The sequence below is a fragment of the Modestobacter versicolor genome, from assembly GCF_014195485.1.
GTDB lineage: Bacteria > Actinomycetota > Actinomycetes > Mycobacteriales > Geodermatophilaceae > Modestobacter > Modestobacter versicolor.
On record NZ_JACIBU010000001.1, the window covers coordinates 2,422,109 to 2,647,712 of the forward strand.

At 75.6% G+C, this 225,604-nt stretch carries 220 protein-coding genes, 3 tRNA genes, 1 pseudogene and 4 riboswitches (1 of these 228 only partly in view); of the genes and pseudogenes, 97 read left to right on the top strand and 127 right to left on the bottom strand.

Annotated features, from left to right (window positions below):
• Positions 1-16: 16 nt before the first annotated feature.
• The 7 genes from FHX36_RS11870 to FHX36_RS11900 all read right to left on the bottom strand — a co-directional run bounded on the left by FHX36_RS11870 (position 17) and on the right by FHX36_RS11900 (position 3,202).
• Positions 17-382: a hypothetical protein gene (locus FHX36_RS11870; protein WP_110550304.1), complete on the bottom strand. Its 366-nt coding sequence runs from the start codon at positions 380-382 to the stop codon at positions 17-19.
• An 82-nt stretch (positions 383-464) separates the two neighbouring features.
• A complete protein-coding gene (locus tag FHX36_RS11875) occupies positions 465-1,175 on the bottom strand; it encodes a response regulator transcription factor (RefSeq protein WP_110550305.1) in 711 nt (236 codons plus the stop codon).
• 113 nt (positions 1,176-1,288) lie between these two features.
• Entirely contained in the window at positions 1,289-1,585 is a 297-nt protein-coding gene (locus FHX36_RS11880; RefSeq protein WP_110550306.1) for a hypothetical protein, read from the bottom strand.
• A gap of 29 nt (positions 1,586-1,614) precedes the next feature.
• Positions 1,615-1,929: a DMT family transporter gene (locus FHX36_RS11885; RefSeq protein WP_110550307.1), complete on the bottom strand. Its 315-nt coding sequence runs from the start codon at positions 1,927-1,929 to the stop codon at positions 1,615-1,617.
• 11 nt (positions 1,930-1,940) lie between these two features.
• A riboswitch (guanidine-III (ykkC-III) riboswitch) is annotated at positions 1,941-2,005 on the bottom strand.
• Positions 2,006-2,044: 39 nt separating this feature from the next.
• A complete protein-coding gene (locus FHX36_RS11890) occupies positions 2,045-2,458 on the bottom strand; it encodes a hypothetical protein (RefSeq protein WP_110550308.1) in 414 nt (137 codons plus the stop codon).
• Positions 2,459-2,482: 24 nt separating this feature from the next.
• The gene (locus FHX36_RS11895; RefSeq protein WP_183513760.1) at positions 2,483-3,079 is read right to left on the bottom strand and encodes a maleylpyruvate isomerase family mycothiol-dependent enzyme; all 597 of its coding nucleotides are present in this window, start codon (positions 3,077-3,079) and stop codon (positions 2,483-2,485) included.
• A gap of 47 nt (positions 3,080-3,126) precedes the next feature.
• Positions 3,127-3,202 (bottom strand) — tRNA-Arg (locus FHX36_RS11900).
• Positions 3,203-3,401: 199 nt separating this feature from the next.
• Between FHX36_RS11900 and FHX36_RS11905 the strand changes: the two genes are divergently transcribed.
• Both FHX36_RS11905 and FHX36_RS11910 read left to right on the top strand, forming a co-directional pair.
• On the top strand, positions 3,402-3,722 hold the full coding sequence (locus tag FHX36_RS11905) for a GNAT family N-acetyltransferase (protein WP_183513761.1): 321 nt from the start codon (positions 3,402-3,404) through the stop codon (positions 3,720-3,722).
• A gap of 37 nt (positions 3,723-3,759) precedes the next feature.
• Positions 3,760-5,130, top strand: coding sequence for a cryptochrome/photolyase family protein (locus FHX36_RS11910; protein ID WP_110550236.1), 1,371 nt, complete (start codon positions 3,760-3,762; stop codon positions 5,128-5,130).
• Here the strand turns inward: FHX36_RS11910 and FHX36_RS11915 are convergent.
• Positions 5,106-6,044, bottom strand: coding sequence for an EamA family transporter (locus FHX36_RS11915; RefSeq protein WP_110550235.1), 939 nt, complete (start codon positions 6,042-6,044; stop codon positions 5,106-5,108). The genes FHX36_RS11910 and FHX36_RS11915 overlap by 25 nt on opposite strands.
• A gap of 242 nt (positions 6,045-6,286) precedes the next feature.
• Between FHX36_RS11915 and FHX36_RS11920 the strand changes: the two genes are divergently transcribed.
• Positions 6,287-7,096 (top strand): Fpg/Nei family DNA glycosylase, encoded by an 810-nt coding sequence (locus FHX36_RS11920; protein ID WP_110550234.1) that lies wholly within the window; start codon positions 6,287-6,289, stop codon positions 7,094-7,096.
• 37 nt (positions 7,097-7,133) lie between these two features.
• Here FHX36_RS11920 and FHX36_RS11925 read toward each other — a convergent pair whose 3' ends face one another.
• Complete coding sequence (locus FHX36_RS11925; RefSeq protein WP_110550233.1) at positions 7,134-7,442, bottom strand: putative quinol monooxygenase; 309 nt, start codon at positions 7,440-7,442, stop codon at positions 7,134-7,136.
• Positions 7,443-7,522: 80 nt separating this feature from the next.
• On the opposite strand from FHX36_RS11925, the gene FHX36_RS11930 reads away from it, so the two are divergent.
• The 4 genes from FHX36_RS11930 to FHX36_RS11945 all read left to right on the top strand — a co-directional run bounded on the left by FHX36_RS11930 (position 7,523) and on the right by FHX36_RS11945 (position 11,247).
• A complete protein-coding gene (locus FHX36_RS11930) occupies positions 7,523-8,911 on the top strand; it encodes an FAD-dependent oxidoreductase (protein ID WP_181428583.1) in 1,389 nt (462 codons plus the stop codon).
• Positions 8,912-8,913: 2 nt separating this feature from the next.
• Positions 8,914-9,423, top strand: a complete 510-nt coding sequence (locus tag FHX36_RS11935; protein WP_110550232.1) for a hypothetical protein — start codon at positions 8,914-8,916, stop codon at positions 9,421-9,423.
• Entirely contained in the window at positions 9,420-10,556 is a 1,137-nt protein-coding gene (locus FHX36_RS11940; RefSeq protein ID WP_110550231.1) for an aminotransferase-like domain-containing protein, read from the top strand. Before FHX36_RS11935 ends, FHX36_RS11940 begins: the two co-directional genes overlap by 4 nt.
• Before the next feature lie 64 nt (positions 10,557-10,620).
• A complete protein-coding gene (locus FHX36_RS11945; protein WP_110550230.1) occupies positions 10,621-11,247 on the top strand; it encodes a maleylpyruvate isomerase family mycothiol-dependent enzyme in 627 nt (208 codons plus the stop codon).
• A 64-nt stretch (positions 11,248-11,311) separates the two neighbouring features.
• On the opposite strand, the gene ppc is transcribed toward FHX36_RS11945, so the two are convergent.
• Complete coding sequence (gene ppc, locus FHX36_RS11950) at positions 11,312-14,110, bottom strand: phosphoenolpyruvate carboxylase (protein WP_110550229.1); 2,799 nt, start codon at positions 14,108-14,110, stop codon at positions 11,312-11,314.
• A gap of 69 nt (positions 14,111-14,179) precedes the next feature.
• Between ppc and FHX36_RS11955 the strand changes: the two genes are divergently transcribed.
• The gene (locus FHX36_RS11955; RefSeq protein ID WP_110550228.1) at positions 14,180-15,097 is read left to right on the top strand and encodes an SMP-30/gluconolactonase/LRE family protein; all 918 of its coding nucleotides are present in this window, start codon (positions 14,180-14,182) and stop codon (positions 15,095-15,097) included.
• Between the two features lie 63 nt (positions 15,098-15,160).
• Here FHX36_RS11955 and FHX36_RS11960 read toward each other — a convergent pair whose 3' ends face one another.
• The 3 genes from FHX36_RS11960 to FHX36_RS11970 are packed head-to-tail and all read right to left on the bottom strand — an operon-like array spanning position 15,161 to position 18,321.
• Positions 15,161-16,141 (bottom strand): TIGR03557 family F420-dependent LLM class oxidoreductase, encoded by a 981-nt coding sequence (locus tag FHX36_RS11960; RefSeq protein ID WP_110550227.1) that lies wholly within the window; start codon positions 16,139-16,141, stop codon positions 15,161-15,163.
• A gap of 57 nt (positions 16,142-16,198) precedes the next feature.
• Positions 16,199-17,416, bottom strand: a complete 1,218-nt coding sequence (locus tag FHX36_RS11965; RefSeq protein ID WP_110550226.1) for an ABC transporter permease — start codon at positions 17,414-17,416, stop codon at positions 16,199-16,201.
• Positions 17,413-18,321 (bottom strand): ABC transporter ATP-binding protein, encoded by a 909-nt coding sequence (locus tag FHX36_RS11970; protein ID WP_110550225.1) that lies wholly within the window; start codon positions 18,319-18,321, stop codon positions 17,413-17,415. The genes FHX36_RS11965 and FHX36_RS11970 overlap by 4 nt, the downstream gene beginning before the upstream one ends.
• A 171-nt stretch (positions 18,322-18,492) precedes the next feature.
• Here FHX36_RS11970 and FHX36_RS11975 point away from each other — a divergent pair, with 171 nt between their 5' ends.
• A complete protein-coding gene (locus tag FHX36_RS11975; protein ID WP_110550224.1) occupies positions 18,493-19,185 on the top strand; it encodes a UdgX family uracil-DNA binding protein in 693 nt (230 codons plus the stop codon).
• Between the two features lie 15 nt (positions 19,186-19,200).
• Here the strand turns inward: FHX36_RS11975 and FHX36_RS11980 are convergent, their stop codons facing one another.
• The 5 genes from FHX36_RS11980 to pdxH form a co-directional block, all read right to left on the bottom strand.
• Complete coding sequence (locus FHX36_RS11980; protein WP_181428582.1) at positions 19,201-19,818, bottom strand: DUF4304 domain-containing protein; 618 nt, start codon at positions 19,816-19,818, stop codon at positions 19,201-19,203.
• A gap of 50 nt (positions 19,819-19,868) precedes the next feature.
• A complete protein-coding gene (locus FHX36_RS11985; protein WP_110550222.1) occupies positions 19,869-21,050 on the bottom strand; it encodes a glucose-1-phosphate adenylyltransferase family protein in 1,182 nt (393 codons plus the stop codon).
• 32 nt (positions 21,051-21,082) lie between these two features.
• The gene (locus tag FHX36_RS11990) at positions 21,083-21,886 is read right to left on the bottom strand and encodes a glycoside hydrolase family 16 protein (protein ID WP_258372543.1); all 804 of its coding nucleotides are present in this window, start codon (positions 21,884-21,886) and stop codon (positions 21,083-21,085) included.
• A 104-nt stretch (positions 21,887-21,990) separates the two neighbouring features.
• On the bottom strand, positions 21,991-23,337 hold the full coding sequence (locus FHX36_RS11995) for an MFS transporter (RefSeq protein WP_110550221.1): 1,347 nt from the start codon (positions 23,335-23,337) through the stop codon (positions 21,991-21,993).
• On the bottom strand, positions 23,334-23,981 hold the full coding sequence (gene pdxH, locus FHX36_RS12000; protein WP_110550220.1) for a pyridoxamine 5'-phosphate oxidase: 648 nt from the start codon (positions 23,979-23,981) through the stop codon (positions 23,334-23,336). Before pdxH ends, FHX36_RS11995 begins: the two co-directional genes overlap by 4 nt.
• 154 nt (positions 23,982-24,135) lie before the next feature.
• Here pdxH and FHX36_RS12005 point away from each other — a divergent pair, with 154 nt between their 5' ends.
• The 12 genes from FHX36_RS12005 to galE all read left to right on the top strand — a co-directional run bounded on the left by FHX36_RS12005 (position 24,136) and on the right by galE (position 36,901).
• Positions 24,136-25,266, top strand: coding sequence for a citrate synthase 2 (locus FHX36_RS12005; protein WP_110550219.1), 1,131 nt, complete (start codon positions 24,136-24,138; stop codon positions 25,264-25,266).
• Positions 25,267-25,344: 78 nt separating this feature from the next.
• Positions 25,345-26,460 (top strand): phosphoserine transaminase, encoded by a 1,116-nt coding sequence (gene serC, locus FHX36_RS12010; protein WP_110550218.1) that lies wholly within the window; start codon positions 25,345-25,347, stop codon positions 26,458-26,460.
• Between the two features lie 120 nt (positions 26,461-26,580).
• Positions 26,581-27,831, top strand: coding sequence for an inositol-3-phosphate synthase (locus FHX36_RS12015; protein ID WP_110550217.1), 1,251 nt, complete (start codon positions 26,581-26,583; stop codon positions 27,829-27,831).
• Positions 27,828-28,736 (top strand): hypothetical protein, encoded by a 909-nt coding sequence (locus FHX36_RS12020; protein WP_220035759.1) that lies wholly within the window; start codon positions 27,828-27,830, stop codon positions 28,734-28,736. The genes FHX36_RS12015 and FHX36_RS12020 overlap by 4 nt, the downstream gene beginning before the upstream one ends.
• A 75-nt stretch (positions 28,737-28,811) precedes the next feature.
• Positions 28,812-29,846 carry a methyltransferase domain-containing protein gene (locus tag FHX36_RS12025; protein ID WP_183513762.1) on the top strand — a complete coding sequence of 345 codons (1,035 nt, stop codon included), beginning with the start codon at positions 28,812-28,814 and terminating at the stop codon, positions 29,844-29,846.
• On the top strand, positions 29,843-30,847 hold the full coding sequence (locus FHX36_RS12030) for a Gfo/Idh/MocA family protein (RefSeq protein WP_183513763.1): 1,005 nt from the start codon (positions 29,843-29,845) through the stop codon (positions 30,845-30,847). The genes FHX36_RS12025 and FHX36_RS12030 overlap by 4 nt, the downstream gene beginning before the upstream one ends.
• The gene (locus FHX36_RS12035) at positions 30,844-31,728 is read left to right on the top strand and encodes an MBL fold metallo-hydrolase (RefSeq protein ID WP_181428878.1); all 885 of its coding nucleotides are present in this window, start codon (positions 30,844-30,846) and stop codon (positions 31,726-31,728) included. The genes FHX36_RS12030 and FHX36_RS12035 overlap by 4 nt, the downstream gene beginning before the upstream one ends.
• Positions 31,725-33,170: a YcaO-like family protein gene (locus FHX36_RS12040; RefSeq protein WP_110553466.1), complete on the top strand. Its 1,446-nt coding sequence runs from the start codon at positions 31,725-31,727 to the stop codon at positions 33,168-33,170. Before FHX36_RS12035 ends, FHX36_RS12040 begins: the two co-directional genes overlap by 4 nt.
• Positions 33,167-33,997, top strand: coding sequence for a sugar phosphate isomerase/epimerase family protein (locus FHX36_RS12045; RefSeq protein ID WP_181428877.1), 831 nt, complete (start codon positions 33,167-33,169; stop codon positions 33,995-33,997). The genes FHX36_RS12040 and FHX36_RS12045 overlap by 4 nt, the downstream gene beginning before the upstream one ends.
• Positions 33,994-35,202, top strand: coding sequence for a glycosyltransferase family 4 protein (locus FHX36_RS12050; protein WP_110553465.1), 1,209 nt, complete (start codon positions 33,994-33,996; stop codon positions 35,200-35,202). Before FHX36_RS12045 ends, FHX36_RS12050 begins: the two co-directional genes overlap by 4 nt.
• A complete protein-coding gene (locus FHX36_RS12055; RefSeq protein ID WP_110553464.1) occupies positions 35,202-35,921 on the top strand; it encodes a PIG-L deacetylase family protein in 720 nt (239 codons plus the stop codon). The genes FHX36_RS12050 and FHX36_RS12055 overlap by 1 nt, the downstream gene beginning before the upstream one ends.
• Complete coding sequence (gene galE / locus FHX36_RS12060) at positions 35,918-36,901, top strand: UDP-glucose 4-epimerase GalE (protein ID WP_183513764.1); 984 nt, start codon at positions 35,918-35,920, stop codon at positions 36,899-36,901. Before FHX36_RS12055 ends, galE begins: the two co-directional genes overlap by 4 nt.
• On the opposite strand, the gene FHX36_RS12065 is transcribed toward galE, so the two are convergent.
• From FHX36_RS12065 to FHX36_RS12075, 3 genes are all read right to left on the bottom strand, one after another.
• Complete coding sequence (locus FHX36_RS12065) at positions 36,898-38,388, bottom strand: circularly permuted type 2 ATP-grasp protein (protein WP_110552550.1); 1,491 nt, start codon at positions 38,386-38,388, stop codon at positions 36,898-36,900. The two genes, galE and FHX36_RS12065, sit on opposite strands and share 4 nt — an antisense overlap.
• A gap of 90 nt (positions 38,389-38,478) precedes the next feature.
• Positions 38,479-40,338 (bottom strand): S9 family peptidase, encoded by a 1,860-nt coding sequence (locus FHX36_RS12070; RefSeq protein WP_110552551.1) that lies wholly within the window; start codon positions 40,336-40,338, stop codon positions 38,479-38,481.
• 111 nt (positions 40,339-40,449) lie between these two features.
• On the bottom strand, positions 40,450-42,234 hold the full coding sequence (locus FHX36_RS12075) for an N-acetylglutaminylglutamine amidotransferase (protein WP_110552552.1): 1,785 nt from the start codon (positions 42,232-42,234) through the stop codon (positions 40,450-40,452).
• Between the two features lie 290 nt (positions 42,235-42,524).
• Between FHX36_RS12075 and sepH the strand changes: the two genes are divergently transcribed.
• From sepH to FHX36_RS12095, 4 genes are all read left to right on the top strand, one after another.
• Positions 42,525-43,487, top strand: a complete 963-nt coding sequence (sepH, locus tag FHX36_RS12080; RefSeq protein ID WP_110552553.1) for a septation protein SepH — start codon at positions 42,525-42,527, stop codon at positions 43,485-43,487.
• 54 nt (positions 43,488-43,541) lie between these two features.
• Positions 43,542-45,356, top strand: coding sequence for an ABC transporter ATP-binding protein (locus FHX36_RS12085; protein ID WP_110552554.1), 1,815 nt, complete (start codon positions 43,542-43,544; stop codon positions 45,354-45,356).
• Positions 45,353-47,245 carry an ABC transporter ATP-binding protein gene (locus FHX36_RS12090; RefSeq protein WP_110552555.1) on the top strand — a complete coding sequence of 631 codons (1,893 nt, stop codon included), beginning with the start codon at positions 45,353-45,355 and terminating at the stop codon, positions 47,243-47,245. Before FHX36_RS12085 ends, FHX36_RS12090 begins: the two co-directional genes overlap by 4 nt.
• Before the next feature lie 199 nt (positions 47,246-47,444).
• On the top strand, positions 47,445-47,918 hold the full coding sequence (locus FHX36_RS12095) for a YflT domain-containing protein (protein ID WP_258372769.1): 474 nt from the start codon (positions 47,445-47,447) through the stop codon (positions 47,916-47,918).
• Positions 47,919-47,954: 36 nt separating this feature from the next.
• Here the strand turns inward: FHX36_RS12095 and FHX36_RS12100 are convergent, their stop codons facing one another.
• The gene (locus tag FHX36_RS12100; RefSeq protein WP_343056599.1) at positions 47,955-48,761 is read right to left on the bottom strand and encodes a TrmH family RNA methyltransferase; all 807 of its coding nucleotides are present in this window, start codon (positions 48,759-48,761) and stop codon (positions 47,955-47,957) included.
• A gap of 91 nt (positions 48,762-48,852) precedes the next feature.
• Between FHX36_RS12100 and FHX36_RS12105 the strand changes: the two genes are divergently transcribed.
• The 7 genes from FHX36_RS12105 to FHX36_RS12135 all read left to right on the top strand — a co-directional run bounded on the left by FHX36_RS12105 (position 48,853) and on the right by FHX36_RS12135 (position 56,394).
• Positions 48,853-49,824: an NAD(P)/FAD-dependent oxidoreductase gene (locus FHX36_RS12105; RefSeq protein WP_343056600.1), complete on the top strand. Its 972-nt coding sequence runs from the start codon at positions 48,853-48,855 to the stop codon at positions 49,822-49,824.
• Positions 49,825-49,941: 117 nt separating this feature from the next.
• A complete protein-coding gene (locus FHX36_RS12110; RefSeq protein ID WP_110553764.1) occupies positions 49,942-50,664 on the top strand; it encodes an ABC transporter ATP-binding protein in 723 nt (240 codons plus the stop codon).
• Positions 50,661-51,428, top strand: a complete 768-nt coding sequence (locus FHX36_RS12115; protein WP_220036058.1) for an ABC transporter permease — start codon at positions 50,661-50,663, stop codon at positions 51,426-51,428. The genes FHX36_RS12110 and FHX36_RS12115 overlap by 4 nt, the downstream gene beginning before the upstream one ends.
• Before the next feature lie 65 nt (positions 51,429-51,493).
• The gene (locus FHX36_RS12120; RefSeq protein WP_220036057.1) at positions 51,494-52,063 is read left to right on the top strand and encodes a TetR/AcrR family transcriptional regulator; all 570 of its coding nucleotides are present in this window, start codon (positions 51,494-51,496) and stop codon (positions 52,061-52,063) included.
• Positions 52,064-52,075: 12 nt separating this feature from the next.
• Positions 52,076-52,819, top strand: a complete 744-nt coding sequence (locus tag FHX36_RS12125; RefSeq protein ID WP_110553762.1) for an ABC transporter ATP-binding protein — start codon at positions 52,076-52,078, stop codon at positions 52,817-52,819.
• Positions 52,816-53,502: an ABC transporter ATP-binding protein gene (locus FHX36_RS12130; RefSeq protein WP_110553760.1), complete on the top strand. Its 687-nt coding sequence runs from the start codon at positions 52,816-52,818 to the stop codon at positions 53,500-53,502. The genes FHX36_RS12125 and FHX36_RS12130 overlap by 4 nt, the downstream gene beginning before the upstream one ends.
• Before the next feature lie 219 nt (positions 53,503-53,721).
• Positions 53,722-56,394 (top strand): hypothetical protein, encoded by a 2,673-nt coding sequence (locus tag FHX36_RS12135; RefSeq protein WP_183513766.1) that lies wholly within the window; start codon positions 53,722-53,724, stop codon positions 56,392-56,394.
• Between the two features lie 37 nt (positions 56,395-56,431).
• Here the strand turns inward: FHX36_RS12135 and FHX36_RS12140 are convergent, their stop codons facing one another.
• The 6 genes from FHX36_RS12140 to FHX36_RS12165 all read right to left on the bottom strand — a co-directional run bounded on the left by FHX36_RS12140 (position 56,432) and on the right by FHX36_RS12165 (position 61,883).
• Positions 56,432-57,262, bottom strand: coding sequence for a thioesterase family protein (locus FHX36_RS12140; protein WP_110553151.1), 831 nt, complete (start codon positions 57,260-57,262; stop codon positions 56,432-56,434).
• A 19-nt stretch (positions 57,263-57,281) separates the two neighbouring features.
• Positions 57,282-57,845 (bottom strand): RNA 2',3'-cyclic phosphodiesterase, encoded by a 564-nt coding sequence (gene thpR / locus FHX36_RS12145; protein ID WP_110553150.1) that lies wholly within the window; start codon positions 57,843-57,845, stop codon positions 57,282-57,284.
• Positions 57,842-58,357, bottom strand: a complete 516-nt coding sequence (locus FHX36_RS12150; protein WP_183513767.1) for a hypothetical protein — start codon at positions 58,355-58,357, stop codon at positions 57,842-57,844. The genes thpR and FHX36_RS12150 overlap by 4 nt, the downstream gene beginning before the upstream one ends.
• 83 nt (positions 58,358-58,440) lie before the next feature.
• Positions 58,441-59,823: an MFS transporter gene (locus FHX36_RS12155; RefSeq protein ID WP_258372884.1), complete on the bottom strand. Its 1,383-nt coding sequence runs from the start codon at positions 59,821-59,823 to the stop codon at positions 58,441-58,443.
• Positions 59,820-60,254 (bottom strand): MarR family winged helix-turn-helix transcriptional regulator, encoded by a 435-nt coding sequence (locus FHX36_RS12160; RefSeq protein WP_110553153.1) that lies wholly within the window; start codon positions 60,252-60,254, stop codon positions 59,820-59,822. Before FHX36_RS12160 ends, FHX36_RS12155 begins: the two co-directional genes overlap by 4 nt.
• 90 nt (positions 60,255-60,344) lie before the next feature.
• Positions 60,345-61,883, bottom strand: coding sequence for an NCS2 family permease (locus FHX36_RS12165; RefSeq protein ID WP_110553147.1), 1,539 nt, complete (start codon positions 61,881-61,883; stop codon positions 60,345-60,347).
• A gap of 163 nt (positions 61,884-62,046) precedes the next feature.
• Here FHX36_RS12165 and FHX36_RS22965 point away from each other — a divergent pair, with 163 nt between their 5' ends.
• A complete protein-coding gene (locus FHX36_RS22965; protein ID WP_181428848.1) occupies positions 62,047-62,265 on the top strand; it encodes a DUF2530 domain-containing protein in 219 nt (72 codons plus the stop codon).
• Positions 62,266-62,313: 48 nt separating this feature from the next.
• On the opposite strand, the gene FHX36_RS12175 is transcribed toward FHX36_RS22965, so the two are convergent.
• Entirely contained in the window at positions 62,314-63,123 is an 810-nt protein-coding gene (locus FHX36_RS12175; protein WP_110553145.1) for a DUF3027 domain-containing protein, read from the bottom strand.
• 95 nt (positions 63,124-63,218) lie between these two features.
• Here FHX36_RS12175 and FHX36_RS12180 point away from each other — a divergent pair, with 95 nt between their 5' ends.
• Both FHX36_RS12180 and FHX36_RS12185 read left to right on the top strand, forming a co-directional pair.
• Positions 63,219-64,793, top strand: coding sequence for an MFS transporter (locus tag FHX36_RS12180; protein WP_183513768.1), 1,575 nt, complete (start codon positions 63,219-63,221; stop codon positions 64,791-64,793).
• Positions 64,790-65,317: a DUF2771 domain-containing protein gene (locus tag FHX36_RS12185; protein ID WP_258373065.1), complete on the top strand. Its 528-nt coding sequence runs from the start codon at positions 64,790-64,792 to the stop codon at positions 65,315-65,317. The genes FHX36_RS12180 and FHX36_RS12185 overlap by 4 nt, the downstream gene beginning before the upstream one ends.
• Positions 65,318-65,320: 3 nt before the next feature.
• Here FHX36_RS12185 and FHX36_RS24165 read toward each other — a convergent pair whose 3' ends face one another.
• Complete coding sequence (locus FHX36_RS24165; RefSeq protein WP_110554285.1) at positions 65,321-65,704, bottom strand: cold-shock protein; 384 nt, start codon at positions 65,702-65,704, stop codon at positions 65,321-65,323.
• A 143-nt stretch (positions 65,705-65,847) separates the two neighbouring features.
• On the opposite strand from FHX36_RS24165, the gene FHX36_RS12195 reads away from it, so the two are divergent.
• The 3 genes from FHX36_RS12195 to FHX36_RS12205 are packed head-to-tail and all read left to right on the top strand — an operon-like array spanning position 65,848 to position 66,916.
• The gene (locus FHX36_RS12195) at positions 65,848-66,216 is read left to right on the top strand and encodes a YidH family protein (protein WP_110554284.1); all 369 of its coding nucleotides are present in this window, start codon (positions 65,848-65,850) and stop codon (positions 66,214-66,216) included.
• Positions 66,213-66,536, top strand: coding sequence for a DUF202 domain-containing protein (locus FHX36_RS12200; RefSeq protein ID WP_183513769.1), 324 nt, complete (start codon positions 66,213-66,215; stop codon positions 66,534-66,536). Before FHX36_RS12195 ends, FHX36_RS12200 begins: the two co-directional genes overlap by 4 nt.
• 53 nt (positions 66,537-66,589) lie before the next feature.
• Complete coding sequence (locus FHX36_RS12205; protein ID WP_110553995.1) at positions 66,590-66,916, top strand: hypothetical protein; 327 nt, start codon at positions 66,590-66,592, stop codon at positions 66,914-66,916.
• A gap of 6 nt (positions 66,917-66,922) precedes the next feature.
• On the opposite strand, the gene FHX36_RS12210 is transcribed toward FHX36_RS12205, so the two are convergent.
• The 3 genes from FHX36_RS12210 to FHX36_RS12220 form a co-directional block, all read right to left on the bottom strand.
• Positions 66,923-68,578 carry an AMP-binding protein gene (locus FHX36_RS12210; protein WP_110553996.1) on the bottom strand — a complete coding sequence of 552 codons (1,656 nt, stop codon included), beginning with the start codon at positions 68,576-68,578 and terminating at the stop codon, positions 66,923-66,925.
• Positions 68,575-68,796: a hypothetical protein gene (locus FHX36_RS12215; RefSeq protein WP_110553997.1), complete on the bottom strand. Its 222-nt coding sequence runs from the start codon at positions 68,794-68,796 to the stop codon at positions 68,575-68,577. Before FHX36_RS12215 ends, FHX36_RS12210 begins: the two co-directional genes overlap by 4 nt.
• A 117-nt stretch (positions 68,797-68,913) precedes the next feature.
• The gene (locus tag FHX36_RS12220; RefSeq protein ID WP_110553998.1) at positions 68,914-69,432 is read right to left on the bottom strand and encodes a hypothetical protein; all 519 of its coding nucleotides are present in this window, start codon (positions 69,430-69,432) and stop codon (positions 68,914-68,916) included.
• A gap of 65 nt (positions 69,433-69,497) precedes the next feature.
• Here FHX36_RS12220 and FHX36_RS12225 point away from each other — a divergent pair, with 65 nt between their 5' ends.
• The 3 genes from FHX36_RS12225 (at position 69,498) to FHX36_RS12235 (ending at position 75,077) form a co-directional block, all read left to right on the top strand.
• Positions 69,498-71,756 (top strand): helicase C-terminal domain-containing protein, encoded by a 2,259-nt coding sequence (locus FHX36_RS12225; protein ID WP_183513771.1) that lies wholly within the window; start codon positions 69,498-69,500, stop codon positions 71,754-71,756.
• A gap of 131 nt (positions 71,757-71,887) precedes the next feature.
• Positions 71,888-73,168 carry an SAM-dependent methyltransferase gene (locus FHX36_RS12230; protein ID WP_183513772.1) on the top strand — a complete coding sequence of 427 codons (1,281 nt, stop codon included), beginning with the start codon at positions 71,888-71,890 and terminating at the stop codon, positions 73,166-73,168.
• 223 nt (positions 73,169-73,391) lie between these two features.
• Positions 73,392-75,077, top strand: a complete 1,686-nt coding sequence (locus tag FHX36_RS12235) for a DNA repair helicase XPB (protein ID WP_110553430.1) — start codon at positions 73,392-73,394, stop codon at positions 75,075-75,077.
• 81 nt (positions 75,078-75,158) lie between these two features.
• On the opposite strand, the gene FHX36_RS12240 is transcribed toward FHX36_RS12235, so the two are convergent.
• On the bottom strand, positions 75,159-76,355 hold the full coding sequence (locus tag FHX36_RS12240) for an aminotransferase-like domain-containing protein (RefSeq protein ID WP_110553429.1): 1,197 nt from the start codon (positions 76,353-76,355) through the stop codon (positions 75,159-75,161).
• Positions 76,356-76,721: 366 nt separating this feature from the next.
• Here FHX36_RS12240 and FHX36_RS12245 point away from each other — a divergent pair, with 366 nt between their 5' ends.
• Entirely contained in the window at positions 76,722-78,470 is a 1,749-nt protein-coding gene (locus FHX36_RS12245; RefSeq protein WP_258372939.1) for a DEAD/DEAH box helicase, read from the top strand.
• A 143-nt stretch (positions 78,471-78,613) separates the two neighbouring features.
• On the opposite strand, the gene FHX36_RS23545 is transcribed toward FHX36_RS12245, so the two are convergent.
• The 3 genes from FHX36_RS23545 to FHX36_RS12255 form a co-directional block, all read right to left on the bottom strand.
• Positions 78,614-81,601, bottom strand: coding sequence for a helix-turn-helix transcriptional regulator (locus FHX36_RS23545; RefSeq protein ID WP_183513773.1), 2,988 nt, complete (start codon positions 81,599-81,601; stop codon positions 78,614-78,616).
• A gap of 42 nt (positions 81,602-81,643) precedes the next feature.
• Complete coding sequence (locus FHX36_RS23550) at positions 81,644-81,769, bottom strand: hypothetical protein (RefSeq protein ID WP_258372659.1); 126 nt, start codon at positions 81,767-81,769, stop codon at positions 81,644-81,646.
• A gap of 145 nt (positions 81,770-81,914) precedes the next feature.
• Entirely contained in the window at positions 81,915-82,409 is a 495-nt protein-coding gene (locus FHX36_RS12255) for a DUF7282 domain-containing protein (RefSeq protein ID WP_110551748.1), read from the bottom strand.
• 184 nt (positions 82,410-82,593) lie between these two features.
• Here FHX36_RS12255 and FHX36_RS12260 point away from each other — a divergent pair, with 184 nt between their 5' ends.
• Entirely contained in the window at positions 82,594-84,015 is a 1,422-nt protein-coding gene (locus tag FHX36_RS12260; RefSeq protein WP_110551749.1) for a glucose-6-phosphate dehydrogenase, read from the top strand.
• A 278-nt stretch (positions 84,016-84,293) separates the two neighbouring features.
• Here the strand turns inward: FHX36_RS12260 and FHX36_RS12265 are convergent, their stop codons facing one another.
• Positions 84,294-85,067 carry an LURP-one-related family protein gene (locus tag FHX36_RS12265; protein WP_110551750.1) on the bottom strand — a complete coding sequence of 258 codons (774 nt, stop codon included), beginning with the start codon at positions 85,065-85,067 and terminating at the stop codon, positions 84,294-84,296.
• A gap of 42 nt (positions 85,068-85,109) precedes the next feature.
• On the opposite strand from FHX36_RS12265, the gene FHX36_RS12270 reads away from it, so the two are divergent.
• Complete coding sequence (locus FHX36_RS12270) at positions 85,110-85,736, top strand: HD domain-containing protein (RefSeq protein WP_110551751.1); 627 nt, start codon at positions 85,110-85,112, stop codon at positions 85,734-85,736.
• On the opposite strand, the gene FHX36_RS12275 is transcribed toward FHX36_RS12270, so the two are convergent.
• Positions 85,708-85,983, bottom strand: a complete 276-nt coding sequence (locus FHX36_RS12275) for a DUF4031 domain-containing protein (protein ID WP_110551762.1) — start codon at positions 85,981-85,983, stop codon at positions 85,708-85,710. The two genes, FHX36_RS12270 and FHX36_RS12275, sit on opposite strands and share 29 nt — an antisense overlap.
• A 17-nt stretch (positions 85,984-86,000) precedes the next feature.
• Here FHX36_RS12275 and FHX36_RS12280 point away from each other — a divergent pair, with 17 nt between their 5' ends.
• A complete protein-coding gene (locus FHX36_RS12280) occupies positions 86,001-86,363 on the top strand; it encodes a VOC family protein (protein WP_110551752.1) in 363 nt (120 codons plus the stop codon).
• Positions 86,360-87,355 (top strand): Gfo/Idh/MocA family protein, encoded by a 996-nt coding sequence (locus FHX36_RS23950; RefSeq protein ID WP_110551753.1) that lies wholly within the window; start codon positions 86,360-86,362, stop codon positions 87,353-87,355. Before FHX36_RS12280 ends, FHX36_RS23950 begins: the two co-directional genes overlap by 4 nt.
• Here FHX36_RS23950 and FHX36_RS12290 read toward each other — a convergent pair.
• Positions 87,313-88,155 carry a DUF72 domain-containing protein gene (locus FHX36_RS12290; protein WP_110551754.1) on the bottom strand — a complete coding sequence of 281 codons (843 nt, stop codon included), beginning with the start codon at positions 88,153-88,155 and terminating at the stop codon, positions 87,313-87,315. The two genes, FHX36_RS23950 and FHX36_RS12290, sit on opposite strands and share 43 nt — an antisense overlap.
• Before the next feature lie 24 nt (positions 88,156-88,179).
• On the opposite strand from FHX36_RS12290, the gene FHX36_RS12295 reads away from it, so the two are divergent.
• The gene (locus FHX36_RS12295; protein WP_110551755.1) at positions 88,180-88,527 is read left to right on the top strand and encodes a VOC family protein; all 348 of its coding nucleotides are present in this window, start codon (positions 88,180-88,182) and stop codon (positions 88,525-88,527) included.
• Positions 88,528-88,724: 197 nt separating this feature from the next.
• On the opposite strand, the gene groL is transcribed toward FHX36_RS12295, so the two are convergent.
• From groL to thrC, 3 genes are all read right to left on the bottom strand, one after another.
• Positions 88,725-90,356, bottom strand: a complete 1,632-nt coding sequence (gene groL / locus FHX36_RS12300; RefSeq protein WP_110551756.1) for a chaperonin GroEL — start codon at positions 90,354-90,356, stop codon at positions 88,725-88,727.
• A 271-nt stretch (positions 90,357-90,627) separates the two neighbouring features.
• Positions 90,628-90,828, bottom strand: a complete 201-nt coding sequence (locus FHX36_RS12305; RefSeq protein WP_110551757.1) for a cold-shock protein — start codon at positions 90,826-90,828, stop codon at positions 90,628-90,630.
• A gap of 190 nt (positions 90,829-91,018) precedes the next feature.
• Positions 91,019-92,320, bottom strand: a complete 1,302-nt coding sequence (gene thrC, locus FHX36_RS12310) for a threonine synthase (protein WP_220035892.1) — start codon at positions 92,318-92,320, stop codon at positions 91,019-91,021.
• A 12-nt stretch (positions 92,321-92,332) separates the two neighbouring features.
• A riboswitch (SAM riboswitch) is annotated at positions 92,333-92,461 on the bottom strand.
• Positions 92,462-92,521: 60 nt separating this feature from the next.
• On the opposite strand from thrC, the gene FHX36_RS12315 reads away from it, so the two are divergent.
• Positions 92,522-93,343: an HAD family hydrolase gene (locus FHX36_RS12315; protein ID WP_110551758.1), complete on the top strand. Its 822-nt coding sequence runs from the start codon at positions 92,522-92,524 to the stop codon at positions 93,341-93,343.
• Positions 93,344-93,353: 10 nt separating this feature from the next.
• Here the strand turns inward: FHX36_RS12315 and FHX36_RS12320 are convergent, their stop codons facing one another.
• The 10 genes from FHX36_RS12320 to FHX36_RS12365 form a co-directional block, all read right to left on the bottom strand.
• Positions 93,354-94,211, bottom strand: a complete 858-nt coding sequence (locus tag FHX36_RS12320) for an ABC transporter permease (protein ID WP_110551759.1) — start codon at positions 94,209-94,211, stop codon at positions 93,354-93,356.
• Positions 94,208-97,003 (bottom strand): alpha/beta fold hydrolase, encoded by a 2,796-nt coding sequence (locus FHX36_RS12325; protein WP_246405465.1) that lies wholly within the window; start codon positions 97,001-97,003, stop codon positions 94,208-94,210. The genes FHX36_RS12320 and FHX36_RS12325 overlap by 4 nt, the downstream gene beginning before the upstream one ends.
• A 95-nt stretch (positions 97,004-97,098) precedes the next feature.
• Positions 97,099-98,691 (bottom strand): LytR C-terminal domain-containing protein, encoded by a 1,593-nt coding sequence (locus tag FHX36_RS23955; RefSeq protein ID WP_183513774.1) that lies wholly within the window; start codon positions 98,689-98,691, stop codon positions 97,099-97,101.
• A gap of 56 nt (positions 98,692-98,747) precedes the next feature.
• Positions 98,748-99,104 carry a DUF3263 domain-containing protein gene (locus tag FHX36_RS12335; protein WP_246405467.1) on the bottom strand — a complete coding sequence of 119 codons (357 nt, stop codon included), beginning with the start codon at positions 99,102-99,104 and terminating at the stop codon, positions 98,748-98,750.
• Positions 99,105-99,186: 82 nt separating this feature from the next.
• Positions 99,187-100,101, bottom strand: coding sequence for an EamA family transporter RarD (gene rarD, locus FHX36_RS12340; RefSeq protein WP_110553101.1), 915 nt, complete (start codon positions 100,099-100,101; stop codon positions 99,187-99,189).
• Positions 100,102-100,239: 138 nt separating this feature from the next.
• Positions 100,240-101,280 (bottom strand): zinc-dependent dehydrogenase, encoded by a 1,041-nt coding sequence (locus tag FHX36_RS12345; protein ID WP_110553102.1) that lies wholly within the window; start codon positions 101,278-101,280, stop codon positions 100,240-100,242.
• A gap of 67 nt (positions 101,281-101,347) precedes the next feature.
• Positions 101,348-101,812 carry a PTS mannitol transporter subunit IIA gene (locus FHX36_RS12350; protein ID WP_110553103.1) on the bottom strand — a complete coding sequence of 155 codons (465 nt, stop codon included), beginning with the start codon at positions 101,810-101,812 and terminating at the stop codon, positions 101,348-101,350.
• Positions 101,805-102,113, bottom strand: a complete 309-nt coding sequence (locus FHX36_RS12355; RefSeq protein ID WP_110553104.1) for a PTS lactose transporter subunit IIB — start codon at positions 102,111-102,113, stop codon at positions 101,805-101,807. The genes FHX36_RS12350 and FHX36_RS12355 overlap by 8 nt, the downstream gene beginning before the upstream one ends.
• A gap of 2 nt (positions 102,114-102,115) precedes the next feature.
• The gene (gene mtlA, locus FHX36_RS12360; protein WP_110553105.1) at positions 102,116-103,276 is read right to left on the bottom strand and encodes a mannitol-specific PTS transporter subunit IIC; all 1,161 of its coding nucleotides are present in this window, start codon (positions 103,274-103,276) and stop codon (positions 102,116-102,118) included.
• Positions 103,277-103,376: 100 nt separating this feature from the next.
• On the bottom strand, positions 103,377-104,138 hold the full coding sequence (locus FHX36_RS12365) for a DeoR/GlpR family DNA-binding transcription regulator (protein ID WP_110553106.1): 762 nt from the start codon (positions 104,136-104,138) through the stop codon (positions 103,377-103,379).
• Between the two features lie 255 nt (positions 104,139-104,393).
• Here FHX36_RS12365 and FHX36_RS12370 point away from each other — a divergent pair, with 255 nt between their 5' ends.
• Entirely contained in the window at positions 104,394-104,792 is a 399-nt protein-coding gene (locus FHX36_RS12370) for a DUF5313 family protein (RefSeq protein ID WP_110553107.1), read from the top strand.
• Positions 104,793-104,815: 23 nt separating this feature from the next.
• Positions 104,816-105,226 (top strand): QcrA and Rieske domain-containing protein, encoded by a 411-nt coding sequence (locus FHX36_RS12375; RefSeq protein ID WP_220036009.1) that lies wholly within the window; start codon positions 104,816-104,818, stop codon positions 105,224-105,226.
• A 65-nt stretch (positions 105,227-105,291) separates the two neighbouring features.
• Here FHX36_RS12375 and FHX36_RS12380 read toward each other — a convergent pair whose 3' ends face one another.
• From FHX36_RS12380 to FHX36_RS12390, 3 genes are all read right to left on the bottom strand, one after another.
• Positions 105,292-105,501 carry a dodecin gene (locus FHX36_RS12380; RefSeq protein WP_110553108.1) on the bottom strand — a complete coding sequence of 70 codons (210 nt, stop codon included), beginning with the start codon at positions 105,499-105,501 and terminating at the stop codon, positions 105,292-105,294.
• An 89-nt stretch (positions 105,502-105,590) separates the two neighbouring features.
• A tRNA-Thr gene (locus FHX36_RS12385) sits at positions 105,591-105,662 on the bottom strand.
• Between the two features lie 12 nt (positions 105,663-105,674).
• Positions 105,675-105,974, bottom strand: a complete 300-nt coding sequence (locus FHX36_RS12390; RefSeq protein ID WP_183513776.1) for an SCO4225 family membrane protein — start codon at positions 105,972-105,974, stop codon at positions 105,675-105,677.
• Between the two features lie 66 nt (positions 105,975-106,040).
• Between FHX36_RS12390 and FHX36_RS12395 the strand changes: the two genes are divergently transcribed.
• Positions 106,041-106,907, top strand: coding sequence for an NAD(P)-dependent oxidoreductase (locus tag FHX36_RS12395; RefSeq protein ID WP_110553110.1), 867 nt, complete (start codon positions 106,041-106,043; stop codon positions 106,905-106,907).
• Between the two features lie 22 nt (positions 106,908-106,929).
• Here FHX36_RS12395 and FHX36_RS12400 read toward each other — a convergent pair whose 3' ends face one another.
• The gene (locus FHX36_RS12400) at positions 106,930-107,589 is read right to left on the bottom strand and encodes a hypothetical protein (RefSeq protein WP_183513777.1); all 660 of its coding nucleotides are present in this window, start codon (positions 107,587-107,589) and stop codon (positions 106,930-106,932) included.
• A 329-nt stretch (positions 107,590-107,918) separates the two neighbouring features.
• On the opposite strand from FHX36_RS12400, the gene FHX36_RS12405 reads away from it, so the two are divergent.
• Positions 107,919-109,412 (top strand): trypsin-like peptidase domain-containing protein, encoded by a 1,494-nt coding sequence (locus FHX36_RS12405; protein ID WP_183513778.1) that lies wholly within the window; start codon positions 107,919-107,921, stop codon positions 109,410-109,412.
• Between the two features lie 75 nt (positions 109,413-109,487).
• Positions 109,488-110,768, top strand: coding sequence for a DUF445 family protein (locus FHX36_RS12410; RefSeq protein ID WP_183513780.1), 1,281 nt, complete (start codon positions 109,488-109,490; stop codon positions 110,766-110,768).
• 10 nt (positions 110,769-110,778) lie between these two features.
• Here FHX36_RS12410 and FHX36_RS12415 read toward each other — a convergent pair whose 3' ends face one another.
• The 6 genes from FHX36_RS12415 to FHX36_RS12440 are packed head-to-tail and all read right to left on the bottom strand — an operon-like array spanning position 110,779 to position 115,195.
• On the bottom strand, positions 110,779-111,153 hold the full coding sequence (locus FHX36_RS12415; RefSeq protein WP_110554007.1) for a cupin domain-containing protein: 375 nt from the start codon (positions 111,151-111,153) through the stop codon (positions 110,779-110,781).
• Positions 111,150-112,133: a 23S rRNA (guanosine(2251)-2'-O)-methyltransferase RlmB gene (gene rlmB / locus FHX36_RS12420; protein ID WP_246405469.1), complete on the bottom strand. Its 984-nt coding sequence runs from the start codon at positions 112,131-112,133 to the stop codon at positions 111,150-111,152. Before rlmB ends, FHX36_RS12415 begins: the two co-directional genes overlap by 4 nt.
• Positions 112,115-113,515, bottom strand: a complete 1,401-nt coding sequence (cysS, locus tag FHX36_RS12425; RefSeq protein ID WP_110554009.1) for a cysteine--tRNA ligase — start codon at positions 113,513-113,515, stop codon at positions 112,115-112,117. The genes rlmB and cysS overlap by 19 nt, the downstream gene beginning before the upstream one ends.
• The gene (gene ispF, locus FHX36_RS12430) at positions 113,512-114,018 is read right to left on the bottom strand and encodes a 2-C-methyl-D-erythritol 2,4-cyclodiphosphate synthase (RefSeq protein ID WP_110554010.1); all 507 of its coding nucleotides are present in this window, start codon (positions 114,016-114,018) and stop codon (positions 113,512-113,514) included. The genes cysS and ispF overlap by 4 nt, the downstream gene beginning before the upstream one ends.
• Positions 114,015-114,674 carry a 2-C-methyl-D-erythritol 4-phosphate cytidylyltransferase gene (ispD, locus tag FHX36_RS12435; protein WP_183513781.1) on the bottom strand — a complete coding sequence of 220 codons (660 nt, stop codon included), beginning with the start codon at positions 114,672-114,674 and terminating at the stop codon, positions 114,015-114,017. The genes ispF and ispD overlap by 4 nt, the downstream gene beginning before the upstream one ends.
• 38 nt (positions 114,675-114,712) lie before the next feature.
• A complete protein-coding gene (locus tag FHX36_RS12440) occupies positions 114,713-115,195 on the bottom strand; it encodes a CarD family transcriptional regulator (RefSeq protein WP_110553406.1) in 483 nt (160 codons plus the stop codon).
• Positions 115,196-115,361: 166 nt separating this feature from the next.
• Here FHX36_RS12440 and FHX36_RS12445 point away from each other — a divergent pair, with 166 nt between their 5' ends.
• Entirely contained in the window at positions 115,362-116,186 is an 825-nt protein-coding gene (locus tag FHX36_RS12445; RefSeq protein ID WP_258372936.1) for a UbiA family prenyltransferase, read from the top strand.
• Here FHX36_RS12445 and FHX36_RS12450 read toward each other — a convergent pair.
• A complete protein-coding gene (locus tag FHX36_RS12450; protein WP_220036038.1) occupies positions 116,183-117,748 on the bottom strand; it encodes a cryptochrome/photolyase family protein in 1,566 nt (521 codons plus the stop codon). The two genes, FHX36_RS12445 and FHX36_RS12450, sit on opposite strands and share 4 nt — an antisense overlap.
• Before the next feature lie 103 nt (positions 117,749-117,851).
• Here FHX36_RS12450 and FHX36_RS12455 point away from each other — a divergent pair, with 103 nt between their 5' ends.
• From FHX36_RS12455 to disA, 3 genes are all read left to right on the top strand, one after another.
• Positions 117,852-118,442 (top strand): copper chaperone PCu(A)C domain-containing protein, encoded by a 591-nt coding sequence (locus FHX36_RS12455; protein ID WP_146251671.1) that lies wholly within the window; start codon positions 117,852-117,854, stop codon positions 118,440-118,442.
• Between the two features lie 57 nt (positions 118,443-118,499).
• A complete protein-coding gene (gene radA / locus FHX36_RS12460; RefSeq protein WP_110553409.1) occupies positions 118,500-119,867 on the top strand; it encodes a DNA repair protein RadA in 1,368 nt (455 codons plus the stop codon).
• Positions 119,868-119,981: 114 nt separating this feature from the next.
• Entirely contained in the window at positions 119,982-121,064 is a 1,083-nt protein-coding gene (gene disA, locus FHX36_RS12465; RefSeq protein ID WP_110553410.1) for a DNA integrity scanning diadenylate cyclase DisA, read from the top strand.
• Between the two features lie 15 nt (positions 121,065-121,079).
• Here disA and FHX36_RS12470 read toward each other — a convergent pair whose 3' ends face one another.
• Positions 121,080-121,787 carry a MucR family transcriptional regulator gene (locus FHX36_RS12470; protein ID WP_183513782.1) on the bottom strand — a complete coding sequence of 236 codons (708 nt, stop codon included), beginning with the start codon at positions 121,785-121,787 and terminating at the stop codon, positions 121,080-121,082.
• 171 nt (positions 121,788-121,958) lie between these two features.
• Between FHX36_RS12470 and FHX36_RS12475 the strand changes: the two genes are divergently transcribed.
• Positions 121,959-122,867, top strand: coding sequence for an HhH-GPD family protein (locus tag FHX36_RS12475; RefSeq protein WP_110553293.1), 909 nt, complete (start codon positions 121,959-121,961; stop codon positions 122,865-122,867).
• A gap of 63 nt (positions 122,868-122,930) precedes the next feature.
• Here FHX36_RS12475 and FHX36_RS12480 read toward each other — a convergent pair whose 3' ends face one another.
• The 9 genes from FHX36_RS12480 to FHX36_RS12520 all read right to left on the bottom strand — a co-directional run bounded on the left by FHX36_RS12480 (position 122,931) and on the right by FHX36_RS12520 (position 133,607).
• Positions 122,931-125,474: an ATP-dependent Clp protease ATP-binding subunit gene (locus FHX36_RS12480; protein ID WP_110553292.1), complete on the bottom strand. Its 2,544-nt coding sequence runs from the start codon at positions 125,472-125,474 to the stop codon at positions 122,931-122,933.
• A 389-nt stretch (positions 125,475-125,863) separates the two neighbouring features.
• Positions 125,864-126,217 carry a histone-like nucleoid-structuring protein Lsr2 gene (locus tag FHX36_RS12485; RefSeq protein ID WP_110553291.1) on the bottom strand — a complete coding sequence of 118 codons (354 nt, stop codon included), beginning with the start codon at positions 126,215-126,217 and terminating at the stop codon, positions 125,864-125,866.
• A gap of 141 nt (positions 126,218-126,358) precedes the next feature.
• Positions 126,359-127,864 carry a lysine--tRNA ligase gene (lysS, locus tag FHX36_RS12490; RefSeq protein ID WP_110553290.1) on the bottom strand — a complete coding sequence of 502 codons (1,506 nt, stop codon included), beginning with the start codon at positions 127,862-127,864 and terminating at the stop codon, positions 126,359-126,361.
• 9 nt (positions 127,865-127,873) lie between these two features.
• Complete coding sequence (locus FHX36_RS12495) at positions 127,874-128,698, bottom strand: type III pantothenate kinase (protein ID WP_110553289.1); 825 nt, start codon at positions 128,696-128,698, stop codon at positions 127,874-127,876.
• Positions 128,699-128,701: 3 nt separating this feature from the next.
• A complete protein-coding gene (gene nadC, locus FHX36_RS12500) occupies positions 128,702-129,637 on the bottom strand; it encodes a carboxylating nicotinate-nucleotide diphosphorylase (RefSeq protein WP_343056601.1) in 936 nt (311 codons plus the stop codon).
• A 70-nt stretch (positions 129,638-129,707) separates the two neighbouring features.
• Positions 129,708-131,378, bottom strand: coding sequence for an L-aspartate oxidase (locus tag FHX36_RS12505; RefSeq protein ID WP_183513784.1), 1,671 nt, complete (start codon positions 131,376-131,378; stop codon positions 129,708-129,710).
• A complete protein-coding gene (panD, locus tag FHX36_RS12510) occupies positions 131,375-131,800 on the bottom strand; it encodes an aspartate 1-decarboxylase (RefSeq protein WP_110554056.1) in 426 nt (141 codons plus the stop codon). Before panD ends, FHX36_RS12505 begins: the two co-directional genes overlap by 4 nt.
• Positions 131,797-132,645, bottom strand: coding sequence for a pantoate--beta-alanine ligase (gene panC / locus FHX36_RS12515; RefSeq protein WP_110554057.1), 849 nt, complete (start codon positions 132,643-132,645; stop codon positions 131,797-131,799). The genes panD and panC overlap by 4 nt, the downstream gene beginning before the upstream one ends.
• Positions 132,642-133,607, bottom strand: a complete 966-nt coding sequence (locus FHX36_RS12520) for a Rossmann-like and DUF2520 domain-containing protein (RefSeq protein ID WP_183513785.1) — start codon at positions 133,605-133,607, stop codon at positions 132,642-132,644. Before FHX36_RS12520 ends, panC begins: the two co-directional genes overlap by 4 nt.
• A gap of 303 nt (positions 133,608-133,910) precedes the next feature.
• Here FHX36_RS12520 and FHX36_RS12525 point away from each other — a divergent pair, with 303 nt between their 5' ends.
• Positions 133,911-134,663: an SDR family oxidoreductase gene (locus FHX36_RS12525; protein WP_110553312.1), complete on the top strand. Its 753-nt coding sequence runs from the start codon at positions 133,911-133,913 to the stop codon at positions 134,661-134,663.
• 22 nt (positions 134,664-134,685) lie between these two features.
• On the opposite strand, the gene FHX36_RS12530 is transcribed toward FHX36_RS12525, so the two are convergent.
• The gene (locus tag FHX36_RS12530) at positions 134,686-136,575 is read right to left on the bottom strand and encodes a DUF6779 domain-containing protein (RefSeq protein ID WP_146251666.1); all 1,890 of its coding nucleotides are present in this window, start codon (positions 136,573-136,575) and stop codon (positions 134,686-134,688) included.
• 154 nt (positions 136,576-136,729) lie between these two features.
• On the opposite strand from FHX36_RS12530, the gene FHX36_RS12535 reads away from it, so the two are divergent.
• Entirely contained in the window at positions 136,730-137,338 is a 609-nt protein-coding gene (locus tag FHX36_RS12535) for a DUF1684 domain-containing protein (protein ID WP_110553316.1), read from the top strand.
• 68 nt (positions 137,339-137,406) lie between these two features.
• Here FHX36_RS12535 and FHX36_RS12540 read toward each other — a convergent pair whose 3' ends face one another.
• From FHX36_RS12540 to FHX36_RS12550, 3 genes are all read right to left on the bottom strand, one after another.
• Positions 137,407-138,414: a glycine betaine ABC transporter substrate-binding protein gene (locus FHX36_RS12540; protein WP_110553314.1), complete on the bottom strand. Its 1,008-nt coding sequence runs from the start codon at positions 138,412-138,414 to the stop codon at positions 137,407-137,409.
• Positions 138,415-138,563: 149 nt separating this feature from the next.
• The gene (locus FHX36_RS12545; RefSeq protein ID WP_110553315.1) at positions 138,564-139,286 is read right to left on the bottom strand and encodes an ABC transporter permease; all 723 of its coding nucleotides are present in this window, start codon (positions 139,284-139,286) and stop codon (positions 138,564-138,566) included.
• A complete protein-coding gene (locus tag FHX36_RS12550) occupies positions 139,283-139,987 on the bottom strand; it encodes an ABC transporter permease (RefSeq protein ID WP_220036027.1) in 705 nt (234 codons plus the stop codon). The genes FHX36_RS12545 and FHX36_RS12550 overlap by 4 nt, the downstream gene beginning before the upstream one ends.
• A 26-nt stretch (positions 139,988-140,013) precedes the next feature.
• Between FHX36_RS12550 and FHX36_RS12555 the strand changes: the two genes are divergently transcribed.
• Positions 140,014-141,207, top strand: a complete 1,194-nt coding sequence (locus FHX36_RS12555; RefSeq protein WP_183513787.1) for an ATP-binding cassette domain-containing protein — start codon at positions 140,014-140,016, stop codon at positions 141,205-141,207.
• Here the strand turns inward: FHX36_RS12555 and FHX36_RS12560 are convergent.
• The 10 genes from FHX36_RS12560 to dacB form a co-directional block, all read right to left on the bottom strand.
• Entirely contained in the window at positions 141,204-141,710 is a 507-nt protein-coding gene (locus tag FHX36_RS12560) for a DUF3180 domain-containing protein (protein ID WP_183513788.1), read from the bottom strand. The two genes, FHX36_RS12555 and FHX36_RS12560, sit on opposite strands and share 4 nt — an antisense overlap.
• A complete protein-coding gene (gene folK, locus FHX36_RS12565) occupies positions 141,707-142,210 on the bottom strand; it encodes a 2-amino-4-hydroxy-6-hydroxymethyldihydropteridine diphosphokinase (protein WP_110553789.1) in 504 nt (167 codons plus the stop codon). Before folK ends, FHX36_RS12560 begins: the two co-directional genes overlap by 4 nt.
• Positions 142,207-142,569 carry a dihydroneopterin aldolase gene (folB, locus tag FHX36_RS12570; RefSeq protein WP_110553787.1) on the bottom strand — a complete coding sequence of 121 codons (363 nt, stop codon included), beginning with the start codon at positions 142,567-142,569 and terminating at the stop codon, positions 142,207-142,209. The genes folK and folB overlap by 4 nt, the downstream gene beginning before the upstream one ends.
• Positions 142,562-143,428 carry a dihydropteroate synthase gene (folP, locus tag FHX36_RS12575; RefSeq protein WP_258372999.1) on the bottom strand — a complete coding sequence of 289 codons (867 nt, stop codon included), beginning with the start codon at positions 143,426-143,428 and terminating at the stop codon, positions 142,562-142,564. Before folP ends, folB begins: the two co-directional genes overlap by 8 nt.
• Entirely contained in the window at positions 143,425-144,087 is a 663-nt protein-coding gene (folE, locus tag FHX36_RS12580; protein ID WP_258372998.1) for a GTP cyclohydrolase I FolE, read from the bottom strand. The genes folP and folE overlap by 4 nt, the downstream gene beginning before the upstream one ends.
• Entirely contained in the window at positions 144,084-146,093 is a 2,010-nt protein-coding gene (ftsH, locus tag FHX36_RS12585) for an ATP-dependent zinc metalloprotease FtsH (protein WP_110553786.1), read from the bottom strand. Before ftsH ends, folE begins: the two co-directional genes overlap by 4 nt.
• A gap of 155 nt (positions 146,094-146,248) precedes the next feature.
• Positions 146,249-146,848, bottom strand: coding sequence for a hypoxanthine phosphoribosyltransferase (gene hpt, locus FHX36_RS12590; RefSeq protein ID WP_220036060.1), 600 nt, complete (start codon positions 146,846-146,848; stop codon positions 146,249-146,251).
• Between the two features lie 5 nt (positions 146,849-146,853).
• On the bottom strand, positions 146,854-147,858 hold the full coding sequence (gene tilS, locus FHX36_RS12595) for a tRNA lysidine(34) synthetase TilS (RefSeq protein ID WP_183513789.1): 1,005 nt from the start codon (positions 147,856-147,858) through the stop codon (positions 146,854-146,856).
• Positions 147,859-147,880: 22 nt separating this feature from the next.
• Complete coding sequence (locus FHX36_RS12600) at positions 147,881-148,975, bottom strand: zinc-dependent metalloprotease (RefSeq protein WP_110554288.1); 1,095 nt, start codon at positions 148,973-148,975, stop codon at positions 147,881-147,883.
• 88 nt (positions 148,976-149,063) lie between these two features.
• Complete coding sequence (dacB, locus tag FHX36_RS12605; RefSeq protein WP_343056602.1) at positions 149,064-151,487, bottom strand: D-alanyl-D-alanine carboxypeptidase/D-alanyl-D-alanine endopeptidase; 2,424 nt, start codon at positions 151,485-151,487, stop codon at positions 149,064-149,066.
• Positions 151,488-151,895: 408 nt separating this feature from the next.
• On the opposite strand from dacB, the gene FHX36_RS12610 reads away from it, so the two are divergent.
• The 3 genes from FHX36_RS12610 to FHX36_RS12620 all read left to right on the top strand — a co-directional run bounded on the left by FHX36_RS12610 (position 151,896) and on the right by FHX36_RS12620 (position 154,656).
• Positions 151,896-152,393 carry an inorganic diphosphatase gene (locus FHX36_RS12610; RefSeq protein ID WP_110552418.1) on the top strand — a complete coding sequence of 166 codons (498 nt, stop codon included), beginning with the start codon at positions 151,896-151,898 and terminating at the stop codon, positions 152,391-152,393.
• Positions 152,394-152,595: 202 nt separating this feature from the next.
• Positions 152,596-154,140 carry a helicase HerA-like domain-containing protein gene (locus FHX36_RS12615; protein WP_110552417.1) on the top strand — a complete coding sequence of 515 codons (1,545 nt, stop codon included), beginning with the start codon at positions 152,596-152,598 and terminating at the stop codon, positions 154,138-154,140.
• Positions 154,141-154,197: 57 nt separating this feature from the next.
• Positions 154,198-154,656: an SRPBCC family protein gene (locus FHX36_RS12620; RefSeq protein ID WP_110552416.1), complete on the top strand. Its 459-nt coding sequence runs from the start codon at positions 154,198-154,200 to the stop codon at positions 154,654-154,656.
• A gap of 86 nt (positions 154,657-154,742) precedes the next feature.
• Here FHX36_RS12620 and FHX36_RS12625 read toward each other — a convergent pair.
• The 3 genes from FHX36_RS12625 to tmk form a co-directional block, all read right to left on the bottom strand.
• A tRNA-Thr gene (locus FHX36_RS12625) sits at positions 154,743-154,815 on the bottom strand.
• Between the two features lie 69 nt (positions 154,816-154,884).
• Positions 154,885-156,057, bottom strand: a complete 1,173-nt coding sequence (locus FHX36_RS12630) for a DNA polymerase III subunit delta' (RefSeq protein WP_110552415.1) — start codon at positions 156,055-156,057, stop codon at positions 154,885-154,887.
• Positions 156,058-156,139: 82 nt separating this feature from the next.
• Positions 156,140-158,434 (bottom strand): dTMP kinase, encoded by a 2,295-nt coding sequence (gene tmk, locus FHX36_RS12635; RefSeq protein WP_110552419.1) that lies wholly within the window; start codon positions 158,432-158,434, stop codon positions 156,140-156,142.
• A gap of 197 nt (positions 158,435-158,631) precedes the next feature.
• Between tmk and FHX36_RS12640 the strand changes: the two genes are divergently transcribed.
• On the top strand, positions 158,632-159,432 hold the full coding sequence (locus FHX36_RS12640) for a trans-aconitate 2-methyltransferase (RefSeq protein ID WP_110552414.1): 801 nt from the start codon (positions 158,632-158,634) through the stop codon (positions 159,430-159,432).
• A 4-nt stretch (positions 159,433-159,436) separates the two neighbouring features.
• Here FHX36_RS12640 and FHX36_RS12645 read toward each other — a convergent pair whose 3' ends face one another.
• From FHX36_RS12645 to FHX36_RS12665, 5 genes are all read right to left on the bottom strand, one after another.
• Positions 159,437-160,180 (bottom strand): class I SAM-dependent methyltransferase, encoded by a 744-nt coding sequence (locus tag FHX36_RS12645; RefSeq protein ID WP_110552413.1) that lies wholly within the window; start codon positions 160,178-160,180, stop codon positions 159,437-159,439.
• 13 nt (positions 160,181-160,193) lie between these two features.
• Positions 160,194-163,046 (bottom strand): type I DNA topoisomerase, encoded by a 2,853-nt coding sequence (gene topA / locus FHX36_RS12650; RefSeq protein ID WP_110552412.1) that lies wholly within the window; start codon positions 163,044-163,046, stop codon positions 160,194-160,196.
• A gap of 207 nt (positions 163,047-163,253) precedes the next feature.
• Positions 163,254-164,777: an alpha/beta hydrolase gene (locus FHX36_RS12655; protein WP_183513791.1), complete on the bottom strand. Its 1,524-nt coding sequence runs from the start codon at positions 164,775-164,777 to the stop codon at positions 163,254-163,256.
• Complete coding sequence (locus tag FHX36_RS12660; RefSeq protein WP_110554131.1) at positions 164,774-165,106, bottom strand: hypothetical protein; 333 nt, start codon at positions 165,104-165,106, stop codon at positions 164,774-164,776. The genes FHX36_RS12655 and FHX36_RS12660 overlap by 4 nt, the downstream gene beginning before the upstream one ends.
• Positions 165,107-165,235: 129 nt before the next feature.
• On the bottom strand, positions 165,236-167,497 hold the full coding sequence (locus FHX36_RS12665; protein WP_110554132.1) for a sodium-translocating pyrophosphatase: 2,262 nt from the start codon (positions 167,495-167,497) through the stop codon (positions 165,236-165,238).
• 197 nt (positions 167,498-167,694) lie between these two features.
• Here FHX36_RS12665 and FHX36_RS12670 point away from each other — a divergent pair, with 197 nt between their 5' ends.
• The gene (locus FHX36_RS12670; RefSeq protein WP_343056603.1) at positions 167,695-170,229 is read left to right on the top strand and encodes a DEAD/DEAH box helicase; all 2,535 of its coding nucleotides are present in this window, start codon (positions 167,695-167,697) and stop codon (positions 170,227-170,229) included.
• A 45-nt stretch (positions 170,230-170,274) separates the two neighbouring features.
• On the opposite strand, the pseudogene FHX36_RS24170 reads toward FHX36_RS12670, so the two are convergent.
• From FHX36_RS24170 to ssd, 7 genes and pseudogenes are all read right to left on the bottom strand, one after another.
• Positions 170,275-170,610: pseudogene (locus FHX36_RS24170) on the bottom strand (Rv3654c family TadE-like protein); the annotation flags it as partial.
• Positions 170,607-170,984, bottom strand: a complete 378-nt coding sequence (locus tag FHX36_RS12680) for a TadE family type IV pilus minor pilin (RefSeq protein WP_258373046.1) — start codon at positions 170,982-170,984, stop codon at positions 170,607-170,609. The gene FHX36_RS12680 and the pseudogene FHX36_RS24170, both read right to left, overlap by 4 nt.
• A gap of 6 nt (positions 170,985-170,990) precedes the next feature.
• The gene (locus FHX36_RS12685) at positions 170,991-171,221 is read right to left on the bottom strand and encodes a DUF4244 domain-containing protein (protein WP_110554153.1); all 231 of its coding nucleotides are present in this window, start codon (positions 171,219-171,221) and stop codon (positions 170,991-170,993) included.
• Between the two features lie 142 nt (positions 171,222-171,363).
• Positions 171,364-172,095, bottom strand: coding sequence for a type II secretion system F family protein (locus FHX36_RS12690; RefSeq protein ID WP_183513792.1), 732 nt, complete (start codon positions 172,093-172,095; stop codon positions 171,364-171,366).
• On the bottom strand, positions 172,092-172,883 hold the full coding sequence (locus tag FHX36_RS12695; RefSeq protein ID WP_183513793.1) for a type II secretion system F family protein: 792 nt from the start codon (positions 172,881-172,883) through the stop codon (positions 172,092-172,094). Before FHX36_RS12695 ends, FHX36_RS12690 begins: the two co-directional genes overlap by 4 nt.
• A complete protein-coding gene (locus FHX36_RS12700) occupies positions 172,880-174,031 on the bottom strand; it encodes a TadA family conjugal transfer-associated ATPase (RefSeq protein WP_183513794.1) in 1,152 nt (383 codons plus the stop codon). Before FHX36_RS12700 ends, FHX36_RS12695 begins: the two co-directional genes overlap by 4 nt.
• On the bottom strand, positions 174,028-175,062 hold the full coding sequence (gene ssd, locus FHX36_RS12705) for a septum site-determining protein Ssd (RefSeq protein WP_343056605.1): 1,035 nt from the start codon (positions 175,060-175,062) through the stop codon (positions 174,028-174,030). Before ssd ends, FHX36_RS12700 begins: the two co-directional genes overlap by 4 nt.
• 170 nt (positions 175,063-175,232) lie before the next feature.
• Between ssd and FHX36_RS12710 the strand changes: the two genes are divergently transcribed.
• Positions 175,233-176,099, top strand: a complete 867-nt coding sequence (locus tag FHX36_RS12710) for an HAD family hydrolase (protein WP_343056606.1) — start codon at positions 175,233-175,235, stop codon at positions 176,097-176,099.
• 11 nt (positions 176,100-176,110) lie between these two features.
• Here the strand turns inward: FHX36_RS12710 and FHX36_RS12715 are convergent, their stop codons facing one another.
• A complete protein-coding gene (locus FHX36_RS12715) occupies positions 176,111-176,908 on the bottom strand; it encodes a Fic family protein (protein ID WP_183513796.1) in 798 nt (265 codons plus the stop codon).
• Between the two features lie 77 nt (positions 176,909-176,985).
• Between FHX36_RS12715 and FHX36_RS12720 the strand changes: the two genes are divergently transcribed.
• Genes FHX36_RS12720 through FHX36_RS12730 form a run of 3 tightly spaced genes read left to right on the top strand, consistent with a single transcriptional unit; the run spans position 176,986 to position 178,894 of the window.
• Entirely contained in the window at positions 176,986-177,552 is a 567-nt protein-coding gene (locus FHX36_RS12720) for a histidine phosphatase family protein (RefSeq protein ID WP_110554435.1), read from the top strand.
• Entirely contained in the window at positions 177,549-178,124 is a 576-nt protein-coding gene (cobU, locus tag FHX36_RS12725; RefSeq protein WP_110554434.1) for a bifunctional adenosylcobinamide kinase/adenosylcobinamide-phosphate guanylyltransferase, read from the top strand. Before FHX36_RS12720 ends, cobU begins: the two co-directional genes overlap by 4 nt.
• Positions 178,121-178,894 (top strand): adenosylcobinamide-GDP ribazoletransferase, encoded by a 774-nt coding sequence (locus FHX36_RS12730; RefSeq protein ID WP_343056607.1) that lies wholly within the window; start codon positions 178,121-178,123, stop codon positions 178,892-178,894. Before cobU ends, FHX36_RS12730 begins: the two co-directional genes overlap by 4 nt.
• 15 nt (positions 178,895-178,909) lie before the next feature.
• Here FHX36_RS12730 and FHX36_RS12735 read toward each other — a convergent pair whose 3' ends face one another.
• Positions 178,910-179,131, bottom strand: a complete 222-nt coding sequence (locus FHX36_RS12735) for a hypothetical protein (RefSeq protein WP_110552246.1) — start codon at positions 179,129-179,131, stop codon at positions 178,910-178,912.
• A 171-nt stretch (positions 179,132-179,302) separates the two neighbouring features.
• Between FHX36_RS12735 and FHX36_RS12740 the strand changes: the two genes are divergently transcribed.
• Complete coding sequence (locus tag FHX36_RS12740; RefSeq protein WP_146251588.1) at positions 179,303-180,286, top strand: tetratricopeptide repeat protein; 984 nt, start codon at positions 179,303-179,305, stop codon at positions 180,284-180,286.
• Between the two features lie 3 nt (positions 180,287-180,289).
• On the opposite strand, the gene FHX36_RS12745 is transcribed toward FHX36_RS12740, so the two are convergent.
• Genes FHX36_RS12745 through cobN form a run of 4 tightly spaced genes read right to left on the bottom strand, consistent with a single transcriptional unit; the run spans position 180,290 to position 185,504 of the window.
• Positions 180,290-180,574, bottom strand: coding sequence for a MoaD/ThiS family protein (locus tag FHX36_RS12745; RefSeq protein ID WP_110552244.1), 285 nt, complete (start codon positions 180,572-180,574; stop codon positions 180,290-180,292).
• Complete coding sequence (locus FHX36_RS12750; protein WP_110552243.1) at positions 180,571-181,650, bottom strand: WD40/YVTN/BNR-like repeat-containing protein; 1,080 nt, start codon at positions 181,648-181,650, stop codon at positions 180,571-180,573. The genes FHX36_RS12745 and FHX36_RS12750 overlap by 4 nt, the downstream gene beginning before the upstream one ends.
• 30 nt (positions 181,651-181,680) lie before the next feature.
• A complete protein-coding gene (locus FHX36_RS12755) occupies positions 181,681-181,881 on the bottom strand; it encodes a hypothetical protein (RefSeq protein WP_146251587.1) in 201 nt (66 codons plus the stop codon).
• A complete protein-coding gene (gene cobN, locus FHX36_RS12760) occupies positions 181,878-185,504 on the bottom strand; it encodes a cobaltochelatase subunit CobN (RefSeq protein ID WP_110552241.1) in 3,627 nt (1,208 codons plus the stop codon). The genes FHX36_RS12755 and cobN overlap by 4 nt, the downstream gene beginning before the upstream one ends.
• A gap of 51 nt (positions 185,505-185,555) precedes the next feature.
• Positions 185,556-185,644: riboswitch (cobalamin riboswitch) on the bottom strand.
• A gap of 139 nt (positions 185,645-185,783) precedes the next feature.
• Here cobN and FHX36_RS12765 point away from each other — a divergent pair.
• Positions 185,784-186,986, top strand: coding sequence for a CynX/NimT family MFS transporter (locus FHX36_RS12765; RefSeq protein WP_110552240.1), 1,203 nt, complete (start codon positions 185,784-185,786; stop codon positions 186,984-186,986).
• 6 nt (positions 186,987-186,992) lie between these two features.
• On the opposite strand, the gene FHX36_RS12770 is transcribed toward FHX36_RS12765, so the two are convergent.
• Positions 186,993-187,532: an FKBP-type peptidyl-prolyl cis-trans isomerase gene (locus FHX36_RS12770; protein WP_110552239.1), complete on the bottom strand. Its 540-nt coding sequence runs from the start codon at positions 187,530-187,532 to the stop codon at positions 186,993-186,995.
• 96 nt (positions 187,533-187,628) lie between these two features.
• Here FHX36_RS12770 and FHX36_RS12775 point away from each other — a divergent pair, with 96 nt between their 5' ends.
• Positions 187,629-188,981 (top strand): MFS transporter, encoded by a 1,353-nt coding sequence (locus tag FHX36_RS12775; protein ID WP_110552238.1) that lies wholly within the window; start codon positions 187,629-187,631, stop codon positions 188,979-188,981.
• A gap of 67 nt (positions 188,982-189,048) precedes the next feature.
• On the opposite strand, the gene FHX36_RS12780 is transcribed toward FHX36_RS12775, so the two are convergent.
• Positions 189,049-189,978 (bottom strand): zinc-binding dehydrogenase, encoded by a 930-nt coding sequence (locus FHX36_RS12780; protein WP_110552237.1) that lies wholly within the window; start codon positions 189,976-189,978, stop codon positions 189,049-189,051.
• A 109-nt stretch (positions 189,979-190,087) separates the two neighbouring features.
• On the opposite strand from FHX36_RS12780, the gene FHX36_RS12785 reads away from it, so the two are divergent.
• Complete coding sequence (locus FHX36_RS12785; RefSeq protein ID WP_110552236.1) at positions 190,088-190,474, top strand: winged helix-turn-helix transcriptional regulator; 387 nt, start codon at positions 190,088-190,090, stop codon at positions 190,472-190,474.
• Between the two features lie 20 nt (positions 190,475-190,494).
• Here the strand turns inward: FHX36_RS12785 and FHX36_RS12790 are convergent, their stop codons facing one another.
• Positions 190,495-190,830 (bottom strand): tetratricopeptide repeat protein, encoded by a 336-nt coding sequence (locus tag FHX36_RS12790; protein WP_110552235.1) that lies wholly within the window; start codon positions 190,828-190,830, stop codon positions 190,495-190,497.
• Positions 190,831-191,019: 189 nt separating this feature from the next.
• On the opposite strand from FHX36_RS12790, the gene FHX36_RS12795 reads away from it, so the two are divergent.
• The 5 genes from FHX36_RS12795 to FHX36_RS12815 are packed head-to-tail and all read left to right on the top strand — an operon-like array spanning position 191,020 to position 196,350.
• On the top strand, positions 191,020-191,709 hold the full coding sequence (locus tag FHX36_RS12795; protein WP_110552234.1) for a DUF4383 domain-containing protein: 690 nt from the start codon (positions 191,020-191,022) through the stop codon (positions 191,707-191,709).
• Positions 191,710-191,761: 52 nt separating this feature from the next.
• Entirely contained in the window at positions 191,762-192,943 is a 1,182-nt protein-coding gene (locus tag FHX36_RS12800; RefSeq protein ID WP_183513797.1) for a nitrite/sulfite reductase, read from the top strand.
• Positions 192,943-193,563 (top strand): precorrin-8X methylmutase, encoded by a 621-nt coding sequence (locus tag FHX36_RS12805; RefSeq protein ID WP_110553891.1) that lies wholly within the window; start codon positions 192,943-192,945, stop codon positions 193,561-193,563. Before FHX36_RS12800 ends, FHX36_RS12805 begins: the two co-directional genes overlap by 1 nt.
• Positions 193,560-195,056, top strand: coding sequence for a precorrin-2 C(20)-methyltransferase (locus FHX36_RS12810; RefSeq protein ID WP_110553892.1), 1,497 nt, complete (start codon positions 193,560-193,562; stop codon positions 195,054-195,056). The genes FHX36_RS12805 and FHX36_RS12810 overlap by 4 nt, the downstream gene beginning before the upstream one ends.
• A 46-nt stretch (positions 195,057-195,102) precedes the next feature.
• Positions 195,103-196,350: an MFS transporter gene (locus tag FHX36_RS12815; RefSeq protein ID WP_110553894.1), complete on the top strand. Its 1,248-nt coding sequence runs from the start codon at positions 195,103-195,105 to the stop codon at positions 196,348-196,350.
• A gap of 49 nt (positions 196,351-196,399) precedes the next feature.
• Here FHX36_RS12815 and FHX36_RS12820 read toward each other — a convergent pair whose 3' ends face one another.
• The 5 genes from FHX36_RS12820 to FHX36_RS12840 form a co-directional block, all read right to left on the bottom strand.
• Positions 196,400-197,983 carry a YfjP family GTPase gene (locus FHX36_RS12820; RefSeq protein ID WP_110553893.1) on the bottom strand — a complete coding sequence of 528 codons (1,584 nt, stop codon included), beginning with the start codon at positions 197,981-197,983 and terminating at the stop codon, positions 196,400-196,402.
• Complete coding sequence (locus FHX36_RS12825) at positions 197,980-199,680, bottom strand: GTPase family protein (RefSeq protein ID WP_183513798.1); 1,701 nt, start codon at positions 199,678-199,680, stop codon at positions 197,980-197,982. Before FHX36_RS12825 ends, FHX36_RS12820 begins: the two co-directional genes overlap by 4 nt.
• Before the next feature lie 121 nt (positions 199,681-199,801).
• Entirely contained in the window at positions 199,802-200,287 is a 486-nt protein-coding gene (locus tag FHX36_RS12830) for a hypothetical protein (protein ID WP_110553016.1), read from the bottom strand.
• A gap of 73 nt (positions 200,288-200,360) precedes the next feature.
• The gene (locus FHX36_RS12835) at positions 200,361-200,927 is read right to left on the bottom strand and encodes a GNAT family N-acetyltransferase (RefSeq protein ID WP_110553015.1); all 567 of its coding nucleotides are present in this window, start codon (positions 200,925-200,927) and stop codon (positions 200,361-200,363) included.
• Positions 200,924-201,625 carry an HAD hydrolase-like protein gene (locus FHX36_RS12840; protein ID WP_110553014.1) on the bottom strand — a complete coding sequence of 234 codons (702 nt, stop codon included), beginning with the start codon at positions 201,623-201,625 and terminating at the stop codon, positions 200,924-200,926. Before FHX36_RS12840 ends, FHX36_RS12835 begins: the two co-directional genes overlap by 4 nt.
• A 30-nt stretch (positions 201,626-201,655) precedes the next feature.
• Between FHX36_RS12840 and FHX36_RS12845 the strand changes: the two genes are divergently transcribed.
• A complete protein-coding gene (locus FHX36_RS12845) occupies positions 201,656-202,051 on the top strand; it encodes a hypothetical protein (protein WP_110553013.1) in 396 nt (131 codons plus the stop codon).
• On the opposite strand, the gene FHX36_RS12850 is transcribed toward FHX36_RS12845, so the two are convergent.
• Complete coding sequence (locus FHX36_RS12850; RefSeq protein WP_110553012.1) at positions 202,014-202,784, bottom strand: cobalt-precorrin-6A reductase; 771 nt, start codon at positions 202,782-202,784, stop codon at positions 202,014-202,016. The two genes, FHX36_RS12845 and FHX36_RS12850, sit on opposite strands and share 38 nt — an antisense overlap.
• Positions 202,785-202,888: 104 nt before the next feature.
• Between FHX36_RS12850 and FHX36_RS12855 the strand changes: the two genes are divergently transcribed.
• Positions 202,889-203,971, top strand: coding sequence for a cobalt-precorrin-5B (C(1))-methyltransferase (locus tag FHX36_RS12855; protein WP_110553011.1), 1,083 nt, complete (start codon positions 202,889-202,891; stop codon positions 203,969-203,971).
• Positions 203,972-203,976: 5 nt separating this feature from the next.
• Here FHX36_RS12855 and cobM read toward each other — a convergent pair whose 3' ends face one another.
• The 3 genes from cobM to def all read right to left on the bottom strand — a co-directional run bounded on the left by cobM (position 203,977) and on the right by def (position 206,571).
• Positions 203,977-204,717 (bottom strand): precorrin-4 C(11)-methyltransferase, encoded by a 741-nt coding sequence (cobM, locus tag FHX36_RS12860; protein ID WP_110553010.1) that lies wholly within the window; start codon positions 204,715-204,717, stop codon positions 203,977-203,979.
• Positions 204,714-205,934 carry a precorrin-6y C5,15-methyltransferase (decarboxylating) subunit CbiE gene (gene cbiE / locus FHX36_RS23960; protein WP_110553009.1) on the bottom strand — a complete coding sequence of 407 codons (1,221 nt, stop codon included), beginning with the start codon at positions 205,932-205,934 and terminating at the stop codon, positions 204,714-204,716. Before cbiE ends, cobM begins: the two co-directional genes overlap by 4 nt.
• Positions 205,935-206,013: 79 nt before the next feature.
• Complete coding sequence (gene def / locus FHX36_RS12870; RefSeq protein WP_110553008.1) at positions 206,014-206,571, bottom strand: peptide deformylase; 558 nt, start codon at positions 206,569-206,571, stop codon at positions 206,014-206,016.
• 45 nt (positions 206,572-206,616) lie between these two features.
• On the opposite strand from def, the gene FHX36_RS12875 reads away from it, so the two are divergent.
• From FHX36_RS12875 to FHX36_RS12905, 7 genes are all read left to right on the top strand, one after another.
• Positions 206,617-207,555 carry a cobalamin biosynthesis protein gene (locus tag FHX36_RS12875; RefSeq protein ID WP_183513799.1) on the top strand — a complete coding sequence of 313 codons (939 nt, stop codon included), beginning with the start codon at positions 206,617-206,619 and terminating at the stop codon, positions 207,553-207,555.
• 249 nt (positions 207,556-207,804) lie between these two features.
• Positions 207,805-209,259: a MocR-like transcription factor YczR gene (gene yczR, locus FHX36_RS12880; RefSeq protein ID WP_183513800.1), complete on the top strand. Its 1,455-nt coding sequence runs from the start codon at positions 207,805-207,807 to the stop codon at positions 209,257-209,259.
• A 212-nt stretch (positions 209,260-209,471) separates the two neighbouring features.
• Positions 209,472-210,212 carry a PAS and ANTAR domain-containing protein gene (locus FHX36_RS12885; RefSeq protein WP_110553426.1) on the top strand — a complete coding sequence of 247 codons (741 nt, stop codon included), beginning with the start codon at positions 209,472-209,474 and terminating at the stop codon, positions 210,210-210,212.
• 111 nt (positions 210,213-210,323) lie between these two features.
• Positions 210,324-210,989, top strand: a complete 666-nt coding sequence (locus FHX36_RS12890; RefSeq protein WP_110553425.1) for a lysophospholipid acyltransferase family protein — start codon at positions 210,324-210,326, stop codon at positions 210,987-210,989.
• Positions 210,986-212,497, top strand: coding sequence for a cobyric acid synthase (locus FHX36_RS12895; protein WP_110553424.1), 1,512 nt, complete (start codon positions 210,986-210,988; stop codon positions 212,495-212,497). The genes FHX36_RS12890 and FHX36_RS12895 overlap by 4 nt, the downstream gene beginning before the upstream one ends.
• A gap of 31 nt (positions 212,498-212,528) precedes the next feature.
• Positions 212,529-213,152 (top strand): MSMEG_1061 family FMN-dependent PPOX-type flavoprotein, encoded by a 624-nt coding sequence (locus FHX36_RS12900; RefSeq protein ID WP_110553423.1) that lies wholly within the window; start codon positions 212,529-212,531, stop codon positions 213,150-213,152.
• Positions 213,153-213,184: 32 nt separating this feature from the next.
• On the top strand, positions 213,185-213,610 hold the full coding sequence (locus FHX36_RS12905; RefSeq protein WP_110553422.1) for a VOC family protein: 426 nt from the start codon (positions 213,185-213,187) through the stop codon (positions 213,608-213,610).
• Positions 213,611-213,622: 12 nt separating this feature from the next.
• Here FHX36_RS12905 and FHX36_RS12910 read toward each other — a convergent pair whose 3' ends face one another.
• Positions 213,623-213,835: a hypothetical protein gene (locus FHX36_RS12910; RefSeq protein ID WP_110553421.1), complete on the bottom strand. Its 213-nt coding sequence runs from the start codon at positions 213,833-213,835 to the stop codon at positions 213,623-213,625.
• Positions 213,836-214,064: 229 nt separating this feature from the next.
• Here FHX36_RS12910 and FHX36_RS12915 point away from each other — a divergent pair, with 229 nt between their 5' ends.
• The gene (locus tag FHX36_RS12915) at positions 214,065-214,640 is read left to right on the top strand and encodes a type II toxin-antitoxin system PemK/MazF family toxin (protein ID WP_343056609.1); all 576 of its coding nucleotides are present in this window, start codon (positions 214,065-214,067) and stop codon (positions 214,638-214,640) included.
• A gap of 38 nt (positions 214,641-214,678) precedes the next feature.
• Here FHX36_RS12915 and FHX36_RS12920 read toward each other — a convergent pair whose 3' ends face one another.
• From FHX36_RS12920 to FHX36_RS12940, 5 genes are read right to left on the bottom strand one after another with little or no spacing between them, the layout of a single operon-like run.
• On the bottom strand, positions 214,679-214,954 hold the full coding sequence (locus FHX36_RS12920; RefSeq protein WP_110554045.1) for a hypothetical protein: 276 nt from the start codon (positions 214,952-214,954) through the stop codon (positions 214,679-214,681).
• 54 nt (positions 214,955-215,008) lie between these two features.
• Positions 215,009-216,064 (bottom strand): AbrB family transcriptional regulator, encoded by a 1,056-nt coding sequence (locus FHX36_RS12925; RefSeq protein ID WP_110554044.1) that lies wholly within the window; start codon positions 216,062-216,064, stop codon positions 215,009-215,011.
• A gap of 26 nt (positions 216,065-216,090) precedes the next feature.
• The gene (locus FHX36_RS12930) at positions 216,091-216,393 is read right to left on the bottom strand and encodes a transcriptional regulator (RefSeq protein WP_110554043.1); all 303 of its coding nucleotides are present in this window, start codon (positions 216,391-216,393) and stop codon (positions 216,091-216,093) included.
• Positions 216,390-216,860 carry a hypothetical protein gene (locus FHX36_RS12935; protein WP_110554042.1) on the bottom strand — a complete coding sequence of 157 codons (471 nt, stop codon included), beginning with the start codon at positions 216,858-216,860 and terminating at the stop codon, positions 216,390-216,392. Before FHX36_RS12935 ends, FHX36_RS12930 begins: the two co-directional genes overlap by 4 nt.
• Complete coding sequence (locus FHX36_RS12940) at positions 216,857-217,303, bottom strand: hypothetical protein (RefSeq protein WP_110554041.1); 447 nt, start codon at positions 217,301-217,303, stop codon at positions 216,857-216,859. The genes FHX36_RS12935 and FHX36_RS12940 overlap by 4 nt, the downstream gene beginning before the upstream one ends.
• Positions 217,304-217,381: 78 nt before the next feature.
• Positions 217,382-217,492, top strand: a riboswitch (adenosylcobalamin (AdoCbl) riboswitch).
• Between the two features lie 46 nt (positions 217,493-217,538).
• Between FHX36_RS12940 and FHX36_RS12945 the strand changes: the two genes are divergently transcribed.
• The 8 genes from FHX36_RS12945 to cobC all read left to right on the top strand — a co-directional run.
• Positions 217,539-219,605, top strand: a complete 2,067-nt coding sequence (locus FHX36_RS12945) for a putative cobaltochelatase (RefSeq protein ID WP_183513801.1) — start codon at positions 217,539-217,541, stop codon at positions 219,603-219,605.
• Positions 219,605-220,219 (top strand): cob(I)yrinic acid a,c-diamide adenosyltransferase, encoded by a 615-nt coding sequence (gene cobO, locus FHX36_RS12950; protein WP_110554379.1) that lies wholly within the window; start codon positions 219,605-219,607, stop codon positions 220,217-220,219. Before FHX36_RS12945 ends, cobO begins: the two co-directional genes overlap by 1 nt.
• Positions 220,216-221,598 (top strand): cobyrinic acid a,c-diamide synthase CobB, encoded by a 1,383-nt coding sequence (locus FHX36_RS12955; RefSeq protein ID WP_183513802.1) that lies wholly within the window; start codon positions 220,216-220,218, stop codon positions 221,596-221,598. Before cobO ends, FHX36_RS12955 begins: the two co-directional genes overlap by 4 nt.
• On the top strand, positions 221,585-222,337 hold the full coding sequence (locus FHX36_RS12960; protein WP_258373048.1) for an energy-coupling factor ABC transporter permease: 753 nt from the start codon (positions 221,585-221,587) through the stop codon (positions 222,335-222,337). Before FHX36_RS12955 ends, FHX36_RS12960 begins: the two co-directional genes overlap by 14 nt.
• Positions 222,334-222,651, top strand: coding sequence for an energy-coupling factor ABC transporter substrate-binding protein (locus FHX36_RS12965; protein ID WP_110554167.1), 318 nt, complete (start codon positions 222,334-222,336; stop codon positions 222,649-222,651). Before FHX36_RS12960 ends, FHX36_RS12965 begins: the two co-directional genes overlap by 4 nt.
• Complete coding sequence (gene cbiQ, locus FHX36_RS12970; RefSeq protein ID WP_110554166.1) at positions 222,648-223,385, top strand: cobalt ECF transporter T component CbiQ; 738 nt, start codon at positions 222,648-222,650, stop codon at positions 223,383-223,385. The genes FHX36_RS12965 and cbiQ overlap by 4 nt, the downstream gene beginning before the upstream one ends.
• 73 nt (positions 223,386-223,458) lie before the next feature.
• The gene (locus FHX36_RS12975; protein ID WP_110554165.1) at positions 223,459-224,307 is read left to right on the top strand and encodes an energy-coupling factor ABC transporter ATP-binding protein; all 849 of its coding nucleotides are present in this window, start codon (positions 223,459-223,461) and stop codon (positions 224,305-224,307) included.
• Positions 224,304-225,604 carry the 5' portion of an Rv2231c family histidinol phosphate aminotransferase CobC gene (gene cobC / locus FHX36_RS12980; RefSeq protein ID WP_183513804.1) on the top strand. Its footprint extends 76 nt past the window's final position, so only the first 1,301 of its 1,377 coding nucleotides appear in the window; its start codon is at positions 224,304-224,306; the stop codon falls past the right edge of the window. The genes FHX36_RS12975 and cobC overlap by 4 nt, the downstream gene beginning before the upstream one ends.

The following is a 225,604-nucleotide window of genomic DNA, read 5'->3' on the forward strand; positions in this document are numbered from 1 at the left end:
CGCCCATCCTGCCCGGTCACCCCGGGTGGCCCTCCTCGGCGTTGAGGTACCGGCAGCGGAACCGGGCGTTCGACATCGCCTCGGTGAACCGCGCCTCCCAGAGCGGGTCCTTGGCCGGGAAGGTCTCGAAGACCCGTTCCTCCAGCACCTCGGGGAGTCCGTCGGGGCCCACGCAGCTGCGGCGGAGCAGGACCCGGGTGGTGCCCTCGACCTCGTCGTGCGCGGTGGTCCAGCGGGCGGCCTCGAGGGCGCGGGCCCGGCGGGCGCGGTCCCGGGCCGGCAGCCCGGCGGCGCCCGGCGGCTGCTGCTGCAGCGTCCACGCCCAGCGGACGAGCAGGACGACGACGGCGATCAGCACCAGCGCGGCGAGGACGGCGCCCATGCCGGGAACGGTAGTGCTCCGGACCGCCTGGGCAGCCCGGAGCACCACTGCTCTCCTGGGGTCAGATGCCGGTCTCCCGGGACTAGATGTCGGCGGGGGCCTCGGTGAGGCTGTGCGCGCCGCAGGTGCAGGTGCCGCCGTTGCGGGCGGAGAGGACCAGGGAGACCGCGTGCGCCCGGTCACGGGCACCCAGCTTGCGCAGGATCGCCTTCACGTGGGACTTCACCGTGTCCTCGGAGATGAACAGGTTCTTCCCGATCTGCCGGTTCGACTGCCCCTGCAGCAGCTCGTCGAGCACATCGGACTCCCGACGGGTCAACGGCACCTCCGGGGTCAGCTCGCGGGCCACCGGCACCTCACCGGCCTCCCCACGACGGATCTGCGGGTCCACCACGGTGCGCCCGGCGCGAGCCGCCAGCACCGCCCAGCCCAGCAACGTCGGCGAGGTGTTCATCAGCAGGTAGCCACGCACCCCAGCAGCCAGCGCCTCGTTGACCACAGCCGGGTCCTCCGAGGTCGCCAGCGCCACGATCGCCAGCGTCGGGAACCGCCGCCGCAGGTCCCGGCACGCGTTCAGCGTCGCACCACGACCGGCACCCAGCTCCACGACCACCGCGTCCGGACGGGCGGTCTCGGCCAGCGTCAGCGCCCGCCGCGGCTCACCGGGAGTACCCACCGCCTGCAGACCGGCGGTCTCGTTGACCATGCCGATCAGCCCACGGCGCAGCACCGGCGCGTCGGCCAGGATCAGGACGCGGGTGACGCCGCGGGAAGCGGCCAGAGGGGTGGACACGGTAGGGGCTCCGCTCACGTTCGGTGACTTGCTGACGAGCAGTAGATCGACCGGGTGAACGGACTCCTTGAGGAACTTCTCCGCGCCGGTCCCGGAGCGTGACCGGCCGACGCTCAGGGGCGCGGGTCGGTCCGCGTCCAGCCGCGCTCGTCCCGACGGGCGCCGAGGCCGGCCGCGCAGCGCCGGCAGACCTCCTGCACCTCCTCCGCGTGCCGGCCGGACTCCGGCTGCACGTCGGCCCAGCTGACGTGCGGGAAGCGGAGCAGCCGCGACCTGCTCAGCGACAGCCCGCAGACGGTCTCGTTGCGGCCCTGCTGCCAGCCGTGCACCTCGCCGGCGGGGTAGCGGATGCCGTCGTCGGGGTCGGTCCACTGGTCGGCGGCGGCGACCGCCGCGGTGCGCGTGCCCATCTCCCGCCGTTACCCCGCCGGCCGGGCGCTCAGTGGGCCAGTTTCAGCCCGACGACGCAGCCGACGATCCCGGCGAGCAGGAGCACCCGGACGACGGAGACCGGCTCCTGCCCGGAGGCCATCGCGTACCCGGCGGTGAGGGCGGCGCCGATGCCCACCCAGACGGCGTAGGCGGTGCCGACCGGCAGGCCGCGCATCGCGTAGGCGAGGCCGGCCATGCTGGCGGTGAGCGCGACGGCGAAGACGACGGTCGGCACCCAGCGGGTGAACCCCTGGGTGCGGTCGAGCGCGGTGGCCCAGACGGCCTCGAGGACGCCGGACAGGACGAGGACGAGCCAGTACACGGGGTTCTCCTGGAACGCCGTCTTGTCGCTGTCCGGGTACGGCGTACTCGTCCGGGGGTCCGGTTCCAGACCCGCCGTCCAGGGTGTCACGTCCCGGACGGCGGCGCTGGTCTGCTCAGCGGCGGTAGCGGGCCGGCCGCCGGACGGTGTCCTCCCGCGCCCAGGCGGTGCTCCCCCAGGTCACCTGCTCCGGCGCGGGCACCGGCAGCGGGTCGCCGTAGGAGGTGATGTCCAGCCGGCTCAGCCGCCCGCCCTCCACGAAGAGCAGCACGCCGCCGGCCGGGCGGCCGTCCGCGCCCGCGACGGTGCCCTCGACCGGGGCGGCCCCCGCGGCAGGGGCGCCCGGTGCGTCGTCCGGGACGTGCAGGTCGAGGGTCCCGCAGCCGCAGGTGCAGCCCGAGGTCGCCGTCGTCCGGTCGAGCTGCGCCCGCAGCTCAGCGGCGCCGGGGAAGTCGTGGGAGAGCAGGGCGTCGAGGAGTCCGCGCTCGGTCGTGGTCAGCGGCCGGGGAGCCGGGTGCGCAGCAGCCATGACCGCCAGTCTCGCCGACGGAGGTCAGCGGCGAGCCAGGGCCCGGCCGTCGGGCAGCGTGCGGGCGCTGAGCAGTGCGACCAGGGAGCCGCTGTCGGCGCGCACGACCTCGCCGCTCCCCCAGGCCCACCCGGTGTCGGTGGCCTCGAGGCGGACGCCGGTCAGGTCGACGCCGAACCAGGCGCCGTCAGCGGCGACGAGCTGGTCGAGCAGCGCGGTCAGCGCCTCGGCCGGGGCGACCGCGGGCCGGTCGAGCGCGACGGTGACGTCGAGGGAGTGGATGGCGGCGTGGCTGAGGGCGCCCACCGCCCCGCCGCCCGGCGGCTGCCAGGCGTGCAGCACCGGGGAGCGCAGCGCGGCCAGCAGGTCGGCGTGCGGCAGCGCGCCGTCGCGCGCGGCCACGGTGTCCGAGAGCACGCCGAAGTCGCCGCGCGCCGCCGCCATCTCGGCGCCGAACTGCTCGGGCGTCAGCCGGGCCGCCATCGTCACGTGCGCGACCACGTTGCGCACCTGCCACCCCGCGCACAGCGACGGGGCGTCCCAGGTCTCGTCGGGCGCAGCGTCGAGCAGGTCGGCGAGGCCCTCGCAGGTCGGGGCCACCCAGGTCTGCAGATCGGTCACGAGGACACCTCTCGACGCACGTGCGGGGCTGCCGGACCGACGGCCGCTGGTGCCCCCGGCAGGATTCGAACCTGCGGCACACGGTTTAGGAAACCGATGCTCTATCCCCTGAGCTACGGGGGCTCGTCGGGGCGCGAGCAGCGCCGCCGACCGGGGTGTGCGGCAACGAGGCTAGCTGGCCGTCACCGGCAGCCGCGGGAACATCCCCGTGGGTGAACTCGTGGGAAGAGATGCGGGCGACGACGTGTCGCAACCGTTACCTTGTCCGAGCACGCACGAGCCCCTGGCAACGGCGCCGGAGGCGCGGGAGGTGGAGAACGGCATGGAGATCACGGTGGTCGACGTCCCCGAGCGCGGGCGCTTCGAGATCCGCGACGGCGAGCAGGTCGTCGGGCTGGCCAGCTACCACGTCGAGGGCGACGTCATGACGCTCCCGCACACCGAGGTCGACCCCGCCCGGGGCGGCCGCGGCCTGGGCACGCAGCTGGTCGCCGGCGTCCTCACCGCCGCCCGCGAGCGGCACCTGCACGTGCTGCCCTACTGCTCCTTCGTCCGCAAGTACCTGCTCGACCACCCCGAGGAGCTCGACCTCGTCGCCGAGGCCGACCGCCCCACGTTCGGGCTGGCCACCGCCAACAGCTGACCTGCGGTGCGCAACCGGGTTGCCTAGGCTCGGTGAGGTGCCCACCGCGCTGATCTGGTTCCGCCGCGACCTCCGGCTGGGCGACCACCCGGCCCTGCTGGCCGCGATCGAGGCGGCCGGACCCGACGGCACCGTCGTCCCGGTCTTCGTCTTCGACGACCGGCTCTACGGCCCCTCGGGCGACCCACGCCGGGCCTTCCTGCTCGACTGCCTGGCTGACCTGCACGAGCAGACCGGCGGGGCGCTGGTGATCCGCACCGGCGACCCGGCGCAGGTGCTCCCCCGGGTGGTCGAGGAGCTGGGGGCCGGATCGGTGCACGTCACCGCCGACGCCGGCCCCTACGGCCGGCAGCGCGACGCAGCCGTCGAGCGAGCGCTGGGCGAGGTCCCGTTCGTGCGCACCGGGTCCCCGTACCTGGTCGCCCCCGGCCGGGTCGTCAAGCGCGACGGCACCCCGTTCCAGGTGTTCTCGCCGTTCTCCCGGGCCTGGCGCGAGCACGGCTGGCACGCTCCCGCGCCGCGGCCCGACGACGTCCCGTGGGCGACCGGCGTGCGCTCCGACGACCCGCCGCCGCGACCCGACCTGGACGGCGTCCGGTTGCCCCCGGCCGGTGAGGCCGCCGGGCTCGAGGCCTGGGCGCGCTTCCGCGACGAGCGGCTGCTCGGGTACGCCGCGGGCCGCAACACGCCGGGCACCAACGGCACCAGCCGGCTCTCGGCCTACCTGAAGTACGGCTGCGTGCACCCGCGCACGCTGCTCGCCGACCTGGCCGCGCGCGACGACGGCGGGGAGTCGGTGCGCCGCTACACCGACGAGCTGGCCTGGCGGGACTTCTACGCCGACGTCCTCTGGCACCGCCCCGACTCCGCCCGGGCCTACCTCAAGCCCGAGCTGCAGTCGATGGCCTACGACTCCGGCCCGCACGCCGACGAGCTGCTGGAGGCGTGGCGGACCGGCCGCACCGGCTTCCCGATCGTCGACGCCGGGATGCGGCAGATGCTCGGGGAGGCCTACGTGCACAACCGGGTGCGGATGATCGTCGCGTCGTTCCTGGTGAAGGACCTGCACCAGGAGTGGACGGTGGGCGCCAAGGTCTTCATGGAGCACCTGGTCGACGGCGACCTGGCCAGCAACCAGCACGGCTGGCAGTGGGTGGCCGGCTCCGGCACCGACGCCTCGCCCTACTACCGGGTGTTCAACCCGATCACCCAGGGCAAGAAGTTCGACCCCGACGGCACCTACGTCAAGCAGTGGGTGCCCGAGCTGCGCGACCTGGACCCGAAGTACGTGCACGAGCCGTGGACGGCGCCCGGCGGCGTCCCGGCCGGCTACCCGGAGCCGATCGTCGACCACGCCCACGAGCGCCAGGTCAGCCTCGACCGCTACGCCGCCGTCCGCGCCCGCTGACGGAGGACCCCCCTGCCCTCCACTGCGCGCGAGCTCGCAGCGGGCCCCCGCAGGGGGGCCGAAGCGTTGCGGATCGTCACCCCGCCGGCCACCGCGACCAGCACGATGCCGGCGGCGGTGGGCAGCCGGAGCGTCTCGTCCAGCAGGCCGACCCCGATCACGGCGGCCAGCAGCGGGTCGAGCGCGAAGAGCACCGCCACGGTCGGCGCCCCGATCAGCGAGACCGCCGTGACGTCGGCGCTGAACGCGATCGCCACGCCCAGCAGACCCGAGACGGCGAGCACGCCGAGGTCCGGCCAGGTCAGCTGCGGCACCACCGGTACCGACACCGGGAGCAGCAGGACGGCGGCGACGGCCACCGACAGGGCGAGCCCGCCCATCCCGCGGCCCGCGCCGCCCATCCGGCCGGCGAGCACCGTGTACAGCCCGAAGCCGGCCGCGCTGCACAGCGCGAAGGCGACGCCGACGGCGTCCACCTGCCCGCCGGGGCCCGCGATCAGCCCGATCCCCACCAGGCCGACGACCGGCCAGACGACCGCGCGCGCCCGCCGGATTCCGGCGACCGCGACGACGAACGGACCGAGGAAGTCGATCGTCACGACCAGCCCCAGCGGCAGCCGCTCCAGCGCCAGGTAGAGGCAGACGTTCATCACCGCGAGCACCGTGCCGAAGGCGACGATGGCGAGCTGGTCCTCCCGGCTGCGGCCCCGCAGCCGCGGTCGGGTGACCAGCAGCAGGACGACGGCGGCGATCGCGAACCGCAGCCCGCTGACGCCCGGCGGCCCGAGCCGGGCGAAGAGCCCGTGCGCGGTCGTGGCCGACAGCTGGATGCCGAGCGAGGCGACGACGACGAGCCCGGCGGCGCACGCCGCCCGGGACCGCGGGCTCCGCGGCGCTGCTGGGACGGCGTGCACGGGCCCACCTCCCTGACGACGGGTGCGATCGGACGCACCGCCGTCGCACCCGGGGAGAGGGCTCCGGACGACCGGCACGTACCTGCCGGCTGGGTCGCCGTCGCACCGCCGCGCGCCGCCCCCGGCGCGTCGTGCTGCGATGCCGGTGGGTCACCGGCCGGGTGTCGCCGCGGTCACGCGTCCTGTCGTGGCGGACGGCGTCGGCGCAGGTGAAGCTGGGGTCATGTCGCTGCGAGCCGCCCGTGCCTGAGGGCCACACCCTGTTCCGGCTGGCCCGCGAGCAGCAGGCCGCGTTCGCCGGCCGCGAGGTGCACGTGACCAGCCCGCAGGGCCGCTTCGCCGGGCAGGCCGAGCTGCTCGACGGCCGGGTGCTCGACGAGGTCACGTCCTACGGCAAGCACCTGTTCGCGTTCTTCGGCCCGGACGTCGTCCACGTGCACCTGGGCCTGTACGGGAAGTTCACCTCCGGTACGGGGCTGCCGCCCGTCCCCCGGGGCGCCCTCCGGATGCGCTGGGAGGGCCCGGGCGAGGACGGCGAGGGCGTGTGGACCGACCTGCGCGGCGCCACCGCCTGCGACCTGATCACCGACGGCGAGGTGCAGCTGATCCTCGACCGGCTGGGCCCCGACCCGCTGCGCAAGCGCTCGGACCCGGCCAGGGCGTTCGCCCGGATCTCCCGCAGCAGGGTCGCGATCGGCGCGCTGCTCATGGACCAGGCCGTGCTCGCCGGGGTCGGCAACGTCTACCGGGCGGAGGTCCTGTTCCGGCAGCGGATGAGCCCGTTCCGCCCCGGCCGGGGGGTCGACGCGGCCAGCTGGGAGGCGATGTGGGCCGACCTCGTCGTCCTGATGCGCGCCGGGGTCAAGGCGGGCCGGATCGTGACCACCGAGCGCGCCGACCGGGACCGCAGGCGTGGCCCGGCGCTCCGGGAGGACGCCCACTACGTCTACCGGCGCACCGGGCTGCCGTGCCGGATCTGCGGCACGGAGGTGCGCACCGAGGTCATGGTCGGCCGCAACCTCTTCTGGTGCCCGACCTGCCAGGCGGTGTGACCGGCCCGCCGGTCGGGCACCGGCGGGCCACCACCGGCTAGAGGGCGCCCTTGGTGGAGTCGCCGGCCGGCAGGGCGGTGAGCATCCGGACGCCGATCGGCTCGGTCAGGTCCTCCTTGATCCCCTCGGCGAGCTGGTTGAACGTCTCGCCGGCACCGTGCGCCTTGACGTCGTCCTGGCTCGCCCAGCGCTCGATCATCACGAACCCGTAGCCGTCCTCGTGCAGCGCGTACAGCTCGCAGCCGGCCTCCTCGTGCACCTTCGGGATGGCCGCGGTGATCGCCTCACGGACGGCGTCGGCCCGGCCAGGCTTGGGCGAGATGGTGGCGACGATCAGGATGGACACGAAGGCTCCTCAGCGGTGGTCGGGCACGGCTGCCCGGGTTCACCCTGGCGCCTACCCGTCCTGGGGACGACGATGCGGGCGTGGCCGAACCCGTGGTGCCCGCCCGCCGCCCGCTGCGGGTCGCCGTGGTCGGCGCAGGGCCGGCGGGCATCTACGCCGCCGACGCCCTCGCGGGGCAGGACGACGTCCCGGTCGCCGTCGACCTGGTCGACCGGCTGCCCACCCCGTTCGGCCTGGTGCGGCACGGCATCGCCCCGGACCACCTCAAGATGCGCGCGCTGCGCGAGACGCTGCACCACACCCTGGACCACGAGCGGGTGCGGTTCGTCGGCAACGTCGAGATCGGCACCGACCTGTCGCTCGAGGAGCTGCGCCGGCACGTCGATGCCGTCGTCTACACCTACGGCGCGGCCGGTGACCGCAAGCTCGGCATCCCCGGCGAGGAGCTGCCCGGCAGCCTGGCCGCCACCGACGTCGTCGCCTGGTACTGCGGGCACCCCGACGCCGACCGGGCACGGGTCGAGCAGGCCGTCGTCCGGGCCCGGGACGTCGTGGTCGTCGGCGTGGGCAACGTCGCGCTGGACGTCGCCCGGGTGCTGGCCCGCTCCCCCGCCGAGCTGCACCCCACCGAGATGCCGCAGCACGTGCTGGACACCCTCGCCGCCGCCCCGGTGGAACGGGTGACCGTGCTGGGCCGTCGCGGCCCCGCGCAGGCCAGCTTCACCACCCAGGAGCTGCGCGAGCTCGGCCACCTCGCCGCGGCCACCGTGCTCGTCGACCCGGCCGACCTGGCACCGGACCCGGCCACCGACGCGCTGGCCGCCGAGGACCGGCACGTCGCCCGCAACCTCGCCGCGCTCGCCGACTACGCCGGGCACGAGGCAGCGCCGGGCACGGTGAGCCTGCGGCTGCGCTTCCGCGCCCGGCCGGTGCGGCTGCTCGGCACCGACCGGGTCACCGGCGTCGAGGTGGAGCGCACGACCGTCGACCACGAGGGCCGGGCGGTCGGCACCGGCGAGCTCGACGTCGTCCCCGCCGACCTGGTGGTGCGCTCGGTCGGCTACCACGGGCACGCGCTGCCCGGGCTGCCGCTGGACGGCGGCACGGTGCCGCACCAGGCCGGCCGGGTGCTCCGGGACGGCGTCCCGAGCACCGGCGAGTACGTCGCCGGCTGGATCAAGCGCGGCCCGACCGGCGTCGTCGGCACCAACAAGCACGACGCCCGGGAGACCGTCGCGTCGCTGCTCGCCGACGTCGCGTCCGGGGTGCTCCGGCCCGGCGGGGACGACGACTGGGTCGACACCCTGCTGGCGCGCGGCGGTCACCCGGTGCTGCTGGCCGACTGGCGGGCCATCGACGCCGCGGAGATCGCGCTGGGCGCCGTGCACGGGCGGGCCCGCACGACGCTGCACGAGCGGGAGGCCCTGCTCGCGGCGGTGCGGGCCGCCGCTGCCGAGGTCGAGGGCTGACGGTGCTGCCGCTCGTCGCGGCCGGCGCGCTGTACGTGCTGGTCTGCGCGGTGCTCGGCGGGTCACTGCCGGAGTCGGTGCCGGTGCTGTTCGACCGGGACCTGGTCGCCAGCCGGTTCGTCGGGCGCGAGGCCTTCCTGCTGCTGGCCACCGCGGTCGGCGCGGGGGTCGCCGTGCTGACCGCCGCGGCCGTGGCCCTGGTCCGGTGGTACGCCCCGACGGCGACGGCCCGGCAGGCCGAGCTCCGCCGGCTCGTCGCGGCCGACCTGCTGCAGCTGGGCACCGCCACCCTGGTCTTCCTCAGCCTGGAGCTGGCGCTGGCATACGGCCCGGGGGACGGGGGCGGCGACCAACCCGCCTCGATGGCCGTGACCGACGTCGTGCACCGGCTGCCGTCCGCCGCGGTCGTGGCGCTGGTGGCCCACCTGGTCTGGCTCCTGTGGTGGGCCGGCTGGCGGCTGCCCCGCCGCTACCGCCGACCCGCTGCCCGTACGGCAGACTCGGTCACGTGAGCGGCCCCGTGCAGACCTCCCCCGCTACCACGATGATCTCCTTCGCCCGTGGTGCCCCGTCCACCGACATCGTCGACGTCGAGGGCCTCAAGCAGGCCGCCGTCACCGCGTTCGACACCGACCCCGCGGGGATGACCGGGTACGGGACGGCGGTCGGCTACGTGCCGCTGCGCAGGTGGATCGCCGAGAAGCACGGCGTGCCGGTCGAGCACGTGCTGGTCACCAACGGCTCGATGCAGGCCGACGCGTTCCTCTTCGACGAGCTGGCCACCCCCGGCGCCGCCGTCATCACCGAGCGGCCCACCTACGACCGCACCCTGCTCGGCCTGCGCAACCGAGGCGCCGACGTGCACCTGGTGACGCTGGAGGAGGACGGGATCGCCGTCGAGGAGGTGGCCGCCCTGCTCGAGGGCGGGCTGCGCCCGACGCTGGCCCACGTCATCCCCAACTTCCAGAACCCGGCCGGCTACACGCTCTCCCTCGCCAAGCGGGAGCGGCTGCTGGAGCTGGCTCGGGAGCACGGGTTCGTGCTGTTCGAGGACGACCCGTACGTCGACATCCGGTTCAGCGGGGAGCCGCTGCCGCGGATGCTGGAGCTCGACGGCGGGGCGGCCAGCGAGCACGTCGTCTACGCCTCGTCGTTCTCCAAGACCGTGTGCCCGGGCATCCGGGTCGGCTACCTGGTCGGCCCGCCCGCGCTGATCAAGAAGATCCAGGTGCGGGCCACCAACACCTACATCGCGCCGAACATGGTCGCCCAGGGCACCGTCTACGCCTACCTGCAGGGCGAGCGGTTCCCGGCGGCGCTGGAGCGGGTGAAGCAGGCGCTGGCCGAGCGGGTCGGGCTGCTCGACCAGGCGCTGCGCGCGCACCTGCCGCAGGCGACCTTCCGCCGTCCCGAGGGCGGCTACTTCCTGTGGGTGTCGCTGCCCGAGGGCGAGGGCCACGACGTCGCCCGGATCACCACCGAGGCCGCCGCCCGCGGGGTCGCCATCGTGCCGGGCACCGACTTCCTGCTGGAGGGCGGCGAGAACTCCTTCCGGCTCGCCTACTCCGCGGTGCAGCCCGGCGACGTCGACGAGGGCGTGCGCCGGCTGGCCGAGGCCATCGAGGCCGCGCGGGCCCAGGCCTGATCCACCGCGGGCACAGGAACCGCACCAGCGAGGGACGGACGGGTCTGCCTGCCACGATGCCCGCGTGGACACCTTCACGGAGATCGCCGACGAGCGCCGTCAGCTCGCTGCCCTGCTGTCGGGGCTGACCGGTGAGCAGCGGGCGACGCAGAGCCTGTGCAGCGCGTGGACCGTGCACGACGTGGTCGCGCACCTGGTGCTGCCCCTGGAGGTGAGCACCCCCAAGTTCGTCCTCGCCGTGCTGGCGTGCCGTGGCGACTTCGACCGGGCGAACGTCCGGCTGACCGGCGAGCAGGCGCGCCGCCCCTTCGACGACCTCGTCGAGGTGCTGCGCCGCAAGGCCGACTCGCGGTTCACCCCACCGGGGTCCGGTCCGGAGGCGCCCCTGACCGACCTGCTCGTGCACGGCCTGGACATCCGCTGGCCGCTGGGACTGGCGCGCGACGTCCCCCCGGAACGCCTGCGGACGTCGCTGACCCACCTGACCACCGCGCGGGTGAGCGGCGTGGTGCCCAAGGGCGCGCTGAGCGGGTTGCGCTTCGAGGCGGACGACGTCGACTGGGCTCGCGGCAGCGGTCCCACCGTGCGCGGCAGAGCCGAGGCCCTGCTGCTGGCGATGACCGGCCGCACCGCCGCGCTCGGTCACCTGAGCGGCGTCGGGGTGCCGGTCCTGCGTGGCCGGCTGGCCTGACCCGGCCCCCACGCGCCGGAGCTTGTGCTCTGCTCCCCGGCGGGGAGCAGAGCACAAGCCTCGCTCAGCCCGAGTTGCGCAGGGCGGTGGCGACGCCGTTCACCGACAGCTGGATGCAGCGGCGCACCAGCTCGTCGTCGTCCCCACCCCGGCGGCGGCGCAGCATCTCCACCTGCAGGTGGTGCAACGGCTCCAGGTACGGGAACCGGTTGCGGATCGACCGGGCCAGCGACGGGTTGTCGGCCAGCAGGTGGTCGTCGCCGGTGATGGCGAGCAGCACCCGCACCGACCGCTCGTGCTCGGCGGTGATCTGGCTGAACACCCGCTCGCGCAGCTCCGGGTCGGGCACCAGCTCGGCGTAGCGGGCGGCCAGCTCCAGGTCGGTCTTGGCCAGCACCATCCCCATGTTCGACAGCACCGTGCGGAAGAACGGCCACCGCTGGTGCAGCCGCTGCAGGTGCGCCAGCCGCTCCGGCGACCCGGCCACCCACGAGTCGAGCGCCGACCCGGTGCCGTACCAGCCGGGCAGCATGATCCGGGCCTGCGACCAGCTGAACACCCACGGGATGGCCCGCAGGTCGCTGATGCTGTCGCCGGCCTTGCGCGACGGCGGCCGGCTGCCGATGTTCAGCTCGGCCAGCTCGCGCACCGGGGTCGCCGCGCGGAACCACTCGACGAAGCCGGGCGTCTCGTGCACCAGCGCGCTGTAGGCCCGCCGGGCGCGGGCGGCCAGGTCGTCGAAGAGCGCGTAGGTCTCCTCGGCGTCGTCCCCGAGGCCCTCGATGTCCAGCAGCGTCGACTCCAGGGTGGCCGCGACCAGGGCCTCCAGGTTGCGGCGGGCCAGCTGCGGGGAGGCGTACTTGGCGGCGATCACCTCGCCCTGCTCGGTGATCCGCAGCGAGCCGGCGACCGAGCCGGGCGGCTGGGCCCGGATCGCCTCGTAGCTGGGGCCACCACCGCGACCGACGGTGCCGCCGCGGCCGTGGAACAGCCGCAACCGCACGCCCTCGCGGCGGGCGACCTCGACCAGCGCCAGCTCGGCGCGGTACAGCGCCCAGTTGGCGGCGAGGTAGCCGCCGTCCTTGTTGCTGTCGGAGTAGCCGAGCATGACCTCCTGGGCGTCGCCGCGGTCGGCCACCAGCGCCCGGTAGAGCGGGTGGTCGAGCATCGCGGTGAGGGTCGCGCCGGCCCCCTGCAGGTCCTCGATCGTCTCGAACAGCGGCGAGATGCCCACGCTGCAGCGCGGGCCGCCCTCGGCGCCGGGGTCGAGCAGGCCGACCTCCTTGAGCAGGACGGCGACCTCCAGCACGTCGCTCACCGACTCGCACATGCTGATCACGTAGTTCGGGATCGACTCGGGCCCCAGCAGGGCGATCTGGTCGGCGGCGGCGACCAGCAGGTCCAGCTCGCCGCGGGCCAGCTCGGACAGCTCGGCGTCCCGGCGCACCAGCGGGCGGCGCAGCTGCAGCTCACCGGTGAGCAGCTCGACCCGGGCCGCCTCGTCCAGGGTGGTGTAGTCCTCGCAGACGCCGGCCCAGGCCAGCAGCTCGCCGACGACCTCCTCGTGCACCGCGGAGTTCTGCCGCATGTCCAGCCCGCACAGGTGGAAGCCGAAGACCTCCACCGCCTCGCGCAGCCGGGCCAGCCGGTCGTCGGCCAGCGCGCCCGCGCCGTGCCCGCGCAGCGAGGTGTCGACCGTCTCCAGGTCGGCGATCAGCTCCTGCGGGCGGTCGTAGGGCGGCAGGACGGCGTCCGGGGCCGGGCCGGGCACCTCGCCCAGCACCCGCAGCGCGGTGGCGGCCAGCCGCCGGTAGATGCCGCGCAACGCCCGGCGGTAGGGCTCGTCGCCGCGGAACGGTGAGTCGTCGCCGGAGGCCTCGGCCAGCGCGTACAGCTCGTCGGTGGGGCTGACCAGCCGGTCGGACATCGACAGCTCGTCGGCCAGGCAGACCAGCTCGGCGAGGTGGTGGCGCAGTGCGGTGCGGGCCTGCTGGGTGGTCGCCCGGCGGACGGCGTCGGCGGTGACGAACGGGTTGCCGTCGCGGTCGCCGCCGATCCACGAGCCCGGCCGCAGCATCGGGGTGGCCAGCAGGTCGGCGTCCGGCCAGCGCTCGCGCAGCGCCCGGCGCAGCTCGGCGTTGATCTCCGGCACGACCTCGAACAGCGACAGGTCGTAGTAGCGCAGCGCCTCGTCGATCTCGTCGGCCAGCCGCAGCCGGCTCAGCCGCAGCAGCGCGGTCTGCCAGAGGGTGAGCACCTCGCGCCACAGCTGCGCCGACCAGGCGCGGTCGTCGACGTCGGCGCCGTCGCGCTGCCGCAGCAGGTCGCTGACCTGCCGCTGCACCTGCGAGATCGTCTTGCGGCGCACCTCGGTGGGGTGCGCGGTGACCACCGGGACGACGAGCGCGCCGGCCAGCTCGCGGGCGACGACGGCGGGGTCCAGGGCGGCGGCGTCCAGCAGGTCGAGGCTGGCCGCCAGGCTGCCCTTCTGCGGCGGCGACCCGGCGCGGCGGTGGTGCCGGCGGCGGCGCTCGTGGTGCACGTCCTCGGCGATGTTGGCCAGCAGCGAGAAGTGGCTGAACGCCCGGATGACGTGGGTGGCCTCGCGCGGGTCGAGGCCGGCGAGCCGCTCGGCCAGCTCCCCGCGGTCGACCTCGGAGCGGCGGATGCGGAACGCCTCGACCCGGGTGGACTCGACCAGCTCGAGCACGTCGGCGCCGGCCTGCTCGCCGATCACCTCGCCCAGCACCCGGCCCAGCAGCCGGATGTCCTCCCGCAGCGGGGCCTCGGAGGCGCGGTCGTCAGGCTCGGGCGGACCCCCGGGGGCTCGCAGGTCGGCGACGTCGACGGTTGCTTCGGACACGCGGGCAGTATCCGGTGCCGGTGTGACGCCCCGGTGTCGCGGGTTCAACCGCGACGGGAGGATGGCGGGGTGATCCGACTGCAGGCCGCCGCCGCCAGCCCCCGTCCCGCCGAGCACGGGGAGGGCCCGGTCTACGACGCCGCCGCCGACGAGCTGGTCTGGGTGGACATCACCGCGGGCCTGGTGCGGCGCGGGTCGGTCAGCGGCGACGACGTCCGGGACGTGGCCGAGCACCACGGCGGCGACACCGTGGGCTTCGTCGTCCCGGCTGCCACCGGCGGCTGGCTGCTCGGCGCCGGCGCGGGCATCACCCGGCTGAGCGCCGACGGCGACGCCACCGTGCTGCTCGAGCTGGCCGGCGAGGGCGGCTCGGAGGAGGCCGGGGGCACCCGGATGAACGACGGCGGCTGCGACCGGGCCGGCCGGTTCTTCGGCGGCACCATGGCCTTCGACGAGCGCCCCGGCGCCGGCAGCCTCTACCGGCTCGACCTCGACGGCACGGTCAGCACGGTGCTCGACGGGCTGACGGTCTCCAACGGCCTGGGCTGGTCGCCCGACGACCGCACCGTGTACCTGTCCGACTCCGGCGCGAAGACGGTGTGGGCTCATCCGTACGACCCGGACGCCGGCACCTTCGGCGAGCGCCGGGTGCTGCTGGACTTCAGCGACGACCCGGACGGCGTCGCCGACGGCCTGACCGTCGACGACGAGGGCTGCCTCTGGACGGCGCTGTGGGGCGGCGGCCAGGTGCGGCGGTACTCCCCCGACGGCGAGCTGCTCGCGGTGGTCGAGGTGCCGGCGGAGAACACCACGAGCTGCGCGTTCGTCGGCGACCTGCTGGTGATCAGCACCTCGGTGCACGGGCTGGACGACGCGGCGCGCGCCGCCCAGCCGGGCGCCGGGAAGCTGTTCACGGTGCGCCCCGGCGTGAGCGGCCCGCCCGCGAACCCCTACCGCGGCCCGCTCGACGCCCTCACCCAGCACTGACCAACCCGAGGATGGCCATGTTCGGGGTCATCGGGACCCCGGAGATGGCCATCTTCGGGGGCTTCAGTTGCCGAAGGCCTCGCGCCAGGCGGGCATCAGGTCGCGCTGCGCCCACTCCAGGTAGGGCTGCTGCTGGTCGCCGCCGATCTGCACCAGGGCCAGGTGGGTGAACCCGGCGTCCGCGTAGGCCTTCGCCGCCTCGATGACCGCCTCGACGTCGTCGCCGCACGGGATCGAGCCCTCGACGTCCTCCTCGCGGACGAACTGGCTGGCCGCGTCGAACCCGGCCGTGCCGGGCAGGTCGGCGTTGACCTTCCAGCCCAGCCCGAACCAGCGGAACAGCTGGTGGGCGCGGGTGACGGCGGCGGCCCTGTCGGTGCCGTAGCTGATCGGCATCTGCCCGACCCGGTCCTTGCCGGCACCACCGGCGGCCTCGAAGGTCTCGGTCAGCTCGGGCTTCGGCTCGGTGGCGATCAGCACGTCGGCGTACTCGGCGGCCAGCTGCACCGACTTCTCGCCCGACACCGCGATGCCGATCGGCACGCCGCCCTCGGGGAGGTCCCAGACCTTGCCGCCGTCCACGTCGTAGTACTGGCCGTGGAAGGTCGTGTAGCCGTCGCCGGCGAGCAGCTCCTTGATGATCTGCACGGCCTCGGCGAACATCTCGTGCCGGACGGCGACCGGCGGCCAGCCCTCGCCGATGACGTGCTCGTTGAGGTTCTCCCCGGCGCCCAGACCGAGGGTGAAGCGCCCGTCGGAGAGCAGCTGCAGGGTGGCCGCCTGCTGGGCGACGACGGCCGGGCGGTACCGCAGGATCGGGCAGGTCACGTAGGTCATCAGCGGGATCCGGCTGGTGGCCTGCGCCGCCGCACCCAGGGTGACCCAGGCGTTCGGCGCGTGGCCCATCTCGTCCAGCCACGGGAAGTAGTGGTCGCTGCTGACGGCGAAGTCGAACCCGGCCGCCTCGGCGCCGACCACGTGCGCGACCAGGTCCTTGGGCCCGGCCTGCTCGGTCATCATCGTGTAGCCCAGCTGCATGCTCATGGGCTGCCGCCTACCCCGCCGCCGGACCGGGCGAACCGGCCGGCGGCGGGGCAGGGATCAGCGCTCGCCCTGCAGCGCCTCGCGCAGCTTCACCTTGCCGCCGGTGCGCAGCAGCGCCCCGGAGTAGATCCGGCCACCGACCCGGACGATCACCGCGATGGTGACCAGCATGAGGACGACGGCGACCACGACCTCCCACCACTCCGCTCCGCCCGCGGCCTGCCGCACCGGCATGACCAGCGGCGACAGCCCGGGGACGAACGAGGTGACCGTGGCCAGCGTGCCGGTCGGGTCCTGCGCGGCCTGGATGGAGATGACGAAGCCGACGACCAGCAGCAGCGACGCCGGGGTGATCACGCTGCCCAGGTCCTCCTGCCGGCTGACCAGCGACGCCGCGGCGGCGAACACCGAGGCGTAGAAGGCGTAGCCCAGGACGAACCAGGCGACCACGGTGAGCACCGTGCCGATGAGCCGGCCGGGCAGCTCGACGACGTCGAAGGCCAGCGCCCCGGCCACGCCGACGACCGCGATGACCAGCATCTGCGCCAGGCCCAGCACGCCGAGCCCGAGGATCTTGCCGGCCAGCAGCTGCCAGGGCCGCATGGTGGCCAGCAGCAGCTCGACCACCCGGCTGGACTTCTCCTCCACGACGCCCTGGGCGACGAACTGGCCGAACAGGATGAGCAGGCTGTAGAGCACGACCACGCCGACCAGTGCCACGACGGCGGCCTCGAGGTCGGCGTCCGCGTCGGGGTCCAGCGCGACGACCTGGACCAGCGGGGGGCTCTCCAGCCGCACCCCGGACTCGGCCAGCTGCTGGTCGACGGACAGGCCCTGCAGCGCGCCCTGGACGAGCGACTCGACCTGCCCGCCGTCGTTCTCGACGAGCAGTTCCGGCCGCTCCCCCGTCGGGTCGACCAGGGCGGCGTCGATGTCGCCGTCCTCGACCGCGGTGCGGGCGGCACCCTCGTCGTCGTACGCGACGACCTCGACCTCGGTGTCCAGCGCCCCGCCCTGGGTCTCCAGCGCGGTGGAGACGTCGGAGCTGCCCCCGACCACGCCGACCCGGGTGGTGTCGGAGCCGCTGCTGATGGCCACCTGGAACACCAGCATGCCGAGGATCAGCACGATCAGGACGGCGGAGCCGATGAGGAAGCCCTTGTCCCGGACCCGGGTGGAGACCTCGCGGCCGGCGACCAGCCGGACCAGCTGGGCCGGGGTGTGCGGCGTGACGTCGGGGCGCTCGGTGGTCTCGGGGTGCACCGGGGCGGTCATGCCGCCACCTCCCGGGTGTCGGTGACGGCGTCGCGGAACAGCTCGACGAGGGTGGGCTGGCGCCAGGCGAAGTGGGTGACCCGGCCGGTGGCCAGCGCCGCGGCCAGCACCTGCTGGTCGTCGCCGCCGGGGCCCAGCTCGAGGACGACGTCCCCGCGCTGCTCGGAGACGACCCGGACCCCCGGTACCGCCGCCGCCCACCCCGGTGGTGCGTCCGGGGCGACCACCCGCAGCTGGCGGCCGACGGCGGAGGAGCGCAGCTCCTCGACGGTGCCGCTGGCGACGATCTTCCCGCGGGCGAGGATGCCGACGGCGTCGCAGAGCCGCTCGACGAGGTCCAGCTGGTGGCTGGAGAAGACGACCGGGACGCCGCGCCGGCACTGCTCGAGCAGCGCCTCGGCGAGGGAGTCGACGCCGACCGGGTCGAGGCCGGAGAACGGCTCGTCCAGGATCAGCACGTCGGGCTCGCTGACCAGCGCGGCGGCGAGCTGGACGCGCTGCTGGTTGCCGAGCGACAGCTTCTCCACCCGGTCACCGCGCCGCTCGCCCAGGCCGAGCCGCTCGGCCCAGGCCTCGGCGGCGCGGGCGGCCGGTGCAGCGGCCAGGCCGTGCAGCCGGGCGAAGTAGGTGAGCTGCTCGCCGACCTTCATCTTCGGGTAGAGGCCGCGCTCCTCGGGCATGTAGCCGATCCGGCGGCGGACGGCCTCGTCGACCGGCCGGCCGGCCCAGCGCACCTCCCCGGCGTCGGCGCGGGCCAGGCCCATCGCGATCCGCATCGTGGTGGTCTTGCCGGCGCCGTTGGAGCCGCAGAAGCCGAACATCTGCCCGGGGGCGACGCTGAAGCCGACTCCTTCCAGCACCTGGTTGCTGCCGTAGGCCTTGTACAGGCCGTCGAACTCGAGCACAGCTCCTCCGGGGGTCGACCGCTGGCGAGCGCCGTCACTTTCCATGTCGGAAAGACTGGCGCATCACTTTCCACATCGTCAAGTGGGTGTTCCGGTGTGTCGTCGTTCCGCGTGCCGACCGTATCGACGTCCCGCGCTGCGACACAGCTCCCGATCGGGTGTCATCAGGTCATGAGCACCGACGCCCACCCCGCGCAGCCACCCACCGGCGTCGGCCTCGCGGGCCTGCGCGAGGCTGCCGCCGGCTGCCGCGCCTGCGAGCTCTGGGAGCCGGCCACCCAGACGGTCTTCGGCGAGGGGCCGGAGACGGCCCGGGTCGTGTTCGTCGGGGAGCAGCCCGGCGACCAGGAGGACCGGGCGGGCGAGCCGTTCGTCGGTCCCGCCGGCCGGCTGCTGGACAAGGCGCTCGCCGACGCGGCCATCGACCGGCGCGACGCGTACATCACCAACGCGGTCAAGCACTTCCGGTTCACGCCCACGCCGAAGCGCCGGATCCACCAGTCGCCGGGCGCGGAGCACCTGATGGCCTGCCGCCCGTGGCTGGAGGCGGAGTTCGCCGTCCTGCAGCCGGAGGTGGTGGTGTGCCTGGGCGCGGTCGCGGCCAAGGCGCTGATCTCACCGTCGTTCCGGATCACCAAGGAGCGCGGGCAGCTGATGCCCTGGACGCCGCCCGGGCTGCGCGCTGCCGAGCTCGCCGAGCCCGGCGCCGACGGCGACGAGCCCGAGGAGGAGGTGCCCGCGCAGACCTGGATGCTGGCGACCGCCCACCCCTCGGCCGTGCTCCGGACGCCGGACGACGCCCGCGCCGCCGCCTACGACGCGCTGGTCGCCGACCTCAGGGTGGTGGCCGGCGCCCTCGCCTGACCCGGACGGCCGGCGTCAGACCAGGTCGGGCCAGCGCCCGAGCACGGTGCCGTCGTGCTCGGTGCTCGGCTCGTCGGCGTGCCCGCTGCAGCGGAACACCCGGCGTCCCTGGCCGGCGAAGGCCACGTCCGCGGGCGCCTCGCACGGCCGGTACCAGTTCCGGCCGCCGACGTTGCGCGAGCACGGGGGGCGGTGGGCCCGCTCCTCCTCGAGGACGCGGCGGGCCGCGGGCAGCGCGTGGTCCCGCAGCGCGGCGAGCACGTCGGCCGCGAGCGGGGCCGGCTCGTCGTCGGGCGTCACGCTCCACCAGTGGTCACCGGAGGAGCCCGGCAGCAGCGCGCCGACCCGCTCGAACCAGCCGAGCCCGTAGTCGGCGGTCGCGGCCGGCCGGGCCGGGCACCGCCCCGCCGGCACGTCCTCCGCCGCCCACAGCGCCTTGGACAGCACCCGCAGGTCGGCGGTGAAGGTCACCCGGTCCGCGGTCGACGTCTGCGACGCGTGGAAGCCGACGGTCACCCAGTGGGTGTCCGACGGCAGGGTCCACACCGACCCGGAGCCGGTCAGCCCCTCGGCGCGCAGCCCCGGCCCGACGTGGCCGGTCAGCAGCTCCCGGTACGCGTCCTGGGCCGTCACCGGGGCAACGGTAGGAGCCCGCCCCCCGGCGCCGCGCGCCGCCCCCGCGGTCAGCTGCGCTCGGGCTCGGGGAGCCGCCCGCCGGCGGGCACCTCACCGCCGTCGGGGACCGTGGACTCCCGGCCGACGAGGGTGATGTCGCCGTCGCCACCGACCGTGGCCCGCTCCCCCACCACCACGTTGTCGTCCAGCACGGCGCGGGTGACGGTCGCGCCCGCCCGCACGTGGACGCCGGGGAGCAGCACCGAGTCGACGACGGTGGCGCCCTCCTCGACGATCACGCCGGGCGAGAGCACCGAGCCGCGGACGGTGCCGGCCACCCGGGTGCCGCCGGAGACCAGGCTCCCGTCGACGTTCCCGCCGGCGAGCACCCGGGCCGCGCTGTGCCGGCCCCCGCGGGTGTGCACCGGCCAGCTCCGCTCGTCCAGGTCGATCGGCGGCTCGGCCGAGAGGAAGTCCTGGTGCGCCTGCCAGTACGACTCCACGGTGCCGACGTCGCGCCAGTAGCCCTGCAGCGGGTACGCGCGGGCCAGCCCGTCCTTCGTCTGCGCGGGCAGCAGGTGGTTGCCGAGGTCCTCGAGCCCGTCCTCGCCGACCGTGTCGTTGAGCGCCTCGAGCCGGTCCAGCGTCTCGGCCGGCGAGAAGACGAAGACCTCGTTGGTGGCCGTTGTGGTGGCCGGCTCGTCGGGCTTGTAGGCGTAGTCGGTGACCCGGCCGTCGTCGTCGACCTGGACGATCCCGTAGCGCGCGGCGTCGTCCGGCTCGACCTCGGTGGTCACCATGGTGACCTCGGCGCCGGACGCCAGGTGGGCGTCGACGACCTCGCGGTAGTCGAGCTTGTAGACCGCGTCGGAGCTGACCACCACGAGCGCGTCCGGGGCGAACTGCCGGATCAGCTCGGCCTGCCGCCACAGCCCGTCGGCGGTGCCCTCGGTGAACCCGCCGCGCTCGCTGCCCTGGAACGGCGGCAGCATCATCAGCCCACCGGTGGTGCGGTCCAGGTCCCACGGCCGGCCGTTGGCCAGGTGCTCCGACAGCGACTGCGGCTGGTACTGCACCGACACCCAGACGTCGGCGATCCCGGAGTGCTCGCAGTTGGAGAGCGGGAAGTCGACGAGCCGGTACACCCCCGCGAACGGGACGGCGGGCTTGGCCCGGGTCTCGGTGAGCAGCTCCAGCCGGCTGCCCTTGCCACCGGCGAGCACGAGCACGAGGACCTTCGGGAGCGCCATGGTGACCTGCTACCCGGGAGCCCCGGGTGCAGTCACCAACGACCCTCCCCCGCCCGGGACCCCGGCCCGGCGATCCAGTCGACGACGAGCTCGGGCACCAGCCCGGCGTCGTCACCGGTCGACCGGTCCGGGAAGTCGAAGACGGCGATCATCATCTGCACCGGGTACCAGGGCGGTCGCGCGGCGCGGCGCACGACGGTGCCGTCGACCAGGAAGTCCGCGCGCTCCGGCGTCCAGTCGACCGCGTAGGTGTGGAACTCCGCCACGTCGAGCGGGAGCCGGACGGCGGTGAAGTCCTCCGCCACCTGCGGGTCGCGGAACGGGTGCAGGCCCATGCCCACCGCGGCCGACTCGCCGGGCACCACGGCGTCCCCGAAGACCTCGGCCACGCAGATCTCCGCCGAGCGCTCGGGCCGGTCCTCCAGCCCGACCATCCACCAGGCGGCCATCGACCGCGGTGACAGCACGGCCCGGGCGCGCATCTCCAGCCGGCCACCGAGCGGCGTCCAGCCCCACCGGGGCGGCTGCTCCTCACGGACGACGAGCCCCTCCCGGTAGGGCTGCTGCCCCAGCGTGCTGCCCACCGGCCCGGACGCGTTGCCGGACTGGACGGCGGAGACGCGCATCGCCGGCCGGTGGTCGCCGGCGCACCACAGGCCCTGGCCCGGCGGGATCGACAGGTGCAGGCAGGAGTCCCGCAGCTCGACGGTGGCGGCGGACTCCGCCCGGGAGCTCCACGCCGGCAGGTAGTGCGGCACCCAGACGTCGGTGTCCAGGGCCGCGCCGTCGAAGTCGTCGGCGAAGCCCCACCGTGGGGCGTCCGGTGGCAGGGGCACCCCGGCAGGCTAGGACCGCGCCGCCCCGGGCGGGAGACGCGTTCGTGCGTCGATCGTCGTGTCGGCGCGCGCGATGCAGCGCTCAGCGCACACTCGCGGGAGGGTCAGTCCTCGCTCATCCGCCGGCGCGCGGCGTCCGCCAGCTCGTCGGCCCGCGAGGCCCGGAACAGCCAGAAGGACGGCACCAGGACGGCGACCAGCACCATCGCGACCACGATCACCACGCCACCGGAGACCATCGCCAGGCTGACGCCGAACGAGCTGGCCAGCACCCCGGCGCGCAGGTCGCCCAGCCGTGGGCCGCCGGCGACGACCACGATGAACACGCCCTGCATCCGGCCGCGCATCTCGTCCGGCGCCGCGGTCTGCAGCATCGAGGAGCGCAGCACCGCGCTGACCATGTCGCCGGCCCCGGCGACGGCCAGGCAGAAGACCGCCAGCCACAGCGTCGAGGCGAGCCCGAACCCGATGATCGCCACGCCCCACACCGCGATGGCGACCAGGACGACGGCGCCCTGCCGGTCGACCCGGCTCACCCAGCCCGAGGTCAGCCCCATCAGCAGCGAGCCGATCGAGACCCCGGCGAACAGCCAGCCCAGGCTGTTGGCGTCCATGGCGTAGGTGGTCTCGGAGAGCTCCGGGAAGACCGCCTGCGGCCAGGCGAAGAGCATCGCGATGACGTCGACGACGAACGTCATCAGCAGCACCGGCTGGGTGCGGAGGAACGCGAACCCCTCGCCCACCCCACGCACCGCAGAACCGAGCCGCAGCGGGCCGGACACCCCCTCCGGCGGCAGCGGCGGCAGCCCGCGCAGCAGCAGCACCGCGGCGACGAAGCCGATCGCGTCGATCGTGTAGAGGATCGACAGGTCGCCCAGCGCGATCAGCAGGCCGGCCAGCAGCGGGCCGACGATCACCCCGGCCTGCCGCACCGTCATCGCCAGCGCGTTCGCCGCCGCGACGCCGTCCGGGCCGACGATCGCCGGGATCACGGCGCTGCGGGCCGGCTGGTTGACCGCGGCGAACCCCGACACCGCCGCGGTGAGCACCCACAGCACCGCGAGGTTGCCCTCGCCGGGCAGCAGCGCCTGCACGGCGAGCAGCGCGCTGGTCACCGCCGCGCCGACCGAGGTGACCACCATCAGCGTGCGGCGGTCCATCGCGTCGGCGATCGCCCCGCCGAGCAGGCCGAAGACCACCAGCGGCACCAGGGCGACGATCGACGTCAGGCCGACCATCAGCGACGAGCCGGTGAGCTGGTAGACCTGGTACGGGACGGCGACCAACGTCATCTGCTGGCCGAGCATGGTGACCGCGACGCCGCCGAACACCCGCCGGTAGGCCCGGTTGCGCAGCGGCGTGGTGTCGATGGCCCAGCTCCGGCGTCGGGGCGCCGGCTGCGGCTCCTCGACCGGCCCGCCGCCCTCGACCGGGTCGACCGGGGTCGTCATGGAGCGAGGCGCTGCACGACCCAGCCGCCGCCTTCCTCGTCGTCGCGCACGAACACCAGCCGGTCGTGCAGGCGGTCGTGACCGCCCTGCCAGAACTCCACCCGCTCGGGCACCACCCGGTAGCCGCCCCAGTTGTCCGGCCGGGGCAGCGGGCCGGGCGGGGTGACGGCGTCCAGCTCCTCGACCCGGGTGCGCAGCAGCTCGCGGGACTCCACCACCGTCGACTGGATCGAGGCGGCCGCGGCCAGCTGCGAGCCGCGCGGGCGGGGGTCCCACAGCAGGTCCGAGGCGGCGTCGCCGGCCCGCCCGACCGCACCGGTCACCCGCACCTGGCGCTGCAGGGCGTGCCACGGGAAGACCAGCGCGGCCCGCGGGTTCACGGCCAGCTGCGCGCCCTTGGCCGAGGCGTAGTTGGTGCCGAACACGAACCCGGTGGCGTCGTAGCCCTTCATCAGCACGACGCGGGCGTCCGGGGCGCCGTCGGCGTCGGCCGTGGCCACCACCATCGCGTTGGGCTCGGGCAGCTCGGCGGCCACCGCGTCGGCGAACCAGCGGTCGAACTGCTCGACCCAGGTGGGCGCCAGGCCGGCCTCGCCGAAGGCCCCGTCGTCGTAGTCCCTGCGCATGCGGATCAGGTCGGCCACCGCCTCATGCTGTCACCGTTGCCTTCTGCACCGCCGCGTGACCGTCGACACCGCGCCGCCCGGGCGCGACCACCCGCGGTGAGACGCCTAAGTTGTGCCTCGTCGTGCGCTGATCCGGCGTCCGTCCCCACCCGCGCGCAGAGGAGCATGCGAGATGGCTGACGACTTCGTACCGGGCCTCGAGGGCGTCATCGCCTTCGAGACCACCATCGCGGAGCCGGACAAGGACGGCGGCGCGCTGCGCTACCGCGGCGTCGACATCGAGGACCTGGTCGGCACGGTCACCTTCGGCAACGTCTGGGCGCTGCTGGTCGACGGCAAGTTCGGGCCGGGCCTCCCGCCGGCCGAGCCGTTCCCCATCCCGGTGCACACCGGTGACGTGCGGGTCGACGTCCAGGCCGCGCTGGCGATGCTCACCCCGATCTGGGGCTACCGGCCGCTGCTGGACATCTCCGCCGAGGAGGCCCGCGACGAGCTGGCCCGCGCCGCGGTCATGGCGCTGTCCTACGTCGCGCAGTCCGCCCGCGGCATCGGCATCCCCGCCGTGCCGCAGAAGCGGATCGACGAGGCGTCCACCATCGTCGAGCGGTTCATGGTGCGCTGGCGCGGCGAGCCCGACCCGCGGCACGTCGCCGCCGTCGACGCGTACTGGACCTCGGCCGCCGAGCACGGCATGAACGCCTCCACGTTCACCGCGCGGGTCATCGCCTCCACCGGCGCCGACGTCGCCGCCTCGCTGTCCGGGGCGATCGGCGCGATGTCCGGTCCGCTGCACGGCGGTGCGCCCTCCCGGGTGCTGCACATGCTCGACGGCGTCGAGTCCTCCGGCGACGCGGAGAGCTACGTCAAGGGCCTGCTGGACAAGGGCGACCGGCTGATGGGCTTCGGGCACCGGGTCTACCGCGCCGAGGACCCCCGCGCCCGGGTGCTCCGCCGCGCCGCCGAGGAGCTGGGCGCCCCGCGCTTCGAGGCCGCCCTCGCCCTGGAGAAGGCCGCGCTGAAGGAGCTGCGCGAGCGGCGCCCGGACCGGCCGATCGAGACCAACGTCGAGTTCTGGGCCGCGATCGTGCTGGACTTCGCCGAGGTGCCCAGCCACATGTTCACCTCGATGTTCACCTGCGCCCGCACCGCCGGCTGGTGCGCGCACATCCTGGAGCAGAAGACGACGGGGCGGCTGGTGCGCCCGTCGGCCCGCTACATCGGCCCCGACCCCCGCAAGCCCGAGGAGGTCGAGGGCTGGGACACCATCCAGACCACGGCGATCTCCGAGCACGCCCCCGCCTGAGGAAGGACCCCACTGCCCCCCACCCCTCGCACGTTCGGAACGGGCCCTGCAGTGCGGCCGAGAAGGGAAAGCTCAACCATGACGATCCAGATCCCCACCGACCTGCTGCCCAGGGACGGCCGCTTCGGGTGCGGGCCGTCGAAGGTCCGCCCGGAGGCGCTGCAGGCGCTGGCCACCGTCGGCTCCGGCCTGATGGGCACCTCGCACCGGCAGGCGCCGGTGAAGGGGCTGGTCAAGCGGGTGCGCGAGGGGCTGACCCAGCTGTTCGACCTGCCCGACGGCCACCAGGTCGTGCTCGGCAACGGCGGGACGACGGCGTTCTGGGACGCAGCCACCATCGGGCTGATCCGGCAGCGCAGCGCGCACGGCACCTACGGCGAGTTCTCCGCGAAGTTCGCCTCCGGGGTGGCCGAGGCGCCGTTCCTCGACGCCCCGGTGATCGCCAAGGCGGCGCCCGGCTCGCTCGCGCTGCCCACCGGTGAGGCCGGCATCGACGCCTACGGCTGGGCGCACAACGAGACCTCGACCGGCGTCATGGCGCCCGTCGTCCGGCCGTCCGGCGCGGACGCCGATGCGCTCGTGCTCGTCGACGCCACCTCCGGCGCCGGTGGGCTGCCGGTCGACGTCGGGCAGACCGACGTCTACTACTTCGCCCCGCAGAAGTCCTTCGCCAGCGACGGCGGGCTGTGGATCGCGCTGATGTCGCCCGCCGCCCTCGAGCGGGTCGCCGAGATCAAGGCCTCCGACCGCTGGGTCCCGGGCTTCCTGGACCTGTCGATCGCCGTCGACAACAGCTCCAAGGACCAGACGTACAACACCCCCGCGGTGGCGACGCTGTTCCTGCTCGCCGACCAGATCGACTGGATGCTCGGCCTGGGCGGGCTCTCCGGCGCGGTCGACCGCAGCCGCGAGTCCTCCCGCCGGCTCTACGAGTGGGCCGAGAAGACCAGCTGGACGTCGCCGTTCGTGGCCGACCCCGACCACCGCTCCTACGTCGTCGGCACCATCGACTTCGACGAGTCGATCGACGCGGCGCTCATCGCGAAGACGCTGCGGGCGCACGGCGTCGTCGACACCGAGCCCTACCGCAAGCTGGGCCGCAACCAGCTCCGGATCGGCATGTTCCCCGCGGTCGACCCGGACGACGTGACGGCGCTGACCGCCTGCATCGACCACGTGGTGGGCAAGCTCTGAGCATCGCTTGACGGATCAACCGGATTGCGCACCATCTTCTGGTCGCGCGATCCGGTTGTTCGTGTGAGGGTCGACGCAGGCCCGGGGAGCAGACCCGGGCACTGAGCTCGAGGAGCACCCGTGTCGCAGTCCTCACGCCGCGTCGGAACCGCCATCGTCGGGCTCGGCGGTGCCGTCGCGACCACCGCCGTGGCCGGGCTGGAGCTGCTGCGGCTGGGCGCCGTCGCCGCCGACGGCCTCCCCCTCGCCGGCCTGACCATCGGTGACCGGACCGTCGAGGAGGCCACCGGCCTCGCCGCCTACGACGACATCGTCGTCGGCGGCTGGGACCTCGACGGGTCCGACCTCTACAAGGCCGCCGAGCAGCACGGCGTGCTCGACGCCCGCCAGCTCCAGCAGGCCGAGCCGCGGCTGTCGACCATCACCCCCTGGCCCGCCGCCGGCGACGCCGACTTCTGCCGCAACGTGACCGGCGGCAACGTGGTGCTGGCCGAGGGGCGCCGGGCGCAGGTGGACGCCGTCCGCGCCGACCTCCGCCGGTTCCGCGAGGAGCAGCAGCTCGACGGGCTGGTGCTGCTCAACCTCGCCTCCACCGAGCGCTGGCCCGACCCCGCGGCGGCCTGCCTGCAGACGCCGGAGGCCTTCGAGGCCGGGCTGGACGCCGATGACCGGTCGATCACCCCGGCCATGGTCTACGCCTACGCCGCCATCGTCGAAGGCGTCGGCTACGCCAACTTCACGCCCTCGCTGTCGGCCGACGTACCGGCGCTGGTCCAGCTGGCCGAGCAGCGCGGCGTCCCGATCGCGGGCAAGGACGGCAAGACCGGCCAGACGATGATGAAGACGGTGCTCGCGCCGGCCTTCCGCAGCCGCGCGCTGAGGGTCGAGGGCTGGTACTCCACCAACATCCTGGGCAACCGCGACGGCCTGGCCCTCGACGACCCGGCGTCGCTGGAGAGCAAGCTGCAGACCAAGGGCAAGGTGCTCGACTCGATCCTCGGCTACACCGTCGAGGACCACGTCGTCCGGATCGACTACTACCGGCCCCGCGGTGACGAGAAGGAGGCCTGGGACGCCATCGACCTGGTCGGCTTCCTCGGCCAGCGGATGCAGATCAAGGTCGACTTCCAGTGCCGTGACTCGATCCTCGCCGCCCCGCTGGCGGTGGAGATCGTCCGGCTGACCGACCTGGCGCAGCAGCGCGGCGAGGGCGGCATCCAGCGGCACCTCGGCTGGTTCTTCAAGGCCCCCATCACCGCCGACGGCAGCACCCCCGAGCACGCGCTGCACCGGCAGGAGCAGGTGCTGCTGGACTGGCTGGGCAGCGGGGCAGCGCAGGCAGGGAGCGACGCCGTCCCGAGCTCCCGGTGACGGCGACGACGACCGGGCTGGCCACCCTCGGGGAGCTGCGGCCGCTGCTCGCCGAGATCGGCGACGCCAAGCGGGTGCGCACCGCCGGCCGGCCCGGCTCGCTCGCCGAGCAGGCCTTCGGCCGGGCGTGGGCGCGGCTGCTCGAGGGTGAGGACGCCGCGCCGGTCGCGCTGTCGGAGACCGCGGCCGCCGTGGCGCGGGCCCGGCTCGCCGGCATCGACGCCGAGTTGCTGCACACGGCCGGGCTGTCCGCCGACGAGGCGCAGGCGGTGCTGCGCCGCGCCTTCGACGAGGTCGCCGGGGCGGTCGACGGCGAGCTCGCGGCCCGCCTGCGGGCGGCGCTGCCCGCGCTGCGCCCGGCCGCACCCCCACCGGCTCTCGCGGTGGCCCTCAACGCCCAACCGCGGGCCGGGGCCACCAGCCCCGGGAAGCCCCGGGCCGTCGTCGAGCCCCCGGAGAGCCACGGCGACCACTGCCTCACCGTCGCCGTCTACGGCTGCCTGCTCGCGCCGCTGGTCGGTGCGGACCCGGTGGTCCCGTTCCTGGTCGGGTTGGCCCACCACCTGCACAACGTGGTGCTCCCCGACGCCGGGTTCGCCGGGGAGGTGCTGCTCGGCGGTGCGCTGGACCGGGTGATCGGCACGCTGGAGGCGCGCGAGCTGGCCGGGCTGCCCCCGGCGCTGGCCGGCCGGCTGCGGGAGGTGCTGCTGCTGCGCGCCGACGCGGTCGCGCCGGAGTCGCAGGCCTTCCACGCGGCCGACGTGCTCGACCGGGTGCTCCAGGTGCACCACCACGCCCGGGCCGCCGCGTTCACCGCGAGCCAGGCGCTCGACGAGCTGGAGCTGGTGCACGCCGGGCCGGTGCAGGCCTTCCACCTCGACGTCCTCGCCGCGGCCGGGCTGTGAGTGGACAGGCAGGTGAGCATCGCAGCGAGGGACGAGCGAGGAGCGGAGCCTGCCGCGGGAACGAACGGTGATGCTGTGAGCGCGTCGACGGTCACGACGGCCGGCGTGCCGGTCGTCGACGGCATCCCGTTCGCCCGCGCCGGGCGGGAGGAGCTCCGGGACCGGGTCGCCGGGCTGGTGGCCGACGGCGAGGTCGACCGGGCCCGGGTGGCGCTGCTCGCCGACTCCGACGACTGGTGGACCGAGCCGCCGCCCCCGGACGAGCAGCTCGCCCGGGTGCCGGCCGCGACGACCCTGCGCGAGGCGATGGCCCTGCTGGGCATGGGCCGGGTCGGCGACTACTTCGCCCACCGCTGGTCCGACCCCACGCACCTGGCCGTGCTGGCCCTGGTCGGGCAGCACTGGCCCGGCGACCGGCCGGTGGTCGACGTTGCCTGCGGCATCGGCACCCAGCTGCGCGAGCTCTCCCGCCGCGGGGTGCGCGACCTGCTCGGCCTGGACGTCGTGTGGTCCAAGCTCTGGCTCGCCCAGCGCTTCGTCTGCCCCGGGGCGCGGTACGTCTGCGCCGACCTGACCGCCGCACCGGACCTGCACGTGCCGCAGCCGGCGTACGTCACCTGCCACGACGCCTTCTACTTCCTCCGCGACAAGCCGGCCGCCGCGGCCGCGATGCACGCGCTGGCCGGCCCCGGCGGCACGGTCGTCGTCGGCCACGCGCACGTCGCCGACCCGCACGGCGCGCCGCTGCCGCCCGACGAGTACGCCCGGCTGCTGGGGGCCACCGTGCTCTACGACGACGCGGAGCTCACCCGCTCGCTCCTGGAGCGCCGCGCGCCCCGCCCGGCGCCGGCCGAGGAACTGGCCGGCAGCGAGGCGATCGGCCTGGTCGCCGGCGACCTCCGCGGGCCGGCACCGGCCGACCTGGGCGAGCCGCTCGGGCCGCTGCGCCCCAACCCGCTCTACGTCGACGGCGGGCTGCGCTGGCCCAGCGAGCGGTACGCCGCCGAGTACGGCCCGCGGTCGGGGCACCTGCCGGCGCGCTGGCCGGAGCCGCTGCCGGCCGACGCCGCCCGCCGCCGGCTGCTGGTCGACCTGCCGGAGCAGTGGTGACCGGCGTCGGGTGGGGCGTCGCCGGCTGCGGCTGGGTCGCCCGCGACCACGCGCTGCCCGCGCTGCTGCAGGCGCCCGGCGCCCACCTGGTCGCGCTGCACGACCGCGACCCGGCCGCGATGGCCCGGATGCCGGTCGAGGCGCAGCGCACCACCGACCTGGCCGCGTTCCTGACCACCCCCGGGCTGGACGCGGTCTACGTCGCCGTGCCCAACTCCGCCCACCGGCAGGTCGTCGAGGCGGCGGCCGCCGCTGGGCTCGCGGTGCTCTGCGAGAAGCCGCTGGCCGCCGACGTCGCCGACGCGGAGGCCGCCGTCGCCGCGGCCGACCGGGCCGGCGTCCTGCTGGGCACCGCCTACGACCAGCGCTGGCACCCCGCGCACGTCCGGCTGCGCGAGCTGGTGCCCGAGCTGGGCACGGTCACCGCCGTCCGGGTCGTCTACTGCTGCTGGCTGCCGGCCGACTGGTCACCCGACGGCGGCCCGCACGACAACTGGCGGGTCGACCCCGCCCGGGCCGGCGGCGGCGCGGCGATCGACCTGGCACCGCACGGCCTGGACCTGGCCGGCGTGCTGCTCGGCGAGGACGTCGTCGAGCTCTCCGCGCTGCTGCAGAACCGGGTGCAGGCCTACGGCGTCGACGACGGCGCGCTGCTGGCCGGCCGCACCGCGAACGGCGTGCTGGTCGACCTGCACGTCGCCTACAACTGCCCCGACGCCCTCCCCCGCCGCCGGCTCGAGGTGGTCGGCACCCGCGGCATGGCCGTCGCCGTCGACACGATGGGCCAGACCGCCGGTGGGTCGCTCACGCTGCTCCGCCCCGAGCCGGTCGACGTCCCGTTCGCCGGAACCGACCCGTTCACCGCCCAGTTCGCCGCGTTCAGCGCCGCGGTCGGGGGGACGGCGCCCTGGCCGTACCCGGCCGCCCGCGACCTCGCCCTGCACCGCCTGCTCGTGCAGGCCCTCGACACCGCCACCGACCGCACCGGAGTCGCCCCGTGAGCACTGCCGACACCAACCCCTACCGCGGCCTGCTGCCGGACCTGCCCGCCTTCGCCTGCACCAACTGCGGGCACTGGCAGCGCTGGCCGGCACCGGGCCCGCAGGTCTGCCCGGTCTGCGCCGACGTGCGCAACGCGCTGCCCGAGCACGGCTTCGAGTTCGTCACGCCGAAGCAGGCCGACGAGCTGGTGACCGGCTTCTGGCGGCCCACCGCGGTCGCCGGGATCACCGAGTTCGGCACCGAGCCCCGGTTCGGGCTGGACAGCCGCGGCTGGGTGATCGAGACCGACGCCGGGCTGGTCGGCTTCGAGTGCGCCCCCTGGTACACGCCGGAGATGCTGGCCGAGCTGCGCCGGATGTCCGCGGCGAAGGGCGGGTTCGACGTGCTGGCCGCCAGCCACGTGCACGGCTACGGCGCGCTGTGGCAGCTGCAGCTCGAGCTGGAGCCGGCGACGGTCTGCGTCGGGGTGCGCGACCTGGAGTGGACCAAGGCCTTCCGGGTGACCTGGCCGGCCGACGACGTCCTCGAGCTCGCCCCCGACCTCACCCTGCACCGCACCGGCGGCCACTTCGCCGGCCACTCGGTGCTGCACGACAGCCGGCGCGGCGTGCTGTTCTGCGGCGACTCGCTCAAGGTCGACCTGGACGCCGACGGCAACCCGGTCGGCCTCTCCGCGCACAAGGCCTTCCACGCCCAGATCCCGCTGTCCCACGGCGAGCTGCGCGAGTACCTGGCGGTCGTCGCCGAGCTGGACTTCGAGGCCGTGGCCACGCCGTTCGAGCTGGTCCGGGGCGTGACCACCGACCACGTCGTCCACCTGGTGCAGCGGCTGCTGTCCGGCCGGCCGGACGCCGCCCCGATCGCGCTGGCCGAGCTGTGAGCACCTCGCAGCGCTACCTGGACTCCTTCCCGGCGGGCGTGCAGGAGTTCGCGATCGAGGGGCTCGACGTCCTCGACGTGCCGCTGCACAGCGCCTTCCTCCCCTCCTCGCCGGCGCACCCCGGCGGCAGCGGGCTGGGCTACGGCGCGACCCGCGAGGAGGCCCGCACCGGCGCGCTCGGCGAGATGGCGGAGATGGCGCTGTCCATCCGCGCCCACGAGGGCCTCGACCGGGTGCACGGCTCGTACCGCGAGCTCGCCCGCACCGAGGGCCGCGACCGGGTGGCCGACCCGCGCACGCTCTGCCTGGAGGCCGGCAGCGCCTACGACGACGACCGGCCGCTGCAGTGGCTGCCGATGACCCGCACCCGGGACGGCGAGCAGGTGCTGGTCCCGGCCGAGCTGGTGGTCTCCGGGCCCGAGGAGCTGCCCGGCGACCCACCGCCCGGCGGCTGGCTCACCACGGTCCTCACCAACGGGCAGGGCGCGGCCTTCGACGCCGACCGGGCGGTCACCCACGCGCTGCTGGAGCTGCTGCAGCGCGACGGCAACGCCACCACCTTCCGGGCGATGGACCAGGGCGTGGTCGTCGACCTGGCCGGGCTGCACGACCCGGACGCGCTGGCGCTGCTCGACCGGCTCGACGCCGCGGGCATCGACGTCCTGGTCAAGCTGGCGAGCACCGAGCACGGGGTGGTCGACGTGTACGCCGTCGGCTGCTCGCGGGACAGCTCGGAGCCCGCCCCGATGATGGTCACCGCCTGCGGGGAGGCGGCCTCGCCCGACCGGGACGCCGCCGTCCGCAAGGCGCTGTTCGAGTTCGCCGCCGCCCGCAGCCGCAAGGCGTTCATGCACGGCCCGCTGGACGCCGTCGCCGCCGCCACCCCGCCGGGCTACCTGGACCAGTGGCTGCAGGGGCACCCGCCCGAGCGGATGGTCGAGGAGGACCGTGCGCTGCAGGCGATGCTCGGCTGGACCCGGCTGGGCACCGACCGGCTGACCGAGCTGCTGCGCGGCTCGGTGCTCTCGCACCGCCGCACGGTCGCCTTCACCGAGCTGCCCACCGGTGGCGGTGACCCGGCCGGGGTGCTGGCCGCCGAGGGCCTGGACGTGCTGGTCGACCTGCAGCTCTCGCTGGGCGAGGCGGTCGCGGCCAAGGTGGTCGTGCCCGGGCTGGAGGCCGAGACGATGTCCTACGGCCGGATCGGTGAGCACGGCGTGCGGCGGCTGCTGGAGCGCGGCGACGCCCCGGGCGGCGGGCTCGCCGCCGTGGGCGCCGACCCGGGTGGCTGGGCGCGGGTGCACCTCACGGCGGAGGCCGAGGAGCGGCTGGGCGGGCCGGCCTGGTTCGACCGGGCGGGTGCCGACCGCGTGGTCGGCGAGCTGTACGCGCTGTACCGCGAACCCGGCCGGCACGTCGCGGCGCTGGCGGTGGCGTCATGAGCCTGCGCTACGCCTACAACACCAACGGGCTGACGTCGCACCGGCTGGACGACGCGCTGTCGTTCCTGGCCGACACCGGCTACGCGGGCGTGGCGCTGACCCTGGACGTGCACCACCTCGACCCGTTCGCGGAGGACGCGTTCGCCCAGGCCGAGCGGGTGCGCGCCCGCTGCGACGCCCTCGGCCTGGGTGTCGTCGTGGAGACCGGCGCGCGCTTCCTGCTCGACCCGCGGGTCAAGCACGAGCCCACCCTGGTCAACCCGACCCCGGAGGGCCGGGACCGCCGGCTGGCCTACCTGCGGCTGGCCTGCGACCTGGCCGAGGTGCTGCAGGCCGAGGCGGTCAGCTTCTGGGCCGGCGTGCCGCAGCCCGGCGTCGACCGCGACCAGGCCCGGGGGTGGCTGGTCGACGGTGTCCGGGCGCTGGTCGACAGCCACGGCGGCCGGTCCTACGCGCTGGCCGTCGAGCCCGAGCCGGGGATGCTCGTCGAGGACGCCGACGACTGGGCGGCGCTCGCCGCCGAGGTGCCGGGCCTGACCCTGGCGCTGGACACCGGGCACTGCGTGGTGAGCGGCCGGTACGCCCCCGAGGAGGCGGTCACCGCCTTCGCCGCGCAGCTGGGCACGGTCGCCGTCGAGGGGATGCGCCGCGGCGTGCACGACCACCTGCCCCTCGACGAGGGCGACGTCGACCTGCCCGCGGTGCTCGCCGCGCTGCGCGGCACCGGCTACGACCGGCTGGTGACGCTCGAGCTGTCCCGCGACGGCCACCGGGCGCACCAGATGGTGCCCCGCTCGATCGAACTGCTCAGGAAGGCCGAGGGATGAGGATCTGCTTCGTCAGCCGCCGCTACTGGCCGGCGGTCAGCGGCATGAGCGTCTACGCCGAGAACCTGCTCCGCGAGCTGGTCGCCCTGGGCCACGAGGTGGTGCTGGTCAGCCAGTACCGCGACGACGAGGCGGGCACCCGGGTCTACGGCGGTGGCCCGCCGCCCGCCGACCGGGTGCCGGCCGGGGTCGAGGTGCACGCGCTGCCCAGCCGCGGCGAGACCGTCGTCCCGGCCGACTGGGAGGGCGACATCGAGGAGATCGTGCGCACCGTCGTCGGCCTGCACGCCGAGCGGCCCTTCGACGTGCTGCACGCCCAGTACGGCTACCCGCCGGGCCTGGCGGTGCTCGAGGCGTCGCGGCGGACCGGGGTGCCGAACCTGGTGAGCATCCAGGGCGGCGACGGCCACTGGGTCGGCACCTGCTGCGGCACGCACGCCGAGGCCATGCGCACGGTGCTCGACCACGCCGGCGCGGCGCTGATCGGCAGCGCCAGCTTCCGCGACGAGGTGGTGGGCAACCTCGGCACCGACCCGGCCCGCTTCACGATCGTGCCGGGCGCGACCGACACCGGCCGGTTCACCCCGGGCGACCGCCCGCTGGGCAGCCTCGGCGACCCGCCGGTGCTGCTCTTCCACGGCCGGGTCGACCGGCGCAAGGGCGTGCTCGACCTGCTCGAGGCGCTGCCGGACGGCGTCCGGCTCGTCGTCTCCGGCATCGGCCCGGACCTGGACGAGGCGAGGGCGCGCGCCGACGGCCGCACCACCTTCCTCGGCTACGTGCCGCCCGACGAGGCGCCGGCGGTGTACCGCACGGCCGACGTGTTCGTCAGCCCCACCTACAGCGAGGGGTTCAGCAACACCCTGCTGGAGGCGATGGCCAGCGGGCTGCCCACGGTGAGCACCGACAGCGTCGGCGTCGTCGACTGCCTGCGGCACGAGGAGAACGGGCTGCTGCACGAACCCGGCGACGTCGCCGGGCTGCGCAAGGAGCTGGACCGGCTGCTGTCCGACGCCGAGCTGCGCAGCCGGCTGGCCACCACCGCGCTGGAGGAGGTCCGCCGGCTCTACTCGTGGCCGGTGCTGGCCCGCAGCATCGACGAGGTCTGCACCGGGCTGGCCGGCACCGCCCCGGACCTGGACTGGGAGCTGCCCGCGACGGCCGACCCGACGTGCCGGTTCCGGGCCGCGGCGCACCTGCTCTGATGCGCGTGCTCGCGGTCAGCCCGCACCTGGACGACGCCGCGTTCTCCGCCGGCGCGACCCTCGCCGCGCTGGCCGGCGCGGGGCACGAGGTCACCGTGGTCACCTGCTTCACCCGCAGCGTGCCCGACCCCACCGGGTTCGCGCTGGCCTGCCAGCTGGACAAGGGCCTGCCCGCCGACGCCGACTACATGGCGCTGCGCCGGGCGGAGAACACCGCGGCGACGGCGGTGCTCGGCGTCGCCGCGGTCGACCTCGACCTGCCCGAGGCGCCGCACCGCGGCTACACCAGCGCCCCCGACCTCTTCGCCGGCGTCCACCCCGGCGACGACGTGTGGCGCGAGGTCGCCGACCGGCTGGCCGGGCTCACCGCGGACCTCTGGCTGGCGCCGCAGGCCCTGGGCGGCCACGTCGACCACGTCCAGGTGCTGCGCGCGGTCGCCGCGCTGGACCGCCCGACGCTGTGGTGGCGGGACAGCCCCTACGTGCTCCGCGAGCCCGACGCGGCGCCCGGGGCCGACCTGCCCGGCGGGCTGTCCCCGGTCGAGCTGCCGCAGGACGCCGGGCGGCGGGCGGCCGCCTGCGCCTGCTACGCCACCCAGCTGGGCTTCCAGTTCGGCGGGGAGGCGGGGATGCGCGCGGCGCTGGCCGGGTCGCCGGAGCCGCTGCTGGCCGGTCCTGCCGCGCTCGCCGTGCTGGCCGGCGCGGAGGCCGGGGCATGACCTGGCTGGTCACCGGCGGTGCCGGCTACATCGGGGCGCACGTCGTGCACGCGATGGTGGCGGCCGGGGAGCGGGTGGTCGTGCTCGACGACCTCTCCACCGGGGACGCCGGCCGGCTCGACGGCCTGCCCGCGGTGCCGCTGGTCGTCGGTTCGGTCCGCGACCGGGGGCTGGTCCGCCGGGTGCTGCGCGAGCACGGGGTCCGGGGCGTGGTGCACGTCGCGGGCAAGAAGCAGGTCGCCGAGTCCGTCGCCGACCCGCTCACCTACTACGCCGAGAACGTGGCGGGCCTGGTCGCCCTGCTGGAGGGCTGCCGGGCGAAGGGCGTCACCCGGTTCGTGTTCTCCAGCAGCGCCGCCGTCTACGGCACGCCCGACGTCGACCCGGTGCCCGAGGACGCGCCGTGCCGGCCGCTGTCGCCCTACGGGCGCACCAAGCTGGCCGGCGAGTGGCTGCTGCGCGACTGCGCCGCCGCGTGGGGGCTGGCCGCCACCTCGCTGCGGTACTTCAACGTCGCCGGCGCCGCGCACCCCCGGCTCGGCGACACCGGCGCCGCCAACCTCGTGCCGCTGGTCTTCGCCGCCCTGGACGCCGGCCACCCGCCGGTGGTCCTCGGCGACGACCACGCCACGCCGGACGGCACCGGCGTGCGGGACTACGTGCACGTCGCCGACGTCGCGGCCGCCCACCTCGCCGCGGCCCGGGCGCTGACCGCCGGCTCCCCCGGGGGCACCTACAACGTCGGCCGTGGGGTCGGCTGCAGCGTGCGCGACGTGCTGCGGGTGGTCGCCGAGGTGACCGGTGCGGACACCACGCCCACGGTGGCCGGCCGCCGGCCCGGCGACCCGGCGAGCGTGGTCGCCGCGGTCGGCCACGCCCGGCGCGAGCTCGGCTTCACCGCCCGGCGCGACCTGCACGACATGGTCGGCAGCGCCTGGACCGCCTGGCGCCGGCTGTCGGCCGACGCCGTCCGGGGCTAGGCCGGGGGCAGCACCCAGGTGTCCTTGCTGCCGCCGCCCTGGCTGGAGTTGACCAGCAGCGACCCCTCGGCGAGCGCCACCCGGGTCAGCAGCGCCGGCAGCGCCTGGGTCGTCGACCCGGCCACGGCGAACACCCGCAGGTCGGCCCGCCGCGGCACGACCAGGCCGTCGACGACGGTGGGCACCGTGGAGAAGTCGACCGGTTCCTGGGCGACGAACCGGTGCGGGGTCGCGAGCACCTCGGCCTGCAGCTCGGCCAGCTCGGCGGCCGAGCAGAGCGGCCCGAACACCACCCCCTGGCCGCCGTACCCGTCGACCGGCTTGACGACCAGCTCGTGCAGCCGGTCGCGCGCCGCGGCCAGGTCGTCGTCGTCGGCCAGCAGCCAGGTGGGCACGGTGGCCAGCACCGGCTCCTCGCCGAGGTAGAAGCGGATCATCTCCGGCACGTAGCGGTAGGTGGCCTTGTCGTCGGCCACCCCGTTGCCCGGCACGTTGGCCAGCGCCAGCTTCCCGGCGCGCACCGCCTCGCCGAGCAGCACGTCGACCGGGGTGCCGCTGGGGGTCAGGTGGGACCCCAGGTCGGCCTCGTCGAACCGCCGGTACAGGACATCGACCGGCACCCGCTCGCCGTCGACCTGCACCGCCACCCCGCCGGCCGGCGTCGGCCACAGCGTGTCCGGGGTGACGACCGGGATGCCCAGCGCCTCGGCGAGCAGCTGGTGCTCGAACCAGGCCGAGTTGTGCGGGCCGTCGGTGAGCAGCCCGAGCTGCGGCACCCCGGGGCAGCCGGGCGGGGCCGCGTCGGCGAGCGCGGCCCGGAGCAGGGCGATCGACTCCCCCGGGTCGACCAGCCCGGCGGCCTCGGCGTCGGCGTAGAGCTGCGGCAGCGCGGCCCGGCCGCTGTCCCGGTTGGTGAGCGCGTACCCGATCCCCGACGGCACCCGCAGGTTGTCCTCGAGCACCACCCAGCCGTCGGGCCCGTGCAGCAGGTCCAGCCCCGAGACGGTGATCCGCGGCTGACCGGGTGCGGCCAGGCCGACGGCGCCCGGCCGGAGCCCGGGGCTGGCGGCCACGATCCACGGCGGCACGATCCCGGCGCGGACCACCTCCGGGTGCTGGTCGGGGTCGGTGCGCCGCCGGCCGGCCGGCCGGTAGACGTCGGCGAGGAAGGCGTTGAGCGCCCGGGTGCGCTGCTCGACGCCGGCGGACAGGTGCGCCCAGTCGGCGGCCGACAGCACCCGCGGCACTGGGCAGAGCGGGAACGGGCGCTCGACCAGCCGGCCGTCGACGAAGGCCCCGAAGACGACGCCGCGCATCCGGCGCTCCTGGGCGATCGCGCCGACGACGGCGGCGACCCCCACCCCGCCGAGACCGTCGAGCACCTGCGCGACGGGCCCGTAGGCCTCGCGCACCGAGCCGTCCGGGCCCACCGCCTCGTCCCCGGCGGAACCGGGGTACCGGGCGAAGACGCCGGCGCTCCCGGTCATCGCTTGGTCACAGCCTCGATGGTTCGGCTCCGGGGTCGCTCCGCGCCTCGGTCGCTGGCGCTCCCTGCGATGCTCACTCGCCCGTCGCCTTCACAGCCATCGATCGAACCACTCGGCCACCCGCTCCGACAGGTGCAGCAGGTTGTCCCGTCCCACGATCGTGTGACCCTCGCCCCTGAGCAGCAGCAGCTCCGCGGGCGCCCCGAGCGCGGTGAGCTCCTGGTGCGCCTGGATCGACTCCAGCACCGGGACGTTGGTGTCCCGGTCGCCGTGGCACAGCAGCACCGGGGCGGTGAGCCGGTCGAGCGCCGTCATCGGGCTGATCGACGCGAGCATGTCCCGGTCGGTGACCGGGTCCCCGTACTCGGTGACCGAGGCGGCCGCCATCCACGGCTCGGTGCCGGCGAAGAAGGTGCGCAGGTCGCTCATCCCGGCCAGCGTGGCGCCGGCGGCGAACAGCTCCGGCCAGCGGGTGAGCGCCACCAGCGCCAGGTAGCCGCCGTAGGACCAGCCGTGCGCGCCGATCTGACCGGGCAGCGCGATGCCGGCCTGCACCAGGTGCTCGACGGTGGCCGGGACGTCGTCGAAGGAGGCCTCCCGGGCGCCGAGGTCGTCGGCGGCCATGAACGCCGCCCCGTGACCGCCGGAGCCGCGGACGTTCGGCGCGAAGACGGTCAGCCCGGCGGCGACGAGCGACTGGGCGACCGGGTGGTAGCCCGCCCGCTCCTGCCCCTCCGGGCCGCCGTGGAAGCTGACCACGGTGCGGTTCGGCCCGTGCACCCCCGGCGGGACGTAGAGCCAGCCGTCGAGCTCGGTGCCGTCGTGCGCCAGGTACCGGCAGTGCTCCGGGGTCACCAGCAGGTGCGGGTCGGGCCGGCGCGGCGTCGAGGGCAGCGGCTGCGGCTCCGCGGCGCCGTCCAGGGAGACCAGCCACAGCGAGCGCGGCGCGAGCGGGCCGGTGAGCTCGGCCAGCAGGGTGCGGCCGTCGCCGGACAGCGACCAGCCCGGCATCACCGGCTGCGGCAGCGGGACGGCGCGCACCAGGCCGCCGTCGGCGAGGTCGCGGAGCTCCAGCTCGGTGCTGCCGTCGGCGTTCCAGACGCAGACGACCGTGCCGTCGGCGCGCACCGCGTAGGCGTCGAGGTCGGCGTCCGGCCGGGACACCAGCACCTCCGCCGGGCCCGGCACGCGCTCCGGGCTCAGCGGCACCCGGACCAGCCCGGTGCGGTCGCTGCGGGGAAGTCCCGGACGGCCCGGCAGGCCGGCGCGCAGGTAGACCGCGCCCAGGTCGGGGGCGAACCGGCCGTCCTCGGACGCCGCCCCACCGGGCGAGCCCAGCGGGATGACGCGCCGCTGCTCGCCGCTGGCGACGTCGACGAGCACGACGTGCCGGTGCCCGCGCGGCCCGCGGCGGGCCAGCACGGTGCGCTCGTCGGCGGAGACAGCGGTGACCGAGAGGAAGCCGCCGGAGGCCAGCGTGCGCCGGGCACCGCTGACCACGTCGACCAGGACGACGTCGGCGCCGGGGCCGTCGCCGGGCGCGATCGAGCAGACGTAGTGGCCGGAGCCGGCGGTCCAGCCCCCGGCGAAGACCGTGGACCGGGGGTCGTCACCGGCGACCAGGTGCCGGTCGGTGCCGTCGGGGCGGACCGCCCACAGCTGGGCGCAGATCGAGCCGCCGGGGCTGACCAGGTAGGCCAGCCACTCGCCGTCCGGCGACCAGGCGACCGAGACGACCTCCTCCTCCGCACCGGACAGCACCGCCGGCGGCGTCTGCTGGTCCAGGGTGGCGACCTCCAGGCGCGGCAGGCCGGAGCGGTCGCTCACGTACGCCACCCGGTCGCCGGTCGGCGCGAGCGCGGGGCACCAGGCGCCGGAGGCGCCGGCGATCTCGGCGAGGGCCAGGCGGACGCCGGTGGGCAGGCCCGTGGTGCGCAGTGCGTCGGTCATGTCACCTCCTCGGCAGGTCACGGCGGTGCGGGGCACCCGGTGGACGACGTCGTCCCCCGGCATCGGCAGTGTGGTCCCGACCCCTGACGCGACGGTGCGCCCGGGGTGGCGTCAGCGGATCCCGTGCCGCTGCAGCCAGAGCTCGAGCAGGCCGACCTGCCACAGCTGGTTGGACCCCAGCGTGGTGCGGTGGGCGTTGGGCGCGGCCAGCAACCGGTCGACGTACTCGGTCCGGAACAGCCCGCGCTCGCGCGCCTCGGGTGCGTGCAGCGCCGCGCGCACCGTCTCCAGGTACTCGCCGTGCAGGTCGATGATCGCCGGCACCGGGAAGTAGCCCTTGGGCCGGTCGATCACGTCGGCCGGGATGACCTTGCGGGCGGCGTCCTTGAGCACGCCCTTGCCGCCGTGCAGCAGCTTGAGCTCCGGCGGGACGGCGGCGGCCAGCTCGACGAACTCGTGGTCCAGGAACGGCACCCGGGCCTCCAGGCCCCACGCCATCGTCATGTTGTCCACCCGCTTGACCGGGTCGTCGACCAGCATGATCGTCGAGTCCAGCCGCAGCGCCCGGTCCAGCGTCGTCTCCGCGCCCGGGCGGGCGAAGTGGTCGGCGACGAACTGGCGGCTGACGTCCTCGGTGGTCAGCCAGCGCTCGGCCAGGACGGCGGCGAGCTCGCTGTGCGGCCGGTCGACGAAGACGCTGGCGTAGGCGTCGACGGCGTCACCGACCGGGACGCCGTCCAGCGGCGGGTACCAGTCGTACCCGGCCATCACCTCGTCGGCGCCCTGCCCGCTCTGCACCACCTTGACGTGCTGGCTGACCTGCTGGGACAGCAGGTAGAAGGCGACCGCGTCGTGGCTGGTCTGCGGCTCGCTCATCGCCCCGATCGCGCCGTCCAGCCCGGCGTGCACCTCGGCGGTGGGCACCAGGAGCCGGTGGTGGTCGGTCGCGAAGGTCTCGGCGACCACGTCGGAGTAGGCGAACTCGTCGCCGGACCGCTCGCCGACCGCCTCGAACCCGATGGAGAACGTCGCCAGGCCCTTCTGCCCCTCCTCGGCCAGCAGCCCGACGATCAGGCTGGAGTCCAGGCCGCCGGAGAGCAGCACCCCGACCGGGACGTCGGAGACCATCCGACGGCGGACGGCGACGCGCAGCTGCTCCAGCACCCGCTCCTGCCACTCCACCGGGTGCAGGTCGGCGAACTCGGCCCGGCGCTCGTGCACCGGCCGCCAGTACTCCCAGTCGGACTCGCGGCCGTCGGGCTCGTAGGTGCGCACCGTGGCCGGGGGCAGCTTGCCGACCCCGGCCAGGATCGTGCGCGGTGCGGGGACCACCGCGTGGAAGGACATGTAGTGGTGCAGCGCGACCGGGTCGATGCTGGTGTCGACCCCGCCGGCGCGGACCAGCGCCGGCAGCGACGACGCGAACCGCACCCGGCCCGGCCCGCGGGACAGGTAGAGCGGCTTGATGCCCAGCCGGTCGCGGGCCATGACCACCCGGCCGGACTCCCGCTCGACCACGGCGAAGGCGAACATCCCGAAGAAGCGCTCGACGCAGGCCGCGCCCCAGCGGTGGTAGGCCTTGAGCACCACCTCGGTGTCGGAGGTGGAGAAGAAGCGGTACCCGGCGCCCTGCAGCTCGGCGCGCAGCTCCCGGTAGTTGTAGATGATCCCGTTGAAGACCATGGTCAGCCCGAGCTCGGCGTCGACCATCGGCTGCGCGCCCGCGTCGGTCAGGTCGATGATCTTCAGCCGCCGGTGGCCGAGCGCGACCGGGCCGGACTGCCAGCCACCGGAGCCGTCGGGGCCGCGCCGCTGCAGCTGGTCGCACATCGCGCTGACCGCCGCCATGTCGGCGACCCCGCCGTCGAACCGGACCTCACCCGAGATGCCGCACACGTGCGCCCCTCCCTGAGCAGTGGTTGCGCCGGACGGCTCCCCACGATGCCCCCGCACTGTTTCCAGCAGGTGACCGCGGGGCCGCCCGGGGCACCGAAGGGGTCATTGTCGTGGCTCGCGTCACCGCCTGCGACCGCACGCGCACCGTCGCCGAGGACGCCGCGGGGCCCGCTGTCGAGCCGACGCGCCGGACAGGGCGTGTCGGCCGCACGGCTCCCGGGACGCGCGGATAGCGTTGGAGCGGTCCGCTCCCCCGGACCCGTACCGAACCCCTGCTGGAGGTCGTCCCCATGCGCTCCTTGCGCCTCGTGGCGCTCTCCGAGGACGGCGAGCACCTGGTGCTCGTCGCGGACGCGCCCGACTCGACGGACGACGGCGAGCGCTTCGAGCTGCCGGTCGACGACCGGCTGCGCGCCCTGCTGCGCGGCGACGCCCCCCAGCAGCCGGCCGCCCCCGCCGACGACCTGCCCCCGCGGGTCATCCAGGCGCGGATCCGGGCCGGGGAGAGCCCGGAGCAGGTCGCGCACTCCTCCGGCACCAAGGTCGAGCGGATCATGCGCTTCGCCCACCCGGTGCTGCAGGAGCGCGCCCGCGTGGCCGAGCAGGCCCGGGACGCGCGCGTCCGGCTCTCCGAGGGCACCCCGAGCGTGCCGCTGGAGCAGTTCATGTCCGAGCGGCTCCGGCTGCTCGGCGCCGACCTGGACGCCGTCCGCTGGGACGCCCACCGCAGCGAGGACGGCACCTGGCAGGTGCGCGCCGCCTGGCGGGCCGGCCACAAGTCCGGCACGACCCGCTGGAGCTACGACATCCCGGCCCGCACCGTCACCCCGGTCGACGCCACCACGATGGACTTCGCCGAGGGCACCCGGCTGGTCCGCGTCGTGCCCGACGTGCCGGTCGGCCTGCCCGCGGCGCCGATCTCCCGCCGCTCGGTCTCGGTGCTGCACGACGCCGACGAGCTCACCGACGCCGAGGAGCTGGACCCCGAGGACCGGCCGGCGGACGAGGACGACGCCGAGGTGCGCAACGTCGTCCCGGCCGACGGCAACCCGGTCGACGTGCTGCTCTCCGGCGACGACGGCCCGGACGCGGCCCCGCGCCCGGCCTACGCCAGCCCGTACGACGACGAGATCGACCCGGACACCCAGGACACCGTCGTCCTCGGCCGGCTGGCCGACGGCGAGACCGAGGACCCGCGGGCCCGCATCCCGGCCTGGGAGGACATCGTCTTCGGGGTCCGCCGCCACCGCTGATCGGCGGTAATGCGTTCGGAGACCGTCCGGGTCCCGGCATAGCCTGCTGGGGTCATGACCGAGACCCCCGCCGCCCCCGACGACCGGGGGCGGCTCTCGTCGCTGGCCCGGCTCTGGCCCTTCGCCCGCCCCTACCGCGGGCTGGTCGCGCTCACCTTCGTCGGTGCCCTGCTCGCCACCCTGACCCAGCTGGCGATCCCGCTGATCACCCAGGACGTCGTCGACGGCCCGATCGCCGACGGCGACCGGGCCGGGCTGGTCCCCCTGCTGGCGCTGGCGCTCGCCTTCGGCATCGCCGAGGCCGCGCTGTTCTTCCTCCGCCGCTGGGCGATGAACATCAGCAGCCTGCAGATCGAGCGCGACCTGCGCGACACCCTCTACCAGCGGCTGCAGCGGCTCCCGGTCGCCTTCCACGAGGGCTGGTCGTCGGGGCAGCTGCTGTCCCGGGCCACCTCCGACGTCTCCACCATCCGGCGGTTCGTCGGCTTCGGCGCGGTCTTCCTGGTGGTCAACCTGATCACCTGCGCCGTCGTCGGTGTCCTGCTGCTGGTCACCTACTGGCCGCTGGGCGTCGCGGTGCTGGTCACCACCCTGCCGCTGACCTGGTACGGGCTGCGCTGGGAGAAGCGCTACAACACCCAGTCCCGGCTGGTGCAGGACGAGCAGGGCGAGCTGGCCACCGACGTCGAGGAGGCCGTGCAGGGCATCCGGGTGGTCAAGTCCCTGGGCCGCAGCGGCCTGGTCTTCGGTCGCTACGACCGCAAGGCGCAGCGGCTGCGCGACCTGCAGTTGGACAAGGTGCGCACCCTCGCGCTGATCTGGTGCCTGTTCGAGTTCCACCCGCAGATCACCCTGGCGGTCATCCTGGTCGGCGGGTCGCTGGCGGTCGGCAGTGGTGCGCTCACCGTCGGCGGGCTGGTCGGCTTCGTCACGCTGTTCACCGTGCTGCTCTGGCCGATCCTGAGCCTGGGTTTCCTGCTCGCCCAGGCGCAGGAGACCGCCAGCGCCTGCGACCGGATCGGCGAGCTGCTCGACGCCCCGCTCACCGTCACCGATGCCCCCGGGGTCCGCCCGCAGGCGGTCGGCACGCCGGCCCGGCTGCGCTTCGAGCACGTCGGCTTCCGGTTCCCCGGCGCCGGCGACCCGGTGCTCGCCGACGTCGACCTCGACGTCGCGCCCGGTGAGACGGTCGCGCTGGTCGGGGCCACCGGCTCGGGCAAGACGACGATGACCGCCCTGGTCGCCCGGCTCTTCGACGTCACCGCCGGCCGGGTCACCCTCGACGGCCACGACGTCCGCGACCTGCCGCTGGTCCAGCTGCGCACCGTGGTGGCGACCGCCTTCGAGGAGGCGACGCTGTTCTCGATGAGCGTCCGGGAGAACGTGGCGCTGGGCCGGCCCGACGCCACGGACGACGAGGTCGCCGAGGCGCTGCGGGTGGCCCAGGCCGACTTCGTGCACGACCTGCCGTGGGGGCTGGACACCCGGATCGGCGAGCAGGGGCTGTCGCTGTCCGGCGGGCAGCGGCAGCGGCTCGCGCTGGCCCGGGCGGTGCTGGGCCGCCCGTCGGTGCTGGTGCTCGACGACCCCCTCTCCGCCCTCGACGTGCACACCGAGGCGCTCGTCGAGCGGGCGCTGCGCGAGGTGCTGGCCGAGACCACCGCGCTGGTCGTCGCCCACCGGGCGTCCACGGTCATGCTCGCCGACCGGGTGGCGCTGCTCGAGCACGGCCGGATCACCGCGGTGGGCCGGCACTCCGACCTGCTCGCCGAGGTGCCCGCCTACCGGGCGCTGCTGTCCTCGGAGTCCGAGCTGGCCGGGCTGACCGGCCTCGCCGGGCCGGAGCTGAGCGAGGCGGGCAGCCGATGACCACCCCCGGCACGGGGGCCGCTGCCGCCACCGGGTCCGGCGCGCCCGCCGACGCGCACGGCACGACCACCCCGGACCAGCACGCCGACTGGCGCGGCGTCGCCGGCGAGGACACCGACGAGCTCACCGCCTCGGCGAGCTCCTTCCTGCGCGGCCGCTCCCGCCGGCTGCTCGGCCAGCTGCTCCGCCCGCACCGCCGGGCGCTGTGGCTGCTGCTGGGCACGATCACCGTGCAGAACCTCGCCTGGCTGGCCGGGCCGTTCCTGGTCGGTGTCGGCATCGACCACGCCGTCCCGGCGCTGCTGGAGGACGACCCGTGGCCGCTGGTCTGGACGACCCTGGCCATGGTCACCGCCGCCGCGGTCGACACCGTGCTCCGCTACCGGTTCCTGATCGGCTCGGGGCGGGTCGGGCAGGCGGTGCTGCTCACCCTGCGCCGGCGGGTGCTCGGCCACGTGCAGCAGCTGCCGCTGGCCTTCCACGAGCGCTACACCTCCGGCAAGACGATCAGCCGGCTGACCAGCGACGTCGAGGCGCTCGCCGACCTCTTCGACGAGGGGCTCGACGGCCTGCTCACCGCGCTGTTCAGCGTGCTCACCATCGGCGTCGTGCTCGTCGTCCTCGACTGGCCGCTGGGCCTGATCGCGCTGCTGGGCTTCCCGCTGCTGTACCTGCTCGCCCGCTGGTTCCAGCGCAACTCGACGATCGCCTACCGGCGCACCCGGCAGACGATCGCCGCGCTCATCGTCCAGTTCACCGAGACCTTCGGTGGCATCCGCGCGGTGCAGGCGTTCCGCCGGGAGGGCCGCAACGACGAGCTGCACGCCCAGCTCAACGAGGACAACCGGCAGGCCCAGCACCGCGCCTTCTGGCTGATCGCCGTGTTCATCCCGGCGGTCACGATGATCGGGAACCTGATCACCGTCGCCGTGCTGGGCTACGGCGCGCTGCGGGTGATGGACGGCGACCTGGCGGTCGGCGTGCTGGTGTCCTTCCTGCTCTACCTGCGCCGGTTCTTCGACCCGTTGCAGGACATCGCGATGTTCTACAACAGCTACCAGTCGGCCAGCGCGGCGCTGGAGAAGCTCTCCGGGGTGCTCGAGGAGCGCTCCGGCGTGCCCGAGCCGGCCGACCCGCACCCGCTGCCGCACCCGACGGCCGGCGAGGTGGTGTTCGACGGTGTCCGGTTCGGCTACGGAGGCGCCACCGTGCTGCCGCACCTGGACCTCGTCATCCCGGCCGGGCAGACCGTGGCGCTCGTCGGCGCGACCGGCGCCGGCAAGTCCACGCTGGCCCGGCTGGCGGCCCGGTTCTACGACCCGGTCGAGGGCGAGGTCCGGCTCGACGGCGTCCCGCTGGCCCGGCTCGCCGACGCCGACCTGCGCCGGGCCGTGGTGATGGTGACCCAGGAGAGCTTCCTGTTCAGCGGCTCGATCGCCGACAACATCCTGTTCGGCAAGCCCGAGGCCACCCGCGCCGAGGTGGAGGAGGCGGCCCGGGCCATCGGCGCGGACACCTTCATCCGCGCGCTGCCGGAGGGCTACGACACCGACGTCCGCAAGCGCGGTGGCCGGCTGTCCGCCGGGCAGCGCCAGCTGGTCAGCTTCGCGCGCGCCTTCCTGGCCGACCCGGCGGTGCTGGTGCTCGACGAGGCCACCAGCTCCCTCGACGTCCCCAGCGAGCGGCTGGTCCAGCGGGCGCTGCAGACGCTGCTCGCCGACCGGACGGCGCTGATCATCGCCCACCGGTTGTCGACCGTGGAGTTCGCCGACCGGGTGCTGGTGATGGAGGCCGGCGAGGTGGTCGAGGACGGGTCCCCCGCCGACCTGGTCGCCGGCACCGGCCGGTTCGCCGACCTGCACCGCGCCTGGGCCGACAGCCTGGTCTAGAAGAAGGACCCCCTCGCCCCCCGACCCTCGCTCCGCTCGGGCCGGGCCCCTGCGAGGGAGCCGTTCCAGCACGTCACCAGGGGAACAGGGTGTCCAGGAAGATCGTTTCGGGTAGTGGGCCGGTCGTCGTCCTGGTGACACGAGTGGCAGCCGGATCGTCCGGCCGCCACCAGCAGGCCGGTCCGGAACGGAGACAGACGTGTCAGCATCGGTGTCCATGCCCCTCGGCGGCGTGCAGGTCGGGTCCTTCGACAACTACCAGCAGGCCCAGCGGGCGGTCGACTTCCTCTCCGACGAGAAGTTCCCCGTCGAGAACGTGACGATCATCGGCAGCGACCTCCGCCAGGTCGAGCGGGTCACCGGCCGGCTCAGCTGGGGCCGCGCGATCGGCGCCGGTGCCGCCAGCGGTGCCTGGTTCGGCCTCTTCGTCGGCCTGCTGCTCGGCATCTTCGCCACCGACGGTGCCGACTGGATCGGCTCGGTCGTGTCCGGCCTGCTGATCGGCCTGGTGTTCGGCGCCGTGTTCGGCGCCGTCGGGTACGCGGCCTCCCAGGGCAAGCGCGACTTCACCAGCACCAGCCAGATCGTGGCCGGCCGCTACGACGTGCTCTGCGCCCCCCAGGTGGCCGAGCAGGCCCGCGCGGAGCTCGCCAAGCTCTCGCTCCGCGGCTGAACGACGGCCCCCGCGCCCTCCGGGCACGGGGGCCGCTCAGCGCAGCGTGGCGAAGGCGACGGCGGCCGCGGCGGCCACCCCGAGCGAGTCCACGCCGCTGCGCATCGGGATCCGGGCGCGCACCTGGGCCGCCTGCTGGGCCTCCCGGGTGAGCCCCGGCCCCTCGGCCCCCAGCAGCACCGCCGTGCGCGGGTGCGCCCGCGGGTCGACGTCGGTGAGGTCCACGGCGTCCTCGGCCGGGGTGAGCGCCACCGTCCGGTAGCCCGCGTCGTGCAGCCGGTCCAGGCCACCGGGCCAGTCGCCGAGCACCGCGATCGGCAGCGTCAGCACGTGGCCCATGGACACCCGCACGCAGCGCCGGTACAGCGGGTCGGCGCAGTGCGGGTCGAGCAGCAGCGCGTCGATGCCGAGCGCCACCGCCGACCGCGCGATCGACCCGATGTTCTCGTGGTCGTTGAGGCCCTCCAGCACGGCCAGCCGGCGCGGTGCCGCCGGGTCGGGCCCGCTGATCAGCGCGTCCAGGTCCGGCGCGGGCAGCCGGTCGGCCGAGGCCAGCACGCCCCGGGTCAGCCGGAAGCCGATCACCTCGGAGAGCACCCACTTGTCCGCCTCGTAGGCGGCCACCCCGGGGGGCAGGTCCAGGGCGGAGACCCGGCCGGGGATGCCGAAGACGGCGCGCACCGGGTACGGCGAGGCGAGCAGCCGCTCCACCGCCGGCACGCCCTCCACGATGACCGGCCCGGTGCCGCGCGCGGTGCCCGCGGGCCGGTCGCCGGCGTGCAGGTCGCGGAAGTCGGCGACCCGCTCGTCGCCCGGGTCGGTGATCAGCTCGGGCGCAGGCACGGCGACGATCATCCCCGCCGCTCCCCCGGCCGCGGCCGGGCACCCCGCGAGACGTCAGACCCCGGGGCGCCTCGCCGCGCGCCATCCCGTCGTGCCCCGCAGGATCGGCGACGTGGACAACGAGGGCACGACGATCGTCGTGGGCGGCGGGATCTCCGGCGTGGCCTGCGCCCGGGCACTGGCCGGTGCGGGCCGGCCGGTGCGGCTGGTCGACCGGGGGCGCCGGCTCGGCGGGCGGATGGGCGGGCGCACCCTGCACGGCCGGGTGGTCGACCTCGGCGCGTCCTACCTGACCGCCGGCGAGGGGTCGCCCTTCGCCCCGGTCGTGGCCGGCTGGGTCGAGCGCGGCCTGGCCCGGCCGTGGACCGACACCTTCGCCGTCGCCGGTCCCGGCGGCATCGAGCGGACGACGACCGGGCCGGTGCGGTACGGCACGGCCGGTGGGCTGCGCAGCCTGGTGGTCGACCTGGCCACCGGCCTCGACGTGCAGCTCGAGCGCACGGTCCAGGCCGTGACCCCGGGCCCCCGGGTCGACGGCGAGCCGGCGGCGGCCGTCGTGCTGGCGATGCCCGACCCGCAGGCCGATCGCCTGGTGGGCACGCCGGAGGGGGCCGCCGACGCCGGCTGGCAGCCCTCGCTGTCCGTGGCCCTGGGCTGGCCCGACCGCCGCTGGCCGGCGGACCTGCACGGCGTCTTCGTGCACGACTCCCCGGTGCTGGAGTGGCTGGCCGACGACGGCGACCGGCGCGGCGACGGCGCCCCGGTCCTGGTCGCGCACACCACCCCGGCCCTCGCCGCCGAGCACCTCGACGACCCCGACGGCGCGGCCCCCGCGGTGGTGGCGGCGGTCCGGGCCCTGCTCGGCATCGACGCCGACCCGCAGTGGACGCACGTGCACCGCTGGACGTTCGCCAAGCCGGCCGAGCCGCGGTCGGCGCCCTTCGGCCTCGACGCCGGGATCGGCCGCTGCGGCGACGGCTGGTCGGCCCCGTCGAAGGTGGAGAGCGCCTGGCGGTCCGGTGACGCGCTCGGCCGGGAGCTGGCCGGGCAGCTGCCGGGCTGACCCGACCGGCGAGCACCACCCGGCTCTGACGCGCACCGCGCAGCCGGGCGTCTTGCGCTGCCTCAGCAACTCATCTAGCGTTGAGTTCATCACCCGTTGAGTTGCTGGGAGGCCGTCATGGACGCCGCTGTCACCGTCACCGACCTGGTCGTGCACCGCGGTGCGCGCCGGGTCCTGCACGAGGTGGGCTGCACCGTCCCGGCGGGCCGGGTCACCGGCCTGCTGGGTCCGAGCGGCAGCGGGAAGAGCACGCTGATGCGCGCGGTCGTCGGCGTGCAGCAGGTGCAGTCCGGCGAGGTCACCGTGCTCGGCCGGCCGGCCGGCGCCGCCGACCTGCGCTCCAGGGTCGGCTACGTCACCCAGGCGCCCAGCGTCTACGCCGACCTGACCGTGCGGGAGAACGCCCGCTACTTCGCCGCCCTGTACGGGCGGGGCACCGCGGCGGCCGACGCCGCGGTCGCCGACGTCGGGCTGTCCGAGGCGGCCGGCCAGCTGGTCGAGGACCTCTCCGGCGGCCAGCGGGGGCGGGCGTCGCTGGCCTGCGCGCTGGTCGCCGAGCCCGAGCTGCTGGTGCTCGACGAGCCGACCGTCGGCCTGGACCCGGTGCTGCGGGTGGAGCTGTGGAGCCGGTTCCACGCCCTCGCGGCGGCCGGGACGACGCTGGTCGTGTCCAGCCACGTGATGGACGAGGCCGCCCGCTGCGACCGGTTGCTGCTGCTGCGCGAGGGCCGGCTGCTCAGCGACTCCACGCCCGCGGAGCTGCGCGCCCGCACCGGCACCGACGACCTGGAAGAGGCGTTCCTGGCGCTCGTCCGGGAGACGCAGGAGGTGGCGGCGTGACCACCGCGCTGAGCCCCGCGCTGACCACCGCCACGGCCGGCCGGGTGCTGCGCCAGCTGCGGCACGACCACCGCACCGTGGCGATGATGCTGGTGCTGCCCAGCGCCCTGCTCGGGCTGCTGTACCTGGTCTGGGCCGACGTGCCGACCCCGCCCGAGGCGCCCGAGGTGTTCGACCGGATCGGTCTCACCATGCTCGGGGTCTTCCCGTTCGTGGTGATGTTCCTGGTCACCAGCATCGCGATGCTGCGCGAGCGCACCTCGGGCACCCTCGAGCGGCTGCTCACCACGCCGCTGTCCCGGCCCGACCTGCTGCTCGGCTACGGCGCCGCCTTCGGGCTCGCCGCGACGGTGCAGGCGCTGGTCACGGTGACGGTCGCGACCACGGTGTACGACCTGGACGTCGCCGGCCCGCTGGCCCTCGTCGTGCTGATCGCGGTGGTCGACGCCGTGCTCGGGGTGGCCCTGGGCCTGCTCGCCAGCGCCTTCGCCCGCAGCGAGTTCCAGGCCGTGCAGTTCATGCCGGTGGTCGTGCTGCCGCAGTTCTTCCTGTGCGGGCTGCTGGTGCCGCGCGAGCAGCTGGCCGGCTGGCTGCAGGCGGTCAGCGACGCCCTCCCGCTGACCTACGCCGTCGAGGCCCTGCAGGAGGTCGGCCGCTCCCCCGAGGCGACGGGCACCATGTGGGTCGACGTCGGCGTCGTCGCCGGCGCCGCGCTGCTGGCCCTCGGGCTGGCGGCGGCCACCCTGCGGAGGAGGACCAGCTGAGCCAGCCCGCACGCCGCGCCCGGCCCACCGGGCGCCGGCCCGGCAACCCCGACACCCGGGAGGCGGTGCTCGCCGCGGCGCGCACCGCCTTCGCCGAGAAGGGGTTCGACGGCGCCTCCATCCGGGTCATCGCCACCGCGGCCGGCGTCGACCCGGCGCTGGTGCACCACTACTTCGGCAGCAAGGACAAGCTCTTCCTGGCCGCGATCGAGGCTCCCGCCGACCCGGCGGACCTGCTGCCCGAGCTGCTGGCCGGCGGGACGGCGGACCTCGGCGCCAACGTCGTCCGGCTGCTGCTGCGGGTCTGGGACGGCCCCGCGCGCGCCGCCGGGCTCGCGCTGGTGCGCTCGGCGGTCAGCAACGAGTGGGCCGCCCGGCTGCTCCGCGAGTTCCTGGTGTCCCAGGTCCTGCGGCGGGTGGTCGGCACGCTGGGCCTCTCCCCGGCCGAGGCCCAGGCACGCGGCTCCCTGGTGGCCTCCCAGCTGATCGGGGTGGTGATGGGCCGCTACGTGCTGCAGGTGGAACCGCTCGCCTCCGCCTCCGCCGACGAGCTGGCCGCGGCCGTCGGGCCCACCGTCCAGCGATACCTGACCGGCGACGTCGACCTGCGCGGGATGGTGCCGGGCACCCCTTAGGCTCTCGCCTCGATGAGCGGTCCGGAGGCATTCGAGTTCGCCGCCGACCCGTTGGCCGACCCGGTCTTCGGCGCCGCCTCCGCGGAGCAGCCGGCGGCGGTCTGCCGCGGCGTCGGCAAGACCTACCGGACGGCGAGCGAGTCGGTGCCGGCGCTGGTCGACGTCTCGCTGTCGATCCCGCGCGCCCGGGTCACCGTCGTCGTCGGGCCGTCCGGGTCGGGGAAGTCCTCGCTGCTGCGGTTGCTGGCCTGCATCGACTCCCCCGACACCGGCGAGGTGCTCGTCGCCGGGCAGCGCGTCGACCGGCTGCGGCCGCGGGCCCGCCGACGGTTGCGGCAGCGCCAGGTCGCCTACCTGTTCCAGCGCCCCGGCGAGAACCTGCTCCCCTACCTCGACGCGGTCGCCCAGGTCCGGCTGGCCGCCTCGCTGCGCGGCGCCCCGGTCACCGAGAGCGCGGCGCTGGACCTGCTCGACCGGCTCGGGCTCCGCGAGCGCGCCGACCACCTGCCCGGGCAGCTCTCCGGCGGGGAGCAGCAGCGGCTGGCCGTGGCCTGCGGCGTCGTCGGCGACCCGGCCCTGGTGGTCGCCGACGAGCCCACCGCGGAGCTCGACACCGCCGCGGCCGAGCGGGTGCTGACGGCGATGGAGGACCTCGCCCAGGCCGGCGTCGGCTTCGTCCTCTCCTCCCACGACCCCCGGGTGATGGCGATCGCCGACGGCTTCGTCCGGCTCGACCACGGCCGGCTGGTCCCGTGACCGGGCGGCGGCAGCCGGCCGGCGGCCTGGCCGGGGTCGGCCTGGTCAAGCGCTTCGCCCGCGGCTCGGAGACCGTCACCGCGCTGGCGGGGGTCGACCTGCGGGTGGACGCCGGGGAGTTCGTCGCGCTCGTCGGCCCGTCCGGCTCGGGCAAGAGCACCCTGCTGGCGCTGCTCTGCGGCTGGGAGACCCCCGACGAGGGCGAGCTGTCCTACCTCGGCCCGCTCGCCGACCGCCGTCCGGAGACGCTCGGCTGGCGCAACCTCGCGCTGGTGCCGCAGGCGCTGGGGCTGGTCACCGACCTCAGCCTGGCCGACAACGTGCTGCTGCCGGCCCGGCTGCGCCGGACGCACGCGGCCGCCCGGTCGCGGGCCGACGCGCTGCTGGCCGACTTCGGGCTCACCCACCTGGCCGACCGCTACCCGCACCAGGCCTCGCTCGGCGAGCAGCAGCGGGCCGCCGTGGCCCGGGCGCTGCTGCTGCGCCCCGCGGTGCTGCTGGCCGACGAGCCCACCGCCCACCAGGACCGCGGGCACGCCGACCGGCTGCTGGACGCCGTGGTCGACGCCGCCCGCGAGGGATCGGCGGTGCTGATCGCCACCCACGACGAGCTGGCCTGGTCCCGCGCCGACCGGGTGCTGTCGATGCGCGACGGCGTGATCACCGAGGGGCGGCCCCGGTGAGCGAGCTCACCCATGAGCTCAGCAGCCCGGCTCACCGTCCCGACGAGCGCCAGCGAGGAGGCACGGTGAGCGAGCTCGCGAGCTCACCCATGAGCTCAGCAGCCCGGCTCGCCGTCCCGACGAGCGCCAGCGAGGAGGCCCGGTGAGCGAGCTCGCGAGCTCACCCATGAGCTCAGCAGCCCGGCTCGCCGTCCCGACGAGCGCCAGCGAGGAGGCACGGTGAGCAGGCCGCCGCTGTGGCGGCTGGCGCCGTGGACCCGGGCGCCGCTGCTCGGGCTCCGCCAGCCGGCCGCCGTCCTGGCGGTGCTGGTGACCAGCGCGATCCTGGCCTGCGCGGTCGCCTCCGCACCCTTGTTCCTGTCCTCCGCCCGCTCGGCGGCCCTGCAGCAGCAGCTCGGCGACGCCTGCGCCGAGGTGGGCTGGGGCCAGATCGGCGCCGGCGTCCAGCTGAGGGACCAGAACGGGGTCTCCCGCGGCACCCGCTTCGACGCCGCCGAGACCGACGCCGCGCTGGCGGACGCCTGGTCCGGGGCCGGTCGCCCCGGCAGCCGGCTGGTGCTGGCCACCGGGATCATCGGCACCACCGACAACGGCCCGGACGCGGCCCTGGTGCGCGACCGGGCGGGCGTGCCGCTGCAGATCCCCGGCTCGCTCTTCTACCGCCCCGACGCCCTCGCGCACGTCGACCGGGTCGAGGGCGGGGACGCCGACGGCGTGTGGCTGCCGGTGGGCTACGCCCGCGGCGGCGGCGTGCAGGTGGGCGACCTGATCGAGGTCGGCGGCACCCCGGTGACCGTGGCCGGGCTCTACACCGACCTGTGGGCCACCACGCCCGACTCCTCGTGGTGCGACTACCGGGTGCTCTACGCCAACGACACCAACGCCAACACCCCGCCGCCGGCGCTGCTGCTCGCCACCGACGTGGCCACCTTCGACGCGCTGGCCGGCGGCTTCTCGGTCGTCACGGCACTGCGCCAGGTACCGGTGACGGCGGCCGACCAGTCGGTGTCCGACGCCCGCGCGCTGCTGGCCGAGCAGGACAGCGCGCAGCAGCGGGTCGCCCTGCCGCCCTACGAACCGCTCCCCAACGTCCGGCTGCCCGCCGCCGTGGCACGGGCCGAGCTGGTCGAGTCCGGGCTGCGCGGGCCGGTCGTGCCGGTCGCCGTCGCCGGCGCGCTGCTCGCCCTGGTCCTGGTCGCCGCGGCCGGCAGCTTCTGGGCCGACCGGCGGGCGACCGAGGTGCGGCTGCTGGCCGCCCGCGGGGTCGGACCGGTGCCGCTGGCCGGCAAGGCGGCGCTCGAGCTGGGGCTGCCCGCGCTGGCCGGCGCCGCGGTCGGCTGGGCCGCGGCGCGGCTGCTGACCGCCGGGATCGGCCCGGCCGACGACCTCGACCCGGGCGCCACCACCGCCGCCCTCGTCTCCGCCGTCGCCGCCTTCGTGGTCGGCCTCGGGGCGGCGGCTGCCGTCGCCGGGCTGCGCGCCCGGGGCACCGCGGAACGCCCGCTCGGGGCCGCGCCGCGCTGGCCGGCGCGGGTGCCCTGGGAGCTCGCGCTGCTGCTGGGCGCCGGCTGGTGCTGGCTGCTGCTGCAGACCCGCGACGCCGTGGTCAGCGAGGGCGGGGTCGCCCAGGTCAACGGGCTGCTGGTGGCGTTCCCGCTGCTCGCGATCGCCGGGGCCGCGGTGCTGCTGGGCCGGCTGGTGACCGGCCTGCTGCCCCGGCTGCGGCGGTGGGCCGGGCGCCGCTCCCCCGCCGTGTTCCTCGCCGTCAACCGGCTCACCGCCGCCCGGCTGGCCACCGCGACGCTGCTGGTCGCCGTGACGCTGCCGGTGGCCGTGCTCGGCTACACGGCGACCCTGACCGCCAGCGCGCAGCAGACGCTGGAAGCCAAGGTCGGGGTGCAGATCGGGGCCACCCGGGCGGTGCAGACGCTCTCCCGGTTCGACCCCACCCCGGCCATCGACGCCGCCGGCACCTTCGTCGTCCGCTACGAGGGCAGCGCCGCCGCGCCCGACGGCGAGGGCGACAGCGCGGGCCGGGTCGACGTCCAGGTGCTCGCCGTCGACCCCGACGACTTCGCCGGCACCGCCTTCTGGGACGGCTCGTTCGCCGACCAACCGCTGCCCGAGCTGCTGGCCGCGCTGGACGGGCCGGACGTCGACGGCCGGCTGCCGGTCGTCGCGGCCGGGCTGCCCGCCGGCGACCCGGACCTGCGGCTGGGCCGCACGGAGGTGCCGGCCGAGGTCGTGGCGACCGCCCGGGTGCTGCCCGGTCGCCGCACCGACGCCCCGGTCGTGCTCGTCGCGGCCGACCGGCTGCCCGAGATCACCCGCAACGCGGGCGCCGCCCGCGCCGCGGAGATCTGGACCAACGGCGAGCTGGCACCGGCTGTCGAGGCGCTCACCGAGGCCGGGGGCGTGCGCTCCCGCGTGCTGGAGCCCGCCGGGGTGCAGCAGGCGGCGAACTTCCTCGGCATCACCTGGACCTTCGGCTACCTCTCGGCACTGGCGGTCTTCGTCGGCGTCATCGCCGTGGGCGGCCTGCTGCTGTACCTGGAGGCGAGGTCCCGCAGCCGGGTGTCGGGCTACGTGATGGCCCGGCGGCTGGGGCTCACCCGGGCCGCGCACCTGCGGTCGCTGCTCGTCGAGCTCGGCGGGGTCGCGGTGGCCGGCATCCTGCTCGGCGGCGCGCTCGCCGCCGGTGCCGTCGCCCTGGTCTACCGCCGGCTGGACGTCGACCGGGTGCGCCCGCCCACCCCGCTGCTGGACGTGCCCGCCCCGGCGCTGGCGCTCAGCGCCGTGGTCGTGGTCGTCGTCGCGGGGCTGGCCGCGCTGTACGCCCAGCGGGCCGCCGACCGGGCCGACCCGGCGACGGTGCTGCGCCAGGACGCCTGACGGAGGACCCCCGCGCCCCGGCACGGGGGCCGTTCCCTCACCTGCGGGGTGAGCGGGCGAGCTGGCGGCTCTGCGCGACCAGCCGGCCGGTGGAGTCCCAGATCCGGTAGTCCTCGTCGACCCAGCCCCCGGCGATCTCGCTGGACCGCGCCTCGACCAGGCACCAGCCCGGCGCCGGCAGCGCCCGGACGAGCACCTGCAGCTGCACCGTCGGCGCCCAGCCGAGGTCGCCCATCGCGAAGCTGGTCGGCGGCAGCGCGTCGGCGAAGGTCAGCAGCGCCAGCGGGTCGGGCTCGCGGCCGTCGGCGAACCGCATCCAGGCCCGCAGGTGCGGCTCGCCCGAGGGCTGCCCGAACGCCCAGCCGGCGGTGGCCGGGTCCAGCCGGGTGTCGACCTGCAGCGACAGCCCCGGCACCTGCACCCCGGGCGGCGCGAGGTGCCGGTGCTCGGCCACGGAGAAGCACTCCTCGACCGACGGGGCGTCCGGGACCGGGTGGGAGTACTCGGGCTCGGCGGTGCCGAGGGTCGCGGTGGTGACGTTCGCGGTGAGCGCCGGGCCGCCGGCGTCGGCGAGGGTGACCACCGAGTGGGCGAGGGTGCGGCCGGCCGGACCCGGGACGACGGTGAGCGTGGCCGGGCCGGGGGACGGCGCCCGCAGGTAGCTCGCCGAGACCGCGACCGGGTGCGGGTGCGGGCTGTCCAGCAGCGCGGCCCGGGCGACCACCGACAGCAGGTAGCCGCCGTTGAGGATGCCGCCGCCGACGTCCCAGCCCGGGTCCAGCTCGGCGACCAGCGCGCCGCCCTCGGCGCGGGAGACGGCGGTGGCGGTGTCGAAGGCGGACGGCGTCGTCGGATCGTTCTGCGGCACGTCGGACAGGGTGCCAGGCTCAGCCGACCGGCCAGGCGGTCACCCGCTCGTAGGTCGGCTCGGACCCCAGGTGGCTGCGCCAGAGCACCACCTCGGTGACCGGCCAGACCGGCCCGCGGTGCCCGGCGAGGCGATCGGGCAGGTCGCCGTCGGCGTCCCGGCCGGCCCGCCACCGGCCCAGGGTGAGGTGCGCCCGGAACGGCCGGTCCTCGACCGGCAGGCCCACCGCGCGGGCGGCGGTGGCGAGCCGGAGGGCCAGCGCGGTCAGCTCGGCGACGTCACCGGACAGCCCCGCCCAGCAGACCGTCGGACGGCGCCGCGACCCGAACCGCCCGGCACCGGCCAGCTGCAGCGACATGGGCGGGGTGGCGGCCACCGCGGGGGCCACGGCGTCGGTGAAGGGGCCGAGGGCGGTGGCCGGGACGTCGCCGAGGAAGAGCAGGGTGAGGTGCCACCGGGACGGCGGCGTCCAGCGGGGCGCGCCCGGTGCGGCCCGCAGCGGTTGCAGGGCGGAGTCCAGCTCGGCCACCGCGTCCGGCGGTGGGTCGACGGCCAGGAACAGCCGGCCGGCCGACTCGCTCAGTCGGTCACCACGAGCCCGGCGGCCTCCAGCATGGCCAGCAGCCGCATCCGCTCCAGCTCCCGGGTCGCCGGTGGTTCGGTGGTCAGCTGGTGCGGGACGTCGAGCAGCTCGGCCGCCTCGACAAGCACGTCGTCGTAGGCGGCGAGCAGGCCGCGGCGGCGGGCCATCGGCATCCCGCCGGGCACCATCGACAGCTCGCGGGTGAGCCGGCGCAGGTCGGTGGCGACCTGCTCGAGCGGGCGGCGGGGGCGCACGACGGCCGGCCGGGCGGGCTGGGCCCCGGGGACGCGCCGGCCGGCCGGGTGGTGCCCGGCGGCCGGACGACGGCGGGCCGGGGGGCGCAGCGGTGCGGGCTGCGGCGGCGCAGGGGGCAGGGACTGCTCGGCGGGCCGGCGGCGGGCCGGCCGGAGCCCGCCGGTGAACCAGCGGAAGAACAGCAGGGCTGCGGTCACCAGGGCGGCAGACATCACGACGACGGCGGCGATGCGCAGCAGCGACGTCCCGACTTCCACGGAGACCGACCCTCCCGAGGGCACGTGACTGACGTTACGTCTGTCGACCCCTGGTGACAACGTGAGCGCTCACAGCGACCGGCTCAACGGGCCCGGTCGCGCGCCACCTGCTCGCCTGGTACCTCGCCGTCGGCCTGCTCGGCGAGCCCGGCCGCCCGCTCCGGCGGCTGGGCCGGAGCCACGTGCAGGTGCGCGCTGGGCGGGGAGACGTGCAGCTCCAGCCGCACCCGCCGGCCGCGGGCGAGCAGCGCACCGGCGACGACGGCGGCCGCCACGCACACCAGCCCACCGGCGATGAAGCCCCAGCGGGCGCCCAGGTGCTCGGACACCCAGCCGATCAGCGGCGCGCCCACCGGCGTCCCGCCCATGAAGCACATGAAGTAGAGCGCGAGGATCCGGCCGCGCACCTGCGGGTCGACGCCGAGCTGGACGAAGCTGTTGCAGGCCACGCTGAACACCAGCGCGGCGGCACCCGTCGGCACCAGCAGCACGGCGAACGACGTCTCGGTCGGCATCAGCCCCGCCACCACCAGCAGCGCGCCGAAGACGCCGGAGGAGACGACCAGGAACCGCTGCAGCGGCCGGGTGCTGCGCCGGGTGGACAGCAGCGCCCCGGACAGCGACCCGACGGCGTAGCAGGTGGAGAGGAAGCCGAAGGCGGTCGCGCCCAGCCCGTACTCCTCGCGGGCCATCAGGGCGATGGTGATCTGGGTGTTGAAGCCGAAGGTGCCCGCCACGAACGCCAGCCCCATGGCCAGCATCAGGTCGGGGTGCCGGCGGGTGTAGCCCAGCGCCTCGCGGAGCTGCCCGCGGGACCGGGCCGCGGGTGGGCTCCGGCGCAGCTCGCTGCCCCGCATCGCCAGCAGCGCGGTGATGGTGACCGCGAAGCTCGCCGCGTTGACCAGGAAGGCCGGCGCGGTGTCGCCGCCGGAGACGCCGATGAGCGAGCCGGCCAGCGCCGGCCCGACCAGCCGGGCGCCGTTGAAGACCGTGGAGTTCAGGCTGACCGCGTTGGCCAGCCGGTCGGGGCCGACCATCTCCGAGACGAACGACTGGCGCACCGGCATGTCCAGCGAGGACGCCACCCCGAGCGCGGCGGCGAGCAGGTAGACGTGCCAGAGCGCGATGGCGTCGCTGGCCACCAGCAGGCCGAGCCCCAGCGCCAGCGCACCCATGACCGCCTGGGTGATCGTCAGCACCCGGCGCTTGTCGTAGCGGTCGGCGAGCACCCCGCCGTAGAAGCTGAACAGCAGCGTGGGGGCGAACTGCAGCGCGGTCGTGATGCCGAGCGCGACGCCGCTGCCGCCGGACAGCTGCAGGACCAGCCAGTCCTGGCCGATCCGCTGCATCCACGTGCCGGTCAGGCTGACCAGGTTCGCCGAGGCGTACAGCCGGAAGTTGCGGACCCGCAGGGCCGCGAACATCCCCGCCCGTCCCGGTGCGGCTGCCTCAGGCGTGGAGGTCACCCACTGGCGAGCTTGTCCATGATCACCGCGGCCTCGCGCAGCACCGCGCGCTCCTCGGCGGTCAGCTCCTGCAGCTGGCCGGACAGCCACGCCTCGCGGGCGCGGACCTCCTCGGTGAGCAGCTCCTCGGCGGCGGCGGTGAGGTCGATGACCACCTGCCGGCCGTCGGTGGGGTGCGGGGTACGGGTGACCAGGCCCTTGGCCTCCAGCGCGACGACCACCCGGGTCATCGACGGGGGCTGCACCCGCTCGTGCGTGGCCAGCTCACCCGGGCTCATCGCGCCGTGCCGTTTGAGGGTGGACAGCGCCGCCAGGTGGGTGAGCGTCACCGAGGTGTCGACCCGCTGGTTGCGCAGCCGGCGGGAGAACCGCATGACGGCGAGCCGCAGGTCATGGGCGAGCGCCGCGGTGTCCAGCGTCGTCCGTGCCACGACCACCACCCTAACGGAAGAAAGAAAGCATGCCTAAGTACTCCGGCCCCCTGCAGGGTCCCGAGCCTGCGAGGGACGGGGGGTCCTTCGTCAGATCAGCTGCTGGATCGGGTCCAGGGCGAAGTAGACGACGAAGACGGCGGCGACGACCCACATGAGCGGGTGCACGTCGCGGCGGCGGCCCACCGCGACCCGCAGCAGCACGAAGCTGACCACGCCGGCACCGATGCCGTTGGTGATCGAGTAGGTGAAGGGCATCAGCGCGATGGTGAGGAAGGCCGGGATGACCAGCGACATGTCGTCCCAGGCGAGGTCGCGGATCTGGCTGATCAGCATCGCCCCGACGATCACCAGCACCGGCGCGGCCGCCTCGGAGGGCACGACCTGCACCAGCGGGGTGAAGAAGGCGGCGACCAGGAAGAACAGGCCGGTGACCACGCTGGCCAGACCCGTACGGGCACCGTCACCCACGCCGGCGGCGCTCTCGATGTAGGTGGTGTTCGAGGAGATGCTCGACGCGCCACCGGCGGCGGCGGCGAGCGAGTCGACCAGCAGGACCGGCTGGGAGCGGGGCAGGTTGCGGTCCTCGTCGAGCAGGTCGCCCTCCGCGCCGACGGCGGTGACCGTGCCGACGGTGTCGAAGAAGTCGGCGATCATGATCGAGAAGACGATCAGGACGGCGGCGATGATGCCGATCCGCTCGAACCCGCCGAACAGCGAGAAGTCGCCGATCAGCGACAGGTCCGGCGTGCCGAACCAGTCGTCGGGCCAGGACGGCACCTGCAGCGCCCAGCCCCGCGGGTTGGCCTCGCTGCCGTCGGCGCCGGTGCGCGGCCCGACCTCGGCGATCGCCTCCACCACGATCGCGAAGAGCGTGGTGGCGACGATGCCGATGAGCAGCGCCCCACGCACCCGGCGGACCACCAGCACGCTGGTCAGCAGCAGACCGACCACGAAGGTCAGCATCGGCCAGCCGGCCAGCGCGCCGCCCACGCCGAAGCTGATCAGCGGCGCCCCGGGCCGGATGATCCCGGCGTCGGCCAGCCCGATGATGGTGAGGAAGAAGCCGATGCCCACGGCGATCGAGATCTTCAGCTGCGCCGGGATGGCGGCGAAGACGGCCCGCCGGAACCCGGTGAGCACCAGCAGGGTGATCAGCAGGCCCTCGAGCACGACCAGGCCCATGATCTCCGGCCAGGACAGCTGGGTCGCGGCGTAGACGGCGACGATCGCGTTGATGCCCAGGCCGGTCGCCAGCGCGAAGGGGTACCGCCCGACGATGCCCATCGCGATGGTCAGCACGCCGGCCACGAAGGCGGTGACCGCGGCGACCGAGGCAAACGGCAGCGTGTTCCCGTTGACGTCCGCGCCGGACAGGATGATCGGGTTGAGCACCACGATGTAGGCCATCGTGAAGAAGGTGGTCAGCCCGCCGCGGACCTCCCGGCCGAACGTCGAGCGGCGCTCGGTGACCTCGAAGTAGCGGTCCACGCCGTTCTTCGGCCGCACCTTCGGGCCCGGGCTGCGCCGGGGCGACGTCGCGGCGGTGGCCGCGCCCCCCGCCGTCCCCACCGCGGTGCTGCCGGTGCCCTTCGCGGGCGTGCGGGCGGGACGGGACTTGTCGGGCATGGAGGGACCCCCGGGGACGGCGACCGGCGCGACCCCGCCGGGTCGGCTTCCCGGCGGACCGCCCGGTGCAGGTGGCAACGAGCGGCGACAGCGTGCCACACCAGCCGGGCACGCCGGGCCGACCGGCGTCCCGACCAGCGGTGCAGCCGCCTATGGTCTGACCGTGCCCGCGCCCACCCGGCCCTCGCCGCCGCCCCTGCGAGTCGACACCGCCCGGGTGGTCCTGGTCGGGATCGCGGTGTGGGCGGTCGCCCTCGTGGTGCTGCTCGTGCTGGGCGACCGGGTCGACCGGGTGTGGACCTGGACCTGCGTCGCCGCGATCGTGCTCGCCGTCCTCGGCCTGGCGCTCATGCGCTGGCAGGGGCAGCTCCGCCGCGACTGAGCCACCGGGGCCCGACCGGGTCAGGGCACGGCCTGGGCGGCCACCGGCTCAGATGACGTCGAAGTCCGCGGTGTCGTATCGCGCCGTCCGGGTGACCTCGGCGGGGTCGCCGTCGGTGCGCTCCAGGGTCGCCTGGCTGTGCGCGCCGCAGCCGTAGTCCGCGGCCACCACGTGCCCGTCGGCGGGCGAGTAGCCGTTCGCGCACGCACCCAGGGACAGCCGCAGCGAGCCGGCCAGCGGCAGGTAGAAGCCGCAGGTCGCGCACGGACCGGGCGCGTGCCGGGCCATCGCCGACCGCGGGCCGAAGTCGCCCTCGCGCCACCGCTCGGCGGCCTCGTGCCGGCCCTCCACCGACAGCACCCGCTCGCGGCCGATGCCGATCTCCTCGGCGACCACCCGGCCGGCCGGGTCCTCGGCGGAGTCGTCGTCGGCCAGGTAGCTGGGCACCAGCCGGGGGTCGTCCTCGGTCGAGGGCAGCACGTCGCCGACCGTCAGGTCGCCGGGGCGCAGCCGCTCGTGCCACGGCACCCAGGCCGGGGCGAGCAGCGCGGCGTCACCGGGCAGCAGCACGACCTCGTCGAGGGTGACGGCGTCGTCGCCGGGCACCCGGGCCAGCGTCACCGCCCAGTGCCAGCCCACGTAACCGGGCAGCGCCGCCGCGAAGGAGTGGGTGACCACGGTGCCCAGCGAGGGGTCGCCGTCGGAGGCCAGCACCTCGGCGGTCACGCCCAGGTGGTCACCGACGACGGCGGCGTCACCGGCGGTCTCGACCGCCGCCGCGCGGGCCTGCTCGACCGCGGCAGCCAGCACGTCGTCCGGGGAGGAGCCATGGGCAGCGGAGAACGCGGAGTCGGACACGCCCCCATTGTCGCGGATGCCACCAAGAGACGGCCCGGCGCGCCCCCGGGGTGCTGGCCGACCGCGTCCTCAGGCAGCTGCGGCACCATGGGCGGGTGCCCGACTCCCCCGCTCCGCGCGCCCGACGGCGCCGTCGGTCCGGCGGGGCACCCGACCCGGGGCCGGAGACCACCCCGCTGGGCGTCCGCCGCCAGCAGACCCGGCCGCTGCCGGTCGCCGGCCGGCTCGCGGACGCCACCCCGACCGACCCGGGGCACCCCGCGCCACCGCCCGGGCCGGCCGCCACCGGGCCGTCCGCCCCCGGGCTGGGGGCCACCGGGCCGTCCCCCTCCGGGCTGGGGGCACGGCCGCCGCGGGTCACCGTCACCCGGGTCGCCGCCTCGCGGACCCGCGAGCTCAGCGGGGCCGCGGTCCGCCGGGTCCGGGCGTACGGCCGGGCCGACGGTGCCGCGGACAGCGGGCTGACCGGCCTGTTCTGGGTCAACGCGCTGCACATGGCCGGCGACGCGATGATCGCCGTCTCACTGGCCGGCACCCTCTTCTTCGCCGCGGCCTCCGACGCGCAGCGCGGCAACGTGGCCCTCTACCTGCTGGTCACCATGGCGCCGTTCGCGCTGGTCGCCCCGGTGATCGGCCCGGCGCTGGACCGGCTGCAGCGCGGTCGCCGCTGGGCGCTGGCCGGCAGCCTGGCCGGGCGGGCCGCGCTCGCCGTGCTGATGGCCGCCCACCACGACGACCTGGCGCTCTACCCGGCGGCGCTGGGCGTGCTGGTGCTCAGCAAGGCCTTCAACGTGCTCCGCGCCGCGGTGGTCCCGCGGGTGCTGCCGCCGGCGCTGTCGCTGACCTCGGCGAACGCCCGGATGTCGGTGTTCGGGCTGGCGGCCGGGGGTGTGCTCGGCGCGCTCGGCGCGGGCATCGCCGCGCTGCTCGGGTTCGGCTGGGAGCTCGGGGCGACCGCGGCGGTCTTCGCGGTCGCCGCCGTCCTCGCCGTCCGGCTGCCCGGGCACGTCGACGTCCCGGGCGAGGAGGAGCCGGCCGACGTGCTGCGCACCGCCCCGCTGACCGTGCCCGGCCGGCGCAACGCGACGACGCCGCACGTGGTGACGGCGCTGCGGGCGACCGCCGCGCTGCGCGGGCTGAGCGGCTTCCTGACGATCTTCTCCGCGTTCCTGGTGCAGGCCACGGTGGACGGCGGCTGGGAGGCGACCGTCGCGCTCGGCGGGATCGCCGCGGCCGCCGGTGCCGGCAGCTTCCTGGGCACCGGCATCGGCGCGCGGCTGCACACCACCAGCCCCGACCGGGTGGTGCTCGCCGCCGCCGGCACGGCCGCCGCGATCACCGTGGTGGCCGCCTTCTGGTTCAGCCTCTGGACGACGGCGCTGGTCGCCGGGGTCGCCGCCGTCGCCAACGCGCTGGGCAAGGCCGCGCTGGACGCGATCATCCAGCGCGAGGTGCCCGACAGCCTGCGGGCCTCGGCCTTCGCGCGCTCGGAGACCTGGCTGCAGCTGGCCTGGGTGCTCGGCGGCGCGCTGGCCATCGCCCTGCCGACCACCGGCTGGCTCGGCTTCACCGTGGCCGCGGCGCTGCTCGTGCTCGCCGTCGGCCTCACCCTCTGGAGCCTGCGCAGCCGCCGGGGCACGCGCACCGTCGATCGGGAGGCACGGACGTGACCGCGGCAGGACGGGCATCGACCGGGGTGGCACTGCTCGCCGGGCTGGGGGTGCTGGCCGGCTGCGGCGAGCCGGCGTCCGGCACCGGCGACGGCGACGGCGGGTCGACGGTCCCGACGCTGACCGTGCAGGCCGGCGGCGACGAGATCAGCGCCGACCCCACGCAGTACTGCCTGGACGGCGACGGCCAGCGGTACCAGACCGCGCCGCCGATCCTCGAGGTCGCGCCGGACACCACCATCGAGCTGACGGTGTCCGACGCGGTCGCCGAGGCCGGCTGGAGCGTGCAGGTCTTCGACGAGGAGCTGCAGGAGATCCTCGGCGAGGTCGACGTCCCCGCGGGCGAGGCGACGTTCAGCGAGATCACGACGTCCGACGTCGTGCCGCCGACCTTCTACCTCGTCGTGGTGGAGGCCTCCGACCCCGACGCCTGCAGCGGCCTGTCCGGGGCCTGGCCGGTCGGCTTCATCCGCGCGAGCGTCGGCGGGCCGGAGACCGGCCCGAGCGGGTCGCCCACCGGCTGAGCGTCAGCCCTCCAGGTCGGTGGCGACGGCGCGCAGCACCGAGCCGACCTTGCGGGCCATCGCCTTGTCCGGGTGCCGGCCGTGCCGCAGCCCCTCGGAGACGCCGTCCAGCAGCTTGATCAGGTCCTCGATGATCGGCACCAGGTCGTCGGGCTTCTTGCGGGTGGCCGCGACGACGGAGGGCAGCGGGTCGAGCACCTGCACCTGCAGGGCCTGGTCACCGCGGCGGCCGGCGACGATGCCGAACTCGACGCGCTGACCGGGCTTCAGCTCCTCGGTGCCGGCCGGCAGCGCGTCCTTGTGCACGAAGACGTCCAATCCGCCCTCGCGGGCCAGGAAACCGAAGCCCTTCTCCGGGTTGAACCACTTCACCTTGCCGCTGGGCACGTCGATCCCTCAGTCAGTCGTCCTGACCCCGGCCGTCGTGGACGGGGGTGCGCCGACCGGCTGACCGGCCGCGCTCCCGCCAGGTTAGACGGCGCGTCGCGGCTGCCGCCGCCGCTTTCCGGGCCGCCCCTACGCTGTCGCCCGTGTCGTCGTCCGCGGCTCCGCCGCCCCCGCCACGGCACCCCGACTACCGCTTCAGCCTGGCCAACGAGCGCACCCTGCTGGCCTGGCTGCGCACCGCGCTGGCCCTGGTCGCGGGCGGGGTGGCGATGACCCAGTTCGTGCCCGAGCTCGGCGTGCCCGCGGGCGGGCCGGTCGTCTCCGTCGGCCTGCTGCTGGGCGGGCTGGGCACCGCCCTGGCCGGGTACCGCCGCTACGTCCGCAACGAGGCGGCGATCGCCGCGGACGAGCCGCTGCCGGCCGGCCCCCTCGCCGGCTGGGTCACCGGGCTGGTCGCGGTCGTGGTGGTCGCGCTGCTGGTGCTGGTGGTCGTGGAGGTCGTCCGCGGGTGACCGGCCCGGCGGAGACCCAGCCGGCGCGCACCGCGCTGGCCTGGCAGCGCACCGGGCTCAGCGTGCTGGTGGTGGCCGGGTTGCTGGCGCGGGGCGCCGCCGTCCACGAGGAGCTGCTGCTCGTCGTCCCCACGGCCCTGGTCGCCGTCGCCGGGCTCGCCGTCCTCGGGCTGCTCGGTCCGCGCCGGCAGCGGGACGCCGAGCGGGCGGCCCGGGCCGGTGCCGACGCCCGGGCACCTCGGGCCGCGGCGCTGCTCACCGGTCTGGTGGTGCTGGTCGCGGTCTGCGGGCTCGGCGCGGAGCTGGTGCTGCGGGCCTGACCCGCGCCCGGTCCGGTGGTGCGTGCGCCGGCCCGCCGGTGCACCATGCCTGCATGATCCGTTCGGCCACCGGCTCGGTCCTGACCATGCTCGCTGCCGCCGTGCGGCTGGTGGCGTCGGTGGTCGGCGGGCTGATCCTGCTCTACGCGGTCTTCGTGTTCTTCGAGGCGAACCCGGCCAACCCGCTGGTCGAGTTCACCGGTGGCGTCCGCCGCTCGCTGGGCGGGTTCACCGAGGGCCTGTTCAACCCCTCGGACCCCAAGATCGCCGAGACGGTGAACACCGCGCTGGCCGCGCTGGTCTGGGTGGTCGGCGGCAACCTGGCGTCCAAGGCGATCACCCGGCTGGCCCCGGCGGGCAGCGCGAGGTCGAAGGCCTGACCGGCCTCAGGCGTTCCGGATCGCCGCGGCGGACTCCAGGCCCAGCTCGGCCACCGACACCTCGCGCATCTCGACCTTGCGCACCTTGCCGGTCACCGTCATCGGGAACGCCTCGACGACCTTGAGGTAGCGGGGCACCTTGTAGTGGGCGAGCTTGCCCGCGCAGAACGCCCGCAGCCCCTCCACCGTCAGCGGCTCGGCGCCCTCGCGCAGCCGCACCCAGGCCATCAGCTCCTCGCCGTACCGCTCGTCCGGGACGCCGATCACCTGGGCGTCGACGACGTCCGGGTGGGTGTAGAGGAACTCCTCCACCTCGCGCGGGTACACGTTCTCCCCGCCGCGGATGACCATGTCCTTGATCCGCCCGACGATGTTCAGGTAGCCCTCGGCGTCCATCACCGCCAGGTCGCCGGTGTGCATCCAGCGGGCCCGGTCGAGCACCTCGGCGGTCTTCTCCGGCTCGTCCCAGTAGCCCAGCATCACCGAGTAGCCGCGGGTGCAGAACTCGCCGGTCTCCCCGCGCGGCACGGTCAGCCCGGTCTCGGGGTTCACCACCTTGACCTCCAGGTGCGGGTGCACCCGCCCGACGGTGGAGGTGCGCCGGTCCAGGTCGTCGTCGGCACCGGTCTGGGTGGAGACCGGGGAGGTCTCGGTCATGCCGTAGCAGATGGTCACCTCGGTCATGCCCATCTCGTCGACCACCCGCTTCATCACCTCGACCGGGCAGGGCGAGCCGGCCATGATCCCGGTGCGCAGGCTGGAGAGGTCGTAGTCGGCGAACCCCGGCAGGGCCAGCTCGGCGATGAACATCGTCGGGACGCCGTACAGCGAGGTGCACCGCTCGTCCTGCACGGCCTGCAGGGTCAGCGCGGGGTCGAAGCCGGGGGCCGGGATGACCATCGTCGCGCCGTGCGAGGTGCAGCCCAGGTTGCCCATGCCCATGCCGAAGCAGTGGTAGTAGGGCACCGGGATGCAGACCCGGTCGGCCTCGGTGTAGCCGCAGCCCTCGCCCACGAAGAACCCGTTGTTGAGCAGGTTGTGGTGGGTGAGCGTGGCGCCCTTGGGGAAGCCCGTCGTCCCGGACGTGTACTGGATGTTGATCGGGTCGTCGGGTGACAGCTGGGCGGCGCGCTCGTCCAGGAGCGCGTGGTCGGCGGCCCGGCCGTCGGCCAGCAGCTGCTCCCACTCCGGGTCGCCGAGGAAGACCACGGTGCGCAGCTCCGGGCAGTCCTCGCGCACCTCGTCGACCATCGCCCGGTAGTCGCTGGTCTTGAACTGCGGCGCCGCGACCAGCACCGAGATGCCCGCCTGGCGCAGCACGTAGGCCAGCTCGTGGGTGCGGTAGGCCGGGTTGATGTTGACCAGGACGGCGCCGAGCTTCGCCGTGCCGTACTGGACGAAGACCCACTCGGCGCAGTTGGGCGCCCAGATGCCGACCCGGTCGCCCTTGGCCACCCCGAGGGCGTCGAGGCCGAGCGCGCACGCGTCGACCTCGGCGACCAGCTCCGGGTAGGTCCAGCGGCGACCCGAGGCGCACTCCACCAGCGCCTCGTGGTCACCCACCCGCGCTGCCGTCCGATCGAGGTCCGCCCCGATCGTGTCGCCCAGCAGGGGCACCGTGGAGGTGCCGCTGCTGTAGGACGGCAGCGCGGGTGCGATCACCGGTCCTCGCCCGCCATCAGGCCGGCCCGGTTCGGGCGGTCGGTCGGGTGCGCGTACCGCAGCCGCTCCGGCGGGAGCGGGAAGGCGTGGTCCTCACCGAACGGCGAGAGGCCACCGGCCATCTCGCTGACCAGCTCGGTGACCGGCGGGCCGTCGCCCTCCGACGTCCCCCAGGTCGGTTCGACCAGGTGGGCGTGCTTCTCCTTGCGCTTGGACATCGGGCCTCCATCGGCGGTGCGGTCCCGGGTCAGCTCCCCGGGGTACCTCGGTGCCCATCTTCGCGTGCCGCACGCCTCCGGTGCACGCCGCACTCCCCGTCGTGTCGCCCGGGCGGGTCAGCGGCGGCGGGCGGCCCGGGCTCCGTAGAGGGTGCCGGCCCCGTCGGCGGTGAGCAGCCACTCCTGCTCGGACACCTCGGCGTACCTGACGTCGGCGCCGTTGAGCTGCTGCACCGCCCGGGTCCGCCACACCGCCGTGGACATCAGCTGCAGCCGCAGCGGCTCGTCGGTGAACTCGTCGAAGCCCAGCGGTTCGACCTGCAGCACCGCCGGGCCGGCGATCCGCAGCAGCCCGCTGCGCCACTCGGTGCGGGCCAGCGCGGCGGTCCACCGCCGCACGCGCACCAGCGAGCCGAGCCCGACGACGGTGACGGCGACCCCGCCGGCGACCAGCGCGACGACCATCAGGCCGGCGAACGGCGGGCGGGAGCCGCCGTTCTCCACGATCCGGACGACGGCCGCCCCCATCAGCAGCCCGAGGACGACGGCGAGCACCCCGCCGGCGAGCCAGCGCAGCGCCCCGGCGCGGAGCGCGTCGACGGCGGTGCGGGTCTGCGGGTCGTCGAGGGCGGGCACCCGGGGATGGTCCCAGAACCGGCCGCCGGAGCAGCACCACCACCGCCCGACGTAACGTGGACCGGATGTCTCCGGACCAGCCCGCCACGCTCGCCGCCTGGCTGCGCACCCGCACCGACGAGCAGCTGGGCGCCCTCCTGGTGGCCCGGCCCGACGTCGCGCGCCCCGCGCCCTCCGACGTGGTGGGCCTCGCCACCCGCCTCGCGGTCCCCGTCTCGGTCGACCGCGCCCTCGACGAGCTGGACGCCGCGACCCTCCAGGTGCTCGACGCGGTGCTCCTCTCCCCCACCGACGGCGTGCCCCGCACCGAGCTGCCCGGCCTGCTGCCCGGCGTCCCGGTCGAGGCGATCGACGCCGCCGTCGAGACGCTGGCGACGCGGGCGCTGCTGTGGGGCGACGACGAGCTGCACGCCCCGGAGCCGGTGCGCCGCGCGGTCCGCTACCCGGCGGGGCTCGGCCGGCGGGCCGCCGACCTGCGGGTGCCGCTCCCCCGCGACCTCCCCGCCGTCCTGGCCGACCTGGCACCCGACGAGCGCACCGTGCTCGAGCGGCTCAGCGGCGACCGACCGGTCGGCCACCTGCCCGACAGCACCGCCGGGTCGCTGAGCCCGGCCCGCCGGCTGCTGCAGGCCGGCCTGCTCGCCCGGATCGACGCGGTCAACGTCGAGCTGCCCCGCGAGATCGGGCTGGCGCTGCGCGGTGACCAGCCGCTGGGGCCGCCGCGGGTGCGCCCGGAGCCGGAGGTCAGCCGGCGCGAGCCGGCGGTCGTCGACCGGCAGGCGGCGGGTGCCGCGCTGGAGGTCATCGGCCGGGTCAGCGACGTGCTCACCGCGCTGGAGGAGGAGCCGGCCGGGCTGCTGCGCAGCGGCGGGCTCGGTGTGCGCGACCAGAAGCGGCTGGCCAAGGAGCTGCACGTCTCCGAGGGCGACATCGCCTTCCTGGTGGAGGTGGCGCACTCCGCCGGCCTGCTCGACGTCGGTGGAGCCCAGCGCGACGAGTGGCTGCCCACCCGCGCCTACGACGCCTGGCGGGAGCAGGACCTCGCCGACCGGTGGGCCGTGCTCGCCGACGGCTGGCTGACCAGCGTGCGGCTGATCTCCCTGGTGGGCCAGCGGGACGTGGCCGGCAAGGCGGTCAACGTCCTCTCCCCCGACGTCGTCCGGCAGACCGCGCCCGTGCTGCGCCGCTCCGCGCTGTCGGTGCTCGCCGAGTTCCCGCCCGGGCAGGGCCTGGTGGCCCCCGAGCTGGTGGCGCTGCTGCGCTGGCGCACCCCGCGCCGGGCCGACCGGCTGGCCCCGGTGCCCGACCTGCTCGCCGAGGCCGAGCGGCTGGGCGTCGCGGTCAGCGGCGTGCTGAGCAGCGGCGGGCGCGGCCTGCTGGCCGGCGGCGAGGACGGCGCGGCCGACGGCATGCGGGGTCTGCTGCCCGAGCCGGTCGACCACGTGCTGGCCCAGCCCGACCTGTCGCTGATCGCCCCCGGCCCGCTGGTCGCCGACCTGGCCGCCACCCTGGCCGTCGTCGCCGACGTGGAGTCCTCCGGCGGTGCCACGGTGTTCCGGGTCTCCGACGCCAGCATCCGGCGCTCGCTGGACGCCGGCTGGTCGGCGTCCGACCTGCACGACTTCTTCACCCGCGCCTCGCGCACCCCGGTGCCGCAGGCGCTGGACTACCTGGTCGACGACGTCGCCCGCCAGCACGGCCGGCTGCGGGTCGGCGCGATCGAGTGCTACGTGCGCTCCGACGACCACGGGCTGGTCTCCCAGGTGCTCAGCGACCGGCGCACCGCCAACGCGGAGCTGCGCCGGCTGGCCCCCGGCGTGCTGGTCAGCGGCCTGCCGCCGGAGGAGGTGCTGGCGGTGCTGCGGGCCGCCGGCTACGCCCCGGCCGGCGAGTCCGCGGGCGGTGCGGTGCTGACCCGGCCCGCGGCCCCCGCCCGCGCGGCCGGCCGGCGGCCCACCGGCTCCACCCCCAGCGGGCCGCGGCCGCTGGCCCCCGGCGACGTCGCCGCGACGGTGCGGGAGATCCGCGCCGGGGACGCCGCGCTCGCCGCCCGCCGCACCGACCCGGTGCGCCAGGTGCCCGGCGTGACCACCGCGAGCACGTTGGAGCTGCTGTCCCGGGCGGTCCGGGAGAGCCTGCCGGTGTGGCTGGGCTACGTCGACGCCCAGGGCAGCGGCAGCCAGCGGATCGTCCAGCCGGTCTCGCTGGTGGGCGGGTTCCTGCAGGGCTTCGACGAGGGCCGCGGCGAGAGCCGGACCTTCGCCGTCCACCGGATCACCTCGGTCGCGCTGGTCGACGCCGAGGACGCCGCCTCGCCGTCCTGATCTCTGTTCCCACGGTCCGCCGGATCCGGGATGATCTTCGACCAGCTCGGTGTTGCGCGAGGCAGTTGGTGCGCGCAACCACTGCCCGGGAGGACGGGCAGCGCGTCGCGCCCGAGGGCGGAGGTGCAGGGATGGCAGGCAGGAAGACGGTCGCCGACCGGCTGGCGGAGGCGCTGGGCGCGGTGCTCGGGACGAGCGAGCTGCCGGTGCGGCTGCGCGGCTGGGACGGCTCGATCGCCGGCCCCGCGGGTGCGCCCGTGGTGGCGGTGCGGTCGCGGCGGGCGCTGCGCCGGATGCTGTGGTCGCCGGGGCAGTTGGGCATCGGCCGGGCCTACGTCGCCGGCGAGATCGACATGGAGGACGACGTCTTCGCGACGTTCACCGCGCTGCGCACCGACGGCCGGCTGGCCCAGGGCGGCCCGCCGTCCCAGCCGACCTGGCGCGACCGGCTGGCGCTGCTGGGCACCGCGCTGCGGCTGGGCGCCATCGGCCCGGAGCCGGCGCCCCCGGCCGAGGAGGCCCCGCTCGGCACCGGGCACCGGCACTCCCGGGCGCGGGACGCCGCGGCGATCTCGCACCACTACGACGTCAGCAACGACTTCTACTCCCTGGTGCTCGGGCCCTCGATGGTCTACTCCTGCGCCGTCTGGGCCACCCCGGACACCGGCCTGGACGCCGCCCAGGAGGCCAAGCTCGACCTGGTCTGCCGCAAGCTCGGGCTGGCCCCGGGCTCGCGGCTGCTCGACGTCGGCTGCGGCTGGGGCTCGATGGCGATCCACGCCGCCCAGCGCTACGGCGCCGAGGTCGTCGGGATCACGCTGTCGGAGGAGCAGGCGCGGATGGCCCGCAAGCGGGTCGCCGAGGCCGGCCTGACCGACCGGGTCGACATCCGGGTGCAGGACTACCGCGCCGTCGAGGACGAGCCGTTCGACGCGATCAGCTCGATCGGCATGGCCGAGCACGTGGGCCGCGCGCAGATGCCCGAGTACGTCGCCCAGCTGACCCGGCTGCTGCGCCCGGGCGGCCGGCTGCTCAACCACGCGATCAACTGGAACGCCGGCACCTCGACCTGGAACCCGGACACCTTCATCGCCCGCTACGTCTTCCCCGACGGCGAGCTGCTGGGGCTCGGCGAGACCGTCGGGCTGCTGGAGAGCCGGGAGATGGAGGTGCTGGACGTCGAGGCGCTGCGCCAGCACTACGCGCTGACCCTGCGGGCCTGGGTGCAGCGGCTGGAGGAGAACTGGGACGCCGCGGTCGCCGCGACCAGCGAGGGCCGGGCCCGGGTGTGGCGGCTGTACATGGCCGCGAGCGCGCTGACCTTCGAGTCCGGCGAGATGGGCGTGAACCAGGTGCTGCTGCAGAAGACCGGCGGCGCGCAGCCGCCGCTGCGCCGCACCGCCTGGACCTGACCCCTCCTCCCCCGGAGATGGCCATCTCCGGCCTCGTCCTGACCCCGGAGATGGCCATCTTCGGGGCGTCGCGGGCCCCGGAGATGGCCATCTTCGGGCTGCCGGGCCGGCGTGAGGTGGGCTGCACACCGTCGACCGGAAGGGGACGTCGTCCCGCGGCGTTACCGTGGACAGTCCGCGCGCGACGTCTGCGCCGGAGCCCCCAGCCGAAGGATGCGAACGCGTGAGCGACGGCCCCCTGATCGTCCAGTCCGACAAGACGCTGCTGCTCGAGGTCGACCACCCGCTGTCCAAGGAGTGCCGGGCGGCGATCGCCCCGTTCGCCGAGCTGGAGCGCTCCCCCGAGCACGTGCACACCTACCGGGTGACGCCGCTGGCGCTGTGGAACGCGCGCGCCGCCGGGCACGACGCCGAGCAGGTGGTCGACGCGCTGGTCCGGTACTCGCGCTACCCCGTGCCGCACGCCCTGCTGGTCGACGTCGCCGACACGATGGACCGCTACGGCCGGCTGACCCTGGCCAACCACCCGGTGCACGGGCTGACGCTGACCAGCACCGACAAGGCCGTGCTGGAGGAGGTCGTCCGCAGCAAGCGGGTGGCCCCGATGCTCGGCGCCCGCATCGACGCCGACTCGATCGTCGTCCACCCCTCCGAGCGCGGCCGGCTCAAGCAGGCGCTGCTCAAGGTCGGCTGGCCGGCCGAGGACCTCGCCGGCTACGTCGACGGGCAGGCGCACCCGATCGAGCTGGACCAGGCCGACTGGCACCTGCGCGACTACCAGCAGGAGGCCGTCGACGGCTTCTGGGCCGGTGGCTCGGGCGTCGTCGTGCTGCCCTGCGGTGCGGGCAAGACCCTGGTCGGCGCGGCCGCGATGGCCGAGGCCAAGGCGACCACGCTGATCCTGGTCACCAACACCGTCTCCGGCCGGCAGTGGAAGCGCGAGCTGATCGCGCGCACGTCGCTGACCGAGGAGGAGATCGGCGAGTACTCCGGGGAGCGCAAGGAGATCCGGCCGGTCACCATCGCCACCTACCAGGTGATCACCACCCGCCGGAAGGGCGAGTACCGGCACCTGGACCTGTTCGACGCCCAGGACTGGGGCCTGATCGTGTACGACGAGGTCCACCTGCTCCCGGCGCCGATCTTCCGGCTCACCGCCGACCTGCAGTCCCGCCGCCGCCTCGGGCTGACCGCGACGCTGGTGCGCGAGGACGGGCGCGAGGACGACGTCTTCTCGCTCATCGGGCCCAAGCGCTACGACGCCCCCTGGCGGGACATCGAGGCGCAGGGGTACATCGCGCCGGCCGAGTGCGTCGAGGTGCGGGTCAGCCTGGACGACGAGGAGCGGATGACCTACGCGGTCGCCGAGCCCGAGGAGCGCTACCGCATCGCGGCGACCGCCCAGTCGAAGCTGCCGGTGATCCGCCGGGTGCTCGACCGGCACCCCGACGAGCAGAAGCTGGTCATCGGCGCCTACCTCGACCAGCTCGACGAGCTCGGCGTGGCCCTGGACGCCCCGGTGATCCAGGGGTCGACGACGAACAAGGAGCGCGAGCGGCTGTTCCAGGCCTTCCGCACCGGCGAGATCAAGACCCTGGTCGTCTCCAAGGTCGCCAACTTCTCCATCGACCTGCCCGAGGCCGCGGTCGCGGTGCAGGTGTCCGGGACGTTCGGCTCGCGGCAGGAGGAGGCCCAGCGCCTCGGCCGGGTGCTGCGGCCCAAGGCCGACGGCCGGCAGGCGCACTTCTACACCGTGGTCTCCCGCGACACCCTGGACAGCGAGTACGCCGCGCACCGGCAGCGCTTCCTGGCCGAGCAGGGCTACGCGTACACGATCGTGGACGCCGCCGACCTGGCCGGCCCGGGCGAGGTCAACGGCCCGGACTGGGTGGACGAGCCCGCCGACTGAGGCCCCGTTTCGCACCGACATGCGCCCCGTTGCTGGGTCCCCGATCGCGGACCCAGCAGCGGGGCGCATCTCGTCGTGCGCTCAGGTCCGGAGGGCGCGGCCCAGCCGGGCCATGCCCTCGGTGACCCGGGCGGGTGAATTGGTGGTGAACGACAGCCGGAGGGTCGCGCGGTCCGGCGTCCCGGCGAAGAACGGGGCGCCGGGCACGAACGCGACGTCGTGGCCCAGCGCCGTCCGCAGCAGGTCGGCGGTGTCGACGGCGCCGGGCAGCCGCGCCCAGACGAACATGCCGCCGTCCGGGTCGCTCCACGTGCTGCCGGCCGGCAGCGCGGTGGGCAGGGCGGCGACCATCGCGTCCCGGCGCTCGGCGTAGGCGGCGCACAGCCGCCGGACGTGCGCGTCCAGGTCGACGGTCGCCAGGTGGTGCGCGGCGGCGGCCTGGTCGATCGTCGAGGTGTGCAGGTCGGCGGCCTGCTTGGCGACGGTGAGGGCGCGCAGCAGCTCGGCCGGTGCCCGCAGCCAGCCCAGCCGCAGGCCCGGCGCCGCGACCTTGGAGAAGCTGCCCAGGTGGACGACGCGGTCCTCGGCCCCCGGCTGGGCCGCCAGCGCCGGCACGTGCGCCCCGCGGTAGCGCAGCTCGCCGTACGGGTCGTCCTCGACCACCCAGGTGCCGTGCCGGGCGGCGAGCTCCGCGACCGCGGCCCGGCGCTCCAGCGGCAGGGTGCGCCCGGTCGGGTTGGCGAAGGTCGGGACCAGGTAGAGCAGCGTCGGCCGCTCACGTGCCAGGACGTCGGCCAGCGCGTCGGGGTCGATGCCGTCGTCGTCCGAGCGGACCGGGACGACGCGGGCGCCGGCGAGCTGGAAGCACTGCAGCGCCGCGAGGTAGGTCGGGTCCTCGACCGCGACGACGGCGCCCGGGTCGAGCAGGGCGGTCGCGAGCAGGGTCAGCGCCTGCTGCGAGCCGGTGGTGACGAGCAGGTCGTCGGGCCCGGTGGGCAGGCCGCGGCCGGTCATCCGCCGGGCGACCTGGGTGCGCAGGTCGCGGTTGCCCTCGGTGGGCGCGTACTGCAGGTGCCGGCGGCCGGCCGGGGTCGACAGCACCGCGGCGAAGGCGGCGCGGATGCCCTCGAGGTCGAACAGCTCGGGCGCGGGCAGGCCGCCGGCGAAGGAGACGACCTCGGGGCGGTCGAGCAGCGCCAGGAGGTCGCGGACCGGGGAGCTGGCGACGCCGCGCAGGCGCTGGGCGAGGGCAGGGGTGGCGACGAGGGACGAGGTCACGGCAGGACTCCAGGAAGCGGCTTCTCGGTACGGGAGGCGGTGCTGGAGGGCGGCTGGGTGTGCCGCGGCCGTCCGCACCGGAGGGGCTTCCTGGTCGAGGAGCCGGGCCGATCCTACGGCCCGCCGACCCCCTGCGGTGCGGTTGGGGACGACGGGACCGGCGGGGCGTGACGGGTCGGTCCGGCACGGGCATGACGAGCGCCACAGTCCGCCCGCCGTCCGGCTGAACGTGCAGGTCAGACCGGGTGCGGCGGCGTCCTATACGTCGTCGGTCCGGACGCGCGCGGGAGGTACCCGGTTGGGCGTGTTGCCCCTCCGCCGACCAAGATGGACCCCGACATGGGGAGTGCATTGCGAGCGGAGGCCGTGGGCCCGCAGACGACCAGCCGACCGCTCCGGGCGTGGCAGCAGGCCGCGCTCGGCAAGTACGAGGAGTCCTCCCCCAAGGACTTCCTGGTCACCGCGACCCCGGGCGCCGGGAAGACCACCTTCGCCCTGACGCTGGCCCAGCGGCTGCTCACCAAGCGCGAGGTCGCCCGCGTCATCGTCGTCTGCCCGACCGACCACCTGCGCATGCAGTGGGCCGACGCGGCGCACGCGATGGGCATCGTGCTCGACCCCAACCTGACCAACGCCGTCGGTCCGGTGCGCCCCGGCACGCAGGGGTACGTGACCACGTACGCCCAGGTCGCCGGCAAGCCGATGCTGCACGCCGCCCGGGCCACCAGCGTGAAGACGTTGGTCATCCTGGACGAGGTGCACCACGCCGGTGACGGCCTCTCCTGGGGTGAGGCGGTCGAGGAGGCCTACGGCCGCGCGGCCCGCAGGCTCTGCCTGACCGGGACGCCGTTCCGCACCAAGGCCGACGAGCGCATCCCGTTCGTGCGGTACATGGAGGACGGCTTCGAGGGCCAGGGCGGCCTGATGTCGATGGCCGACTTCACCTACGGCTACAAGGAGGCGCTGGCCGACAACGTCGTCCGGCCGGTCGTCTTCGCCGCCTACACCGGGACGTCGCGGTGGCGGAACTCCGCCGGCGAGGTCGTCGCCGCCTCGCTGAGCGAGGCCGGCACCCGCTCGGTGGAGATGCAGGCCTGGCGCACCGCGCTGGACCCCAAGGGCCAGTGGGTGCCGCACGTCATCGCCGCGATGGACGACCGGATCACCCACCTGCGCGAGACCGGGATGCCGGACGCCGCCGGGCTGGTGCTGGCCAGCGACCAGGACGACGCCCGCGAGTACGCCAAGATCGTCCGCCGGGTCACCGGGAAGGCGCCGGAGCTGATCCTCTCCGACGACCCGAAAGCGTCGAAGAAGATCGAGAAGTTCAACCTCGGCGGGGCCCGGATCGCGGTGTGCGTGCGGATGGTCTCCGAGGGCGTCGACGTGCCCCGCGCCGCCGTCCTGGCCTGGATGACCTCCTACCGGACGCCGCTGTTCTTCGCCCAGGCCGTCGGGCGCGTGGTGCGTGCCCGCGGGGCGCACGAGTCGGCGACGGTCTTCCTCCCGGCGGTGCGGCCGCTGCTGGCGCTGGCCGCGTCGATGGAGGAGCAGCGCAACCACGTCATGCCGCCGCCGAAGTCGCAGCCCGACGAGGAGCTGGAGGCGCTCGACCTGCCGCCCCGCGAGCCGCGCGAGGGTGAGCTGCAGAAGTGGGAGGCGCTGGAGGCCGACGCCCGGTTCGCGCACGTGCTGCACAGCGGGACGGCGCACACCGGTGAGGGTTCGCCGGGGACGACGGTGGTCGAGCCCGAGGACGAGGACTTCCTGGGCATCCCCGGGCTGCTGACCGCCGCGCAGACCGCCGAGCTGCTGGCCAAGCGGGACGACGAGCTGCGCATCCGGGTCGCCGCCTCGCACCGCCGCGGGGACGACGACGGCTTCATGGTGGTCGAGGACCACCCCGAGGAGCCGGTGGCCGGCAACGGCTGGCGCGACGTCGCCGAGCTGCGCCGGGAGATCAACCGGCTGGTCAACCGGATCGCGGCCAAGACCTCGACCCCGCAGGCCGTGGTGCACACCCAGCTGCGCCAGTCGGTGCCCGGCCCGCCGTCGGCGTCGGCGTCGGTCGACGTGCTGCGCGCCCGCCGGGAGCGTCTCCGCACCATGCTCTGAGGCGCTCCTCCGCTCGTGCACGCCCTCCGTGCGCGTTGCTCGTGCTGCAGCGCCGGCAATGCAGGCGGAACGCGTGCACCGCGGTGCCGATCATCGCCGAGTGGCTGCCCGACACGCCCGCAGAGGCAGCCGGACGCCGATGATCAACTCGCGGTCAGCAGGCCGCGGGCCGCGGCGATCGCGACCGCCTCGGTGCGGCCGCCGGCGCCGAGCTTGGCCAGGATGTTGCTGACGTGCACGCTGGCCGTCTTCTCGCTGATGAACAGCTCGGCGCCGATCTGCCGGTTGGTGCGGCCGGCCGCCATCAGCGCCAGCACCTCCTGCTCCCGCGGCGTGAGGACGGCGCCCACGTCGACGGCCCGCGGGGCACCGGCGAACTCGAGCCGGCCGCGCCGGGCCAGCGCCTCGACAGCCGTGCGCAGCGGCGCCGCCCCGAGCCGCACCGCCACCTCGTGCGCGGCGGCCAGCTCGGCCGTCGCCCCCGCCCGGTCGTCGGTGGCCAGCAGCGCCTCGGCCAGCCGGAACCGCGACCGGGCCTGCTCGTAGACGTTGCCGTACCCGAACAGCTCGACCACGGCGCGCCACTGCTCGGGCGCCGGGACGCCGCGTGCCCGCAGCGCCTCGGCCTCCAGCCGCGCCTCCCACGCCCGGGCCTCCGGGCCGGCCGCGCCGATCGCCGGGTCGTGCGCCCGGGCCGCCGTCCGGCCGGCGTCGGCGAGGGACTCCGCCTCCGCCTGCCAGCCGGCCAGCGCCTCGGCGTCACCGACCAGCCGGGCGGCGGCAGCGGCGTCCGCGACCGCCGCCAGCGCGGTCGCGACGAGCCGCACCGTGGCCAGGCGGTCCTCGCCCCACAGCTGGTGCAGCCGGTCGTCGGCCCAGCGGGCGCGCTCGGCCGCCGTGCGCGCATCGCCCTCGGCCGCGGCCAGCTCGATCTCCGCGGAGACGGTGGCCAGCATCAGCAGCACGTGGGCGTCCCACCGCGTCGCCAGCCCCTGCGCCCAGGCCAGCCGCTGCCGCGCCTGCGGGTCGCCCCGCCCGACCAGCACCAGCAGGCCGCCGGCCCGCACGTGGGCGGCCATGTCCGGCACCCGGGCCACCTCGTCGGCGGCGCGCAGGCTGCCGTCCCAGTCGCCGCCGACGTAGCGGGCGACGACCTCCAGGTGCCGCAGCTCGGCGCCGTAGAAGGACCACTCCATGCCCAGCGCGCGTGCCCGGGCCAGCCCGGCCGCGGCGTGCTCGAGCGTCTCGGCGACCTCCCCGGCCTCGTAGGCGACGATCGCCAGGCTGAACCAGACCCGCATCTCGACGTCGGGGTCACCGGACCGCTCGGCGCGCTCACGGGCCTCGTGCAGCCGGGCACGCAGGGTCGGCAGGTCGCCGGAGTCCTGCAGCCGGGCCAGCGAGACCGCGGTGTCGGCCCACGCGCTGTCCAGGCCGAGGGCGTCGGCGGCGACCAGCGCCTCGATCGCGGCGACGTCGCCCTCGGCCACCCGCCCCAGCGAGTAGAGCGTGCGGGCGTGCGCGGCCGCCGCCCAGGTGCGCACCGGCGAGGGCGGGTCGGCGGGCACCAGCGCCATCGCGGCCGTGCTCTCCCGCAGCGCCTCGCCGGCCTCCTCGATCCGGGTCAGCGCCTGGGCCAGCGTGTAGTGCACCCGCGCCCGCGCCTCCGGGTCGCCGTCGGGGCCGAGCAGCTGCTGGGCCGAGCGCAGCAGCCCGACACCGCGGTGCAGCTCGCCGATGGCCCGGGCCGCCGCCGCGGTGTCCAGCAGCAGCACCCACTGCTCGCGACCGGCCCGCTCGGCGGCGTCGGGGACGGCGGACCAGAGCGCCAGCGCCGTCTCCAGGTGCTGGAGCTGCTCCGCCGGGGCGCCGACCCGGCGGGCGGCGTCGGCCGCCTCCAGCGAGGCGCTGAACGCACCGGGCAGGTCGTTGCTCTCCCGGGCGTGGTGCGCGCGCTCGGCGGCGGTGCCGGCCCCGGGGTGCGCGGCGAGGTGCGCGGCGACCTCGGCGTGCAGCCGCACCCGCTCGCCGGGCAGCAGGTCGGCGAGCACGGCCTCGCGCAGCAGCGCGTGCCGGAAGCGGTAGCGGCCGTCCTCGGAGACGACCAGCAGGTGGTGGTGCACCGCCTCGGCCAGCGCCTGCTCGGTCTCCTGCGGCGACTGCGAGGAGACGGCGGAGACCAGCTCGTGCCGCACCTGCCGGCCCGCGACGGCCGCGACCCGCAGCACCTGCTGGGCCGCCGGTGTCAGCTGCTCGACCCGGGCCAGCAGGACGTCGGTGAGCCCCATCGGCAGCGCCTCGCCGGCCAGACCCGCGGCGAGCAGCTCCTCGGCGTAGAAGGCGTTGCCCTCGGCGCGGGCGACGACGTCCTCGACGGTGGCCGCGGGGACCCCACCGGAGGCCGAGGCCAGCCCGCGGACCAGCGCCTCGACGTCGGAGGCGGGCAGCGGCTCGAGGGCCAGCCGGTCGACGCCGGGCAGCCGGACGAGCTCGGCCAGCAGCGGCCGCAGCGGGTGGCGGCGGTGCAGGTCGTCGGCGCGGTACGAGACGACGACCACGACCGCCGGGTCCTCGGCCAGCCGGGCGAGCAGGTAGCGGAGCAGGTCACGGCTGGAGCGGTCGGCCCAGTGCACGTCCTCCAGCACGACCAGCAGCGGGCGGTCCTCGGCGAGGTCGCTGAGCAGCGACGCGACCGCCTCGAACAGCTGCAGCCGGCCGTCGTCCGCCGGGGGGCGGAACGCGCCGCGGGCCAGCGGGCTGCCGCCGTCCACCTCGTCGGTGGGGACCGCCGCGGCACCCGGCCGGCCGGTGAGCAGCCCGGCGAGCACCGGGTGGTCGGCCAGCCCGGGCGCCAGCTCGGGGTCGGCGACGACCGGCCGCAGCAGGTCGACGAAGGGCAGGTAGGGCAGGCCGACGTCGCCGAGGTCGACGCAGTGGCCGGTGAGCACCCGCAGGCCGCGCTCGGCGGCCCGGCGGGACAGCTCGTCGAGCAGCCGGGTCTTGCCGACGCCGGCGTCCCCGGCGACCAGGACCGCCGACGGCCGGCCCTCGACCGCCCGGTCGACGTGCGCCATCAGCCGCGCGAGCTCGTCAGCGCGGCCGACCAGCGGACCCTCGTCCCAGCGCGGCATGGCGCCGATCGTGGCAGAGGGCACGGACACCGACGTGCGCGCTCAGTGCGCGCGCCGGCGGCGGGCGATCCAGGAACCACGCCGGCTGCCGGTGGCGAAGGACTTCGCGACCTGCTCGCGGCGGTAGGCCAGCTCGGCCTCGAGGGCGGCGTTCGGGTAGTGGGTCATGACCGTCTCCTTGGATCTCGTCCGGGTGGAACGAGAGGAACGGTCGTCCTGAGGGGGTGGCCCGGGCATCGGTCGACCACGCAGTCCTGCGGGTCGGCCGGGCCTGAGGTGCGTCTGAGGGGCCTCAGACGCACCTCAGGAGGGCTCAGCGGACGGCGTACTCCGCGCCGTCGTCGACCACGTCGGAGTCGTCCGAGGAGTCGTCGTCGTCATCGGAACCGGAGACCGGCTCGGGCACCGGCTGGTCGGTGTCCTGGTCGAACTCGCCGTTGCCGTCGGTGTCGGCGAACAGGGTCGCCTCGAGGTCGGTGTCCTCGGTGAGCGCGGGCTCCAGCGCGACCTCGACGTCGTCCGTCGTCCCGACCTGCAGCTGGGTCGAGCCGAGCACGGTGCCGTCGTCCGGCCGGTCGTCCTCGTCGACCGTGACGACGACGAAGCCGCCCTGCGGCGCGGAGACGGTGTCGACGACGGCGCTGCTGCCGTCACCCTCCTGGTCCTCGAAGGACAGGTCGGCCTGCTGGTCGCTGCCCGCCTGGCCCCCTGGGGCGACCGTGGTCTCCCCCGCGGTGGCCGGTGACGACGCCGGGGCGTCGCCCTCCGGCGCGTCGTCACCGCAACCGGCGAGCAGGAGGACGGCCACAGCGGACGGGACGGCGAGGGATGCACGAAGATGGGGTCTCACACCGGGACTGCTGCCCACGGGCTCGTGGTTCCACACGACAGACCTCTCCGGGACGTCCACCTCACTGGCGTGGGGACCAGCCGCCGAGGGAACCCACCAGACCGACCGGCGTCCGCCCTGCGACGTCGAGGAGAGGAGCACCGTGCCCCACACCGGGACGAACGAACTGACCCCGACCGTCTTCGTGCTCTACGGCGCGACCGGGGACCTGGCCCGCCGGATGGTGCTGCCGGCGTTCTTCGAGCTGGCCCAGCACGGCCTGCTGCCCGACGACTGGCGGCTGATCGGCAGCGGCCGGGGCGAGCGCACCGACGAGGAGTTCGTCGAGCACGTGCGCGGCGCCCTCGAGGAGTTCGGCCGCAAGCCCGAGGAGGGCCCCTGGGACGACTTCGCCAAGCGGCTGCGCTTCGCCGGCGGCGGCTTCACCGCCGACGACCCGGGCCAGCTGCTCGACGTGCTGTCCACCGCCCGCGAGGAGATCGGCGAGGACGCGCAGCTCGTGCACTACCTCTCCCTCCCGCCCAAGGCGTTCACCGGCTACACCCGCGCGCTGGGCGCCCACGGCCTGGGCGAGGGCGCCCGGGTGGTCTACGAGAAGCCGTTCGGCGACTCCCCCGACGCCTTCCGCGAGCTCGACGACCTCGTGCACTCGGTGTTCTCCGAGGACCAGGTCTTCCGCATCGACCACTTCCTGGGCAAGGAGGGCACCCAGGACCTGCACGTGCTCCGCTTCGCCAACGGGCTCTTCGAGCACATCTGGAGCCGCGAGCACGTGGCGCAGGTGCAGATCGACGTCCCCGAGGACCTCGACGTCGCCGACCGCGCCGACTTCTACGACGCCACCGGCGCGACCCTGGACATGCTGGTCACCCACCTGTTCCAGGTGGCGGCCGAGGTCGCCATGGAGCCACCGGTCAGCTTCTCGGCCGACGACATCCTCTCCGCGCGCGAGTCGGTGCTCGGCAAGTTCCGCCCGCTGGCACCGGAGGACGTCGTCCTGGGCCAGTTCGAGGGCTACCGCGAGCTGGACGGCGTGCCGGACGACAGCGACACCGACACCTTCGTCGCCGCCCGGCTGTTCATCGACTCCGGCCGCTGGCGCGGCGTGCCCTTCCTGCTGCGCACCGGCAAGCGGATGGCGGCCAAGCAGCAGCGGGTGAGCCTGGTGCTGCACCGGCCGAAGGGCCCGGTCGACGACGTGCCGGCCAACGGCAACGTGATCTCCCTGTCGCTCGCCGGGGCCGGCGCGGTCGACATCGACGTCATGGCCAAGCGGCCCGGCCCGGACCTCGCGATGGCCCCGGCCCGGGTGTCGCTGGACCTGTCGAAGATCCCCGGCGGTGAGCCGCTGGCGCCCTACGTCTCGCTGATCCACGACGTGCTGGTCGGCGACCGGTCGCTGTTCACCACCAGCGAGGGCCTGGCCCAGACCTGGCGGGCGCTGCAGCCGGTGCTCGACGAGCGGCCCGAGGTGCACCCCTACGCGCCCGGCTCGTGGGGCCCGGCCGAGGCCAACGCGCTGGCCGGCGAGCACGGCTGGCTGCTGGGGCAGACCGAGGAGTAGCGGCTCCACGCGAACGGCCCCCGTCCTGGTGGACGGGGGCCGTTCTGCGTCTGGGTCCGAGCCGGACGCTGGTCGCCTCGCGGCGGTTTGCACATCCGCGGCTCCAGCCCCCGACCGAGGTCGGGGCGGTGTTCCGCGGCGGCAGTTATCTAGTGGAGCCCGGGGACACAGGTCGCCCGGCCCGGACGTCCCCGACTCTACCCCTGGTGACGTGCTGGAGCGGCCCCGGCGCAGGGTCCCGCCATGAGCTCGCGAACGGTGGGGGGCGGCGGGTCCTCCTAGTTGAAGCCGCGGTCGTCCTGCTTCAGCGCGGTGTCGACGGTGAGCGCCGAGGCCAGCACCAGGCTGGCCAGCGGCTCCTCCAGCCGCTGGTGCACCTGGACGACGTAGTTGTCCGCGGTGGTGAACACCGTCCGGGCCAGGCCCTCCCACTTCTTGGTGATCCGGGCGATCTCCCGCCCCGACCCGTCGGTGATCGCGAAGTCCCAGGCCCGCCAGTTCTCCGCCTGGATCGCGCCCAGCAGCTGACCGCCCACGACGAGGTCGAAGCGGATCTTGCCGAACGCGTTGGCCTGCACGATCTCCCCGACCGGGGAGCCGTCCGGCCGGGCCACCTGGACGCGCGACTTCACCAGCTTCGCCGGCCGGGTGAGCACCAGCACCGGCCCGGTCGCGTCGCGCACCTCGAGCCGGTGGGTGAGGAACTGGTCGAAGGAGGACAGCAGCCGCACCGCCTTCTTCACGGTGCTCTGGCCGACCTCGACGACGGCGCCCTGCTGCTGACCGTTGCCGTCGAACACGGCGTACTCGTTGGTCAGCTCGATCAGCTTGGTCTTCTGGCTGACGACCAGGACCGGCTGCTCCAGCAGCACCGACCGCGGCCAGCCCCCGCCCTGCGGGAACGCCTGCGGGGCTGCCTGCTGCACGGGTACGGGCGCGGGGGCCGGGGGCTGCTGGACGTGCTCGGTCCACCCCTGGCCGTCCCACCAGCGGGTGCCGGCGCCGCCGGCGGGGTCGGGGTACCAGCCCGGTGGGGGCGGGGACTGCGTCATGGCCGGGACGGTAGCCGCCGACCCGCGTGCCAGACTCGCGGCGTGGCCGGGGTGGACTTCGAGGACTGGGCGGCGCTGGCCGGTGACTCCCCCACCTCGCGCACCGAGTGGGCAGCCGTCGTCGGCGCCTGGAGCGAGCCGCACCGCCGCTACCACGACCTCGCGCACCTGGCCGCCGTGCTCGGGCTGGTCGACCAGCTCAGCGACGCCGCGGCCGACCCGACCGCCGTCCGGCTGGCCGCCTGGTACCACGACGTGGCCTACGACCCGCTGCGCAGCGACAACGAGGAGGCCAGCGCCGCCCGCGCCCGGATCGGCCTGCTCGGCCTGGTGGACGACGCGACGGTCGACGAGGTGGAGCGGCTGGTGCTGCTCACCGCCGGGCACGCCCCGGAGCCGGACGACGCGAACGGCGCCGTCCTCTGCGACGCCGACCTGGCCGTGCTGGCGAGCCCGCCGGCGGCCTACGTCGCCTACGCCACGGCGGTCCGCGAGGAGTACGGGCACCTCTCCGACGCCGAGTTCACCGCCGGGCGCACCGCCGTCCTGGAGCACCTGCTGGCGCTGCCCGCGCTGTTCCGGACGCCGGCGGCCGCGGCGCGGTGGGCCGAGCCGGCCCGGGCGAACCTGACCGCCGAGCTCAGCCTGCTGCGCGCGCGTTCTTCTTGAGCCGCAGCCCGGCGGCCACCAGCCGCCGGAGCAGCTCCCGGGAGCCCACCGGCTCCGCGCCCGCGGCCACCGCCTCGTCGTAGAGGTCCTCCGGGACGTCGTAGTGGTCGCCCTGGAACGCCCGCCGCGGCATGCCCAGGTGCTCGGCCACGAAGGCGTGCAGCTCGTCGTAGCCGACGTCGCTGACCAGGTGCGACCAGTTGCGCCCCCGCCAGGGCCACACGGGACTGTCGATCAGCACGGCCACCGTGCCAGTCTCCACGCATGGACGACGTCCACGTGCATGCGTCCCCCGTCCTCCCGGTGGCCGACCTGGACCGGGCACTGGCCCACTACGCGGCCCTCGGCTTCTCGACGAGTCGACATGACGACACCTACGGCTTCGCCGCCTGGGCCGGTCTCGAACTCCACCTCGCCGTCGTGCCCGGTCACGATCCACTCCGAACCGCGTCGGCGGTGTTCCTGCACGTGCCGGACGCCGACGCGGTGGCCGCTCTGCTGGTCGCCACCGGAGTGGGGCGCACGACCTCGCCCGTGGACACGTCCTACGGGATGCGTGAGGGCGCGCACGTCGACCCGGACGGCAACCTGCTCCGGTTCGGCTCCCCGCTAGCGTCTGGGTCGTGACCGAGGAGATCCGCTGGGGAGTCGTGGGACCGGGCCGCATCGCCGAGAAGGTGGTGGCGGACTTCGCCGTCGTCGAGGGCGCACGGGCGGTGGCCGTCGCGTCGCGCTCGCTGCAGCGCGCGCAGGACTTCGCCGGCCGGCACGGCATCGAGCGGGCGCACGGCTCGTACGCCGACGTCCTCGCCGACCCCGAGGTCGACGTCCTCTACGTCGCCACCCCGCACCCGCAGCACCACGCGATCGCCCTCGCCGCCCTGCGCGCGGGCAAGGCGCTGCTGGTCGAGAAGGCCTTCACCGCCACGGTGGCCGGCGCCCGGGAGGTGGCCGACCTGTCCCGGGAGACCGGTGTCTTCGCCATGGAGGCGATGTGGACCCGGTTCCAGCCGGCCGTCGTCCGGCTGCGGGAGCTGATCGCCGAGGGCGCCATCGGCGAGGTGCGCTCGGTGCAGGCCGACCTCGGCGTGCAGCGCGACTTCGACCCCACCGACCGGCTCTTCGCCAAGGAGCTCGGCGGCGGGGCACTGCTCGACCTCGGCGTCTACGTCGTCTCCTTCGCCCAGATGCTGCTCGGCGACCCGGACACGGTCACCGCGACCGGCTCGACCTTCGAGACCGGGGTCGACGCCGAGGTGTCGCTCCTGCTCGGGTACGCGGACGGCCGCTCGGCGACGCTGATGACCTCGCTGCGCAACGCGCTGCCCGGTCAGGCCCGGGTGTTCGGCACGGCGGGTTGGATCGACGTGCTGCCGCGCTTCCACCACCCGCAGACGATCGTGCTGCACCGGGCCGGCGCCGAGCCCGAGGAGATCACCCTCCCCCAGCTCGGCGGCGGGTACTCGCACGAGCTCATCGAGGTCACCGAGTGCGTGCGGGCCGGGCGGGGCGAGAGCGCGGTGATGCCGCTGGCCGACACGCTCGCGGTCCAGGACGTGCTCGAGCAGGCCTCCGGTCAGCTCGGCGTGACGTTCGCCGAGGACGCCGCCGTCCTCTGACGGGGCTTCTTCGGCGGCGGCTTCGGCGGCCAGGCGGCACCGCTCGCCTCGGCCGCCGTCGGCACCCGGGTGTGCGTGCCGCCGGTGGCGCGCACCGCCTCGGCGAACGTCACGGCGTCGACCGTGGCGGCCCCGCCGGGGTCGTTGTTGAAGTAGACGAGGACGTCGTCGTCCCCGTAGGTGTCGGCCAGCCGCTGCGCCCACAGCTGCAGCGTCTCGGGTGGGTAGCCCCAGCCCTGCGCCCCGGTGTGCAGCCGCAGGTAGCCCCACTCCGCGGTGCGCCACAGCGGGGCGACCGGCTGCTCGGCGCGGTCGGCCCAGCAGAGCGCGGCCTGGTAGCGCTCCAGCAGTGCCCGGACGTCGTCGGTCCACCAGCTCTCGTGCCGCGGCTCGACGGCGACCCGGGTGCCCGCGGGGAACTGGCCCAGGCAGGCGCTGAGCAGGTCGACGTCGGCCTTGAGGGTGGGCGGCAGCTGCAGCAGGACGACGTCGAGCCGGTCGCCCAACCCGGCCACCCGGTCCATCAGCCGGGCCACGGGCTCCTCGGGGTCGCGCAGCCGCTTGATGTGGGTGAGGAACCGGCTGCCCTTGACCGCCCACCGGTAGTCCGGCGGGGTGCGCTCCCGCCAGCGCTCGAAGGTGCTCTTCTCCGGCAGCCGGTAGAAGGCGTTGTTGCTCTCGACGGTCGCGAAGTGCGCAGCGTGGTGCTCCAGCCACAGCCGCTGCGGCATGGCCTCCGGGTAGAAGCGGCCCCGCCAGTCGCGGTACTGCCAGCCCGACGTCCCGATGATCACCGTCACCCCGGCCGCCTACCCTGCTCGGCCATGGGCGACTCCCCCGCACGGTTCCTGGACCTCTGCCTGGACGCCGTCGACCACCAGGCGCTGGCCGACTGGTGGTGCGCGGCGATGGGCTACCGGCGCGACCGCGACGGCGGTGAGTCCGAGCCGGTGCTGATCGTCGACCCCGCCGGGACGGGCCCGAGCATCTGGGTCAACCGCGTGCCCGAGCGCAAGACGGTGAAGAACCGCATGCACCACGACGTGGTCGGCGACACCGGCGCGCTGCTCGCGCTGGGCGCCACCCTCCTCCGCCGCCGGGACGACGAGGTGCACTGGGACGTGCTGGCCGACCCCGAGGGCAACGAGTTCTGCGTCTTCAGCCGGGAGTGACCCTCACCGCGGCGATCATGGCGTTGGGGGGGCGACACACCGCGTCACACCGGCGCGCCGTCACCGCAGCTCCATGATCACCGCAGCGGGAGCCCGAGGGCCCGTGGAACGCCAACAGGGGCGGCCCCGCGAGTGCGGGACCGCCCCTGCCGGGCAGTGCGGGTGGTGCAGTGCTCAGCTGGCGCCGAGCGGTGGACTCAGAAGTCCATGCCGCCCATGCCGCCGTCGCCGCCGCCGGCCATGGCCGGGGCGTTCTTCTCCGGCTTGTCGGCGATGACGGCCTCGGTGGTGAGGAAGAGCGCCGCGATGGAAGCGGCGTTCTGCAGCGCCGAGCGGGTGACCTTGGCCGGGTCGATGATGCCGGCCGCGATCAGGTCCACGTACTCGCCGGTGGCGGCGTTGAGGCCCCAGCCGGTCTCGGAGTTGCGGACCTTCTCCGCCACGACGCCACCCTCGAGGCCGGCGTTGATGGCGATCTGCTTCAGCGGGGCCTCGAGCGCGACGCGCACGATGTTGGCACCGGTCGCCTCGTCACCCTCGAGGTCGAGCTTCTCGAACGCGACCGTGGTGGCCTGCGCCAGGGCGACGCCACCACCGGCGACGATGCCCTCCTCGACGGCGGCCTTGGCGTTGCGCACCGCGTCCTCGATGCGGTGCTTGCGCTCCTTCAGCTCCACCTCGGTGGCGGCACCGGCCTTGATGACCGCAACACCGCCGGCCAGCTTGGCCAGGCGCTCCTGCAGCTTCTCGCGGTCGTAGTCGGAGTCCGACTTCTCGATCTCGGCGCGGATCTGGTTGACGCGACCCTGGATCTGGTCGGCGTCACCGGCGCCCTCGATGATGGTCGTCTCGTCCTTGGTGGTGACGAACTTGCGCGCGCGGCCCAGCAGCGACAGGTCGGCGTTGTCGAGCTTGAGGCCGACCTCCTCGCTGATGACCTGGCCACCGGTGAGGATGGCGATGTCGGCGAGCATGGCCTTGCGACGGTCACCGAAGCCGGGGGCCTTGACGGCGACCGACTTGAAGGTGCCGCGGATCTTGTTGACCACCAGGGTCGCGAGGGCCTCGCCCTCGACGTCCTCGGCGATGATCGCCAGCGGCTTGCCGGACTGCATGACCTTCTCCAGCAGCGGGAGCAGGTCCTTGACCGAGGAGATCTTCGAGTTGACGACCAGGATGTACGGGTCGTCGAGCACGGTCTCCATGCGGTCGGTGTCGGTGACGAAGTAGGCCGACAGGTGACCCTTGTCGAAGCGCATGCCCTCGGTGAGCTCGAGCTCGAGCCCGAAGGTGTTGCTCTCCTCGACGGTGATGACGCCTTCCTTGCCGACCTTGTCCATCGCCTCGGCGATGAGCTCGCCGATGGCCGGGTCCGCGGCGGAGATCGAGGCGGTGGCCGCGATCTGCTCCTTGGTCTCGACGTCCTTGGCGGTGGACAGCAGGTACTCGGAGACCGAGGCGACGGCCTTCTCGATGCCCTTCTTCAGGGCCATCGGGTTGGCGCCGGCGGCGACGTTGCGCAGCCCCTCGCGGACGAGGGCCTGGGCGAGCACGGTGGCGGTGGTGGTGCCGTCACCCGCGACGTCGTCGGTCTTCTTGGCGACCTCCTTGACGAGCTCGGCCCCGATCTTCTCCCACGGGTCCTCGAGCTCGATCTCCTTGGCGATGCTCACACCGTCGTTGGTGATGGTGGGGGCACCCCACTTCTTCTCGAGCACGACGTTCCGGCCACGGGGGCCGAGGGTCACCTTGACGGCGTCGGCGAGGGTGTTCATCCCTCGCTCGAGGCCGCGGCGCGCCTCTTCGTTGAACGCGATCATCTTGGCCATGTGGTGATGTCCTCCGAGCGTGGATCGCTGCACGGCCGGGTCCGGCGCCCGCGACGGACGGCACCAGCGCCGTGGACGCTCCTGCGGCCCACGTACCGGTACCTCACCGTTCCGACCTGATTGGCACTCGACAGGCGTGAGTGCCAGTAAGGAGTCTGGCACTCGGCCTGTGCGAGTGCAAGAACGGGGGGTCGCCGAGGCTTGTTCCCGGGCCCGGGAACGCAGCGAGGCCCGGCCCCCTGCAGGGGACCGGGCCTCGGGGCTGTGCAGTTCAGACGCTGCGGACGGCGTCGGCCTGCGGGCCCTTCTCGCCCTGGACGACCTCGAAGCTGACCCGCTGGCCCTCGTCGAGGCTCTTGTAGCCGTCCATCTGGATGGCCGAGTAGTGGACGAAGACGTCCTGACCGCCGTCGACGGCGATGAAGCCGAAGCCCTTCTCGGCGTTGAACCACTTCACGGTGCCCTGTGCCACGTGTGCTCCCACGTTTCGTGCGTGCGGACGGCCACTCCTGATCGAGGGGCCGGGGTCTTGCTCTTCCGCCCGTCGATCACGAACGTGGGAGTAGAACCGCGCGGAACGGTACAGGAACTGGTGTCCCAGGTCACTGGTCGGTGTCGCGACTCCCCCGGCGGTGTGGTACCGGGTGTCGCGCCGGGCGTGTCTAGGCGATGAGGCCGGCCTCGCGCAGCGACTTCAGCGACGGCTGCACGTGGTGCGACGGGCCGACGACCGGCAGCAGCGGGTCGAGGGTCTTGAGCCCCTCACCGGTGTTGAGGACGACGACCTCCTGGGTCGGGTCGAGCCGGCCGTCCTCGACCAGCTGGCGCAGCACCGCGGTGGTCACCCCGCCGGCGGTCTCGGCGAAGACGCCGGTGGTGCGGGCCAGGTCACGGATCCCGGCGACGATCTCGTCGTCACCGACCCGGCCGACCGACCCGCCGGTGCGCCGGATGGCGTCCAGCGCGTAGGGGCCGTCGGCGGGGTTGCCAATGTTCAGCGACTTGGCGATGCCGGTCGGCTTGACCGGCTTGACGACGTCCCAGCCGTTGTCGAAGGCGGTGGCGATCGGGTCGCAGCCGGCCGACTGGGCGCCGAAGACCTTCCAGCCGGTGTCCTCGACGATGCCGGCGGCGACCAGCTCGCGCCAGGCCTTGTCGACCTTGGTCAGCAGTGAGCCCGACGCCATCGGGATCACGACCTGGGCCGGGATGCGCCAGCCCAGCTGCTCGGCGATCTCGTAGCCCATCGTCTTCGAGCCCTCGGCGTAGTAGGGCCGGACGTTCTGGTTGACGAAGGCGGTGTCCTCGAACTCGTCGGTCTCGGCGAGCTCGCTGGTCAGCCGGTTGACGTCGTCGTAGCTGCCGTCGACGGCGATGAGCGCCTGGCCGTAGACGGCCGACTGCACGATCTTGCCCGGCTCCAGGTCGCTGGGCACGAAGACGAAGGACGGCAGGCCCATCCGGGCCGCGTGCGCGGCGACGGAGTTGGCCAGGTTGCCCGTCGAGGCGCAGGCGATCTTGGCGTAGCCGAAGCTCTTCGCCGCGGTCGCGGCGAGGCTGACCACCCGGTCCTTGAAGGAGTGGGTCGGGTTGGCCGAGTCGTCCTTGACCCAGAGGCCGCCGGTCAGGCCGAGCTCGGCGGCCAGCCGGTCGGCCCGCACGAGCGGGGTCATGCCCGGGTCGAGGGTGACCCGGTCGGCCGGGTCCTGCCCCACCGGGAGCAGGGCGGCGTACCGCCAGATGTTCTGCGGGCCGGCCTCGATCTGCTGGCGGGTGACCGCACGCATCAGCTCGGGGTCGTAGTCGACCTCGAGCGGGCCGAAGCACTCGGCGCAGGCGTGCTCGGCGATCAGGCCGAAGGTGGCGCCGCAGTTGCGGCACACCAGGCCCCGTGCCGGGTTCGGCGGGACGGGCCCACCAGCGGTGACGTCTGCCTGGGCGGAACCGGGAGCGGTCATGGTCATTCGACGACTACCTCCTCATCTTCCCCGCGCCGGGCCGTCGAGCCGCGCGGGACGGAATTGGCACCTCCCGCTGCGCGTGCGCGCAGGCGGCGGTTGCCGGGGCTTCATCGGGCCGTGTCCCTCTGCCCCTCTGGATGAGTGGAACGGCGAGGACTCTACCCGGGGCGCCGGCCCGCCGGGCCGACCGGCCAGGATGAGGCGGTGGCCACCCGCATCGTCTACACCGACCTCGACGGCACGATGGTCGGCCCGCGCGGCTCGTTCTGGCACACCGCCGAGCGCGGCCTGACCGCGACGCCGGCCGAGGCGCTGCTCGCCCTGCACCGCTCCGGCGCCGTCCTGGTGCTGGTCAGCGGCCGGACGCACGCGCAGCTGCTGGAGGCCGCGCGGATCTTCGCCGCCGACGGCGCGATCTCCGAGCTCGGGTCGCTGGTGAGCTGGGCCGGCGGCCGGGAGACCCACCTGCTCACCGGCGACCTGCCCGCGGAGTTCGCCGGGCGCACCCCGATGTCGGTGATGGCCGAGCTGGGCGTGGTCGAGGAGCTGGTCGCCGCCCACCCGGGCCGGCTGGAGTGGCACGAGCCCTGGCACACCGCCCACTCGGCCGACGCGCTGCTGCGCGGCCGGGTCGACGCCGCGGCGGTCGACAGCTGGCTGGCCGAGCGCGGCTGGGGCTGGCTGACCATGAACGACAACGGCGCGGTGCCGGCGACCCCGCGGATGACGCTGGCCGAGGACGCGCTGCCGCCGCACGTCTACCACCTGATGCCGCGCGGGATCTCCAAGGGCGCGGCGATCAGCTGGGACCTCGCCCGCCGGGGCCTGACCGCCGCGGACGCCGTGGCGGTGGGCGACAGCGTCAGCGACCTGGAGATGGCCCCCGCCGTCGGCCGGCTCTGGGTCACCGCCAACGGGGCCGCGGTCACCGGCATGGACGAGCGGATCTCCGCCGTCCCCAACGCCGCGGTGACCGAGGCGGCGATGGGCGAGGGCTGGGCCCAGGCGGTCCTCGCCAGCCTGTGAAGGTCCGCCGCTAGCTGGTGACGTCCTTGCGGGCGAACTGGCGGAAGGCGAGCGCGGTGAACAGCGCCGACCAGGCCAGGCCCTGCACGACCCCGCGGAACAGGTCGCCGGAGTCGAACTGGCTCTGCAGCAGGTCGGTCCAGGCGTAGTTGAACGCGGTGGGGAACCAGTCGCGGATGCCGCCCAGCTGCTCCACCTGCTCGAGCACCGCGAAGACCACCGTGGTGAACACCGCACCGCCGACCGCGGCGAGCGGCGCGTCGGTCACCGTGGACAGCCAGAACGCCAGGGTGCCGACGACGAGCAGGTGGACGGCGAGGTAACCGACCATCCCGGCCAGCCGGACCAGCGCCGTCCGCTGCTCCAGCGCGACCCCGAGCGGGGTCTGCACGTCGCCGAAGCCGTAGGCGATCCCGCCGGCCACCACCGCGACCAGGACCAGCAGCACCATCGCGCCGACCGACAGCACCAGCGCGGCGAGCCACTTCTGCCGGAGCAGCCGGGACCGCGGCACCGGGGTGGCCAGCGCGTAGCGCAGCGACCCCCACGAGGCCTCGCTGGCCACGGTGTCGCCGAAGAACAGCGCGAACACGACCACCAGGAAGAAGCCGGTGGTGGCGAAGAGGACGAACAGGGTCAGGTTCAGCCCGCTCGCCGTCGCGACGTCGACCAGGTTGACCCGGCTGTTCTCCTCCGCCTCCTCCGCGCCGCCCAGCTGCAGCGCCCCGATGAGGATCAGCGGCAGCGCCGCCATGAGGGCGAGGACGCCGATCGTCCGGCGCCGCTTGAACTGCCGGCGGAGCTCGACGCCCAGCCGCAGCGTCCGCTCCGGCCGGTACCCGGCCGCGGCTCCGGTCGACGTGCTCATGACTCCCCCACCAGCGACAGGAACGCGTCCTCGAGACGACGGCGCGGGCTCAGCTGGTCGACGCCGATGCCGGCGCGCACCAGGGCGGCCAGCGCCTGGGCCCGGCTGGTGCCGCCGAGGTCGACGACCAGCCCCTCCTCGGTGCGCTCGACCGGCCCGGTGCCCGGCATCCCGGCCAGCAGCTCGGCGGCGCGGTCGGCGTCGGCGTCGTCGGCGAGCCCGATGAGCACCGCTCCCCCGGTGCCGACGATCTCCTCGACGGTGCCCTGGGCGATCTTCTGCCCCTTGGCCATGACGACGACGTGGCTGCAGGTCTGCTCGATCTCGCTGAGCAGGTGGCTGGAGACGATCACCGTGCGGCCGGTCTCGGCGTAGGAGCGCAGCACGTCGCGCATGGCGTGGATCTGCGGCGGGTCCAGCCCGTTGGTCGGCTCGTCGAGCACCAGCAGGTCGGGCAGGCCGAGCATCGCCTGGGCGATCGCCACCCGCTGGCGCATGCCCTGGCTGTAGCTGCGCACCGGCTTGTCCAGCGCCGTCCCGAGCCCGGCGACCTCGATCGCCTCCTCCAGGTGCGCGTCGGCCAGCGGCCGGCCGGTGGCGGCCCAGTACAGCGTGAGGTTGTCCCGGCCGGTCAGGTGCGGCTGCAGGCCGGTGCCCTCGACGAACGAGCCCAGCCGGGAGAGCACCGGGGCACCCGGCCCGGCGGCGTGGCCGAAGACCTCGATCCGGCCCTCGGTGGGGCGGATCAGGCCCATCAGCATCCGCAGCGACGTGGTCTTGCCGGCGCCGTTGGGGCCGAGCAGGCCGAGCACCTGGCCGCGGCGCACCTCGAAGGAGAGGTCCCGGACGGCGACGAACCCGTCCTTGTAGGCCTTGGTGACGCCGGCGAACCGCAGCGGCACGTCCTCCCCGTCGGGTGAGGCGACCGACATCCGCGCGCTGCGGCGGCGGCCGACGAGCCGGGCAGCCAGCCAGCCGAGCAGCGCCAGGACGGCGAGGACGCCGAGCAGCACCCACCAGCGCGTCGAGCCGGCCGTCGCCTGCACCGACCCGGGGACCTCGGGCACGGAGAGCGCCGCGCCGTCGGCCAGCCCGATCGAGTCGACCGCCGCGGTCACCGGCAGGGCGAACGCCTGGTCGGTGGTGGACACCTGGAGCCGGAGGGTGTGGCCGACCTCGAAGCGGTGCACGACCGCCGGCAGCGTCACCGGCACCTCGGTCGGCGCGGCCGGGTCGGCGGACAGCCCGGTGAGCGCCAGCGGTGCCACCAGCCCGCTGGGCAGGGTGGTCGTGCCGTCGGGGGCGACGTCGTAGAGCTTGGCGAACAGCGTCGCCGACCCGCTCGGCGCAGCCACCTCGAGGGTGACCGTCGCCGCCCCGACGACGTCCAGCGCCTCGGTGAGCTCGGCGCTGTCGAAGACGGCGGACTGGCCGGGGATCTCCAGCGTGGTGCCGCCCAGCGCGGCCGTGACCGACCCGAGGCCGGGCAGCGTGGACAGCGCGGCGGGGCTGCCTCCGGCCGGGGTGACCACCGGCTGCACCCCGCCCTCGACCGGCACCTCGGTGCGCCGGACCCGGTCGCCGGACAGGCCGGGGTAGCCGCCGACCTCCACGGTCTGGGTGCCGCCCTGCACGCTGCCGATGCCGCCGCCCAGCCCGGTCGGCTCCGGGTAGCTGAAGCCGGTGCCCGGGTCGGGGCCGGTGCCGCGCAGGTGGTGGTCGAACCAGCCGGTGACCTCCTCGCGCAGCTCGCCGGTGACCCGCTCGGAGGCGGAGCTGTCGTGGCCGCCGGCGTACCAGACCACCTTGACGTCGGTGCCGTTGGCGGCGATGCCGCGGGCGTTCGCGTCGGCCTCGCCCAGCGTGAACAGCGAGTCCTGGGTGCCCTGCACCAGCAGGGTGGGCGCGGTGATCCGGTCCAGCACGCCGGCCGGGCTGCTGCGGTCGAGCACGGCGGCGACCTCGGGGGTGAGCGTCCCGCTCGCCGCGGCCGACTGGTAGGCCGCGCAGATGTCGGCGCGGAAGCGGCCGCAGGTCAGCGCCTGGGTGACCAGCGCGGGGTCCAGCCCGGACAGGTCGGGGGCGCTGGCGCCGGCGTCGCCGCCCCCGCCGGTGAGCGCACCGAGCAGCCCGTCGCCGGTGGGCACCGAGCCGACGCCGAAGAACAGCCCGGACCACAGCCGCTTGAAGACGCCGGCGTCGCCGGTGCGCGGGGTCGCCGCCGGGGTGTCCGCGTCGGCCTCGATGCCGGCCTGGTCGGGGAAGAGCGCGGTGGTGAGCGAGTTCCAGGTGATCTGCGGGGCGATCGCGTCGACCCGCTCGTCGTAGGCGGCGGCGAGCAGGGCCAGCGCCCCGCCGTAGGAGGCGCCGGCGATGCCGACCCGCGGGTCGCCCGGGGCGTCGAGCTCGACGTCGTCGCGCTCGGCCAGCACGTCCAGCAGCGTGCTGACGTCGGCCACCTCGAAGCGCGGGTCGTCCAGGCCGATCTGCCCCGTGCTGGCGCCGAAGCCCCGGGCCGACCAGGCGAGGACGACGTAGCCGCGGCCGGCCAGGTCACGGGCGTCGGCGGCGACGGAGTCCTTGCTGCCGCCGAAGCCGTGGGCCAGCAGGACCGCGGGCGCGGGGTCGTCGGCGGTCGCCGTCGCGGGCAGGTACAGCGTGGTGTCCAGCTCGACGGCGTCGGCACCCTCCCCCGAGGGGATGCGCGCGTCCTCGGTCGCGACGTCCTCGGCGGCGCGGGCGGGGCCGGCGCCGGCGACCACACCGGCCAGCGCCAGCAGGGCGGTGAGCAACGCGGCGACCGCGGGGCTCAGGAGGGGCCTGCCGGCAGCGGTGCGCACGGAGGCGGCAACGGACGGGGCCGTGCCGGAGTTCCGCCGGGGACGGCTCAGGGCCGCCAGTTCCCGGTGGCGACGACGACGAGGCCGGGGACGTCCTGGTCGACCTCGAAGTAGCGCGGCACCGGGCCGGAGACGTCGGGGAACTGCTCGACCAGCTGCGCGGCCGCCTGCTGCTGCACCGAGTCGCCCTCGGTGAAGTAGACGGTCGTGGTGGCCACGTCCTGGACCGGGGACTCGCCGGTGCGGGTGACCTCCCAGCCACCACCGGTGAACGCGTCACCGATGTCGCCGGCCAGCCCGTTGATGCTCGTGCTGTTCAGCACGGTGATCGGCGCCCGCACCGGGCCGACCGGGGCCGGCGTGAGCTCCGCGGTGGGGGCGACGCTCTCCTGCACCGGCAGCGCCTCGCCGCTCGGGGCGGGGGCGGTGCTGGTGACCGGGCTCTGCGCGGAGGTCTCCTCCGCCTCCGGCGAGGCGAACGACCAGAAGCCCAGCACGCCGACGGCGACCACCACGAAGGCGACGAGCCCCTGCACCGCGCGGCGCGGGAAGCGGCGCGGCCCGTCGGCCGGGTCGGGCCTCCGCTCGTCGTCGCGACCGGGTCCGCCGAGCGCAGGCCCGGCGGGACGGTCCGGCGGGCCGACCTTGCGGCCGGACTTCTTCCGGGCCGCCTCGGCGGCCTGGCGCTCGAGCCGGGCGGCGGCCCGGCCGCCCACGGGGACGTCGATCGCCCGCCGCGACCGCTCCGGCTCGGCGGCCGGCTCGGGGGCGGGGTCCTCCGGCGCGAGCCGGGGCGCCGGGCGGCCGGACGCCAGCGGGGGCGCCGGGGGCGCGGTGCGGGACGGCCGGGCGGGGGTCTGCGGAGAGCGGGCCGGGGCGGCCGCGACGGCGGCCTGGGCGGCCGGCTGACCCCACGGGGAGTCGGCAGGTGCGGCGCTGGAGACGCGCTGGGTGACGTCGTGCGGCGGCGGGGTCGGCGGCCCGGGCTCGGACGCCCAGCTGGGCATGCCGGTGGTGCGCGGAGCGGCGTCGGCGCCCGCGGGGGCCGGGGCGGGCGGGCCGTCGGGTCGGGCCGGCGGCGGGACGGTCCGGCCGACGGCAGCCGCCGGGGCGGCGGCGGTCATCGGACCGGAGACGGCCGGGGCGGCCGCCGGGCGGGGAGCAACCGGGGCCTGGCGGGCCGGGGCCTGGGCGGTCGGGGCCTGGGCCGCCGGCGTCTGCACCGCCGGGGTCTGGGCCGGGGCCTGCGCCGCCGGGGTCTGGGCCGGAGCTCCGGGCGCCTGCGCAGCGGGGAGCCGGCGCCGCTCGCCGGTCGCCGGCGGGCGGCCGGGCGCCGCAGTCGGGTCGGCGTCGGTGCGCCGGCGGCCGGCACCGGGGGGCGGGCCACCGGCCGGGCGGGCCGGCGGACGGCGGACCATCGGGTCCTCACCGGAGGGCAGCAGCCCCTCGCGGCGGCGGTCGGCCCGGCTGGTCCGCGGCATGGTCATCGCACCGTCGGACTCCGGCCCGGCCGAGCGGGCCGGTGGCACGGCGGCGCCGGGGCGGCGGGGGCCGGTGAGCGGGTCGGCGGCGGACCGGTCGGTCGCCGGAGCGGCCTCCCGGCGCTCGTCCGCCCGGCGGCGACCGCCCGGCGGGGTCACCTCGGGCGGACCTCCGTCACTGCCCGGCTGCGCATGCCTCCCCACAGTGAGAGAGGCTAGTCGCGCGTCGGGTCGCTGCCCAGGACCCGGCCGGAGCGCTGCCGTTGGCGCGCCGCCCTCATCCGGCGCAGCCGGCGGACCAGCAGCGGGTCGGCGGCGAGGGCCTCGGGACGGTCGACCAGGGCGTTGAGCACCTGGTAGTAGCGGGTCGCCGACATCCCGAAGCGTTCCCGGATCGCCGCTTCCTTCGCCCCCGCGAAGCGCCACCACTGCCGTTCGAAGGCCAGGATCTCGCGCTCGCGGGCCGGCAGCGCCGCACCCGTGTCGTCCCCAGCCGTCACAGGAGCCCCATCGGCCCCAGCCGGGGAGGTCGCCGCGGCGCCGGCGACGGGCTGCACGCCCTCGCTGCTCATGACCGCCTCCGTCCCGTGGAATCCCAACCGTGTGATTACACGACGGTAGTCCGCGGGGGTGACAGGCGGGGCGGGGGCGACCCTAGGTCGTGGCGGGCACCGGCACGGCCGCGGCCCGCCGGACGCTGTGCGCCTGCCGGAGGCTGTCGACGGAGAAGACGGCCAGCGCCAGCCAGACGATGGCGAACCCGGCCAGCCGGGCCGGGGGCATCGGCTCGTCGTAGACGAAGACGCCGATCGACAGCTGCATCAGCGGGGTGACGTACTGCAGCAGCCCGACCGTGGACAGCGGCACCCGGCTGGCCGCCGCGGCGAACAGCAGCAGCGGGACCGCGGTGGCCAGGCCGGTGCTGACCAGCAGGAAGGCGTTGCCGGCCCCGGCGTGGCCGAAGGCCGCGTCACCGGAGCCCTGCAGCACGCCGATCACCACCAGGGCCGGCACGAAGACGACGGCGGTCTCCACGAACAGGCCGGGCGCGGCGTCGACCCGCACCACCTTCTTCATCAGCCCGTAGAGCCCGAAGCTCAGCGCGAGGGTGAGCGCGATCCACGGCGGCCGGCCGTGGTCGACGGTGAGCACGACGACCGCCAGCACGGCGGTGCCGACCGCCACCCACTGCAGCCGGCGCAGCCGCTCGCGGAACACGAAGACCCCGAGCACCACGCTGACCAGCGGGTTGATGAAGTACCCGAGCGAGGCCTCGACGACGTGCCCGGAGTTGACCGCGTAGACGTACACGAGCCAGTTGGCGGCGATGAGCACCGCGGCGACGGCGAGCACCAGCAGCGACCGCCGGGCACCGACCGCGGCCCGCACCTGCGGCCAGCCGCGGCGCACGGTCAGCAGCAGGCCGACGAACAGCAGCGACCAGGCCACCCGGTGGGCGACGATCTCCAGCCCGCCGGCCGGCTCGAGCAGCGGGAAGTAGAGCGGGAAGACGCCCCACAGCACGTACGCCCCGAGGCCGGCCCACACCCCGACGCGCCGTTCGTCCACCGGCGCACCGTACGCCCCACCGTTCCCGGTCGTGAGGCTGGCTCACGACCGTGCCGCCGGCACCCCCCGGAGGACGCACGAGGCCCGGTGCCCGCCGACGTCGTCGTCAGCGGGCACCGGGCCCCGGGTGCACCGGCGTCAGGGTTCGATGGTGACCTTGATGGCCTCGCCGCTGGCGATCGCGTCCAGGCCCTTCTGCACGTCGTCGAGGCCCAGCCGGTGGGTGATCAGGTCGGCGACCGGCACCTCGCCGGAGGCCATCAGCCGCAGCGCCTCCTTGTTGTGCGCCGGGCTGGAGCCGTTGGCGCCCACGATCGTCAGCTCGCGGTAGTGCACGAGGTTGCTGTCGACCTGCACGATCGGGTTGTCCTTGGGCAGGCCGCCGAAGAAGCTGACCACGCCCTCCCGGGCCACCATCTGCAGCGCCTGCTGCTGGGCGGCGCCGGAGGCGGCGGCCACGATCGCGACGTCGACCCCGCGCCCGCCGGTGAGCTCCTTGATCGCCTCGACCGGGTCGGTGTCCTCGGCGGCCACGGTGGCGTCGGGCTGGACCCGGTCGGCGGAGAGCTTGAGCCGCTCGGCGTTGAGGTCGACCAGGAACACCCGGGCGGCACCGCGGGCGCGGGCCAGCCGGACGTGCAGGCAGCCGATGGGGCCGGCGCCGATGACGACGACGTCCTGGCCCTCCCCCACCCGGGCCAGCTCCTGGCCGTTGAGCACGCAGGCCAGCGGCTCGGCGACGGACGCCTCGTCGAAGCCCAGGCCGTCGGGGATGCGGTTGAGGCCGTCGACGGCGAGCACCTCGCGCGGCACGACCATGTACTCGGCGAAGCCGCCCTCGAAGTTGTAGCCCATCGAGAGCTGGTTCTCGCAGACCGTCAGGTGGCCGCGACGGCACTCCTCGCAGGTGCCGTCGGGGATGGCGGCGATGACCTGCACGCGGTCACCGGCCGCCCAGCCCTCGACGCCGTCGCCGACCTCGACCACCTCACCGGCGATCTCGTGGCCGATGACCCGCGGGGGGCGGATGTTGGGGTGGCCGAACCGGGAGATCTTCAGGTCGGTGCCACAGGTGGAGCAGTTGCGGACGCGGATCTTGACCTCGCCCGGACCGGCGGTGGGCTCCGGGGAGTCCTCGATCCGGATGTCGCCGGGGGCGTAGAACCGGGCGACCTTCATGTGCTGACCCTCTTCCGTCTCGTGTGGATGCGGCGGGGGACGGCGTGCGCCGTCCCCCGCCGGGTGCTCAGTCGTCCTCGTCGTCGTCCTCGACGGTGGACAGGAGGGTCTGGACCTCCTCGACCGACCGGGCCGCGCGCAGGGCAGCGGCCCGGTCGGGGTCCATGAGGACCTGGGCGAGCGCGGCGAGCACCGGCAGGTGCCCGTCGCCGGCCGCGGCGATGCCGATGACGACCTCGGCGCGGCCGTTGCCCCAGTCCACGCCGTCGGGGTACCGGACCACCGTCAGCGCGTCGTGCTTCACCCCGGCCTTGCCGGCGTTGGTGCCGTGCGGGATCGCCACCCCCTCGCCCATGTAGGTCGAGATGGAGCCCTCCCGCTCGAGCATCGACGCGACGTAGGACTCGTCGACCGCACCCGAGGCCAGCAGCAGCTCACCGGCCTGCCGGACGGCCTCGAACTTGTCCGCGGCCTGCCCGTCGAGCCGGATCCGGCTGGCGTCGAGCAGCTCGGAGACCAGCCCGTCAGCCATCGATGGTCGTGCCGCCCTGGATCGCCTTCACCACGGCGGTGACCGCCGGGTCGCCGACGAAGAGGTTGAAGGGCACGACCGGCCGGTCACCGGCCAGCCGGCGGGCCCGGTCGGCCAGCTGGCTGTGCGTGAGCACGACGTCGGCGTCGTCCGGGATGCTGTCGACGGGCGAGTGCTCGACGACCACGCCGTTCTTCTTGAGCTGCTTCTTCAGCTGGTTGGCCAGCAGCACGCTGCTGCCCATCCCGGCGTCGCACGCGACGACCAGCTTCTTGACGTCGTTACCAGCGATGCTCGCCATGGTCAGGCTCCTGCCGTCTCGTTGCGGGACGCAGAGGCAGGAGAGGAACCGGGCTCGTCGACCGGTCGCTGCCCCGCCTCGACCGCGACGTCGGCCGCCGCGTCGTCGTTGACGAGCTTCTCACCACGACCGAAGCCCAGGAGCGCCGAGCCGACCGCGAAGGAGACCGCCGCGGCGATCACGACGCCGAGGAGCACGCCCACGTAGCCGCCCCGGGGGGTCTGCGCCAGGTAGGCGATGATGCTGCCCGGCGACGGGGAGGCCACCAGGCCGGCGTCGGTGACCATGAAGGTGCCCACGCCCGCGGCGCCACCGGCGATCGCGGCCAGGATCATCTTCGGCTTCATCAGGATGTACGGGAAGTAGATCTCGTGGATGCCGCCGAAGAACTGGATCACGATCGCGGCGGGCACCGACGGGCGGAGCGTGCGCGGCCCGAAGAACAGGTAGGCCAGCAGGACACCGAGGCCCGGGCCGGGGTTGGACTCGATCATGAACAGGATCGACTGGCCGGTCTCGGCCGACTCGGCGGCGCCGAGCGGCGTGAACAGGCCCTGGTTGATCGCGTTGTTCAGGAACAGCACCTTGGCCGGCTCGACGACGACCGAGGCCAGCGGCAGCAGGCTGTGGTCGATCAGCCAGTCGGTCAGGTCGCCCAGCCGCTGGGTCAGCCAGTTCACCGACGGGCCGATGGCCCACTGGCCGAGGAGCGCGAACGCACCACCCAGGATGCCGAGGGAGAAGTTGTCGACCAGCATCTCGAAGCCGGCCTTCGTGCGCTCCTGGATGAAGCCGTCGACGTACTTGAGCGCCAGGGCGGCCAGCGGGCCGATGATCATCGCGCCGAGGAACATCGGCACGTCGGCGCCGACGATGACGCCGATGGTGGCGACGGCACCGATGACGGCGCCGCGCTGGCCGTGCACGATGCGGCCACCGGTGTAGCCGATCAGCAGCGGCAGCAGGAACGTGATCATCGGGCCGACGAGGAGCGCGAACTCCTCGTTCGGGGTCCAGCCGGTGGGGATGAACAGCGCGGTGATCAGGCCCCAGGCGATGAACGCACCGATGTTGGGCATGACCATGCCGGCGAGGAAGCCGCCGAAGCGCTGCACCCGCGCCTTCCAGCCAGTGCCCGTCACCGTGGGCGTGTATGCGGTCATGGACGTGCTCCCTGTTCCTTCATTGGATGGGTGGTGGGGTGGGTCGGAGGTGCAGGTGCATCCCGCACGGGGCGGGAGGACTGGAGGGCCGGGCGGGGGTTCACACCCGCACCACCCGGGGGCCGGCGGCGGCGAGCTCACCGGCGGTGCGCTCGTCGAGGCCGCTGTCGGTGATCAGCAGGTCGACGTCGTCGAGGTCGGCGAAGCGGGCCAGGTGGTCGTGGCCGACCTTGCTGTGGTCGGCCAGCAGCACGACCCGGCGGGCGGCCTTGACCATCGCGGCCTTGACGGCGGCCTCGGTGGGGTCGGGGGTGGTGAGGCCGCGCTCGACGGAGACGCCGTTGGTGGCCAGCAGGCAGACGTCGACGTAGAGCCCGGCCAGCGCCTGCTGCGCCCAGGCGTCGACGGAGGCGAGCGTGCGGCTGCGCACCCGGCCGCCGATCAGCAGCACGTTGAGGTTGGGGAACGCGGCGAGCTTGCTGGCCAGCGGCAGCGCGTTGGTGACGATGGTCAGCTCGCGGTCGCCGGGCATCAGGTCGGCGAGCCGGGCGGTGGTGGTGCCGGCGTCGATGAGGACGGCGCCGTCCTCGGGGAGCTCGGCGATCGCGGCCTTGGCGATCCGCTCCTTCTCCGCGGTCAGGACGACGTCGCGGGCGGCCACCGCGGGCTCGAAGCCCAGCCGCTCCACCGGGATCGCGCCACCGTGCACCCGCCGGACGACGCCACCCCGCTCCAGCGCGGTGAGGTCCTTGCGGATCGTCTCCGGTGCGACGTCGAGCTCGGTGGCCAGCTCGGCGACCTCGACGCGGCCAGCGGTGCGCGCCGCACGGAGGATGTGCTCCTGCCGCTCCTGCGCGTACATCGTGACCTCCCTCACACGTCAGCGTTCTGCAGGGATGTGTCTACGGCCACAAGCGGGCGAAGTCAAGCCGACCCGGAGCCAAACGGACCATGATCTTTCCGTGCACGCGGTCGAAGTGGGCTCGCGCGTGACCGGCATCACATCGTGCGCCACTCGAGTGTGCCCCTCGCGACGACGCGCGGGAGGGCGGCCGGATGGAGCGCCGCGCGCCCGCTCCCCCGTCACCGGACCGTCGACGCGCCTACCGTTGGCCGGGTGGACGCTGGACGCCCGAACCCGGCCCAGTGGCTCTGGTACGCCTACGGCGGCGGACTGCCCCGGTCGCTCTCGCCGTGGGTGCTCGACGACGTCACCCGGCACAGCTGGGTGCTCCGCCACCTCGCCCGGGCGCTGGTGCAGCTGGCCCCGGTCGTCGTCCTGTGCCTGCTCGTCCCGCCCGTCGACCTCGCCGTCCGGGTGACCGCGGCCGGCGGCGGGCTGGTGATCGGGCTGCTCTTCTCGGTCGCCTACATGACCGAGACGACCGAGCACCGCGCGGTCAAGGCCGGCTGGCCACCGGGGACGACGGCCGAGCGCCGGGCCGAGCGGGCCGAACGCGAGCGCCTGGAACGGCAGGCCCGCTACCGCTCCGGCGGCGCCGGCAGCTTCGACTGAGGAGCCAACGGCAGGATGGAGCCGTGCACCCCTGCCTGTCCCGCCGTGCCCTGCTCGTCGCCGGCGGTGCCGGTCTCGGCTCGATCGCCCTGGCGGGCTGCGGTGGCGGCACGGACGTGCCCGAGCTGACCGGCGTGGCCGCCGGCGACGTGGTCGTCGCGCTCGCCGAGGTGCCGGTGGGCAGCGCCTACGAGGTGTCGATCGACGGGCGGCGGGTGCTCGTCGGCCGGCCGGACGAGGGCACGGTCGTCGGCTACGACGCGACCTGCACGCACCAGGGGTGCAACGTCCGGCCCGCCGAGGACGGGCTGGCCTGCCCCTGCCACGGCTCGGTCTTCGACCTGGCCACCGGCGACGCGGTGGAGGGGCCGGCGACCGAGCCGCTGGCACGGGTGGGCGTCGCGGTGCGCGGCACCGACGTCGTCCTCACGTGACGGCCTGGAACGGCCGCCCTTCAGGGACCCACGCCGAGCCTGCGAGGCGCGGGGGGGGTCCTTCCTCAGTCCTCGACGCGGAAGCCGATCTTCAGGGTGACCTGGAAGTAGGCGACGTCGCCGTCGACGACCTGCCCGCGGATCTCCGAGGTCTGGAACCACTCGATGTTGCGCACCGTCTGGGAGGCCTTGCGCACCGCGGTGCGGACGGCGTCGTCGACGCTGGTGGTGGAACTGCCGACGATCTCGCTCAGCCGGTAGACGTGGTCGCTCACCGTGGGACTCCTCGGGTCGGGCTGCCGGGTCGGCAGCTGTTCGCCGTCGACCCTGGCACGCCCGGGAGCGGCCCGCGAGAGCGGAGCGGAGCCCCATGTCCGGATTGAACGGACGACCTTCCGCTTACAAGGCGGGTGCTCTACCACTGAGCTAATGGGGCGACCCGGCGAGGTTACCGGGACCCGGTGGCCGGGCGGCCGGCACGGCGGACCCGCACGCGCTCCAGCAGGTACCAGGTGCCCCAGGCCTGCAGCAGCCCGATGACCGTGAACACCACGAGCGAGCCGAGCTCGCCCGGGATGAGCAGCAGGCCGAGCAGCGAGCCGGGGACGGTCAGCGCGATCAGCCAGACCCCGGCGAGGCTGGCGTCGTCCGCCCCCGCGGCGGCGACCTGCACCCACACCGTGGTGGCGAGCACCGCCAGCGCGTACCCCCCGGCCACCCAGACCGGCCAGCGGCGTCGTCCGTCCATGGCGGTGATCATCCCCGGTCGCCCGGTCACCGTGTCGGCGGACCACCGCCGGGGAAGGAGCCGGGCATGAGCAACCCGGTGGTGGCGGTCCTCGGCACGGGCACGATGGGCGCGGGGATGGTGCGGTCGCTGCGCCGGGCCGGCCTACCGGTGCGGGTGTGGAACCGGGCGGCCGCCAAGGCCCAGGCGCTCGCAGGCACCGGCGCGCAGGCGTGCGGCTCCCCCGCCGAGGCGGTCGCCGGGGCCGACGTCGTCCTCACCATGCTCTTCGACGCCGACGCGGCCATCGACGTCGTGCGGCAGGCCGCGCCGCCGGCCGGCACCACCTGGCTGCAGTGCAGCACGGTCGGCGTGGACGGCGCCGGGCGCACGGCCGAGGTCGCCGCCGAGCTGGGCCTGGTGCTCGTCGACTGCCCGGTGCTCGGCACCAAGCAGCCGGCCGAGGACGGCGCCCTGGTGCTGCTCGCCTCCGGGCCGGAGGAGACCCGCGAGCAGCTCGCGCCGGTGTTCGACGCGCTGGGCTCCAAGACGCTGTGGCTCGGCGAGGCCGGTGCGGGCAGCCGGCTGAAGATGGCCTGCAACGCCTGGCTGTTCATGGTCACCGCGGGAACAGCCCAGTCGATCGCGCTGGCCCGTGGTCTCGGCGTCGACCCGCAGCACTTCCTGGACGCCATCGCCGGCGGACCGCTGGACACCCCGTACGCGCACGTCAAGGGCGAGCTGATGATGGCCGGCGAGTTCCCGGTCAGCTTCGGGCTGACCGGCGCGGCCAAGGACGCCCGGCTCATCCGGGCGGCGCTGCAGCAGGCCGGGGTCTCCGACCGGCTGGACGCCGCCGTGCTGGAGACCATGGACGCCGCGGCGGCGGCGCTCGCCGACCCGGCGGCCGCGGACGTCAGCGCGGTGATCGCCGGTCTGCAGCCGCGCGGCTGAGCGGACGGGTCGTGCGGTCCGGTCAGGCGGCGTCGGACCCGGCCGCGGGGTCGCCGGAGACGTCGCCGGAGACGTAGCGGGCCGGGTCGCTGTCGACCGTGGCGCCCTCGGCCAGCCAGCGCGCGAAGCCGGCCGGGTCGCGGCGCTCCAGCTCGTCCAGCGCCTCGCGCCGCCGCTCGGCCAGCGCCTGCCGCACCAGCGGGCCGCGCACCTGGGCCAGGGCCGCCGACGTGCGAAGCCACTCGCGGCCGAGGTCCTCCACCGAGAGGGACTCGACCGGCCGGCCGCCCGCGGTCGTCAGCGGGACGACGGTCGCGCCCGCCGGGCGGCGGTCGGACCGCACCGCCCGCAGCGCCCACCAGGCGAGGGCGCTGCACAGCCCGACTCCGGCGACGACCGCCGTCACGGCTGCACCGGTCAGCACCGCGCAGCCGCTGAGCACCAGCAGCACGGCGACCGTGCCGACCGCGGTGCGCCAGGCGGCGTCGACGGCGGCCTGGCGGGGGTGCGGGGAGTCGCCGTCCCGGGCGATGCCGGCACCCAGGCAGCCGGTGACGACGGCGGCCAGGGCGACGGCGACCATCCCGGACCCGCCCAGCGACACACCTCCGACGGCGGCGAGCGCGGCGGCCAGCAGGACGAGCAGGGCGAGGACGGAACGGACGAGTGCTCGAACGGGCACCGACGGCCTCCGGGCGTTGGGAGGGTGGCAGGAGCTGCCGTCCCCTCCCCTGCCCGATCCGTGCGCGGATACGCGCGACGCGCCCGAGGAATGTCGTGCGCAGCCGAACGGGGCACGACCGCGCCGGGTCGGCCCTCCTCGGTCCGGCCGTTGCGCACCCGCCGGGCCTTCGCCCCTGCGGGACACCCCGACGAGTGCGCACTCCGGCCGACAAGGGGGCAGCGCATCCAGGGAACTCACAGCGGACCACCAGTCCCGGGGCAGTACGCGAGCGCACAGTGGTGCCATCGCGACGGGGAAGGCCCACCGCGACGTGGGGAGGACCACCAGTGACTGAGAACGACCGGCCGGCCGACGAGACCGGCCACGGCACGGACCGGCCCGCCGACGCCGGCACCGGGTGGACGCCGCAGCAGCAGCCGGGCGCTGCCTCACAGCAGCAGCCGGGCTGGGCCACCCCGCCCGCCGCCGACGCCCCGCTCGGGTCGCGGCCGACCGAGCAGTTCCCGACGGCCGCCGCCCCCGTGCAGCCCGGGCACCAGCCCACCCAGCAGTTCCCCGCCCCGGTCGCCGCGCCGCAGCACCAGCCCTGGCCGCCGGCCGGGTACGGGACGCCCGGCTACCAGCAGGCGCACGGTCAGCAGCCGCCCGGCGGCGCCCTCCCGCCGGTCTTCCAGGCGCCCCCGCAGCCCGGCCTCCCCCAGCAGCCGACCCGGCGCCCCGGGCGCTGGCGCCTCGGCCTGGCCGCCGGCCTGGTCGGGGCGGCGCTGATCGGTGGCGGCGCCGGGGCCGGCGTCATGGCGCTCACCGACGACGACTCCGTGAGCACCGCCGGTGGAGGTTCGGCGCAGCCGGTGGTCATCACCGACCCGGACAACGCGACCAGCACCACCGCGGCAGCGGCGGTGGCCGCCCCGAGCGTGGTCACCCTCTACGTGAGCTCCGGCTCCGGCTCGGGGTCCGGCTCGGGCGTCGTCCTCTCCGCCGACGGCTACGTGCTCACCAACAACCACGTGGTCACCCTGGACAGCTCCACCGAACAGGCGAGCGTGCAGGTGCGCACCGCCGACGGCACGCTCTACGACGCGACCGTGGTGGGCACCGACCCCAGCTCCGACCTCGCCGTCGTCCAGCTGCAGGGCGCCAGCGGGCTGACCCCGGTCACCTTCGCCGACTCCGACGACGTCCAGGTGGGCGACCTCGCCGTCGCCATCGGCGCCCCGCTGGGCCTGTCCAACACCGTCACCGACGGCATCATCAGCGCGACCAACCGCGCGGTCGCCACCGGCTCCGACCAGGAGCAGACGGTCATCGACGCGCTGCAGACCGACGCGGCGATCAACCCGGGCAACTCGGGTGGCCCGCTGGTGGACGCGGCCGGCCAGGTGGTCGGGATCAACACCGCCATCGCGTCGGTGGCCACCTCCGACCTGCCCGGTCAGCAGTCCGGGCAGAGCGGCAACATCGGCGTCGGCTTCGCCATCCCGGCCAACACGGCCCAGCGGATCGCCCAGGAGATCATCGACACCGGCTCGGCCACCCACGCGCTGCTCGGGGTGACGGCCCGGACCGCCTCCGACGGCGACCAGTCGGCGGTCGGCACCGGCGCGCAGCTGGTCACCGTGCAGGACGGCTCCCCGGCCGCGGACGCGGGGCTGCAGGCCGGCGAGGTGATCACCGCGGTCGACGACCGGGTGGTCACCACCTCCACCGAGCTCACCGCCGCGATCCGCAGCGCCCAGCCCGGCGACACGGTCACCCTGACCGTGCGCCGCGGCGACGACAGCTCCGAGGTCGACGTCACCCTCGACGCCTCCGAGTGACGAGGGGCCCCTCTGCCCCCACCCCTCGCACGCTCGGGGTGGGGCCCTGCCGAGGGGCCGCCTAGGCTCGGTCGGGTGCCGGCCCCTCCGCTGACCGTCCCGCTCGCGGGCTCGCTCGACGACCCGGCCCGCGCCCGGGACCTCACGAAGATGAAGCGGCTGGCCACCGGCCTGTTCCTGCTCGCCGCGGCGGTGTTCCTGGTCTGCGTGCTCCTCGGCGAGGAGACCGGCGCCTGGGTCGGCTACGTCCGGGCGACCGCCGAGGCGTCGATGGTCGGGGCGCTGGCCGACTGGTTCGCGGTGACCGCGCTGTTCCGGCACCCGCTCGGGCTGCCGATCCCGCACACCGCGATCATCCCGCGCAAGAAGGACCAGATCGGCACCAGCCTGGGCGCCTTCGTGCAGGAGAACTTCCTGACCCGCGCGGTGGTCGAGGAGCGGCTGGACGGCGTGGACGTGCCCGGGCGGCTGGGCGCCTTCCTGGCCGCGCCCGGCCGGGCCGAGCGGCTGGCCGGCGACGCCGGGGCCGCCCTGGGCGCGCTCACCGACCTGCTCAAGGACGACGAGGTGCAGCAGGCGGTGTCGACGTTCGTCGACCGCAAGCTGCGCGAGACCCCCGCCGCGCCGGGCCTGGCCCGGGTGCTGGAGCTGGCCGTCGACGGCGACCGGCACCAGGAGGTGCTCTCGGCCGGCCTGAGCGGGCTGGCGGAGTTCCTGGCCGACAACCGGCTGGTCTTCCGCGCCCGGCTGGGCGACGCCTCGCCCGCGTGGGTGCCCGACTGGGTCGACGACAAGGTGTTCGACCGGGTCTTCGAGCTGCTCCGCGGCTTCCTCGCCGAGGTCGGCGCCGACGCCGACCACCCGGTGCGCCAGGTCTACGACCGGCGGCTGCGGTCCTACGTGCGCAAGCTGCGCACCGACCCGGAGACCGCCGCCCGGGTCGAGCAGTTCAAGGCCGAGGTGCTCGACCACCCCGCCGTCCGCACCTGGTCCGGGTCGCTGTGGACGACGGCGAAGAACGGCGTGGTCACCGCGGCCGCCGACCCCGACTCCGAGCTGCGGACCCGCGTGGTCGGCCTGATCCGCTCCGGCGCGCAGCTGCTGCAGACCGACCCCACCGTGCGCGAGCTGGTGCAGCGGCAGTTCCGCCGCGGAGCGGGCTGGGCGGTCGAGCGCTTCGCCGCCGACGCCGCCGACCTGGTCGGCACCACCGTGGCCCGGTGGGACACCGAGGAGACCAGCCGCCGGATCGAGCTGCAGGTCGGCCGGGACCTGCAGTGGATCCGGGTCAACGGCACCGTCGTCGGCGGGCTGGCCGGCCTGGTGATCTACACGGTGGCGCAGCTGCTGTCCTGAGCCCTCGCCGTCACCCCAGGGTGAAGCCGCTCCACCGGAAGCCCGGCGAGACCACGCAGCTGACCAGCACCTCACCGCCCGCCGGGGCGGTGGCCTGCCAGCGCCCGGCCGGCACGAGCAGCTGGACGGCGCCCGGGCCGAGCTCGTGCTCCTCGTCCGGGTCGCGCAGCTGCAGGGTCAGCGGCCCCGGGCCGTGCCACAGCCACAGCTCGTCGGCGTCGACGCGGTGCCAGGCCGAGCGCTCCCCCGCGGTGAGCAGGAACAGGATCGCCGTGGCCGCCGGGCGGTCGCCCACCGCGGCCGGCGAGGTCCAGGTGCGCCGGTACCAGCCGCCCTCGGGGTGCGGCTCGAGCCCGAGCCGCACCGCCGTGGGCGGGGAGGTCATCCCCGGCGGGCGGAGGCCGCCGCGAACAGCGCGATGCCGGCGGCGACGCTGACGTTGAGCGACTCGGTGTCCTTGGTGATCGGGATGGACAGCACGACGTCGCACCGCTCCCGCACCAGCCGGGACAGCCCGGCACCCTCGGCCCCGACCACCAGCGCGATCGGGTCGGCGAAGCCGTCGTAGTCGTGGATGCTCATGTCGCCGTCGGCGGCCAGGCCGACGGTCTGCAGGCCGGCGTCCTGGTACGAGCCCAGCGAGCGGGCCAGGTTGACCGCCCGGGCCACCTTGAGCCGGGCTGCCGCGCCGGCGCTGGTGCGCCACGCCGAGCCGGTCATGCCGACCGACCGGCGCTCGGGGACGACGACGCCGTGCGCGTCGAACGCGGCCGCCGAGCGGATGATCGCGCCCAGGTTGCGCGGGTCGGTGACCCCGTCGAGCGCCACCAGCAGCGGCGGGCGCCCGGAGTCGCGGGCGATGTCGAGCAGGTCGTCCGGGTGCGCGTAGTCGTAGGGCGGCACCATCAGCCCGATGCCCTGGTGCAGCGCACCGTTGGACATCCGGTCGAACTCGGCCTTGCCGACCTCCAGCAGCGGCAGGCCGCGGTCGGCGGCCAGCTGCACGGACTCGGCGATCCGCTCGTCGGTGCCGCCGCGGCTGGAGTCGCCGGTGACCACGTACAGCGCGGTCGCCGGGATTTCCGCGCGCAGCGCCTCGAGCACCGGGTTGCGGCCGAGCAGCAGCTCGGGGGCCTCGGCGTTGCGCCGCTGCACCCGCTGCCGGTTGTCCTGGCGCGCCGCGGCGGCCTTGGCCGCCTTGTACGCGGGGTGGTGCGGCCGCTCGGTGGCCTTCGGGGTGGCGCCCCGACCGGCCAGCGAGCGGCGGTTCTTGCCGCCGGTGCCGGAGGTGGCGGTCTTCTTGCCGGCGCCGGCCGAGCGGCCGCGTCGTTGGCTGTTGCCGGCCATCAGGTGGTCAGCTCCCATCGTGTGCCCTGGGGGGTGTCCTCGACCTGCACGCCCAGGGCGCCGAGCTGGTTCCGGATCGCGTCAGCTGACGCGTAGTCCTTGCGGGCCCGAGCGGCGGTGCGCTGCTCGAGGGCGAGCTGCACGAGGCCGTCGGTGACGCCGGCGAGGCGGTCACCGCCGGCGGTGGCCCACTGGGGGTCGAGCGGGTCGAGGCCGAGCACGCCGAGCATGGCCCGCACCGAGCCGAGCGCCGCGGCGACCGCGGGCTCGTCGTCGGCGGCCAGCGCGGTGTTGCCGGCGGTGACCGCCTCGTGGACGGCGGCGATCGCCGCCGGGGTGGCCAGGTCGTCGTCCAGCGCGGCGGTGAACGCGTCGGCCAGCACCGGCTTGCCGGCGTCCGGCCCGACCCGCTCGGCGGCGCGCCGGACGAAGGACTCCAGCCGCCCGTAGGCGGTCGCGGCCTCGGCCAGCGCGGACTCGGTGAACTCGATCATCGAGCGGTAGTGCGGGGCGACCAGGTAGTACCGCAGCTCGACCGGGCGCACCCGCTGGACGACCTCGTCGACCAGCAGCGTGTTGCCCAGCGACTTGCTCATCTTCTCGCCGCCCATGGTGACCCAGGCGTTGTGCAGCCAGTAGCGGGCGAAGCCGTGCCCGGCGGCCTGGGACTGGGCGCGCTCGTTCTCGTGGTGCGGGAAGCGCAGGTCCAGCCCGCCGCCGTGGACGTCGAACTCCGGGCCCAGGTACTTCTCGGCCATCGCGGAGCACTCCAGGTGCCAGCCCGGCCGGCCGCGGCCCCACGGGGTGGCCCACGAGGCGGTCTCCGGCTCGCCGGGCTTGTGCGACTTCCACAGCGCGAAGTCGCGGGGGTCGCGCTTGCGCTCGTCGGTCTCGGTGTCGGCCGCCGGCTCCAGCTCGGCCAGCCGCTGCCCGGACAGCTCGCCGTAGCCGGCGAAGGACCGGACGTCGAAGTACACGTCGCCGTCGACGGCGTAGGCGTGCCCGCCGTCGATGAGCTGCTGGATCAGCTCGACCATCTCCGGGACGTGCCCGGTGGCCCGCGGCTCGTAGGTGGGCGGCAGCGTGCCGAGGACCTCGTAGGCCCGGGTGGCGGCCCGCTCGTTCTCGTAGGCCCAGGCCCACCACGGCTCGCCGGCCGCCGCGGACTTGGTGAGGATCTTGTCGTCGACGTCGGTGACGTTGCGGACGTAGGTGACCTCGTGGCCGGTGTACGTCAGCCAGCGGCGCAGCACGTCGAAGGCGAGCGCGAAGCGGACGTGCCCGATGTGCGGCGGCCCCTGGACGGTCAGGCCGCAGACGTACATGGAGACCCGTCCCGCACGCAGGGGCGTGAAGTCGCGCACGGCACGCGCGGCCGTGTCGTACAGGCGGAGGCTCACCGGGTGGATTCTACGGGCGTGCCGGCGGTGCTCCGGACCACGAGCGCGGTGGCCACCGCGGCCCGCCCCTCACCGCGGCCGGTCAGGCCCAGGCCGTCGGTGGTCGTGGCCGTCACGCTGACCGGGGCGCCGAGCGCCGCGGAGAGCACCGCCTCGGCCTCGGCCCGCCTGGTCGACACCTTCGGGGTGTTGCCGATCAGCTGCACCGCAGCGTTGCCGACCTCGAAGCCCGCGCCGGCCAGCACCTCGCGCACGTGCTCCAGGACGGCGGCCCCGCGGGCCCCCGCCCAGCGCGGGTCGTCGGTGCCCAGCAGGCCACCGATGTCGCCGAGCCCGGCCGCCGAGAGCAGCGCGTCGGTGAGGGCGTGCGCGACGACGTCGCCGTCGGAGTGCCCGGCGCAGCCGTCGGCCCCCGGCCACTCGAGCCCGGCCAGCCAGCACGCCCGGCCGGCCTCGATCGGGTGCACGTCGGTGCCGATCCCGACCCTCGGGAGGGGGGTCACAGCTGGAGCTCCGCCAGCCGGAGGTCGTGGGCCACGGTGATCTTGGCGGCCCGCTCGTCGCCGGCCACGGTGTGCACCGGCACGCCGGCGGCTCGGACCACGCTGGCGTCGTCGGTGAACTCGGCGGCGGCGCCGTGCGCGCGGGCGTAGGCGGCCACCAGGGTCGCGCGCTCGAAGCCCTGCGGGGTCTGCACCCGGCGGAGCGGGGCGCGGGCGACGTCGGCGCTGACCAGCCCGTCGGCGTCGACCACCACCGTGGTGTCGACGACCGGGAGCACCGGCACGACCGCCGCAGCACCGGCCGCCAGCGCGGCGAGCACCCGGGCGACCACCTCGGGCGGGGTCAGCGGCCGGGCGGCGTCGTGCACCAGGACGGCGTCGGCGTGCTCGCGGGCGGCGGCCAGCGCGGCGCGGACCGACGCGGTGCGGGTGTCACCCCCGACGACCACGTGCACGTCGTCGGGGAGGACGGCGGTGAAGGCGGCCCGCTGCGGGGCGGGCACGGCGACGACGAGCTCGTCGACCCCGCCGGCGCGCAGCGACTCGACGGCCCAGCAGACCAGCGGCCGGCCGCCCAGCGCGACCAGCGCCTTGGGGAGTTCTGCCCCCAGACGCAGACCACTCCCGGCCGCTGCGACGATGCCGACAGCGTGCACGGGAGTGGTCTGGGTGTCTCTGGGGTGGAGCAGGGTGCTCAGGAGGCGAGGACCTCGTCGAGCAGCAGCTCGGCCTTGTCCTCGTTGGTGCCCTCGGCGAGCGCGAGCTCGCTGACCAGGATCTGGCGCGCCTTGGAGAGCATGCGCTTCTCCCCGGCGGACAGGCCGCGGTCCTTGTCCCGGCGCCAGAGGTCGCGCACGACCTCGGCCACCTTGTTCACGTCACCGGAGGCCAGCTTCTCGAGGTTGGCCTTGTAGCGCCGCGACCAGTTGGTCGGCTCCTCGGTGTGGGGTGCACGCAGGACCTCGAAGACCTTGTTCAGGCCCTCCTGGCCGACGACGTCGCGCACGCCGACGATCTCGGCGTTGTCCGCGGGGACGCGGACGGTGAGGTCGCCCTGGGCGACCTTCAGCACGAGGTAGGACTTCTCGACGCCCTTGATGGTGCGCTGCTCGATCGCCTCGATGAGCGCCGCGCCGTGGTGCGGGTAGACAACGGTCTCGCCAACAGTGAAGCCCATGTGTATGTGACCCCTTTCGCTCGCCCCAGGTTACCACGGGAGAATGCCGTCCGGCTCGTCAGAGTCCGACAAAAGTGCAGGTCAGCGCCACGATCGTGGCCAGCTCGGTCTTGACAGGGAGGTGGTCGGTGTGCAGGTGAGCGCTCCTGGGAGCCGCACGGGCCCCGTGCGCACGGCCGCCGCGCTGGCCCGCGCGACGCACCTGGGGCCGGCCCTCGCCGTGACCGCCGTCGCCGTCCTGCTGGCCGTCGCCGCCGACGTCGGCCCGGGCCGCGCCGTGCTCGTCGGGGCCGCCGTCCTCGCAGGTCAGGCGGCCATCGGCTGGTGCAACGACTGGCTGGACGCCGACCGCGACCGCGCCGTCGGCCGGCAGGACAAGCCGGTCGTGCAGGGCGCCGTCACCCCCGGGGCGCTGCGCGCGGGCACCGGGGTCGCCGTCGTCCTGGCCGTCGTCCTCTCGCTGCTGCTCGGCGTCGTCCCCGGGGTGCTGCTGCTGGTGCTGGTCGCCAGCGGGCTGGCCTACGACGCGGGCCTCAAGCGCACGGCGCTGTCCCCGCTGCCCTACCTGACCGGGTTCGGGGCGCTGCCAGCCGGCGTCGTCGCGGCGGCCCCCGGGGCACCCGGCGCGCCGTGGTGGCTGGTCGCCGCCGGCGCCGCGCTGGGCGGGGCGGCCCACGTCGCGAACGTCGCCCCGGACGTCGACGACGACCTGGCCACCGGGGTGCGCGGCCTGCCGCACCGGATCGGCGCGGTCCCCTCCGCGGTGGCCGGCGCGCTGCTGCTGGGGGTGGCGTCGCTGCTGCTGGTGCTCGGCCCGGACGGTCCGCCGGGCGCGCTGGGCTGGGCGGCGTGCGTGCTCGCCGCGCCCGCCGTCGTCCTCGCCGCGCTGGCCGGCAGCCCGCGTGCCCGGCGGGCCGCCTTCCCCGCGGTGATGCTGCTGACCGTGCTCGACGTCGTGCTGCTGCTCGCCGGCGGCGCCGCGCTGACCTAGGGCGCGTCCGTGCCGCGCCGCACCTCCTGGTCGACGACGGCGTCGAGGTCCTTGAGCCGGCCGAGCCCGGCCAGCGGCTGGCGCATCCGCAGGTTGCCGGCCAGCCGCTCGCGGTTGCGCTCCAGGAAGGCCCAGTAGCCCGCCGTGAACGGGCAGGCGTCCTCCCCCAGCCGCTTCCTCGGGTCGTACCGGCAGCCGCCGCAGTAGTCGCTCATCCGGTCGATGTAGGCCCCGCCCGCGGCGTAGGGCTTCGTGGCCAGCACCCCGCCGTCGGCGTGCTGGCTCATCCCGACGACGTTGGCCACCATCACCCAGTCGTAGCCGTCGAGGAACATGCGGTGGAACCAGTCGGTGATCGCGAGCGGCTCGATCCCGCGCTGCAGGGCGTAGTTGCCCAGCACCATCAGCCGCGGGATGTGGTGCACCCAGCCGCGCTCCCGGACGTCGGCGAGCACGTGCGACAGGCAGTTGGCACCGACCGCCTCGGCCTCCAGCTCGCCCATCCAGCCCGGCACCTCCTCGTGCGCCTCCAGGGCGTTGCCGTGCCGGTAGTCGCGGCCCAGCTGCCAGTACAGGTGCCAGATCCAGTCCCGCCAGCCCATCACCTGGCGGACGAACCCCTCGACCGAGTTCAGCGGCAGCGGGTCGCCGGCCGCGACTGACTCGCGCCAGGCGGCGTCCGCACGGTGCACGACGTCCGCGGGGTCGACCAGCCCGAGGTTCAACGACGCGGACAGCATCGAGTGGGCCAGCCACGGGTCGCCGCTGAGCATGGCGTCCTCGTGCGGCCCGAACGCGCGCAGCCGGTGGGTCAGGAAGTCGGCCAGCCGCTCCTGGGTCTCGGCGTGCGTGACCGGGAACAGCCGCGGGCCGTCGTCACCGACGAACGCCACGTCGCCGTCGGCCTCCCAGCGGTCCAGGTCGGCGCGGACCTGCTCGTCGATCTCGTCCTCGACCGGCCACCACGGTGGCGGGGCGTCGACCCGGCCGTCGGCCGGCGGGGGCTGGCGGTTGTCGTGGTCGAGGTTCCAGGTGCCGCCGGCCGGTTCCGCGCCGTCCATCAGGACGTCGTGGGCCCGGCGGGCCACCCGGTAGAAGTCGTCCATCAGCAGCCGCTGCCGCGAGCGGCTCGCCGCCCAGCGCCGGAAGTCGGCCTGCCGGGTCACGAACCCCCGCGCCTCGAGCACCGTGACCCCGGGACGGCGCAGGACGAAGTCGCGGGCCGGCCAGGTGGTCGGCGCGCAGACCGACAGCGGCTCGCGCACCTGGTCCAGCGCCTCCGCGTAGGTGTCGGTCTGCAGGAACAGCGCCTGGTCGCCGAGCTCGGCCGCCCGGTGCCGCAGCGCCGAGAGCAGCAGGTGCGCCTTCTGCCGGTGGAACCGCCGCCGCCGGAACACCCCGCGCGACTCGACCAGCAGCACCGGCTGGTCCGGCGCGTCGAGGAAGTGCGGTCCGAGCTGGTCGGCGAAGCACCAGCGGCGGGTGTCGGGAGCGTGACCTGCGAAGTCGGCCAACGCCGGGTCGCCGTCCCCCGGCAGGTCGTGGTGCGTGCGTGCGGCCATGTCCCTCACCTCCCAGCGGACATCCTCGGGTGACCGTTACGCTCAGCGCGACCCGTGTCCCCGGATCCCTCGGTGACCGGCACGTCTCCTGGAGGTCGACGCTGTGATCCGCGCTCCGCGCGCTGCCGCGATGGGTGTCCTGCTGCTCTCCCCGATCGCGCTCGGCGCCTGCAGCGCAGGCCAGGTCGCGCAGACGGCGACGCAGGACCGGGACAAGATCGGTGCGTTGGCCAACGTGGGCGACCTCGCCCTGCGGGCCCTCGAGCTGCCCTACCCGACCGGTGGCGTCTACCCCAGCGGCGGTGACGCCCGGCTGCTCGGCGCGGTCGCCAACCCGACCCCCACCGAGGACACCCTGGTCTCCATCGAGGGCGAGGACTTCGAGGACGTCGAGGTCGTCGACCCCAGCGCGGCCGATGCGGTCGCCGCGGGCGGTGGCTCCGGCTCCCTGGACCTCGCCGTCCCGGCCGGCGGCACGCTGTACATGGGCAACGGCGACGGTCCCTCGGTGACCCTGGTCGGGCTCGCGGAGGAGATCGGGGTCGGCCAGTACGTCGACGTCACCTTCACCTTCGAGGAGGCCGGCGAGATCACCGTGGCCGTCCCGGTGGGCTACGCCACCCGCGACCTGCCCCGCGGCGAGCCGTTCGACTTCCACGGTCCGGAAGACGAAGAGGACCAGGCAGGCGGCTGACCTGCCGGTCCCGGGGCTCGCGCCCGGACTGTCGGACCCCGCCGTCATGATGGCGGCGTGCCAGCATCCGGTGTGAAGTCCCGCCCCGCCCACCGTTGCACCGAGTGCGGTTACACCTCCCCCAAGTGGGTCGGCCGCTGCCCCGAGTGCCAGGCCTGGGGCAGCATCGCCGAGGTCGGCGCCGCCTCCTCCTCCCCGCTCCGGTCGGTCTCGGCCGGGCCGGTCACCGCCAAGGCGCGGCCGATCGGCCAGGTCGAGCTGGCCGGCGCCCGCGCCGTGCCCACCGGCATCCCCGAGTTCGACCGGGTGCTCGGCGGGGGCCTGGTGCCCGGTGCCGTGCTGCTCGTCGCCGGTGAGCCCGGGGTGGGCAAGTCGACGCTGCTGCTCGAGGTCGCCCACAAGGTGGCCGAGACCAACGGCCCGACGCTCGTCGTCTCCGGCGAGGAGTCCGCGGCGCAGGTCCGGCTGCGCGCGGAGCGGATCGGTGCGCTGCACGACCAGCTCTACCTCGCCGCCGAGACCGACCTGTCGGCCGTGCTCTCCCACGTCGAGGACGTGAACCCGTCCCTGCTGGTCCTCGACAGCGTGCAGACCGTCCGCTCCCCCGCCGTCGACGGCACCGACGGCGGCGCCACCCAGGTGCGCGCCGTCGCCAGCGCGCTCACCGGGGTGGCCAAGAGCCGCGGGATGACCACGATCCTGGTCGGCCACGTGACCAAGGACGGCGCGATCGCCGGGCCGCGCGCCCTCGAGCACCTGGTCGACGTGGTCATCTCCTTCGACGGCGAGCGGCACTCGACGCTGCGCATGGTGCGGGCCACCAAGAACCGGTTCGGCCCCGCCGACGAGATCGGCTGCTTCGAGATCGGCGACACCGGCGTGGTGGGGGTGCCCGACCCGTCGCACCTGTTCGTCTCCCGCCGGTCGGCGCCGGTGCCGGGCAGCTGCGTGACCGTGACGATGGAGGGCAGCCGGCCGCTGCTGGCCGAGGTGCAGGCCCTGGTGGCCACCTCCGGCGGCGGCGGTTCCCCGCGCCGCGCGGTCAGCGGGCTGGACTCCCAGCGGGTGGCGATGGTGAACGCCGTCGTCGAGCGCCGGGGCGGGGTGAAGCTGGCCGAGGCCGACGTCTTCGCCGCGTCCGTGGGCGGCGTGCGGATCGTCGAGCCGGCCGCCGACCTGGCCCTCGCGCTCGCCATCGCCTCCGCCGCCAAGGACCGCCCCCTGCCGCTGGGCGTGATCGCGCTGGGCGAGGTCGGCCTGTCCGGGGAGATCCGGCGGGTGGGCGGCATGGGCCGCCGGCTGGCCGAGGCCGCCCGGCAGGGCTACACCGCCGCCCTCGTGCCCGAGGACTCCGGCCCCGCGCCCAAGGGCATGCGGCTGATCGAGGTGCCCGATCTGGGCGCCGCCTTCACCCGGCTGTGGTGACGCCGGAGCGCCGATCAGGACCGGGGTCACACCCACCGGCGACCCGAGGTGGCCGGGGCCCGGCCCCGGCACCGTAGAATCGGCCCCCGTACCACCCGACTGTCAGGAGCGCTCGTGCCCCCCGCTGTGGACCCTGAGGCCTCGCTGCGGGAACTGCTCGGCCGGATCGCCCCCGGCACCGCCCTCCGGGACGGTCTCGAGCGGATCCTGGCCGGCCGCACCGGCGCGCTGATCGTGCTCGGCTACGACCGGGTCGTCGAGTCGCTGTGCACCGGTGGCTTCGCCCTGGACGTCGCCCTGTCGGCCACCCGGCTGCGCGAGCTGGCCAAGATGGACGGCGCGGTGATCGTCTCCTACGACGGCACCCGGATCGTCCGCGCCGGCGTGCACCTGATGCCCGACCCGACCATCCCCACCGAGGAGTCCGGCACCCGGCACCGCACCGCCGAGCGGGTCGCCCTGCAGACCGACTTCCCGGTGATCTCGGTCAGCCAGTCGATGCACATCATCTCGGTCTACGTCGCCGGCCGGCGGTACACCCTCGAGCACCCGACGACCATCCTGGCCCGCGCCAACCAGGCGCTCGCCGCGCTCGAGCGCTACAAGCTGCGGCTCGACGAGGTCGCCTCCACGCTGTCGGCGCTGGAGATCGAGGACCTGGTCACCGTGCGCGACGCGATGAGCGTCAGCCAGCGGCTGGAGATGGTCCGCCGGATCGCCGACGAGATCGAGGGCTTCGTCGTCGAGCTCGGCACCGACGGCCGGCTGCTCGCCCTGCAGCTGGACGAGATGCTGGCCGGCGTCGAGGAGGACCGCGGGCTGCTGGTCCGCGACTACCTGCCCAGCGGGCGCCGCAACCGCTCCGGCGAGGAGGTCCTCTCCGACCTGCGGGCCCTGTCGGCCACCGAGCTGCTCGACCTCTCCGCCGTCGCCCGCTGCTACGGGCTGCCCACCTCGCCCGACGCCCTGGACTCCCCGGTCAGCCCGCGCGGCTACCGGCTGCTCGCCCGGGTCCCCCGGCTGCCGGCCGGGATCATCGACCGGCTGGTCACCCACTTCGGCGGCCTGCAGAAGCTGCTGGCCGCCACCATCGAGGACCTCCTCGCGGTCGAGGGCGTGGGCGAGGCACGCGCCCGCGGCATCCGCGAGGGCCTGTCCCGGCTGGCCGAGACCTCGATCCTCGACCGCTACAGCTGACGGGCCTGCGGCCCGCTAGGTGAGGGTGAAGGGCGCGTCGGCGCTGGCCTCGGTGTCCAGCCGGCCCCGCAGCACGTAGCTGCCCGGGCCGGGGGCGGACCGCGCCGCCGTGCAGCCCGGCGCGCTGCTCAGCCCGCTCCACAGCACCGGGAAGACCACCGCCTCCCCCGGCTGCAGCGTCCGCTGGTCCGAGCTGGCCTCCGGGAAGCAGTCGTTGCTGCCCCAGATCCGGTTGCCCAACCCGTCGAGCAGCACGATCTCCTGCAGCCCCTTGTCCAGCGTGCGCACGCAGGCGACGGGCGAGACGTTCGTGACCACCAGGTCGAAGGTCGGCTTGGTGCCCACCGCGGCGCTCGGCGGGGTCGGCCGCACCGCGACGGTGATCATCTCGTCGCTGCACGCCCCGCCGCTGACCGGCCCGGCCGGCGGTGGCTGGCTGCTGGGCGCCGAGGGGCCGGCCGGCGCTGCGGTGGAGGTGACCGGCGCGGGGGTGGGCACCTGGACCGCGGCCAGCGAGGGCACCACCTGCTCCAGGGCAGGGGTCGGCACCGGCGCCTCGCCCGTCGCGCCAGCGACCTGGGTGTCGGACGGCGGCGCCCCGCCGGTCGCGACGGCGATGCCCAGCCAGCCACCGCCGCCCAGCACGCCCACCAGGCCGACGAGCACCAGCAGGCGCCGCCGCCAGTAGACGGCGGTGGGCAGTGGGCCGACCGGGTGCAGCACGTCGCGACGCTAACCGGCGGCCGACCCCCGACCGGCACGCCACGCCACGACTCCCGGGGGCTCGTCCTCGCAGGTCACCCGGGTGTCACCCAACCCCACCCGGGTGGTGACCCACCGTGCCGGACCGGTCCCGTACCGGCCGCTCCGGCGGTCGAGGCAGACTGGGCTCCCGTGAGCAGCGCGCGCCCCTCCCCCGTCCCGCCGGGCAGCTCGGCGGACCCGGTCGGTGAGGTGGTCGTCGACTGGTACGCCGGTGCTGCGCGCGACCTGCCGTGGCGGGAGCCGGGCACCGACCCGTGGGCAGTGCTGGTCAGCGAGGTGATGCTGCAGCAGACGCCGGTCGCCCGGGTGGAGCCGGTCTGGCGCAGCTGGCTGGACCGTTGGCCCACCCCGGCGGCGATGGCGGGGGCCAGCCCGGCCGAGGTGATCCGCGCCTGGGGGAAGCTCGGCTACCCCCGCCGGGCGCTGCGGCTGCGCGAGGCGGCCGTGGCCATCACCGAGCGGCACGGCGGTGTGGTGCCCGCCGAGATCGACGAGCTGGAGGCCCTGCCGGGGGTCGGCACGTACACCGCCCGGGCGGTCTCCTGCTTCGGCCACGGCCGGCGCCAGCCGGTCGTGGACACCAACGTCCGCCGGGTGGTCGCCCGGCTGGTGCACGGCCGGGCGGAGGCCGCGCCGGCCCGGGCCAGCGACCTGGTCGACATCGCCGCGCTCGCCCCCGAGGACGACGCCCGGGCCATCCGGTTCTCGGTCGCGGTCATGGAGCTGGGTGCCCTGGTCTGCGTGGCCGGCACACCCCGCTGCCCGGTCTGCCCGGTGAAGGACCGCTGCGCCTGGCGGCTGGCCGGCCACCCGGCGCACGACGGGCCACCGCGACGGGTGCAGAAGTTCGCCGGCACCGACCGGCAGGTGCGTGGGCGGCTGCTGGACGTGCTGCGGGCCGCCTCCGCGCCGGTCGAGGAGGACGCACTGACCGCGGTGTGGGACGACGCCGTCCAGCGCTCGCGCTGCCTGGACTCGCTGCTCGTCGACGGGCTGGTCGTGCAGACCGACGACGGCCGCTTCTCCCTGCCCGAGTAGCCCGGGGAACGCCAGAGGGCCGCCACCCGCGGTGCGGGTGACGGCCCTCTGCCAGACGGTGTGCTACTCGGCCTGCGCCGCCGCCGGGCCCTCGACGTCGCCGTCAGCGCCCGTGAGGGCGACCGGCGGGGTGTCGGGCAGGTCGATCGGCTTGGCCTCCGAGCGGAAGGTGAACGTCGACTTGGTGGTGTCGGCGTTCTCCTCGACGTCCACCACGATGATCTCGCCGGAGGCGATCTCGCCGTAGAGGATCTTCTCGCTCAGCGCGTCCTCGATCTCGCGCTGGATCGTCCGCCGCAGCGGACGGGCGCCCAGCACCGGGTCGAACCCGCGGGCCGCCAGCAGCTTCTTGGCCGCCGGGGTGACCTCGAGCGACATGTCCTTGTTCTTCAGCTGCGTCTCGACCCGGTTGAGCATCAGGTCGACGATGTGGACGATCTCGTCCTCGGTCAGCTGGTGGAACACGACGATGTCGTCGATGCGGTTGAGGAACTCCGGCCGGAAGTGCTGCTTGAGCTCCTCGTTGACCTTGAGCTTCATCCGCTCGTAGTTGCTGGTCGTGTCGTTCCCGGCCTGGAAGCCGAGGCCGACCGCCTTGGAGATGTCCCGCGTACCGAGGTTCGTGGTGAGGATCAGGATCGTGTTCTTGAAGTCCACGATCCGGCCCTGGCCGTCGGTCAGCCGGCCGTCCTCCAGCACCTGCAGCAGCGTGTTGAAGACATCGGCGTGCGCCTTCTCGATCTCGTCGAAGAGGACCACCGAGAAGGGCTTGCGCCGCACCTTCTCGGTCAGCTGGCCACCCTCGTCGTAACCGACGTAGCCGGGAGGGGCACCGACGAGCCGCGACACGGTGAACTTGTCGTGGAACTCGCCCATGTCGATCTGGATGAGGGCGTCGTCCTCGCCGAAGAGGAACTGCGCGAGCGCCTTGGCCAGCTCGGTCTTACCGACACCCGAGGGGCCGGCGAAGATGAACGAGCCACCGGGACGACGGGGGTCCTTGAGGCCCGCCCGCGTGCGCCGGATCGCCTGGCTGACGCTCTTGATGGCCTCTTCCTGGCCGATGATCCGCTTGTGGAGCTCGTCCTCCATGCGCAGGAGGCGGGTGGTCTCCTCCTCGGTCAGCTTGAAGACCGGGATGCCGGTCCAGTTGGCCAGGACCTCGGCGATCTGCTCGTCGTCGACCTCGGCGACGACGTCCATGTCGCCGGCCTTCCACTGCTTCTCGCGCTCGGACTTCTCGCCCAGCAGCTGCTTCTCCTTGTCGCGGAGAGACGCGGCCTTCTCGAAGTCCTGGGCGTCGATCGCCGACTCCTTCTCCCGGCGGATGCCGGAGATCCGGTCGTCGAACTCGCGCAGGTCCGGCGGTGCGGTCATCCGCTTGATCCGCATCCGGGCGCCGGCCTCGTCGATCAGGTCGATCGCCTTGTCCGGGAGGAAGCGGTCGGAGATGTACCGGTCGGCCAGCGTCGCGGCAGCCACGAGCGCGCTGTCGGTGATGCTGATCCGGTGGTGCGCCTCGTAGCGGTCGCGCAGGCCCTTGAGTATCTCGATGGTGTGCTGCAGCGTCGGCTCGCCGACCTGGATGGGCTGGAAGCGGCGCTCGAGAGCGGCGTCCTTCTCCAGGTGCTTGCGGTACTCGTCGAGCGTGGTGGCGCCGATGGTCTGCAGCTCACCGCGGGCCAGCATCGGCTTGAGGATGCTGGCGGCGTCGATCGCGCCCTCGGCAGCACCCGCCCCGACGAGGGTGTGGATCTCGTCGATGAACAGGATGATGTCGCCGCGGGTGCGGATCTCCTTGAGGACCTTCTTCAGGCGCTCCTCGAAGTCACCGCGGTAGCGGGAGCCGGCGACCAGCGCGCCGAGGTCCAGCGTGTAGAGCTGCTTGTCCTTCAGCGTCTCGGGCACCTCGCCCTTGACGATGGCCTGGGCCAGGCCCTCGACGACGGCGGTCTTGCCGACGCCGGGCTCACCGATCAGGACCGGGTTGTTCTTGGTGCGGCGCGAGAGCACCTGCATGACCCGCTCGATCTCCTTGGCCCGCCCGATGACCGGGTCGAGCTTGGAGTCGCGCGCGGCCTGGGTGAGGTTGCGGCCGAACTGGTCGAGGACCAGCGAGGTCGACGGCGTGCCCTCGGCGGGGCCACCGGCGGCGGCCGGCTCCTTGCCCTGGTAGCCGCTCAGCAGCTGGATGACCTGCTGGCGGACGCGGTTGAGGTCGGCGCCGAGCTTCACGAGCACCTGGGCGGCGACGCCCTCGCCCTCGCGGATCAGGCCGAGCAGGATGTGCTCGGTGCCGATGTAGTTGTGGCCCAGCTGCAGCGCCTCGCGCAGCGACAGCTCCAGGACCTTCTTGGCGCGCGGGGTGAAGGGGATGTGGCCGGACGGGGCCTGCTGGCCCTGGCCGATGATCTCCTCCACCTGCTGGCGGACGCCCTCCAGCGAGATGCCGAGGGACTCGAGCGCCTTCGCGGCGACGCCCTCACCCTCGTGGATCAAGCCCAGGAGGATGTGCTCGGTGCCGATGTAGTTGTGGTTGAGCATCCGGGCCTCTTCCTGGGCCAGGACGACCACCCGACGGGCTCGGTCGGTGAACCGTTCGAACATCTGCTGCTTCTCCTCTGACCGGCTGGACCTGCTGTGCTCGTGCCCCCCTCGCAGGGGACGGTGGACACCCGACGTTCGTCGGCGCGCTGGGCACCGGTCGCTCCACTGTAGTTCGCACCACCCGGTCGGCGTCGAGGTCGGGCCGTGACACCGGTCGGGGGGCTCGATGGACACAACTGTCGTCCCACTGGCGCTGTTCCGCCGCCGTTACGCCGTCAGCGGACGCCTGCCCCACCCGCACCACCCCGGAAAGCCGCCAGGCCCGCTCCCCGAGACGGGGAACGGGCCTGGTGAGGGACTGGAACGGCCCCTGGTGACGTGCTGGGACGGCCCCCTCGCAGGGTCCCGCCGCGAGCCTGCGAGCGGTGGGGGGCGAGGGGGTCCCTTCGTCAGTGAGCGGCTTCGAAGGCCTCGACGACGGCGGCCGGGATGCGGCCCCGGTCGCTGACCTCGTGCCCGTTCTTGCGGGCCCAGTCGCGGATCGCGCCGGCCTGCTCGCGGTCCATCCGGCCACCGCCACCGGTCGCCCGGGAACGGCCGGCGCCGGAGGAACGGCTGCCGCGGCTGCTCACCTTGCGGGCGGCGTTGACGTACCGGCCGAAGACGTCGCGCAGCTCGGCGGCGTTCTTCTCCGACAGGTCGATCTCGTAGGTCGTCCCGTCGAGTGCGAACGTGACCGTCTCGTCAGCGGAGATGCTGTCGTCGAGGTCGTCGCTCAGGATCACCTGGACCTTGCGTGCCATTGTCTGCTCACTCCTGTTGCTACGGGCATGTGGACTGTCGTCATTGCTGCCCCGTGTTTCGACTGCGTCATCGAATCACACAAAGGCGCACAGACGCCAATTCCGTCGCATTTCCGGAGGAAAACGACCCGTACAGGTGAGCTATTGGTGCAGAGGGCGCACCAAAGGGAACAGGATCGTCTCCCTTATGCCCAGTCCGGTGAGCGTCATCATGAGCCGGTCCATGCCGAAGCCCATCCCGCCGGTGGGCGGCATGCCGTACTCGAGGGCCTCGAGGAAGTCCTCGTCGAGCGCCATCGCCTCGGGGTCGCCGGCCGCGGCGAGCAGCGCCTGGGCGGTGAACCGCTCGCGCTGCACCACCGGGTCGACGAGCTCGGAGTAGGCGGTGCCCTGCTCGATGCCGCCGATGTAGAGGTCCCACTTCTCCGCCAGACCCGGCGTGGTGCGGTGCGCCCGGGTCAGCGGCGAGGTGTCGACCGGGTAGTCGATGACGAAGGTCGGCGACTGCAGCGTGTGCTGGACCAGCGCCTCGAACAGCTCCTCGACGACCTTGCCGGGCAGCCAGGCCGGGTCGACGCCGACGTCGTGCCGCTCGGCCAGCGCCCGCAGCCGCTCCACCGGCGTCTCCGGGGTGACCTCCTCGCCGACCGCGTCGGAGACCGCGGTGTAGAGCGGCACCTGCGGCCACACACCGGAGAGGTCGAGCTCGGTGCCGTCGTGGTGCCGCGCGACGTGGTCGCCGAAGAGCGCCGTGGCGCACTCCTGCACCAGTTCCCGCGTCATCGTGGCCATTGTCTGGTAGTCCCAGTAGGCGGCGTACGCCTCGAGCATCGCGAACTCCGGCGAGTGCGAGGAGTCGGCTCCCTCGTTGCGGAAGTTCCGATTGATCTCGAAGACGCGGTCCAGGCCGCCGACGATGCACCGCTTGAGGAACAACTCCGGTGCGATGCGCAGGTAGAGGTCGAGGTCGAACGCGTTCATGTGCGTGCGGAAAGGACGCGCGGCCGCGCCACCGTGCACCGTCTGCAGCATCGGCGTCTCGACCTCGAGGAAACGGCGCTCGGTGAGGCCGGCCCGCAGCGTGCGCATCACCGTGGAGCGCTGGTGCACCGTGCGGCGGGCCTCGTCGCGGACGATGAGGTCGACGTAGCGGCGGCGGACCCGCAGCTCCTCGCTCATCGGCTTGTGCGCCACCGGCAGCGGCCGCAGCGCCTTGGCCGCCAGCTGCCAGGAGTCGGCGAAGACCGACAGCTCCCCGCGCCGCGACGTCCCGACCTCGCCGGTGACCAGCACGTGGTCACCGAGGTCGACGTCGGCCTTCCAGGCGGCGAGGGCCTCCTCGCCCACCCGGTCGCGGGAGAGCATGACCTGCAGCTCGGTGTCGCCCTCGCGCAGCGTCGCGAAGCAGAGCTTGCCGGTGTTGCGGGAGAAGATGACCCGACCGGTGACGCCGACCTGCTCGCCGGTCATCGTGTCCGGCTCGAGGTCCGGGTGCGCGGTGCGCACCTCGGCCAGGGTGGTCGTGCGGGCGACCGCGACCGGGTACGGGTCGATCCCCGCCTCGCGGAGCCGGTCCAGCTTGGCCCGCCGGACCCTCAGCTGCTCGGGGAGTTCGTCGTCGGGCAGGCCGGAGGGTTCCTCACTCACGTGACGAGCCTACGGGCGTGACGACGGCGTCCCGCCACCGCTGGCACCGAGGGAGGACTGGTGGCGCTCGAACGCCAGCCGCAGGCCGTGCACGGTGAGATCGGGCTCACGCTCCCCGATCGACCGGCAGCTGTCGACGACGAGCCGGTGCAGCCCCCCGGTGGCGACGACGAGCGGGGCGGCGCCGAACTGGGCGACCAGCTCCGCGGCGATCCGGGCGACCAGCCCGTCGACCAGGCCGGCGAAGCCCAGCACCAGCCCGGACTGCAGCGCGGCGACGGTGTTCTTGCCGATCGCCTGGGGCGGCACGGCCAGCTCCACCGACCGCAGCTGCGCGGCCCGGTCGGCCAGCGCCTCCAGGCTCACCTCGACGCCGGGGGCCAGCGCGCCGCCGAGGAACTGCCCGTCCGGGCCGATCGCGTCGACGTTCGTCGACGTCCCGAAGTCCACGACGACGACCGGGCGGCCGGTGCCGTCGGGCCGCCGGCCGTAGAACTCGTGCGCGGCGAGCGCGGTGACCACCCGGTCCGAGCCGACCTCGCGCGGGTTGTCCACGTGCAGCGGCACGCCGGTGCGCACACCGGGGCCGATCAGGGTGACCGGCACCGCCAGCCGGTCCAGCAGCTGGCGCATCGCCGGCAGCAGGGCCGGGACGGTGGAGCAGGCGGCGACGCCGGTGACCGCGGTGTCGCGCAGCAGCCCCCGCCAGAGCATGTGCAGCTCGTCGGCGGTGGCCCGGGCGTGGGTGGTCACCCGCCAGCAGTCGACCCGCCGGTCGCCGTCGAAGGTGGCGAGGACGGTCTGGCTGTTGCCGACGTCGACGGTGAGCAGCACCGCTCAGCCCTCCCGCAGGTCGAGCGCGAGGTCCAGGATCGGCGAGGAGTGGGTCAGCGCGCCGACCGACAGGTAGTCCACGCCCGTGTCGGCCACCTCGCGCGCGACGTCCAGGGTCAGCCCGCCGGTGGCCTCCAGGTCGACGTCCAGGTCGCCGACCAGCGCGACGGCCTGCCGGAGCTGGTCGGTGGTCATGTTGTCCAGCAGCAGGAAGTCCGCCCCGGCGTCGACCGCCTCGCGGACCTGCTCGAGGGTGTCGCACTCGACCTGCACGGTGACCCGCGGCGCGCGCTCGCGGACCAGCCGGACGGCGGCGGCCACCGAGCCGGCCGCGGCCACGTGGTTGTCCTTGACCATCGCGACGTCGTAGAGGCCCATCCGCTTGTTGGACCCGCCGCCGCAGCGCACCGCGTACTTCTCCAGCGGGCGCAGCCCCGGGGTGGTCTTGCGGGTGTCCAGGACGACGGCGCCGGTGCCGGCGACCGCGTCGGCCCAGGCGCGGGTGTGGGTGGCGATCCCGCTGGCCCGGCTGGCGATGTTCAGCGCGCTGCGCTCGGCGGCCAGCAGGGCGCGCACCGGCCCGCGCACGGTCAGCAGCACGTCACCGCGGCGCACCCGGTCGCCGTCGGCGGCACCGGCGGTGAGCGTCGCGCCGGGGGCGAGCCGGGTGAACACCCGGGCCGCCACGGGCAGGCCGGCGACCACGCCGTCGGCGCGGGCCACCAGGTCAGCGGTGCCGAACTGCGTGCCGGGCACGGTGGCCGCGCTGGTGACGTCGTAGCTGACCGCGATGTCGGCCGCCCGGGGCAGCGGGGCGCCGCCGGTGAGGTCCTCGGTGAGCGTGCGCTCGACCAGCTCGTCGACCCAGGCGACGGTCAGCCCGGTGCCGGTCAGGTCGGTCGGGTCGGCCGGCACGGGGCGCGGCGTCGGGGCGGTCACGACGGCATGCCTCGCTCCGCTCGGTGGTTCGTCCCGCTCCTCGCTCGCTGGCGCTCGCTGCGATGCTCGCTCACCAGGCCACCGCCACGGGCTCGCCGACGGGCCGCCGGGCGAGGACGACCTCGCCCGCGGCGTCCAGCCGGACGTCCAGGTGCACCCGCCAGCCGTCGACGGCGTCGGGGTGGTCCTCCCGCCAGTGGCAGCCGCGGGTCTCCTCGCGGGCCGCCGCCGCGGCGGTGATCGCGGTGGCGACGGTGAGCAGGTCGGTGGTCTCCCAGCCGGGCACGCCGGGGACGGCGGTGGTCCGCTCCCCCAGCGCCGCCAGCCGCCCGGCGGCCTCGGTCAGCCCGGTGCCGGAGCGCAGCGCGCCGACCCTCGCCGACATGGTGGTGGTGAGCTCGGCGCGCGCCTCCGCGTCGACCAGGCCCTCGGGGCGCGGGTCGACCGCCTCGGCGGGTGCGGGCACCGGCAGCTCGCGGGCCAGCGCCTCGCCGATCCGCCCGGCGAACACCAGCCCCTCGAGCAGCGAGTTGGAGGCCAGCCGGTTGGCGCCGTGCACGCCGGTGCAGGCCACCTCGCCGCAGGCGTAGAGCCCGGGCACCGTCGTCCGGCCGGACAGGTCGGTGGCCAGCCCGCCGGAGGCGTAGTGCGCGGCCGGGGTGACCGGCACCAGCTCGGTGACCGGGTCGATGCCGGCCTCCCGGCAGCGCGCGACGATGGTCGGGAAGCGCTCGGCGAGGCCGGGGACCTCGCGGGCGTCGAGCCACACGTGGTCGACGACGTCGCGCAGCTGCACCCGGGTGATCGCCTTGGCGACCACGTCGCGCGGGGCCAGCTCGGCGAGCTCGTGGGTGCCCACCATGAAGCGCTCACCGGCACCGTCGCGGAGCACCGCGCCCTCGCCGCGCAGCGCCTCGGAGACCAGCGGCTGCTGTCCGCGGGCGCCCGGGCCGAGGTAGAGCGCGGTCGGGTGGAACTGGACGAACTCCAGGTCGGTGGCGACCGCCCCGGCCCGCAGCCCCAGCGCGACGCCGTCCCCGGTGGAGACGGCCGGGTTGGTGGTGGCCGCGTAGACCTGGCCCATCCCGCCGGTGGCCAGCACGACCGCCCGGGCGCGGACCGCCCCGACACCGTCGGCGCTGCCCTCCCCCAGCACGTGCAGCGTCACCCCGGCGACCCGACCGGCGGTGTCCCGGACGACGTCGAGCACCATCGCGTGCTCGACCAGCGTGACCCCGGGGTCGGCGGCGACGGCGTCGCGCAGCGCCCGCTGCACCTCGGCCCCGGTGGCGTCCCCGCCGGCGTGCACGATCCGGTCGGTCGAGTGCCCGCCCTCGCGGGTGAGCAGCAGCCGACCGTCGCCGTCCCGGTCGAAGGCGGCGCCCCAGGTGATCAGCTGGTGCAGCCGGTCCGGACCCTCGGTGACCAGCGCCTGCACCGCGTCGGCGTCGCACAGCCCGACGCCGGCGACCTCGGTGTCCCGGGCGTGCGCGGCGGGGGTGTCGGTGGCGCTGAGCACGGCGGCTATCCCGCCCTGCGCCCAGCGGGTCGACCCGTCGTCGACCTCGACCTTGGTGACGACGGCGACCGACAGCCCGGCGGCGCGGGCGTGCAGCGCCACGCACAGCCCGGCCACGCCGGAGCCGACCACGCAGACGTCGGCGGTCAGCTCCCAGCCGGGCGCGGGGGCGCGCAGGCGCAACGGCAGCCCGGTGGCCTGGGCGACCGCCTGCACGGTCATCGGACCGGTACGCCGAGGGGGCTGCGCTGCTGGTCGGCGTCCCCGGGCACCGGGGCCGACGGGTCGCCGCCGAGCTCGACGACGCGGTTGCCGCCGTCGACGTGCACGACCCTGGGGATGTAGGACTTCGCCTCGGTCTCGTCCATCAAGCCGTAGCTGATCAGGATGACCAGGTCGCCGGGGTGCACGAGGTGCGCGGCGGCGCCGTTGATGCCGATCACGCCGGTGCCGCGCTCGCCGGGGATGACGTAGGTCTCCAGCCGGGCGCCGTTGGTGACGTCGACGATCGCCACCTGCTCGCCGGGGATCAGGTCGGCGGCGTCGAGCAGGTCCTCGTCGATGGTCACCGAGCCGACGTAGTGCAGGTCGGCCTGGGTCACCGTGGCCCGGTGGATCTTGCTCTTGAGCATGGTGCGCATCATCGGGGGCTCCCCAGGGTCACAGCGGTGTTGTCGATGAGTCGGGTGCTGCCGGCGCGGGCCGCGACCAGCAGGCGGGCGGGTCCGGCGGCGGGCGCGGGGCCCAGGTCGGGGCCGGTCAGCTCCAGGTAGTCCGGGAGCAGCCCGGGGGCGTCGGCCAGCACCGCCCGGGCGGCGGTCAGGACGGCGTCGCCACCCTGCGGTCCGACGGCCGCACCGGCCCGCAGCGCGGCGGACAACGCCGCGGCGGTGCTGCGCTGTTCCGCCGTCAGGTATCGGTTGCGGCTGGACAGCGCCATCCCGTCGTCCTCGCGGACGGTCGGGACGCCGACCACCTCGACGCCCAGCGCGAGCTCGCGCGCCATCGCCCGGATCAGGGTCAGCTGCTGGTAGTCCTTCTCGCCGAAGACGGCGACGTCCGGGCGCACCAGGCCGAGGAGCTTCGCGACGACGGTCAGCACCCCGGCGAAGTGCCCGGGCCGGACCGCACCCTCGAGGACGTCGCCGAGCGGGCCGGGCTGCACGGTCACGCCCACCGCACCGGGCGGGTAGACCTCGTCGACCGGCGGGTGGAACACCAGGTCGGCGCCCTCCGCGGCCAGCGCGGCCAGGTCGGCGTCCCAGGTGCGCGGGTACCGGTCGAAGTCCTCGCCCGGCCCGAACTGGGTCGGGTTGACGAAGACCGAGACGACGACGCTGCCGCCGAGCTCGCGCGCGGCCCGGACCAGCGTGCGGTGACCCTCGTGCAGCGCGCCCATCGTGGGCACCAGCACGACCGGGCCGGGCAGCTCGTCGCGCAGCTTGCGCAGCTCGGCGGTGGTCTCGGCGACCGCGGGGGCGCCGGTCACCGCGCGGCCTCCTCGGTGTCGCCGCTGAGCAGCTCCAGCAGCGGCGCGCCCTCGTGCGGCTTGAGCCGGCCGGCGGCCAGCGCCCGCTCGGTGGTGCGCTTCGCGAGCGCGACGTAGGCCTCGACCGAGGACGGCGCCCGGTCGGTGAGGGTCTGCAGGTGGGCGGCGACGGTGCCGACGTCGCCGCGGCTGACCGGGCCGGTGAGCCCGCGGTCACCGCGGCGCAGGCCGTTGTCCAGCGCCGCGGTGAGCAGCGGGCCGAGCACCCGGGCCGGGTCGGCGACGCCGGCGGTGCGCAGCAGGTCGGCGGCCTCGGCGACCAGGGTGACCAGGTGGTTCGCGCCGGTGACCAGGGCTGCGTGGTAGAGCCCGCGGTCGCGCTCCTCGACCCAGAACGGCTCGCCGGTCATCTCCAGCACCAGGGTCTCGGCGACCGCCCGGTGCTCGGGCCGGCTGGTGACGCCGAACGGCGCGGCGGCCACCCGGTGCAGGTCCTCGGGTCCGCCGGAGAAGGTCATCGCCGGGTGCAGGGCGAGCGGCAGCACGCCGGCCCGCTCGGCCGGGGCGAGCACGGCGAGGCCGTGCGCCCCCGAGGTGTGGAAGACCAGCTGGCCGCGGCGCCAGGCGCCGGTCTCGGCGAGGCCGGCGACCAGGCCGGCCAGGATGTCGTCGGGCACGGCGAGCACGACCAGGTCGCTCGCCGCGACGACCTCGTCGGCGGGCAGCAGCGGGACGCCGGGCAGCAGGCGGGCGGCGCGCTCAGCGGAGGCCGCGGACAGGCCCGAGGCGGCGACGACGTCGTGCCCGGCGGCAGCGAGGGCGGCACCGAGGACGGCGCCGACGCGGCCGGCGCCGACGATCCCGACGCGCAGCCGGGCGGGCGCCTCGGCGGCCGGGGCCAGCCCGGGGGCGCTCTGGACAGGGGGACGCGGCGCAGGGCCGCGGGAGGGACGGACGGACATCCCGGTGCACCTCTCGTTCCAGTCCCTCGCGGGTACCGGACTCAGGTCGCTCGTCGTCCCACGTCGTCGTGGGCCGTGGTGCAGGTGGTGGTGCGGTGCGGCGCTCGTCCCGCTGCAACCACCCGTCGCCGGGTGTGTCACGCAGGTATCACGCCGTAGGCGAGTGTGTGTCCGCCCCGGCCCGGCCGCAACGCTGGCGGGGTGTGTGCTGACTCACCCGGGTGGCCCACACCACCGTCCCGGGCCCCGGTTAGGTTGACCCGGCGCCGGCAGCGGAGCCGGTTCACGAGCAGGAGGAGCACGGTGAGCAGCTTCGAGGGACGCACCGCACTGGTCACCGGCGCGAGCCGTGGCATCGGCCTGGCCATCGCGCAGAGCCTGGTCGACCGCGGCGCCCGGGTGGTCGTCACCGCCCGCAAGCCCGAGGCGCTCGCCGAGGCGGTCGAGCAGCTCGGCGGCCCGGAGAAGGCGGTCGCCGTGGCGGGGAACGCCGGCGACCCCGAGCACCGCGCCGAGGCCGTGCGCACCGCCGTCGAGACCTTCGGCAGCCTGGACCACCTGGTCGGCAACGTCGGCATCAACCCGGTGTTCGGCCCGCTGATGGACGCCCCGCTCGACGCGTTCCGCAAGATCCTGGACACCAACGTCGTCGCCAGCCTCGGCCTGGTGCAGGAGGCGTGGCGGGCCTGGATGCACGAGCACGGCGGGTCGGTGCTGATCGTGGCCTCGGTCGCCGGGCTGAAGTCCAGCGAGGGCATCGCCGCCTACGGCGTCAGCAAGGCCGCGCTGGTCAACCTGACCACCCAGCTGGCCGTGGAGCTGGGCCCGAAGGTGCGGGTCAACGCGGTCGCGCCGGCCGTGGTGAAGACGAAGTTCGCCGAGGCGCTGTTCACCGGCCGCGAGGACGCGCTGTCGCAGCAGTACCCGGTGGGCCGGCTGGGCACCCCCGAGGACATCGGTGAGGCGGCGGCCTACCTGCTCGGCGACGGCGCCGGCTGGGTCACCGGGCAGACGCTGGTGCTCGACGGCGGCGCGCTGTCCCGCGGCCCCATCTGACGAAGGACCCCGTTCCAGCACGTCACTGGCGGCCGAGCACCCGGGACAGGACGTCGTCCCCGGCGGCCTCGCCGTCCTCGTCGCGGTAGCGACGACGGCGGGAGCGCCCGCCGGTGGGCGCCTCCACCCCGCTCTCGGCGAGGATCTGCTCCAGCCGGGCGTGCCCCGAGGGCTCGCGCGGCGCCGGCTGCTCGGTGGGTGCCGGTGCGCTCGTGGTGGCGTAGCCGGACGGGTCGTAGGCCGTCGACCCGGAGCGGCTCGGGGCGTCCTGGGCCCAGGACGGCGTCTCCTCGGCCGGGCTGTCGTAGGACGGCAGCTCGTAGGACGGCGACTCGTAGGACGGCGACTCCCGGTTGACGGCCCCGGCGGACGACCAGTCCTCGTCCGACTTCTCGTCGGTCGACCAGCCGCTGCTCGACCACGTGCTGCTCGACCAGGACGACGACGCGTACGAGGAGCTCTCCGGAGCCGGCCGAGGGGCGGAGCTGCCGAACAGCATCTCGTCGTAGGCGGAGCTGTCGTAGGAGGGCCGCTCGGGCTCGGCTGCCGGGTACCCGACCGCCGACGGCTCGTACGCCGACGGCTCGTGGGCCGGAAGCTCGTAGGTGGGCGCCTCGTACACCGGCGTCTCGAAGGACAGCGGCTCGAACGCGGGCGCCTCGAACGACGGCGCCTCGAACGACGGCGGCTCGTACGCGGGCGCCGGCGCTGCCGACCAGCCGGGGGTCTGCTCGTCGTCCGGCTCCGGGGCACGGCGACGGTGCCGGCGGGGTGCGGGCTCCGGCGTGGCCGCGACCGGCAGCTCCCCGGTCGGCCGGCCGTTCTCGTCGAGCAGCGACCGGTCACCCAGCCACTCCAGCGGCGACGGCGTCGGGGTCTCGACGGGCGGCTCGATGACCGACTCCCCGACCAGCCACTCGATCGGCGACGGCGGCCGGACCGGCGGCGTCGCCGCCGGGTCGACCCGGGAGGAGGCCGTGGTCGTCGGCGCGACCACCGGTGCGGCGACCGGCGGCGGCACCAGGGGCGGCGAACCGACCGCCCGGGGAGCGGGCTCGGCCGGTTCGGCCGGGACGACCCGGGTCTCCGCCCAGCGGTCGACCTCCCAGGCCGGCGCGCCCTCGAGGGTGCGGCCGTCGGCCTGGTCCGGCGCCGGCTGGCCCGGTCCGCGGACCGACTGCGCGCGCATCACCATCCGCTCGATCAGCAGCTCGCCGGAGAGCTGCTCGGTGAGCTCGTGCCGCATCCGGCCCAGGTCGTTGCGCAGCTCGCCCAGCCCGGCGATCTCGGCCCGCAGCTGCCCCAGACCGGCCAGCTCGCCCCGCATCTCGGTGAGCGCGGCGAGGTCGGTGCGCAGCTGCCCCAGGCCGGCGAGGTCCGCGCGCAGCTGGGTGATCGCCGCGACGTCCTCGCGCAGCGTGGCGAGGCTGGACAGCTCGCTGCGCAGCTGCGTCAGCTCGGTGCGCATGGCGTCCTCGGCCTCGCGTCGCAGCCGGCTCTCCAGCTCGCCCTCGTACTCGTGCCGGGCGGCGACCTCGCGCTCCAGCTCCAGGTCGTAGGCGTGCCGCAGCTCGGCCTCCCGGCTCGCAGCGGCCAGCTGGTCGGCGCGCCGGTTGCCGGCCAGGAAGGCGGCGACGACGAACGCCCAGCAGACGCCGAGCAGCGCCACCCGCAGGTACAGCGGGTCGTCGGTGAAGAAGACCGCGGCGGTCGCGGCGGCGGCCAGCACCAGCCCGACGACGAGCCAGCCCCGCCGGCCGGCGGACGACGGCTCCGCGACGGCGGGAGCCGGTGCCGGTGCGGGAGACGGTGCGGGAGCGGGAGCCGGCGCGGCGGCGGCACGAGCGGCCGACGGCGGCACCGGCCGGGCCGCCGGCGAGGAGGACTGCGCGGGCGCCGGACGCGGCGGCACCGGCGGAAGGGCACCACGACCCGGGGCGCTGTCGTCCCGGCGACCTCCCATGGTGCCCACCATACGGGGCAGGACGCCCGTTCCCGGGTCATCCGCGCGGTGCCGCGAGCCTCGCCTGGCGCCGACCGGGCCGGTGGGTGGCACGCTGGCGCCGGTGACCCTCACCCTGCTCGACTGGCGGCGGCGGGTCGCCGCCCTCTACGCCGACGTCCGCGCCGCCGAGGACCCCGAGGCCGGCTGGGACCTGTGGCGGGCCGGCCGGGACGCCCTCGTCGGCGGTCACCCGGACTCCCCGTTGGGTACCGGGGCCCGCGCCGCCTTCACCGGGCTGCCGGTGGCCCCCTACGACCCGGCGCTGCGGTTCGTCGTCCCGGTGGACACCGACGTCGAGCCGGAACGCCGCGAGGTGCCGACCGCCGCGGACGGCGTCGTGGTGCTGGACCGGATCGGCCGGGTAACCCTGGGCGACGTCGGCCGGCTCGACGTGTGGTGGGTCGGTGGCTACGGCGGCGGGCTGTTCCTGCCGCTGCGGGACGGCAGCGCCGGCACGACGACCTACGGCGGCGGCCGCTACCTGCTCGACACCGTCAAGGGCGCCGACCTGGGTGGGCACGACGGGCGGCTGGTGGTCGACCTCAACCTGGCCTACCACCCGTCGTGCACCTACGACCCGCGGTGGACGTGCCCGCTGGCTCCGGCGGGCAACCGGGTGGGCACCGTCGTCGCCGCCGGGGAGCAGCTGCCCCCCGGCGGCTGGTACTAGGAGGCCCCTCCTGCCCCCCGCCACTCGCGAGCTCGCGGCGGGACCCTGCAGGAGGGCCGTTCCAGCCGCTAGTTCGCCAGTGCCGGGTCGGTGGAGAGGACCAGGCCGATGGAGACGACGCCCTGCTCGAGCGCCTGGTTCGTCGGGCCGCCGAGGTCGAGGTCCTCGACGCTGGCGAACTCCAGCCCGTAGGTCTCCTCGAGGCCCGGCTGGCAGAACGGCCGGGTCGGGCACTCGGAGACCGCGCCCAGGACGAGCGAGCCGTCGGAGCAGGCCTCGGCCAGCTCGGACAGGGTGGTGATCCCGCCGAGCTGCTCGGACAGCGCCTCGGTGATCGCGAAGGCGTTCTGGTCGGCCGCCTCGGCGGGCTCGCCGACGACCAGCTGGTTGGCCTGCGCCAGCCCGGTGAGCGCCTGGACGGTGGCGTCCAGGTCGCTGCTGGCCACGGCCTTGGCGTCGTCGCCGTCGAGGAACTCGGTCAGCGTGCCCACGTACTCCGGGAACGCCTGGATCTCGTTGCGCTGCAGCGCCGGGAGGTAGGCCTCGCGGTTGCCCACGGACTGCACGGTGGCGGTGTAGCCGGCGGCGTTGAGCACCTCGGCGTAGACGTTGGCCAGCACCTGGCTCTCGGTGAAGTTGGCCCCGCCGACGGCGACCGGGCCGCTGCCGCCGGAGACGCCGTCGGCCAGCCCCTGCTCCTCGACGTAGGCGGCGGCGACGTCGACGGCGCTCTCGCGCTGGTTGTCGACCTGGTCGATGAGGTCGGTCAGGTCGGCGGTGGTGAGCACCGCCGACACCGTGTCCAGCGTGGTGATCAGGTCGGGGTCCGCGGCGGCCGCCTGGGCGGAGACGGCGGGGATGATGTTGTCGACGGTCTGCAGCTTCTTGTCGTCCTCGAGCCGGACGAGCTGGTCGCCGGCGACCGGCGCGCAGGCGTCGCCCGAGGCGGACGAGCCGCTGGCGGCGTCGTCGCCGCCGGTGCCGGAGGACCCGGACTCACCGCACGCGGCGGTGGAGAGGACCGCGGCCAGGGCCGCGATGGGGAGGATGGTCCGCAAACGGGGACGCGTGCGCATCTTGTCCGCCTTCTGTGTCCCGTGGAGCCCACTGCTGGACGGCCACGCGTGTCTGGCGGGAGGTGTCCCGCGGGAGACACTCAACTCCTCCGGTGGCCCCCGGGGCAAGTTGGTTGTGCACCACCGTGATCTCCCGGTGACCCGCCGGCTCAGCGGGCGGTGGCCACCCCCGCGGCCTCGGCCCGGCGGCTGCGCACCCGGCCGAAGGGCACCCGCTTCTGCCCGGGCGTGACGGCCCAGCTCAGCGTGCCGAGCAGGGCGTCGGTGGCCATCGCCAGCGCCGCCACCAGCAGCGCCCCGGCGACCACGATGCCGTAGTCCTGCCGGCCGAACCCGGAGCGGATGACCGTGCCCAGCGTCGGGTTGCCCAGCAGCGAGGCGAGCGTGGCGGTGGCCACCACCTGCACCGCCGCCGTCCGGATGCCGGTCATCACCAGCGGAAGGGCCAGCGGCAGCTCGGCCCGGAACACCACCTGCCGGCCGCTCATGCCCATCGCGCGGGCGGCCTCGACGACGTCCCGGTCGACCTCCCGGAAGCCCACGTAGGTGTTGGCCAGCACCGGCGGGACGGCGAACACCGCCAGCGCGATCACCGGCGCCCAGATGGTGAAGCCGATCGAGGTGACCGCGAAGATCGTCAGGATCGCCAGGGTGGGCACGGCCCGGGAGACGTTGGACAGCCCGAGCAGGAAGGCACCCCCGCGACCCCGGTGGCCCAGCCAGATCGCGGGCGGCAGCGCGACGACCAGCCCGATCAGCATCGCCAGCCCGGCGATCTGCAGGTGCTGCCCGGCGAGGTAGAGGATGCCGCGCGGGCCGGTCCAGTTGAACGGGTCGTTGAGGTAGAGGAACGCGTCGGAGAAGGCGTTCACGCCGCGACCCCCTGCCGGGTCCAGGGCGTCAGCAGCCGCTCGACGACGGCGAGCAGCTGGTCGGCGACGAGGGCGAGGACGACGCAACCGAGGGTGCCGAAGACGATCGGCGGCCGGTAGTAGTTCGCCCCGAACCCGTTGACGATGATCACCTGGCCGAGCCCGCCCTGGCCGACGATGACCCCGACGGTGACCAGGGCGACCGTCGAGACGGTCGCGATCCGCAGCCCGGCCATGATCCCGGGCAGCGCCAGCGGCAGCTCGACCCGCAGCAGCATCCGCCCGGCGCCGTAGCCCATCCCCCGGGCGGCCTCGCGGACCTCCTCGGGCACCGCCTGCAGCCCGGCCAGGAAGTTCCGCACCAGCACGACGAGCGAGTAGAGCACCAGGCCGATCGCGACGGTGGTCTCCGAGAGCCCGGTGAACGGCGCGATGAAGGCGAACATCGCCAGCGACGGGATCGTGTAGACGAACGTCGACAGCCCGAGGACGGCGGCGGCCAGCCCGCGCGCGCGGCGGGCGAGCAGCGCCAGCGGGAACGCGATCAGCGCCCCGATGACGACCGAGACGACGGTGAGCCTGACGTGCTGACCCACCAGCGGCATGATGGTGGACCAGTTGTCACCGACCCACGAGACGTCGAACCAGGGGTTCGGCGCCGCGTCGGCCGCGAGCACCGCACCGCTCGCCGCGCTCAGCACCGGGCGCCCGTCAGGAAGGCCACCTCGTGGACGCTACTGCGCCGGCCACCCCGCCCGCATCGATCGCCGGTTCCGCCGCCGAGGAGATCCGGCTCGAGGGCGTCAGCAAGGTCTACCCTGACGGCACGACCGCCGTCCGCGAGCTGGACCTGACCTTCGCCGCCGGCGAGCTCACCGTGCTGGTCGGGCCGTCGGGCTGCGGCAAGACGACGACGATGAAGATGATCAACCGGATCATCGAGCCGACCACCGGCCGGATCCTGCTGGGCGCCGACGACGTGACCCGGGTGGACCCGGTGCAGCTGCGCCGGCGGATCGGCTACGTCATCCAGAGCGTCGGGCTCTTCCCGCACCAGACGGTCCGCCGCAACGTCGCCACCGTCCCCCGGCTGCTGGGCTGGGACAAGGCCCGCACCCGCGACCGGGTCGAGGAGCTGCTCGAGCTGGTGGGCCTCGACCCGGCGACGTTCGGTGACCGGTACCCGCACCAGCTCTCCGGCGGGCAGCGGCAGCGGGCCGGCGTGGCGCGGGCGCTGGCCGCCGACCCCCCGGTGCTGCTGATGGACGAGCCGTTCTCCGCCGTCGACCCGATCGTCCGCGAGCGGCTGCAGTCGGAGTTCCTCCGGCTGCAGGAGACCGTCCGCAAGACGATCGTCTTCGTCACCCACGACATCGAGGAGGCCGTGCGGCTCGGCGACCGGATCGCGGTGATGAGCCAGGGCGGCACCGTGGAGCAGTTCGCCCCGCCGGCCGAGCTGCTGGGCGCGCCGGCCACCCCGTTCGTGGCGGACTTCGTCGGGGCCGATCGCGGGCTCAAGCGGCTGGCGGTGACCGGCATCGACCTGGCCGACCTGGAGCAGCCGCCGGTCGTGCACGTCGACGACAGCCTGGCCGACGCCCGGGCCGCGCTGGAGCGCGTCGGCGCGCGCTGGGCCGTCGTGCTGGACGACCAGCAGCGGCTCAACGGCTGGATCTCGGCCGAGCGGGCCGTGGGTGCCGGCACCGTCCGCCAGGCCGGCAAGCGGATGGAGGCGTGGGTGCCGATCGACGCGACGCTGAAGACGGCGTTCGCGACGATGCTGCAGCTGGAGGCCGGCTGGGTCGCGGTGCTGGACGGCGACCGGTTCTGCGGTGTGCTCACCCCCGAGTCGCTGCACGCCGCCCTGCGCCGCTCGGTCGAGGGCTCGGTGCCGGAGGTCGCGGGCGCGGCGCTGATCTAGCCGGCGGGCGGCTGGTCCTCGTCCTCCTCGGCACCCGGCGGGACCTTGCCCACGTGCTCCAGCCACAGCGCCGCGGCGACCAGCCCGGCGGCCAGCAGCACGCCGAGCGCGCCGGTCAGGGTGTCCCCCGACGCGGCGGCGAGCCGGCCGACGGCCGGTGCGGTGTGCAGCAGCAGCCCGGCCCACGCCCCGGCGAACACCGCCCCGACCCAGGCGCTGGCCTGGGCGAGCACGACCACCCGGGCGACCAGCATCGGCTCGACGGGGCGGGCGGCGGTCGCGGGCGTGCGCCCCGGCCCCGGCCGGCCCTCCCGCTGGGCGCTCAGCCGGGCGCGCAGCGTGCGGGCGCCCAGCGCCTCGGCGACCGCCAGCACGCCCAGCGGCACCGGCAGCCACCAGTCGAGTGCCGGCAGCGAGCCGTAGGCCGACCGGACCACCAGCCAGGTCGCGAACGCGACCGCCACGGCCAGCGCGACCAGCTCGGTGCGGCGCACCGGCCTCATGCCAGCTGCTCCCAGCGGACCACGCCGGCGACGTCCTCGGCGGGCAGCGCGGCGACCAGGTCGGCGATGCGGCCGTGGCCGGGCAGCGTGGCGGTCGGGTCCAGCGCCAGCCACGGGACGAGCACGAACGCCCGCTCGTGCGCCCGCGGGTGCGGCAGCGTGAGCCCCGGGTCCTCGGAGGTCACCGGGGTCCCGTCGTCGGCGGTCACCGTGACGACGTCGACGTCCAGCGTGCGGGCACCCCAGCGCACCTCGCGGGTGCGGCCGGCCGCCTCCTCCAGCTCGTGCGCCAGCGCCAGCCAGCCGGCGGCGTCCCGGTCGCCGCGGACGACGGCGATCGCGTTGAGGAAGGGCGGCTGCTCGACCGGCCCCCAGGGCGGCGTCTCGTAGAGCATCGACCGGGCCACGAGCCCGTGCTCCTTGAGCGCGACCAGGGCGGCGCGCAGCGTGCCGGCCCGGTCGCCCAGGTTCCCGCCGAGGGACAGGACGGCCCTGGTCATGCCCGGGTGCGCCGGATGGCGACCGTGACGTCGTCGGCCGGGACACCCAGGTCGACCTCGGGCTTGTGCACGGTGATCTCCACGGCGTCGACCACCGGGTAGGCCAGGCAGCAGTCGGCCAGCCGCTGGGCCAGCGTCTCCAGCAGGTCGACCGGCTCGCCCACCAGGACCGCGTGCAGCTGCTGGGCGAGCTCGCCGTAGTGGACGGTCTTGGTCAGGTCGTCGGTCGCGGCGGCCGGGGCGGTGTCCAGCTCCAGCACGGCGTCGACCCGGAAGGTCTGCCCGTGCTCGCGCTCGGGCGGGTAGACGCCGTGGTAGCCGTGGCCGGTCAGGCCGTGGACGGTGATCCGGTCAGGCACGGGCCCCTCCTCGGGCGGCGTCGACGGCCGCCAGCGTCGCGATCGCGTCCAGCGACTGCACCGGGTCGTGCACCCGCACGCCCCAGGCGCCGGCCTGCGCGGCCAGCACCGAGATCGCCACGGTGGCCGCCTCCCGGCCCTCGACCGGCCGCACCGCGCCGTCGGGACCGGCCAGCAGCCGGCCCAGGAACGTCTTGCGGGAGGCCCCGACCAGCACCGGCAGCCCGAGGGCGACCAGCCGGTCGAGCCCGGCCAGCAGCGCCCAGTTGTGCTCGGCGTTCTTGGCGAACCCCAGCCCCGGGTCCAGCACCAGCTGCGCGGGGTCGACGCCGGCCGCCACGACGTCCTCGACCCGGGCGGTCAGCTCGGCGCCGACCTCGGTGACCACGTCGCCGTAGCGGGCGGCGGCGTACATCTCCCGGCTGTGGCCCCGCCAGTGCATGAGCACCCAGGGCACCCCGGCGTCGGCGACCAGGCGGGCCATCCCTTCGTCGGCCAGGCCCCCGCTCACGTCGTTGACCAGCGAGGCGCCGGCCTCCAGCGCGGCGGCGGCGACCTCGGCCCGGGTGGTGTCGACGCTGACCCGGACGCCCTCGGCGGCCAGGTCGCGCACCACGGGCACCACCCGGTCGCGCTCCTCGGCGGCGTCGACCCGGTCGGCGCCGGGCCGGGTGGACTCCCCGCCGACGTCGACGTAGTCCGCGCCCGCGGCGTGCATCTCCAGCCCGTGGGCGATGGCGGCGTCCCGGTCGGCGAACGTGCCGCCGTCGGAGAACGAGTCCGGCGTGACGTTGAGGACGCCCATCACCAGGCAGCGCCCCGTCCGCGGCAGCAGGGGGGTGCTCGGGCCGGCGGTCACCGACCCAGGATGAGGCTCATCGCCTCGCTGCGGGTCGCGGCGCTGTCGCGGAAGATGCCGCGCACCGCGGAGGTGACCGTGGTCGCCCCGGGCTTGCGGATGCCGCGCATCGCCATGCAGAGGTGCTCGGCCTGGACCACGACGATGACGCCCTGCGGCTTGAGCACCTCGTAGAGGGCGTCGGCGACCTGCCGGGTCAGCCGCTCCTGCACCTGCGGCCGGCGGGCGTAGACCTCGACGAGGCGGGCCAGCTTGGACAGGCCGGTGACCCGCCCGTCCGTGCCGGGGATGTACCCGACGTGCGCGACCCCGTGGAAGGGCACCAGGTGGTGCTCGCAGGTCGAGTACATCGGTATGTCCTTGACCAGCACCAGCTCGTCGTGGTCCTCGTCGAACGTCGTCGCCAGGACCTCGTAGGGGTCCTGGGCGAGCCCGGCGAACATCTCCGCGTAGGCCCGGCCGACCCGGGCCGGGGTGTCGGTCAGCCCGGGCCGGTCCGGGTCCTCGCCGATGGCGGCGAGCAGCTCCCGGACGGCGGCCTCGATCCGGCCGGTGTCGACCCGCCCCTCGGGCAGGTCGGCCACCGGGTCACCGGTGCGGGGGTCCTGGCCGACGCCGTCGACGGCGGGGACGGCGTCGCCTGGGGCGGCGCCGCTCACCGGCCCTGCGCCGGCGCGCCGACGTCGCCGACCGGTGCCTGCGTCGATCCGTTCGGCGAGTGCGACCCGTGGCCGTTCACCACAGCCGCCTCGGCCGGGGTGAGCACCGGCGGGCGCTGGGACGGCGTGCGCTTGCCGAAGCCGTTGTACGGGGCCATCGACGGGCGCTTCACCACGCCCTCGCAGATCCGGTCCATGTCCTCGCGGGACAGCGTCTCCTTGTCCAGCAGCTCCAGCACGAGCCGGTCCAGGGTGTCCCGGTACTCGACCAGGATCTCCCACGCCTCGTCGTGCGCGGCCTCGATGAGCGCCCGCACCTCGCTGTCGATGTCGGCGGCGACGGCGTCGGAGTAGTCCGGGCGCGAGCCCATGTCCCGGCCGAGGAACGGCTCGGAGTCGGTGCTGCCGTACTTCACCGCACCGAGCTTCGCGCTCATCCCGTACTGGGTGACCATCGACCGGGCCAGCGAGGTGGCCTTCTCGATGTCGTTCCCGGCGCCGGTGGTCGGCTCGTGGAACACCAGCTCCTCGGCGGCGCGGCCACCCAGCGCGTACGCCAGGGTGTCGATCATCTCCGAGCGGGTCTGGTTGTACCGGTCCTCGGTCGGCAGCACGAGGGTGTGCCCCAGCGAGCGCCCGCGCGGCAGGATGGTCACCTTGTGCACCGGGTCCAGGTTGGGCAGTGCGTGCGCCACCAGGGCGTGCCCGCCCTCGTGGTAGGCGGTGACCTTCTTCTCCTTGTCGCTCATCGCCCGGGTCTTGCGCTCCGGGCCGGCGACGACGCGGTCGATCGCCTCCTCGAGGGTGGCGTCGGTGATCTGCGTGGCGCCGTGCCGGGCGGTGAGCAGCGCGGCCTCGTTGAGCACGTTGGCCAGGTCGGCGCCGGTGAACCCGGGGGTGCGCCGGGCGACGGTCTCCAGGTTCACGTCGTCGGCCAGCGGCTTGCCGGTCGCGTGCACCTTGAGGACGGCGACGCGGCCGAGCAGGTCGGGGCGGTCGACGGCGATCTGCCGGTCGAAGCGGCCCGGGCGCAGCAGCGCCGGGTCGAGGATGTCCGGCCGGTTCGTGGCGGCGATCATGATCACGCCGCCCTTGACGTCGAAGCCGTCCATCTCGACGAGCATCTGGTTCAGCGTCTGCTCGCGCTCGTCGTGCCCGCCGCCCATGCCGGCGCCGCGGTGCCGGCCGACGGCGTCGATCTCGTCGATGAAGATGATCGCCGGGGCGTTCTCCTTGGCCTGGTTGAACAGGTCGCGGACCCGGCTGGCGCCGACGCCGACGAACATCTCGACGAAGTCCGAGCCGGAGATCGAGTAGAACGGCACGCCGGCCTCACCGGCGACCGCCCGGGCCAGCAGCGTCTTGCCGGTGCCGGGCGGGCCGAACAGCAGCACGCCCTTGGGGATCTTCGCGCCGATCGCCTGGTACTTGACCGGGTTCTGCAGGAAGTCCTTGATCTCGTGCAGTTCCTCGATCGCCTCGTCGGCGCCGGCGACGTCGGCGAACGTCGTCTTCGGGGTGTCCTTGCTGACGACCTTGGCCTTGGACTTGCCGAAGGCCATGACGCCGCGGCCGCCGCCCTGCATCGAGTTGAACAGCCAGAAGAGCAGCAGGAGGAGCAGCACGAAGGGCAGGAAGCTGACCAGGATGCTGACCAGGAGGTTGTCCTGGGTGACGTTGGTGTCGAACGACGTCGTCCCGGCACCGGAGCCCTCACCGGCCCCGCGGACCGCGGCGAACACGTCGTCGGCGGCACCGGCCGGGTACGACGCGGAGACCTTCGTGCTGCCGTCGACCGCGGTGTCGAGGTCGAGGTCGAGGGTCTGTTCCTTGTCGTTGATCGTGGCCGAGCTGACGTTGCCGTCGGCGAGCTGGGCCAGTGCTGTCGACGTGGAGACCTGCTCGTAGCCGCCGTCGCTGCGGAAGAAGCTGGAGCCGACGAAGCCCAGCACGACGACGATGACGACCCAGAACCAGACGGACCGGAAGATCTTCTTACGTTCCATACACCGTTGCCGGGCCACCGGGGACGCCCGGACTGCCCGTCGACCCTCCTGATCGTCGCAGGACGCCGCGCACGAACCTGGGGGGCACCCCGCCGCGGGGCGACGTCGTTGGCACGAAGGTACACCGGGGGACCTGTGCGCCCGGTCTCCTCGCGCTAGGAGCTGTAGACCTCGGGCTTGAGGGTCGCGATGTAGGGCAGGTCGCGGTAGCGCTCGGCGTAGTCCAGGCCGTAGCCGACGACGAACTCGTTGGGGATGTCGAACCCGACGTAGCGGACCGGCACCTCGACCTTCACCGCGTCGGGCTTGCGCAGCAGGGTGCACACCTCGAGGGACGCCGGCCGGCGGCTGCCCAGGTTCTTCAGCAGCCAGGACAGCGTCAGCCCGGAGTCGATGATGTCCTCGAGCACCAGCACGTGCTTGTCGGCGATGTCCCGGTCCAGGTCCTTGAGGATCCGGACGACCCCGGACGAGCTGGTCGCGCTCCCGTAGGAGGAGACGGCCATGAACTCCATCTGGGTGGGCAGCTGCAGCGCCCGCGCGAAGTCGGACATGAACAGCACCGCGCCCTTGAGCACGCCGACGAGCAGCACCTCGCGGCCGGCGTAGTCCACGGCGATCTGCTCGGCGAGCTCGGCGATCTTGCCCTGGATCTGCTCCTCGGACAGCAGCACGTGGTCGATGTCCGGGCCGTAGCCGTGGTCGGGGCCCAACGGCCCGGGTGCCTGCGCTCCAGGGGTGGCGGGCTCACTCACGCTGGTCAGGGCTCCTCGCGGGGATCGACGTCTGCTGGTGCAGCGGCACGGGGGCCGCGCTGCACCGTCAGCCTGCCAGACGCCCGGACCACCCCCGTACCGCCGGGTAGGTCTGCCCGGCCCTGCCCCCTCCAGCGGGTGAGGAGCGCGTCGACCGCGGCCAGGTGCACGGCCTGCAGGTCGGGCACGCCGGCCCGCAGCAGCCAACCGCGCAGCACCCGGCGGCGCAGCGCGGCGGGCAGCTCGGCGAGCGGACCGGCGGGCAGGCCGCCGTCCGGGCCGAGCAGCGCACCGAGCTCGTGCGCGGCGAGGGAGTCCAGGGCATCGAGGTCCTCGCGGAGCAGCGCCGCGGTGCGGGCCAGCGCCGGGGCCACACCGCCGCCGAGGACCTCCTCTAGCAGCGGCAGCGCCTCGCGGCGCAGCCGGACCCGGGTGTAGGCCGGGTCGGTGTTCCAGGGGTCGTCCCAGACCGGCAGCTCCTGGGCCGCGCAGGCCTGGCGGGTGATCTCCCGGCGCACCCCGAGCAGCGGCCGCCAGAACGGCGGGCGCAGCTCGACCATGCCGGCCACCGAGCGGGGCCCCGAGCCGCGGGCCAGGCCGAGCAGCACGGTCTCGGCCTGGTCGTCGAGGGTGTGCCCCAGCGCGACGGTGCCGCCGTGCGCGGCCGCCGCGGCGCGCAGCGCCGTCACCCGGGCGTCCCGGGCGGCCCCCTCGGGCCCTCCGGCCGCGCCCACCGTGACCGGGACGACGAGCACCGGGTCCAGCCGCAGCGACCGGAGCAGCGCGGCGGTGTGCTGTGCCTGCTCGGCCGACCCGGGCTGCAGGCCGTGGTCGACGGTGACCGCACCGACCCGGCGGCCGGCGCGCGGCGCCTCGAAGGCCAGCGCCGCGGCCAGCGCGAGGGAGTCGGCGCCGCCGCTGCAGGCCACCAGCACCGGTCCGGTCGCCGCGGTCAGCCCGGGGCGCACCGCGGCGCGCACCGCGGCGACGGCGGGGTGGGGACCGGCCATGGCCTCGGGGGTGCCGCCCTGCTCAGGCCGGGATCGCCGGCCGGGTGCCCAGCACGCGCTCCACCCAGCGGGCGGGCTCGGTGAGCTCCTCCTTGAGCGGCAGGGTGTGCGGGCCGGTCCACACCTGGTTGAACCCCTCCATGCCGACCAGCTCGACCACGCCGGCGACGAACACCCGGCCGTCGGCGTACTGCTGCATCTTCTGCTCGAGGCCCAGCAGCCGGCGCAGCACCCGGTCGATCGGGCCGCGGCCCTTGCGCCGCTGGGCGAAGCGCTTGCGCAGCGTGCGCACCGACGGGACGACGTCCGGGCCGACGCCGTCCATCACGTACTCGGCGTGCCCCTCGACCAGGCTCATCACCGCGGTCACCCGGTCCAGCGCGGCGCGCTGCCCCGGGTCCTTGATCAGCGCCATCAGGCCCTGCGGGGTGTCGTCGTCGGCGACGCCGCCCCGGACGGCGTCGGTGAGGCTGCGCAGCACGTCGGTGAGCCGCTCGCGGAGCACGTCGGGGGTGAGGTCGGTGGCCTGGGCGAAGGAGCTGACCTGCTCCTCCAGGTAGCCGCGCAGCCACGGGACGGCGGTGAACTGCAGCTGGTGGGTGACCTCGTGCAGGCAGACCCACAGCCGGAAGTCGGTGGGGTCGACGCCCAGCCGGCGCTCGGTCTCCACGATGTTGGGCGCGACCAGCAGCAGCCGGCCGCCGGTGCCGAACACCTCGTACTGGCCCAGCACCCGGGTGCACAGGAACGCCAGCACGCCGCCGGCCTGCACGCCGGTCGCCCGCGAGCCGATCGCGGTGGCGACCGGGCCCGGCGCCTTGCCCTGGGCCGCCTGCAGCGCGTCGGCCAGCGGGTCCAGCAGCGCCGCCATCCCGGCGGTGTTGGCGTCGACCCAGCCGGGCCGGTCGACGACGGCGACGGTGGGCTCGGGACCGCCCGGCACCGGGTGCAGCCCGGTCAGCTCCTCCACGTGGGCGACGGCGGTCGCGGCGGCGCGGTGCAGCTCCTCGACGACGGCGGCGGCCTCCTCGCGGGAGGTGTCCGGCCCGGGCTTGACCAGCCGGCGGGCGGTGCGGCCGGCGAGGTCCCAGTCGACGAGGGACGAGGGGCGGCTCATCGCCTCACCGTACGCGCGGGAGGACCACCCTTCCCCCCACACCTCGCAAGCTCGGCGCGGGCCCCTGGAGGGTGGCCATGCCAGCGGCTCACCGGCAGCCGCAGCCGGCCAGGGCGTCGGCGACGGCGTCCAGCGAGCCCTCGGCGGCGGTGAGGCTGCCGACCACCGCGTCGGCCACGAAGGCGAAGGCGAGCAGCCGGCCGTCGGTGGTGACCACCGTGCCGGCGAGGGCGTTGACCCCCAGCAGGGTGCCGGTCTTGGCCCGCACCGTGCCCGGGCCGGCCTTGCCGGCCTCGACCGCGCGCTCGGTCAGGGTCCCGGTGAAGCCGGCGATGGGCAGACCGGAGAGCAGTCCGTCGCCCCCGGGGAGGCTGCCGTCGGCCGCGCCCTGCAGGACGTCGACGAGCAGCCCGGCGGGTGCCCGGTCGCCCTGGGACAGCCCGCTGGCGTCGAAGAGCGCCAGCCCGGCGGTGTCCAGCCCGGCCTCGGCGAGGGCCGCGGTGACCCCGGCGGCCGCGCCGTCGAAGCTCGCCGGCAGGCCGCGGGCCAGGGCGACCTGGCGGCCGAGGGTCTCGGCGAGCAGGTTGTCCGAGGCGGTGAGCGCCTGCTCGACCAGCCGCTCGACCGGCGCGGACTCCACGCTGCCCAGCGTGGCGGCGCCGGCCGGCGCCGTGCCCAGCTCGACGGCGGCGCCGGGTGCACCCAGCGCGGCGGCGAGCGCACGCCCGGCGTCGGTGCCCGGTGAACCGCTGCGCTGGTCCTCCCCGGGCTCCACCCGGGCGCCGTCGACGGCGGTGGCCGTGACCGGGGCGGCGTAGGTCGACGGCGCGTCCTCCGGCCCCCAGCCCGACGCGGTGAGCGGGCCGGTGAACAGCGAGTTGTCGACGACCACGCTGCTCACCGGCTGGCCGCCGAGCGCCTGCTGCACCTGCCCGGCGAGGTCGGCGACGGTGGCCGCACCGGGGTAGTCGGTCGACGGGGCCACCGTGGACAGCGTCGGGTCTCCCCCGCCGACCAGCACCACCTGGCCGGGGCTGCTGCCGGCGACCACGGTGGTGGTGAAGGTCTCGGTGGGGCCGAGAGTGGTCAGCGCCGCCAGCCCGGTGAGCAGCTTGGCGGTGGACGCCGGGGTGCTGTTCGGGTCGGCGGCGTCCTGGTCGAAGAGCACCTGGCCGGTGGCGACGTCGACGACCTCGGCGGACAGCCCGGTGCCCAGGGGCGGCGCGGTGAGCAGCGGCCTGAGCACCGCCAGCAGCGCCGTCGGGTCCGGGACCGGGGCGTCGGCCGACAGCTCGGCGAGCGCCGGCGCGGGGTTCCCGAGCTCCGGCAGGACGGCGTCGGGCACCTGCTCGGCGTCCTCGGCGACCGTCGCCCCGTCGTCACCGCCGGTCAGCTGGAGGGTCAGCACGACACCGGCCGCGACCAGCACGAGGGCGAGGACGGCGGCGAGCAGGACCTTCAGGCCGCGGCGGCCACCGGCCCTGCCCACCTCGGGGGCTGCGGCGGTGGCGCCGCGGGCCTCGGTGCGGGGAGCCGGGGTGGCCCGCCGGGCGGCCTCGTCCGCGGCGGCCTGCCGCTGCGCCGCCCACTCGGCCTGCGCCCGCTCGACGTCGGCCCGCTCCGCGGCCTCCCGCTCGGCGGCGGCACGCTGGGCGGCGGCCCGCTCGGCGGCGGACCGCTCGAGCGCCGCGCGCTCGGCGGCCTCGGCCTGCTGCGCGGCGGCCACCCGGGCCGCGGCGGCCCGCTCGGCTGCCTCGTGCTGGATCGCCGCCCGCTCGGCGGCCATCTCCGCAGCGGCGGCCGCGCGCTCGGCCTCGGCCTGCTCGGCGGCTGCCCGCTCGGCGGCGAGCCGGTCGGCCTCGGCCTGCTCGACCGCCCGGCGCTCGGCCTCCGCCTGCTCGGCAGCGACCCGCTCGGCCTCGGCGGCCGCGGCGGCGGCCTGCGCCACGGCGGCCTGCTCGGCTGCCGCCTGCTCCACCGCGGCCTGCTCGGCGGCCGCCCGCTGGGCGGCCCACTCCCGGACGGCGGCGAGGTCGGCGGCGGCCTGCGCGGCGCGCGCCCGCTCGAGCTCCGCCTCGTCGGCGGCGGCCTGCGCGGCAGCGGCGAGCTCGGTGGCCTCGGCGGCAGCCCGGTCGGCGGCAGCGCGCTCGGCCGCCCACCTCTTCACCTCGGCGAGGTCGGCGGCCGCCTGCTCGGCGGCGAGCCGCCGTGCCTCCGCGGCGGCGGCGTCCTCGGGAGCCGGCGCGGCGTCCTGGCCCGCCTGCGCACCGGGCTCTGCCGGCACGGCCTGCTCGGCGGCACCGGCGGTCTCCGCGACCGGCGGGGCCTCGGACACCGGGGCCGGCTCGGCCACCGGCTGCGGCTCGGCGACCGGCTGCGGCTCGGCCACCGGCTGCGGCTCGGCCACCGGCTGCGGCTCGACCACCGGGGTCGGCGCCTCGACCGGCGCCGGGTCCGCGACCGGCGCTGCGTCGGGCACGGGCTGGGCGACCGGCTGCGGCTCAACGGCCACGGACGCGTCCCCGGGCCCGACGGCTGCGGGCGCGTTGGCCGACGGGGCGTCCTCGGCAGGTGCGGCCGGCGTTCCCGCGGGAACGCCGGACGACTCGGGCTCCGGTGACCCCGCAGGCGCCTGGGCGGCCGGCGGCTCAGCGGGCTGCGCGGGCTCGGCGACGGGCAGGGCCTCCCCCGCGGGTGCCTCGGGCGTTCCCGCGGGAACGCCGGGCGGGCCGGGCTCCGGTGACGCCGCGGACGGCTGGGCGGGCGTCGTCCCGGTGGTCCCGGACGTCTCCGGAGGGCCCTCGCCGGCTCCGTCCACGGGCTGCCCCGACGACTCCTCGCGCGGACTGTCCGCGATCTCCCCCACCCCCCGGAGTGACCTGCGCCGACGCGGCGGCCGGTCGTACGCCACACTATCGGCGTGCAGTTCGACGTGACGGTAGAGATCCCCAAGGGCCAGCGGAACAAGTACGAGCTGGACCACGCCACCGGACGCATCCGCCTGGACCGGATGCTGTTCACCTCGACCCGGTACCCCGCCGACTACGGGTACATCGAGGAGACGCTCGGGATGGACGGTGACCCCCTCGACGCCCTGGTGCTCCTGGAGGAGCCGACCTTCCCGGGGTGCCTCATCACCTGCCGTGCCATCGGCATGTTCCGGATGACCGACGAGAAGGGCGGGGACGACAAGGTCCTCACCGTCCCGGCGACGGACCCCCGGGTGGCCCACCTGCAGGACATCAACGACGTCTCCGAGTTCGACCGGCTGGAGATCCAGCACTTCTTCGAGACCTACAAGGACCTCGAGCCGGGCAAGTCGGTCGAGGGCGCCGAGTGGGTCGGGCGCGCCGAGGCCGAGGCCGAGATCGAGGCCTCCCGCCAGCGCGCCGTCGACACCCCGTACGGACCGCACTGACGAAGGGCCCTCCTGCCCCTGCAGGAGGGCCGAGCACGCACCGACCCGTGACGGCGGCGCACCCACCGGGTGCGCCGCCGTCGGCGTCTGGCGGTCCCGGCCGGTCGCGGGCAGGCTGGGCGCTCGCCCGCCCCCGGACCGATCGGACGACGTGAGCACAGCTGAGGAACAGGCCGCCGCGGACCCGTCCGCCGCAGTCGCCATGGAGATCGCCGCCGGCTACACGACCCCGGGACCCGCGCTGGCCCTCGGCTCGGTCGTGCACGGCGGCAGCGCGCACCCCGCGGCCCAGGTGCGCGTGCCGCTGTCGATGCTGAACCGGCACGGGCTGATCGCCGGCGCCACGGGCACCGGGAAGACCAAGACGCTGCAGCTGCTGGCCGAGCAGCTGTCCGCCCAGGGCGTGCCCGTGGTGCTCGCCGACGTCAAGGGCGACCTCAGCGGGCTGGCCCGGCCCGGCGACCGGAGCGACCGGGTGGCGACGCGGGCCACCGACACCGCGGACGACTGGACCCCGACCGGCTACCCCGTCGAGTACCTGGCACTGGGCGGGCTGGGCAGCGGCGTCCCGCTCCGCGCGTCGATCACCTCCTTCGGCCCGCTGCTGCTGAGCAAGGTGCTCGACCTCAACGCCACCCAGACCAGCTCGCTGGGCCTGGTCTTCCACTACGCGGACTCCGCCGGCCTGCCGCTGCTGGACCTCAAGGACCTGCGCGCGGTGATCAGCTGGCTCACCAGCGACGAGGGCAAGCCGGAGCTGAAGCAGCTCGGCGGGTTGTCCCGGGCCACTGCCGGCGTCCTGCTGCGCGAGCTCATCGCGCTCGAGGACGGCGGCGGCGACGTCTTCTTCGGCGAGCCGGAGTGGGAGATCACCGACCTGCTGCGCACCGCCGCCGACGGTCGCGGGGTGATCAGCTCGGTCGAGCTCAGCGAGCTGCAGGGTCGCCCGCAGCTGTTCTCCACGTTCCTGATGTGGCTGCTCGCCGACCTGTTCGAGGAGCTGCCGGAGGTCGGTGACCTGGACCGGCCGAAGCTGGTCTTCTTCTTCGACGAGGCGCACCTGCTGTTCACCGGGGCCAGCAAGGCCTTCCTCGAGACGGTCACCCAGACCGTGCGGCTGATCCGGTCGAAGGGGGTGGGCGTCTTCTTCGTGACGCAGAACCCGACCGACGTGCCCTCGGCCGTGCTGGGTCAGCTGGGCAACCGGGTCCAGCACGCGCTGCGGTCGTTCACCCCCGAGGACGCCGACGCGCTGCGGAAGACGGTGCGCACCTACCCGAAGAGCGATGCCTACGACATCGCCGAGACCCTGGGCGCGCTCGGCACCGGGGAGGCGCTGGTCACCGTGCTCAGCGAGCGGGGGGCGCCGACGCCGGTCGCCTGGACGGTGCTCCGGGCGCCCCGCTCGACGATGGGCCCGCTGGACCCGGCGGAGCAGCAGCGGCTGGTGGCCGCATCACCCCTGCAGGCGAGGTACGGGCAGCCGCTGGACCGGGACTCCGCCCACGAGCGGCTGGCCGCCCGGATGACCCCGCCGGCTCCCCCGCTCCCGCCGCCGACGCCGACGCCGCGGGACGAGACACCTGCTCCTCGCCGGCAGCCGCGGCGGGAGCCGGAGCCCGCCGACGAGGGCGTGCTGGACGGCGTGCTCAGCTCGCCGGTGTTCCGGTCGTTCGCCCGTTCCGCCGCCTCGGCGCTGGGCCGGGAGATCACCCGGGGCATCTTCGGCACCCGTCGCCGCCACTGAGCGCCCGGGGAGACGCGGGGCTCCCGGTGGACCCAGCTCCGGTGCTTGACTGCGCCGGTGACCACTGACCAGGAGGAACCGCGCCGCGTCACGGCGAGCCGGGAGATCGCGGCCGGCGCCGAGCGCATCTTCGAGCTCATCGCCGACCCCGCCCGGCAGCCCGAGTGGGACGGCAACGAGAACCTGTCCCAGGCCGCCGAGGGCCAGCGGGTCCGGGACGTCGGCCAGGTGTTCGTGATGGCGATCACCAACGGCAGCGTCCGGGAGAACCACGTCGTGGACTTCGAGGAGGGCCGGCGCATCGCCTGGCGACCGGCCGAGCCGGGTCAGCAGCCGCCCGGGCACCAGTGGTCGTGGGAGCTCGAGCCGGTCGACCCGACGCGGACGCGGGTCACCCACACCTACGACTGGACCGAGCTGACCGACGAAAAGCGCTTCGTCCGCGCCCGGGACACCGGCGTCGGCCGGCTCGAGGCCTCGCTCGCCCGGCTCGCCGCGCTCGCCGAGCGCGGGTGACCCCACCCCGCTCCGGGCGGCTGGCCCCGGCCCCGGAGACGACTCAGCGGCTCCGTCCGGGAGGACGAGGCCGCTGGGTGGAGGAGAGCCGCCTGTCGGAATCGAACCGACGACCTTCTCATTACGAGTGAGATGCTCTACCGACTGAGCTAAGGCGGCGGACTGCGCGGGTGAGCTTACGGCACCGCGGTCGTCCGGCTGCGGACCCCCTGCCGGTGCCGACCGGGGTCAGGCGGGCAGCCGCAGCGCCACGGTGAGCGCCTCGATCGCGATCTGCGGCTTCACGTTCTGCTCCAGCGCGGTGCGCGCGGCGAGGATCGCGTCGATCCGGCGGACGGCACCCTCGGCCCCGATCCGGCGGGCCAGCTCGACGGCGTCGGTGCGGCGGTCCGGGTGAGCCAGCGGCACCCGCAGCTCACCGGCGCCCGCGGCCGCGACCACCAGCGCGTCCCGGTAGAGGGCGGCCAGGTCGACCAGCGCCCGGTCCAGCGAGTCGCGGCCCAGCCGGGTCGCCCGCGACTTCTGCCGCTTCTCCAGCTCCTTGAGCTGCCCGGCGCCCCGGCTGGCGGCCGCCACGCCCGGCCCGCGGGCGCCCACGCCGAGGCTGGCCTTGACCGCCTCGGTCTCCGCGGCGTCTACCTCGGCCACGGTCTTGTCCGACTCCTCCTTCGCCGAGCCCACCAGGTCGTCGGCGGCGTTGAGGCAGGCGGCGAGGGAGACCAGGGACAGCGGGATGTCGAGCACGGCCTTGCGGGCCAGCCGGGCCGACTCGTCGCGGGCGAGGTGCCGGGCCCGCCCCACGTGCCCGCCGGCGGCCGCCGCGGACCAGGCCGCGAGCGCCGGGTCGACGCCGTCGCGGCGGACCAGCACCTCGGCGACCGACTCGATCGTCGGGGTGCGCAGCGGCACCACCCGGCAGCGGGAGCGGATGGTGACCGGCACGTCGTCGGGGTGCAGCGAGGGGGCGCAGAGCAGGATCACCGTGCGCGGAGGCGGCTCCTCGAGCATCTTCAGCACGGCGTTGGACGCCGCCTCGCTCATCCGGTCGGCGTCCTCGACCAGCACGATCTGCCAGCGGCCCTGCGACGGCGCCCGGGCTGCGGTGCGCACGATGCCGCGGACCTCGGCGACCCCGATCGACAGCCCCTCGGGCACGACCCGGTGCACGTCGGCGTGGCTGCCGTGCAGCACGGTGCGGCACTCGTGGCAGGTGCCGTCGCCCCCGGCCGGGCACTGCAGCGCCGCGGCGAACGCGCGCGCGGCCACCGACCGACCCGATCCGGGCGGCCCGGTGAACAGCCAGGCATGGGTCATCGAGCTCGGCTGGGCGACCGCGGCCTGCAGCTCGGCCACGACCGCCGGCTGCCCCACGACGTCCACCCACACCCCACCGGCCGTCACGGGTCCATCCTCGCGCAAACTCCGTTCGGCCCCCTCCAGAGGCTCACCGCGAGCTCGCGAGTGGTGAGGAGGAGGGGGTCCTTCACGGGTGCAACTGCGGCGTGGAGCCGGTCTGGACGCCGTGCTCGCCGTGCCGGCGGGTGCGCGGGACGCGGGCGTCGGGCGGCAGCTGCTGCAGCGGCAGGCCGTGCAGCAGCTCGCTGACCCGGGTGCGGATCGCGGCGGCCAGCTCGTCGGGCGTGCGCCGGGCGTCGAGCACCAGGTAGCGGTCGGGCTGGGCCTCGGCCAGGGCGTTGAACGTGCGGCGGACCCGCTGGTGGAAGTCGATCGACTCCGACTCCAGCCGGTCGGCGGCGGCCCGACCGCGCGCGCGGGCCAGCCCCACCTCCGGCGGCAGGTCGAGCAGGATCGTGAGGTCGGGCTGCAGCCCCTGGGTGGCCCAGCGGGAGATCGACCGGACGTCGTCCATCGGGATGGTGCGGCCGGCGCCCTGGTAGGCCAGCGAGCTGTCGACGAACCGGTCGGTGATGACCACCTCGCCGGCGTCCAGCGCCGGGCGGAGCACGTCGTGCAGGTGCTGGGCGCGGTCGGCGGCGTACAGCAGCGCCTCGGCCCGCGGCGACAGCCCGGCGCTGGCCGTGTCGAGCACCATCCCGCGGATCTTCCCGCCCAGCGGCGTGCCGCCCGGCTCGCGGGTGGTGCGGGCGACCAGGCCCTCCTCGGTCAGCCACTCCTGCAGCCGGCGCACCTGGGTGGACTTGCCCGCGCCCTCGCCGCCCTCGAAGGCGATGAACACGCCCCCACCGGCCAGCCGCCGGCGGGCGGTGTCGTCGCGGCGCAGCGCGGTGAGGACGTCGGCGACCAGCGGCACCGGCCGGCCGTCGTCCATCTGCCGGTAGGCCACGAGGCCGACGGTGACGGCGAGCAGGCCGGCGACCAGCAGCATCACGCGCTCGCCGGTGACCGGCACGGTGACGGCGGCCAGGTCGATGCGGTGCTGGCCGATGAGCGCCACGCCGAAGGGGGCGATGCCCAGCGAGACGATCAGCGCCGCCCGGACCAGCGACTGGACCAGCGCGAACGTGCGGCCGCGGATCGCGTCGTCGATCTCGGTGCCCAGCATGGTGAAGCCGGCCAGGTAGGCGATGCCGGCGAAGAAGCCCATCAGCACGACCAGCAGCAGCGCGATCCACAGCGCGACCGCGCAGGCCAGCAGCAGCAGGGCGGCGCCGGCACCGACGATGGCGATCCCGAACAGCCGCTCCCGCGACAGGTCGCGGGCGACGCTGGGCCCCAGCGCGATGCCCAGACCGAGCCCGAGGAAGACCGAGCCGAACAGCAGCCCGTAGGCGGACTGGCCGCCGCCCAGGGCGTTGACGAACGCCTGGCCGGTGGCGATGACGACCCCGGCGGCGATGAACGCGCCGGTGATGCCGACGACCAGGCCGCGGACCAGCGGTGTGTGGCCGGCGAAGGAGAAGCCCTCGCGCAGCGAGCCGAAGAAGCTCTCGCCGGTGACCTGCACGCCGGCCGCCCGGCGGCCGCTGATCGACGGCAGGTTCCAGATGACCACCGCGGCCACGAGGAAGGTGACCGCGTTCAGGTAGAGCGCCAGGTCGATCTCGTCGACGCCCGGGATGAGGTCGCTGAGCCGGCCGCCCACCGAGCCGAGGACCGCGAAGACGACCGCGGCGAGCATCGGGGTGAGGCCGTAGGTGGTCACCAGCGACAGCTGGTTGGCCGGCTCCAGCTGGTCCTTGCGGAGCATGTTCGGGACCGCGGCCTCCTTGGCCGGGATCCAGAACAGGCTGATCGCCTCGATGAGGAACTGGGCGACGAACAGCCAGACCAGCTGGTCGACGATCGGGATGGAGGCGAACAGGGCGAACCGCAGCAGGTCGGAGACGACCATCGTCTTGCGGCGGTCGAACCGGTCGGCGAAGGCCCCGGCGAGCGGGCCGAGCACGATCGCGGGGAGCAGCCGGAAGAGCAGGACGCCGCCGAGGGCGAAGTTCGCCGCGGCGAAGCCGTCCACCAGCGAGGTCGCCGTCGCGGTGATCGCCAGCAGGCCCAGCCAGTCACCGAAGCTGGACAGCGACATCGACAGCCAGAGCTTGCGGAAGTCGCGCACCCGCAGGACGGCCCGCACCTTGGCCGCCAGCCCCACCGCGACCGGGCCGCCGTGGGCGTCGTCGTCCTGCTCGGCCTCGTCCTCGGCGGGCGCGGTCTGGTCGACGCCGGGCCGGTCGGCGGCCACCGTGGCGTCGAGGTCCAGGCCGACCAGCGGGACGCCGGCGCCGTCGGGGGTGGGCGTGCCGGCCGGCGGCAGCCCGTCGGCGGGGACCGCCCGGCGCGGCTCCGGGGACGCACCCGTCACCCCGCCCGACCCGGCACCCGGCACGGCCGGGACGCCGCTGGCGGACGGGTGGTCCGTCGGGTCGGAGCTGATCAGGAACCCCCGGGGTGTGGCGGCACGGGTGGTGTCGCGTCGGCCCGGTCACCGTACCGGGCGAGGACGACGGAACCGTCCCGTTCCCGCCGTCCCGGAGGTCCGCCCGGCGCTAGCCTCGGCCGGTGCAGACCCCCGGCGCCTGGGACCCCGCGGCCTACCTGCGGTTCGCCGGGGAGCGCGCCCGGCCCTTCGCCGAGCTGGTGTCCCGGGTCGGCGCCGACGACCCGCGGGTCGTGGTCGACCTCGGCTGCGGCGACGGCTCGGTGACCGCGACGCTCGCCCAGCGCTGGCCGGACGCGGCGGTCACCGGGGTCGACAGCTCGCCGTCGATGCTGGCCGCGGCGCAGGCGTACGCGGTGCCGGGCCGGCTCCGGTTCACCCCCGGGGACCTGCGCGAGTGGCGGGCCGCCGAGCCGGTGGACGTGCTGGTGAGCAACGCGGCGCTGCACTGGGTGCCCGGGCACGGTCCGCTGCTGTCCCGGTGGGCCGGCGAGCTGGCTCCGGAGGGCTGGCTGGCGGTGCAGGTGCCCGGCAACCAGGAGGCGCCGACGCACGCGCTGCTCGCCGCGCTGGTCGGGTCACCGCGGTGGGCGGCGCGGCTGGCACCCGGGGACGACGCCGTGCTGGACCCGGCCGCCGTCCTGACCCCGGCCGGGTACCTGGACGTGCTGACCGGCGCCGGCCTGGTCGCCGACGTGTGGGAGACGACGTACCTGCACGTGCTGACCGGCGAGGACCCGGTGCTGCGCTGGGTGTCGGGGACGGTGCTGCGCCCGGTGCTCGCCCGGCTGTCGCCGCCGGACGCCGACGAGCTCACCACCGAGTACTCCGCCGCGCTGCGGGCGGCCTATCCCCGGCAGGACGACGGGACGACGGTGCTGCCGTTCCGGCGCGTGTTCGCCGTGGGCCACCGCCCCGGCTGACCGCTCAGCGCGGGGTCAGGCGGTACGCGCGGGTCGTGTACGGCAGCTCGAGCTGGGCCTGGCCGCGGGTGTCGGGGTGGGCGGCCAGCAGGTCGCGGACCCGGCCCAGGAACCGCTCGCGCCCGGCGCCGTCCATGGTGGCGACGTAGCTGCGGGTGCCGATGCCGGCGACGACCTGCTCGGGCGTGACGTGCTGGACGGTGCCGGAGTCGAAGGTGGCCACCGTGGCCGGCAGCTCCGCGGCGAAGCGGTCGACGACGCCCTGGTCCGCCTCGTGGTCGCGGCTCTCCTCCGCGAGCAGCTCACCGAGCGCCCGCACCCACGGCACCCGCTCGTCGCGGGTGTTCCAGACCAGCCCGACCACGCCGCCGGGCCGCAGCACCCGGCGCAGCTCGGCCGCGGCGGGCGCCGGGTCGAACCAGTGCGCCGCCTGCCCGGCGACGACGGCGTCGACGTCCGCGTCGGGCAGCGGGACGGCCTCGGCTCCCCCGACCGCCGTCGGGACCTGCGGCAGCCGGGCCCGCAGCTGGTCGAGCATCGGGCCGGACAGGTCGACGGCGACCACCTCGTGCCCGGCGGCGAGCAGCACGTCGGTCAGCAGACCGGTGCCGGCCCCCAGGTCGAGCACCCGCAGCGGCCGCTCCCCCAGCAGGAAGGCGACCGCGTCGGCCGGGTAGCCCGGGCGCAGCGCGGCGTACTCGGCAGCCACCGACCCGAACGACGTCCGCCGCTCCTGCCAGCCCTCCATGCCGCGCTCCCGCTCAGCTGCCCGCGGGCACCGGCGCGGCGGCCACGGCCGGCTCGGCCTTCTTCGCGGTCGTCTTCTTCGCCGTCGTCTTCTTGGCGGTCGCCTTCTTGGCCGGGGCCTTCTTCGCCGCGGTCTTCTTGGCGGTCGCCTTCTTCTTCACCGGCGCCCGCTCGCGGCGGTCGGCCAGCAGCTCGGCCGCCCGCTCGAGGGTGAGCGTCTCGATGTCGTCGCCCTTGCGCAGGCTGGCGTTGTGCTCGCCGTCGGTGACGTAGGGACCGAAGCGCCCTTCCCGCACGGTGACCTGGCCCTGGCTGACCGGGTCCGGGCCCAGCTCCTTGAGCGGCGGCTTCGCCGCGGCACGCCCCCGCTGCTTGGGCTGGGCGAAGATCGCCAGCGCCTCGTCGAGGGTGACGGTGAACAGCCGGTCCTCGCTCTCCAGCGAGCGCGAGTCGGTGCCCTTCTTGATGTAGGGCCCGTAGCGGCCGTTGAGCGCCTGGATCTCCTCGCCGTCGGCGTCCTTGCCCACGGTCCGCGGCAGGGTGAGCAGCTGCAGCGCCTGCTCTAGGGTGACCGTCTCCGGCGTCATGGTCTTGAACAGGCTCGCGGTGCGCGGCTGCTCCTTGCTGCCCTCGGGCACCAGGGTGGTGACGTAGGGCCCGTAGCGGCCGGCCTTCACCGCCACCGGGAACCCGGACTCCGGGTCGGTGCCCAGCGTCCGGTCCGAGGACGGGGCGTCGAGCAGCTCGGTGACCTTCTCGGTGGTCAGCTCGTCGGGGGCGATGTCGTCGGGGATGCTGACCCGCGCGCCTTCCTCGCCGCCGGCCTGCAGGTACGGCCCGTAGCGGCCCACCCGGACGACGACCGGGTCGCCGTTGGGGGCGACGGCTTGCAGCGGGATGGAGTTCACGCCGCGGGCGTCGATCTCCTCCAGCCGCTGGCCGATGACCGACTTGAGGCCGCCGGACGCCGCGATGCCGCCGGCGTGCCCGCCGCCGCCACCGAAGTAGAACTCGGTCAGCCAGTCGACGCGCCGCAGGTCGCCGGCGGCGATCTCGTCGAGCTCGGCCTCCAGCGAGGCGGTGAAGTCGTAGTCGACCAGCGCCGCGAAGTGCTGCTCGAGCAGGTTGACCACGGCGAAGGCGATGAAGGTCGGCACCAGCGCCGAGCCCTTCTTCCACACGTACCCGCGGTCCTGGATGGTCTGCATGATCGAGGCGTAGGTGGAGGGCCGGCCGATGCCGAGCTCCTCGAGCGCCTTGACCAGGCTGGGCTCGGTGTACCGGGCCGGCGGGGTGGTCGTGTGCCCCTTCGGGTCCAGCGTCCGGGTGTCCAGCGGCTGGCCGCGCTCCAGGCGGGGCAGCCGGCGCTCGGCGTCGTCGGCCTCGGCGTCGTCGTTGCTGTGGTCCTCGTCCTTGCCCTCGACGTAGGCCCGCAGGAAGCCGGGGAAGGTGATCGTGCGGCCGCTGGTGGCGAACTCGACGGCCTCGTCGCTGCTCGACCGGCCGGCCAGGCGCACGCTGACGGTCTGGCCCACGGCGTCGGCCATCTGCGAGGCGACGGTGCGCTGCCAGATCAGCTCGTAGAGCCGGAACTCGTCGCGGGCGAGCTGACCGGCGAGCTGACCGGGGGTGCGGAAGGAGTCACCGGCGGGGCGGATGGCCTCGTGCGCCTCCTGCGCGCCCTTGGCCTTCTTGGAGTAGCGGCGCGGCTCGGCCGGCACGTAGGCGTCGCCGTACAGCTCGCGGGCCTGGTTGCGGGCCGCCGACAGCGCCGTCTCCGACAGGTTCGTCGAGTCGGTGCGCATGTAGGTGATGAAGCCGTTCTCGTACAGCCGCTGCGCGGTGCGCATCGTCTGCGCCGAGGACCAGCCGAGCTTGCGGCCGGCCTCCTGCTGCAGCGTCGAGGTCATGAACGGCGCGTAGGGGCGGCGCCGGTACGGGCGCTCGTCGACCCGGCTGACCGCCATCCGGGTGCCCTCGAGCCGGGCGGCGAGCCCGCGGGCGCCGGCCTCGTCGAGGTGCACCACGTCGCTGGTGACCCGGCCGGTGTCCGGGTCGAAGTCGCGGCCGCTGGCCACCCGGCGGTCGTCGACGGTGACCAGGCTCGCCTGGAGCTGGCGGGGCTCGCCGGCGTCGGTGCCGGTGGTCTGGCCGACGACATCGAAGGTGCCCTCGACGCTCCAGTAGTCGGCGGCGTGGAAGCGCATCCGGGCGCGCTCGCGCTCCACGACGATGCGGGTGGCCACCGACTGCACGCGGCCGGCGGACAGCTTGGGGAGCACCTTCTTCCACAGCACCGGGCTGACCTCGTAGCCGTAGAGGCGGTCGAGGATGCGGCGGGTCTCCTGGGCGTCGACCAGCGCGGTGTCCAGCTCGCGGGGGCTGGCGACGGCGCGGGCGATGGCCTCGCGGGTGATCTCGTGGAAGACCATCCGGCGCACCGGCACGGTCGGCTTGAGCGTGTCGATGAGGTGCCACGCGATGGCCTCGCCCTCGCGGTCCTCATCGGTGGCGAGGTAGATCTCGCTGGCTTCCTTGACGAGCTGCTTGAGCCGGGACACCTGCTGCCGCCGGTCGGGGCTCACCACGTAGAGCGGCTCGAAGCCGTTGTCGACGTTCACGCCCAGCCGCGCCCACGACTCGCCCTTGTGCGCCGCGGGGACGTCGGCGGCGTTGCGCGGCAGGTCGCGGATGTGCCCGATGCTGGCCTCGACGACGTAGTCGCTGCCCAGGTAGCCGGCGATGGTCTTCGCCTTGGCCGGGGACTCCACGATGACCAGCGGCTTGCCTCCGGACGCGGCGGTGCGCTTGCGCGGCGCCCGGTCGCTGGTGGACGACGCGGACTTCGTGGTCTTGGTGGGCGGCACGGTGCTCCTGTCGGGGGTGCTGGTGCAGGCGCCGGGACGGGACCCGGACGCACACGGGGCAGAGCGAGCTGCACCCGTTCGGCGAGGCCACGGTAGGCCACCGCTCGGACAGGAGCCCGTGCGGCGAGCGAAACCGGGCGCGGCGTCGTCTCTCCAACGGCTGGCGGCGCTGCCCGTTCCCGGGCCCGGGGCGGCCCCACCCGGACCTCACCCCTCACCACCGACCCCGGCGACGACCTCGCCGATCGCGGCCAGGGTCGGCCGGTCGGGGTCGTAGTAGTCGGTGTGGCCCTCGGTGACCTCGGCGGGCAGCGGCACGTCGCCGTAGGAGAAGTCGGACGGCGCGCTGCCGAACCACCCGAGCCAGGCCACCGGGTCGGCCGGGGAGGCGGCGCCGAAGACCTCGTCGACCTCCAGCTGCTCGGCTCCGCCGCCGGCCAGCCCGGGGCTGCCCAGCAGCACCAGCGCGTCGGCGGCCAGCCGCCCCGGCGCCCGCACCGCCTGCCCGGCCACCACGGTGCCGTAGCTGTGCGCCACCACGGTCGTCCGCGGCGCGGGAGCCGTCCCGGCGGTGGTGCGCGCCGCGGCCAGCCCGTCCAGGGCGCGGTCCAGCGACGGACCGCCCCGGCGGGACGCGTGCGGCAGCGCCATGGTCGCCAGGCCGGGCGGGCGGTAGCCGAGCCAGGCGACGGTGGCGACGGCCAGGCCGGGTGCGGCGGCCTGCGCCGCCCGGCCCACGGCGGCCGCGTCGCCGAGCAGCCCGGGCAGGTCGTCGCCGGGGGTGGTGTTGATGCCCGGCACCAGCACCCCGACCGCCGCCGCGGTGTCCAGGTCGCCCAGCGCGACGGCCACCAGGTCGGCGGCCGGGTCGAACTGCAGCAGCTGGACCGGCCGGCCGGCCGCCTCGTGGGCGGTCAGCTGCGCGGCCACCACCTCCGCCACCACCCGCCGCTCTCCGTGAACCGCACCCGCGACGGCTGCGGCCAGCACGAGCCGGTTGGCCTGGTCGCGGGCCCAGGCCGGCAGCCCGTCGAGGGCGCCCACCCGGGCCGGCCGGGCGGCGATCTCGGCCAGCTGCTCGGCGGCGGTCAGCCCCGCCCACCACGTCGCGGCCCGCTGCGGGTCGCGGCGGAGCGGGAGCGGTGGCAGCACCAGCGGCGGCAGCCGCGCCGTGAGGTCGTCGAAGCCGGCCGGGACGGCGACCCCCACCCCGGCCCGGTCCAGCGGGCTCCGGGCGTCGCAGGCGCAGCCCAGCGCCCGGGCCGCGGCACGCAGCGCCTCCTCCGCGCGGGCACCGGCGACCTCGGCGGCCCGGTGGACGGCCAGCACGTCGGCCAGCTGGTCGGGCGCCATCGTCCGGGCGGGCGCGGCGGGCAGACCCCCGGGCCGGCCCGCGTCGTCCAGGGTCAGCCCCGCCGCGTCGGCGGTGGCCAGCGCGCCGGCCGCCCACTCCTGCGCCTCGGCGGCCGCGGCATGCAGCCCCTGCAGGCCGATCAGCGACGAGCCCATCGCCCCGGCGATCCCGGACGCCACCGTGGACAGCTCCACGACGGCGGTCGCGGCGACCTCCCCGGCCGGCCCCGACCAGCACTCCGCCGTCCCCAGCCGGCGGCCGAGCACGTCGAGCCGGGTGCGCCAGGGCAGCAGCCGGGCGGCCACCTCGTCCAGGCCGGCCACCCCGCCGCGCACCGCCGGCACGTCCCAGCCGGCGACCTGGGTCAGGGCGGTCACCGGGGCACCGCCCGGGTCCCGACACGCCCGGCGCTGCCGCCCGCGAGCTGACCGGCCAGACCGAGGTCGGCAGCCCGGTAGGCGGCGAGCGCGGCGTCCAGGGTCGCTGCCACGGCGAGGGTGCGGGCGGCGAGCGCGGCCAGCGCGCCCGTCCACTGCCCTCCGGTCAGCCGCGCCTCATCCCCCACCGGGCCGGCCAGCGCCTGCTCCAGCGAGCGGCCGGCCGCGGTGGCGGTGCGCTGCTCGTCGTCGAGCTCCGCGCCCAGCGCCCGCAGCTCGGCGAGCAGCCCGCCCAGCACGTCGAGCTGGACGGAGATCAGGTGGGACACGGGGCCTCCCGGCGCGGCAGCGGCCCCGCGGCAGGGCCTGTGCAGCGACGCTAGGAACGCCGGGCGGGGGCCGGGCGCCGTCGTCCACACCGGGGACCGGTGTCCACAACCAGCGCGCCGGACCCCGGTTCAGGGTGCGCTGGTGGTCAGCGCGCTCGTCGTCGTGTCGCTCTCCCCGCCGACCACGATGGACCGGCGCTTGCTGATCACGACGGCGACGACGATCACCAGGGTCGCGCCGAGGGCGATGAGCACGCGCAGGGTGGTGTTCTCGTCGTCGCCCACCGACATCCCGACGATGGCGGGGGCGATGAGCAGCGCGACCAGGTTCATCACCTTGATCAGCGGGTTGATGGCCGGACCGGCGGTGTCCTTGAAGGGGTCGCCGACGGTGTCGCCGATGACCGTGGCGGCGTGCGCCTGGCTGCCCTTCCCGCCGTAGGCGCCGTCCTCGACCATCTTCTTGGCGTTGTCCCAGGCGCCGCCGGAGTTGGAGAGGAAGACGGCCATCAGCGTGCCGGTGGCGATGGCGCCGACCAGGTAGGCCGCCAGCGGGCCGAAGCCGAGCCCGAAGCCGACGGCGACAGGAGCGAGGACGGCGAGCAGGCCCGGGGTGGCCAGCTCGCGCAGCGAGTCCTTGGTGCAGATGTCGACGACGGCGCCGTAGTCGGGGCGCTCGCTGTAGTCCATGATCCCGGGCCGGGTGCGGAACTGCTCCCGGACCTCGAACACCACCCGGCCGGCGGCGCGGGACACCGCGCTGATCGCCAGCCCGGAGAAGAAGAAGACGACCGCGGCGCCGATGACCGCGCCGACGACGTTGTTCGGCGACACCAGGGTGAAGGCGTCGCCGAGCGTGGCCCCGGCGTCGTCCAGGGCGTCGCCGATGCTCGCGTTGTAGGACCCGAAGAGGGCAGTCGCGGCGAGCACGGCGGTGGCGATGGCGATGCCCTTGGTGATGGCCTTGGTGGTGTTGCCGACGGCGTCGAGGTCGGTGAGCACCTGGGCGCCCTCCTCGTCGATCTCGCCGGACATCTCCGCGATGCCCTGCGCGTTGTCGCTGACCGGGCCGAAGGTGTCCATCGAGACGATGACCCCGGCGGTGGTGAGCAGCCCGCAGCCGGCCAGCGCGACGGCGTAGAGGGCCGCGGCACCGCCGATCAGGAACGCGCCGTAGACGGCGGCGCCGATGAGCAGCGCTGCGTAGACCGCGGACTCCAGGCCCAGCGAGATGCCGGAGAGGATCACGGTGGCCGGTCCGGTCAGCGAGCTGCGGCCGACGTCCTTGACCGGGCGGCGCGAGGTCTCGGTGAAGTAGCCGGTGAGCTGCTGGATGGTCGCGGCCAGGACGATGCCGATGAGCACGGAGACGAAGCCGAGCACCTGCGGGCTGACCGAGACGTCCAGCCCGTCGGAGATCGAGGGCAGCACGGTGAACGACGCCACCGCGACCAGCACGAGGGAGACGGCGGCGGAGGTGAAGAAGCCGCGGTTGATCGGGGCCATCCAGGAGCTGTCGCCGGCGCCGGGGTTGCTGGCCAGGATGCCGACGATCGAGGCGATGATCCCGACCGCCGCGACGACCAGCGGGAAGACCATCCCGACCGGACCGAAGAAGACCTGGCCGAGGATCAGCGCGGCGACCAGGGTGACGGCGTAGGACTCGAAGAGGTCGGCGGCCATGCCTGCGCAGTCGCCCACGTTGTCGCCCACGTTGTCCGCGATCGTCGCGGCGTTGCGGGGGTCGTCCTCGGGGATGCCGGCCTCGACCTTGCCGACCAGGTCGGCGCCGACGTCGGCGGCCTTGGTGAAGATCCCGCCGCCGACCCGCATGAACATCGCCAGCAGCGCGCCACCGAAGCCGAAGCCCTCCAGCACGACCGGGCCGGTCTCCTGGAACAGCAGCAGCGCGAGGGAGGCACCGAAGAGCCCCAGTCCGACGGTGATCATCCCGCACACGCCACCGGTGCGGAACGCGATGCGGAAGGCCGGCCGGTGACCGCCCGCGGCGGCCGCCGCGGCGACCCGGACGTTGCCCCGGGTGGCCAGGGTCATCCCGATGAACCCGACCGAGGCGGAGAACGCGGCGCCGAGCAGGAAGAAGACGGCGCGACCCACCCGGGTGCCCACCCCGCCGTCGGAGACGGGGAGCAGGAGCAGCAGGACGAAGACGATGACGGCGAAGACGCCCAACGTGCGGAACTGCCGTCGCAGGAACGCGCCGGCTCCCTCCTGGATCGCCCTGGCGATCTCCTGCATCTTGGGCGTCCCCTGGTCGGCGGCCATGACGGCTCTCGACAGGTAGAAGGCGAAGCCCAGGGCGGCGAGGGAGATGACGAGGACGACCGCCACGAGGGTGAGGTCGCCTCCGGACAGTTCGGTGTCGGGCATGTGTTCCTCCGCGGCGAGGTGGGGGCGCGCACCCGCCCGGCGCCCCCGGGCCTTCGCGCGGGGAGGGCCCGGCGTGGGACGCACTGTGCCGCAGGATCCGCGCCAATACCAGACCTGCTTGTGATCTCGTTCACACCCTGCGTCATCCGGCCCGGGGCCCCGGACGAGGGGTTGCGCGGCGGTGTGACAGTGGGGTGGTGACGTCCTTGCGCTCCGTCGGTCTCCCCGCCGACGCGCCGGCCGAGACGGTCGAGCCCGCCGGGGGCACGCTGCCGGGCACCGAGCTGCTCGCCTCGCTGCTGTCCGGCACCGACCCCGAGGACGACCCGGTCACCCACGTCCACCGGCTCCCGGTCCGACCCAGCCGCAACGCGCCGTGGCCGGCCTGGGTCGACGGCGCGCTGCGCGAGCGGCTGGCCGAACGGGGCGTGCAGGAGCCGTTCAGCCACCAGGTGGCCGCCGCGGAGCTGGCCCGTGCCGGGTCGCACGTCGTCGTCGCCACCGGGACGGCGTCGGGCAAGTCGCTGGCCTACCAGCTGCCCGCGCTCACCGCGCTGACCGAGGACCCGCGGGCCTGCGTGCTGTACCTCGCCCCGACCAAGGCGCTGGCCCGCGACCAGCTGGCCTCGGTGGCCGCGCTGGCCGACCCCTCGGTGCGCCCGGCGGCCTACGACGGGGACACCCCGACCGAGGAGCGGGAGTGGGTCCGGCGGCACTCGCGCTGGATCGTGACCAACCCCGACATGCTGCACCGCGGGATCCTGCCGGCCCACCAGCGGTGGTCGAGCACGCTGCGCCGGGTCGCCTACGTGGTGATCGACGAGTGCCACGCCTACCGCGGGGTCTTCGGCTCGCACGTCGGGCACGTGCTGCGCCGGCTGCGGCGGATCTGCCGCCGCTACGGCGCCGAGCCGGTGTTCGTGCTCGCGTCGGCGACCGTGGCCGACCCGGCCGCGGCGGCCAGCCGGCTGGTCGGCGCCCCGGTGACCGCGGTGACCGACGACGGGTCGCCCCGCCCCGGTGCCACGTTCGCGCTCTGGGAGCCGCCGCTGACCGAGCGCACCGGTGAGCACGGTGCACCCGTCCGGCGCTCCGCAGCCGCCGACGCCGCCGGGCTGCTCGCCGACCTGGTCGAGCAGAACGCCCGCACGCTGGCCTTCGTCCGCTCCCGGCGCGGGGCCGAGTCGGTCGCCGAGCAGGCACGCGCCGTCCTGCGGTCGCGCGGCCGGGGCGACCTGGTGGCCAAGGTCGACTCCTACCGCGGCGGCTACCTGCCCGAGGAGCGCCGGGAGCTGGAGCGCGCGCTGAGCACGGGCGCGCTGCTCGGGGTGGCCACCACCAACGCCCTGGAGCTGGGCATCGACATCGCCGGCCTGGACGCGGTCGTGCTGGCCGGCTACCCCGGGACGCTGGCCTCGATGTGGCAGCAGGCCGGCCGCGCGGGGCGGGCCCAGAACGAGTCGCTGGTCGTCTTCGTGGCCCGCGACGACCCGCTGGACCACTACCTGGCGCACCATCCGCAGGCCGTCTTCGGCCGCCCGGTCGAGGCGACGGTCACCGACCCGGCGAACCCCTACGTGCTCGGCCCGCAGCTGTGCTGCGCGGCCGCCGAGCTGCCGCTGGTGCCCGACGACCTCGCCGACTTCGGCGGGGACGTGGCCGCGGCGCAGGTCGAGGAGCTGGTGGCCGACGGTCTGCTGCGGGCCCGGCCGGCCGGTTGGTACTGGGCCGGCCGCGGGCGGCCGGACGTCGACATCCGCGGCAGCGGCGAGCCGCCGGTCTCGATCATCGAGGGCGCCACCGGCCGGCTGCTGGGCACGGTGGACGGCGACGCCTCGCACGCCACCGTGCACACCGGCGCGCTCTACGTGCACCGCGGCGAGACCTACGTCGTCGACGAGTTCGACGTCGAGGACGCCTGCGCGGTGGTGCACCCGGAGAGCCCGGAGTGGACGACCGTCGCCCGCGACGTGGTGGACCTGTCCATCGTCTCGGTGGACCGCACCCGCCGGCTGGGCGCGGTCACCGCGCACACCGGCGTCGTGGACGTCACCAACCAGGTGGTCGCCTACCAGCGGCGGCGGCTGGGCACCGGCGAGGTGCTGGCCGAGTTCCCGCTGGACCTGCCGCCGAGGCAGCTGCGCACCCGCGCGGTGTGGCTGACGCTGGACGACCGGGCGGTCACCCGTGCCGACGTGACCGACGCGGCCCTGCCCGGTTCGCTGCACGCGGCCGAGCACGCCTCGATCGGCATCCTCCCGCTGCTGGCGACCTGCGACCGCTGGGACCTCGGCGGCATCTCCACCGCGCTGCACCCCGACACCGGCGCGGCGACGATCGTCGTCTACGACGGGCACCCGGGCGGTGCGGGGTTCGCCGAGCGCGGCTACGCGGTGCTGCGCGAGTGGTTGCAGGCGACCCGGGCCACGGTGGCCAGCTGCGAGTGCGAGTCCGGCTGCCCGTCCTGCGTGCAGTCGCCCAAGTGCGGCAACGGCAACGACCCGCTGGACAAGGCCGGTGCGGTCCGGGTGCTGGACGTGGTCCTCGACGAGCTCGCCTCCGCCCCGGAGCTCACCGCCGAGGAGGCCGAGGTCACCCGGCGCCCGGCGCCGCGGGCCGGGCTGTTCGGCACCACCGCCCCGGTGGTCCCGGAGACCGACACCCAGCCCGAGGCCCGACCCGACGCCGTGGCCGACGCGCCCCCTGCCGACCCCGACGACCTCGTCTTCTGACGACCCGCCTGCGCTCCCGGCGTCGGGCGGTGCCGGCCCCGCGCGGGCCCGGGCCGGTGCGTCCACGACGCCGACGGGGCCGAGCCGGACCGGGACGTGCACCCGCAGCTCCACCACCGCCCCGGCGCTGACGGAGCAGGAGTCCAGCACCGCGCCGTTGGCCGCCGCCACCTCCCCGGCCACCGAGCACGCGGACGGGTCGCCCAGCACCGCCCGGCCGGCGGCCGCCAGCGCCGCCAGGTCAGCGGCGGTGGTCGCCCGGTGCCGCGCCACCACCGCCGCGCCGACCAGCACGACGGCCGCTCCCACCGTGGCCAGCAGCGCAGCGAGCGCGACCGTCCACACCGTGGCGGACCCGCGCTCGGGGTCGTCGGCCCTCACGGCGCACCCACCTCGGCGGCGGGTTCGCGCAGCCCCGTCGCGGTGGCCGACACCTCGACCGTCCAGGGCAGCGGCCCCAGCGGTGACACCGTCGCCGAGACGGTGACCTGCACGGTCTCGCCGTCCCCGCCCAGCTCGGTCGCCGCGCCGTCGGGTGCGGCACCGGCCGCCGCGCGCTGCACCACAGCGACCGGTTCTCCACGGGCCGCCGCCCGGGCCCCTTCCCGGGCGGCGTCCACGCAGCGCAGCTGGGCGCCGACGACCACGACCGCCGAGACGGCACCGGCCAGCACCAGCAGCAGCACCGGGAGGACGACCGCGGTCTCCGCGGTCACCATGCCGGCCTCGGCCCGGGCGGGACGGCGTGTGCGCACGACGGCTCAGGACAGCGTGGCCAGCGCCGACTGCACCAGCCCGCCGAGGGCCGTGACCACCGACCCACCGGTGACCACCTGGTAGAGCACCGCGGCGAAGGCGCAGGCCGCGACGGTGCCGACGGCGTACTCGGCGGTGCTCATGCCCTGCTCGTCGGCGGCCCGGAGGTCGGCCCACCGCCGGGCCAGCGCGCCCCTGCCGGCCGGCTCCTGCGCGACCTGCGACTGCTCGTCCATGTCCCCTCCTCCTCCGGACCGCCTGCCGGTCCGACGGGATCGAGCCTGCGGTCCCGGTCCGCCGCGCCCCAGCTCCGCGGCGCAGGTGTGGAGAGCGGGGCGGGATGTGGACGACCGCCCACGCGCGGGGCGGTGATGTGCCTCAGCCGAAGACGTCCGCCGCGATGCCGAGCACCAGCGGCACGACGCCCAGGCAGAGGAACGCGGGCAGGAAGCACAGCCCCAGCGGTGCCAGCACCCAGACCCCGGCCCGGCGGACGGCGGCCTCGGTCTCGCTGCGGCTGGAGCTCCGCAGGTCGGTGGCCAGCCGCTGCAGGGCAGGGACCACCGCCGACCCGGACTCCCCGGCCCGGACCACCGTGCGGGCCAGCGCGTCCAGCGGCGGCGGGGCCGTCGACCACGCGCGGCGGGGCGCGGCGCCCAGCCGGTACAGCGCCCCGACCTCGCTCAGCCGCTCCCCCAGCGGGCCGGCCACCGAGCCGCCGACCGCGCTGAGGGCCGCGCCGACCGGGGTGCCGGCGGTGAGGCAGACGGCGAGCAGGTCGCAGGCCACCGGCAGGTCGCGGGCCAGCCCCGCCCCCTCGTCCGGCGGGGCGCCGGACCGGCGGAGCAGCCGCTCGACGGCGACCCCTGCCGCGGCCCCGGCCAGCGCGGCCCCCGGACCACCGCCCAGGACCAGCAGGACGGCGATCGCCGCTCCGGCCGCCTCCGCCCAGCGGCGCACCGGCCCGGGCGGGCCGCCCGGTGGCCAGCGCGCCAGGCGGACCGGACCCACCGGGCCGGGCAGGACGGCCGCCAGCCGGCGCCGGCGGGCGGTGCCGGGCGGCACCCACAGCAGCAGGGCCGCCGCCAGGGCGAGCGCGGCCGCGGTCACCGCTGCACCGCGCGGCGGACCAGCCGCGCCGACCACGCCGTGCCGGCCAGCTCGAGGGCCACGCCGAGCACGAGGAGCACGGTGCCGGTGCCCGTGGTGGTCAGCACGCGCCACGGGTCGGCGCCCACCCCGCTGCCCATCAGCAGCCCCAGCACCGGCAGCCCGGCCAGCACCGTCGCGCTCGCCCGGGGTCCGGCGACCGCCGAGCGCAGCTCCTGCTCGGCGTGCGCCCGGGCGCGCAGGTCGTCCTCGACGGCGGTCACCACGCCGGCCAGCGAGCAGCCGGTCTGCGCGCTCAGCCGCACCGCCGCGGCCAGCCGCCGCAGCGCCTGCGCCGACTCGCCGGCAGCTGCCCCCGGTGGTGGCTCGCCCAGCCGGAGCACCGGTCCGAGGACGGCGGCGGTGCCCGGGTCGGGGCAGCTGCCGACGGCGGCACCGGTGGCCTCGTCGAGCGGGCGCCCGGCCCGCAGCTCGGCGCTCAGCGCCCCGAGCGCCTCGACCAGCGCGCGGCAGCTCCGTTCGCCCGCGCGGGCGAGAGCGCGCTGCCGCAGCGCACGCCCGGCCGCACCACCGCAGACCGCCGCCAACCCGGCCACCACCGCAGTGGACAGGAGCAGCCCGCAGGTGCCGGCGGCCGCGGCGAGCAGGGCCGGCCCCGCCCGACCGCCGACCAGGGCACCGAGGTCAGGCCACCGCGGGACGCCCGGCGGGCCGGCGAGCCGGGCGGCCCGTGCCGCGGAGGGCCAGGCCAGCAGCGCCCCGGCCAGGCAGAGCAGGGCAGGGCTCACCCGGTGCCCCGCCCGTCCAGCAGCCGGTGCAGCTCGTCGCCGGCCGGGCACGGGCCGCCGTCGGCCCGCCAGCCCGGGACCACCTCGATGAGGGCACCGTCGCGCCGGACCACGCCCAGCTCGGCGACGTGCCGCCCCGCCGGCGATCGGCGCAGGTGCACGACGACGGAGAGCGCGGCCGCTGCCTGGCTGTGCACCGCCGCCCGCCCCAGTCCGGCTGCCTCGCCGAGCGCCTCCAGCCGGGCGGGCAGGTCACCGGCGCGGTTGACGTGCAGGGTGCCGCAGCCGCCGTCGTGGCCGGTGTTCAGCGCGGCGAGCAGGTCGACCACCTCCGCGCCGCGCACCTCGCCGACGACCAGCCGGTCCGGGCGCATCCGCAGCGCCTGGCGGACCAGGTCGCGCAGGGTCACCGCGCCGGCGGCCTCCACGTTGGGCGGCCGGGTGAGCAGCCGGACGACGTGCGGGTGCAGCGGCGCGAGCTCCGGGGCGTCCTCGCAGAGCACCAGCCGCTCGTGCTGCCCGGCCAGCCCGAGCAGCGCCGAGAGCACGGTCGTCTTGCCGGTGCCGGTGCCACCGGTGACCAGGAAGGCCAACCGGGCCTGCACCAGCGCCGTCAGCAGGTCGGCGGCGGCGCCCGGGAACGCGCCGCGGTCGGCCAGGTCGGCGAAGGAGAGGACCGCCCGGCGCAGCACCCGCAGCGACAGGCAGGTACCCGACCCCGAGACCGGCGGCAGCACGGCGTGCAGCCGCGTGCCGTCGGGCAGGCCGGCGTCGACCCACGGAGCGGCGTCGTCGAGCCGCCGCCCGGCCGCAGCCGCCAGCCGCACCGCCAGCCGGCGGACGGCGGCCTCGTCGGGGAACCGGACGTCGACCGGCTCCAGGCCGGCTCCCCGGTCGACCCACACCGACGCCGGGCCGTTGACCAGCACGTCGGTCACGCCGGGCAGGCGCAGCAGCGGCTCGAGCACGCCGGCCCCGGACAGCTCGTCGGTCGCCGCCCGGACAGCGGTCAGCACCGCACCGTCGCCGAGCAGCCCGCCGGCCTCCTCGCGCACCAGCGCCGCGACGGCGACCGGGCTCGGCGCGCCGGCACCGCTGGCCAGCCGGGCCCGCACCCGCTCCACCAGGGGCGGGGCCGAGTCGCTCACGCTGCCCGCCCGGGGAGCCGGCCGAGCAGCTGCCGGCTGACCAACCCGAACGGCGACCGCGCCGCCACGGACGGTGGCTCGCCGCGCTCGCTGCGGGGCACCGCCGACCGGTCGACGGCGAGCTCGGCCACGACCGGACGACCGACGACGTCGGCCACCTGCCCCCTGCTGAGCCCGCCGGGCAGCACGCGGAAGACCACCACCGCCGACGACCAGGGGCTCCGTTCGCCGGTCAGCAGGGCGCGCGCCACCGCGGCGGAGCGCAACCGGGCCGGCACGAGCAGCACCGCCAGGTCGGCCTCGGCGAGCACCGGCTCGGCCGCGGTGCCGCGGACGGGCAGGTCGACCACGACGCCGCACCCGGTGTCCCGGGCGCCGGTGACCACGGCGAGCAGCGCCTCGGCCGGCACCTCACCGGGCTGCTCGCGAGAGGCGGCCAGCACCGGTACCCCGCAGGCCTCGGGCAGCGCCGCCGCCAGGGCCGGACCGCCGACCCGGCCGCTCACCGCGGCGAGCTCGGGCCAGCGGAGCCCGGGCGACCCCTCGGCACCGAGCAGCAGGTCCAGGCCGCCGGCCCACCCGTCCCCGTCCACCAGGAGCACGCCCTCACCTGCGGACGGCCGCGCGGCCAGCGCGAGCGCGGTCGCCAGCGTGCTGGCGCCCGCGCCGCCGCCGGCGCCTCCGACGGCGACCACCCACCCCGGGCGGACCGGCGCCCGGACCGCGGCCGCGACCCGCTCGACCAGCCAGGTCTCGTCACGGGGCAGCACCACGACCCGCTCGGCCCCGACCGCCACCGCCGCCGGCCACACCGCGGTGTCGGGCTCGCCGTCCACCACCACCAGCACGCCGGGACGGCGCGGGAGGGCCTGCACCGCAGCGCTGGCCAGGACGTCGGCCCCCAGCAGCACGAGCGGGGCGTCCCGGTGCGCCCGGCGCAGCGCGCTGCCGCCGGTGGTCAGCTCTCCGGTGGTGCCGGCGGCGGCCAGCAGCCGGAGCACGTCGTCGAGCAGGACGGGATCAGCGCCCACGACGAGCGGGTGGGCGGGGCCGGTGGGGTGCGCAGCAGCAGACACCTCCCCAGCGCAGCCGAGCCCGGGCCGGCTGGCGAGGTGCCGCCGCCATCTGTGGACAACCCCTCCGGGTGTGGACGGCGGTGCGCCCGGGCGCCCGGACTGCCGATCCACTTACCGTGTGGGACGTGACCCGCGCTGCGGCGTTCTTCGACCTGGACAAGACGGTCATCGCGAAGTCCAGCACCCTGGCCTTCGGACGACCGTTCTTCCAGGGTGGGCTGATCAACCGACGGGCCGTCCTCAAGGGCGCCTACGCGCAGTTCGTCTTCTCCCTGGCCGGTGCCGACGCCGACCAGATGGAGCGGATGCGCCGCCAGATCACCGCGATGACCACCGGCTGGGACGTCGCCGTGGTGCACGAGATCGTCCGGGAGACGTTGCACGAGATCGTCGACCCGCTGGTCTACGCGGAGGCCGCCGACCTGATCGAGGCGCACCAGGCCGCCGGCCGGGAGATCGTCATCGTCTCCAGCAGCGGGGCGGAGATGGTCGGCCCGATCGGCGAGATGCTCGGCGTGGACCGGGTGGTCGCCACCCGGATGGTGACCGTCGAGGGCCGCTACACCGGCGAGATCGAGTTCTACGCCTACGGGGAGAACAAGGCCGCCGCCATGCGCGAGGTCGCCGCCGAGAAGGGCTGGGACCTCGCCGAGTGCTGGGCCTACAGCGACTCGGCCACCGACCTGCCGATGCTCGAGGCGGTCGGGCACCCGACGGCGGTCAACCCCGACCGCGGGCTCCGCAAGGTCGCCGCCGAACGCGGCTGGGCGGTGCTGGAGTTCACCCGGCCGGTGTCGTTGCGCTCGCGCTTCTCCGTCACCCGGACGCCGGTGGTGACCAGCGCGGCGGTCGGCGTCGGCGCCGCGGTGGCCGGGCTGGCCTGGTACGCCCGGCGGCGCGCGCTGCGGGCGCCCTCGGGCGCCACCCTCCCGGCGGCGCAGCTGCCCGGCCCGATCACCCCGGCCGGTCGCTGGCGTCGCCGCGAGGCCTGAGCCCTCGCCGGTCAGCCGCGGAGCAGGCTCTCGCAGATCGCCAGGCCCTCGGTGGCACCGAGCTCGGTCGCCCGGGCGCAGTGCACCAGCCAGCCGGCCAGCCCGGAGGGTTCGCCGGAGCGGTAGCCGGCCAGCGCCTCGGCGTGCGCCGCGGCGCCCAGCTCGGCGAACCCGACCTCGGGCACCGACACGGCCTTGGGGTCCAGCCCGCGGGTGATGGTCATCAGCCGGCCGGCGGCCCGGGCGACCACCCCGTCCTGCACACCGAACGGGGCCAGCGCGGCCAGCTCGCCGTGCACCACCCCGGCCAGCACCACCGCCGGCACCGTGCTGGCACCGGTGATCACGGAGAACAGCCCGCTCAGCCGCGGGCCCGCCGGACCGTTGGGGCGGCCGAGGTCCGCGGGGTCGGCGAGGTCGGTGGCGGCCAGCACGTGCAGCCGGGCGAGCACCTGCCCCGGGGCGCGCTCCCAGGTCTCGACCATCGAACCGAGCCCGACAGAGACCCGCAGCGCACCCTGGACCACCGGGTCGGTGACCTCGCCCGCGCGCAGCTCGGCCAGCGGCACGTCGACGCCCTCCAGCGCCGCCGACGCCCGGGCGCCGCGCAGCGCGGACTCGGCGCTCACCCCGGCGGACTCGCGCCGCAGCACCTTGTGCCCCAGCAGCCGGTCGATCGCCGTCCGCGCCCCCTCGGCCGCCTCGGCGACGCCGGGCAGCTGCAGCAGCGGGGCCAGCGGGTCCGGGCCGGTCGGGCGAGCGGCGGGCCGGGCGGCGCGGCCGGCGCCGGGGCGGAGCGGGATCGTCACGGCAGCGACGGTACGAGCCGCGAGCCGCCGGACCGGCACCGGGCGGTCGGGCGGAAGCCCCTAGGCTCCTGGGCATCATGGCCCGCCCGCTCACCCTGCTCCTCGTCCGGCACGGGCAGAGCGAGTGGAACGCCGCCGGTCTCATGCAGGGCCAGACGGCGCACGTGCCGCTCACCGAGCTGGGGCACCAGCAGGCCGCTCAGGCCGCGGCGGAGCTCGCCGCGCTCACCCGGGACGGCGGCGGCCCCGGTGCCCTGCTGTCCAGCGACCTGCTCCGCGCGGTGCAGACCGCCGAGCACTGCGCGGCCGCGACCGGCCTGCCGTTGCGGACCACCCCGGCGCTGCGCGAGCAGGGCTACGGGGTGCTGGAGGGGCGTCCGTCCCGCGAGCTGTGGGACGTCGTCGACTGGACCGATCCGCACTGGTCGGCCGAGGGCGGGGAGAGCCTGGCCCAGCTGCACGCCCGGGTGGCCGCACTGCTCGATCAGCTCCGCGCCGACCCGCCGGCCGAGGTGGTCGCGCTGGTCACCCACGGCGACACGATCCGGGCCGCCCAGGCGGTCGCCGCCGGGCTGGGACCGGACGCGATGCCCGCGGTCACCCCGCACAACGGCACGGTCACCCGGCTGGAGCTGGCGCCGTGAGCAGGGTCCTGGTGCTCGGCGGCTCCCGGTCGGGGAAGTCCGCCTACGCCGAGCAGCTGCTGGAGGGCTGGGCCGACGTCACCTACCTGGCCACCAGCAAGGTCGAGGACTCCGACTCCGAGTGGGCCAGCCGGGTCGCCGCGCACCGGGCACGCCGGCCGGTCGGGTGGGCGACGCTGGAGACGACGATGCCCTCGGAGCTGGTCCGCGGCGGCGCCGTGCTCGTCGACAGCATCACCACCTGGGTCGCCGCGCTGATGGACGAGACCGGGGTCTGGGACACCGCCGACGCCGGCGGCTCGGGCGGTGGCGGCGCGCACGCCGCGGACCGGCGGCGGGCCGAGGCCGCGCTCGACCGGCTGGCCCTGCGCTGCGACGCCCTGGTCAACAACTGGGTGATGACGCCGGCGCACGTGGTCGCGGTCAGCGACGAGGTCGGGCTGGGCGTGGTGCCCGAGACGCGCTCCGGCCGGCTGTTCCGCGACACCCTCGGCAACGTGAACCAGCGGCTGGCCGCGACCGCGGACGAGGTGTGGTTCGTGGTGGCCGGGCTCCCCCAGCGGCTCCGGTGAGCCGGCGTCCCTGGACCGGCCCGGCCGAGGCCTTCGCGATGCTCAGCATCGCCCGGGTCCCCGCCGCGGCCAGCGCCCGCGGTGTGCTGCCGTGGGCGCCGCTGGTCGGGCTGGTGCTCGGCGCGCTGGCCACCGCGGTCGGCTGGCTCGGTGACCGCGCCGCCGGCCCGCTGGTCGGGGCCGTGCTCGCCGTCGCCGTGCTCGCCGCCCTGACCCGCGGGCTGCACCTGGACGGGCTGGCCGACACCGCCGACGGGCTGGGCCCGCTCCGCGGCCGGGAGCGGGCGCTGGAGGTGATGCGCGCCGGGGACGTCGGGCCGTTCGGGGTCGTCACCCTCGTCCTGACGCTGCTGCTGCAGGTCGCCTGCCTGGCCCAGCTGCTCGGCGTCGACGGCGGCTGGCTCGCGCTCCCCACGGCAACCGTGGCGGCCCGGGTGGCGATGGCGCGCACCGGCCTGCCGGGCACCCCGATCGCCGCGGGCTCCTCGCTGGGCGCAGCGGTCGCCGGCACGGTGTCCCGCCGGTGGCTGGCCGGCGCCGCACTGCTGACCGTCATGGCGGCCGTCGCGGGCGGCCTGCTCCTCAGCGACGACGGCCCGGCCACCGCGCTCGGGCTGACGGCCGCCGTTGCCGTCGGGCTGGCCGCCTCGGAGGCGTTGTCCTCCCGGGCCCACACCCGGTTGGGCGGGGTCAACGGGGACGTCATGGGGGCCATGGGCGAGGTGGCGGCGACGGCGGCCCTGCTGACCGCCGCCGTCCTGCTCGGCTGAGCAGCCGCCCGCCGCTCAGCGCCGCTTGGCGAAGGAGCTCAGCAGCTTGCCAAGACCACCGGCGGCCGGGGCGCCTGCGCGCCCGCGGGAGGTGGTGCCGCGGGCCATCCGGGCTGTCCCGCCGGCCGTGCGGCCGGTGCCCGTGGTCCGGCGACCGGTGGCCGGACGCCCACCGACCCGTCGGCCGCGCCCTGCGGTCTGCTGTGCGGTGCCCATCAGCTTGCTCAGGATGCTCATGTCCTGGTGGGTGCCCGGCGAGCGGAGAACAAGAACCGAGAGGTTCCTGTTTGGCGCGTGTTGTCACTCCGAGTACACAGATGCGGACGATGCGACTGCCTCAGCACCTCTGCTGCGCGTCTGGTCGCGACAGCACCGCTGGTCCAGCACCCGTGCGGCACGATGCACGCCGTGTGGACGAGCCGCCGTCGGGACCCCGACCACCTGGAGGCCCTGAGTCTCCGCCAGCTCGGCCGGTGGTACCGCCGCGTCCCGGTGGAGATCGGTGCGGACGCCGGGTCCGACCGAGCACGTGCCGAGCTGCTCGACCGCATCCAGGACGAGTGGTTGCGCCGCCTCCCCGGCGACCCCGGCATGCTCAACGACCGTGCGATGCACGCCAAGTGGCGGCGGGACTGGCCGACGGCCCAGGCCCTGGGTGAGCTCGCCCTGGCGGCGCTCCCGACGGACCAGCGGGAGGGTGAGCCGGCGGCCTGGAACCTCGGCATCGCGGCCACGGCGCGACGCGACTGGGCGGTCGCCCGCCGGGCGTGGCAGGCCTTCGGCATCCCGGTCTCCGGCGAGGGCGACGCCCCGGTCGACGAGGACCTCGGCCCCGCCCCGGTGCGGCTGAACCCGCCGCCGCGCTTCGTCGGGCAGCAGGAGGTGCTGGTCGACGGCCGCGCGGGCGAGCCCGAGGTGGTCTGGGGCCGGCGGCTCGACCCGACCCGGATCCAGCTGGTGAGCGTCCCGCTGCCCGCGTCCGGGCACCGGTACGGCGACGTGATGCTGCACGACGGCGACGTCCAGGGCACCCGTCGGTTCGGTGACCAGGAGATCGGGGTGTTCAACGAGATCGAGCTGTGGGAGCGCTCGCCGCGCCCGACGCTCAGCGCCGTGGTGACGGCCGGCGACGCGGACTCCGCGCAGCTGGAGGCCGACCTCGAGGCCGCCGGCCTGGCCGGCGAGGACTGGACGACGAACATGCGCGTGCTGTGCGCGGCCTGCTCGAACGGCTCCCCCGGCGCGCACGACCACCCCGGCGGTGCGGCCGTCGACGGTCAGCGCACCTTCGGCCTCTCCGGCCACCCGGACGACGTCGCGGCCGTGCTGCGTGCCTGGGTCGCGGCCGCGCCGGGACGGGCCGCCGGCGAGCTGACCGTCGAGCTGGAGTGATCCTCAGCCGCCGGCCACGGACTGCACGACCATGACCTCCGCCCCGCTCGGCACCGGGGTCTGCAGCCCGGCCAGCCGCCGGACCTCCTCGCCGTCGACGTAGACGTTCACGTGCCGCCGCAGCGCGCCGGTCTCGTCCCGCACCCGCCGGTCGAACACCGGGTGCTCGACGGCCAGCACGTCCAGCAGCGCGCACACCGTCGACGGCGCCGGCAGGTCCAGCGACACCGACGTCCGGCCGCCGGTGCAGTCGGCCAGCAGCCGCGGCAGCAGCACCTGCACCGTCATGGCAGCACCGCCGCCCGCACGCAGAGCACGTCGGGCAGGTGCCCGGCGACGGTCGTGAACGTCTCCCCCTCGTCGGCGCTGGCGTAGACCTCGCCGCCCCGGGTGCCCACGTACACCCCGACCGGGTCGCCGCCGTCGACGCAGGCCGCGTCGCGCAGCACCGCGTTGTACTCGTGCGCCGGCAGCCCCTCGGTGCAGCGGCGCCACGTGGAGCCGGCGTCGTCGCTGCGGTGCACGGCCAGCTCCCCGCCGGGCGGGATCCGCTCGCCGTCGGCGACCAGCGGCACCACCCAGATGGTCCCGGCGCGGTGCGGGTGCGCCAGCATCACGAAGCCGAAGTCCGAGGGCAGCCCGTCGGCGATCGAGCTCCACGAGTCCCCGTCGTCCTCGGAGCGGTACACGCCGTGGTGGTTCTGCGCGTACAGCCGGCCGGGCACGACGGCGTCCCGCGCGATCTTGTGCACGCACTGGCCGAACTCCGGCGCCGGGCCGGGCATGAAGTAGGCGGAGATGCCGGAGTTGCGCGGCTGCCACGAGGCGCCGCCGTCCGTCGTCCGGTAGACCCCGCCGGTGCTCATCGCCACGTGCACCGTCGAGCCGGGCCCGGGGACGACGCTGTGCGCCGCCGCACCGCCGTAGCCGGCACCCCACTCCGGCCGGTGCGGGTGGTCCCACAGCGTGCGGCACAGCGCGAACGAGTCGCCGCCGTCCTCCGACCGCCACACCGAGATCGGCTCGCAGCCGGCCCAGACCACCCCGGGCCGGTCGGCGGAGTCGGGCTGCAGCTGCCAGATCCGCTCCACCGCGGCGCCGGTGTCGGCCGGGAACCGGATCGCGCCGTGCGCCGGCTCGTCCCAGGTGACGCCGAGGTCGTCGGAGTGCACGACCGTCGGGCCGAAGTGCTCCGAGCGCACCCCGACCATCAGCCGGGTGCGCCCGCCGCGGACGTCGATGCCCACGCTGGGCACCTCGGTCATCAGGAAGTGCGGCGAGGAGAGCGACCAGCTGCGCCGGTCCTCACTCGTCGCGAGCCAGAGCCCCTTGCGCGTGCCGATCGCCAGCAGAGTCGTCGCCATGCAGCAGAGGACTCCGCAGGACCGGAGAACTCATCGCGCGCCGCGCCGGTCCAGCCGGTTCTCGGCGACGCCCCGCAGCACCCACGCCACCGGGACCACCACCACGAGCACCCACAGCCGGTCCCACCCGGTCGCCCGGACCACCGCCTCGGTGACCACCAGCACGACGAGGAGGTAGCCCAGCCAGAGTGCCAGGGTCCGGCCAGGTGGACGCCGCACGGGGGAGCTCATCGCGTGGCCGTCTGCGCGGGGGTGTCGCCGCCCTCCAGGTCGCCCTCGGTGTCCAGGTAGGCCTGCTGCAGCTCGGCCAGCAGGGCCGGGTCCGGCGACTCCCACATCTTCCGGTCGACGGCCTCCAGCAGCCGCTCGGCGATGCCGTGCAGCGCCCAGGGGTTCGACTTCTCCATGAACTCCCGGTTCTCCGGGTCGAGCACGTAGGTCTGGGCGAGCTTCTCGTACATCCAGTCGGCGACCACGCCGGTGGTGGCGTCGTAGCCGAACAGGTAGTCGACGGTGGCCGCCAGCTCGAACGCGCCCTTGTAGCCGTGCCGGCGCATCGCGGCCAGCCACTTGGGGTTGACCACCCGGGCCCGGAACACCCGGGAGGTCTCCTCGACCAGCGAGCGGGTCCTCACCTGCTCGGGCCGGGTGGAGTCACCGATGTAGGCCTCGGGCGAGGAGCCGGTCAGCGCGCGGACCGTCGCGACCATCCCGCCGTGGTACTGGAAGTAGTCGTCGGAGTCGGCGATGTCGTGCTCGCGGGTGTCGATGTTCTTCGCGGCCACGGCGATCCGCTTGTAGGCCGCCTCCATGTCCGGCCGCGCGTTCACGCCGTCCAGGTCGCGCCCGTAGGCGTAGCCGCCCCACACCGCGTACACCTCGGCCAGGTCGGCGTCCCCGCGCCAGTTGCGCGAGTCGATCAGCGACAGCAGCCCGGCGCCGTAGGCCCCGGGCTTGGAGCCGAACACCCGGGTGGTGGCGCGCCGCCGGTCGCCGTGGGTGGCTTCGTCGGCGTCCACGTGGGCCTTGACGTAGTTCTCGTCGTCATCCTCGGCGAGCCCGGCCACCAGGGTCACCGCGTCGTCGAGCATGGTCACCACGTGCGGGAACGCGTCCCGGAAGAAGCCGCTGATCCGCACCGTGACGTCGATCCGCGGCCGGCCCAGCTCGTCCAGCGGGATCGGCTCCAGCCCGGTCACCCGGCGCGACGCGTCGTCCCAGACCGGCCGGACGCCGAGCAGCGCGAGCACCTCGGCGACGTCGTCGCCCGAGGTCCGCATCGCCGACGTGCCCCACACCGACAGCCCGACCGAGGGCGGGAACGCCCCGTCGTGGTCGGCGCGGTAGCGGTCGACCAGCGACTCGGCCATCGCCGACCCGGTCTCCCAGGCCAGCCGGGAGGGGATCGCCCGCGGGTCGACGGAGTAGAAGTTCCGCCCGGTCGGCAGCACGTTGACCAGCCCGCGCAGCGGGGAGCCCGACGGCCCGGCCGGCACGTAGCCGCCCTCCAGCGCGTGCAGCGTCATGTCCAGCTCGTCGGTGGTGCGCTCCAGCCGGGGCACCACCTCGTCGACGGCGAACCGGAGCACCGCGGTGACCTCGTCGTTCGTCGTCCCGAGGACCCCGCCCACGACGTCGGCGACGGCCGCGGCCGACCAGCCGCGCTCCTCCATGCCGGCGACCAGCGCCGCGGCCTGCGCCTCGACCGCGTCGGTGGCGTGCAGCCCGGCGGTGCCGTCCTCGACCAGGCCGAGCGCCTGCCGCAGCCCGGGCAGCGCGACCGCCCCGCCCCAGATCTGCCGCGCGCGCAGCATCGCCAGCACCAGGTCGACGCGGTTCTGCCCGCTCGGCGGGGCGCCCAGCACGTGCAGCCCGTCGCGGATCTGGGAGTCCTTGATCTCGCAGAGCCAGCCGTCGACGTGCAGGATCATCTCGTCGAAGTGGTCGTCCTCGGGCCGCTCGTTCAACCCCAGGTCGTGGTCGAGCTTGGCCGCCTGCAGCAGCGTCCAGATCTGCTGCCGGACGGCGGGCAGCTTCGCCGGGTCCATCGCGGCGATGTTGGCGTGCTCGTCGAGCAGCTGCTCCAGCCGGGCGATGTCGCCGTAGGAGTCGGCCCGGGCCATCGGCGGCACCATGTGGTCGACCAGCGTGGCGTGCGCGCGCCGCTTGGCCTGGGTGCCCTCGCCCGGGTCGTTGACCAGGAACGGGTAGACCAGCGGCAGGTCGCCGATCGCGGCGTCCGGTCCGCAGGCCGCCGAGATGCCGACCGTCTTGCCCGGCAGCCACTCCAGGTTGCCGTGCTTGCCGACGTGCACCATCGCGTGCGCGCCGAACACCGACCGCAGCCACCAGTAGGCGGCCAGGTAGTGGTGGGACGGCGGCAGGTCCGGGTCGTGGTAGATCGCGATCGGGTTCTCCCCGAAGCCGCGCGGCGGCTGGACCATCACCACGACGTTCCCGGCCCGCAGCGCGGCGAAGACGATGGAGTCGTCGTCGACGAACAGCGACCCGGGCGCCTCACCCCAGTGCTCGACCATCGCCTCGCGCAGCTCGGCCGGGAGGGTGTCGAAGAAGCGCTGGTACTCGGCGGCGGAGATCCGCACCGGGTTGCCCGACAGCTGCTCCTCGGTGAGCCAGTTCTCGTCCTGCCCACCCGCGGCGATCAGCGCGTGCACCAGCGCGTCGCCGTCCAGGTCGGCGACGCCGGGCAGCGCCTCGGGGCCGTCGAACGGGCCGATGTCGTAGCCCTGGCCCTGCATCGCGGCCAGCAGCCGGACGACGGACGCCGGGGTGTCCAGGCCGACCGCGTTGCCGATCCGGGCGTGCTTGGTCGGGTAGGCGCTGAGCATCACCACGATCCGGCGCTCGCCGGGCGGGGTGTGCCGCAGCCGGGCGTGCGCGACCGCGGTGCCGGCGACCCGGGCGGCCCGCTCGGGGTCGGCGACGTAGGAGGTGAGCCCGTCGGCGTCGGTCTCCTTGAAGGAGAACGGCACGCTGATCAGCCGGCCGTCGAACTCGGGGATGGCGACCTGGTTGCCGACGTCCAGCGGGGAGAGCCCGTCGTCGCTGGCGGCCCAGTCGGCCCGGCTGCTGGTCAAGCACAGCCCCTGGACCACCGGGACGTCGAGCTTCGCGAGCTCACCGACGTCCCAGGCGCCGTCGTCACCGCCGGCCTGCGCGGTCGCGGGCCTGGACCCACCGGCTGCCAGCACGGTGACGACCAGCGCGTCGGCGGTGCGCAGCACGTCGACCAGGCCGGGCTCGACGGTGCGCAGCGAGGCGGTGAACACCGGCAGCGCGCGGCCGCCGGCGTCCTCGATCGCGCGGCAGAGCGCCTCGACGAAGGAGGTGTTCCCGGACAGGTGGTGCGCCCGGTAGTAGAGGACGGCGACGACCGGGCCCTCGGTGGTGCGCGGGGACCGCTCCAGCACGCCCCACTCCGGCGCCACCGACGGCGCCTCGAAGCCCTCCCCCTCGAGCAGCACGGTGTCGCCGAGGAAGCGGTGCAGCTGCTCGAGGTTGCCCGGCCCGCCCTGCGCCAGGTAGCCGTGCGCCTCGGTGGCCACGCCCATCGGCACCGTGGAGAGCTCCATCAGCTCGGCGTCCGGGACGTTCTCCCCACCCAGGACGACGACCGGCGCGGACCCGGCGAGCAGCGGGGCCAGCATCTCCTCGTACTGCCGGCGGACCCCGAGGATCCGGACGACGACGAGGTCGCTGCCGGCCGCGAGCTGCACCATCCCCTCGGCGCCCAGCCGGGCCGGGTTGCCCAGCCGCCAGCCGGCCGCGCTGGACCTCGCGGACAGCAGGTCGGTGTCGGAGGTCGACAGCAGGGTGAAGGTGCGAGAGCTCAAAGCAGTGCCTCCCTCGGGGTCCGCGCCCCGGGTCGTCGGGCACGGCAGCCGAGGTGTCTGACTTCCTCCGGAGAGGACACAGTGGCGGGACCGCGCCGGGTTCGCACCGGCTTCCCTGCTGCACTGCCGTGGTTGGCCGAGACGCTACCCGGCCGACCCGCCGTCCCCGGCCGCACGACGGCGGGACGACCCACGGGCAGTTAGCGTGGCGAACGACGAGGTGCAGCGGGCAACCACCCGACCCGGGCTGCAGCGCACACCCGACCCGCAGGAGACCGCATGACCGGCGACACGGCGACCCGCGCCCGCGGGCTCAGGACGCCGCGGTCCGGCCTGCTGCTGGCCGGGGTCCTGCTCATCGCGGCCAACCTGCGGGCCGGGATCACCTCGGTCGGCCCGGTGGTCGAGGACATCCGCGCCGACCTGTCCATCGGCGGCGCGGCGGCGTCCCTGCTGATCAGCCTGCCGCTGGTCGCCTTCGCCGTGGTGTCACCGCTGGCCCCGGCGCTGGCCCGCCGGATCGGCATCGAGCGTTCGCTCGGCGCCGCGCTCGCCCTGCTGGCGGCGGCCACGGTGGTCCGCTCGCTGCCGTCGACCGTCGCGCTGTGGGCGGGCACCGCCGTGCTGGGGACGGCCGTCGCGGTGATCAACGTGGTCCTCCCCTCGCTGGTCAAGCGGGACCACCCGGGCAGGGTCGGCCAGGTCACCGGCCTCTACTCCTCGGTCCAGGGCGCGGCGGCCGCGCTGGCGTCGGGCCTCGCCGTCCCGCTGGCCGGCACGGCCCAGCACGGCTGGCGGCTCGCGCTCGGCATCTGGGCCGGGCTGGCCCTGGTCGCGCTGGCGGTCTTCCTCCCCCAGCTGCGCCGGCGCAGCGTCCCGCCGGGCCCCGGGTCGCCCGGCGCACCGGTCGTGCACCGCTCGCCCTGGCGCACCGCGCTGGGCTGGCAGGTGACCGTCTTCATGGGCGCCCAGTCGACGATCTACTTCACGCTGATCGCCTGGTGGCCCTCGGTCGAGCAGGCCGAGGGCGTCCCCGCCGCCGCGGCGGGCTGGCACCTGTTCGCCATGCAGGTCGCCGGGCTGCTCGCCAACCTGGTGACGGCGCGGCTGATCCCCCGCCGCGCGGACCAGCGGCTGCTCATCCTGGCCGCGACCGGGCTGTTCGCCGTCGCGGTCGTCGGCCAGCTGGCCGCGCCCGGGGCCTCGCTGCTCTGGATCGTGCTCGCCGGCGCCGCGGGTGGGTCCTGCATCGTGCTGGCGCTGTCGCTGTTCGGGCTGCGCACCCGCGACCACCACCAGGCGGCGGCGCTGTCCGGGATGGCCCAGTCGGTCGGCTACGCGATGGCCGCCGCCGGCCCGTTCCTGCTGGGCGCGCTGCACGACGCCACCGGCAGCTGGACGGCGCCGCTGGTGGTGCTGCTCGGGGTCCTGGTCGTCCAGGCCGCGGCCGGGGTGCAGGCCGGCCGGGCCCGGGTGCTCTGACCGGGGTCAGCCCACCTGCACCAGGTCGATGACGAAGACCAGGGTGGCGTCACCGGGGATCGGGCCCTGCCCGTTCGGCCCGTAGCCCAGGTCGCTGGGGATGGTCACCATCCGCCGCCCGCCGACCTGCATGCCGGTGATGCCCTGGTCGAAGCCCTCGATGACCTGCCCGGCACCGAGGGTCACCGGCAGCGTCTCGTCGTCCCCGCGGCTCCAGGAGGAGTCGAACTCCTCGCCGGTGCCGTAGAAGGCGCCGAGGTACTTGACCTCGACGGCGGAGCCCGCGACGGCCTCGGGCCCGGTACCGACGACGACGTCGGTCACCTCCAGGCCGCAGGGCGGGGCGGCGTCGGTGGTCGGCACCTCGGGGGCGGAGCTGAGGTCGGTGGAGAGGCCGTCGGCGCTCTGGGCGGTCGCGGAGCGGGACACGCAGGCCGCGTCCGAGGGCGAGGCGGACGACGACGGCTCGTCGTCACCCCCGCAGGCGGTGAGCGAGAAGGCGACGGCGGCGGCGACGAACAGGCGGGCGGCGGTGCGGCGGTCCATCGCACCAGCAGACCACAGGACGTCGGGGAGCCCGACTCGATCACCGGACAACGCCCGGCTTGACCTCAACCCCACTGCAGCCGGTCCACTACGCGGGTGAGCGCGACCGGCACCGCCCCTGACACGTCGCTGCGCGCGGTCTTCGCCGGGCGGCGCGGGCGGCTGCTGGTCGCGCTGCTGCTGGCCGAGTTCGCCGCTGCGGTCCAGGGCATCGCCTACGCCACGGTGCTCCCGCTCGCCTCCCGCGAGCTGGACGGCAGCCGCCTCTACGGCGCGACCCTGACGGCCGGCACGCTCGTCACCGTGCTGGTGCTCGCCGCCGGCCCCGGGGTGACCGCCCGGCTCAGCCCTCGGGCCACGCTCCTGGTGGCCACACTGGTCTACGTCGCCGGGGTCGTGCTGGCCGCCACCGCACCGGCGATGGGCTGGCTGCTCGCCGGCAGCGCGCTGCGCGGCCTGGCCGGCGGCCTGCTCGCCGCCTTCGGGCTGAGCGCCATCGGCGGGCTCTACGACGACGCACTCCGGCCGCGCGTCATGGGGCTCTTCTCGCTGGTCTGGCTGCTGCCCTCACTGGTGGGCCCACCGCTGAACGCGTCGATCGCCGTCTGGGCCGACTGGCGCTGGGCGATGGCGTGGCCCGCGGCCGTCGTGATCGTGGCCCGGGCGCTGATGGGCCGGGACGTCGGGCTGATCCCCTGGCAGACCGGACGCCGCGCGGTCGCCGTGGGCACCGGCGTGCTCGTGGTGGCCGGCCTCGTGCTCGCCACGCTGGCCACCGGCAGCGGCGGCTGGGGTGTCCCCCTGCTGGTCGGCGGCCTGCTGCTGGCCGGCGCGGGGAGCGTCCGGGTGCTGGCCCGGGCGACGGCCGGTGACCGCCCCCGCACGTGGGTGCTGATCTGCTTCACCGGCCTGGTGGTCGCCTTCTTCACCGCCGACGGGCTGGTCCCGCTCGCCGTCGTCGAGGGGCTGGACCGTGGGGTGGTCGCCAGCGCGGTCGCCGTCACCGCCGGCCTGGTCGCCTGGTCGGTGGCCGGCGCGCGGCCACCACGGCCGGGACGCCGTCCGGACCCGGCCGCCCTCGGGGCGGCGTTGCTCTGCCTGGCCCTGGTCGCCGCCGCCCTGTCCCAGACCGGGCTGCTGGCCGGCTCCGCCGCACTCGCCCTGCTCGTCGGCGCCTGGGCGGTGGGCGGGCTGGGGATGGGGCTGGGGTACACGCGCCTGTCCGCACGGTCCTTCGACGACCTCGCGCCCGAGCAGGTGTCCACGGTCGCCACCGCGGTGGCCTTCGCCGAGACCACCGCGGTGGCGCTCGGCTCGCTGCTGGGCGCGGGCACGTACTCGTTGGCCACCAGCGCGGGAGCGGGCGACCGCCCCGCGATCGGCGCCGCCTTCGGGCTCGCCGCGCTGGTCGCAGTGGGCGCCGGACTGGTCACCCGCAGGCCCCGCTGACCCGGCGGCGGCCTCGACCGGGACCCCGGTCCGGGCGGACGACGGGCGCGGAGCACCCAGCCCTGCCTCAGGCGGACGGGGCGGGCACGGTCAGGACGGCGTTGCCCCGGACCTCCCTCGCCAGCAGCGCACGCAGGACCTCCGGGGTGGCCCGCCAGTCGCGGACGCGATCGACCTCCGGGTGCAACCTGCCGCCGGCGACCAGGCGGACCAGGGTCGCCAGGTCGAGGGCGTCGGGGACGTCGCCGTCCGAGGCATCGAACTTGCGCAGCGTGCCGCTGGCGCCACCACGCCAGTCGAAGAAGTCGAGCTGGGCCGGCTCGCGGCTCGCCTGACCGAACCAGACGAGCAGACCACGCTGGGCGAGCCGGCTCCAGGCCTGGCCGAGGACGGCCCCACCCACCGACTCGGCCACGACGTCGTAGGGACCGTTCCCGTCCTCGACGCTCGTCAGCAGCTCGTGCGCACCGAGCTCCAGCAGCCTCCGGCCACGTGCGGGAGTCGACACCACGGCGCTGACCACGGCCCCCTGGGCGGCCGCGAGCTCGACGAAGTAGTGACCGACTCCCCCCGCAGCGCCGGTGATGAGCACCCGCCTGCCGGCCAGCGGGCCCATCGTGCGGAGCAGGCGCAGCGCCGTCAGGCCGGCCAGCGGGAGCGCTGCGGCGACGGTGGGCTCCAGGTCCGGGGGCAGTTCGCTGACCGCGTCCACGGGCACGGCCACCTGCTCGGCCCAGCCGCCCTGCGCGGGGTGCCCGACCACGCGCCGGCCGACCGGCGGGCCCGATCCGTCAGAGGCCGCCTGCACGACCGTGCCGGCCACGTCCCGCCCCGGTCGCCACCCGGGCCGCGGCGCCTCGAGCAGGAAGGTCTCACCGCGGTTCACCGAGTAGGCCGCCACCTGCACGACCACCTCGGAGGGCCCGGGCCGCGGCGCGTCGACCTCGGTCAGTGCGATCGGGTCGTCGGCGCCCTCGGTGGGTGTCCAGGCGAGCATCTCGTCCTCCAGCGTCCTGGCCCGGACGGGGTGTCCGCGCGCAGCACCGACGCTAGGGAGCCCTGGTCACCGCGAGGAAGAAGGCACTGCACAGTGGTATAGGTACCTCATGGATACCGACCCGGCAGCGGCACCCGCGTGGAACGTGCTCGACGAGCGGTGCCCGACCCGGCAGGTGCTCGGCCGGATCGGTGAGAAGTGGACGATGCTGGTCGTCACCGCGCTGACCGACGAGCCCGTCCTGCGGTTCAGCGAGCTGCGTCGCCGGGTCGGCGGGGTCACCCAGAAGATGCTGACCCAGACGCTGCGCGCCCTGGAGCGCGACGGTCTGGTGAGCAGGACCGTGTACCCGACGGTGCCGGTGACCGTCGAGTACCGCCTGACCGACCTGGGGCAGGAACTGGGCGCGACAGTGCAGGTCGTCCGGACGTGGGCGTACGCGAACATCGAGCGCGTGCAGGAGGCCCGGACCGCGTTCGACGCGGCCCGGGCCTGACCGCCCGGTCCCGTCCCGCCTCAGACGGCGGGAGCCCCCAGCGCGTCGGCCACCCGGTGGTGGACGGCGGCGTCCGCTGCCCGGCTCTGCCGCTCCAGCGTGCGGGCCAGCGCGCGGCGCGCCCAGGCGTTGGCCGGGGCCAGCTGCACCAGCCGGGTCAGCGCCTCCTCGGCGCGGTTGAGCTGCGCGGACCCGAAGTAGCTGCGGGCCAGCAGCTCGAGCGCGGCCTGGTTCTCCGGCTCGGCGGTGAGCACCGCCGTCAGGATCTTGGCGGCCTCGGTGGGCTGGCCCATGGCCAGGAACAGGTCGGCGCGGAGGTACTCGGAGTGCAGGTCGATCTCGTGCGGCGTGGTCATGACGCTCCTTCCACCGCCGGTCAACAGCACCGGACCGCGGACATTCCCGCCACGGAATGCAGTCGTCGCGTCACGCAACGGAACGAGAAAGGACGTGTGCCATCGAGTTGGGTTGCACACAACGGGTAGGAGATCGCCGCCGGATGCCGCCCCGGCCCGGCGCCCGACTCCTCCCCCGGAGTTCCTGACATGTCCCACGCCCTGCACCTGCCCAGCTGGTCCCACTCCGCCCAGGACGAGCCCGGCCTGGTCAACTCCGTCCACCGGGTCGGCGCGATCGTCGTCGCCACCGTCATCGCCGCCTTCGGCGTCCTGGGCCTGGTCGACGGCCTGGACTACTTCTCCACCGACGGCGAGCGGATCGCCGGCCTGTCCTCCAACGGCCTGCTGTCGACCATCTCGCTGCTCACCGCCGCGGTGCTCGTCGCCGCCGCGCTGCGCAGCTCCCGGGTCGCCTCCACGACGATGCTGGTCATCGGCGTGCTCTTCCTGGTCTCCGCGCTGGCGAACCTGGCCGTGCTGGAGACCGAGGTGAACTTCCTCGCCTTCTCGATGGCCAACGTCATCTTCTCGATCGTCGCCGGCCTGGTGCTGCTGACCCTCGGCGCCTACGGCCGGGTCAGCGGGAACCTGCCCGACGACAGCCCCTACCGCGCCGAGGGCGGCGCCGTCCCGGACGACGAGGACACCAGCCAGCAGCTGCCGGAGACCCCGGCCGAGCGGGCGGCCGAGCGGGCCATGCGCGCGGCCGAGCTGGCCGTCATCGAGCACCGGGCCACCGCGGACCAGCAGCGCCGGGTGGCGGCGATGGCCCGGGTGCGCACCCGGGGCGACCGCCGCGACGTGTGGATGTCCTTCGACCGCGCACCGCTGCGCTGAACCGAGCGGGCCGGCAGCACGTACGCCCGCGGGAAGTAGCCTCGCGGGCGCCATGTCATCTCCGCTGCCCTCCCCCGCTGCGCCGCCCCGCGAGCGGGCCGACGCCTGCCCGGGTGCGCTGCAGACGCACGCCGCGGCCGACGGCGGCCTGGCCCGGGTGCGGGTGCCCGGGGGCACGCTGACCGCCGCGCAGCTGCGCACGCTGGCCGCCGCCGCCCGCGAGCTCGGTGACGGGCACCTGGAGCTGACCAGCCGCGGCAACCTGCAGCTGCGCGCGCTGCCCGACGGCGCCGAGGTGGCGCTCGGCTCCCGGCTCGCCGGCGCCGGGCTGCTGCCCAGCGCCACCCACGAGCGGGTCCGCAACGTGCTGGCCAGCACCCTCACCGGGCGCACGGACGGCGGGCACGTCGACGTCCGCCCGTGGGTGCGCGCCTTCGACGCCGGGCTCTCCGGCGACCCGGGGCTCGCCGCGCTGCCCGGCCGGTTCCTGGCCACCCTGGACGACGGCCGCGGCGACGTGGCCGGGCTGGGCGGCGACGTCGGCCTGCTGGCGCTGTCGTCCGGGTCGGTCGCGCTCACCCTCGGCGGCGCCGACTCCGGCCTGCGCACCCACCCCGATCGCGCCGTCGCCCTCGCCCTCGCGGCCGCCCGCGCGTTCCTCGACGAGCGGACCGCCCAGGGCTCGACGGCCTGGCGGCTGGCCGAGCTCGCCGACGGCCCCGAGCTGGTGGCCGCCCGGCTGGGCGGGCCGGTCACCGCCGGCGCACCGCTCCCCGCCGCGCCGGTCACCGGGCCGGTCGGCGCCGCGGCCCAGCTCGACGGCCGCACGGCGCTGATCGGCGTCGTCCCGCTCGGCCGGCTCAGCGCCGACCAGGCCGACCTGCTCGCCCGCCTCGCGCCCGAGGTGCAGCTGACCCCGTGGCGCAGCGTCGTCGTCCCCGACCTGGCCGAGGACGCCGTGGACGACGCCGCGGTCGACCTGTACCGCACCGGCATCGTGTTCGACGAGGCCAGCCCGTGGCTGCAGGTCACGACCTGCGCCGGGCGGCCGGGCTGCGCGAGGTCGCTGGCCGACGTCCGCGCCGACGCCGTCACCGCCGTCACCACCCGGACGCTGCCCGCCGACGGCGCCCGCCAGCACTGGGTCGGCTGCGAGCGCCGCTGCGGCCGACCCCAGGGTCGGGTCGTCGACGTCGTCGCGACGCCCACCGGTTACCGGATCGAAGAGGACTGATGTACGAGTACGAGCACGACGGCGCCGAGATCTACCGGCAGTCCTTCGCCACGATCCGCGCCGAGGCCGACCTCTCCGGGCTACCGGCCGACATCGCGCAGGTGGCCGTGCGGATGGTCCACGCCTGCGGGCAGGTCGACCTGGTCTCCGACGTCGCCTTCTCCCCCGCCGTGGTCGAGCGCGCCCGCGAGGCCCTGGACGGCGGCGCCCCGGTGCTCTGCGACGCCCAGATGGTGGCCAGTGGCATCACCCGCCGGCGGCTGCCCAAGGACAACGACGTCGTCTGCACCCTCAACGACCCGCGGACGCCCGACCTCGCCCGGGAGCTGGGCACCACCCGCACGGCCGCGGCGATGCACCTGTGGGGCGACCGGCTGGACGGCGCCGTCGTCGCGATCGGCAACGCGCCCACCGCGCTGTTCCACCTGCTGGAGATGGTGCGCGACGGCGCTCCCCGCCCGGCCGCCGTCATCGGCATCCCGGTCGGCTTCATCGGGGCGGTGGAGTCGAAGGAGGCGCTGGCCGCGTCCGACCTGGAGTTCCTGGTCGTGCGCGGCCGCCGCGGTGGCAGCGCGATCACCGCCGCCGCGGTCAACGCCATCGCGAGCACCGTCGAATGACCGGGCGCCTCTACGGGGTCGGGCTCGGCCCCGGCGACCCGGAGCTGGTCACGGTCAAGGCCGCCCGGCTCATCGGCGCGGCCGACGTCGTCGCCTTCCACGCCGCCCAGCACGGCCGCTCGGTGGCCCGCGCGCTGGCCGCCCCCTACCTGCGCGAGGGCCAGGTCGAGGAGCTGCTGGTCTACCCGGTGACGACCGAGACCACCGATCACCCGGGCGGCTACCAGGGCGCGATCGACGAGTTCTACGAGGCCGCCGCCGCCCGGCTGGCCGCGCACCTGGAGGCCGGGCGGGACGTCGTCGTGCTGGCCGAGGGCGACCCGTTCTTCTACGGCTCCTACATGCACATGCACAAGCGGCTGGCGCACCGGTTCCCGACCGAGGTGGTGCCCGGCGTGACCAGCGTCAGCGGCGCCGCGGCGGTGCTCGGCCGGCCGCTGGTCGAGCGGGACGAGGTGCTCACGGTGCTGCCCGGCACGCTGCCCACCGACGAGCTGGCCGAGTGGCTGGCCACCACCGACTCGGCCGCGGTGATGAAGCTCGGGCGCACGTTCCGCAGCGTCCGGGATGCCTTCGACGCCGCCGGGGTGCTCGACCGTGCGTTCTACGTCGAGCGCGCCACCACCGCCCAGCAGCGCACGATGCCGCTGGCCGAGGTCGACCCGGACACCGTCCCGTACTTCTCCCTCGCGCTGCTGCCCAGCGAGCTGACCGGCGAGCTGCCCGGCCCCGAGCAGCCCAGCGAGGCGGAGCCGCGCACTGGTGAGGTCGTCGTCGTCGGGCTCGGTCCCGGGCAGCGCAGCTGGACGACACCGGAGGCCGCCGAGGCGCTCTCCCGCGCCGACGACCTGGTGGGCTACGGCCCGTACCTGGACCGGGTGCCGGCCAACCCGCGGCAGACCCGGCACCCCAGCGACAACCGGGTGGAGGCCGAGCGGGCCGCCGCGGCGCTGCGGCTGGCGCAGTCCGGACGGCGGGTGGCCGTGGTCTCCAGCGGCGACCCGGGGGTGTTCGCGATGGCCGCCGCCGTGCTCGAGGTGGCCGCCCAGCCGGAGTTCGCCGACGTCGAGGTGCGGGTGCTGCCCGGGCTCACCGCCGCGCAGGCCGTCGCCTCCCGGGTGGGTGCGCCGCTGGGGCACGACTTCGCGGTGATCTCGCTGTCCGACGTGCTCAAGCCGTGGGAGGTCGTGCTCGACCGGCTCCGGCACGCCGCCGCCGCGGACCTGGTCATCGCGTTGTACAACCCCCGGTCCAAGGCCCGGCCGCACCAGCTGGGCGAGGCGCACCAGGCGCTGCTGGAGGTCCGGAAGCCGGAGACCGTCGTCGTCGTCGGCCGGGACGTCGGCGGGCCGGAGGAGCAGGTCACCGTGACCACCCTCGGCGAGTTCGACCCGGACACCGTCGACATGCGCTGCCTGGTGCTCATCGGCTCCACCCAGACGCAGGTGACGACGACCGGGAAGGTCTTCACCAGCCGCCGCTACCCGGGATGAGCTGACAGCGGGAACACCGCGGGCTGGTTGCGGCTTGCACCGGAGCGTGCCCCGTCGAGAACTCGCCCGTCCGGCTGCCTTCTGGACGGTCGCGGTCCTGCTGGTGCTGATGCTCGCCGCGTCCGGGGTGCCCTCGCCGCTCTACCGGGTCTACGCCGAGGAGTTCGGCTTCGGCTCGGGCACGCTGACCGTCGTCTTCGCCGTCTACGCCTTCGCCCTGCTGGCGTCCCTGCTGGTGGTGGGTGGGCTGAGTGACCACGTCGGTCGCCGGCCGGTGCTGGCCGCCGCGCTGGTGCTCGAGGCGGTGTCGATGGTGCTGTTCCTCGCCGCGGACGGCGTCGGCTGGCTGCTGGCCGCCCGGGTCGCGCAGGGGCTCGCCACCGGCGCCTTCACCGGCGCGGTCGGCGCCGCGCTGCTGGACCTGCAGCGCGTCGAGCGCCCGCTCGGCCCGCTGGTGAACGCCGCCGCCCCCGGCCTCGGGCTCTCCCTGGGCGCCGTCGGGGCGGGCCTGGCCGTGGAGTTCCTGCCCGCTCCCACCGACTGGGTGTTCGGCCTGCTCACGGCGCTGTGCCTGGTCGCCGCGGTCGGGGTGTGGGTGTTCCTGCCCGAGTCCTCACCGCGCCGCGCCGGCACCGCGGCCTCGCTGGTGCCGAGCGTGCACGTGCCCGCGACCCAGCGCCGCGCCTTCGTCGTGGTGCTGCCCTGCCTCATCGCCACCTGGGCGCTGGGCGGGCTCTACCTCTCGCTCGGCCCCTCGCTGGTCGCCGACGTCTTCGACCAGCAGGACCACGTCGCCGGCAGCCTGCTCATCCTCGCGCTCAACGGCACCGCCGTGGTCGGCTCGCTGTCCCTCGGCCGGGTCTCGCCGACCCGGGGGATGGTGGTCGGCGCGCTGTTCTTCGTCGTCGGCGTGCTGACCACGATCACCGCCCTGGCCACCGGGTCGTTGGCGCTGCTGTTCGTCGCGGCGGTCATCTCCGGGTTCGGCTTCGGCAGCGCCTTCCTCGGCGCGATGGCCACGGTCACCGCCGGCGTCGACCCCGGCCAGCGGGGCGCCCTGCTCGCCGCCGTCTTCACCGCCAGCTACCTCGGGTTCAGCGTCCCGTCGATCGCCGCCGGCATCGCCGCGGGGCACATCGGGCTCGAGCGGACGGCGCAGCTCTACGGGGCCGGCGTCATCGCGCTGGCGCTGCTCGCGGTGGCCGGGCTCGCGCTGCGCTCCCGCCGCCCGGCCGCGCCGACGCCGCCCGCGGTCAGCCCGACCCCCGCGCTGACGGCCCCCTCCGGCAAGTAGTGCTCTGCTCCCCCGGGGGGAGCAGAGCACTACGTCCCGCAGACCCTGGTCAGCTGCCGGCCCGGCCGACCGCGGCGCAGAACCGGTCGTGGTCCGCTCGGGCCTCGGCGAGCGGCTCGGCCACCTCGGTGTCGGCGACCTCGGCGACCCGCTCGACGAGCCGCCGCCGCGCCGTCCGGGCCCGTCTGCGAGCCCCGGCGTGCACCAGCGGTCTGCTCACCAGCGCGAGCAGCAGCCCGGCCAGCAGCCCACCGACCAGCAGCAACGTCGGCAGCGGGATCCCCTCCACGCGGGGCAGCGGGACGACGTCGTCCAGCTGCAGCAGCCCCAGCCCCACCAGGGCGAGCAGCCACAGCACCCCGGCCAGCGCCACCAGCGCCAGCAGCCACTGCAGCCCGCCGACCGCGCGCTGCCACAGCGGGGTCCGGTCCGGGCCGAGGTCGGTGCCGGCCACGGCCCGGTCCAGCCGGTCGGCCAGCCGCTCCTCCGAGAGCTCGGCGGTGCGGCGGAGCTCGTCCCGCCAGGCCTGCGGCAGCCCCTGACCGGCGGCGTCCCGGGCCCGGCGCAGCGCGGCGTCCATCCCTGCGGTCTGCACCGCCCCGGCCGCCGGCAGCGACGTCCGGGCGGCCTCGTCGCCCAGGTGCAGCCGGCTCAGCGGGTCGGCGCGCAGCTTCGACGTCCAGCGCAGCAGCGGCCAGCCGGTGTGCTGGGCGCCCCGCCGCCGGGCCGAGCGCTCCACGGCGCTGACCACGGCCGGCACGCCCGCGGCGTCGGCCAGGGCGTCGGCCAGCCCCTCCCGCTCGGCGCGGTCCCGGCTGCGGTCCGCACCCGCGTCGGGCGCGCAGTGCTCGGCCAGGGCGGCCGCGGCCGACCGGGCGTCCGCGGCGAGCCGGTCGGTCGCCGCCCGGCGCGCCGCCACCCGGCGGGCCAACTCGGTGCGGAGCTCGGGCAGGCCCGCGCCGGTGCGGGCGGCCGTGGGCACGATCGGCGTCGAGGCCAGGCCCTCCCGGTCCAGCAGCCCGCGCAGGTCGGCGAGGCAGGCCCGCGCCGCGGCGTCGTCCAGCCGGTCGACCTGGTTGAGCACGACGACGAGCACCCCGGCGTGCCCGGCCAGCGGGGCGAGGTAGCGCGAGTGGACGGCGGCGTCGGCGTACTTCTGCGGGTCGAGCACCCAGACGAGCACGTCGACCAGCTCGACCAGCCGGTCGACCTCCAGCCGGTTCTCCAGCCGGATCGAGTCGTGGTCGGGCAGGTCGAGCAGCACCAGGCCGTCGAGCGCGGGGTCGGCGGGCTGCACCCGGTGCCGGCGGGGCACCTGCAGCCAGTCGAGCAGCCGGTCGGCGCCGTGCTCGCCCCAGACGCTGGCGTGCGCGACCCCGGTCGTGGGCCGGCGCACCCCCGGCGTGCTCACCTCGCTGCCGCTCAGCGCGTTGAACAGCGTGGACTTGCCGCTGCCGGTCGCCCCGGCCAGCGCGACGACGGTGGCGTCGCCCAGCGCCTCCCGGGCCCCGGCCTTGGCCAGCAGGGTGCGGGCGCGGGCGACCTCGGGCACCTCCAGCCGCCCGTCGGCGACCTCCACCGCCTCGCGGAGCGCGGCCAGCCGGTCGGTCAGGGACAGCTCCCGCCGCCTCACGCGGCGGCCCCGCGCGCGGCGGCCAGCGCGGCGACGGCGGCGCGCAGCTCCGCGGCGGCGCCGGGCTGCGGGGCGACGTCGGCCAGCAGCTCGTCGAAGCGGGCTTGCTCCAGCCGCAGCAGCCGCTCGGCGCGGGCGTCCAGGTCACCGCGGGCCCGGGCGGCCAGCTCGCGGACCGCGGCGTCGCCGAACACCGCCTCCAGCAGCCGCTGCCCGACCGCGGTGGTACCGGCGGCGATGCCGAACTCGGCACCGGACAGCCCGGCGGTGGAGGCGAACACGGCGATCATCAGCGCCGCACCGGCGCCGTTCACGCCCCAGGACATCAGCCGGGCCTGGTTCCGCTTGCCCGCGCCCTCCTTGCGCACCAGCTCGAGCACGAAGCCCTGCCAGCCGCGCACCTCGTCGGCGGCCGCGCCGGTGAAGGCCGGGGAGACGCCGTCCAGCTCGGTCTCCCGGCCGGCCAGCAGCGCGATGCCGCCGGGCAGCGACCGCCAGTCGGTGACGGTCTTCTCCGCGGCCCGGTCGGCCTCGGCGCGCAGCAGCAGCTCGACACCGGACTCCAGGGCGCCCTGCAGGTCCGCCGCCGGGTTGGGTCGGCCGGTGAAGGCCGCGGCGACCCGGTCGCGCAGCCGGCCGACCTGGCCCTGCAGGCTGCGCATCCAGTCACCGGTGCCGACGAACTCCTGCCAGCGGGCGAGCACCTCCCCGCGCAGCAGGCTGCCGTTGCCGACGCCCTCGTCGATCGCCGCCCGGGCCCGCGCGTAGGCGGCGTCGGCGGCGGTGTGCAGCGCCTCGGCCGCGGTCGCCTGCTCGTGCACCCCGGCGACGACGACGGCGACCCGGTCGCCCAGGCTCTCCAGCGCCCCGGCCAGGGTCTGCCGGACGACGGCGGCGCGCTGCTCCTGGTCGGCGGCGAGCGCGTGCAGCCACTCGCGCAGCGGGCCCACCTGGTCCTCGGGCAGGTACCCGTCGACGAGGGCACGCTCCTCGATGACGAACAACCGCGCGCTGGACAGCCCGGCGCGCTGCAGCATCCCGGCGAGGTCCTCGGCCACCTCGCCGACCGCCTCGGGTGGCACCCGGTCCAGCACCACGGCGAGCGCGGTGCCCCGCTCCTGCGCCGTCCGCAGCAGGTCCCACGGCACGGCGTCGGCGTAGCGGGCCGCCGTCGTGACGAACACCCACAGGTCGGCGGCGCCGAGCAGCTGACCGGCCAGCTCGCGGTTGGCCTCGACCACCGAGTCGACGTCGGGGGCGTCGATCAGCGCGAGGCCGGGCGGCAGCGCGTCGGTGGCCACCAGCTTGATGCCGCTGGTGGTGTCGCCCTCGCCGGTGGTGCGGGCCAGCCCGGGCAGCACCCGGTCACCGGAGAAGGCGGCCTGGTCGACCGGCGAGCAGACGAGCACGGGTGAGCGGGTCGTCGGGCGGAGCACGCCGGGCGTGGTGACCTGGGCGCGGAGCACGCTGTTGACCAGCGTGGACTTGCCCGCGCCGGTCGAGCCGCCGACGACGGTGAGCAGCGGGGCGTCCAGGTCCCGGAGCCGGGGCAGCAGGTAGTCGTCGACCTGGTCGACGACGGAACGGGCGGTGCGGGCGGCGGCGTCTCGGCCGGTGGTGGCCAGGCCCAGCGGCGCCGCGGCGACGTGGTCGCGCAGCTGCTGCAGGGCGTCCGGCAGCCCGGTCGGGGTGGTCATCCCCGGATCTTGCCCGGGACGCCCCCACCTCACCCGTCGACCGCGTCACCCCGGCCGGGCCGGGCCCGCGCCCTGGTCGGTCGCGGGCAGATCGGTCGCGGGCAGATCGGTCGCGGGTGGGTCAGTCGCGGACCGGCCAGCGCACGACCGGGCCCAGCGGCGGCCCCGGCCGGGGCGCCCCGCCGTCGTCCCGGCCGGGGTCGCGGTGCTCGTGGCTGCCCGCCGCGTGGGCGAGCGCGGCCAGCAGCAGGGTCAGCTCCGCCCGGTCGAGCGCGGCGGTGAGGTCGGCGAGGTCGACCGGCTGCCCGTCGGCCAGGCTGGCCGCCGCCCGGAGCAGCCGCAGCTGACCGCTGCTGCCCGTGACGACGCCGGCCCGCAGCGCGCGGTCCAGCTCGCCCCACTGCACGGCGGCCCACGGGCCGCCGTCGGCGTCGCCGTCCAGGGCGATCGCGATCAGCCCGGCCGACTGCAGCCGGGGCAGCCAGTGACCGGAGTCGGCGAGCAGCAGCACCGCCGCCTCGGCCGCGTAGTCGCCGACCGCCGCGCGCAGCAGGGCGCTCTCCAGGTCCATCGGGTCGAGGTCGACCGCCTGCGGTTCACCGAGCACTGGTGCACCTCCTCCGTCGGTCCCCACTCTGCTCCCGGGGTACGACACTCCTGGGACGACCGGCCGCCCGGTGCTACCCGCGCCCGGGCACGACGTCGGTGCGCAGGACGGACATGACGAGCACGTCGTGCCGCTCGCCGTCCCAGAGCAGGGCGTCCCGCAGCCGACCCTCCACCTGGAAGCCGCACTTCTCGTAGACCCGCCGGGCGCGCGCGTTGAACGCGAACACCTCGAGGCCGAGCCGGTGCAGCCCGGTCGCGGCGAACACGTGGTCGACGACGAGCCGGGTGACCTCGGTGCCGAACCCCTGGCCGAACACCGACGGCCCGGCCAGCGCGATCCGGTAGCTGGCCGACTCGTTCTCCGGGTCCAGGTCGTTCACCACGGCCTCCCCGAGGAACGCGCCGTCGGAGATGCGCAGCGCCGCCCAGTCGGCCCGGTCGACCTGCTCGGCGCGGCTGTCGAGGTAGCCGACCACCTGGTCGCGGGTGAAGGTCGCGTGCGTGCCGGTCAGCCGGCGCCCCTCCGGCTCGTGCAGGAAGGCGAGGTACTCCTCGAGCACGGCCACGGTGAGCGGCACCAGCCGGACCCGTGCACCGGTCAGCACCGGCTGGTCGCGGAAGACGTCGGGCGGGATCACCGGCGCGCACCCCCGATCGCGGCCAGGGCGGCCGGCACCCCGGCCGGGGTGCCGACGACCGCGGCAGCGCCGGCGGCGGCCAGCTCGCCGGGGGGCGCCGGGCCCCAGCCGGCGCCGATGCACGGCAGCCCGTGCGCGCGGGCGCCCAGGACGTCGTGCGACCGGTCGCCGACCAGCACCGGGTCCGCGCCGTCCGGGTGGGCGGCCAGCGCGGCGGCGACGACCTGGTCCTTGTGCCGCACCGCGCCGTCCATCGTCGCGCCGTGCACGCTGTCGAACGCGGCGAGCAGCCCGGCGTGCTCCAGGATGCGCACGGCGAACGGCTCGGGCTTGCTCGTCGCGACGGCGAGGACCGCCCCGCCCGCGCGAAGCCCCGCGAGCAGCTCCGGGATGCCCGGGTACACGTGGGCGTCGAACATCGCGCCGGCGGCGTAGTGCGCGCGGTAGGCGGCCACGGCCCGGCCGACGTCCTCGCCGGTCAGGCCGAAGGCCCCGGCGAAGCCGTCCTGCAGGGGTGGGCCGACCATCGACCGCAGCTGCCCCTCCGTCGGCTCGGGCAGCCCCAGCTGCGCCGCGGCGACTCGGATCGAGGCCCAGATCCCCGGCGTCGAGTCGACCAGCGTGCCGTCCAGGTCGAAGAGCACCAGCCGGCCGGCCCCTTCCGCGACGGCGTCCGACCTGGTTCCATGAAGCTTCAAGTAAGTCTCTCTCCCCGGAGGAACGCCGCGATGACCCAGACCCGGCCCGCGCCCGCCGCCCGGAACCCCGCCCTCGTCCGAGCCGCCCAGGTCGGCGCGGTCGCCTCGGTGCTCGCCCTGCTCTGGCAGTTCGCGACGGCCGGCCAGCTGCTGTCCCAGGAGGACGCGATGGGCGGCCACGCCACCGGGGCCGTCGTGCTGCACGTCGCGAACGCGGTGCTGCTGGTCGCCACCGTGCTGCACGTCCGCGCCGGCGGCGCACGGTGGCCCGCGGTGTTGGCGGCCGCCGTCTTCGCCGCGGGCTTCGTGCAGGCCGCGATCGGCGACGCCGGGAACATGGGCGCGCACGTCCCGGGCGCACTCGTGCTCAGCGTCGGCACGGTCTGGCTCACGGCCTGGGCGTTCCGGCGACACCCGGTGGCCTGAGCCCCCGCACGGCCAGCCAGGCCAGCGCCTCGGCGACGGTCGCGACCGTCGCCACCCCCTCGGGCAGCGGCGGCCGGCTCACCAGCACGACCGGCAGCCCCAGCTCACGGGCCGCGGTCAGCTTGGCCTCGGTGAGGTGCCCGCCGGAGTCCTTGGTGACGACGACGTCCACCTCGTGCTCGCGCATCAGCGCCAGCTCGTCGGCGACGCTGAACGGCCCGCGGTCCAGCAGCAGGGTCGCCCCGGCCGGCAGCGGCTCGTCGGGCGGGTCGACCGAGCGCACCAGCACCCGCCCGGGCAGGTCGGCGAACGCCCGGAGACCCTGCCGGCCGGTGGTCAGGAAGACGCTGCGGAACCCGGCGACCGCCTCCGCCGCGGCGGCCAACGAGTCGACATGTCGCCAGGTGTCGCCCGGCTGCGGCTGCCAGCCCGGCCGCTGCAGCCGGAGCAACGGGGTGCCGTGGCGCCCGGCGGCGGCTGCGGCGTTCCCGGTGATCTGCGCGGCGAAGGGGTGCGTGGCGTCGACGACGGCGCCCGGCCGGTGCTCCGCCAGCCACTCCGCCAGGCCCTCCGCACCGCCGAACCCGCCCACCCGCACCGGCCCCTCGGGCAGCACCGGCTCGGCGGTCCGGCCGGCCAGGCTGGACAGCACGTCGACGCCCTCGGTGACCAGCGCCGCCGCGAGCTCCCGCGCCTCCCCGGTGCCGCCGAGCACCAGCACCTGACCGGTCACCGGGTCCTCCCCTCGTCCAGCTGCGCCCGGCTGCGGTGCCGCACCGGCCGGACGCCGCAGCGGCCCGCGTCTCGCCGGGTGCCGCGACCGGGGAGGATGGGCCCGTGAGCAGGGAGGGCAGCGCTGGGCTGCGGCACGGCTGGACGACGGGCGCCTGCGCGACCGCGGCCACCACCGCGGCCTACACCGCGCTGCTCACCGGTGAGTTCCCCGACCCGGTGCAGATCGACCTGCCCAACGACCGGCACCCGGCGTTCGCGCTGGCCCAGGAGCAGCTGGGCGCCCGCGAGGCGACCGTCGGCATCGTCAAGGACGCCGGCGACGACCCCGACGTCACCCACGGCGCGGTGGTCTCCGCCCGGGTCGAGCTCGGCGAGCCCGGCAGCGGCGTGCGGTTCCGGGCCGGCGAGGGCGTGGGCACGGTGACCAAGCCCGGGCTGCCGCTGGCCGTGGGCGAGCCGGCGATCAACCCGGTGCCCCGCCGGCTGATGACCGAGCACGTCGCCGCGGTGGCGGAGCGCTTCGGCGGCACCGGCGACGTGCTGGTCGAGGTGTCCGTGGAGAACGGCGCCGAGCTGGCCCGGAAGACCTGGAACCCGCGGCTGGGCATCCTCGGCGGGCTGTCCATCCTGGGGACGACGGGCGTCGTCGTCCCCTACTCGTGCTCGTCGTGGATCGACTCGATCCGCCGCGGCATCGACGTCGCCCGCGCAGCCGGGCACGCGCACGTCGCCGGCTGCACCGGGTCGACCAGCGAGCGGACGGTGCAGCAGCTCTACGGCCTGCCCGAGGACGCGCTGCTGGACATGGGCGACTTCGCCGGCGCGGTGCTGAAGTACCTGCGCCGCCACCCCGTGCCGCGGCTGACCGTGGCCGGCGGCATCGGCAAGCTGGCCAAGCTCGCCGAGGGCCACCTGGACCTGCACTCGGGGCGTTCCCAGGTGTCCTTCGCCGCGCTCGCCGACCTGGTCGCCGGGGCAGGCGGCTCGGCGGAGCTGGTCGCCGGCGTCCGGCAGGCGAACACCGCGCTCGACGCGCTGCAGCAGAGCCAGGCCGCCGGGCTGCCGCTCGGCGACCTGGTCGCGGCCGGCGCCCGGCGGACGGCGGAGGGTGTGCTGCTCGGCGCCCCGGTGGAGGTCGACGTCGTGGTCATCGACCGCGCCGGGACGGTCGTCGGCCGCGCCTAGCGACATCACCGGCGGCGCGTGGTCGAGTAGAGGTGGCTGTCGAGGAACTGCTCGGCAGCCAGCACCCGGCCGACGATCACCACCGCGGTGCGCCGCACCCCGGCGTCCGCGACCTGCCGGGCGATGTCGGCCAGCGTCCCGCGGAGCACCAGCTCGTCGTCCCGGCTGGCCTTCGCCACCACCGCCACCGGGCAGTCGTCGCCGTAGTGCGCGGCCAGCTCCGGCGCCAGCTCGTCGATCCGCTGCACCGCCAGGTGCAGCACCAGCGTCGCGCCGGTGGCCGCGTAGGCGGCCAGCTCCTCCCCCGGCGGCATCGGCGTCGACCGGGCGCTGGTGCGGGTCAGCACGACGGTCTGCGCCACCCCCGGCACGGTGAGCTCCCGCTTCAGCGACGCGGCGGCCGCGGCGAACGCCGGCACGCCGGGCACGACGTCGTAGGGCACGCCGGCCGCGTCCAGCCGGCGCATCTGCTCGGCCATCGCGCTGTAGACCGACGGGTCGCCGGAGTGCAGCCGCGCCACGTCCAGGCCGGCCTCGTGCGCGGCGACCAGCTCGGCGGTGATCTGGTCGAGGTCCAGGTCGGCGGTGTCGACCAGCCGGGCGCCCGCGGGGGCGGTGTCCAGCAGCTCGCGCGGCACCAGCGCGCCGGCGTAGAGGCAGACCGGCGCGGCCGCGATCAGCCGGGCCGCCCGCACGGTGACCAGGTCGGCCGCGCCCGGGCCGGCACCGATGAAGTGCACGGTCACCGGGTCACGCTCCAGATCGTCACGGGCATGGCGGCCTTCCAGCCGGAGTAGCCGCCGACGGGCTGCGCGGTGGCGACCGACAACCGGGTCAGCGTGCCCCCGCAGCGGCCGTACCAGTCGGCGAGCAGGGCCTCGCTCTCCAGGGTCACCGCGTTGACGACCAGCCGGCCCCCGGGGCGCAGCGCCTCCCACACGGTGTCCAGCAGCAACGGCGTCGTGGCGCCGCCACCGACGAAGACGGCGTCCGGTGCGGGCAGGTCGACGAGGGCCTCGGGCGCGGAGCCCACGACCACCTGCAGCCCGGGGACGCCCAGCCGCGCCGCGTTCTGCCGCACCCGGTTCGCGCGCTCGGGCCGGGCCTCGACCGCGACCGCCCGGCAGGAGGGGTGCACCCGCATCCACTCGATGCCGATCGACCCCGCGCCGGCACCGACGTCCCAGAGCAGCTGGCCGGGCAGCGGGACCAGCCGGGACACCGTGACCGCCCGGACGTCGCGCTTGGTCAGCTGCCCGTCGTTGCGGTAGGCCTCGTCCGGAAGCCCCGGGACGGTCGGCAGCGGCACGGTGCCCGGGTCGGCCACCACCTCGACCGCGGTCAGCACCAGGGGGTCGGTGACCGGGTGCTGCCAGCCGGCGGCGGTGCCCTCGAAGCGCCGCTCGGCCGGCCCGCCGAGCTGGGCCAGCGCGGTGACCCGGCTGGCGCCGTAGCCCCACTCCCGCAGCCGATCGGCGACCGCGCCGGGCGTCGACCCGTCGGCACCCAGCACCACCAGCCGGCGGCCGGGGGTGACCTGCGGGGCGAGCAGCTCCAGCGGCTTCCAGACCACGGAGACGACGGTGGTCTCCTCCACCGACCAGCCCAGCCGGGAGCAGGCCAGCGTCACCGACGACGGGTGCGGGACGACGTCGACCGCGGCCGCGCCGAACCACCGGACCAGGGTGGTGCCGATGCCCGAGGACATCGGGTCGCCGCTGGCCAGCACCACCACCCGGCGTCCGGGGTGCGCGGTGGGCAGCTCGCGGACGGCCAGCGCCATGGGCGAGGGCCACGGCACCCGCTCACCGGCGACGCCGTCGGGGACCAGCGCCAGCTGCCGGGCGCTGCCGCGCAGCACCTCGGCGCCCTCGATGGCCCGCCGCGCGGTCGGGGACAGCCCGTCCCAGCCGTCGGCGCCGATGCCGACCACGGTGACGGTCCACCCCTCCGGAGCGGTCACGCGGTGCCCACGGGCGCGACTCCGACCTCGATCCGCTCCTCGGTCGCTGGCGCTCCCTGCGATGCTCCCTCGGCCGTCGTCACGCCGGCAGCTCCCCCTCGGGGCCGGCGGCCTCGGCCAGCAGCCGCTCCCGGACCTCCTCGGGCAGCAGGTCGACGTAGACGGTGCCCTCGAGGTGGTCGACCTCGTGCTGCAGGCAGCGCGCCGCCATCCCGGTCGCCTCGATCGAGGTCGGTTCGCCGTGCACGTCGACGCCGTCGACCCGGGCCCGGAACGCCCGCTCCAGCTCGGCGTAGGGCCCCGGCACCGACAGGCAGCCCTCCTCGGTCAGCTCGACCGCGGGCTCGTCACCGACCGGCTCGAGCACGGTGAGCACCGGGTTGACCACGTAGCCGACGACGTCCTCGCCGTCGGCGTCCGGGCAGTCGATGACGAACACCCGGGCGTCGACGCCGATCTGGTTCGCGGCCAGCCCCACGCCGTCGGCCGCGTGCATGCTGGCGAACATGTCCAGCAGCAGGTGCCGGAGCCCGCGGTCGAACACGGTGACCGGGGTGCACGGGCGGTGCAGCACCGGGTTGCTGCCGTAGGTGACGATCGGCCGGGCGACGCCGTCGTAACGGCCGGGCAGGCGCATGACCGTCGATCCTAGGGACGTCGCCGCTCGCTACGGTCACCGGCGATGCCCTCCTCCCCCACCGCCGCCGGGCTGGCGCTCGGCGCCCTCGCCGACCTGGCGTTCGCCGACCCGCGCCGCGGCCACCCGGTCGCCGGCTTCGGCCGGGCGGCCGGCGCCCTCGAGCGCCGGGTGTGGCGCGACTCCCGGGCGGCCGGCACGGGCTACCTGGCGGTGTGCGTGGGGACGGCGACCGCGCTCGGGGCGGCGGGGTCGCGGCTGACCGCCGGCCGGCCGCTGGCCCGCACCGCGCTGACCGCGGTGGCCACCTGGGCCGTGCTGGGCGGCACGTCGCTCGGCCGGGCGGGCGGCACCATGTCGGCCCACCTGGAGGCCGGGGACCTGCCCGCTGCGCGGGCCCACCTGCCCACCCTGGCCGGCCGCGACCCGAGCGGGCTGGGCGAGGCGGAGCTGGTGCGGGCCACCGTCGAGTCGGTCGCGGAGAACACCTCCGACGCCGCCGTCGCGCCGCTGTTCTGGGGTGCGGTCGCCGGGCTCCCAGGGCTGCTGGGCTACCGCGCGGCCAACACCCTGGACGCGATGGTCGGCTACCGCTCGCCGCGGTACGCCCGCTTCGGCTGGGCCGCGGCCCGCTTCGACGACCTCGTCAACTGGGTGCCCGCCCGGGCGACCGCCGCCCTCACCGTGCTGACGGCCCCGCTGGCCGGCGGCTCACCGGCCGGCGCCTGGCGGGCCTGGCAGCGCGACGGCGCCGCGCACCCCAGCCCGAACGCCGGCCGGTGCGAGGCCGCCCTGGCCGGCGCCCTGCGGCTGCGGCTGGGCGGGCGGAACGTCTACGGCGAGCGGGTCGAGGAGCGGCCGACGCTCGGCGACGGTCACCCGCCGGTGCGCGGCGACATCCGGCGCGCGGTCCGGCTCTCCCGCGCGGTGTGGACGGCGGCCGCCACCCTCGCCGCGCTGACCCGGCTGCTACGCCGGCGCTGAGCCGGCCGGCGCGCAAGCACCCCCCGCGGCTCGGGGAGCACCGGGAACCCGCCCGGGTCGACCCGGGCGTGGCTCGCCGGCGGGTCGGCCGGGCCCCGGCCACCACGGACGGCGATGACGAGCGTGGTGACGGCGAGGCCGCCCAGCCCGAGCAGGAACAGCAGCGTGAGGACTCCACCTGTGGTCATGGGAGCCACAGTGGCACCGTCAGAGCTGGCGGAAAACAGGCCAATCCGGCATGGTGGTCGCATGCCACCTGTGCTGGACCAGTCCACGCCCGCGCAGGAGCTTGCCTCCCTGGTCGGCTCCGTGGCGGCGCTGCCGGCCCCCCGCTACGCCGGCCTGGCCCGCCGCATCCGCGAGCTGGTGCTGGCCGGGCAGCTCCCGGCCGGCACCCGGCTGCCCGCGGAGCGCGATCTCGCCGCCGTCCTGGACACCAGCCGGGTGACCATCGCCTCGGCGTACCGGGTGCTGCGCGAGGAGGGCTGGGCGCGCACCCGGCACGGGTCCGGCACGGTGGTCGAGGTGCCCGTCCCCGGCGGCACCGCCGACGCCGGCTGGCTGCCCCGGGCCACCCCGGGCCTCATCGACCTCGCGCACGCCGCCCCGCCCGCCGCACCGCAGCTGCTGCCGGCCTACGCGCGGGCGCTGGAGCAGCTGCCGGCCCTCACCGACGGCAACGGCTACTCCCCCAACGGCCTGCCCGAGCTGCGCGAGGCGATCGCCGCCCGGTTCACCGGCCGCGGGCTGCCGACCGACCCGGAGCAGGTCGTGGTCACCGCCGGCGTCGGCGATGCGACCGCCCTGGTGCTGGACCTCCTGCTGGAGCCCGGCGACCGGGTGCTCGTCACCCATCCCACCTACGCCGGCTCCCTGCGCATGGTGGAGGCGGGCAACGGGCGGCTGGTGCCGGTCCCCACCGACCCGGCCGCCCCCGACGACCTCGTGCCCGCCGCGCACGCGGCAGCACGGCAGAGCGCGCCCCGGGTGGCGCTGCTCGAGCCCGACTTCGCCAACCCCACCGGCGCCCGGCTCTCCGCCGCGGGACGACGCCGGCTGGCCGCCACGCTGTGGCAGCAGGGCGTGCTCGCCGTCGTCGACGAGGTCAGCGCCGAGCTGCACTTCGACGACGACCCCCTCCCGCCGTACGCCGCCGGGCTGCCCGATGCGGCGGTCGTGACCGTCGGCGGGCTGAGCAAGGCGGTGTGGGGCGGCCTGCGGATCGGCTGGCTGCGCACCGACGCCGCGCTGGCCGACCGGCTGGGGCTGGCGTACGCCCGGCGGCAGCTGTCCGTCGGCCTGCTCGACCAGCTGGCCGCGACGCTGCTGCTGCGCGACCTGGACGCCGTGCTGGCCGGTCGCCGCGAGCAGCTGCGCACCCAGCGCGACGAGCTGCTGGCCGCCCTGGCCGAGCGCCTCCCCGACTGGGAGGTGCTGCCCCCCGCCGGTGGCCTGTCGCTGTGGTGCCGGCTCCCGCCGGGGCTGAGCTCGGCCGCCCTCGCGGCCGGTGCCGCACCGCACGGCCTGCTGCTGGCCGAGGGGCGCGCGTTCGGCACCGGGTACGCCTTCGATGACCACCTGCGGCTGCCGTACACCCGCCCGGCCGGCGAGCTGCGGGCGGCGGTCGAGGTGCTGGCCACGCTGAGCGGGAGCCTCCGGGCCGGCACCGCGCACGCCGTCGTGCGGTCCCGGACCGTCGTCTGACGCCGTCGACCGGCTCACCCACCGTGAGCGCAGCTCAGCTCCTCGTGGTCACCTCGGCACGCCGCGCGCGTCGCCGGGGATGGCGGTACTTTCGACCCACTGGAGCGGTCGCGCCCCCGACGGGCTCGACGGGTCACCGTGGGTCGAGCGCACGGCTGGGTGGCCCCCACCGGAGAGCGTCCGGTGCGCCGAGGCAGAGATCGGCCGCTGTCATGTCCTCCACCTCCGCACTCCCCCGCCAGAGCGAGGCGCACTCCCGCCCGCACGCCCCGGGCCGCCCCTCCCGCCCTGCTCCGTCCACCGGGCCCGCGCCCTCGGTCCCCCGGACCCAGCTGGCCGGCCGGTTCCGCGGTGACCTGACCACCGACCAGTGGTGGTGGTCGCCCGAGCTGTTCGAGCTGCACGGCGTGCCGGCCGGCTCGGTCCAGCCGACGGTCGGCCTGCTGCTGTCCCACGCGCACTCCGCCGACCGCCCGGGCCTGCAGGCGGCGCTCCGCGCCGCCGGCACCGCGGGCGTGCCGTTCGCCCGGGAGTACCGGGTGCTGCGGATGGACGGCCGGCAGCGCACCGTACTGCTGGTCTGCGAGCCCGAGACCGACCCGGCCGGCGCCGTCACCGCGCTGAGCGGGCTCGTCGTCGACGTGACCGGCACCCGGGACACCCCGCCGGCCGACGAGCAGGTGCACCGCCTGGAGACCGAGGTCGAGCAGCTGCGCAGCGCGATGGCCAGCCGGGCGGCCATCGAGCAGGCCAAGGGCATCCTGATGCTGCTGATGGGCTGCGGTGACCAGGTGGCCTTCGACCTGCTGGCGCACATCTCCAGCCACACCCACCGGAAGGTCCGCGACGTCGCCGTCGCGATCATCGACTCGGCGAGCGGCCACAACCCGCTGCCCGACGACGTCCGCGACATCCTGCACGACGCCTGCCCGCCCGGCCGCGCCCCGGCCTGACCCGCCGCCGGCTCCCTCCGCGCACCCGCTGGTCTCCTCCCGGCGACCGTCGGAGAGGATCCTGGGACCCCCGGACCGACGAGGGCCCGGGACGAGAGAGGGAGCCGCGGCGTGTTCTACCTGCTTGCGCGGTTCGTGCTGCGGCCGCTGGTCTTCGTGGTGTTCCGGCCCCGGGTCACCGGCCGGGAGAACGTGCCGCTCACCGGGCCGGTGATCCTGGCCAGCAACCACCTCTCGTTCATCGACAGCATCGCCATCCCGCTCATGGCGCCGCGCAAGGTGGCCTACCTGGCCAAGGCCGAGTACTGGCGCGCCCCGGGCTTCGGCGGCTGGGTGTCCCGCACGCTGTTCACCGCGCTGGGCGCGCTGCCCGTCGAGCGGGAGGCCTCCCGGGCGGCGCAGGCCGCGCTCGACACCGCCATGGGCGTGCTGCGCGAGGGCGGTGCCTTCGGCATCTACCCCGAGGGCACCCGCTCGCGCGACGGCCGGCTGGCCCGCGGCAAGACCGGGGTGGCCTGGCTCGCGCTCACGGCCGACTGCCCGGTCGTGCCGGTCGCCGTCCACGGCACCGAGAAGATCCAGCCGATCGGCGCGCGCTGGCCGCGGCCGCACCGGGTGTCGGTCACCTTCGGTGCGCCGCTGACCTTCCCCGAGCACCGCGGCCAGGCCGGCAAGGGCCGGGCGCGGCGCGAGGTCACCGACCAGGTCATGGAGGCGATCGCCGAGCTGTCGGGTCAGGAGAAGGCCGGCTGGGGCCAGCCCCCGGCGGCGGCATGAGCGGTCCCGGCACGGGGGCCCTGCTCGTCGCCGGCACCACCTCCGACGCCGGCAAGTCCGTGGTCACCGCCGGCATCTGCCGCTGGCTGGCGCGGCAGGGCGTGCGGGTGGCGCCGTTCAAGGCGCAGAACATGAGCAACAACTCGATGGTCACCGCCGACGGCGCCGAGATCGGCCGCGCCCAGGTGATGCAGGCCGCGGCGGCCCGGGTCGAGCCCGAGGCGGCGATGAACCCGGTGCTGCTCAAGCCCGGCGGCGAGAACGCCAGCCAGGTCGTCGTCCTCGGCAAGCCGGTCGCGGACGTGACCGCGCTGTCCTACCGGCCGATGAAGGCCGCCCTGCTCGAGCAGGCGCTGGCCTGCCTGGCCGACCTCCGCTCCCGGTTCGACGTGGTGGTCTGCGAGGGCGCCGGCTCGCCCACCGAGATCAACCTGCGCGCCGACGACATCGCGAACATGGGCCTGGCCACGGCCGCCGAGCTCCCGGTCGTGGTGGTCGGCGACATCGACCGGGGCGGGGTCTTCGCCGCGCTGTACGGCACCGTCGCGCTGATGCCCCCGGGCGACCAGCGGCTGGTGGCCGGCTTCCTGGTCAACAAGTTCCGCGGCGACGCCCGGCTGCTCGCCCCGGGCCTGGACCAGCTCGCCGCGCTGACCGGCCGGCCGACGCTCGGCGTGCTGCCCTGGCAGACCGGCCTGCACCTGGACGTCGAGGACTCCCTCGGTGTCGACGCCCCCCGCGGCCCGGCGCTCCCGCCGCACGGCGACGACGTGCTGCGGGTGTCGGTCGCCCGGCTGCCCCGGCTGTCGAACTTCACCGACCTGGACGCCCTCGCCGCCGAGCCCGGCGTGCTGCTCCGCTACGCCACCCGGCCCGAGGAGCTCGCCGACGCCGACCTCGTCGTGCTGCCCGGCACCCGGTCGACGGTCGCGGACCTCGGCTGGCTGCGCGAGACCGGGCTCGCCGACGCCGTCGCCCGCCGCGCCGCCGAGGGCCGGCCGGTGCTGGGCATCTGCGGCGGCCACCAGATGCTCGCCCGCACCATCAGCGACGACGTCGAGTCGCGAGCCGGCGTCGTCGCCGGGCTCGGCCTGCTGCCGGCCGACGTCCGGTTCGGTGCGCAGAAGGTGCTCGCCCGGCCCACCGGCGTCGCGCTCGGTCACCCGGTGCACGGCTACGAGATCCACCACGGCGTGGTGACCGTCGACGGACCCGCGGAAGCGTTCCTGGACGGCGCCCGCGTCGGGTCGGTCTGGGGGACGACGTGGCACGGGGCGCTGGAGAACGACGGGTTCCGGCGGGCCTTCCTCACCGAGGTGGCCCGGGTGGCCGGCCGCCGGTTCGTCGTCGCCCCGGACACCGACTTCGCAGCGGTGCGGGAGGCACGGCTGGACGCCCTGGGCGACCTGGTCGCCGAGCACGCCGACACCGACGCCCTGTGGCGGCTGATCGAGCACGGCGCCCCCGCCGGGCTGCCGGTGCTGCCGGCCGGACCGGGCGCGCGCTGACCACCGGCCGACCGCCCGCTACCGTCGTGGCGTGCAGCCCTCCGTCGCCACCGAGCCCACCGACGCGGAGGTGCTGGCCGCCGCGTACCGGCCGCCGTCCCAGCTCGTCCTGGACAAGGTCATCGACCGCGTCGACGAGCACTGCCGCGCCTTCATCGGCCTCTCGCCGTTCGCCACGCTGGCCACCGCGGACGCCGACGGCTTCCCGGAGATCTCCCCGCGCGGCGGCGACCCGGGCTTCGTGCACGTGCTCGACGAGCACCGGCTGGCCCTGCCCGACCGGCAGGGGAACAACCGGGTGGACAGCCTGCGCAACCTGGCGGTCAACCCGCGTGCGGCGCTGCTGTTCTTCGTGCCCGGCGCCGAGGAGACGCTCAAGGTCTACGGGACGACGGAGATCGTCGCGGCCGACGCCCTGGGCGTCGACCTGACCGAGTTCGGCCGGGCGCCGAAGTCGCTGGTCGTGCTCACCGTGCAGCGGGCCTACTTCCAGTGCGGCAAGGCCGTCATGCGCTCGGGGCTGTGGGACCCGTCCAAGCAGGTGGACCGGTCGACGATGACGCCGTTCGGCCAGGTGCTCAAGGACCACTGCCGGCTGGACACCCCGCTGCCCGACGACGCCACCATCCGCGCGGACCTGGCGCGCGAGCTGTAGGAACTGTCGGGGGTCTGCCCTAGCGTCCGGTCATGGCCTACGAGTTCCAGGTGACCATCGACTCCGTCGCGCCGCACCCGCTCGCCGACTGGTGGGCCGAGGCGCTGGGCTGGGAGCGGGAGCCCACCGACGAGGCGTTCATCCGCCGGATGGTCGACGAGGGGCACGCCACCGAGTCCGACACCGTGGTGCACGACGGCCGGCTGGTCTGGGCGGCCGGCGGCGCGATCCGGCACCCCACCGGCAGCGCTCCCCGGGTGCTGTTCCAGCTGGTGCCCGAGCCGAAGACGGTGAAGAACCGGGTGCACCTGGACGTGCGGGTGGGCCCGGAGAACGTCGAGGCCGAGGTGGCCCGGCTGACCGGCCGCGGCGCGACGGTGCTGCACCACGGGCAGCAGGGCCCCTACCGCTGGGTCACGATCGCCGACCCGGAGGGCAACGAGCTCTGCCTCACCTGAGGCAGAGCGGGCTCAGCCGAGCCGGAGCTCGCGCTCGACCTCCAGGGCGGCCTTGCGGTCGGCGACGGCGCGCTGGGCGAGCAGCCGGCGCCGCTCGTTCCTCGGTCGGCGTTCCGGGCGGTACCGGGCGTCCTCGACGAGCTGGAAGGCCGCGAGCGCGCTGGCGCGCACGGACGGCACCACCAGCGGGACCTCGACCGGGTGGACCGGCTGCGCTGTGGTCATCTGCTGACCCTCTCCCCCGTGGCGGCCGGTGTTCGACCGCCAGTGCAAGTGTGGCCCCGGAACGGCGATCTGAACCGCGATGTGACCGTTCAGTCCCGTCCCGCGCACCATCTGTCACGAGAATCACACGCGTGTCGTTCCGCAGGTAGAGCACGCGCCGAGTCGTCTGACCCGGGACGGCGTGTCGGCCCTGGGCGCGCCGCCGAGGCGATCCCCTACCGTCCGGTGGGTGGCGAGCAGTGGATGGCGCAGGGTCCTCGGTCGGCTGGTGGACGTCGCGGTGCAGCAGGCCACCGCGCCGGCTCAGCGCAAGCAGCGCCGGGTGGCCGCGCCGCGGTCATCGGCACCGACGCCGCCACCCCGGTCCCCGCTGCCGCAGGCCGCCCCGCCGCGCCGCCGCACCCTGGTCACCGAGTTCTCCGGCCCGGTGCACCTGGAGTACCGGCCGCGCGAGGACGCGCACCCCGACCCGGGCGAGGTCGTCTGGGCGTGGGTGCCCTTCGAGGAGGGCGACGGCCGCGGCAAGGACCGGCCGGTGCTGGTCGTGGGCCGCGACGACGACGCGCTGCTGGCGCTGGTGATGAGCAGCAAGGACCACGACCTGGACGCCGCCGACGAGGCCCGGCACGGCCGGCACTGGGTCGACATCGGCACCGGGGCGTGGGACCGGCAGGGCCGGCCCAGCGAGGTGCGGGTGGACCGGGTGCTGCGGATCGACCCGGCCGACGTCCGCCGCGAGGGCGCGGCGCTGGACCGCGACCGGTTCGACGCGGTCGCCGCCGAGGTGCACCGGCGCCGCGGCTGACCGGACCGCGCCGCCTCCGGCAGGGAGGCGGCGGGTGCTCAGGCGTCGGCGTCGGCGTCCCGCTGGGCGCGCGGCCGCAGGTGGTAGACGCCCGCGGAGTCGGTCAGCGACTGCAGGTCGTAGCGGTGCACGACCTTGGGTCCACCGTGCAGGTGCACGTGGGTGATGGTCGGCAGCGGGTCACCGTGCCGGGCCTCCCGGATCTCGACGCGGCCGTCCAGCGGACCCCCCACGAAGAGCAGCACGGCGTCGTCGGAGCCGGCGTCGCTCACGGCGTCCACGTGGCTCGGCTCTCCCTCGGTCGACTGGCGCACCCGGACCAGGGTAGGCGTGCGCCCGCGCCCGTGAGGTGACCGCGACGTGACGTTTCACCCGCCTCGGGGACGCAGCACGCGGGCCAGCAGCGGGGCGGAGAAGAGCATCACGAACAGCCGCAGCACCTGGACCGCCAGCACGAACGTCGCGTCGGCGCCGCTGCCGGTCGCCGTCGCGAGCACCGCGTACAGCCCACCCGGCGTCGTCGCCAGGTAGCCGTCGAGCAGCGTCACCCCCGCCGCCCGGGAGAGCACCACGCCCAGCCCGGCGCACGCGGCGACCGCCCCGACGATGAGCACCAGAGCGAGCGGCAGCGCCCGGCCGACGAGCCGCAGGCTGGCCCGGGTGAACCCCAGCCCCACCTGCAGGCCGATCGCCAGGAAGCCGGCGGCCTCCACCAGCTCCGGCACACCGGCGCCCTGCGACACCCCGGTCAGGTCCAGCGCCGCGGCCACCGCCATCGGGCCGAGCAGCGACCCGACCGGCAGCCGGGACAGCCGGCCGAGGAGCACGCCGACGACCCCGCAGACCACGGTGAACAGCAGCCCGCCCGGCCAGCCCGGGCCGTCGTCGGCGGGCGTCGTCCCGCTGCCGGCGGAGGCGCCGTAGACCGTCGTCGCCACGATCGGCATCGCGACCACGATGAGCAGCACCCGCAGGTACTGCAGGACGGCGACCACCTGCTCGTCGGCGCCCAGGTCGCGGGCCATCGCGGTGATCCCGGAGGCGCCGCCGGCGATCATCGAGAACGCGCCGGTGACCGGGCTGATCCCCTTCTGCAGCCGCATGAGCTGGCCGGCGACCAGGCTGACCAGCAGGGTCGCGACGGTCACCGCGAGCACCGGCAGCCAGTGGTCGGCGACGGTGCGCAGCGTGTCGGTCTGCACCAGCGCCCCGATCGAGACGCCGATGACCGCCTGCGCGCCGAGCCCGGCCGGCCGGGGCAGCGCCAGCCGGGTGCCGCCCAGCAGCGCCCGGCCCAGCCCGGCGACCAGGCCGCCGAACAGCGGCGCCGACGGCACGCCCAGCAGCTCGAGCAGCACGCCGGCGCCGACCCCCACGCCCGCGACGACGGCCCAGTCCAGCACCCGCCGCCGCCCGCCCGCCACGCCGTCACTGTGCCCGGAGCCCCGGGTCAGGCGTCCAGCGACCCCGTGATCCGCCGCAGCTCGGCCACGTGGGCGGCGAAGGCGGCCCGGCCGGCCTTGCTGAGCGAGAGGGAGGTGCGCTGCCGCGAGGCGATCGTCGCCTTGCCGACCTTGACGTAGCCCGCCTCCTCCAGCTGCTTGACGTGCTTGGACAGCACCGAGTCGCTGACCCCCACGGCGTCCCGCACCGCGGCGAACTCCATCGTGTCGACCGCCTGGAGCAGCCCGCAGATCTGCAGCCGCGGAGGCGGGTGGATGACCGCGTCGAAGTGCGGCGCGACGGCGGTCACGCGCCCGCTCGCAGCCCGGCGGCGTAGGTCCGCGACACCCAGCGGGAGCTCAGCGCGACCGCCGTCCCGAGGACGACGCCGGTGACGACCATCGCGCCCCGCACGTCGAGCAGGAACTCCAGCCCGGCCCCGACCCCCATGGCGCCGAGGAACGCCGGCCCCCACCAGCGCGCCGCCCGCCGGACCCGGCCCTGGACCGGGCCGACCTCGCGGGCGTCCCACCAGACCCCGGTGCTCCGCCGGTACACGACGCCCAGCAGCCGGACGAGAGCCAGGAAGACCACCACCGCCGCGCCGATCACCCAGATGCGGTGCGACGAGTAGCTCGCGACCAAGCCGGCGAAGCCGAGCCCCAGCGCGACGTCCCACCACCACGGCTGCACGATGCGGTCGGCGAGCGCGGCCCGGTCGGCGTCCAGGACGTCGAGCTGGGCGGCCGCGGCCTCCGGGTCGGGCAGCCCGGTCACCGCTCGCCCCGCAGCTCGGCGGCGTACGCACGCCCCCAGTAGCGGCCGAACAGGGCGACCGCGACGCCGAGGACGGCGCCCGCGGGGACCATCACCCAGTGCTGGTCGTGCGCCTCGGCCAGCCAGAACGCCGGCGCCAGGACGGTCAGCACCACGGCCACCCAGATCGCCATCGTCTTCGCGTCGATGTTCACCCACACGCCGGTGATCCGCTTGTAGGCCGAGACCAGCACGCTGACGCAGGCGAAGAAGACCACCAGCGCCGGGAAGGTCACCCAGAGCGAGTCGAAGGCGTACGAGGCCAGGAAGCCGAACAGCAGCAGCCCCAGCGCCACGTCGTACCACCACGGCGCCACGACCCGGTCGGCCAGCGCCGCCCGGTCGGCCTGCAGGGCGGCCAGCTGGGCCGCGGCCTCGTCCCGGTCGATCCCGTTGCTTTCCATGTCGGAAAGAGTGGCGCATCACTTTCCACTTCGTCAAGAGACACCGGCCCTGTCCCCGTTCGTGTCGCCGTGGTCTGATGACCGTCCAACTGCGACGGCAGTGGAGGAAGCCCGGTGCGACTCCGGCGCGGTCCCGCCACTGTGAGCCGGCCCTGCCGGTGAGTCAGGAACTCCCGCCGTCGCTTCCTGCCACCTCCGGGCGTGGACACCCGGGGAGAGGACCAGTGGTCTACCCGTGACCTATCCCTTCGGCGCCGTCGTCGGCATGGACGACATGCGGCTGGCGCTGCTGCTCAACGCCGTCTCCCCCGCCGTGGGCGGGGTGCTCGTGCGCGGTGAGAAGGGGACGGCGAAGTCCACCACGGTGCGCGCGCTGTCCGCGGTGCTGCCGCCGGTGGTCGTCGTCGCCGGCTGCCGCTTCGCCTGCGACCCCGCCGCCCCCGACCCGGAGTGCCCCGACGGCCCGCACTCCGCCGACGACCGCGCGCTGACCCGCCCGGCACGGCTGGTCGAGCTGCCGGTCGGCGCCTCGGAGGACCGGCTGGTCGGCTCGCTGGACCTGGAGCGGGCGCTCACCGAGGGCGTGAAGTCCTTCGAGCCCGGGCTGCTGGCCGGGGCCAACCGCGGCGTGCTCTACGTCGACGAGGTCAACCTGCTGCACGACCACCTGGTCGACCTGCTGCTGGACGCCGCCGCGCTGGGCCGGGCCTACGTCGAGCGCGAGGGCGTCTCGGTGCGGCACGCCGCCCGGTTCCTGCTGGTCGGCACGATGAACCCGGAGGAGGGCGAGCTCCGCCCCCAGCTGCTGGACCGGTTCGGGCTCACCGTCGAGGTCGCCGCCCCGCGCGACGCCGACCTGCGCGCCGAGGTGGTCCGCCGGCGGTTCGCCTTCGACGCCGACCCGGCCGGGTTCGCCGACGCCTGGGCCGACTCCGAGTCCGAGCTGGCCCGGCAGATCGCCGAGGCCCGCGCCCGGCTGCCCCGCGTCGTCCTCTCCGACGCCGCGCTGCGCCAGGTCACCAGCGTCTGCGCCGCCTTCGACGTCGACGGGCTGCGCGCCGACCTGGTCACCGCCCGCGCCGCGATCGCGCACGCCGCCTGGTGCGGCCGGGAGGAGGTGACCGAGGACGACGTCCGGGTCGCCGCCCGGCTCGCGCTGCCGCACCGCCGCCGGCGCAACCCGTTCGACGCCCCGGGGCTCGACGAGGACACCTTGGAGCAGGCGCTGTCCGACGCCCGCCCGGACTCCCCGGACGACGACGGCCCGGACTCCCCCGGCTCCCCGCCCGACGGCCCCGGCTCCCCGGACGGACCCCAGGACCAGGATCCGGCGCCGAACCCCGGCCAGGGTTCGGCGCCGGATCCTGGCCGGGACCCGGCGCCGGACGCCGGTGAGGGTGCCGGCGGGGCGGACGACGGGCCGACGACGGCGCCGCGGGGCGAGGGCGGCGGGCACACCGAGGCCGCGCCCGCACCGGAGAAGGCCGCCGTGGCCCCCGACGCGCCCTTCCGGATCAAGCGCCTGGAGGTGCCCGGCATCGGCGCGGGCGCGGCCGGGCGCCGGTCGCGGGCCCGCAGCGAGCGCGGCCGGGTGGTCGGTTCGCGCCGCCCGGAGGCCGCGGTCACCAAGCTGCACCTGGTCGACACCGTGCTGGCCGCCGCCCCGCACCAGCGCGCCCGCGGGCGGGCCGGCACCGGCCTGCTGGTCGAGCGCGCCGACCTGCGCCAGGCCACGCTCGAGGGCCGCGAGGGCAACCTGGTGCTGTTCGTCGTCGACGCCAGCGGCTCGATGGGCGCCCGCTCGCGGATGGCCGCGGTGAAGGGCGCCGTCCTCTCGCTGCTCGTGGACGCCTACCAGCGGCGGGACAAGGTCGGGCTGATCACCTTCCGCGGCGGCGCGGCCGAGCTCGCGCTGCCGCCCACCTGGTCGGTCGAGGCCGCCGCGGCCCGGCTGACCAGCCTGCCCACCGGCGGCCGCACCCCGCTGGCGGCCGGCCTGCTGCGCGCGCACGAGACGCTGCGGCTGGAGCGGGTCCGCGACCCGCAGCGCCGGCCGCTGCTCGTCGTCGTCACCGACGGCCGGGCCACCGGTGCCCGCGGCGGCGACCACCTCGGCGACGCCCGCCGGGCCGCCGGGCTGCTGGCCGCCGGCGGGGTGGCGAGCGTCGTCGTCGACTGCGAGTCCGGGCCGGTCCGGCTGGGCCTGGCCGCCTCGCTCGGCGCGGCGCTGGGCGCCGAGACCCTCCAGCTCGCGGACCTCGGCGCCGAGTCGCTGGTCCGCACGGTGCGAGAGGCCGCCTGATGCCGCAGGGGCAGGTCGCCGTCGTCCCGCAGGACGGGCTGAGCACCCGGCAGCGCCGCAACCGGCCGCTGCTGGCGGTGCACACCGGGGAGATGAAGGGGAAGTCCACCGCCGCCTTCGGGATGGCGATGCGGGCGTGGAACCAGGGCTGGTCGGTCGCGGTCTACCAGTTCGTCAAGAGCGCGAAGTGGAAGGTCGGCGAGGAGAACGCGCTGACCGCGCTGGGCCGGCTGCACGAGCAGACCGGCGAGGGCGGCCCGGTCGTCTGGCACAAGATGGGCTCCGGCTGGAGCTGGTCGCGCCGGGCCGGCACCGACACCGACCACGCCGCCGACGCCGCCGAGGGCTGGGCGCAGATCAAGCGCGACCTGGCCGCCGAGGCGCACCGCTTCTACGTGCTCGACGAGTTCACCTACCCGATGAAGTGGGGCTGGGTCGACGTCGAGGACGTCGTCGAGACCATGACGAACCGGCCGGGCAACCAGCACGTCGTCATCACCGGGCGCGACGCCCACCCCCGGCTCGTCGAGGCCGCCGACCTGGTCGTGGAGATGACCAAGGTCAAGCACCCGATGGACGCCGGCCAGAAGGGCCAGCGGGGGATCGAGTGGTGAGCACCCACCGGATCCCGCGGATCGTCGTCGCCGCGCCGTCCTCCAACGCCGGCAAGACGTCGATCACCACCGGGCTGATCGCCGCGCTGACCGGCCGCGGCCTCACCGTGAGCCCGCACAAGGTCGGCCCCGACTACATCGACCCCGGCTACCACGGCCTCGCCGCCGGCCGGCCCGGGCGCAACCTGGACAAGTGGCTGGTCGGCGAGGACCGGATCACCCCGCTGTTCCTGCACGGGGCGCGGGGCGCCGACGTCGCGGTCGTCGAGGGCGTCATGGGGCTGTTCGACGGCGCCGCGCACGCCAGCGTCGAGCCCGGCTACGGCTCCACCGCGCAGCTCGCCACGCACCTGCAGGCGCCGGTCGTGCTCGTCGTCGACGCGGCCTCGCAGGCCCGCAGCGTCGCCGCCCTGGTGCACGGGTTCGCCACCTTCGACCCCGCGGTGCGGATCGGCGGCGTCGTCCTCAACCGGGTCGGCACCGACCGGCACGAGGCGATCCTGCGCGAGGCGCTCGGCGCGGCCGGCGTGCCGGTGCTGGGTGCGGTCCGCCGGATCGAGGACCTGCACACGCCGTCGCGCCACCTCGGGCTGGTGCCGGCCGCCGAGCGGTCGGCGGAGGCGGTGCGCACGGTGCGCGCGCTGGGCGCCGTCGTCGAGGCCAGCGTCGACCTGGACGCCGTCCTGCGGCTGGCCCGCACCGCGCCCGACCTCGCGGGCGACCCCTGGGAGCCGGCCGCGGAGGTCACCGCGGTCGAGGGCCGCCCGGTGGTCGCGGTCGCCGGCGGGCCGGCCTTCACCTTCGGCTACGCCGAGACCGCCGAGCTGCTCACCGCGGCCGGCGCCGAGGTGGTCACCGTCGACCCGCTGCGCGACTCCGCGCTGCCCGAGGGGACGACGGCGCTGGTCGTCGGCGGCGGCTTCCCGGAGGTGCACGCCTCCGCGCTCAGCGCCAACGTCGGCCTGCGGACGGCGATCGCCGACCTGGCCGCCCGCGGTGGCGCGGTGGCCGCGGAGTGCGCGGGGCTGCTCTACCTGTCCCAGGAGCTGGACGGCGAGCCGATGTGCGGCGTCCTGCCCACGACGACGGCGATGCACCCCCGGCTGACGCTGGGCTACCGCAGCGCCGTGGCGCTCACCGACAGCGTGCTCGCCCCGGCCGGCACCCGGGTGCGCGGCCACGAGTTCCACCGGACGACGGCCTCCCCGGCCGCCGGGCCGACGCCGGCCTGGCAGTGGAACGCCGAGGGCCCCGAGGGGTTCGTGAGCGGCAACGTGCACGCCAGCTACCTGCACCTGAACTGGGCCGGCTCGCCGCAGCTGGCCTCCCGCTTCGTCGCGGCCGCGGCCCGGGTGGGGGTGCTCGGTGCACATCGCTGAGGGGTTCCTCCCGCCCGCGCACGCCATCGGCTGGACCGTCGCGGCCGCCCCGTTCGTGGTGCACGGCGCCCGGGCGGTGGTGAAGGAGGTCCGGGAGAACCCGGAGTCGACGCTGCTGCTCGGCGCGGCCGGCGCGTTCACCTTCGTGCTGAGCGCGATCAAGCTGCCCTCGGTCACCGGCAGCTCCAGCCACCCGACCGGCACCGGGCTGGGCGCCGTCCTGTTCCGGCCGCCGGTGATGGCGCTGCTCGGCACGATCGTGCTGCTGTTCCAGGCCCTGCTGCTGGCCCACGGCGGGCTCACCACGCTCGGTGCGAACGCGTTCTCGATGGCGGTGGTCGGGCCGTGGGCCGGCTACGCCGCCTACCGGCTGACCCGGCGGCTGGGCGGTGGCCTGCTCGGCGGGGTGTTCGCCGGCATGGCGGTGGCCGACCTGGCCACCTACGTGACGACGGCGCTGCAGCTGGCCTGGGCGCACCCGGACGCGGAGAGCGGCTTCGTCGGCGCGGCGGTGAAGTTCCTCGGCGTCTTCGCGGTCACCCAGGTGCCGCTGGCGATCGGCGAGGGGCTGCTCGGCGTCCTGCTGTTCCGGGTGCTCACCGTCAACGCCCGCCCCGAGCTCGAGCGCCTCGGCGTCCTCCGCCCCCAGCCCGCCCCGGAACCAGAGTCCGCCGCGGTTCTCCGCGAACAACCCCCCGCGGTTGTCCGCGAACAACCGCGGGACGGGGGTGCCCGGTGAGGCGGCGGCACCTGGTCACCGCGCTGCTGGTGCTCGCCGTCGTCGCGCTGTTCGCGCTGCCCCTGCTGGTCGGCGGGGACAGCGAGTACGCCGGCACCGACAGCCAGGCCACCGAGCTGATCGAGGAGTCCGACCCCGGCTACCAGCCGTGGTTCGAGTCGGTCTTCTCCCCCGGCTCCTCCGAGGTCGAGTCGGGCCTGTTCGCCCTGCAGGCCGCGCTCGGCGGCGGCGTGCTCGGCTACGTGCTCGGCCGGCTGCGCGGCCGGCGGGTCGCGGAGGAGCAGGCAGCCCCTGCGCCGCCGCCCCCGTCGTGACCGGGCTGGCGATCGACGACGCCGCCTGGGCCAGCGCCTGGCGACGCCGCTCCCCCGGCGACAAGCTGCTGGTCAGCCTCGGGCTCGTGCTGAGCGCGCTGCTGCTGCCGGTGTGGCCGGGCAGCCTGCTGGTCGGGCTGGCCGCGGTGGTCCTGGCGCTCGGGCCGGCGCGGGTGCCGGTGCGCACCTTCGCCCGGGCGGTGCGGGCGCCGCTGGCGTTCATCGTCATCGGCGCGCTGACCTCGGTGGTCGAGGTCGGCGACGGCCTCGGCTGGGCGCCGGACGCCGCCGCGCAGGCCGGGTCGCTGGTCGGGCACGCCGTCGCCGGCAGCGCCGCGGTGCTGCTGCTGGCCACCACCACGCCGATGTCGGACCTGCTGCCGGCGCTGCAGCGGCTGCGGGTGCCGGCCGCCGTGGTCGAGGTCGCGGGCCTGGTCTACCGGATGCTGTTCGTGCTGCTCACCAGCCTGGCCACCATCCGCGAGGCGCAGACCGCCCGGATGGGCTACGCCACGGTGCGCAGCTCCTACCGGTCCTCCGGTGCGCTGGCCGCGGCGGTGCTGACCCGCTCGTGGGACCGCGCCCGGCGGCTGCAGGACGGGCTGGCCGGCCGCGGGCTGGAGGCCGGGCTGCGGGTGCTGCCGGAGACGCTGCCGGCCTCCCGCCGGTTCGAGGCAGCCACCGTCGCCGGCCTGGCCGCGCTCGCCGCGGTCAGCCTGGGAGTCGCGTCGTGAGCGAGCTCGCGAGCTCACCCATGGGCACGGCGTCTGTCGGCTCACCGAGGACGAGCGCCGGCGAGGAGCCGCTGTGAGCCACCTGACCCTGGCCGCCGACGGGCTGGTCGTCGGCTACGACCGCTCGCGCCCGGTGCTGTCCGGCGCGTCGCTGACCGTGCCCGCGGGGCGCCGGCTTGCCCTGCTGGGCGCCAACGGCTCGGGCAAGACCACCCTGCTCCGCTGCCTGTCCGGCGCGCTGCAGCCCGGCCGCGGCCGGGTCACGCTGGACGGCGCCGAGCTGCACCACACCCGCAAGGGCCTGCGCGCCCACCGGCAGGAGGTGCAGCTGGTGCTCCAGGACCCCGACGACCAGCTGTTCAGCGCCTCCGTCGCGCAGGACGTCTCCTTCGGCCCGGTGAACCTCGGCCTGCCCGAGGACGAGGTGCGCGCCCGGGTCGCCGAGGCGCTGGACCTGCTCGCCGTGGCGCACCTGGCCGGGCGGCCCACCCACCAGCTGTCCTACGGCGAGCGCAAGCGGGTGGCGATCGCCGGCGCGGTCGCGATGCGGCCGTGCGTCCTGCTGCTCGACGAGCCCACCGCGGGCCTGGACCCCACCGCGGTCGGCGAGGCGCTGGCCGCCCTCACCCGGCTGCAGCAGACCGACTCGACCATCGTGATGAGCACCCACGACGTCGACCTGGCGCTGCGCTGGGCCGACGAGGTGGCCGTGGTGGTCGACGGCGGCGTGGTGCAGGGCCCGCCGGACGTCGTCCTGGGCGACGACGCGCTGCTGGCCCGGGCCCGGCTCGACCGCCCCTGGGCGCTCACCGTCGGTGCCCGGCTGCAGGCGCTCGGGCTGCTGCCCGACGGTCCCCTCCCCCGGGACGCCGACGCGCTGGTCGCCGCCCTCCCCGACCGGCCCGGGGTGCGAACTCCGTGATCACGGTGGGGGTGGGTGCGTCGACCGGGGTGACCGTCGAGGAGGTGCTGGCCGCCGTCGACGCGGTGCTGCCCCCGGGCGCCCGCGGCGTGCAGCTGGCCACGCTGACCCGGCGCGGGCTCGAGCCGGGCATCCGCGGGGCCGCCGCCGTGCGGGCCTGGCCGCTGGTCACCCACGACGCCGACCAGCTGGCCACCGTGCCGGTGCCCGCACCGTCGGCGGCCGTCTCCGCCGCCGTCGGCACCCCGTCGGTCGCCGAGGCGGCGGCCCTGGTGGGCGGCGGGCAGCTGGTGGTCGGCAAGACCGTGCACGGGCGGGTGACCGTGGCCGTCGCCGCTGACGTCGACCTCCGGCACCACGGCGACGCCGAGGCCACCCCCGGGCTGGTCGACCTCGCGGTCAACGTCCGGGCCGGCACCCCCCCGGCGTGGCTGCGCACCGTGCTGCACGACGCGGTCGACGCCTCCGCCGCCTACCCCGACGCCCGCCCCGCCCGCGCCGCGGTCGCCGCCGCGCACGGCCGCGACGAGTCCGAGGTGCTGCTCACCGCCGGCGCCGCGGAGACGTTCACGCTGCTCGCCCGCGCGCTCACCCCGCGCCGGGCGGTCGTCGTCCACCCGTCCTTCACCGAGCCGGAGGCCGCGCTGCGCGCCGCCGGGCACGCCGTCGAGCGGCTGCTGCTCGAGCCGCCGTCCTACCTCCTCCGGGACGTGCCCGAGGACGCCGACCTGGTGGTGCTGGGCAACCCGACCAACCCGACCTCGGTGCTGCACCCGGCCGCCGCGGTCGCCGCGCTCGCCCGGCCCGGCCGGGTGCTGGTGGTCGACGAGGCGTTCGCCGACACGGTGCCCGGCGAGCCGGGGTCGCTGGCCGGCCGCACCGACCTGCCCGGGCTGCTGGTGGTCCGCAGCCTGACCAAGACCTGGGGGCTGGCCGGGCTGCGGGTCGGCTACGCGCTGGGGCCGGCCGACCTGGTCGCCGCGCTGGCCGCCCAGCAGCCGCACTGGCCGGTGTCCACCCCCGCGCTCGCCGCGCTGGTCGCCTGCAGCACCCCGGCCGCGCGGGCCGAGGCGGCGGCGGCCGCGCACGAGCTCACCGGGCACCGGGCCGCCCTGCTGGCCGCGCTGCCGCCCGCCGTCCAGGTCGTCGGCGACCCCCGCGCGTCCTTCGTGCTGCTGCGCGTACCGGGGGCGGCGCGGGTGCGCGAACGGCTCCGGGACCGCGGCTGGGCGGTGCGCCGCGGCGACACCTTCCCCGGCCTCACCGGCGACCACCTGCGCGTCGCCGTCCGCGACCC

Excerpts from the sequence above, each read along its gene's own strand:
- FHX36_RS11870 (WP_110550304.1), bottom strand. The coding sequence starts at position 382 with ATGGGCGCCGTCCTCGCCGCGCTGGTGCTGATCGCCGTCGTCGTCCTG.
- FHX36_RS11880 (WP_110550306.1), bottom strand. The coding sequence starts at position 1,585 with ATGGGCACGCGCACCGCGGCGGTCGCCGCCGCCGACCAGTGGACCGAC.
- FHX36_RS11890 (WP_110550308.1), bottom strand. The coding sequence starts at position 2,458 with ATGGCTGCTGCGCACCCGGCTCCCCGGCCGCTGACCACGACCGAGCGC.
- FHX36_RS11905 (WP_183513761.1), top strand. The coding sequence starts at position 3,402 with ATGGAGATCACGGTGGTCGACGTCCCCGAGCGCGGGCGCTTCGAGATC.
- FHX36_RS11960 (WP_110550227.1), bottom strand. The coding sequence starts at position 16,141 with ATGAGCATGCAGCTGGGCTACACGATGATGACCGAGCAGGCCGGGCCC.
- FHX36_RS11965 (WP_110550226.1), bottom strand. The coding sequence starts at position 17,416 with ATGACCGCCCCGGTGCACCCCGAGACCACCGAGCGCCCCGACGTCACG.
- FHX36_RS11975 (WP_110550224.1), top strand. The coding sequence starts at position 18,493 with ATGAGCACCGACGCCCACCCCGCGCAGCCACCCACCGGCGTCGGCCTC.
- FHX36_RS11985 (WP_110550222.1), bottom strand. The coding sequence starts at position 21,050 with ATGGCGCTCCCGAAGGTCCTCGTGCTCGTGCTCGCCGGTGGCAAGGGC.
- FHX36_RS11995 (WP_110550221.1), bottom strand. The coding sequence starts at position 23,337 with ATGACGACCCCGGTCGACCCGGTCGAGGGCGGCGGGCCGGTCGAGGAG.
- FHX36_RS12005 (WP_110550219.1), top strand. The coding sequence starts at position 24,136 with ATGGCTGACGACTTCGTACCGGGCCTCGAGGGCGTCATCGCCTTCGAG.
- serC (WP_110550218.1), top strand. The coding sequence starts at position 25,345 with ATGACGATCCAGATCCCCACCGACCTGCTGCCCAGGGACGGCCGCTTC.
- FHX36_RS12045 (WP_181428877.1), top strand. The coding sequence starts at position 33,167 with ATGAGCCTGCGCTACGCCTACAACACCAACGGGCTGACGTCGCACCGG.
- FHX36_RS12050 (WP_110553465.1), top strand. The coding sequence starts at position 33,994 with ATGAGGATCTGCTTCGTCAGCCGCCGCTACTGGCCGGCGGTCAGCGGC.
- FHX36_RS12055 (WP_110553464.1), top strand. The coding sequence starts at position 35,202 with ATGCGCGTGCTCGCGGTCAGCCCGCACCTGGACGACGCCGCGTTCTCC.
- galE (WP_183513764.1), top strand. The coding sequence starts at position 35,918 with ATGACCTGGCTGGTCACCGGCGGTGCCGGCTACATCGGGGCGCACGTC.
- FHX36_RS12065 (WP_110552550.1), bottom strand. The coding sequence starts at position 38,388 with ATGACCGGGAGCGCCGGCGTCTTCGCCCGGTACCCCGGTTCCGCCGGG.
- FHX36_RS12070 (WP_110552551.1), bottom strand. The coding sequence starts at position 40,338 with ATGACCGACGCACTGCGCACCACGGGCCTGCCCACCGGCGTCCGCCTG.
- sepH (WP_110552553.1), top strand. The coding sequence starts at position 42,525 with ATGCGCTCCTTGCGCCTCGTGGCGCTCTCCGAGGACGGCGAGCACCTG.
- FHX36_RS12085 (WP_110552554.1), top strand. The coding sequence starts at position 43,542 with ATGACCGAGACCCCCGCCGCCCCCGACGACCGGGGGCGGCTCTCGTCG.
- FHX36_RS12090 (WP_110552555.1), top strand. The coding sequence starts at position 45,353 with ATGACCACCCCCGGCACGGGGGCCGCTGCCGCCACCGGGTCCGGCGCG.
- FHX36_RS12110 (WP_110553764.1), top strand. The coding sequence starts at position 49,942 with ATGGACGCCGCTGTCACCGTCACCGACCTGGTCGTGCACCGCGGTGCG.
- FHX36_RS12125 (WP_110553762.1), top strand. The coding sequence starts at position 52,076 with ATGAGCGGTCCGGAGGCATTCGAGTTCGCCGCCGACCCGTTGGCCGAC.
- FHX36_RS12165 (WP_110553147.1), bottom strand. The coding sequence starts at position 61,883 with ATGCCCGACAAGTCCCGTCCCGCCCGCACGCCCGCGAAGGGCACCGGC.
- FHX36_RS12205 (WP_110553995.1), top strand. The coding sequence starts at position 66,590 with ATGATCCGTTCGGCCACCGGCTCGGTCCTGACCATGCTCGCTGCCGCC.
- FHX36_RS12215 (WP_110553997.1), bottom strand. The coding sequence starts at position 68,796 with ATGTCCAAGCGCAAGGAGAAGCACGCCCACCTGGTCGAACCGACCTGG.
- FHX36_RS12225 (WP_183513771.1), top strand. The coding sequence starts at position 69,498 with ATGTCTCCGGACCAGCCCGCCACGCTCGCCGCCTGGCTGCGCACCCGC.
- FHX36_RS12230 (WP_183513772.1), top strand. The coding sequence starts at position 71,888 with ATGGCAGGCAGGAAGACGGTCGCCGACCGGCTGGCGGAGGCGCTGGGC.
- FHX36_RS23545 (WP_183513773.1), bottom strand. The coding sequence starts at position 81,601 with ATGCCGCGCTGGGACGAGGGTCCGCTGGTCGGCCGCGCTGACGAGCTC.
- FHX36_RS23550 (WP_258372659.1), bottom strand. The coding sequence starts at position 81,769 with ATGACCCACTACCCGAACGCCGCCCTCGAGGCCGAGCTGGCCTACCGC.
- FHX36_RS12265 (WP_110551750.1), bottom strand. The coding sequence starts at position 85,067 with ATGACGCAGTCCCCGCCCCCACCGGGCTGGTACCCCGACCCCGCCGGC.
- FHX36_RS12280 (WP_110551752.1), top strand. The coding sequence starts at position 86,001 with ATGGACGACGTCCACGTGCATGCGTCCCCCGTCCTCCCGGTGGCCGAC.
- FHX36_RS12295 (WP_110551755.1), top strand. The coding sequence starts at position 88,180 with ATGGGCGACTCCCCCGCACGGTTCCTGGACCTCTGCCTGGACGCCGTC.
- groL (WP_110551756.1), bottom strand. The coding sequence starts at position 90,356 with ATGGCCAAGATGATCGCGTTCAACGAAGAGGCGCGCCGCGGCCTCGAG.
- thrC (WP_220035892.1), bottom strand. The coding sequence starts at position 92,320 with ATGACCATGACCGCTCCCGGTTCCGCCCAGGCAGACGTCACCGCTGGT.
- FHX36_RS12320 (WP_110551759.1), bottom strand. The coding sequence starts at position 94,211 with ATGAGCACGTCGACCGGAGCCGCGGCCGGGTACCGGCCGGAGCGGACG.
- FHX36_RS12335 (WP_246405467.1), bottom strand. The coding sequence starts at position 99,104 with ATGAGCAGCGAGGGCGTGCAGCCCGTCGCCGGCGCCGCGGCGACCTCC.
- FHX36_RS12345 (WP_110553102.1), bottom strand. The coding sequence starts at position 101,280 with ATGAAGGTCGCCCGGTTCTACGCCCCCGGCGACATCCGGATCGAGGAC.
- FHX36_RS12350 (WP_110553103.1), bottom strand. The coding sequence starts at position 101,812 with ATGGCTGACGGGCTGGTCTCCGAGCTGCTCGACGCCAGCCGGATCCGG.
- FHX36_RS12355 (WP_110553104.1), bottom strand. The coding sequence starts at position 102,113 with ATGGCGAGCATCGCTGGTAACGACGTCAAGAAGCTGGTCGTCGCGTGC.
- mtlA (WP_110553105.1), bottom strand. The coding sequence starts at position 103,276 with ATGACCGCATACACGCCCACGGTGACGGGCACTGGCTGGAAGGCGCGG.
- FHX36_RS12365 (WP_110553106.1), bottom strand. The coding sequence starts at position 104,138 with ATGTACGCGCAGGAGCGGCAGGAGCACATCCTCCGTGCGGCGCGCACC.
- FHX36_RS12390 (WP_183513776.1), bottom strand. The coding sequence starts at position 105,974 with ATGGACGGACGACGCCGCTGGCCGGTCTGGGTGGCCGGGGGGTACGCG.
- FHX36_RS12395 (WP_110553110.1), top strand. The coding sequence starts at position 106,041 with ATGAGCAACCCGGTGGTGGCGGTCCTCGGCACGGGCACGATGGGCGCG.
- FHX36_RS12415 (WP_110554007.1), bottom strand. The coding sequence starts at position 111,153 with ATGACCTCCCCGCCCACGGCGGTGCGGCTCGGGCTCGAGCCGCACCCC.
- rlmB (WP_246405469.1), bottom strand. The coding sequence starts at position 112,133 with ATGGGAGCTGACCACCTGATGGCCGGCAACAGCCAACGACGCGGCCGC.
- FHX36_RS12440 (WP_110553406.1), bottom strand. The coding sequence starts at position 115,195 with ATGGGCTTCACTGTTGGCGAGACCGTTGTCTACCCGCACCACGGCGCG.
- FHX36_RS12450 (WP_220036038.1), bottom strand. The coding sequence starts at position 117,748 with ATGGCCGCACGCACGCACCACGACCTGCCGGGGGACGGCGACCCGGCG.
- FHX36_RS12480 (WP_110553292.1), bottom strand. The coding sequence starts at position 125,474 with ATGTTCGAACGGTTCACCGACCGAGCCCGTCGGGTGGTCGTCCTGGCC.
- FHX36_RS12485 (WP_110553291.1), bottom strand. The coding sequence starts at position 126,217 with ATGGCACGCAAGGTCCAGGTGATCCTGAGCGACGACCTCGACGACAGC.
- FHX36_RS12505 (WP_183513784.1), bottom strand. The coding sequence starts at position 131,378 with ATGACCGTGCAGGCGGTCGCCCAGGCCACCGGGCTGCCGTTGCGCCTG.
- panD (WP_110554056.1), bottom strand. The coding sequence starts at position 131,800 with ATGATGCGCACCATGCTCAAGAGCAAGATCCACCGGGCCACGGTGACC.
- FHX36_RS12520 (WP_183513785.1), bottom strand. The coding sequence starts at position 133,607 with ATGTCCGTCCGTCCCTCCCGCGGCCCTGCGCCGCGTCCCCCTGTCCAG.
- FHX36_RS12540 (WP_110553314.1), bottom strand. The coding sequence starts at position 138,414 with ATGCGCACGCGTCCCCGTTTGCGGACCATCCTCCCCATCGCGGCCCTG.
- FHX36_RS12560 (WP_183513788.1), bottom strand. The coding sequence starts at position 141,710 with ATGAGGCCGGTGCGCCGCACCGAGCTGGTCGCGCTGGCCGTGGCGGTC.
- folK (WP_110553789.1), bottom strand. The coding sequence starts at position 142,210 with ATGACCAGGGCCGTCCTGTCCCTCGGCGGGAACCTGGGCGACCGGGCC.
- ftsH (WP_110553786.1), bottom strand. The coding sequence starts at position 146,093 with ATGGAACGTAAGAAGATCTTCCGGTCCGTCTGGTTCTGGGTCGTCATC.
- tilS (WP_183513789.1), bottom strand. The coding sequence starts at position 147,858 with ATGGCCGGTCCCCACCCCGCCGTCGCCGCGGTGCGCGCCGCGGTGCGC.
- FHX36_RS12600 (WP_110554288.1), bottom strand. The coding sequence starts at position 148,975 with ATGAGCCGCCCCTCGTCCCTCGTCGACTGGGACCTCGCCGGCCGCACC.
- FHX36_RS12615 (WP_110552417.1), top strand. The coding sequence starts at position 152,596 with ATGGAGATCGCCGCCGGCTACACGACCCCGGGACCCGCGCTGGCCCTC.
- FHX36_RS12645 (WP_110552413.1), bottom strand. The coding sequence starts at position 160,180 with ATGGAGGGCTGGCAGGAGCGGCGGACGTCGTTCGGGTCGGTGGCTGCC.
- FHX36_RS12665 (WP_110554132.1), bottom strand. The coding sequence starts at position 167,497 with ATGCCCGACACCGAACTGTCCGGAGGCGACCTCACCCTCGTGGCGGTC.
- FHX36_RS12685 (WP_110554153.1), bottom strand. The coding sequence starts at position 171,221 with ATGGACGAGCAGTCGCAGGTCGCGCAGGAGCCGGCCGGCAGGGGCGCG.
- FHX36_RS12720 (WP_110554435.1), top strand. The coding sequence starts at position 176,986 with ATGGCCCGCCCGCTCACCCTGCTCCTCGTCCGGCACGGGCAGAGCGAG.
- FHX36_RS12735 (WP_110552246.1), bottom strand. The coding sequence starts at position 179,131 with ATGAGCATCCTGAGCAAGCTGATGGGCACCGCACAGCAGACCGCAGGG.
- FHX36_RS12745 (WP_110552244.1), bottom strand. The coding sequence starts at position 180,574 with ATGACGGTGCAGGTGCTGCTGCCGCGGCTGCTGGCCGACTGCACCGGC.
- FHX36_RS12750 (WP_110552243.1), bottom strand. The coding sequence starts at position 181,650 with ATGGCGACGACTCTGCTGGCGATCGGCACGCGCAAGGGGCTCTGGCTC.
- FHX36_RS12755 (WP_146251587.1), bottom strand. The coding sequence starts at position 181,881 with ATGAGCTCCCCCGTGCGGCGTCCACCTGGCCGGACCCTGGCACTCTGG.
- FHX36_RS12765 (WP_110552240.1), top strand. The coding sequence starts at position 185,784 with ATGACCGGCGACACGGCGACCCGCGCCCGCGGGCTCAGGACGCCGCGG.
- FHX36_RS12770 (WP_110552239.1), bottom strand. The coding sequence starts at position 187,532 with ATGGACCGCCGCACCGCCGCCCGCCTGTTCGTCGCCGCCGCCGTCGCC.
- FHX36_RS12780 (WP_110552237.1), bottom strand. The coding sequence starts at position 189,978 with ATGCTCGCCTGGACACCCACCGAGGGCGCCGACGACCCGATCGCACTG.
- FHX36_RS12785 (WP_110552236.1), top strand. The coding sequence starts at position 190,088 with ATGGATACCGACCCGGCAGCGGCACCCGCGTGGAACGTGCTCGACGAG.
- FHX36_RS12790 (WP_110552235.1), bottom strand. The coding sequence starts at position 190,830 with ATGACCACGCCGCACGAGATCGACCTGCACTCCGAGTACCTCCGCGCC.
- FHX36_RS12795 (WP_110552234.1), top strand. The coding sequence starts at position 191,020 with ATGTCCCACGCCCTGCACCTGCCCAGCTGGTCCCACTCCGCCCAGGAC.
- FHX36_RS12800 (WP_183513797.1), top strand. The coding sequence starts at position 191,762 with ATGTCATCTCCGCTGCCCTCCCCCGCTGCGCCGCCCCGCGAGCGGGCC.
- FHX36_RS12805 (WP_110553891.1), top strand. The coding sequence starts at position 192,943 with ATGTACGAGTACGAGCACGACGGCGCCGAGATCTACCGGCAGTCCTTC.
- FHX36_RS12810 (WP_110553892.1), top strand. The coding sequence starts at position 193,560 with ATGACCGGGCGCCTCTACGGGGTCGGGCTCGGCCCCGGCGACCCGGAG.
- FHX36_RS12825 (WP_183513798.1), bottom strand. The coding sequence starts at position 199,680 with ATGACCACCCCGACCGGGCTGCCGGACGCCCTGCAGCAGCTGCGCGAC.
- FHX36_RS12845 (WP_110553013.1), top strand. The coding sequence starts at position 201,656 with ATGACCCAGACCCGGCCCGCGCCCGCCGCCCGGAACCCCGCCCTCGTC.
- def (WP_110553008.1), bottom strand. The coding sequence starts at position 206,571 with ATGCGCCTGCCCGGCCGTTACGACGGCGTCGCCCGGCCGATCGTCACC.
- FHX36_RS12875 (WP_183513799.1), top strand. The coding sequence starts at position 206,617 with ATGCCCTCCTCCCCCACCGCCGCCGGGCTGGCGCTCGGCGCCCTCGCC.
- yczR (WP_183513800.1), top strand. The coding sequence starts at position 207,805 with ATGCCACCTGTGCTGGACCAGTCCACGCCCGCGCAGGAGCTTGCCTCC.
- FHX36_RS12885 (WP_110553426.1), top strand. The coding sequence starts at position 209,472 with ATGTCCTCCACCTCCGCACTCCCCCGCCAGAGCGAGGCGCACTCCCGC.
- FHX36_RS12895 (WP_110553424.1), top strand. The coding sequence starts at position 210,986 with ATGAGCGGTCCCGGCACGGGGGCCCTGCTCGTCGCCGGCACCACCTCC.
- FHX36_RS12905 (WP_110553422.1), top strand. The coding sequence starts at position 213,185 with ATGGCCTACGAGTTCCAGGTGACCATCGACTCCGTCGCGCCGCACCCG.
- FHX36_RS12910 (WP_110553421.1), bottom strand. The coding sequence starts at position 213,835 with ATGACCACAGCGCAGCCGGTCCACCCGGTCGAGGTCCCGCTGGTGGTG.
- FHX36_RS12940 (WP_110554041.1), bottom strand. The coding sequence starts at position 217,303 with ATGGAAAGCAACGGGATCGACCGGGACGAGGCCGCGGCCCAGCTGGCC.
- cobO (WP_110554379.1), top strand. The coding sequence starts at position 219,605 with ATGCCGCAGGGGCAGGTCGCCGTCGTCCCGCAGGACGGGCTGAGCACC.